The organism is Sphingomonas sp. Leaf208 (assembly GCF_001421415.1).
Lineage (GTDB): Bacteria > Pseudomonadota > Alphaproteobacteria > Sphingomonadales > Sphingomonadaceae > Sphingomonas.
This window is the reverse complement of sequence record NZ_LMKH01000023.1, coordinates 111,351-339,401: the sequence shown is the minus strand read 5'-3', so window position 1 is coordinate 339,401 and position 228,051 is coordinate 111,351. Positions and strand designations below refer to the sequence as shown.

Below are 228,051 nucleotides of genomic sequence, written 5' to 3'. Positions count from 1 at the left end.
CCAGTAGAAATTGTCGCTCCGCGCGAACAGCGAGATCAGCGCGGCATAGGCGGCGAACACGACCAGCGCGCGCGTCGCGACCGCATCGCGCCAAGCCAGCCAGCCGAACAGCGCGGTGCCAAGAACGAGCGAGGCGAGCCATTGCGGCAGGATGTCGAGCCCCGACGAGATCGTCGCAAGCCTGACGTAGAAGCCGAACCCCTCAAGCCCGCTCCACCCCTGCGACACGCGGTCGAGCGGACCGCTGACCAGCGACACCGCATGCGCGTGGGCGGCTAAGACGACCGCGAAGATCCCTATCGCCCCGAGCCACCCCAGCGTCTCGCGCCGCTCGCCCTCGACCCACGCGAACACCGCCATGATCGCGACGTACAGCAATGCCGTCTCGCGGATCAGCATCGCCGACAGCCCGAACGCGACCGCGGGTAGCCAGTGGCCTGGACGGCGCAACGCCAGCGATAGCGCGATCAACGGCCCCGCCCAGACCTCGTGGAACACCACGAAGCTGGGATCGAGGTTCACGGAAAGCCCGGCGACGACCAGCAAGCCAGCCACACCGAGCGGCACCAGGCCGGTCATTTCCGGACGAAGCCGCGCGACCCAGGCAAGGATCGTTCCGACGCACAATGCCAACAGCAGCAGGTTCACCAGTATCGAGGGCAACGCTGCTTGAACGACCGCCAAGGTCGGCAGCCGAACCGCAAAGAACGGCTTCAGCGGATAATGCCCCATACGCTGCGTCTCGGCGGCGACGGCGTAATAGGGCGAACCGCCGCGCACGCTGGCGACGATCGTATCGTACAGCAGCAGGTCCGTCCGTCCAGGTGGCGGGGCATCGTATGCAATGGAGGTTGAGGCGCCCACGTCGACGCTAGGCCGCGGGCCGGGCGAGACCATCGCGCTGAGGCAGGCCGCCAGGAATACCAGGAACAGCACGAGCCCGATCCGCGCCTGCGCCGACGGCATGCCCGCGAACCGGGTCGCGCGGGTCGTCCATAACGGAGCGCCGCGACGCGTCTTCATGCCCTCAACCAAACAGCAGCGTCGTCACGACCCCGGCGGCGGCCGCGAGCGCCGCGACCAGGCCGTACCGCCAACCGCCACCGATCCGGATCACTTCGATCTCGCGCAGTGGCATCGTCGGCGGTGAGCCCCCGGGGGCAGGGTAATGCGCCTCGATCCGGCGGACCAGTTCGGGAAGCCGGGTCAGAGTGCGGAAATCCTCGATCAGGCGGTCGGCGATCATCGCTTCTGGTCCGAGCTCACCGCGGATCCAGTCGCGGACGAACGGCTCGGCGGCTTCCCACAAATTGATGTCGGGGTTGAGGCTGGTCGCGACGCCCTCGACCATCACCATCGTCTTCTGGAGCAGCAGCAGATGCGGCTGCGTCACCATGTCGAAATCGCGCGTGATCGAGAACAGGCTGTCCAGCATCATGCCGATCGACATGTCCTTGACCGGCAGACCGCGCATCGGCTCGCCGACTGCGCGCAACGCGGTGGCGAACTCGGCGACGTCGTGATGCGCAGGGACGTAGCCCGCCTCGAAATGGATCTCGGCGACGCGCTTATAGTTGCCGGTAATCAGGCCGTAGAGAATTTCCGCGAGCCAGACGCGCGCGCGGCGGTCGATCCGGCCCATGATGCCGAAGTCGATCGCGGCGATGCGGTTGCCGGGGAGCGCGAACAGGTTTCCCTGGTGCATGTCGGCGTGGAAGAAGCCGTCGGCGATCGCCTGGCGCAGGAACGCGCGGACCAATGTCTGTGCGAGCGCGGGGAGGTCGTAGCCGGCGGCGACCAGCGCGGGGCGGTCGGACAGCTTGATGCCGTCGATCCACTCGATCGTCATGACCTTGGCTGTCGAGCGCGCCCAGTCGATCGCGGGGATGACGAAATCGGGCTCGGCGGTCATGCCTTCCGCGAGTTCCGAGGCGGACGCGGCTTCGCGGCGGAAGTTGAGTTCGCGAAGCGTCCAGCGCTTGAACGTCTCGATCGTCAGGCGCGGACGCAGGCGCATCGCCTCGGGGCTGAGCGCCTCGAGCTGCGCTGCGGCCCAGCTATAGGTGTCGATCGCGCGCGCGAAATCGTCCTCGACGCCGGGGCGGAGCACCTTGACCGCGACCTGGCGGCCATCCGTCGTAACGGCGCGGTGGACCTGCGCGATCGACGCGGCGCCTACCGGGATCGGTTCTATGCGCGAGAACAGCGTCTCCAGCGGCTTGCCGAAGCTTGCGAGCATCGCCGCCTCGATCGTCTCGTAGGGGACTGGGGAAAGCTGGTCCTGAAGGCGCAGCAAGTCATGCGCGGCATCCTCACCGACGAGATCCGGCCGCGTCGCAAGCGTCTGCCCGAGCTTGATCGCTGCGGGGCCTATAGCCTGGAACGCATCCGCATAGCGCGGCACCGCGGGCACTCGCGCGCCGAATCGGGCGATCCGTGCGAGACGGCGAACGGGGGCTGGCGTGTTCGGGTCGCGCTCGATCCCGCGCAGCGCGCCGTGGCGTGCGAGAATGCGACCCCATTTCAGGAGGCGCCAAACGTGCGTGGTTGAAGCCGTCACAGTTGGATCAAATCTTCCAGCCGCTGTGGATCGCGACGAGCCCACCCAGAAGCGGCTCGACCTTGGTCTGCACGAAGCCGGCATCGGCGATCATGCCCTTGAACTTGGGCATGTCCGGAAAGCGGCGGATCGATTCGATCAGGTAGCGGTAGCTGTCCGCATCCTGTGCGAGCAGTTGGCCGAGCTTCGGGACCATCTTGTGCGAATAGGCGTCGTATACCTCGGCGAATCCAGGCCACACGGTGGTCGAGAATTCGAGGCAGTAGAAACGCCCGCCGCGGCGCAGGACGCGGTGGGCTTCGCGCAGGGCCTTGGGGATGTCGGTCACGTTCCGGATGCCGAACGCGATCGTGTAGGCGTCGAAGAACTTGTCCGGGAAGGTCAGCGTCTCCGCGTTGGCTTCGGTCCAGACGAGGCCGTCGATGCCGCGCTTGTGCGCGCGCTGCATGCCGACTTCGAGCATCTGCGGGTTGATGTCGGCGACCGTGATCGACGCGCCCGACGGCTCCATGCGGAACGCGATGTCGCCCGTGCCGCCGGCCATGTCGAGGATCTGCTCGCCTTCGCGCGGTTTAACGCGGCGGACGAAGCGATCCTTCCACAGCCGGTGCATGCCACCCGACATCGCATCGTTCATCAGGTCGTATTTGCCTGCGACGTTCGAGAAGACGCCGCCGACGCGGGCGGTCTTCTCGGTGGCGGGGATGTCTTCGTAGCCGAAGGAGACGGTATCGGGCGTGAGTACGGGCGCGGGCGCGATCAAGTCGTTCATATCCTGCGCTCTAGCCGCGCCTTGTGGCGCGAGCAAACGCAACCTAGCTGCAAACCGTGCCAGAATTACCAGAAGTCGAAACTACCGTGCGCGGGCTGGAGCCCGTGCTGAAGGGCCAGCGCCTGACCTCGGTCGAGCCGCGTCGTGCCGACCTGCGCAAAGCGATCCCGGTCGACCTGAGCCAGCGGATGACGGGCGCGACCGTGACGCACTTGGGCCGCCGCGCCAAATACGGCCTGATCGATACCGATCGCGGCGATACGCTCGTCTTCCATCTCGGCATGTCGGGGCGCTGGCGAGTCGATCCAAGCGAATTGCTTGCGCATGATCACCTGCTGATCGGCACCGCGGCGGGGCGGACGGTGGCGCTCAACGATCCCCGGCGATTCGGCTTTCTCGATCTGTGGGCGACCGAGGACATCGCCAATTACCCGCCGTTCCTCAGCATGGGGCCGGAGCCGCTTGGCCCCGACCTGACCGCGGCGTATCTCCTGGAGATGCTCGAAGGGCGGGGGGCGTCGATCAAGGCGATGCTGCTCGACCAGCGAATCGTCGCGGGGCTCGGCAACATCTATGTGTGCGAGGCGCTGCACATGGCGAAGATCGCGCCGTCACGCGCGGCGGGGCGGATCTCGCTGTTTCGACTCGAGCGACTCGTCGAGGCGATTCGGACGGTGCTGACGGCCGCGATCCTCGCGGGCGGCTCATCGCTGCGTGATTACGTCCGGCCGGACGGCGAACTCGGCTATTTCTCCAAGCAATGGCGCGTCTATGGGCGCGAGGGCGAGCCGTGCGAATGCGGCGCTACCGTCAAGCGCCGCACCGAAGGCGGGCGCTCGACGTTCTGGTGTCCGAAGTGCCAACGCGGTTGACGATCTAGAACAAAGTGGGTAGGGCCGCGGCTTCGAGAGGGCGTAGGAGCAATCCGGCGCCCCTTTTTATTCATTCGAACATCTAGAGGGCTTCATGGCGAACACGCCGCAGGCGAAAAAGCGTATCCGTCGCAACGACCGTCGCGCGGAAGTGAACGGCAACCGCGTCGGCCGTATCCGTACCTTCATCAAGAAGGTCGAGGCCGCACTGGCATCGGGCGACAAGGGCGCAGCGACCACCGCACTCGCGGCCGCACAGCCTGAGCTGCAGCGTGGCGTCGCCAAGGGCGTGCTGCACAAGAACACTGCGAGCCGCAAGTTCGCGCGTCTGACCAAGGCCGTGACCGGGCTCGCCTAAGCGACCGATCATTGCCAGATCATTGGCGAAGCTGATCACCCGCCGGGACCTTCCCGGCGGGTTTTTTGCGTCTGCGAAGGGAACCGATCGCGGAGCAGCGGAACCGACGGATTCCCCGCGATTCGAGCGCACTAGGATCAAGTCACGAAAGTGCAACATTCACAAAAATTGCCTTAACACAGCAACTTATAAAAATTCCGACGCATTTCCGGGGCTTGGTCAAGTCAACCCGCTTTATTTCGAAAATGTGACGTGTCGGGGCCTTGCTAGACTCGCCGATCGCTTCATAACTGATTGCACGGCGCTGGTGGATCACGGACGTGAATCACCGAAGAGACCATCGGGGCCGGGGGAATAGGGCGAAGATGCCGGACGACCGTTTCACGGCGTCGCGGGGATCATTTTCTGTCGGAGCTATGTCACCCGCGCGAGCAATCTCGCGGGGTCGGAGAAGTGTGCGCGTGACGAAGTGGCAAGGATCAGTGACGCATGCGAGCGAGGCCGAGAAGGCCTGGGCCCGCGTTCGTGCGTCCTTGCGCGAGTCGGCCGGCGCGAGGTTGTTCGAACAGTGGCTAAAGCCGATCGAGCTGATCCCCGGCGAGGACCGCGACACGATCCGTCTCGCACTGCCATCGGCGTTCATGACCAACTGGGTGCGCAATCATTACGCCGACCGGTTGGTGCTCGAATTCAAGCAGATCCTGCCCAATGTCCGCACCGTCCAGATCGAGACCCGGGCGCCGGGGCGCGCACCCGTTGTGCTGGCAATCGAGCCAGTGGCTGACGCTGTCTCGCCGAAGCCTGTTGCCGATCCGCAGCCGGTTGAGGCCATGCCCGCTCCTAAGCCGGTCGTCGAGCCGGTGCAGGCGTCCATGAAGTTCGGCGTCGATCCGTCGCTGAAGCCTGCGCCAGCGCCCGTGGTGGCCTCCGTGCCGGTCGGCGTGCCCGCTGAACGTCCGCCGCTCGACCCGCGCTACACCTTCGCGCGATTCGTCGTCGATCCGTCCAACAAGGTGGCGTTCAATGCGGCCAAGGTGCTCGCCGAGCCCGGCCCGGTCCGGTTCAGCCCGTTGTTCCTCCACAGCGGCACGGGGCAGGGCAAGACCCACCTCATGCACGCGATCGGTCACGCGTTCCTCGAGCATAACCCGAACGCGATCGTGCTGTGCATGTCCGCCGAGCGGTTCATGTACGATTTCGTCGCGTCGATGCGCGCGCGCGATACGCATGCCTTCAAGCAGCGGCTGCGCGGTGCCGACCTGCTGCTGATCGACGACCTCCAGTTCATCGCCGGCAAGGACGCGACGCAGGAAGAATTCTTCCACACGGTCAACGAGATCATGGCGGCGGGCAAGCGGCTGGTGATCTCCGCCGATCGCTGCCCGCAGGCGCTGGAAGGCGTCGAGGCGCGGATCGTCAGCCGGATGTCGGTCGGCCTGGTCGCAGACATCAAGGCGCCCGACCTGCTGCTGCGCCGGACGATCCTCGACCGCAAGCTGGTCGACCTGCCCGATATGCGCGTGCCGACCGACGTGCTCGACCTGCTCGCGAGCCGCATCCATGCGAACATCCGCGAGCTCGAAGGCGCGCTGAACCGGGTGGTGGCGTATGCGCAGCTGACCGGCGACACGATCGATCTTGACTTCGCGGTCGCGACGCTTGGCGAGGTGCTCCGCGGCGCGCAGAAGCGCGTGACGATCGACGAGATCCAGAAGCTCGTGTCGGCACATTTCGAACTGAAGCCGCTCGACCTGATTTCTGCGCGACGGGCTCGGGCGGTGGCACGCCCGCGGCAGATCGCGATGTATCTGGCGAAGCGGCTGACGACGCGGTCGCTGCCGGAAATCGGGCGCAAGTTCGGTGGCCGCGATCACTCGACGGTGATCCATGCGGTGCGGAAGATCGAGGAACTGCGCGACTCGGACCGCGATATCGACGCTGCGGTCCGCGTGCTGATGCGAGAGTTGGAAGGCTAGGCTTTCCCTCCGTGTTCCCCCGCGAAGGCGGGAGCCCGGACTGGACCCCCGTCTTCGCGGGGGAACACGCTAGTGTGCGCGATATCGCGCCTGTAGCCGCGTGACCCGGCACACCAAAAAATCCCCCGTCATCCTGACGAAAGTCAGGATCCAGAGTTACGGACGCTTCCCTTTATGGCTCTGGATCCTGACTTTCGTCAGGATGACGGAATGGGGGTTAGACCTGCAACCCCATCGCGTCTTGCGTCTGCTTCAACACCGGTGCTGCCAGCGCGCGCGCTTTCTCCGCGCCCGCCTGCAACACCGCCGTCACCGCGCTGCGGTCATCGAGCAGCCGCACCATCTCATCACGGATCGGCCCGAGCTTCGCCACCGCCAGATCCGCCAGCGCAGGCTTGAACGCGCCGAAGCCTTTCCCGCCGAACTCGCCGAGCACCGTCGCCACGTCGCTATCCGCCAACGCCGCGTAGATCGTCAGCAGGTTGCGCGCCTCGGCCCGGTCGCCCAGTTCCTCGACCGTCGCCGGCAACACGTCCGGGTCGGTCTTCGCCTTGCGGAACTTGTCCGCGATCGTGTCGTCGCTGTCGATCAGCTTGACCACCGACTGCTCGGACGGGTTCGACTTCGACATCTTCGCCGACGCATCGCGCAGGCTCATGATCCGCGGTGCGGCCTTGCTGATCAGCGGGGACGGCAGCGTGAACAGGTCGACGCCGTAGTCGCCGTTGAACTTCGTCGCGATATCGCGCGCAAGTTCGAGATGCTGCTTCTGGTCCTCGCCCACCGGCACGTGCGTCGCGTTGTAAAGCAGCACGTCGGCCGCCATCAGCACGGGGTAATCGTACAGCCCGACGCTCGCGCCCTCGCGGTTCTTGCCCGCCTTGTCCTTGAACTGCGTCATCCGGTTCAGCCAGCCAACGCGCGCGACGGTGTTGAGCAACCACGCCATCTCGCTATGCGCGGGCACGCGCGCCTGGTTGAACAGGATCGACTTCGCGGGATCGATACCCGCGGCGATCATGGTGGCTGCGACCTCGATCGTGTGCGCCGACAACTCCGCCGGCGCGATCCATTCGGTCGGCGCGTGCAGATCGGCGATGAAGAACATCGACTCGCCGCCCTGCGCCGCGACGTCGTCCTGCAGCGTCACCCACTGCTTCACCGCCCCCAGGTAATTGCCGAGATGGAGATTACCGGTGGGCTTGATGCCGGAGACGACGCGCATGGAAAAACCTTACTTGGAACGACGCAAAAGCGTGGAGATGTCGCCCAGCCGGAACGCGCCGGTGAGCAATGTCGCGATCGCATAGACGACGCCGCCGGTCGCGACCAGCACGAGCATCGCCCCCCAGCGCTCGACGCTGGTGCCCGTCACGAACGGCTGGAACAGGCTATTCAGGAAATACATCACGACGCCCATGATGAGCGCCGCGACGAGCAGCCGCCACGTCCGCCGCCGCAGCCGCGCGTCGGGCGTAAAGTGCCCGCGCCGCACCAGCGTCCGATACAGCATCGCGACGTTGACCGTGCTGGCGATCGCGGTGGCGAGCGGCGGGCCCATGTGGCCGAGCGGCTTGATGAAGGCGAGGTTGAGCACGAGGTTCACGACCATAGACATCGTCGCATAGCGGACCGGCGTGCGCGTGTCGGACCGCGCGTAATAGCCCGGCGTCAGCACCTTCACGAGAATGTACGACGGCAGCCCGATCGAGAACGCGGCCAAGGCCTGCGCGGTCAGTACGCTGTCCTCGAGCGCGAACTTGCCGTGCTGGAACAATGCGCCGACGATCGGCACGCCGCAGACGATCAGCGCGACCGTCGCCGGGAGCGTAAGGAACAGCGCCAGTTCCATGCCACGGTTTTGCGTCGCCATCGCCTCCGCATCCTCGCCGCGGCCGAGCTGGCGCGAGATCGTCGGGAGCAGGACGGTGCCAAGACCTATGCCGATCAGTCCGAGCGGGAGCTGGTTCAGGCGGTCGGCAAAATAGATGTACGAAACCGACCCCGCCGGTAGCAACGCAGCAGCGAGCGCAGTCGAGACGACAAGGTTGATCTGCACCGCGCCAGCGCCGGCCGCGGCAGGCCAGATCAACGACATGAGCTTCTTCACGTCGGGATTGAGTTGCGGGCGCTTCAGACGGAGCTTTACCCCGGACGCACGACACGCCCAGATCAGCCACAGAAGCTGCAGAGCCCCCGACACCGTCACCGCGATCGCCTGGTTGCGCGCGGTCAGCAGCGGCTGGTGCTCGTGAAACAGCAGCAGCGCCGCAATCAGCGTCGCGTTCAGCAGGATCGGTGCCGCGGCATTGATCCAGAACTTGTGCAGCGAATTGAGGATGCCGCCGAGCAGCGACACGAGGCTGATAAGCAGCAGATAGGGCAGGGTGATCCGCGAGAGGTGGACGACATAGTCGAACCGCTCCGCACTCGCGCCGTTGAACCCGAAGGTCAGCAGCCACGTCATCGGCCACGCCGCGAGTTCGAAGATCGCGGTCATCAGGATCAGCGTCGGCAGCAATACCGACAGCGCGTCCTCGGCGAACGCGATCCCGTCGGGCAGCCCGCGGCCATCCTTGTCGCCGACCTTCCGATTGAACATCGGAATGAACGCAGCGGAGAACGCGCCCTCCGCGAAGAGCGCGCGGAACATGTTCGGGAGGCGGAACGCGATCAGGAACGCGTCCGACGCGAAGCCGGCGCCGACGAACCGCGCGAACAGCGAGTCGCGCACCAGCCCCAGGATACGGCTGGCAAGCGTCAGCCCGCCGACCGATCCCAGCGCCTTGGCAAGATTCATCTAAGCGCGCTCCGCCTCCGGTCGATCAGGCCTGGCCGAAATCGCCGACATTGGGCTGGATGCCCTGCTGCTCGGACTGCTGGAGGTACAGTTGCGAGAAATCGATCGGCTCGAGCAGCAACGGCGGGAAGCCACCGTCACGGACCGCATCCGACAGCACGCGGCGCGCGAACGGGAATAGCAGGCGGGGTGCTTCGCCCAGCAGGAACGGCTGGACGTGCTCGGCCGGAATGTTGCGCAGCCCGAACAGGCCCGCGTACGACAGGTCGACGATGAACGCGACCTGGCCCTCGCTCTCGGCGCGGACGTCGATCTTCAGCACGACCTCGTGCACCTCGTCGCCGACCTGCGCTGCGCCGATGTTGAACTGCACGTCGATCGCCGGCGGGGTCTGGTTCTGGTAGACCGCCGGTGCGTTCGGGTTCTCGAACGACAGGTCCTTGACGTATTGCGAGATCAGCCCGGCAGCGGGGACCGTGTCTTCACCGTTCGCGAGAGCCTGGTCGGGCATGGTGAAGCCGTTGTCCTGATCATCCATTCGTCGTGTCCTTAGAGAATAAGCGGAAAATTGGGACCGAAGCGGACCGCTTGCGCGTTCTGTTCGATCGAGGTGGTGCGAGTAGCAGTGCCGAAGGGGCGTTTCAACGGGCGCGGGTTTGAATAGCTGCGGGTTTGCCCTATGTTGAAGCGAAGATCGGAGGCACGGTTGTTTTACGTAGTTCTTCTCGCGATGGTTGCAGGCTTCTTGGCGATGCGACTCTACAGCGTGCTCGGCAAGCGGACAGGGCATGAGCAGCCCTTGCCGCGTGCGGCCGAGGACCGTCCTGCGCTCGCCGCCGTGCCGCGAACCGTCGAGGCGGTTTCCGATGCGCGCGAGGTCGCCAATCGCAACCTGGAGCCCAAGGCCGAGCCCGGTCTGCGGGCGATCGTTGCGGGCGAGCCCGGTTTTGACGTCGCTCGCTTTCTCGAAGGGGCGCAGGCCGCGTACCGCATGGTGCTCGAAGCCTTCTGGAAGGGTGACGAGGATGCGCTGGCCGATCTCGCCGTCGACGATGTCCGTGCGGCATTCGTCGAGGCGATTGAAGCGCGGCGCGAGGCTGGTGAAGTGCTCGACAACCGTCTCGTGTCGATCGAGCGCGCGCTGATTGCGGACGCCAGCCTTACCGAGCGCGAGGCGCGTATCACGGTCCGGTTCGATGCGGACATCGCGGCCGTCACGCGTGATGCTGAGGGCAATGTCCTTGCTGGGTCGTTGACCGACGCGGTCGAGACGCACGACGTCTGGACATTCGCTCGGACGCTGAAGAGCAGCGATCCGAACTGGAAGCTTGCGGACACCGACGAAGCCTGATGGGTCGGGGCATGGGGGGAAGGCTCGGCGGTCTGGGACTGCCGATGTTGATGGCTACGCTGTTGAGCGCGTGCGTCGGTGGTGTCGAACCGCCACGGTCGGGTCCGACACCGGTGGACCGGACCAATGTTCGGTCGGATGATCGACCGAGCGAACCCGTTCGCGTGCATCCGTCTCGCGATACCGGCGCATCCCCGAACATTCGCGGCATTCAGTCGCCCGCCCGGATCGTCGGCGCGGTGCCGATGCTTGCATCGCCGGTCGTCCCGGCGGTCGGACCTTTGAATGCCGCCGCTGCGGGCGTGATCCCTGGTCCACCGATCGCGAGCCTGCCGATCGACGATGCGCAGGCGCAGGCGGCGTTCGCGGCGTTCGTCACGAGTTGTCCGTCGCTGGTGCGTCGTAACGACACGTCCGGGCTGACGCGCGGCGCGGATTGGCAGCCAGCCTGTACCGCAGCGGCATCGACTGATCGCCGTAGTGCCCGGACATTCTTCGCGCAGTGGTTTGAGGCCGCGCAGATCGGCGACGGCAAGGCGTTCGCGACAGGCTATTACGAGCCCGAGATCGCCGGGTCTTTGGAGCGGCGTGATGGCTATGCGCCAATCTATGCGCGTCCGAACGACCTTATCGACGTCGATCTCGGCGCCTTCTCGACCAGCCTCAAGGGCAAGAAGATTCGCGGTCGCGTCGATCGAAGCAACTTGGTTCCCTATTACGATCGCACTGCGATCGAGCAGGGCGCGCTGTCCGGCAAGGCGCCGATCCTAGCCTGGGCGCGCGATCCGATCGAGCTGTTCTTCCTTCAGATCCAGGGCTCGGGGCGGCTGCGGTTGCCCGACGGCGAGATACTGCGGATCGGTTATGCGACGCAGAACGGCCGCGACTATACCGGTATCGGCGCACTGATGAAGTCCCGTGGGCTGCTCCAGCCGGGCCAGACTTCGATGCAGGGCATCGTCGCGTGGCTTCACGCCCATCCGGCCGAGGGGCAGGCGATCATGCGCGAGAACAAGAGCTTCGTGTTCTTCCGCGAACTCGATGGCGCACCGCTGGGGGCACTCGGCCTGCCGGTCACCGGTCAGGTGAGCGCGGCCGCCGACGTCAAGTTCGTGCCACTCGGCGCGCCGGTGTTCCTGTCGCTCGACCGGCAGGACGCGAGCGGCTTGTGGATTGCGCAGGATACCGGCGGCGCGATCAAGGGCAGTAATCGTTTCGACACGTTCTGGGGTGCGGGCGCGGCGGCCGAGGCGACCGCTGGCGGCATGGCCGGACGTGGCACCGCGTACCTGCTGCTGCCGATCGGCACCGTGGCGCGCCTGAACGGCCAAGCGAATGGGGCGCGATATGGCGGGCCGTCCGCTCAACCCTGATGAGGCGCAGCTCTGGGCGCGCGTGATGGCGAGCGTGCGTCCGATGCGTGCGGTCGCCGTGCGTATCCCGGAGCGCGCGCCGCCGCTGCCGCCTCCACCCAAGCCGATCATCGGTCCCAACGGCAAGATCGTGCCTGCACCGCCAGCGCCGATGGGGCGGGTGAAGCCGCTAGTCCGTACCGTGGTTACGCCATACGCGGCGCGGGCGGGGGCCAAGCCCGTGGTCGCGCGGCCGGTCGCCAAACCGATCACGGCCAACACGCTAGATGGCGGCTGGGACAAGAGGCTCACGCGGGGTGTGGTGAGTCCCGACAGCTCGATCGACCTGCATGGCCACACGCTGGCGTCCGCCCACGCACTGCTCGACGTTGGCCTCGGCCGGGCGATCGCGCGCGGCGACCGCGTATTGCTGCTGGTGACGGGCAAGCCGCCCCGCCCCGAAAGCGAACGCCCGCACGCGAGAGGCGCCATCCGGTCCGCAGTCACCGACTGGCTGGCTGGCTCGCGGCATGCGGACTCGATCGCTGCGGTACGCGGCGCGCATCCGCGACACGGCGGGCAGGGCGCATTGTACATCGTCCTGAGGCGCGGGCGGGAGGGGTAGCGGGCCCTTCTCCGGCCAAAGCTCTCCACATCCCGTCATACACCGCAGCCCGTCATCCCAGCGGAAGCTGGGATATCTCACGATACGCGCGTCGTCTGCCTGACGGGGAGACCCCAGCTTTCACTGGGGTGACGATGGTTGTGCATTGATAGACGACTAGCAAGGCCGCTTACTTCAGCGCCCGCCTGATCACGTCCGCATAAATGTCCGTCAGCGTCCGCAGATCCTCGACCGCGACGGCCTCATCGACCTTGTGCATCGTCGCATTGATCAACCCAAACTCCACCACGGGGCAAAGCTTAGACAGGAAGCGCGCGTCGGACGTGCCCCCGGTGGTCGACAGTTCCGGGGTGACGCCGGTCGCACCAGCGATGGCCTCCGACAACAGCGTCGAGAAAGCGCCCGGCTCGGTCAGAAACGCTTCGCCCGAGACCTTCCCCGTCACCATCACATTCGACGCATGACGCTCGGCGATCGCGCGGATACGCTCGATCAGGTCCGCCCCGCGGTGGCGATCGTTGAACCGGATGCTCAACCGCGCGGAAGCCTTGGCGGGAATGACGTTGTGCGCCGGGTTGCCGACGGCAATGTCGGTGACCTCGATGTTCGACGGCTGGAACCAGTCGGTGCCCTCGTCCAACACCACGCCTTCGATCTCCGCAAGGATGGCGATCAGCCGCGGGATCGGGTTGTCGGCGAGATGCGGGTAGGCGACGTGCCCCTGCCGCCCCGGCACTTCGATCCAGATGTTGACCGAGCCACGTCGCCCGATTTTCACCATGTCGCCGAGGCGCGCGGTCGAGGTCGGTTCGCCGACCAAACACAGGTCGGGCACGATAGCGCGCGCCGCCATCCGCTCCATCAGCGCGACGGTGCCATAGGTGGCTGGACCCTCTTCGTCCCCGGTGATGATGAGCGACAGGGTGCCCACATCGCTTCGGCTTGCGGCGGCCACGAAGGCTGCGACTGCGCCCTTCATATCGACCGCGCCGCGGCCGTATAGCAACCCGTCGCGAAGCTCGCCGGACCAGGGCGACCCCGTCCAGCCTTCGCCGGGGGGGACGACGTCAACATGGCCGGCAAATGCCAGATGCCGCGGTCCATCGCCGCGCACGGCCAGCAGGTTCTCGACCGGGCCGTCGGGTGCCTCGCCGACCGTGAACCGATCGACCGCAAATCCCAGCGGGACGAGCGCCGTCGCCAGCACATCGAACACCGCACCCCGCGCAGGCGTGACGCTATCGGCGCGCAACAGCGCCTGCGTGAGCGCGACGGCATCGATCATACGGTCGCGGGCACCGGCTGCTCGAATTGCTCGAGGACCCATTCCTCTTCCTGCGCCGCCGCGATCCAGTCCTGCATGAACGGATGTTCGAACATCGCCTGCATATACCCCGCCGCAAACCGCGCGATTGGCAACTGGTACGTGACGATCCGAGTCACCAACGGCGCGAACATGATGTCCGCCGCGCCGAACTGGCCGAACAGGAAATCGCCCTCGCCGCCAAAGCGTGCGCGTGCCTGCGCCCAGATTTCCATGACCCGCTGCAATTCGAGGAGCACGTCGTCGTCGGGCGTCTGCGCTGGGAACACCTGGCGGACGTTCATGCTGTGCTTGCGACGCAGCGCGGCAAAGCTCGAATGCATCTCCGCCGCCATCGACCGGGCCATTGCGCGTGCCGCATTATCCTCGGGCCAGAAGCGCTCGCGCCCGACCTTGTCGGCGAGATAGTCGACGATCGCCAGGCTGTCCCACACCACCGCGTCGTCATCCCACAGGATCGGCACCTTGCCCGACGACGGCGCGAACTCGTCGCCCGAGCGGCGCTTTTCCCAATTGGAATCGTACATCGGCACGACCACCTCCTCGAATGGAAGCCCGGATTGTTTGCAGGCGAGCCAGCCGCGAAGCGACCAGGACGAATAGGCCTTGTTGCCGATGATCAGTTTCATGCGCCGTGGACTAGCGGGGCAGGCGGGGCGCGGCAACGCCATTGGCGCTGGTTTGACGTGCGGTGCTACGTGGCATGAGGCGGTGCAGTGTCGCGATCGCCGCCAGCGCGACGATCGTGCCAAGCAGGATGTCGATCAGGTAATGCGTGCCCTCGACGGGGGTCGACAGCAGCATAGCCGCGTTCAGGGCGACCACCGGCCAGCGCAGTCGCGGCAGGCGCCACGCGGCGTTGATGTAAAGCGTTGCGGCGGCGGCATGGAAGCTCGGTGCCGAAACGATACCGCGGAGATGCCCCAGGTCGACGATCCGCACGCTGTGATCACGCAGTGCCGGGATCAGCCCATGCTGCCATTGCTCGCTCTCGGGCATATAGGCGATTGGTTGATGCCACAGATACGAAAATGGACCTATCGCCGGCATGAAGGCGTAGAGGATCAGCGTGCCGATCGCGGTCAGCCAGAACGTCGCGAGGAAACGGTGCGCCGCCACCCGATCTCCGGTGAAGGCAAAGGTAGCGAACAGGATCGCGGGCGTCAGGTAAATGCTGCGATATGCTGCTAGACCAAGCGTTTGCAGGACCGGGGTCTCTGCCACAAGCCGATACCATGCGAGCCAGTCGAAATGCAGCAGCGCATCGATCCGCTGGAGCGCAGCGTCGTGAAACCCATGTGTCAGCGCCGCGACCGGATAGCTCGCCACCGCGCCCGTCAGTGCCAGCAGGGTGAAGACGCCGTAATATTCGGCGCAATCGGCGACCGCGCGCGCATGACGCCAGGGGCGGTCGCGAAGGCCGAAGCGCAACGCCAGCAGTACGACGCCGCTTACGTAGAATGGCATGTTGTCGGCGTCGTACGGGTCGATCGATAGGCCCGCGACGTGCATCATCACCGTCAACATCGCCAGGCTGAGGATCATCCCACCTCCGATCCACCATCCATAATCGGGCACGCTGTCGTGTGCGGGCAGCGCCCCGCGGTGGATGTCGGCGGGCAGCCGCGGGGTAGTTGCAATCGAAACGTCATTCATGGTCGGCGAACGCGTATCACATACGGGGGAACAAGCGACCCTCGTCGGCTGGATTGGCTTTCGCTTGGCTGAACGGTAACGAACGACGAGCGTCGCCCTGCCGTAGGACGACGCCCGCTATCGCCGCGGTTTCACGGTCTCGGTCGCCGGCTTCAGAACGAGCCAGGGACCATCCGTTGCGCGGTGGTCGGCGCTGCGGGGATCAGCAAGTCCTGGCGGGTGCTCGCGGTGGTTCGTGCAGACTGCGCGCTGACATCGCTGGTGATCGCCGAGCATGTGCGTCCCGCCAGGAAATCGAGCGCGCGACGGGTGGACGCCTCGCGTGCGTCGCCGAGGGGGAAACTGATGTCGTCGGTCGCACGACACGTCGCCTCGACGGTCGATGCGAGGCCATCGAAGTAATTGCCGTTGCGCGCCGCGTTCTGCGTCGCGAAGGCGATCACGCGAAGGCGATCGTCGCAAGCGGGCTTGTCGAGGGCGATCTGCCCGACGGGCTTGCCGTAGGTATTGGTTCCGATCAGCGCGGAATTGCCGTGCAAATACGGGGTGAACGCATTGATCAAAAGTTCGCTCGCCGATGCGGTGCCGCCGCTGCCGATGAATGCGATCCGCGTCGGCGCGATCGACTCGGGTTGTGGCGCGAAGAAGCGCGTCTCGTTGTTCGAAGCCTTCTCCGTGCGGAACGTCGTATAGTCGAACACCTCGGACGGTGATCGCCCCCCACCAAGGAGGTCGCCGAGATACTCCGACGTCGCGACGAGGCCACCGCCGTTGTAGCGCAGGTCGATGATGACCTTCGTCACGCCCTGCGCACGGAAATTCGCGAACGCTGTTTTCAGCGCGGGTTCGGCCGTGGAGATGAACGTGCGCAGGTTGATGTAGCCGACGCGCTGGCCGCCATCGTCGATGATCTTCGCACCGTACCGCGACGAGACCGGCAGCAGCGAGAAGTCGGCCTTGGCGACGGTCACGTCCCGCGTACCGGCAGCGTCCGAGACACGGAACACGCGCGCGGTACCGGTCGTGTCGGGACCGAATGCGGTGGTCAGCCCGGCAGTGCCCTCGGCACTGATGATGGCGCTGACGGTCCGCAGGTTGCTCGATGTGGTACCGATCGCGAGGATCTCGGCACCGCGGTCGATCCCGGCGGCAAGGGCGGGAGCGCCCTCGAACGATTCCGCCGCGAAGAGCCGCTGGCCGGTCTGGTCGAGCGCGAACCGGATGCCGAAACCGGCACTCGATCCCGAGGCGTAATAGGCGTTCTCTTCCTTGATCGACGTCAAGTAGGTGAAGAAACGATCTTTGCGTTGCGCTCGCGCGGTGGCGGTCAGCGCGTCGATATAGCTATCGACCGTCGTGTACCCCGCAGGGCTCAAGGTCGCAGGCAGCGTATCGGGGAACAGATACCATTCGCGAAGCTGTGCGGCGGCCCAGTCCTGGCGTTCGCGCAAGGAACAGCCCGCGGTTGCGGTCGGCGTGGGTGTCGGCGTAACGCCAATGGCGCCACCGGCACCACCGCCGGCCGAGTTCGTGTTGCCGTCGCTGCCTCCGCAGCCCGACAGCATCGCAGCTATCGCCAGCATTGTCCCGAACCGTGCCCGCACCGCGTCATCTCCCCCGTTTCCCGAAGGTTACGGAATTAGTCGGGCGATGCCAGCAGCAAATCGAGGTCTGATCCAATATCGGCGAATTTGAGGGGGGCGGATGGCAGTATACCTCTCAGCCTTACCCGCCATCGTCAGGATGACGGGGTAGGAAGGGCGCACCTGTTAAAGCTCAGGCCGCTAGCTGACCGCTTCGACCACCGCCGCGCGGAGTTCGGGAATGCCCATGCCGTATTCGCTCGACGTGACGAGGATGTCAGGATGTGCAGCCGGCCGCTTGCGGGCCTCCGCAGCCGTGCGTTCGGTGACCTCGACGAGTTCGGACGCCTTGATCTTGTCCGCCTTGGTCAGGACCATGCGGTAGCTGACCGCGGCCTTGTCGAGCATCTCGAGGATCTCGCGATCGACGTCCTTGATACCGTGGCGTGAATCGATCAGCACGAGTGCCCGCTTCAACACGTCACGCCCGCGCAAGAAGTCGTTGATCAGGAAGCGCCATTTCTTGACGACATCCTTGGGTGCCTTGGCGAACCCGTAGCCCGGCATGTCGACCAGCCGGAACGCAAGCGGCGCGCCGACGTCGAAGAAGTTCAACTCCTGCGTGCGGCCCGGCGTGTTGGACGTGCGCGCCATCGAGTTGCGCCCGGTCAGCGCGTTCAACAGCGACGACTTGCCGACGTTCGAACGACCGGCGAACGCCACCTCGGGCACCGACGCATCGGGGAGAAACTCGAGCGTCGGTGCTGACTTCAGGAAGCCGACATGCCCTGCAAACAGCTTTCGCGCATGTTCCAGCATTTCGGGCGTGAACGGCGCGTCGGTCTGCTCGAGATCGGGGCCTAGATCCGAGCCGGGGTTAGGAACGTCGTTCACTTGGTCACCGGCACTTTCAGGCCCGGATGGCGGGCGTAGAGCAGCTTCTGCTGGATGATCGTCAGGCAGTTCGATGTGATCCAGTAGACCTGAAGGCCGACCGCGAACGGCGCCATCACGAACATCAGCACCCATGGCAGCAGCTTGAAGACCTGCTTCTGCGTATCGTCCATCGGCGTCGGGTTCAGCTTGAACTGGAAGTACATGCTGATGCCCAGGATGATCGGCACGACGCCGATCGCGATCATGTGCGGCGGCGTGAACGGCAGCAGACCGAACAGGTTGAGCGGCGTCAGCGGATCGGGCGCGGACAGATCCTTGATCCACGCGACGAACGGCTGGTGACGCATCTCGATCGTCAGCATCAGCACCTTGTACAGCGCGTACATGATTGGAATCTGGAGCAGCGTCGGTGCGCAACCCGCGAGCGGATTGACCTTCTCCGCCTTGTAGAGCGCCATCACTTCCTGCTGCATGCGGACCTTGTCGTCCTTATACTTCTCCTGCAGCAGCTTCATCTTCGGCTGGACGGCGCGCATCGCGGCCATCGACTTGAACTGGCGCTGGGCGATCGGGAACAGCAGGCCGCGGATCGTCACGGTCAGCAGGATGATCGCGACGCCGAAGTTGCCAACCATGCGGAACAGCCAGTCGAGATAATAGAAGATCGGCTTCTCGACGATCCGGAACCAGCCCCAGTCGATCGCGTAATCGAGCTTGGCGACACCGCCGGCCTGGTCGGTGTAGCGATCGAGCAGGCGGACTTCCTTCGCGCCAGCGAAGAAGCGCGAGACCTGCGTGATCGACTGGCCCGGTGCGACCTGCTTGGGCTGGAGCGCGTAGTCGGCCTGGTACGCCTTGTTGGCGCCAGCGCGGAACTGGCCGTCGAACGCCTGACCCTGATCGGGGATGATCGCGGTCAGCCAGTATTTATCGGTAAAGCCGAGCCAGCCGCCGGTGGTCGTGAACTTCTGCGCGGCGGCGTCGATGTCCTTGTAGTTCGGACGGTAATGCGCGCCGCCATTGTCGACCGACATCGGCCCGACATGGATCGTCATCGACGACGGATCCTTCGAGATTCCGACGCGGTTAACGAGGCCGTAGGTGGCGACAGGGACGGGTGCGGTGCCGGCGTTGAGGACGGTTTGGCGGACCGTGAACATGTAATCCTGGTCGACCGCGATCTGGATGCGGAAGCGCTGGCCGGTGGCGTTGGTCGCGTCGAGCGTGACCGGCGTGGTCGGCGTCAGCGTGGTCGAGCCCGAGGGCGTCCAGACGGCGTCGGCGGCGGGCGGGGTCAAGCCCTGCGCACGCCAGCCGAAGCTTGCGAAATACGCGTCGGGCGCACCCGCTGGCGACAGCAGGCGGATCGGCGGCGAGTTCTTTGCGACGGTCTCGTCATAGCTCTTGAGCACGAGATCGTCGATCCGCGCGCCCTTCAGGTTGATCGAACCCGACACGCGCGGCGTCTCGATGCGGATGCGCGGGGTGCTCGCGATCACGGCGTTGCGATCGCCGATCGCGGCGGCACCGTCCGCGGCGGGATCGGCTGCGGGGTTCGCGACGGCCTTGGTCTTGCCGCCCTCGATCCGCGTGACCGGCGGATTCGCGGTCGGGAAGAACTTGCCCTGGATCAGCGGCCATCCGAACAGGATCAGCGCCGCGATCACCGCGAACAGCACGAAATTCTGCTTGTCGTCTTTCACAGGGCGGCGTCTTTCAGTTTCTTGTCGATATCTGGGACCGGATCGGGGCCGTACCCGCCCCACGGATGGCAACGCGCGATACGCTTCGCCGCCAACCAGCCCCCCTTGAGCGCGCCATAGCGCCCAACGGCCTCGATTGCATAGGCGGAACACGAAGGATCGTAGCGGCAACTCGACGGCAGGACGAGCGAGGGGCCGAGTTGCCAGCCGCGGGCAATGAGGATGAGGAGGCGGGCTAGCATGATGCAGTTGAGCCTGGGCGACCCTCAGAGTGTTCTCCCGCGAAGGCGGGGGCCCAGACTGGGCTCCCGCCTTCGCGGGAGAACAAGGAGCCGGGGATAACGGTAAGTTGGAACTCGCAACCGCGCTGTCCCACGCTTGCTACCACCCCGGCGAAGGCCGGGGCCCAGTTGGGAAACGTAGCTAACGAAGGGCGGTGCTGCATCACGGCCGCTTTCCCACCTGGGCACCGGCCTTCGCCGGGGTGGAGGGGTTCGCAACACTGGTGGTGTTCGCTACCGAAGTAGCAGGCAATTGAGGCGTGACCTTGCGAAACGCTTTGCCGAGCTCGGTCCGCAACAGCGCAAAGTCCCGCTCGACCCCGCCATTCCGCCCGATCAACACATGATCGGCCCCAGCAACGCCGCGCTCCGCCAACAGCTCCCGCGCCAACGCCCGCAACCGCCGTTTCATGCGGTTCCGGACGACGGCGTTGCCGATCTTCTTGGTGACGGTGAAGCCGATTCGCATCGTGTCGTCACCGTCATCGCGGGGCCGCATGAGCAGGACGAATCCTGGCATCGGTGCGCGCTTCCCCGCATTCGCCGCGAGAAAATCGCGGCGTTTGTCTAGAATGGTTAGGCCGACAGCTTCTTGCGACCGCGGGCGCGGCGTGCGTGGATCACTGCCCGGCCGCCGACCGTCGCCATCCGTGCGCGGAAGCCGTGACGGCGTGCGCGTACCAGGTTGCTCGGCTGAAAGGTCCGCTTCATTGGTCATTCCCTAGGTCATCAAATAGAAAACGGCCGCCACGGGGACGGCCTTGATGGCTGGGCGCTTACGGAAAGGGCGGCGGTAAGTCAATTCGCACCCGTCGCGACGGTCGTGTTTTTGGCAGCCTTGGCGCGCTCGTGCCGGCGCATCGCGCTCTGCCGCCGCATCATCCGGTCGACGAAATGCCCTGTCCGTGGCCAACGGCGTTTCAGTCTCGCCCATTTGAGTCGCGCCCAGCGCGAATTGCGCAGGACGAGAACCATGCCTCCCGCGAACAGGAATATCCCCGCAGGCCCAGGCAGCGGCGCGAGCAAGGGCGCACTCAGGATCAACACTATCCCGAGCACCAACTGGCCGAAGCGGAGGACGGGGGAGCGGACTGCTTTCACGGAAGGCATGTGGGTCCGGTGTATTAGGTTCACAAGACGGCATGATCGGAGTGTTCCGGACCGCGCGTCCTTGCAGACATGGCAAATCGGGTATGAATAAGGCGTGACGTCGTGTCGCGGGAGAGCGGGCATGGCGGCGATCGTAGCGACGGTGGCGTATCTCGGACTGGAGGCACGCGCGGTCGAGGTGCAAGTCCAACTGATTCAAGGACTTCCTGCGTTCAACATAGTTGACGCACATACGCTGGGTTCGAATCTAATGATTTGACAAAGTTTTAACTTTGAGCCTGCCAAGCGTGCGCATATATGGACGCCCCATGAAGGCAATCACCTACTACCGCTTCAGCACGCACGAGCAGTCCGAAGGCACATCGATCAAACGCCAGTCAGAAGACTGTATGGTGTTTGCAGCTTCACGCGGTTGGACCATCGAAGACACCATTATAGACGAAGGCAAATCGGCCTTCAGCGGCGCTAACCGTGATGAAGGGGCGGCGCTAAACTTGTTAGAGCATGAAGTTTGCAGCGGTTTGCATCATGGGAAAGTGCTTCTGGTCGAGCGCCTAGATCGTATCAGCCGTCAAGGTTTCGATGAAACGCTAGACTTCGTGCGCCTGCTAACCGGTCATGGCGTAAGCGTTGCTACGGTGGATGGCGAGTTTTACGAGGCGGGTAAGCGCCTTGATATGTTTCAGGTCATGAAAATGCTTTCCAAGGCGGAAGGCGCGCACGAGGAATCCGCGAAAAAAAGCCAACGGATAAAACGGCGCTACGAAATCCGCCGCGCCGAAGCAAAAGCGTCGGGCATCGCTCTAACGAAGAACCTACCCGCGTGGCTTACCGTTGGTAAGGACGGGAAGCCGACCGTCCGCGAAGGACGGGATGCCGTGATACGGCGCATATACGATCTCGCAGAAACGCACGGCAAAGGTTCGGTAAGGATCATGCGGGCGTTGAACGCAGAGCTACAGCCGTGGTCGGCGTTGAACGGAGCGACCACCGCGCAATGGAACCGTTCGTTCGTTACCCGCATCCTTAAGGACCGACAGGTAACCGGCGAGTTTCAGCCGTGCGTCAAGGAAAACGGCGAGCGGGTCCCGGCTGGCGAACCGTGGCCAGATTATTTCCCGCGCATAATCTCGCAGGAACAGTTCGACCGGGTGAACAGCGCGGCGCAAGCGCGACAATCGCCAGCCGGTAAGAAATCGACGGTGGTAGGTAACCTGTTTAGTGGCATGCTTCGTTGCTTCCACTGCGATACACCAATGCTCTTTGAGCGTAAAAAGCCTGCGGGTTCCCCGTATCAGGGCGGGCGGTATACGCTGAAGCATGACGAAGCACGCCTTCGTTGCCGAAACGCCTATTCGGGCGGAAGCTGCACCAACCACACCACACTGTCTTATTACGGCTTCGAGCGGGCGATGTTGGACGCCTGCCTTTACCTCGCGCTCGATGATCGCACTTTTACGCGAGCCGACGAACTAGGGCAGATCATGGGCAAGGTGGCAGAGAAGCGCCGCGCGTTCGATATCTTTACCGACCACGCCAAGGCGTTGTGGGCGGCATACGCTGAAACGAAGAGCAAGATGGCCATGCAGTCGGCAATGGACGCAGAGCGCGAAGCCGAAGTCTTGGAAGGGGAGCTTCAAACCCTTGAAGCAAGTGCGCGGGCCGCTTCCGGTCAAGCGGACGCAGAAGCGCACCTATCGCGCGTGACGGAGTTTCGCCGCTACCTAAGTGATGATGATCTAGAGGTACGCGAACAGCACCGCACGAAGGTTGCGCAAGGCTTCCGCACTATCGTGCAGTCGGTGAGGTTCGATGACTCGAAGACCGCGTATGTAAACCTTATCGACGGATTGCGAGCGATCACGATCCGCCAAGGCAAGGTGATATCGAACCTGAACTTCGACCATCTGAAGCGCGACCCGGCGAAGGACAAGCCGCCACGCGAAGCCGCGCTAATCCGCGCCTATCTGAAGCGTAATCGCGGCTAGGTTCAAGACTTATAGCCTTGACAAAGATTGAACTTTGAACCGTTCGCGCGCTGATTCATACAGGGGCACAACCATAGAGGGTGCCACCATGCTTTTAGACCATGACATCGATGTTAGCGCAGTCCGTGAATGGTGCGTAACGAACGGCATAACCACCGCGACCATCAACCCGACGATTTACCGGGGGCGCATTCGCCACTACGAAGTCACGATGTCTAGCGATGACATGTTTCTGTTCCGGTTCCGATGGGACGAAAAAACCCGCACCGTCGATAACGATGCGGATCCGGTAGGCGGTAACAGTGTGGTGACAACAGTGTGGTGACGTTTACCCGGCCTTCTTTCGAGCAGCCATCGTAGCGGCGAACTTGGCGCGGCGTTCGTTGGACCATCCCTTGCCGCCGCCAGCCTCACCGGGTTCCTTAGCCTTACGAGGCAACCGCACCTTGACCGTTGTGCCGTTTGTATTGTCGGCGGCAAACTCCTTGTCAAAATCGCCCGCGTTCACCGCTGCAATCATTGCGGCAATAGCATCGTTAAAGCGTTCGGCGGGAATGAAGTTCGTAGTTTGGCCATTAATTACAAGAGGCGATTTGTCACGGCGCGTAGGCGAGAAAGCGACAATGCCGTTATTGAGTTGCCACCACCGTTTACCGCCACCGCGCGTAGATTCGGTGCTGGCGAACTGGGTCTTTGCAGCTTCAAGGCGTCCAACTACCCAAGCGCGATCCGACGCAGGATCGTAGGGCCGCTTGTCGAACGCGTCCTTCAGCGTAGGGTCGATAAGCGCATGAAGCTTTTCTAAAAATGACATCGGGCGAACTCCTTTCGAGGGTGACCAAGTTCGCCGTCCCTCGAAAGAAGTTTGTTGTCAAGTTTTATGAAGCGGAAGTGTTCTGTTCCGCCTTCGACTCCTAGATAGCTTTGTAGGCTCCGCAACCTAGCGCGAGGGTGATAATCGAGTAGAGGATGATGGTAGCCATAGGGTGAACTCCGCTTGTGTGTACGTTGTATTTACCCCTACCGTTTTCTTCTGCAGACGATTATCAGTAGCTACACATAATCGGATGGCCTCTAGATGACCAAAACCGGAGATATTTAACGGTTTCCGCAACATCGAACTCGTTGGCCAATTGATCCAAATCATCCGCAAGTTCAGTCGCGCCCCTTACTGTTAAAGTGCGGGGCAAATCAGAGTCTCGCAAACCGGCTGGCATATCCGCCCATGTTTCAGCGGCATGGTTATAACGCGATCCGATTTCGTCGCCATAGAATAAGTTCGCAAGATAGTCATAACCGGCATCATACAGGTCTTTGACTAACTCGCGCGGCGCGATGGTCCAGAGTTCGCAGAACTTCGGGTCATAGTAACTGGTAGCTGATAGAGTCTGGGTTGGTTCCGTCCGAAAACCGTTTTCGATCTTGGCAGCGGCATATAGGTCGAGGCCCATGTTAGTTCCCCCGTGCCATCGCCAGCCATCCCATGTCTTCATCGTAGCGCGACCAGTCGCTACCCGAAACGCGGTAGTCGAACCCGGTTACCAGCCAATCGCCTTCTAAGGCTTTCTGGATATCATGGGGATCGGCGGTGGGCGTGCTTACAGTAGCCGTGGTGGGCAGCGTCGGTAGCACGGTTGCAGACTGGTCTACGCCGTCCTCGACGCAATCGTAGGTGATGTTCTCGACTTCGATGTTCATGGCCGCTCCTATGTGTTGGGCGGCACACCATCTATAGACTTGTATTGGCTTGACCAAGTACTTCTTTGAGGTACGTTAGCCGTACCACTAACAAAATGTTGTCAAGGTTATTATTGCCACATTGATCGATGCTTCGGCGGTCGGTATCTACTGCCTCGACAGCAACGCACCGAAGTCCAAGGTGCATTGATGTTGGCTAGAACCGTCGTGGCAAAGGACACGCTGAAACTGTTTTAGTCTTCGCTAGCTACCACCCGGAAGGCGGTAGCATCATGCAATCTGGCGGGGGCCGGAAGCTCCCGCCACTAAAATGGTTTTACTGACATGGAACAGACGACAGAAGAGAAAATAGTCTATCGTTTGCTACGCGATCCGACTGACAAAGCCGCGAAGAGTGCTCTTGATATGATGGTGGCCAAGGGGCGCATCAAGCTAGAGGATGTTTGCATCAATAAGAGTGCGCCACAAAATGATTTTCCGTTCTTCAAAGAGTTACAGCGAGCGCGCGCCGAAGCGGCAGAATGGTATGAAAAATACGAAGTGATCAAGACCAAGCTGGACGCCAAGCCAAAGGCTCCCCGGCACAACTTCCGCGTTGAAGACCGCGAACTAGAATGGCGGTTCATTACACGGCAGGCGCTTAAAACGGGTTTGGGGCGTGATCTAGGGCCATTGGGGCTGACATCGTGGAGGGTTCGCGAACTGGCGCTAGAGTGGTTCACGCGCGAGCTATGGCGGCTACGAGAGGTATCGAGCGCCACGCTCTTGGAAGCCATCACGGTTCTTCATGGCCTAAAGCCTCTCCCGTTTGAATGGGTACGCGTTATGCGCGGCTACCAGCTAATATCAGTGCGCTATCATTGGCCTGAACTCGCACATCTTCTCGACGTCACGCGGCCGAAAAGGCAGGGGCCAACCGCGCAGGACTGGACCAAGATTAGGGATCGATTGGAGGGGGTGACGGCATGACCAGAGATATCACTTTATTTTGCGGCACCGGCCCGGAATCAGTTTATAACAATGTCCCGGCTAAAGTCGTAATCATGGCTGATAACGGGGTGGAAGCGCTGGTGTATGTGCCATCTGAACAGGCGCTTTGCATGGTGGAGAAGCGAGGCGGAGAATGGTTTTTTCCGCAAGCTGGCAATCCACTGATAGTCAATGACGACCGGTTCATGGAGTTTTATTTGAGGGTAGCGCGATGATACTGAACTCTTTGCAGCAGGATTTTACAGCGTTTGTAGATCGTCAACCAGCGTTGCCAGTGTTGGCACCGGCCTTCTTCTTTGAAGAGATGTTCGTTACAACGAAAGACGCCGTTGCCGAACCTATCAGCGATCATCTGCCGTTCGATACATTTTGGTTCGTCTACCAATCAAGCAACGGCATTTCAAGAACTATTCAGAACTTTGCGCTAGTTCGTGATCGCGAAGTCAGATTGTGGATCATAGCCAGTGAAAATAAGAAGCTGGTCAAGACGGCTACCTTCGACCTCGATGATCCGGCTTCGGGTGAATATCGGTTTTCCGAAAGCTCTATCAGGGAAACCTTGCCAGAGCTTCGCCTAGCTATCGATAAGGTTATGAACCACGAACAAGAAACAGGTGTTCCGACCTTCCTAAAGCGTTTGAACAAGGCGCGGAACAAGGCACAGGCGAAGAGCATCCCGCCATACATCATAGTCAAGGCGAACAGGATCGTTCGCCCGAGCGTTTCCACTGGCGAGGGAACTGCGCAGCGCCCGCACATGCGATCCGGCTACACCCGCGTAATGAAGAAGAGCGGAAAGAGGATCGAGGTGCAGAGCTACGCCGTTCACGGTGGCATCAACGCGCCGCGTGACTACCGGGTTAAGGGGTAGGTCGCCGCTCTAGCGCCTGCACCCGGTCCATCAGCGCTGAAACTAAGTTTGCGGCATCATCAGCGCGCTTGGCGGCGATGACCTTAGCGTTCGCTATCTGCTGCTGGGAGCCTAGCGGCGATTGCGGTGCAGAGGGGATCGCGTACTTCGCACTCGGATCTGCAGCCCGCCGTAATTTGTAAGCCAAAAGGTCATACTGCCTATTACGAAAACCTCGGTGATCGGGATCGCCAACTATGAAGTTGGTCCAGTCAATATTAACTAGAGCATTCCCTTTTCCCTAACCCATTTCTTAAGATGCGGATGCTGCCGCACGAACTCGCTGGGATCGGTCTCCAACAACGACTTCATCGTCTCCATTGTCCGCACCATGGCCTGAGCATCGATTGGCTTACGCCCAAACTGCTTTTCCTCATCACGGTCGATCACGTCGAGATCGCTATATCGGCCGCTGCGCTTCTGGTTCGGAGCGCTCCGCAGGCGTTCTCTTTGCCATGTCCTTACAAACTGGCGCTGCCAATACGCTGTTTGGCCTCGATGAATGTGACTATTTGGGAACGTTCCATCCTTGATCATCCGGCGCAGAGTGCGAACGCTCATACCGAGCGTGGATGCGACGCCGTTGACGGTCAGCATATCCGGCACGAGGAACTCCTGCTCGCGCAACTGTCCCTTAGATATCTCAACCTCATAGATTTCGAAACTTGTCATGTCACAGGTAAGCCCTTGAAATGTTATAATAATCTGCGCCTCCCCGCTGAGGAATGGTGCCCGAACTACACAGGCTCCGTCAACAACGAAGGAGCCTCAAAATGTCACAGATTGAATGGACGGATCAAACTTGGAATCCAATGGTGGGGTGCTCGCGATTGAGCGCGGGTTGCGACCATTGCTACGCGATTAAAATGGCGCACCGCTTCAACCACACGCATTATCAGGGATTGACCGCGATCAACACGGTCGAGGCGAGGGTGGACTGGACCGGTTTCCTCAACACGGCGCCGCCCCACATCTTCAACAAGCCCGAAAGCGTGAAGAAGCCGACGGTATGGTTCGTGAACAGCATGTCCGACATGTTTCATGAAGACGCGCGGGACGACGATATCATCGCCGCGTTCAAGATCATGAACGAGTGCAAGCATCATACATTTCAGGTCTTAACCAAACGACCCTCGCGCATGGCCCTGAAGACCAGTGAGCTTGGTCTCAAGTGGACGGCGAACATTTGGGCTGGAACCTCAATTGAAGAAGACAAATACACCAAGCCGCGCGTTCGGGAGCTTCTCAAGGTCCCCGCTAAGCTTCGCTTCGTGTCAGCCGAACCTCTTCTAGGTCCTTTACCGAGCCTTGAGGTTGAAAAGCTCGATTGGCTGATCGTGGGCGGCGAGAGCGGTCAGGAAAACACTGTGCGCGCGATGGATCCCTCGTGGGTGCGCGATCTTCTGAAGCGCTGCCGCGCCGGAAGAACCCCGTTTTTCCTCAAGCAATGGGGCAAGTTCGGAGAGGACGGTAAGAAGAGGTCAAAGGGCGAGAATGGCCACCTGCTTGACGGTGTGGAAATCTTCGAGATGCCAGCCGATGCCTATGACCGGCTCAGGGCCAATGGGCGTGCGCCAGATCCACGTTGGACGCGTATCCCGAAGCGCGCGATGCTCACCCCGGCAGAGCGCCTCGAAGCATCTGCGGTGCCCTATGTGGCTAAGGGCAAAGCCACCGCGTCGGACGAGGACTATTTCGAATCCTACCTGCGTGGAGACAAAGATACCTATGAAAACCCTCAGCGGCTGAGGAAACTGGTCTCGGAAACAGATCGGGAAAGGCTTGAGACCGAAGCGCGATGGGAGGCCCTTCTGGGTCGCGAGGTCTAAGGTTATGTCAGCCACACCAAGGACGGGTTTGATCGTGCATGTCGATGAAAGCCATGTTGGGACTGGGAAGACGGAGCGCGCGATCGTTCGCTCGTTGCGGTTTCCGTCGCGCTGGTTGTTCGCTGTCGAACGGCTCGAAGCCATTACGGAACTGGCGACACGCATCGCGACGCTGGCGGAGCCCGGGAGCAGCGTAAAAGTCGTGACGATCAGGTCGGACGCGGCTGAGCGCGGCTTCAGCGTCCGGCGGGAGGTTGAGGCGCTACCCGAGAGGTACGAGAACGGGCACGTGATCGCGCTATGCACGCATGAGGCATTGCTGATGTCCGATCTCGCGGGCTTCGCGGACTGGCACCTCGTCGTCGATGAGGTGCCGAATGTCCTCCTCACGCAGGAGGTGCAATCGAAGCTCGACGTAAACTTTTTCGAAAACAACTATGTGCTGGACGAGGTAAACGTGAAATGGAGCAGGGTCACGCTGACCGACGCTGGTCGCACCATCAACGGGTCGGACCTTCATCAGGATGACAGCCATCGTCACCTGCGGCTATTCCACCAGCGCGTCGTGCGCTCAGACGGTGACGAGCGCGCAGTGCTCTGCAATCTGAAGAGTTGGGAGCAGATGCAGGCAGGGGATGTGAAGTGGATATGGTGGAGCTTGTTCTCGGTCCGTGAACTCGAATCGTTTTCGACGGTCCGCTTCCTCGGCAACGGCTTCATGTCGGCGGTCTCGACCAAGATGATGAAGGCGTGGGAGCCCGATGTGCAGTGGATGCCGGTATCGGTGCCGGGAGATCGACAGCTTATTAGGCGTCGCGTCAGCGTGCGCTATTTCTCCGAGCGCCGGTTAGCCGCCAAGACACTGTTTGAAAGTGACCGGGGCCGGGAAATCCTTGCCGCTATCGGCGCGCACGTCGCGTCCGAGGTTCCGCAAAATCGTTTTATCTGGTCGAGCAACGATGTCGCCAAACCGATTCTCGCCTCTTGTCTTCCAATGGCGGCGTACTTGACCCCCAAGCAGGCGGGTAGCAGCCGATGGATGCACTGCACCCACGCGGCCATGATCTACGCGGCTAAACCGAATCCAAATGTCAGATCCGTGTTAGAGGCCATCGGGGTTGAGCACGACGCTTGGATCGAAACCAACGAGCTCGAAACCGTGCTCCAGTTCGTTACCCGCACGTCGATCCGTGACGTGAACAGCTTCGAACACGCTACGGTTTACGTTTTTGACGCTCGGCAGGCCGACTACCTGATCCGGTTTTTCAACACGCAGGAGCACATCGATGCCGATGTCGCGCATGTCGATCTGGGACTAAACTTCGAGCGCGAGAAGCCGGGGCCGAAAGTCCGCGCGGTGTCGCCACAAGAAGCTTTGCAAAAACTCATGGATCGGCGAGCCAAGAAAGCCGCTTCGGAGCGCAAGCGGCGCGCCCGCCGTATCACGGCGCAGCCTAAGGAACCGTGATGACTGTCATGCAGAATTGAACAGTCCGAACGCCGTTGGGTAGCAAAAACGGGTCGAGGGTTCCGGCGTGTCGAGCGTGGACCGCCGTAAACGTGGATACCTATTCCTCTAAGACATAGGGAAACTACTGACCACGCGACCCGCTGTTTATTCCGAAACCAGCTGCGCAGCACGAGATCGAGATGGGGGGCGAGCAGCCGCCCATCTCGAGTTCGCGCAAGCTGCTCCGACCGGCGAGGAACGAGCCGGGTGGTTCATGATCCACTCACTTAGCGGTGCCGCTGGCGCGCCCCCGGCGATTTCGCGAAGCCGTCGCTCCTTGCTGGCGCAAGGCGAGCCGTTTCGCTCATCGCAGGTTCTGGTTCGGTCGTGGGTGGAGAAACGAAGGTAGGCTAACTGGTCGAACGCCGATCTTGCAAACTGGGGCGCAGCCCCGGCGAGAGTTTACGGCGAGCCACGCCCCGCAAGGGATTTTTTGGCGGACCACGCCTCGTCCTCAGCGCGTTGTCATAGACGCGGGCCGATAGAATGCCGAGCATAGTCTGCGTGGTGTCGACCCTCTCGCTTAAGCCGATCAAGACGCAAAGGAGGTCTTGCCGGGGAGGATTGCCGCTGGCAGGCACGGGTCTAACCGAGCGCGGACTTTGGGAGACCGGGCAGATTTCGAAGAACGAGCGGGCGGGGAGCGGGATGGTCGAAAGTGCTTAACCCAAATGCGACTTTGCTCAAACATGGACTCTAAAGCTTGCATTAAATCGACTTCCGCCACCGAGGCGGCGTAATCAAACTACCACCGGTGGAGAGACGTATTCGTGTCAATTTTTCAGCTAATTAACGAAATCGAAAATGGAGAAATCGTTCTCCCCGCGATCCAGCGTGACTTCGTATGGGATACTGGCCGCATAGAGTTGCTATTTGACTCGCTCTTCCGAGGCTACCCTGTGGGGATTGTCCTACTGTGGGAAACATACCAGCCCATTCAATACCGAAGATTCGTGAAGGACTTCCGGCACGAGACTGTCCACAATTATGACGATAATCGCAAGCACTCACGTCTCAAGCTCGTACTTGATGGTCAACAGCGACTTAGCTCGATATTTGTTGCGCTTAAGGGCACATTTGAGGGGAAAAAGCTGTATTTTGATGTACTGAGCGGGCGAGAAAAGGACGACCACTCTGAGGAAAAATATGCTTTTCGATTTGCCAGCGCGGAGGAGGCATCGGAGTGGAACGCAAAGCAGGTAGCTAAGCTAGGAAGCGACGAGGACTCGCTTCAAACTGACAAGGCTTATTGGTTAAACTTCTCCGACATCATTACGTCGGCCCCGCGTGACCTTCAGAGGCTGCGTAAGACGATAAAGGATCAGCTAAAACTGACAGAGGACGATGAGTCCCGCGTCGAACAAAATTTAAGCAATGCGCAATATACACTCTCTGGTAATGGTGAGTTACTAAAGACGCAGACTATTGATAGTAATCTGCCAGCTAATGACGAGAAGCGCAAGTCTGCTTTTGATATTCTAGAGATATTTGTCAGAATCAATACGCAGGGCATGACATTGAGCCGGTCTGACCTGATTGTCAGCATGCTTAGGTTGTATTGGACGGAGGCAAGTACCGTTCTGCCGCATTTTATTAAGGAGATTAACGACAGTTCTAGTCTTAATATTGATACCGACTTTGTCATCAGGTGTATGTTTTCGACGGCTGGTCTTGGAACGAGATTAGATTTTGAGTTGCTCCGGAAGAGGAGCAACGTGGATGCTTTGAAATCTTGCTACCTTCACTGCTTCGAAGCTATCCGGTCTTCTATTGATTTCGTCAGAAATGACTGCGGAATAGACAGTCCGAGATTGTTAGGGGGTATTAGCAACATCATTCCTTTGGTGCACTTTTTGTATCATGCGCCTGATCGGGCACTTCCTAAAGCTGGTGTTAAGTCGGCGCGTAAGTCACTGCTGTTGTTTTCATTTTCACGTTCGTTCAGTCAGCATACCGAGAGTAGGACGCGCGCGTTCATTCGTGACCATCTTCCGGATGAGGAGAGCATCGCAAGCGGCGCGCTTTTTCCTTACGATGAAGCAATTAAGTTCGTTGCTTGGAAAAGTGGCTATTACAATGCAGACTCTCGTTTGTTCCAGAACAATATCGACCTATCACTATCGATTGTCCAGAAACGAACCGGATCTAAGGTATTCTCCGCTAATAATAATCCGGAGATCGATCATATATTTCCGAAGTCCGTTCTCTACGAAAGGGGATTTGAGCAGCAGGACGTAGATGACATCGGAAACTTCTGGATACTACCCCGATTGCCGAACCGAAAAAAGAGCGCAAGTGACCCCAAGCTGTATCTAAGTGACGTGGACGACAAGACGCTGAATGAAGCTCTCATTGATCGCTCCCTACTTTCTTACAAATCTTACAAACGGTTTGTTCGCCAACGACGCGAGAACATTGTTGCGCTCTTGCACGAAAGGACCGGCATCACTGATGACGACTTCTCCATAGTAGCAGATGATGAAGAAGATACGCAGGAATGAGGTGAAGCTGTGGGCTAGGGCTGTGGAGCTTGGAGGCGTCCGCTGAAGCGGTATTCCGCTTTAGCGGCGGTCTGAGCGGGTCGCTCGCACGCGCATGGCGGGGAGGGCCGCTATACACGGCAGTGTTCGTAACGATGTTATGACACTGCCGCCTTTGTCGTGTTCTGTGGGCTGGCTTCAAATTGGCCCCCAATCAGCCCCCCCCTTTTTTTTCCAGATTTACGGATGGTCGGCGAGTGTCCGATTCGTTAAATAGCGTTCCCTCGAGCCGCCGCGGCGCTATTGGCGAGAATACGATACACCGACGCTCGCCCGATCTTAAGCTTGGCGGCGATCTCAGATGGTCCCAACCCATCAGCGCGCAGAGCACGAATGGCTTCAGGATCAATCCTTGCCTTGCCGCCCCGATACACTCCTGCAACCTTCGCTGCCTCGATGCCATCACGCTGCCGCTCACGCCGAATATCATTCTCGAACGCCGCAACCGCGCCCAGCATGGTCAGCATCAAACGTCCACTGCTTGATGTGACGTCGATCCCCGCTTGATCGATGCAGCGGAAGCTTACCCCCTTCGCAACCAGACGTTCGCAGATCGTGAGAAGGTCGCTCACAGACCGGGCCAATCGGTCCAGCCTTACGCAAATCAGTTCGTCACCCTCGCGGACAAATTCCAAGGCGTCCTGCAACGCAGCCCGGTTGCTCGCATGCGAGCCGCTCTGCTTTTCACTGAAGATTTTCTCCGCGCCCGCGGCAGCCAATGCGGCAAGCTGGACATCCAGCGACTGGCCGGAACTGGAGACGCGCGCATATCCAACAATCATCCGCCATCCCGTCTCGTCAGGGTCTAGAGATTGCCCAATTGCCTGTCTCGTCGAATAAAGTCAACCCTGATGAGACGCCAGAAGCGTCTTACGTTCGGGAGTTATCAGGGTCTACCGTGGCGATACATCTGTAAACCGCGAACGCCGCCATTCCCTTGGCGGTCACGCGGCGCGGTCTCGACAGCTGTCCAACGGTGAGGTTCGCAATACCGCTTCTCGTCACCGTGCCGCATGGTGCGGCAGTAGTATGCGATGGCAGGCCTGTTCGCTATTGTACGTAAGCGAATGTGGATCTCGTCGGTGCAACGCTCATTGTTCGTAAACCGACCGGGAATGCACCGCGAACTATTCACACGCTGCTCGCAGCCTTTGACGCGGCAGATTGCACGGTGACGATGACGACGACGACGATGGTCACGATGTGGGACATATCGGATCGAACGCCGTATTTCGTACCATTGCCGCAAAGCTACTGAAGAGGGTCGCGTCATCGTTCTTAGCTACGTTAGGCAGGAAGTCGCTGGATAAGAAAACGATTTGTCTGCGTCGTACCAACGCTGAAACCGTCGTTAGCTGAACGCCGTAACTAGTCGGCTCTCCGTATCGCCCGCAACGGCTCGCGACGAAGAATGCGCTGGAAGAAACGCGATAGCGTCCGTGTCACAGGTAAGCCGCTCATTTGACTAGTAAAACTGTCGATATCGGTCCGGCATTGATGGCGGGTTTAGCTTGGTTCCTCCAACAGCGAAGGAGTGTTTCATGTCAGAGATCGTATCCACCAGCATCACGGTTCAGCAGCAGGAAGCGGTGGCCCAAACTGAACTAAACCAAATTCTCAGTGCCGTAAGGGTGGATACACCCACAGGAACGGTAACGATCGATTTTTGTGGGTCGGGTGACGAGGGATCCGTCAGCGACGTGTCACTGACTGGAGGCAAATTGACTCCGGAAATTGAGAAAAAGCTGGAAGATTGGGCAGATCGCATCTTCGATCTTATCGAAACCGACTGGTTTAATAACGACGGCGGTGACGGCGAAATCGAAGTCGACGTCGCGACCGGAAAGGCAACATGGGAAGTATATTACTATGTTACCGAGCGCGAGCACGGTGAGTCAGGCGAGCTTTAACAATGGCGCATCCTTATCATCATGCGCTTTCAAGCGTCCGGCGTTTTGGCGGCGCGGTGGAAGACTATCAGCCGATTCACGACTGGTTCGACGGGTCTAAGGCCTTCCACGCCGGGGCTGCACATCGGGCGCTCCGACACCACGCCGAGGGTATCTGGGCTGCACAGCATGAGTTTGGGGTGACGGTCACTACGGCGGACGGGAAGAAAGTTCCTGTCCGCCTTATTGGCGAGCAACACGTCATCGAAGATCTCGGATTCATCCCCAGCCTGTCCGATTGGCTCAAACACCTCTCCATCGAACCATGGATGCATCGTTCGGCGCGGAAGCTATCACGTGAGCTTTCGGCTTAAATCGGGACTAACCGTCAGTCGCGCCGCTGAGGTCCGGCACGCGCACCGGCGCCCGCCGTGGACCTAAACGAAAGTCAGGAGTGCGGTCGGATTTAGCAATTCTGACCGCGCTTTCTAGCTTGCGATGCAGTTCCGGCCCGAGAAGCGAAGTCGCGAAACGCCTTAAATGGCAGCCGACTTGTCGATCGGTTCGTCGCCCTCGTCCACGCCTCCGGCCGCAAGACATAATCAAGGAGTTTCCCGTATCACATTTTCGACAGGGGAGCGGATGTGCAGAAGCTGGGTGTTATATTGACCGCGACGGCGATGTCGGTCGGCGCGACGGGGTGCAGCAAGGTGCCGGAGGCAAAGCAAGAGGCCGCTTCGGCTAAACCCGCAGTGATGCCCGGGAAGCCGTCGCTGACTGTCCTCGCCAAGATGCTCAATGGAAAACGCGTCGAGTTCACGATTGGCACAAACCTTCCGATGCCAATCGAAGTCATCGTGTCGGTTGATCTGCATGGTCAGAAGGATAGCGATAGCTACATCGGCTACTCCGAAAATGTGAAACTTATCGGTGAGAAAACGGTCTTCGTCGTCGATACCACCAAAGCAACCCGACCGCTTCCCAAGGGATCGTATGACGCGACGGTTAGGTTTGTTCCCCGGTGGGGAGCGGCTGGTAATCCATTCGACGGAAAGATACCCGAGCTATTCGCGGAAACCCACCTCGATCTGACGGGTTCGGGCGGTTCTGTCTCTGACGAACAGCGATCACGCCAGCGCCAAGGCTGGGTGATGGAGAATGTCGTTTCTGGGATGCGTTGGAATCAATCGGCAGTTGAAGGCAGGCTTGGCAAATCAATTCGGGGTGCGTCAGAATTAGGTCAGCACGAAACATATTATTTCCCCGGCGCCGATATGTCGCTTCTCGTGAACCGCCTTACAAACGAAGTTACCACTTGGCGAAAAGGTAATGCAATCGTTCCGCCCAATGCGTCGCGCGCTACGTTCGTAGCTAGGGGTCTGAACTGGCCGCTGACCGTCGATGCAGGTTATCTCGGCTGCACTGGATCGGCAATCTATTTCACTACGCTTGATGGGGTCAGCTACGGGGTAAATGGAGCAGCCGCTCAATACAAAAATATCAAGACGATCTGGGCAAGCGACAAAAAGATGATGGGCGAACTTCGCGCCGCTGGAGTCAAAGGCGGACAGGAGTTGAGGGTTAACATAGGGGATATGATAGCTGAGGGCCAGAAACTTTGCTCTTGAGACGTTAAGGTCACGGTATGAGAAGCGAAATACGGAGCATTCGCTATTTGGCGAAATACGGAGCTTTCGGGAATCCCGAGGCCATGGGATTCTACATCTACGGTAAGCGCCGCGATGGGCGCACCGTACCGTGCAATAGCGAAGTTCAAGCCCATGGCGGAATTCAGATTTACTCGACATATGCCGGGAAGGGGAGATTCATGGAAGAGGACTTGACTGAGTTTTCATCCGAAGAATGGTCGCGGGTTCGTAGTGCCGGTAACGCCCTTGGTGCCCGAGTTTGCAATGAGATACTTGACGCACGCAAGGTCGAATAGGGTCGCGCGCCGACCGAAATACCCACATGGGAAAGCTCGCATCGAACATAATAATGTCCCAGACCGATCCCGAGTACCGAACGCTCGGTATGCTGGAAGCCGCCTGTGCCCCGCAATTACTCATCTTTGTAAGAACCGGGAAAACGTGATAGTCAATCTCCTATGATCAAATCGTATCAAGAGCCCAAGCTCCTTCGATTATGAAGGAGAACGCTTATTCAAAATCGTTTCGCGCCCCTCGTTGGTTGGGCACTCGACACTGTAGTCGGACTGGATTGCCATCTGGCGGGGTTTGCAGGATCGTATCTTCGGTCTAGCGACGAGCGACGGCAGGTCGTGGCCGCATATATGGCCGTGAAGCTCATCGGAGGTGGTGCAGCTGCTACGCGGGATACCGCCGATTTTCTCACCCGTGCAGATCACCGCACCATTCTCCAGTCTGCGTTTGGCGATGTGCCTCGCGGTTTGCGTGGAGCGCTGCGGCGGTCGGGTTCACAACCCCATGAGATCGGTTTTTACGCGGCGTTGAACGAACTTCTTAGCAGTCCGCCGCATGTAGGAATCGTTCGTTCCATCGAAGGCCTCAGAGAGATCAATCCTCTGAAACTCTCGGTTGCTCGGAAGCTTCCGGCTGAAGTTTGCGTCGCCAACGTCATTAATGCCGTGAAGAGTGTAAAGGCAGCGGAGGACACCGCTAAGGTCATCGAACTCCTGATCGCCAACGGGGTGGACCGCGCAGCACTGTTTGGCGCGATGCGTAGCGTAGGTTCGAGTAGAGACTTGTCCGAACTTTGGAGAAGGTGGACCCGACGAACGGTGTTCGACCGGCACCCCGTTCCTGCTTCCCCGGCGTATTCGCCCGTGAGAAGTGGCGGTGAACTTCGGCGGCTTGCGCGGCGGTACCGCAACTGCGCCGAGCATTACATCCCCACCGTGCTTGATGGTTTCGACCATTTTGCTCAGTTCGAGTCTGAAGGACAGGCGTGCGTGGTGCACGTGAAGCGGCGGGAAGGCGTCTGGTATCTTGAGGACCTGTTCGCAAAACACAACGCTTGTCCGCATCCCGCTCTTCGCGCAGCAGCTACCGCATATCTCCGCGAGCACGGCGTCTTTCCACGGCCGAGTACCAAGGCTGAAACCGGCGAATGGGCAGTGCTGCACCGACTTTCGTCGTCCGGTCGCTATGACTTCGAGGAAGACGACTGATTAGGACGCCCGGGGCGGGCGTGAGGTCTGCGGCGTTTCGACGATGTCATGAAGCGCTAAGTAGCTTGTGCCGACTCACAATTGTACACGGGACGCTAGAGATCGAGCTTTCTGCAATGTGCCTATTAGGAGATGGCGAATCCCGGCTGATGCAGGCGGGCGCGAGGGGAAACGGCCATGGCGGCTAGGCTTGGGCATGCTGGTTTTTTGGTCCGACCGTTTCCCGAATTGCATCTCGCTGCCAATGCTCGATATTAGGCTCGGCAGGCGACTCCATGCCGCTCATGAAGGAGAGGCTCTGTGTTTGGCATTGAAAAGAAGAAGACAGCAAAGGGAAGCAGCGATAGCAAGGCCGACCGCTACATCGAGCAGAAGGACAATGAGGCGACGTGGAGCGCACTTGGCAGCGCCAAGGAAGAAAGCGACCGGCAGGCGAAGCGGTGCGGTAGTTGAAATATGTCGAACGATGCTGGTGGTCGAATAACGGAAGCGAGCTCCTCACTGATCCAAGTCGCAAAGGATGCGGTTGATAATCAGTCGAGTGCCAGAGATTGGGGTCGCGAAGCCATTAGGCTGATCACTGAGGACGGCCATTCAGTTGAGGGGGTGATCGCCCAGACGAAACAGGCGCTCGCATGGCACCACATGAGCGGCCTCATGGACACGAACGCGAAGCGGTCGAAGTTCAATAACTACTTCTCAACGATCCGCTATCTGGTCACCGGATGGGCATGCGGGGCAATTCCCATTAGCAAACGCGACGATGTGCTCTGCAATAAGGTCAGCTTCCTCTACATTTATGCGCACCAGAGGAAGCTGGAAAAGGAGGAAGCCACCAGCTTTGATAATGCTGTCGAGCGTCTGACCCGAGTAACGGCCTATGCGCAGGATGCCTCACCGACGACTGCCCTCCGGTTAAAGGGGGAAGTAGCGCTTCTACTGGAAGTGCTGGAGCGCAAGGCACCTCATCAATTGAGCCGAATTGCTCTATCAGCTGATCCTTGAACAGCCGAAACCGGCGTGGCAGATCTACGTGGGGCAAGGCGAGCCGAAAACGGCCCATTTTATCTTCTTGGACATGAGTTTTGGTAAGTGCGATCAGATTAAGATGTCAGACGATCAGCTCATTAGAGGCGTTTCTGCTCTCCGCTCGTTCCGCGAGGCAATCGCGTCCCGCGTCACTAGCTGGGAGCCAATGCTCCAACTGAGAGGGTCGGTGCGAAATGATCGAGCGTCGCTGGTAGCTCTCGATAGCTTGATTTACAAGATCGTGGAAAGTGGTCTTTCGTCCATTCAAGAGTTATTTGCCGGGAATGTGCCGCTATCTGACCTGTCGTTTGGTTTAGATGTTAATATTGTTGATGATGACGAGCCTTATTTTCGGGTTGGGCTAGAAGGCGTCGACGCTGAGTCTGCACGTGTTCGAGAAAATCAGGATGGTATCTGGATGATGAGCGACCGCTGGGGGGATAGTATTATTGTTGCCTTAAACCCGAATTTATCACTGAAAGCTGCAGAATTTGTACCTGACGAATGGGATGAGCCGTAAAAGCATCGCGCTTGCCATAAGAGCTTCGTCTAAGTTAGGTAGTGCGATGAGCTACAGAAAAGCTCAAAGCCCCGCAAAGGCCAAACTCCTGACGCCCTTTGAGCGGTGCATCTGTTGCCTTTTCCTCGGTCAGGCGGCCAAGCGAGCTGGCGGAATGGCTCGCCTTTGCGTTGACGGCGCCACTGAATATTCTGGACCAGCATCGTTTTTGGACGCATGCCGCATTCACAATTGCCTCAGCGCCTTAGCCAGCGCATGGCCAGCCCACGTTCCACGGGATAGTCACCCGCCTGCGGCGGGGGCATGCCAAGCGGCTCAAGGCACAATGACAACAATACCTAATGGCCCGAATCGTTCAGATTCGCTTTGATTCTTTCCTGTCGCCCGTTACCGCCCTCAGTGACAAACCGAAGGAGGACTTTTGGCGTACAAAGCCGACATAGCTGGTGGATCGCTAAAGGTTTACGAATCCCGAATTATTGCGAGTTTGCTCCTCAGGCGGCTTCCCGCAGCCGAATGGCGTCAGGCCATCGAAGTCGATAACGTTCTGCAAAAAACCTCTATCGGCACGGCCAAACGGCAAGCCAGCCTCATCAAGGCCCGACTGAAGCGCATGACTCCGGAGCTTTGGGAGTTCGTCCGTGATGGGACCAAGCCGGTGGCCACTCAGGCAGTTTTTGCCGCAGCGACGACCCACTCCCCCCTGCTGCGGGACTTTCTCGCTATCTACGTCAGAGATCGCTTCCAATCGGGCGAATTGGCTTTAACTCGTAGTCACTGGCGGTCGTTCGTTGCCTCCTGCCGCGAGCGCGACCCAGAGATGTCCGATTGGTCAGCATCCACCGAAGGTAAACTCGGCGATAGCGTCCTCAGAATTCTGACAGAAGTCGGGATGCTGTCGGAAGGTGCGAAGCCCAGCCTCCAACCCGTTTATTATGAGCCCGAGATCATCAGCTACCTTAGTGATCCGAAGTTTGAAGAAGTCCGTCAAGCCATGCAGGTGTTCCTTTGACAGGCCTGCAGACACGACTGGACAAAATCCGCGCGCGCATCACGTCCGACGATTTTTTGCACGGGCGCGGGCTTGGCAAGGACGTGCCGTTCTTTGCGTTCGACTACCCTGCTGCGGCCGAACGGCAGGTTTCCGATCATCTGGACTGGTTACTTGATGACATCGCCAGAAAGACCGACCTCCGCGTCGGCCACGTCAACGTGTTCGAACTGGCTATCGAGCAACTAAAAAGCCGGGGGCTCTACGACAAAGCTCTCTCGATGGAAAAGGCAAAGGGCGTACCGGCCCTGCTGAATGCTATCAAAGGCCCCTTGGAGCCCGGAAAACTGTCGGCGGCCTTGATGTCCCGGTTCGTTGACCAGAGGCCCACGATCGTATTTCTAACCGGTGTTGGTGCGGCGTATCCGCTGATTCGAACCCACAGCTTGCTCAACAATCTGCAACCTTTGCTGGGTAGCATCCCGCTCGTCTTATTCTTCCCCGGACGCTTCAACGGGCAGACCCTGCAACTGTTCGGCGAGCTACAAGAAACTCCCTATTACCGCGCCTTTAGGTTGGTGGACTAATCACATGAAAATTGAGAACATCTTCGCGAAAGATATAAACCGTCAGATAAACGGTGTGATCAAAGCCGACCAGAACGACAAGGCGTACAACGAGCTCGAAGAGTATGTGATTACCAAGGAGGTCGATAAACACCTGAGGCATTTCGTCGATGCTTTTCTACTAGGTATGGACCGTAAAAAAGATGCCGATATATCAGCCAAGATGGGTGTCTGGGTATCTGGATTTTTCGGGTCTGGTAAATCTCACTTCATCAAGATTCTGTCTTACCTGTTAGAAAACCAATCAGTCAACGAAGAAGGCAAAGAGGCTAGAACCCCGCTCGATTTTTTCCTTGAGAAGATTGCTGGGGACAGCGTTTTGCAAGGTGATCTAAGGCGTCTGGCAAATGCGCATACCGAAGTAATACTATTCAACATTGACAGTAAGGCCGAGCAAAACCACAGCCGAGACGCGATCCTTCAGGTTTTCCTCAAGGTATTTAACGAGCATGCCGGATATTGCGGCGATCATCCCGAAGTAGCGCATATGGAACGCTTCCTCGATGACAAGGGAAAATACCAAGCCTTTATCGACACTCTAGCTTCCGACAACAACCTCGACTGGAAGACTGAGCGGGATTCCTACCAGTTCTACGCCACGGAGGTTGGCGACGCACTCAGCAAGGTCTTGAACCAGCAAATTCATGATCCGCAGGGGTTCATCGACAACCTCGAGAAAGGGTTGGCGCTCACTATTGAAAACTTTGCCAAATGGGTGACACAGTACCTCGACAAGAAGGGCAGCGATCGGCGCCTCGTGTTCCTTGCCGATGAGGTCGGCCAGTTCATCGGCGGCCAGACCCAGCTTATGCTGAACCTTCAGACCATTACTGAGGAACTTGGCACAAAATGCCATGGCCGTGCGTGGGTGGTGGTGACGTCGCAGGAGGACATCGAAGCCGTTGTTGGTACCGGCGGCTTTGGGAAGGACAACAGCAAGGATTTCTCTAAAATTCAGGGGCGCTTTACCACTCGGCTGTCCCTTTCGGGGTCGAACGCTGATGAAGTGATCCAGCGCCGCCTGCTGTCAAAGACGGATGAAGCCTCTGAGGCTCTGAAGGTCATGTTTCAAGATAAGGGCGATATTCTTCGTAATCAGATCACGTTCCGAGATGCGGCTATCACCCTTCGTCCGTTCACCGACACCGATAGCTTTGTCGATTGCTATCCCTTCCCACCTTATCAATTCCTGCTGATCCAGAAGATATTCGAAGCCAGTCGTCAGTTTGGGGCAACAGGTGGCCACCTTTCTAAGGGGGAGCGGTCCATGCTCGATGCGTTCCAAACGGCAGCACTGGCGATCAAGGACAAGCCATTGGGCGCATTGGCCCCGCTGGATTCCTTCTATCCGTCTATCGAGAGCTTCCTTGAGGGGGTCGTTCGCACCGCCATCAGTCGTGTCGATAATATCCCGGATCGTTCAGCTTTCGATCCCCGAGTGCTGAAGACTCTTTTCCTTATCCGATACGTCGAGGAAGTTCCCGGCAATATTGACAATCTCGTCACCTTTTTCGTGGAGGAGGTGGATGCCGACAAGCGTGCTTTGCGGAGCGCTATCGAGGAAAGCTTGCTGCGTCTTGAACGTGATACACTGATCAGCCGTAACGGGGACCTGTACTTCTTCCTGACCAACGAAGAGCGGGACATCAACAAAGCAATCAAGGATCAGGATTACAGCCAGACGGACCTGCACCGGCTGCTCGGCGAGGTCACTTTCGAGGACGTACTGAAAGACCTACGGCGGTATCGTTTTGCCGGGAACGGAAAGGATTTCGACCTTTCCCGCCTGATCGACTTGGCCCCCGTCGGTAACCGCAATGAAGGAAGCTTGACGGTTTCTGTATTGACTCCACTTGCGCCGGATTTCCCATCCTTCACCGATCCGCGATGCCTTGAAATGAGTATGGAAGGCGGAGTTGGGGAACTTGTCATCAAGCTGCGGGATGACAAGAAACTGGCAGATGAGATCAAGAGCTATATCCAGACTCAAAACTACCTGAGGCTTCGGACGGACGGATCACTTCCGCCTACCACCAAACGCATCCACGAAGACAAACGGCAGGAGAACACCCAGCGCCGTAATCGCATCAATGCCACGCTGACCCAGATGTTGGAGGAGGCAAAATTCTTCGCTCTGGGCAACGAGAAGAGCTTCGCTGGTGGGCCAAAGGCGGCTGTCGAAACGGGGCTGCGGTATCTGGTCGAAAACAGCTACAATAAGCTGTCGTACATCCAGCATTCGCCTGCCGACCACATGGCGGAGATCCGCCGCCTGTTGGCCGATCCCACAGGTGAGGAACTCGATTTGCTCGGCGGTAGCCAGAACTCCAAGGCACTGAAGGATGTCCTTGATTACGTCGATCTGCTCTCCGTTCGCAGCCAATCGGTTAACTTAGGGGCACTGATCACAGAGCGCTTCGCTCGCCATCCCTATGGCTGGAAGGAACATGATACCCTGCTGCTGGTTTGCCGCCTGTTTAAGGCAGGAAAGATTGAACTCCATGCCAATGGCGGGAAGCTCCAAGTAAACGAGATTCTTGGCCAGATTGACGGTCCTAACAAGTGGAATAGGGTCAGCCTTTCCCGCCGCAAAACGGTAGATAGAGCGGACATTCAGGCCGTTCGGAGACTTGCACGCGACCTGTTCGGAATGGCTGCCCCTGAGGGCGAGGACGATCTCCATGCTTGGCTACGCACCCGCTTCGATGGGCAGTCACGCTATCTGAGCCAGTGGTCGGCGCTGGCCACCACTGGGAACTACCCCGGTACCGACGATATTGCCGACATACAGAAGATTCTAAATAAGCTGCTGGGCAATCAGGACAGCTATGCCTTTCTTGAACATGTCAAAGCGCATGGTGATGATCTGGTGGACGGGGGTGACCGTTATCAGCGGCTTGAGACATTCTATACCCAACAGCGGCCCCAGTGGGACTCTTTACGATCGGCATACCAGAATGAGTTTGAGCCCAACGCACTTTTCATTGGTCGGAATGCAGGGGCAGCTGCGGCGCTGACAACTGTTCGGGCCATTCTCAATGATCCCAAGCCCTATGGCAGGATCAAGGAGAGTGCTTCACTTATCGCAACGTTGCGCACCGTCAACGAAGCGGTGATCGCCGAGCGCCGTGCGGAAGCCTTGGCCAAGGTCGATCCGCAAATTGAGACGATTAGGCAGGATCTGTCGGAGATCGGCGTGGATGCCGATTTCTCGAACCAATGCCTGAAGCCCGCCCAAGACATCCGCAAACGGATTGAAACGGAAACCCGCTCCGGGCAACTGACGAACCTCGTGGCCGAAGCGGACGATGCTGCTGAGATCGCCCACTCGCGGATCGAGAAGGCGGTCGAGGCTGCGAAGAAGGCCGCTGAACAGTCAGTGCCGGAGCCGCAAGGGTCGACGGTCAAGGAACCGACAGCGAAGCCAATCACTCCGGCTCCCACGATGAAGGCACCGCAGAACTTTAAACCCCGACGTCAGATCACGGCAAAGATGGCCGCGTCAAAGCCCTATCTGGAAACGTCGCAGGACGTAGAGGACTACTTGTCGGCCCTTCGCAAACAGCTCGAAGAGGCCATCGCCAGCAACGTTCGTATCGAAATTCTCTGAAAGTTCATCTTCCAATGGCTTCTAACCGCAACGTTCTCAAAAGATATGCCCCGCAAGCTCGTCTGGACTTCATTCAGGCCGTTACCAATCGTGCCGCTCATTTTGGCATCACCAAGGAAGGCGCCGACGCTGGTGAGGTTCAGGGCGACCTGTTCATCCTTAAAGGCACAGCGTTTCCACGGTCGGTCGCCGACCAGCGTGGACGGCTGATCTCACGCGTCGCGAGTGATGGCTTTGCGCAGGTGATGGAAGCGGTGGCTTATACATGGTTCAACCGCTTCCTCGCCATCCGATACATGGAGTTACATGACTACCTCGATCATGGCTGCCGGGTTCTCTCCAATTCCAATGGGCATCCCGAACCCGAAATTCTTGAAAAAGCGATTAGCGTCGATCTTCCGGGTCTCAACCGCGATGAAATTGTCAATCTCAAGCTGGACGGAACGAAAGACGAGCAGATATATCGCAAGCTGCTGATCGCCCAGTGCAACGCTCTGCACCGGGCCATGCCGTTCCTGTTCGAGAAGATCGACGACGAGACGGAGCTATTGCTGCCAGAAAACCTGCTGCAATCTGAAAGTATCGTGCGCAAGCTGGTGAACGAGGTCGCCGAGGCCGAGTGGCAGCAAATCGAGATTATTGGCTGGCTTTACCAGTTCTACATCTCGGAGAAGAAGGATCAGGTGATCGGCAAGGTGGTAAAGTCGGAAGACATCCCCGCCGCAACCCAACTTTTCACTCCCAACTGGATCGTCAAGTACATGGTCCAAAACAGCCTTGGAGCGCAGTGGCTGGCGACCTATCCCGGCAGTGGCATTCGTTCGGGAATGGAGTACTATGTAGCTCCGGCGGAGCAGACGCCAGAGGTGCAAGCCCAGATCGATGACATCACGCCCAAGCAGCTTGATCCCGAAACCATTACCCTCATCGATCCGGCTGTCGGATCAGGGCACATTCTGGTGGAGGCCTATGACTTGTTCCGGGCGATCTATTTGGAACGGGGCTACACCAAGCGGGAAGCTGCACGCGCGATACTGACCAAGAACCTGTTCGGTCTCGATATCGATGATCGTGCGGCGCAGATGGCGGGTTTTGCCCTGCTGATGAAAGCATGCGCCGATGATCGCACGGTGCTGCGCAATCCGCCCAAGCTTAATGTGCTAGCATTGCAAGACAGCAACAGGCTGGATGCCGACGCATTGGCGAAGGCGCTTCTGCCGCAGAAGCGGTATCAGATCATACCGAGCAGCGATCTGCTGCCCGAGACCCTTTCTCAACCCACATTGTCGGCACAGCAACCCACTTCGAATGAGGCTAAGTCGATCAAGGCGCTGGTGACGCTGTTTCATGGAGCCAAGACCTTTGGCTCACTGATCACAGTGCCGCATTCGGTGATGCATAGCTTGCCATTGCTCGATGAGTTGCTTGCAAAGCCGTTGACTGGTGATCTGTTGCTGCGAAAGGCGCAGGAAGATGCGCAGGAGGCGTTGAAGCCGCTGGTTGAACAAACGCGATTGCTCGGTGACCATTATGATTGTGTGGTAGCTAACCCGCCCTACATAGGCGGAAAAGGCATGAATGCCGACCTAAAGACTTTCACGGGGAAGCGTTATGCAGACAGCAAGGCCGATCTATTCGCAGTGTTCATCGAACGGAATTTAGAGTTAGCGGCTGATCACGGCTTAGTGGCCATGATCACAATGCAAAGCTGGATGTTTCTATCCTCCTACGAGAATCTACGCCTCAAGCTGTTGGAAAACAGAACGCTATCGAGTATGGCTCATCTGGGCTCACGTGGATTTGATAGCATTGGTGGGGATGTAGTTTCCACCACTACATTTGTTCTCAAGAATACTCCTATGACCGACTTCACGGGCAGCTATCTTCGCCTTATCAAGGGTAAATCGGAGGCGGCTAAACAGTCGGACTTTAAGGAGGCCATCACTACCGAGAAATCTCCTTGGTTATTCTGTGTTCCAGCATCTGTTTTTGAGAAGATCCCGGGTAGTCTGATCGCGTACTGGCTCACCGCCAATGCCGTACAGGCTTTTACAAGGTATCCGCCGCTCAATACCATCGGAAGAGCTGCCCAAGGGCTGGCAACATCGGATAACAACCGATTTGTCCGCCAATGGCACGAGCTTCAGAAATCATCCATTAATTTTACCGCACAAGATAGGGCGTCTGCGAAAGACTCAGGAGTAAAATGGTTTCCTTACAACAAAGGAGGAGAATTTCGCCTTTGGTATGGGGGGCAAGATTGCGTTGTGAATTGGTATAATGATGGATACGAAATAAAAAATGCGTTCGACTCCGAAGGTAAGCTAAGGTCGAGGCCACAAAACCTCGATCTGTTTTTTCGACCTTCTATTTCTTGGTCCAAGATCTCTTCAGGGGTTCCGGCATTTCGATATTTCGGAAATGGGTTCGCCTTTGATGTAGCAGGAACTTCAGCTTTTTTTGCTAATGATTTTGAGCGATTTTCGGCACTTGGCTTTCTAAACAGCGCGGTGTCACGATTTTTCCTTAAAGTACTTGCGCCCACGTTGAACTTTGAGGTCGGACATATTGCATCTCTGCCGATGAGCTTCTCTGGTGAGTCTTCAACAATCGAAAGACTGGTTTCGATATCCAAGAAGGATTGGGACTCACAAGAAACATCTTGGGACTTTGATGGCATTCACTTACTGCGCGTCGAGCCTCGGTATCGTACTCTCAACGAGAGTTTTGTAAGCCTTCGTTCAAAATGGAATGAAGACGTCGTTGAGACGATGCGGCTTGAAACGGCAAACAATCTGGCCTTCATTGCTCACTATGGTTTGAATGACGAAGTTGACTCGCATGTCTCAGCTTCGGAAGTTACCCTTAAATGCAATCCAGATTACCGCTATGCGGGCGAATCGACGAATTTAATTCGGGAGGCTCGTCTATACTCTGACACGATGCGGGAACTCGTGTCGTACGCTGTCGGTTGCATAATGGGCCGTTACTCTCTGGCGGAACCGGGTCTAATCTATGCTCAGTGCGGGGGCGGGGGCTTCGATCCCGCGCGCTATGGTCCGTTTCCGGCTGACGACGATGGCATCGTTCCATTGACCGAAGAGCAGTGGTTCGCTGACGATGCCGCCGCCCGGATCGAGGAATTTCTGGGTATCGCATGGCCAGAAGAGCCGGTCATGCAGACGATGTCCACGCTGATGGACGGTCTCGCCATGGGCAAGGCTGGCGAGCCTCGCACTGCCCTGCGGTCCTACTTGTCGAAGCAGTTCTACAAGGACCACCTACAAACCTACAAGAACCGCCCGATCTACTGGCTGTTCTCGTCGGGCAAGCACAAAGCGTTTGAGGTACTAGTCTATCTCCACCGCTACAACGAAGGCACATTGGCGCGGATGCGTACGGTTTATGTCACGCCGCTAATGGGCAAGTTGCAGCAGCGGATCAGCGATCTGGATGCCGAAATTGCCGCATCGTCGTCGTCAGCGGAAAAGACCCGCAAGACCCGCGAGAAGGACAAGCTGGCAAAGCAGGTGATCGAACTGCGTGAATTCGACGAGGAACTGCGCCACTTGGCCGACCAGCGCATCGCCCTCGATCTAAATGATGGGGTCAAGGTGAACTATGCCCGGTTCGGCAACCTACTGGCTGCCAAGGACAAGGTCTGCCCGAAGAAAAAGGGTGAGGACGAGTAAGCGTGGATCTAATGCATATTCACGCGCATCTGCAGCGACTGTTCACCAACGGGGGCCATAACCACGCGGGGAACCGCGTGGTCTGGTGGCAAGACAGCGAAGGCGAGTTTGCGGAGGAACTGGACAAGCTCGGCATAGAGACCTGCCATGAGGACGGGGTGACGATCGTTCGGCTCGGGGAAGAGCCAACGCTGGGCTTGAAGGTGCGTTTGACGCTGCAAGAACCGAATGGCCGGTTCCTGATCTACGAGCACGGCTCGCCGCCCGATCCTGCGTATGACATGCTGCTCGATATCCGTAAGTGGGCAGCTGCGTTCGCAGCCGATAAATCGACGCTGATCTTGCGTGAACTGGGTCTGGTCGACGACCTGTCGCTGAAGTCTCATATTATTGGGCGTGCCCGGTTCTTCGGTAGCCGGGAGCGGTTGGAGAAGCTTAGCCGCCTGATCGCTCCCAAGGATGGTCCCGATGAGATCGACCTCAAGATCATGGCCGTGCTGGCGCGCGCGCCTCAGCCGCAGTTCACTCACATCCTGCGCACCATGCTCGCCGAACTCGATCCGCATGACCTGACAGCGGATCACAAGACCCTTGCCGAGTTTGAACGTTACGGCGTCGACGGATCGTTCTGGGAATTCGTTGGACAAGAATTCCGCTACGCCGATGCTGCGCCGACGTTGCGCAACCTGCTGCTTCGGTTGTTTGCGACGGACTTTGCGCGCCATGTGACAGGTGCGGTGCCGATCTCCTTGTCGCATCTGCTACTGGCCAACGGCGGCGGGGCCAATGTCGTGGTGTTTATGGATGGCTGGCGCGATTCCAGCAGCCATCAGCGGTCATACGATGCGCTTTCTTCGGCCATTGCCGAAGACCTCCAGATCAAGGCGCGGCTTGCCAGCTTTGCCCTCGCCGATCTGGAAACGGTGCATAGCTTCCTTGAGGTGGAGAAGCGGCTTGCCTCGCTGCTGGTGCGCGAAGTACTCGATGCCTCTGAAACCGTGAATGCTGCCCGGATTGCTGACCTGTGCCGCAGCCGCCAGACCGCTTACTGGGCAAACGCGGAAAAGCCGTCGACGGAAGACGCGCCTCGTGCCGCCTTTCACAAGGTCTATGACGCCATCAGTTTTGGCGCTGCCTTCCTTGCTCTGAAGGGAGAGTTCGGCGCGCATTTCAAGAGCAATTCCGCCGCTGAGACATGGAAGCTTTACACGGATCAACTCTACGGGTTCGATCAGCTTTATCGCCTGTTCGGTGAAGCGGCGGATGTGGCGGAGGCACAGAACTGGGATATTTTGAAGGACCTGCGCGGCCACATCGAAGACGTTTATGGCAACTGGTATTTGGCGGAACTGGGCGACTTGTGGACCCGGCAGGTGGAGTCCGATCTCCTGCCGGAATGGAGGCTGCCCGACGTTCGCAACCAGTACGATTTCTATCGGCGTGAAGTGCAGCCTATCCTCGATACCGATCCGGGCAGACGCGTGGTCGTGATCATCTCCGACGCCTTCCGGTTCGAAGCGGCGCAGGAGCTATTCAAGGCGCTGGAAGGGAAGGACCGCTTTCAGGCCAAGCTGGATTCGATGCTCGGGGTCTTGCCATCCTACACGGCCCTCGGCATGTCCGCGCTGCTGCCGCATGACCAACTGAGCTTTGCCGGAGACGGTTCGGTGCAAGTCGATGGCAAGCCCGCAAGCGGGTTGGAAGCCCGAAAGAAGCTGCTCGATCCCGTGAATGGGATTGCGATCAAGTCAGCGGACCTGATGGAAATGAAGAAGGAGGACGGGGTTGCCTTCTTTAAGCCGTACCGCGTGATCTACGTCTATCACGATCAGATCGATCAGACGGCGGACAAGGGCAATGAAGAAAAGACCTTCATCGCCGTCCGGACAACTATCGACGAAATCGCTGCGCTGATCCGGAGGGCCTTCACCTTTAACTGCAATCGGGCGCTGGTGACGGCAGACCACGGCTTCCTGTTCCAGAGCGCCGCCCCAAGCGCCGCCCACAAGAACGCTATCGTCACGAAGCCTGACGGCACGGTGATTGCCAAGAAGCGGTATCTGGTTGGCACGAACCTTGGCCAAAATGCTGGAGCCATCAGCGGCAGCATTTCGAGTACGGCCAAGGCTCAGACCGACATGCAGTTCTGGGTGCCCAAGGGCATCAATCGCTTCCACTTTGTCGGTGGCAGCAGGTTTGTGCACGGTGGCGCAATGCTGCAGGAAGTCTGTGTGCCTCTGTTGCGGGTCAATTACGCACGAGGCGAAGGCAAAGGCCGGGATCGTACTCGTGTCACTAGGGTAGGACTGGCACCGTTGTTCCACACCACCCGAGTCACGACATCGCGCCACCGCTTCACCATCACCCAAACGGAAGCGATATCCGCTCGGGTGCAACCCGTGACGGCAAGGATCGCGCTCTATGATGGCGATCAGCAAATATCGAACGCGGAGGTCGTCGCTTTCGACTCAACGGCAGCGGACATGAACCTCTGGAAGAAGGATGTCTGGCTCTCACTGGCCAACCACAGCTTTGATCCCCGCAAAACCTATCACCTGATCGTCCGGAGCACAGAGGATCAGTTGGACATATTTCCACCCCATTCCGTCACCATCAGTCTGGCTTTCGACAATGACTTCTGAACCGCAAAACAAGAACGATGTGGATGACCTGCTGGTTCAGAATTTCGCTGGCAAGGTCGTTCGCAAGGACCTGACCAAGCTCGTTAAGGAAGGGGCCAACGTCCCCACATATGTCCTTGAGTACCTGCTGGGCAGCTACTGCGCTTCGGATGACGACGACACGATCCGTGAAGGTCTCGAAACCGTTAAAGGCGTATTGGCGGATAACTACGTGCGCCCGGATGAGGCGGAGAAGATCAAGTCGAAAATTCGCGAGCGGGGCAGCTATAAGATCATCGACAAGGTAAGCGTCCGCCTTAATGAAAAGCGGGACGTCTATGAGGCGCTGCTGGCTAATCTCGGTGTCAAAGATGCCGAGGTTGATACTCGGTTCGTCAAGGCCAACGAGAAGCTTCTGGCGGGTGGCATCTGGTGCATTGTTACCGTCCACTACTTTTTCGAGGAAGGCTCTAAGCGGTCGCCGTTCTCTGTTGCCGATCTTAAGCCGATCCAGATGCCGAACATGGACATGGACGAATTGTTCGAGGCGCGGAGGAACTTCACGACGAAGCAGTGGATCGATGCTCTGACACGTTCTACGGGGATGGAGCCGACCGTACTCGATGAGCGCACGCTATGGCATCTGCTCGCGCGACTGATCCCGTTCGTCGAGAACAACTACAATGTCTGCGAGCTTGGTCCTCGCGGCACAGGAAAATCCTACGTCTACGAGGAAGTCAGTCCCAACAGCATCTTGGTGTCTGGTGGCCAGACAACTGTTGCAAACCTATTTTACAACATGTCCCGGCGACAGGTCGGATTGGTGGGCATGTGGGATGTGGTTGCCTTTGATGAGGTAGCCGGGATCAATTTCAAGGAGCCCGACGGCGTCCAGATCATGAAAGGCTACATGGCTAATGGGTCGTTCGCGCGCGGACGTGATTCCATCTCGGCTTCGGCAAGCATGGTGTTCGTGGGCAACATCAACCAGTCGGTGGATACCTTGGTTAAAACCAGCCATCTTCTGGCACCGTTTCCAAAGGTCATGATCGATAGCGCCTTTTTCGACCGTTTCCACGCCTACATCCCGGGCTGGGAAGTGCCGAAGATGCGCCCGGAATTCTTTACCAACCGGTACGGCCTGATAACCGATTACCTCGCGGAATTCATGCGAGAGATGCGCAAGAGAAGTTTTGCCGATGCGATTGATCGGTATTTCAAACTCGGCAATAACCTCAACCAGCGTGACACGATTGCCGTTCGCAAGACGGTCTCAGGGCTCTTGAAGCTGCTTCATCCAAACGGTGAGTTCGACAAGGAAGACGTGCGGCTGTGCCTCGAATATGCGCTGGAAACCCGTCGCCGTGTCAAGGAGCAATTGAAGAAGATCGGCGGCATGGAGTTCTATGACGTTCACTTCTCCTACATCGATCAGGAAAGCCGGGATGAGAGGTTCATTGCCGTTCCCGAACAGGGCGGCGGTAAGCTGATTTCGGATGGACCGATGAATCCGGGTGTCCTCCACACGATTGGAACCGGGACCGGCGGGCATCTGGGTCTGTACCGCATGGAGACCCAGATCACTGCGGGGACTGGCAAATTTGCGGTATCGGGGATCGGCTCCAGTACGGCAGCACGGGAGGCGCTGAAGGTCGGCTTTGATTATTTCAAAGCAAACCTGACCCGGATCAGCGGTTCGTCAAAGGCGGGTGAGCATGACTATCATGTTCATATCGTTGAACTTCAAAACAGCGGTGCGACCACGACGATAACCCTCGCTGGCTTTATTGCGGCTTGTTCGGGGATCCTTCAGAAGTCATTGCAGGGGCAGCTTGTCGTGTTGGGTGATATGAGCCTCGGCGGCAACGTCAAACCGGTTGAGAATCTCGCGGGATGTATGCAACTTGCCTTTGACTCCGGTGCAAAACGTGTGCTGCTGCCGATGTCGAGCGTCATCGACATCCCCACGATTCCCGGTGAACTTTTCGCCAAGTTCCAGACCTCGTTCTATTCCGACCCCGTAGACGCCGTCTTTAAGGCGCTTGGAGTGGACTGAGGGCCAAGTCCGGGCTCGCGGCAACCTGTTCTACTATCGGGAGAATACAATGCGTTGCTTTCGGCGCTACTTGCTGGAACAGTCCGCCGTAAGCCCTCGACCATCTGCCGTTGCGGCTCTGAACGCTTCAAGAGCCTTGAGGTGAGGAAGGCGATGGCGGATGATCGTGGTCGGAAGGTGATGCACTATCTTAACAAAGCTCGCGCATCGGGAGCCAAGATCTTGGCGGCGATGGTCGTCCATCTGAACGATGCGCGTATTTAGACATTGCGCGGCAAGATATGGCATCCGGCATCGGTGCAGAAGCTGTAGGTGCGGATGGAAGGGTTGGGCGAACGGGCGATTCCATCGCCACACAGCCTCGTTCAGCACGATCCCACGGATTTCGGATCCACGGTGACCCGTGGATCGGGCAAGCGCTGAGAGGGGCTGGGATCAGGGTCGGTTTCTCGACCCCGCCCTTCGTGGGGACTTCGGAGAGCCGGTGTCGAGGTATCCCTGACCACTCCCATTCTCTCTTTAGATCAAAACACCTAAACCATCTTGAAATTGTGAGAACTCGCCGCCCTTAGTCCCGGCCCGTTCAATGTCAGGACTTGCCTATTGCCCAATCGACGACATCCGTTCGCGTTGTGCTATGCCAATATGACATATGCGGAACGTTGGCGAACTGCATGTCTTGTCCGAATATCTTAATACGACCGCGATGGGCGTCCCATGAACCGTGTCGGGCCTTCTTGGACTCGTAAACTAGACTGTTAGCGGCTTTCTTTATCCAGTCGATGCTACCGAATGTGAAAAGTAGTTTTGGCTGGATCGTCTGAAGGAGCATTGTGTGAACCGGTGCGCACAATGAGATAGCAGCTTGGAAACCCTTATGTGCGCCTACGTCGCGGGAGCGAGTGAAAACCAGATTACTAGCGGGAACATTCCGGACCGGGATCCCTAACTGTTTGCATACTGCTACTACGCGAAGTTGTAGTGGAGCCCTGCCGCATCCATAAGTTCCCTTCCGGTTTTCCCAAGCCTCGTCGAGGTACGCATTTTTACCTTTGCGGGCGCTCGCGAGATTGTCTCGAAGGGTCCATTCACCTTCTCCGCCGGGATTCAAACCCAGCAGGTAGACGGCGCCGGACTGCACGGTTTCCGCGCTCGAATATAGGACTGCTCCGGGCGCATCGAGCATATCTGCATCTTCGAGATAACGCTCAACCTTGTCTATCGCATTGGTCATTACGGCCTCGCCTATTGATCTAATCACGCTGTTGAATGGAGGGGGAGCTTCCCATCTAACCCTGATGTTAGCGTGCCCATCTTCCAAAGCCACTGCGTGGTGTTCCGATGATTTCGGTCGGACCAACCTCCCAGTCTTCAGTCACGGGCATTTCAATGTCATTTACCTGCTCAGGTGAGCGATTCTTATAGGCTTTTCGCTTTTTATATCGAATAAGAAAGCTGCTAGGCTCTGCGCGTTCTTCATAGCTCGCGGGAAGTCCTCGCTCCAACGCTCGATTTTGATACCGGTAAATGGCGTCTGTGAGCGGCGAGCCTTTGTATCTCCAGTAATTCGGCAAATCCAATAGCGGCTTTTTAAGCTTCTCGATGAGTTCGACCATCTTGGCATAGCGCTCGCTATCAGCGTCTTCCCGATCTACGATCTCGTCGAAATACGCTTCATCCTGCAAAAAATGTTCCGAGAAGTCTTCATCGCCTCGATTTCTACCGACCGCCCTAAGCGTGTTGGCAAGATCGCTCACATCGACGACCTCGTCATCATCCGAGTCACCAAGCTCCTCAATTAGCTGTTCGCGATGAGTATGAATTCTCCTTGAACGCGAAGCTACTTTTTGAATGCGTTCTTCTTCACGCAACAGCGCGTCTGCTTGAGCGGATATGTTATTTGACTCGATCTCTTGAAAATGCTTCCCCATGACCAAAAATGTGTCGTAGAATGCGTTTGCAAGCTCGATATCCGGCCAGTCGGTAAGAGGAAGATCGATCAGCTTTTGCGCCCTCTTTATGATCAGTTTATCATATTCGCGCAGTGCCACTCGGTAAGCGGCGGGAATCTCTGAGGCTCGGTTCTTAAACCTCTTGTTATCTATTCGGTCCGCCAGCTTCATCGCCGTTGACGTAGATGTTGTCAGAAAATCTGAGATGTAAGTAGCGAAGCATGCGTCATCGACAATCCGCTCATTTTGCCGCTGTCGCTCCGCTGCGGTTGTTGTCCAGATAGCTAACAGGATGGCGGCAACCGAACCTACGGCTTGCACCCATGCAGGCAAATCCAAACTGGAAGACTCGATCTGGATCGGCTTCAGGCCGGTCTGGACCCAATATGGCGTAAAAAGCAGTGTAGGATCAGACGGCACAAGTTTCCCCCAGATTCAGTTCGCACCAGTAAAAGGTCTACGATGCCTTGGGACCGTTAAAGAACGGTAATCAGGACGATTTAGGGGCTCGTGTTAGCCTGCCATGGCTCTCAAGATTAGCAATCCTAAATACGGCAACATCTATGTTGTCGCAGATACCTTGGCAGAACTCCGCACCGTATCGACCAAACAGATTAATGATGGGTATTCCGCCATCGTGGCGGGCGATCTCGATCCCGGTGACGGGATCGGTGGAATGTTGGTCTGGAATTCCACCTTTACCGCTCTCGACGATAGCCGCACGGTCATTGCATCGCAGGACGGTCAGCCGAGCCGCTAAATCAAGATCGCGGTAGGTGAGATCGGTGCAACATCTTGCCTGCGGTCTCGCCAAATTCTCTGCTAAAATCCAGTCAACAGCTATATAGGCTCCGATCAACGATGGAGGCCAAATGGATTTCCTCACCAACTTCAGCCGCATCGGCTGGGATGTGGACGACACGCTGATCGGGAGCCGCCACGCGGACGAGATCGCCGATTACATTCGCACGAACCCCCGTGGTCAGCAGCACTTCATCATTACCTTCCGCAGCCACGGCATGCAGCATCGGGTATTCACCGACCTCGCGGCTTACGGTATCGATGCCAGCCACTTCGTGTCGCTGACGAACTGTCCTGATGCTGTTTATGAGGCGCAAGGCGAACCCTATCGTGAATGGAAGGGCAGCATCTGCGCCACGCTTGGTATTGAAGTGCTGGTGGACGACGACACCGAGAATGTATGTCCGGGCTGCGACAAGTACGGCGTAGCGCATGTTCATCCCGACGACTTGTTCATCGCTCCCGAGTTTGTCGCACGGCCGCGTGATGCTGCTGACGCTCCCGGCAGTTCCTTCCTTAAAGCTGGTGTGCGGAAATGCCTCGACACTGATCATAGTGCAGCCTCAGTCGGTTTCGCTCGGGAGTCACGCAATGACTGGTTTTAGCCAATGGTCTCGCCAAGCTGGCACCAAGCCCGTCCAATGGCTGAAGCGCAAACCTGTCACGCGCATTAGCGTGAAGCTTATCCCCGCGTTCTTCGGAGAGCACGCGGTCAACATTCAACCGGGTGAGCCGCATGCAACCATCGCGCTCAACCGTGCTGACATCTGGTTTCCCGATCCGTTCATCGGAAATAACCCCACAGATGCGTGTCGCGACTATATCACCGAGGCTGTTCGCCAATCCGTTCACCGCGACCGCCACGAGCGCTGGATCAGTTGGCCGGACGGAAGCCTGACCTCCTTTACCCAAGTGGACCTATCCCCGGTCTTGCAACCGGCGCAAGAAAGGGCGGACCGGTGACGTTCAATCCGAGGGAGGGCAGGGGCCTCGCTGGTAGGGTTTAGTTAAGCAGCATGGCGTTGCAAAGGCAGTCGAAAAGCCTGATAAAACCACCGGAGTGACCGCCGCCAAATTTGGCCTAGCGTTCCGCTTTTGTTCCATTATGATCGGGGCATGGAACACGCAATCGAGTCGATGCGCAGCGGCGCACAGCCCTACAGTCAGACGCATAATCTGATCGTAGAAATCCTGCCTGACATCCGCCCATGCGAGATGCAGACAATCTATTTTCAGACCATTGAGGATGGGCCGGAATCGTTGCTCGCGCCTATCGAGGCGGAGTTTAAGCGACGAGGGCTATCACCTTACGCGACGTACTCCACCGATTACCTCTAATGGGCGGCGTCATCACAGCCGAACGGATCGGCCAGCTAATCGAGGATGCACCCGCGTGGGCGAAGATCGCGCTTACGGTCCCGCAAGAGCGTTTGCGCGAGGATGCGAAGCGCGAGCTAGGCCAACACATCTACGCGGCTCTGTTCCAGCCGGTGGCAAAGGATGCGGCGCAACTGGCGCTACCGCTGTGATCGATGGGCGCGAAGACCTTCCACTCGCTCTACGATTTCGTACGCCACGGAACGAACATTCACGTCTCGTGCCGCAATGGGGATTGCCAGAACACGGGCATCATGGACGCCTACGGGGCCTCGACATGGTTCCGCCTGCATCGCTGGGCAGATTCCTTAGATGGCGCTCTAGGACGGTCCGCTAGCGATCACTTCAGGTGCAGGCGTTGCGGATCAAAGGCGGGATCGCTTAGGCCAACGATGGATAAGCCGACCGTGACGAACTTCTTCCCCGCCGACGAAAACGGTTGGAAGGCATTGCAGCAACGGTTGCGAGGGTGAGCGTTAAAAGGATTTGCCGCGCCCGTGCTAGCCGTGGCATCATCCGGGGAAGCGGTGAGATAGGCGCAGCGGACGCCGTTGTTAATGGCACCCGTCCTTGCCGGGAAAAGTCGCCTACCTCACCGCCCCCTTCGGGAGCCAGTTGCACCGGTCGCTTACCAGCGATTGGGTCCGTTCCCGGAATGCAACCTCAACAGGTTGTGCGACCGCACCTTTATTAGCAAGCGTTCGAGGGGGCGTTTCCCTACTCGGTTCGTCGCGTTCCCATTGGGGTTGGTCGAGCGACGAATAGACGACGCGCGGATTTCTGCCGAGTTGGGGAAGCGCAAGAGGACGAACCGGGAACGAAAACTTATTTGATCCCTAATCATATTGCATATGATCCGGCTTCGTTCTCATATGCCCTAGGGGCGACCAAGCTTACTTTACGACCCTAGATTACGCCTCGCATCGCGCAGATATGCGGATTCAGTGCGAATGCGGGCGGATTATCAATGTCCCGTTTCGAAATGTCTTGGCCATGTTTGGCGGCGTCCCGCAGCATGTGGACAAGGCGAAGCGGCGGCTGGTCTGCAAGCGCTGTTTCAAAAAAGGCGTGGCGACTATTTCGCCAGTGCCGACCGTGCGGCGGTAGGTAGAACCGCAGATTCCCCTCATTTTCGCGCTTGATATGTGCGTCAACTAGGAACGTCGTGGGCCTCGCGGACAAGGCGGTCGGCGAAAGTCGCGAACGCGTGCGTGGTGCGATCGCCGGGATGGGGCTGTCGCTGCCGCCGAAACGCATCGCGGTGAACCTTTCACCTGCGGATCTCCCTAAAGAAGGGTCGCATTTCGATCTTCCTATCGCGCTCGCTTTGCTGGCCGCGATGGGCGTGGTCGATGCCGAGGCGCTGGCCGATTACGTGATCGTCGGCGAACTCGGGCTCGATGCGCGGATCACCGCGTCTCCGGGCGTGCTGCTCGCGGCGCTGCATGCGTCGGAAGTGGGGAAGGGGCTTGTCTGCCCCGCCGCGCAAGGCTCGGAGGCGGCCTGGGCGGGCGAGATCGAGGTCATCGCCGCGCCTGATCTTTTGTCGCTGCTCAACCATTTCAAGGGCCACGGCCTGCTCAGCCCACCCAAGCCGGGGATCGCGGAAGCCGCCGATCACGGTCCGAACCTGCGGCAGGTGAAGGGCCAAGAGACGGCGAAGCGAGCGTTGGAGATTGCTGCCGCGGGCTCGCATAATTTGTTGATGGTAGGGCCGCCCGGTTCGGGGAAGTCGCTGATGGCCTCATGCCTGCCCGGTATCCTGCCGCCTCTAGACCCGGCCGAAGCGCTCGAAGTGTCGATGGTGCAATCAGTGGCGGGCACGCTCTCCGGCGGGCGCCTGACCCGCACGAGACCCTTCAGAGCGCCACATCATTCCGCCTCGATGGCAGCACTCACCGGGGGCGGCTTGAAGGTAAAACCGGGGGAGGTCAGCCTCGCGCATCTCGGCGTCCTGTTTCTCGACGAACTCCCAGAGTTCCAGCGCGCCGTCCTCGATTCGCTGCGCCAACCGCTGGAGACGGGCACGGTCAGCGTCGCCCGTGCCAACGCGCACGTCACCTTTCCTGCGCGCGTACAGTTGATCGCCGCGATGAACCCGTGTCGGTGTGGCCACCTCGGCGATGCGAGCCTAGCCTGCGCGAGAGCTCCAAAATGCGCCGCGGATTATCAGGCGAAGGTGTCTGGCCCCTTGTTAGACCGAATCGACCTGCACATCGACGTCCAGGCCGTCAGCGCCGCTGACTTGATACTCCCGCCGCCGACCGAGGGCTCGGCGGAAGTTTGCGCGCGCGTTGCAGCGGCCCGCGCGATCCAGACCGACCGCTACCGCGACCACTCGGTTCGCACGAATGCGGAGGCGGATGGCGCGTTGCTCGACGCCGTTGCCACGCCCGACGAAGCCGGCCGCAGGCTCCTTGCCCAAGCCGCCGAAGCGATGCGCCTGACCGCGCGCGGCTACACCCGCATCCTCCGCGTCGCTCGCACCATCGCCGATCTCGCCGGCAGCGAAACAGTCGGCCGCATTCACATTGCCGAAGCGCTAAGCTACCGCCGCCAGCCGCCCCGCAACTAAAGGCGCAACTAAACCCGCTTGCGGCGGACGAAAGCTTCGTCTAGCCAACCCGCCGCTGCCCCTGTGGCGAAATTGGTAGACGCGACCGACTCAAAATCGGTTGCCGCAAGGCATGCTGGTTCGATTCCGGCCAGGGGCACCATCTTTTTCCGACGATCACCCCTCGACCGTCGGGACGAGTGGCACAGTGATCGTTTTTTTTGCGAAAATTTCGCCGGTAAGGACGCGGGATGGCGAAGCGACCGGCCCGATATGTCTCATCGCGGCGGCGCAATCGATCCGGGCTGAGACCATCCTCCGAGCATTGGCTTCTCCTGCTCGGCGCCGTGGTCGCGTTCGCGGCGATCTTCGGGTCGTTGACCGATCTGCCCTGGCCGACCGAAACTACCACGGATCACCGCAAGCCCCGGCTGACGATGGCGCAGGCGCGCGCATCCAATGCGCTGGTCCCGATCGTTGCCGACAAACGCAAGCGCGCGGAGCCGTTCCGGTTCCGTGGTGGTCCTGCGGCGCGCCTCCAGGCGACCGAATGCCTCGCCACCGTCGCGCTCTATGAAGCCGGTACCGATCGCGACGGACAGCGCGCGGTTATCCAGGTCGTGCTCAACCGGGTCGGCGCGCGGGGCTTCCCCAAGACGGTCTGCGGGGTCGTCTATCAAGGTGCGAACCGGAAGACGGGATGCCAGTTCTCGTTCACCTGCGACGGCTCGCAGACACGGCGGCCCGAGCATGACGGCTGGGAACAGGCGCGACACGCGGCACGGCGGGCGATGAACGGCTACGTCTATACGCCGGTCGGCCGCGCGACGCATTACCACACCGACTGGCTGGTACCGTACTGGCGCAGTTCGCTAGTCAAGGTGGCGACCGTCGAGTCGCACATCTTCTACCAGCGCCGCTGAGCGCTCAGCCGATCCGGTACTGGATCGGCTTGAAGCTGCCCCCGTTCGATTGCAGCGCCGAACACGCGGTCATGCCGATCACGAGGTCCATCGCGGCGCGGAAGACGATCGTGTCGCCGGCCTTACTCAGCGGCGGTTCGACCGTGAACGTGCCCGTCTCGCCATTGATCGGCACGTTCATGAAGCAGTTGAACGCGACCGGGATCTGGTCCGGCTCGATGTCCCAAGGCGCGAGCGCCTCAGCAAGATTGCCGAAGCAGCCGCGATGCGGATCGGTATCGCCGTAGATGATCGCGAAGGTTTCCTTCGAACACGGCGTTAACAGGAAATCATGCCGCCCGACATCGTCCGAGACGATTTCCAGCATCACGTTGCTGCGGTTGGAATAGAGTAGGTCGCCCGTCGTGAGGTACAGCCTGCTTGCATAATCGAGCGTCCGCCCCGACGAGATCGCCTCGCGAACGTCGGCGCGATTGTAGGCGAGCAAGTCCGACACCTGACGACCCTCGGGATCGATCACGGTGAGCGTCTGCCCCTTGTCGAGCGTGAACCCGGCCCCCGAACGCGGCGGGATCGTCTTGATGTCAGCCACGGGCTTCGCCTCGCTTGAAAGGGCATTTCCAGGATTCGTCGACCACGCGTCCGCTATATTGCCGTGCTTCGCTCGATTCACCGTGGCGCGCCAGCATCGGGTTCATCGAGCCGGCATATTCGAGATCGCGCGCGAGGATCGACGACCGCAACTTGTCGTAGCGCTGCTGGTCGCGCAACACTTCGAACTGGTCGTGCAGGTTGAACACCATCGCCGGCGATTCGAACTTTCGCGCCGGACGGCTCGCATTGGGATGGAGGCCGACGACGAAGAATGCCTCGCCCGCAAAGCTCAGCGAGAAATGCGGATCGTCCGGATCGCTGCTCACCGACGGGTCGGGGCGGTAGCCGAGCCACTCGTCCTTGTCGCTAAGTGATTGAGCACGCGCCCAAAGATGTGCTTCGAACTCTGCCTCCGACAGCAAGGCAGGTGCTTCGAAGAGAATGATAAGCGTCCGAAAGATCGCACGATCCTCGCGGTATTTGCGGACGGTCTCGCCGAGTGCCGGAGAAATTCGCATATCATCCCAAGCGGATCGCACATCGCGCGCGACGAGAATGTCCATCTGTCCCTTGGCGAGCGCCGATTTTGCGCCGACGCACGGGAATTGCGGCGCCTGCACAGTCTCGATGAACTTGCGCGCGAGCGGGTGGTCGTTCTGGAAGATTGGCTGGTACATGGTCGGGGAGGAACCCGCGAACCGCGGCAATGTTTCGCGTCCGGCATAACCTTTGATATTGATCAGTACGAATCCCGATCTGTTCTTCTATCGCCAAGGGCGGTACGAGGCCGGGTGATGAAGGGGTGTCGATGATCTCGGAAAAATTCCTCATGGGCCGCGGTCGCCATGAGTTGAGCAACGAAGAAAAGCAGGTGCTGGAGGACGGCATCGAATCCGTGCGGCAGGTGCCCGGGCGCAAGCAGATCGTCCGGGCGGGCGACCTCATCGAGACGAGCACGCTGCTGATCGAGGGGTTCGTCTGTCGCTACATGGACGACCGCGAAGGTCAACGCCAACTGGTCGCCGTGCACGTACCGGGCGATTTCGTCGATCTCCACGCATTCCCGATGAAGCGGCTCGATCACGACATCGCGACGCTGGGGCCGGTGAAGATCGCCTGCTTCGAACACCGCACGCTGCAGTCGATCACCGAGCGCTATCCGCATCTGACGCAGAAACTGTGGTTCAGCACGCTGCTCGATGCGGCGATGCACCGCGAGTGGATTTTCCGTCTGGGGCGGCTCGGCGCGGAGGGGCGTATCGCGCATCTGTTCTGCGAACTGAACGCACGGCTGGAGATGATCGGGATGGCGGCGGAGGGACGCTATATGCTGCCGATGACGCAGCCAGATCTGGCCGAGGCGACCGGGTTGACCGGCGTTCATGTAAACCGCGTGTTGAGAGCGCTTCGCGAGAAAAACCTGCTGACGTTCAAGGCAGGCGAGGTAAATATCGTGGATCGTAAAGCACTTGCAGCCGTTGCGGAATTCGAACCACAATATCTCTACGGTTCCAGGGGCGAGTGACGGGCACCCGGCGCATGACCCCTGGCAGGATCAACGGTCGGGGGAGTGAGACCATGATGACGCCGGAAACCCTCGCAGGCATCGCCGCCGCCGAGAATGGGCTGGTGACGCTGGACGGCGTCGACGGCTTGGCGATCACCTTCACGGCAGAGGCTGCCGCGGAGACGGGGCGTCGACTTATTGCGGCGGCGGAAGTCGCTGCGAGCCAGCCTCGCGACGATCGATCCGGCGACTGATCTCGCGGCGCGTACGACCGATCCTATGAGCGGATCGGTGGCGACGCCTTCCGCTACGTTACTTTATCACTATGCTACCCGGTACATTGACCGGGAGATCCATGTGCAGTTTCTATACCTCGCCGCCAGCGCCGTTGCGTTGATGGCGTCTACGTCGATCGTCACGCAGACTGGTGCGACGTCCACGACACCCGCCGCGAACCCCTTATTGGCCGATTGGACCGGCCCGACCGGCGGGGTGCCGCCGTGGGACAAGGTTCGCCCCGAGCTGTTCCCGCAGGCGTTCGAGGCCACGCTGGCCGAACGCACCGCCGAGTACCGCAAGATCGCGGACAATCCGGCCAAGCCGACCTTCGCCAACACGATCGTGCCGATGCAGTTGGCCGGCAAGCGCTACGGCCAGGTGATGACGCTGTTCGGCGTGATGACCGGCAACATGAATACCCCGGCCTACCAGAAGCTCGACCGCGAATGGTCGCCGAAATTCTCCGCGGCGTCGGATGCGATCACGTTCGACAAGCCGCTGTTCGCGCGGATCCAGGCAATCTACGCAGGCCGCAACTCCAGCGGATTGAATGCACAGCAGATCCGGCTCGTGACGCGGATCTACGACAGCTATGTGCGGCAGGGCGCCAAGCTGACCGACGCGCAGAAGACGCAGCTTTCGCAGTATAACCAGCAGCTCGCGACGGCGTTTTCGACGTTCGGCGAGAAACTGCTCGCCGACGAGAGCACCGCCATCGCGGTCGGCGATGAAGCACAACTCGCCGGTTTGCCCGACAGCGTGAAGGCGGTGGCCAAGGCCGCTGCGACCGAGCGGAAGCTGCCGGGCTTCGCGATCGTCAACACGCGCTCGGCTGTCGATCCCGTACTCACCTATGCCACCGATCGGGCGCTGCGCGAGAAGGTGTGGCGCGCGTTCGTCAATCGTGGCGACAATGGCGATGCGAACGACACGAACGCGACGATCGCGCAGATCGTCAAGCTGCGCGCCGACCGCGCGCATCTGCTCGGGTTCAAGACGCATGCCGACTGGCGCATGCAGGACACGATGGCGAAGACGCCGGCGGCGGCGATGGACCTGATGATGCGCGTCTGGCCTGCCGCCAAGGCGCGCGTGGCCGAGGAAGTCGCGGACATGCAGAAGGTCGCCGGCACGTCGCTGACGATCGAGCCGTGGGATTATCGCTTCTACCAGGAGAAGGTGCGTAAAGCCCGGTACGATCTCGATCAGGCGCAGCTGAAGCCGTATTTCGAGCTCGGCAACATCATCCAGGGGTCGCTCTACGCCGCCAACCGGCTGTACGGGCTCAACTTCAAGGAGATCACCGGCACCGTTCCGGTGTTCGAGCCGAACATGCGCGTGTGGAGCGTCACCGACAAGAACGGCAAGGACGTCGGGCTGTTCTACCGCGACGATTTTGCGCGGACCGGCAAGCGATCGGGTGCGTGGGCGAACACGTATCGCGGGCAGCGGGGGCTAGCGCCGGCGCAGCTCGTGCTGTCGTCGAACAACAACAATTTCGCCAAAGGCGCGCCCGGCGAGCCGATCCTGATCAGCCTCGACGATGCGCAGACGCTGTTCCACGAGTTCGGCCACGCGATCCACGCGATGCTCCAGAATGTCTATTATCCGGGGCTCGCGGGCACGCCGCGCGACTTCGTGGAGTATCCGAGCCAGGTGAACGAGCATTGGCTGCTGACCCGCGACGTGCTCGACAAATATGCGCGGCATTACCAGACCAAGGCGGCGATGCCGCAGGCGTTGCTCGACAAGATCGAGCAGTCGAGCAAGTTCAACGAAGGCTTCAAGACCGCGGAATATCTGTCGTCGGCGATCGTCGACATGAAGATCCACACCGTCCCCGACGGCGTGATCGACCCCGACAAGTTCGAGGCCGCGACGCTTGCCGAGATCGGCATGCCGAAGCAGCTGGTGATGCGTCACCGCGTGCCGCAGTTCCAGCATTTGTTCGCGTCGGACAGCTATTCGGCGGGCTATTACAGCTACCTCTGGTCCGAGACGATGGACGCCGACACCTTCGCGGCGTTCGAGGAGGCGGGCAGCCCGTGGGACAAGCCGACCGCCGACAGGTTCGCGAAGATCCTGCTGTCGACCGGCAACGAGACCGATCGCGCCGAGGCGTATCGCGCGTTCCGCGGGCGTGATCCCGACGTGAACGCGCTGCTCAAGAAGCGCGGCTTTCCGACACAAGCGCCGCAGGGGACGAAGTAATGGCACCCGATCAGAAAACGCGCCTCAAGGCGATCATCGGTGGTTCGACCGGCAATCTGGTCGAATGGTTCGACTGGTACGTCTATTCCGCCTTCACGCTGTATTTCGCACCGCATTTCTTCCCGTCCACCGATCGCACCGCGCAGTTGCTCAGCACGGCGGCGGTCTTCGCGGTCGGCTTCCTGATGCGGCCGATCGGCGCGTGGATCATGGGGATCTACGCCGATCGGCACGGACGTAAGGCGGGGCTGACGGTGTCGGTCACGCTGATGTGTGCCGGCTCGCTGATCATCGCGTGCACGCCGGGGTACGAGACGATCGGCGTCTTCGCACCGACGATGCTGGTGATCGCGCGGCTGATGCAGGGTCTGTCGGTCGGCGGCGAATATGGCGCGTCGGCGACGTATCTGACCGAGATGGCAGGCAAGAACCGCCGCGGCTTCTTCTCGTCGTTCCAGTACGTCACGTTGATCTCGGGCCAGCTGCTCGCGATCTGCGTGCTGCTGATCCTGCAATCGACGATGAGCGAGGCGGCGCTCGATTCCTGGGGTTGGCGCATTCCGTTCGCGATCGGCGCGGTGCTCGCCGTAGTCGTGTTCTATATCCGCCGTGGCCTCGCCGAGACGCAGAGCTTCGAGAATGCCAAGGCCGATGCAGGCGACGGCAAGCCCAAGTCGGGCTTCATCCAGCTGATCACCAAGCATCCGCGCGAGACGATCACGGTGATGCTGCTGACCGCGGGCGGTACGCTCGCCTTCTACGCCTACTCAATCTACATGCAGAAGTTCCTGGTCAATACCAGCGGGTTCAGCCGCGAGGTGGCGAGCCAGATCAATGCCGCGACGCTGTTCGTGTTCATGCTGTTGCAGCCGATCGCGGGCGGGCTTTCGGACAAGATTGGGCGGAAACCGCTAATGGTCGGGTTCGGTATTGCCGGCGTGTTGTTCACCTATCCGATCTTCGCCGCGCTGGAGACCGCGACCAACCCGATCTATGCCGGGTTGCTGGTGATGGCGGCGCTGGCGATCGTGACGGGCTACACGTCGATCAACGCGGTCGTGAAGGCGGAACTGTTCCCGGCGCACATCCGCGCGCTGGGCGTCGCCTTGCCCTATGCGCTAGCCAACACGCTGTTCGGCGGGACCGCCGAGTTTGTCGCGTTGAAGTTCAAGGGAGCGGGCTTCGAACGCGGCTTCTACTGGTACGTGACGGCGATGATCGCGGTGTCGCTGGTGGTGTATCTGCGCATGAAGGACACGCGGACGAACAGCCAGATCGTCGAGGACTAGGTGTGCGCTGCTCCCTCTCCCCTCCGGGGAGAGGGATGTGGTGAGGGGTTGTTCCAGGCGGTGTCCTGCTTGGCTGCCCCTCACCCCGACCCTCTCCCCGGAGGGGAGAGGGAGCAGTTTAGCTAGCGCGGGAGCTCGATGATCGCGTCGAGTCCGCTGCCGGCGCGGTTAACTAAGCGGATCTCGCCACCAGCTTCCCGCACGATCGCGCGTGCCAAGGCCAAACCCAAGCCGATCCCTCCCGTCTCCCGGTTCCGCGAACTCTCCAACCGCGTGAACGCGTCGAACACGTCGCCCATCCGATCCTCCGGGATACCGGGGCCCTGGTCCGCTACGACGATCGCCACGGTCTTCGCCCCCGCCTCGACACGCACCTCAGCCGACACACCGTATTTGATGGCATTCTCGATCAAATTGCGGACCGCACGGCGGATCAGTGAAGGGCGCAGATGCATCCGCAGCCGCTCCGTCTCGACGAAGCTCACATCGCTGCCGATATCGCGAAAATCCTCGACCACGGCATCGACGAGCGCCGCAAGGTCGACGTCGGTCAGCGGTTCGCTTGGTCGCCCGAGCCGTGCCAGCGAGAGAATGTCGTCCAGCGTGCGGTTCATCTCCGCCACCGTATCGATCATCCGCGCCCGATCCACATCGTCCTCGACCGACTCGATGCGCACTCGCAGAGCCGCCAGCGGCGTGCGCAGGTCGTGGCCGATCGCGCCGAGCATCCGGTCCTTCTCGTCGAGCATCCCCGTGACCCGCAACCTCAACGCATTGAACGCCGCAATCAGCGCAACGACGTCGTCGGGTCCATGCGGTGGCATCGGCGCACCTGGATCACCCGGCCGAAAGCTCTCCGCCGCGCGCCGCAAATCCTGAAGCGGGCGCGAAATCCGTCGGACGATCCACAGCACCGGCAGCAACACGATGATGTACAGGATCGCCGTTTGCGTCAGTACCGCGAGCAACAGCCGCCAGCCGGGTTGCGGCCACGGCGCAGTGACTGCCAGCCATCCGCGTCCGGGCTGCTCGATCGCGATCAGCAGCGTCGCGCCCTGCCGATCGCCGCGTCGCAGCCCGTCGCGGCGATGCGCGTCGCTCGTCTCGTCGGTGGCGGGGCGAAGGCCGGTATCGATCCGCCCGACGGTCAGTCCAAGATCGGCGAACTGCCGGCGCAGTTCGGTGGCGACTTCGGGATGACGCTCGAACATCGTGGGTGGGATCGGATTGGCCCGCAAGCGGCGTACGCGGCCGCGGTCGGGGCTCAGCGGGCGGCCGCCATGCGCTTCGCGGTCCAGCGCGTCGGCGATCCGGGTCGCGACCGGCCGCGTCGCCTGGGCAAGACGGAATTCGGAGCGATCGTGCAGGATCATGCCGAAGTTGATGACCTGCGCCACCAACAGCGCGAGCGCGATCAGCAGCGCCATCTGGCCGGCCAGACTGCGCGGCCAGGGCTTGAACCGCGTCATACGGACCCGATCACAGGCGCGTGACTTCCGCCGCCAGCGTATAGCCGCCGCCCCAGACCGTCTTGATCAACTCCGGCGTCTTCGCGTCCGCCTCGATCTTCCGACGTAACCGGCTGATCTGGTTGTCGATCGCACGGTCGAACGCGGCGGCCTCGCGACCCTGGGTCAAATCGAGCAACTGGTCACGCGTGAGTACCTGGCGCGGGCGCGTCACCAGCGCGAGCAGCAGGTTATATTCGCCGGTCGACAGCGGTACGGACACGCCTTCGCGGTCGATCAGCGCGCGCTCGCCCGATTTCAGCACCCAGCCGGCGAACCCGTAGGAGCTGCTCTCCGGCGCGTGCTGGCGTGATCCGCCCGCGGTCGCGCGTCGCAGCACCACTTTCACGCGCGTCGCCAGCTCGCGCGGCGAAAACGGCTTCACCACGTAATCGTCTGCTCCCATCTCGAGCCCGACGATCCGGTCGGTCTCCTCCGCACGCGCGGTCAGCAGGATCACCGGCACGTCGCTGGTCGCGGCGATGTGGCGGCACAGCGACAGGCCGTCCTCGCCCGGCATCATGATGTCGAGGATGACGAGATCGATCGCGTATGCCGTCAGCCGCGTCCGCGCCGCCTCCGCATCGCCCGCCTGCGTGACGCGAAACCCCTGTTTGGTGAGGTACACGGCCAGCGGCTCGCGGATCGAGCGCTCGTCATCGACGAGCAGCAGGTGCGGCATATCTCCCATCGGGGCAGTGTCTAGCATGGCGGCTGTCCAGGGGAAGCACCGACGCCCGATGCTTCCCCTCCTTCACATTATTGAGCGGGTGCAGGCGCGGGCGGGGTCGCGCCGTCGCGGCGTTCGCGCCGGTCGACGTGGCGCATCTCGGCGGCGTTGGCGCGCTCGGTCGCGTCGATCGTGCCGTCGTGATTGGCGTCCATCCGGTCGAACCGCTTGAGCGCGCGCGCCTCGAACTCCTCGCGCGTCACGCTGCCGTCGCCGTTCGGATCCATCCGGCGGCCCATGCCGTCATGCTTGCGACCGCCCGGCGGCGGCACGGGGACGTCGCGACCGCTGGCCACCATCCGGTCGTGCATCGCGGTGCGATAGGCGCGCATCTCGCCGGCACTCACGCGGCCGTCGCGGTCGGTATCCATCTGCGCGAACCGGGCGTCGGCCTGCGCGATCGCTTCTGCGCGCGTGGTGACGCCGTCGCGGTTTTCATCCTGCCGCACTGGTGGACGCGGGGTTGCGGGGGCAGTCTGCGCGCTGGCAGCGGACGTGATCGCGCTGGCAGCGAGCATCAGGGTAAGGACGGTCTTGCGCATGTCGGACTCCGGCTGTGTGGGACGAATTCCCATTCAATGACGCCGTTCTAAGCCTCGGTTGTCGCAGCGTTTTGCCGCCGGGCCGCCAATGTGTCGCAAGATATGTCGGGCGCGCACGCCCCCTCCGCCGGCATCAGGCGAAGATCGCAACGCTCTGCATCTGTTCGGCAACCGGCGTGCCGTCGGCATTCCAGATCGCCATCTGCTGGCTCGAACTCCCCTCCCGCACGTAATCGGTGGTCGCGCGGAGCAGCCACCAGCCATCGCGCGTCACCGGCTGCGGACCGAGGATGTTGAGCAGCCACGTCATCGAACTGAGCGGGGCAGGGCCGCCCAGCAGTTTCAGCGCGGACGGCGGCAGGCAGTCCGCGACCGCGACCAGCTCGACCATCGGATCAAGTCCGTCACGCTCGGCCAGCCGCACCCACCGCAGCCACTCCGCCGGCCCGACGCCGTCATCCCGCCGATCGAGCAAGTCGAAGTTCCGCGAGAATGCCACCGCACTGTGGCCACGGAACGTCTGCGTCTCCGGCCCGGGCATCGGAAAGTCGGGCGCGCTGCCGGTCTGGTGATCGACTCGCGACGCGACCGCACCCATGAACACGAACGTCGCGCGCAGCCCAAGCCCGGCCTCGCTTTCGACATCGACCTGCACGAACGCGGCGTTGCGCCCGCGCCGCAACCGACTAGCACGGATGACGATGTCACCGGAGAGGGGCCCGACGAAGGATACCTGCGCGGATCGCAGCGGCGGCAGGTCGACATCGGACTTCTGTGCGGCATGCAACGCGAGCGCGGCGGAGAAGCCGCCGTACGCAGTGCGGCCTTGCAACCAATTCTCCGGTACCGTCCCGCGCCAGCCACCGTCGATCGGCTCGAGCGCGTCGATTGCCTGTTTGAGACTCGTCATGCGGCCGCACCCGCAAGCCGGTCGCGGAGTTCGCGCTTGAGGACTTTTCCGATCGCGCTGCGGGGTAGTTCGTCGGCTATATGAAGCGCGGACAGCCGTTGCGTCTTCCCGAGTTGGCCGTTCGCCCAGGCCAGGATGGAGGCGGCATCCTCGATTGCATCGGCCCGCGGGACGTAGAACCCGACCGGCGTCTCGCCCCAAGCCTCCGATGGAACGCCGATCACCGCGCAATCGGCTACGGCGGGGTGTTGCGCCAATACCGCCTCCAGGTCCGACGGATAGATGTTGAACCCGCCCGAGATGATCAGGTCCTTCTTCCGGTCCATCAGCGTGAGAAACCCATCCTCGTCGAACCGTCCGACGTCGCCGTGGCGGATGTAGCGGTTTCCGTCGGCGTCATGCCATTCGGCGTCGCGCGTCGCCTCCGATCGGCCGTGATAGCCGTTCATCATCGCCGGGCTGCGGCCGACGACCTCGCCCATCTCACCGCGTGCGACCTCGACGCCGTCATCGTCGATCAGCCGGATCTCGTGGCCCGGCATCGGCTGGCCGACGGTGTGCAGCTTGGTCGGGTTGGCGGTTGCGTTCAGCGCGCAACTCGCACCGCCCTCGGTCATCCCGTAGAACTCGACGAGCACCCCTGGCCAGCGTGCGACGACGTCGGCCTTCAGTGCGGCGGAGAAGGGCGCGCTGGTGCTGGTCTTGAAGCGGAACGTCGAAAGGTCGAAGCTGTCGAAGTCGGGAAGCGCCATGATACGTTGATACTGCACCGGAACCAGCATCGTGTGCGTCGCGCGGTATCGCTGCGCGAGTTCGATATAGGCGCGCGCATCGAACTTCCCCACCAGCACGACGGTGCCGCCCCAGCCGAGCGTCGGCAGGAAGCTGACCAGCGTTGTGTTCGAATAGAGCGGCGTGGCGATCATCGTGACCGCGGTGTCGAACCCCGCCGCCGTGTTGCGGGAGACATGCGCCCAGCGCATCGCGTGGCTCTGGACGATGCCCTTCGGCGTGCCGGTGGTGCCGGACGAGTATATGATGTTGAACGCGTCTTCGGGGGCGACCTCGACGGGGGTCGGCTTGGCGTCCGAGGGAGCTATCCACGCATCAAAAGATTGTTCCCCCGCGAAGGCGGGGGCCCAGGCTGGGCTCCCGCCTTCGCGGGGGAACAACACTATGCGGGCCGTTAGGAGCTGCCCTTCCAAAGCCCAAGCATTCTCCGCGTCGAGAAACACCACCGGTGCCCCGCTATCCGCGATCATCGCCGCAATCGCAGCCCGCGTAGCGGACGGTGCGATCGGCGTCGCAACACACCCTGCGCGTACCGCACCAAGGAATACCGCCGCATAGTCCGTCGTCGGCGCCGCGACGATCGCCACCGCCGTCCCGTGCACAACCCCGTCGCGCTGCAACGCCGCCGCCACCCGGTCCATCATCGCGTCGAGCGTTCGATAGTCGATGCTGCCCTGCGCGTCGGCAACGGCAGTCCGATCTCCCCGTTCCACCGCGTGCGCACGGATCAAATCGGGGAGGGTGGCAAAGCCGGTGGCAAGCATGTCTGCGGCGGTCGTCATGCGACGCATCGCTAGGCGAACGCGTCCGGCAATGCCATACGGTATATTCGAAAACCGATGTCGAGGAGACGCTCTTGCTGTTCTACGATAGCGCACTGCCCGCGCCCAACCCGCGCCGCGTCCGCATCTTCCTCGCCGAAAAGCATGTCCGCGTGCCGATGGCGCAGATCTCGATCCCCAAGGCCGAGCACAAGGCGGAGCCGTTCCTCGCGGTCAATCCGCTCGGCCAGACGCCCGCGCTTACGTTCGACGATGGCCGCGTGCTGACCGAGAGCGTTGCGATCTGCCGCTACTTCGAGATCCTCCATCCCGACCCGCCGATGTTCGGCCACGGCGCGCACAATATCGCCGAGATCGACATGTGGACGCGGCGGATCGAACTGCGGCTAATGACGCCGCTGTCGATGGTGTGGCTACACACGCATCCCTGGACCGCACGGATCGTCCAGCCGCAATATACCGAGTATGGCGAGAGCCAGCGCCCGCGTGTGCTCGCCGCGATGGTGGAGTTCGACCGCGCGCTCGCCGGACGCGACTGGCTAGATGGTGAGCGCTACACGATCGCCGATATCGTCCTGCTCACGACGATCGACTTCGCCAAGTTCGTCGGCGTCGCGATGCCCGACGACCTCGAACATCTGAGGGCATGGCACGCTCGTGCCTCCGCTCGACCGAGTGCCCAAGCGTAACTGGCGCAGTTAACCAACTCGTTTCACACGATAGAAGTCTCTCCTCGGCTATCTCCGGCGCGGGACAGGCCGTGCCCGCAGGGGAGAAATCGAGTGCACAAGCTGATCATCGTTGCGGCATTGTGCACGCTACCCACCGCCATAGCCGCGCAGGACGCGCGCACGGATGCGGCGATCGTCGTGCCGGCGCATACTGAAATGGCATTGCGCCTGGACGAGGAGATCGCGTCGGATCGCGCACGCGTCGGGCAAACCGTCGCTGTATCGGTCGCGCGGGACGTGATCGTCGATGGCGCGGTGTTGATCCCGCGCGGGGCTCCCGGTGTCGGTGCGGTTACCTTCAGGACCGGCAAGGGCGCGTTCGGCAAATCCGGCAAGCTCGATATCGAACTGCGCTCGGTCGAAGTCGGCGGTCGTAGCGTGCCCGTCGTTGGTCGCTATCACGCCGCCGGAGATGGCCGGACCGGCGAGACGATTGGCACGATCATCGTCGGCGGTGTCGTCGCGGGGGCGTTCGTCACCGGGCACAACGCCGTGTTCGAGGAGGGGCGCCAGTTCACCGCGTTCACCGGCGAGGCGACCCGGATCGCGCGTCCAGCGATACGGATGGCCCGGTACGCACCGCTGATCCCGCCCGCTGCCGCGTCGTTCGCGCGAGGTCCGGCCCTAGTGTCGCCATCCTACGCGACCGTGGCCTATAGTCCACCGGCCGCGATGGCCGTTCCACCAGCCTACGTAGCCGATGGCAGTTTCGCTCAAAAATTGGCTGCCGCCCAACCCGTCCGCGGTGGCGATCCGCGGCTGGGGTGGACGATCAGCGACTAACGTCCGGCCTTCACCGCCGTCTGCCCGAGCAGCGGATTCTTTCGCTTCGTCGGTGCTGGGCTTGATGCTGTCGTCGATTGCCTTGCCCTCTCGTACGCGGTAATCGCCGCCGGCCGAGCCGCAATCGCCTTGATCGTGAGGTCGGGCCCGGCTTCTTTTAGAAGCAGCGGGATCTCGCCGCGTTTGGCGGGGGCCGATTAAATAAGTCAGTCTTCGGAATGCTCCAGCGATTGTGTTGCGTGGGAGGCGAGGCAGGGGCCGTGGCGGGCAAGCTGGACGCCACGAGGGATTCCATCCCTGGCGGGAGCGATAAGGAAAATACGCTTTGCAACGTCGCGAATCTATGCGAGGGGAGCTGCATACCCGGTATTCAGATTGCCCGGACGCTCCGCTCCACTGATGACGCGGAGACGAGCCCGGCCACGACGTTGGAGAGGGGATAAGGCGGAAGAGCGACCCAAACGAGGACGCATCTTCCGCCGTCCTTCTCACGAAACACCGTTAACGCCTTCAAACCCATAAGACATTGCGTCGCAGCGGTAATGTCGCTCGTCATCCACATGCCGTTCGCTCGTCGCGGGTCGGCCAGGAATGCAGCTTTAGCTTGTCTGGTACGCCTCAATTGACCTAGCCTAAGGCCTATTTAGATTTCGAGGTATTGCCGATGGCCGCAGCGTATCAGTCCCATCCCGAGATCGCCGACGCATTGGCGATGAAGCGACGGGGCCTGACGCTCGCGCTGCTCACCTTCACCTATTTCTTCAGTTACATGGACCGTCAGATCCTTGCGATCCTGCTCGAGCGGATCAAGGCGGACCTGCTGCTGACCGATACGCAGCTCGGGCTGCTGTCCGGACTCGTGTTCGCGATCTTCTATGCGACGTTGGGCATTCCGGTCGCACGGCTGGCCGATCGGACCAGCCGCCGTAACATCATTGCCGCCAGCCTGACGATCTGGAGTGCGATGACTGCGCTGTGCGGGCTCGCGCAGAACTTCACGCAGTTGATGCTGTTCCGGATCGGCGTCGGTATCGGCGAGGCGGGGTCGAGCCCGCCCAGTCATTCGATCATCGCCGACCTCTACCCGCCCGAGAAGCGCGCAAGCGCGATGGCGGTGTATTCGCTCGGCGTGGTGCTCGGCGCAGGGTTCGGCACGCTGATCGGCGGGGTAGTCGCGAACTCGTACGGCTGGCGGATCGCGATGATGACCGTCGGCCTGCCGGGGATCGTCCTAGCCGTTCTCGTCCGTCTGTTCATGGTCGAGCCCCGCCGCGGACTGTCCGATGCGGCGCGCGCAGTGGCGACGCCGATGCCAAGCGTGGCCCAAGGGTTTGCGTCGATATGGGCGAGTGCGCCGGCGCGGCATCTGGTGGTCGGCGTCACGCTCACCTCGATGATCGGCTACGCGCTGACCGGCTGGGGACCGAGCTATATCCAGCGGTCGCTTGGCATCTCGATGCTTGATATTTCACGCTACATCGCGTTGCCGGGTGCGTTGTTCGGCGCGATCTCTGCGCTCGCAGGCGGCAAGATAGCCGACGTGCTCGCCAAGCGTCACGGGCTCCATGTCCAGGCTTGGGTCGTCCTCGTGATGAAGGGCCTGTCGCTCCCGTTCGCGCTCGCCTTCTACCTGATCGACGCGCCGGTAGTCGCGATCGGCAGCTATTTTGTCTCGCTGATCTTCGCCAATTCGTATCTCGGGCCAAGCTTCGCGTTGATCCAGCATCTCGCGCCGTTGCAGATCCGCGCGATGTGGGCGGCAATCACGTTGCTGGTGATCAATCTCGTCGGGTTGGGGCTCGGGCCGACGTTGGTCGGTTGGCTCAGCGATCTGTTGAAGCCAGGGTTCGGCGAGGATTCGCTGCGCTATGCGCTGATCATCATCGTGTTGATGACGCCGTGGGCGCTGTTCCACTATTGGCGCGCCGGGGTTCTGCTCAAGCGCGCTGAGGATGCAGCCGCGTAGTGCCCCCTTTCGCCGTCATCCTGACGAAAGTCAGGACCCAGGATTTCAAAGGACGGCGTTTGTAACTCTGGGTCCTGACTTTCGTCAGGATGACGGAGGGGAGGTTGCATCCGGGTAGGCCGGAGCCTCCGCCAGCATCCAGGCCAGTGCCGACTCGCGGTCATCGAACACCGCCATGTCGTCCCGCACCGAAGAAATCCGCTTCACCGGCAACCGCGCCAGCTTGCCCTCAGTATCCAGCGCGACCTTGCGCGACTTCAGCGGTATCGACACCGCCACGCGTTGCAGCATCGCGATCGCCTCCTGCGGCTGGATCGCGGACTTGGAGAAGTTGCAGAGCAGCACGTGGCGCTTGCCTGTCGCCAGCACGCGCCGTCCGTCGCGCTCCAGGTCGCGCAGGAAGTCCTCGACATGCTCGATAGTCCAGAAGCCCGACGCGTCGACCTCGATGATACCCGTCTCAAGATCGGTCGTGATGGTGTGCATGCAGCCTCCGTGGAGGCTCCGGACTGGCGACCAGCCGTTAACGCGGCGTAACCAACTCGATCCGGCTTCGATCCCGCGCCAATCTGGGCAAGGCGCTTAGGCCTTCGCGATCCGATCATCGAACAAGCCGTACATCAGCGTCGAGGCATACATCGCGATCGCCCGCTCGCGCGGCATCGTCGACGCCCATTTCCGCATGTCGAACGCCGCGTTCTGAAGCGCCATCAGCGCTTGCGCCGCGATCAGCGCATCGACCGCGCGGATCGAGCCTTCGCCGATCCCGTCCATCATCATCCCGGCATAGCGCCGCGCGATGCCGTTCGAGCGCTCAACCATCGCGTTGCGCACGCCGACCGGTAGCCCGCTCAGCGCCGTGGTACGCAACAACGGCCCCCGCTCGGCGAACTGGACGTCGAGCAGCGTTGCGACCGTGCTCGACAGCTTGTGCCAGTAGCTTCCGCCCTCGGCCTCGCCACGGCTCTGCGCATCGGCGATCGTGTCGAAGCTGCGGCGGTAGCACGCGATGACGAGGTCGTCCTTCGCATCGAGATGGTGATAGAAACTACCCTTGGTCACGTTCAGCTCGGATGCGATCTTCTGCACCGACGCGCCACGATAGCCGAGTTCGTTGATCAGGCGCGTCGCGGCGAGCAGGAACGCCTCGCGCCCCGGCTCCGCCTCGTCATGGCTGAGATCGAGCAGGGTAGGGGACCATTTGGCGTCCTTGCCCGCTATGCCGTGTGCGAACACGTCCATCAGCCGTTCCTCGACACGGCCGTACTGATCGGGCTCGTACCGCGTCAGCCATATCGGCAGCCAGAACGTGTTTTCCAACAGCACGTGTGCGCGCGCGCCGTTGAGATCGGTCTGCGCGCGCGACGAAGTCGGCCCCCACAACAGCCGCGTCCGACGGAACACCTCGCGCCAGCCCGCCATCAGGCGGCCGCGCATCGGCTCTTCGGTCGCGCGCAGATCGGAGAGGACGGCGAACGCCTTCTCCTCGCCGCGCTGAATCCGCCCGAGCCGGTCCATGTTGAGCGCGAGATAGCGCCGAACGCGTTCCTCCGGCGTCGCTTCTTCCGCCGCGACGTCGAGCATCGCGATCAGCGATTCGAGCGTGTTCTCAAACGCCGCCGCCGCGAGGTCTTCCTTGCGCTTGAAATAATAGGTAACGCTGGTCGTATTGAGCCCGACGCGCCGCGCCACGTCCGCGAACGTCATGCCCTTGGCACTCTGTTCGTTGATCGCTTCTGCCGCCGCGGCGAGGATCGCGTCACGCTTCGCACGGAAGCGCTTGGTCCCCTGTTCGCTCTCGTCGCTGGCCTCTGCCGGAACCTTCATCGAAACACCCTAACAGCTTCGATTTGAAGATACAGTGCTTTTTAGGCGCTTTCAGGGCGGACTTGAAAACATGCTTTCCGGAGTCCCTCGCACGCTTTACCGAATGTGCGGTATGGTCTAACCCGCCTCCAAAGCGATGACGAATGGAGAGCCCGCATGGATTTTACGCTGAGCGAACGAGAGACGTATTTCCGGGATCGGGTCCGGGATTTCATCGACCAGAATATCCGGCCTCGGCAGGCCGATTACGACCAGCAGGCGCATGAGGGCGAGCGCTGGAAGGTGATTCCGGTGATCGAGGAGATGAAGGAGAAGGCCAAGGCCGCCGGCCTCTGGAATTTCTTCATGCCGCCGCATTCGGGCCAGACACACGTCGACGATTCGTTCGAATTCGAAGGCACGCAGCTCACCAATCTCGAATATGCGTTATGCGCGGAGGAGATGGGCAAGGTCGGCTGGGCGAGCGAGTGTTTCAACTGTTCCGCGCCCGATACCGGCAACATGGAGGTGTTTCACCGCTATGGCACGCGCGAGCAGAAGGAGGCGTATCTCGGGCCACTGATGCGCGGCGAGATCCGTTCCGCGTTCCTGATGACCGAGCCTGCGGTGGCGTCGTCGGACGCGACCAACATCGAGACGTCGATGGTGAGGGACGGCGATCATTACGTCATCAACGGCACCAAATGGTGGTCGAGCGGCGTCGGCGATCCGCGCTGCAAGATCGCGATCGTGATGGGCAAGACGTCGTTCGAGGGCTCGCGGCACCAGCAGCAGAGCCAGATCCTCGTGCCGATGGATACGCCCGGCGTGACGATCAAGCGGATGCTGTCGGTGTACGGCTATGATCACGCGCCGCACGGGCATGGCGAGGTCGTGCTGGAGAATGTCCGCGTGCCGGTGGAGAACGTGCTGCTCGGCGAGGGGCGTGGGTTCGAGATCGCGCAGGGGCGGCTTGGGCCTGGCCGTATCCATCACTGCATGCGCACGATCGGCGTCGCCGAGACCGCGATCGAGGCGATGGCGCGACGGCTGCTCGACCGCGTCGCGTTCGGCAAGCGGATCGCGGACTTCTCGGTGTGGGAAGAGCGCATTGCGACCGCGCGGATCGACATCGAGATGACTCGTTTGCTCTGCCTCAAGGCCGCCGACATGATGGACAAGGCGGGCAACAAGTCCGCGCAGATCGAGATTTCGATGATCAAGGTCGCCGCGCCGAACATGGCGCTGCGGATACTCGACGACGCGATCCAGGCGCATGGCGGCGGCGGGGTGTCGGGCGATTTCCGCTTGGCGCATGACTGGGCGGCGATGCGGACGCTGCGGTTCGCGGATGGCCCGGATGAAGTCCACAACCGCTCGATCGCGCGCAACGAGTTCGGGAAATACGGCGATTTCCGGAAGGGTGGCGTGTCCAGCGGGGACGTCGGGGTGAGCCGGTAAACTCACCCCCCGTTCGTCCTTCTTTCTTCGTCATCCTGGGCTCGACCCAGGACCCAGAGCCGCAAGGGCAACGATCTTGGCTCTGGGTCCTGACTTTCGTCAGAATGACGGTCTCGTTTCGGAGCGCACCACCCATGAAAGCCGCAGTCCTTTTCGAAGCCAACACCCCGCTCAGCATCGAGGACGTGACCGTCTCGAAGCCGACCGCGCATGAGGTTCTGATCCGCACGATGGCGGTCGGCGTGTGCCGCTCAGACCTGCATTTCGTCGATGGCGCCTATCCGCACGCGATGCCGACCATCCCGGGGCACGAGGCCTGCGGCGTGGTCGAGGCAATCGGCGACGAGGTGCGCGGCGTGAAGGTCGGCGACCATGTCGTGACCTGTCTCTCGGCCTTTTGCGGCCAGTGCGAGTTCTGCGTCACCGGCCGGATGTCGCTGTGCATCGATGCCAGCGTGCGCCGTCCCAAGGGTGCCGCGCCGCGCCTCATGCTCGGCGACCGGCCGATCGCGCAGATGCTGAACCTCAGCGCCTACGCAGAGATGATGCTGGTCCACGAACACGCGTGCGTCGCGATCGACCGCGACATGCCGATGGACCGTGCGGCGCTGCTCGGTTGTGCGATCACGACCGGGGCAGGGGCGGTGTTTAACACTACTGACGTGACTCCGGGAGAGACGGTATGCGTGGTCGGCTGCGGCGGCATTGGGCTTGCGGCGGTCAACGCGGCGAAGATCGCCGGCGCGGGGAAGATCATCGCGCTCGATCCGGTGCCTGAAAAACGCGCGATGGCGGAGAAGCTCGGCGCGACGCACAGCATCGATGCGTTGTCCGACACCGCAGCGGACGAGGTCGTCGCGATCACGAAGGGCGGCGTGCACCACGCGATCGAAGCGGTCGGCCGCGCGCAATCCGCGGCCACCGCGGTCAAGGTCCTGCGTCGCGGGGGCACCGCGACGATCCTCGGCATGATGCCGCTCGGCGAGAAGGTGGGGCTGTCGGCGATGGACCTGCTGTCGGGCAAGCGCCTGCAGGGCGGGTTCATGGGCTCGAACCGGTTTCCGGTCGACATTCCGCGGCTGGTCGATTTCTACATGCGCGGGCTGCTCGATCTCGACACGATCATCGCCGATCGGATGCCGCTGGAGCTCATCAACGACGCGTTCGACGAACTCCGCCGCGGCGACACCACTCGCAGCGTGATCACCTTCTCGTGAGCGACGCGTCGACAAGCATGGTCGGCACGATCGCGGTCGGCGACAAGGACCGTCTCGACCTCGACACGCTTGGCGCGTGGATGACCGCCAACGTGCCCGGCTATGCCGGTCCGCTGGGCTACGCGAAGTTCGCCGGCGGCCAGTCGAACCCGACCTACCGCCTCGACACGCCGGAGCGCGCGTACGTGCTGCGCCGGAAACCGTTCGGCCCGATCCTGCCGAGCGCGCACGCAGTCGACCGAGAATATCGCGTCATCGCCGGGCTCCATCCGACCGGCTTCCCGGTGCCTCGGCCCTATGGTCTCTGCGAGGACGCGGCGGTGATCGGTTCGGCCTTTTACGTTATGGAGATGGTCGAGGGCCGGACGATCTGGGACGGCGCGATGCCCGGCGCGACCCCGCCTGAGCGCACCGCGCATTACGAGGCAATGGTCGACACGCTCGCCGCGCTCCACAACACGGATTACGCAGCGGCGGGGCTAGGCGAGTACGGCAAGCCCGGCAATTATTTCGAGCGCCAGGTCGGCCGCTGGACCAAGCAATATCGCGCCGCCGAGACCGAGCATATGGAGTCGGTCGAACGGCTGATCGAGTGGTTGCCGAGAACGCTGCCGGAGCAGACGCGCACCTCGATCGTCCACGGCGACTACCGCATCGACAACATGATCTTCGCGCCGTCCGCGCCCAAGGTCATCGCCGTCCTTGATTGGGAGTTGTCGACGCTGGGCGATCCGCTGGCGGACTTCTCGTACCTGTTGATGAGCTGGGTGACCGAACCCGAAGGGCGCTCGGGCGTGCTCGGGATGACTGGGCCGGAGACGGGCATCCCGACGATCGAGCAGGTCGTAGACCGCTATTGCGCCGCCACCGGCCGCGACGGCGTGCCTGATCTGAACTGGTATTTCGCCTATAACCTCTTCCGCCTGACCGGGATCGTTCAAGGTATCAAGAAGCGCATTATCGACGGCACTGCGTCGAGTGCGCAGGCGGAGAAGACGGTCGCGAAGATCCACGGGTTGGCAGATGCTGCCTGGGGATTTGCTGTGAAGGCGGGCGCCTGATTCCCCTCCCGCTTGCGGGAGGGGTTAGGGGRGGGGCTGACCTCCCCCGGCATGAAACGATGCGGAAAGATCGGGCCCTCCCCCGACCCCTCCCGCAAGCGGAAGGGGAGCAGAAGAAGTTGTCGCAGTTTGACCTTACCGGCTTGGTCGCCATCGTCACGGGATCGTCGCGCGGCATCGGCTTGGCTTCCGCACGCGAACTGGCCGAGCACGGCGCGAAGATCGTGATCTCCAGCCGCAAGCAGGACGCGTGTGACACGGTCGCCGCCGAACTCAACGCCAGACACGGAGACGGCACCGCGATCGCCATCGCCGCCAATATCTCCGACAAGGCCGGGCTTCAGCGTCTCGTCGACCAGACCCGCGCCAAGTTCGGCCGCATCGACATCCTCGTCTGCAACGCCGCCTCAAACCCTTATTACGGGCCCCAAGCAGGCATCGCCGACGACCAGTTCCGCAAGATCCTCGACAACAACATCGTCTCGAACCACTGGCTGATCCAGATGGTCGCGCCCGAGATGCTGGAGCGCCGCAGCGGCAGCATCATCATCATCTCGTCGATCGGCGGGCTGCGCGGCTCGCCCGTCATCGGCGCGTATTGCATCAGCAAGGCCGCCGACATGCAGCTTGCGCGCAACCTCGCAGTCGAGTTCGGCCCGTCCAACGTCCGCGTGAACTGCATCGCCCCCGGCCTGATCAAGACCGACTTCGCGCGCGCCTTGTGGGAGGACCCGCAACGGATCGAGGCGGCGAACACCAGCGTGCCCCTCCGCCGGATCGGCGAGCCCGAGGAGATCGCGGGCGCGGTCGTTTTCTTGGCGTCGTCGGCAAGCAATTTCATGACCGGCCAGACGATGGTCATCGACGGCGGCGTCACGATCTAACCGAAGGACCATGCGATGCGCTTCACGAACAAATCCATCATCGTCACCGGCGCAGGCTCCGGCATAGGCCGCGCCGCCGCACTCCTGTTCGCGCACGAAGGGGGCAGGGTCGTCGTCGCCGACAAGACCGAGGGCGCGGACGAAACCGCGCACCTCATCACGCAGGCTGGCGGCACGGCGAAGGCGATCCGCATCGACGCTGGCCTTGAAGAGGACGTGATCCGCACCGTGGCGCTGGCGTGCGACAGCTTCGGCAGGCTCGACGTGATGTTCGCCAATGCGGGTATCTCCGGCGGCCTGGCTAACCTGTTCGACACCGACGTCGCGCTGATCACGGAGGTGTTGCGCGTCAACCTGATCGGTCCGTTCCTCGCGATCAAACACGCCGCGCCGCGCATCGCCGAGCGAGGGAAGGGCGCTATCGTCCTCACCGCCAGCGTCGCCGGCATTCGCTCCGGCGCCGGCTCGCCCGCATATTCCGCGTCGAAGGCCGGCGTCATCAACCTTGCCGCCGTCTCCGCGCAGCAACTCACCGGCTCGAACGTCCGCGTCAACGCGATCTGCCCCGGCCTCACCGAGACCGGCATGACGAAGCCCGTCTTCGACTACGCGCGCGAGGCGAACAAGATGGACCGCGTCGGCCGCCTCAACCCGCTCCATCGCGGCGCGCAGCCCGAGGAACTCGCCAAGGTCGCGCTGTTCCTCGCGTCCGACGACGCCAGCTACGTCAACGGCCAGGCGATCGCGGTCGATGGCGGTCTCTCGTCGAGCCATCCCGTCACGCGGCAGGAATACGGCAAGACCGCCGCCTGACCGATGATGCTGTCGGGTCGCGGCGTTTCGGCCGCTGGATACGCTTGCGCAACGACTTTTGCGGGACCATTTGCGACGTGCGGACGTTGAGCGTCCGACCCCATAAAGGAGAACCCACATGGCTTTCGAACTCCCACCGCTGCCGTATGCCTATGACGCGCTCGAGCCGGTGATCGACCAGGAAACGATGAAGTTTCATCACGACAAGCATCACGCGGCGTACACCGCGAAGCTGAACGAAGGCGTCGAGAAGGATTCCGCGCTCGCCGGCAAGTCGATCGAGGACATCCTCGGCATGATCTCGTCGCAGCCGCCGCTGGTCCGCAACAATGGCGGCGGTTTCTGGAACCACGACTTCTTCTGGAAGACGATGGCGGCCAAGAGCGGTCAGGCACCGTCGGGCAAGCTCGCCGAGGCGATCGATCGTGACTTCGGCAGCCTCGACAAGCTGAAGGAAGAGTTCAACACCAAGGGCGCGGGGCAGTTCGGCTCGGGCTGGGCATGGCTGATCGCGGATGCGAGCGGCAAGCTGACGGTGACGAGCACGCCGAACCAGGACAACCCGCTGATGGACGACGCCAAGGAGCCGGGCACGCCACTGCTCGGCAACGACGTCTGGGAGCACGCGTATTACCTGACGTACAAGAACGATCGCCCTGGCTATCTGAAGGCCTGGTGGGACATCGTGAATTGGGACGTCGTCGGCGAGCGCTATGCGAAGGTCGCGGGCTGATCTGAATTCCCCTCTCGCTTGCGGGAGGGGCTAGGGGAGGGGGCGACGTACGTACTGGCGTCCGGTCTGTTGGTCAGGCCCTCCCCCGACCCCTCCCGTGAACGGGAGGGGAGCAGTAGATTATCCTTCGGGCGGCAGGTCGGTTACGGCTTTGTCGCCCGTTTGCAATCCGTGCTTCAGCAGCATCGGAATGTTGGCGAACGCGAAGATCAGCGTCAGCGGGATCGCGCCCCACAGCTTGAAGCCGACCCAGAAATCCCAGGTCGTGTTGCGCCACACCGCTTCGTTCAGTACCGCCATGAACACGAAGAACACCGCCCAGTTGCGCGTCAGCTTGCGCCAGCCGTCGGCGGACAGGCCGGGATAGGCGGTGCCAAGCAGAGACTGGAGTAACGGCCGACCGGTGACGAGCCCGAACGTCAGGATCGCCGCGAACATCGCGTAGATGATCGTCGGCTTCATCTGGATGAAGCGCTGGTCGTGGAAATAGATCGTCAGCCCGCCGAACACGACGATCAGCGCGCCCGACAGCCACAGCATCGGCGAGATATGGCCGGTCTTCACTTTCGACACGATCATCGCGGCGATGGTGGCGATGATGAACGCGGTGGTGGCGGCGACGACGCGGACGATCGGCAGCCCGGGGGTGAGGAAGTTCACCGCGAAGAAGATCGCGAGCGGGCCATAGTCGACCGCCATGCGAAGGCCGGGGGATAGGGGGGGCTTGGTTGGGGTCACTGGGTTTTCGCTTCCTGGGGGCGGGTGCGTGCGGGCATGTACCTCGATACAGACTCTCGACAAGCTCGATCCTTACTCGGCACGAACGGGGTGGGTTCGGGAGGGCATCTATCAGCCCACGCCGTTCGTCCCGAGTAGCCGTCGAGCTTGTCGAGATGGCGTATCGAAGGACATTCCGGGTGTTACTTCCGAACGCTCTCCACCCCGGCGATGATCCGGCTCACCTCGTTCGCATCGAACGGGCGGAGGTCCGTCATGCCCTCGCCGATGCCGATCGCGTGGATCGGCAGGCCGTATTTCTCGGCCGCAGCGACCAGCACGCCGCCGCGCGCGGTGCCGTCGAGCTTGGTCATCACGAGGCCGGTGACGCCCGCGACCTCCTTGAAGACCTCGATCTGCTGGAGCGCGTTCTGGCCGGTCGTCGCGTCGAGCACCAGGACGATGTCGTGCGGGCTCTCCGGGTTGATCCGACCGAGGACGCGGCGGATCTTGGCCAGTTCGTCCATCAGTTCGCGCTTGTTCTGGAGGCGGCCGGCGGTATCGACGATCAGTACGTCGATGCCCGTCTCGGTCGCCTTCTTGACCGCATCCCAGACCACGCCCGCCGCGTCGCCGCCCTCGGGGCCGGTGACGATCGGCACGCCGACGCGCTCGGCCCAGGTGCGGAGCTGGCCGATCGCGGCGGCGCGGAAGGTGTCGCCGGCGGCGAGCATGACGCCGTAATCCTGCTCCATCAGCAGGTGCGCGAGCTTGGCGATGGTGGTGGTCTTGCCCGAGCCGTTTACGCCGATGACGAGGATCACCTGCGGGCGGGGGAAGGCGTCGATCTCGATCGGTTTCGCGACCGTGGCGAGGACCTTCTCGACCTCTTCCGCGACGATCACGCGGATGCCGAGTTCCTCCATGTTGCGCTCGAAACTGCCTTCGGACAGGCGGCGGCGGATGCGGCCGGCGGTCTCGGGACCCAGATCGGAGGCGATCAGCGCTTCCTCGATGTCGTCGAGCGTCGAATCGTCGAGCCGCGCGCCGCCGAGGCCGGCGAGGTTGCCGACGAGCCGGTCGGAGGTGCGCTTGAAGCCGCCGATCAGCTTGTCGTGCCAGGTGGGGGTGGTGCTCATGATGGTTCTCGTATTGCGCTGAGGCGGTCGGACGTGGCGCCGGTGATCGTGATGCGGACGATGTCGCCGGGTATGGCGGGTTCGTCCAGCAGGACTTCTGCGAAATTGCCGATATGGCCGCGGTCGCCAGGGCGTTCGACGAGCAGATCCTGCGATGTTCCCACCAGCGTTTGCAGCCAGTTCGCTCGCGCGGTTTCGCCGGCGTCGCGGAGGAGGGCGGCGCGGTGGCGGCGGACTTCGGGCTCGACCTGCGGCATCCGCGCGGCGGGGGTGCCGGCGCGGGGCGAATAGGGGAAGATGTGCGGGTGGACGATGTGGCAGTCGTCGATCAGCGCGCGCGTGTTGGCGAACATCGCCGCGTCTTCGGTCGGGAAACCGGCGATCAGGTCCGCGCCGATCGCGATGTCCGGGCGGGCGGTCTTCAGGCGCTCGACGAGGGCGACGCTTTCGGCGCGTGAATGGCGTCGCTTCATGCGCTTGAGGATCATGTCGTCGCCGGCTTGGAGCGAGAGATGGACGTGGGGCATGATCCGGCGCTCAGTCGTCAGCAACGCGAAGAGGCGGTCGTCGATTTCGATACCGTCTAGGGACGAGAGACGCAGGCGTTCGAGCGCGGGTACGTGGTAGAGGATGCGCTCGACGAGGTGACCGAGCGTCGGTGCGCCGGGGAGGTCGGGGCCGTAGCTGGTGAGGTCGACGCCAGTGAGGACGATCTCGCGGTGGCCGGCGTCGACGAGCCCGGCGATCCGGTCGACGACTGCGCCCGCCGGGACCGAGCGGCTCGGGCCGCGGCCGAACGGGATTGCGCAGAAGGTGCAGCGGTGGTCGCAGCCGTTCTGGACCTCGACGAACGCGCGGGCGTGCGCGGAGAAGCTGGCGGCGAGGTGGGGAGCGGTCTTGCGGACCTGCATTATGTCGGAGACGACGACCGGAGCTTCGGTCTGCCAAGCTTGCGACGTCAGCTTGTCCGCATTGCCGACGACGCGGTCGACCTCGGGCATCGCGGAGAAACTGGCAGGGTCGATCTGTGCTGCGCATCCGGTGACGACGATCTGCGCGTCCGGACGGTCGCGCTTGGCGCGGCGGATCGCAACGCGCGTCGCCTTCACGGCGGCGTTGGTGACCGCGCAGCTGTTGACCACGACCATGTCCCGCCCGGCGACGAGCGCGCGGATGGTCTCGCTTTCGGCGATGTTGAGGCGGCAGCCGAGGCTGATGACCTCTGGCTGCGGGGCAGATGGCATGCGGCGCGATTTAGGAGGGGTGGGGGGGGAAGTCCACGGTTTGCTCGTGGGGGCGGCCGAGTCCTGTTCTCCTGCGAACGCAGGAGCCCAGGGTATAGGTGGAGCGCTGCTCGGTCCTGGGCTCCCGCTTTCGCGGGAGAACATAGTTTTAAGAGTGGTCCCGATCACATTACTCCACCCCGGCGAAGGCCGGGGCCCAATTGGGAGACTATGATAGTGGAGGACGGCGGGCCGTTACCGCGACCTCTCCAACTGGGCCCCGGCCTCCGCCGGGGTGGCGTTTTATGAGTGGAGTAGACCTCAGCCCGCCAAACGTGGCGCAATGCCGCGCGGCGGTGGCACGTCGCGGTCGGGCCGTTGCGCCAGCAAGCGCTTCTCGGCCAGCAACCGCCGGACCTGCGCCGCACCGAGAGGTCGCCCGTACAAATACCCCTGGCCCTTCGCACAGCCCATGCCGCGCAGGCGCTCTTCGATCGCGGCATCCTCGATCCCTTCCGCGGTCGTCGGCAGGTTGAGGCTGTCCCCCAGCCGCACGATCGTGTTCACGATCGCCATGCTCTCCGGATTATCCAGACTCGACGAGACGAAGCTCTTGTCGATCTTGATCCGGTCGAACGGCAGCGCGCGAAGATGCGCCAGGCTCGAATACCCGGTACCGAAATCGTCGAGCGCGAGGCGGATACCCTGATTCTTCAGGCTGCCGACGATCGACTGCGCGAGTGGCAGGTTGTCGAACAGCGCGCTCTCGGTCATCTCGATCTCGAGCCGGCTCGCGGGAAAGCCCGTTTCGACCAGCGTCTTGATGATCTTCTGCGCGAGCCACGCGTCGCGCAACTGCAGTGGCGAGACGTTGACCGACAAGGTGAGCCCGGCGTCCCAGTCGCGCGCGGCGGCGAACGCCTGGCGCATGATCGACAGCGACAGGTCGCCGATCAGCCCGCTTTCCTCCGCGATCGGAATGAACACGTCGGGCGCGATCATGCCGCGCGTCGGATGTTCCCAGCGTGCCAGCACCTCGAAACCGGTGATGAGGCCGGTGGTCAGGTCGACCTGTTGCTCGAAATACGGAACGACCTCCTGCGCCGGGATCGCGCTACGGAGACCTGCTTCGAGCTCGCCACGCAGTTGCAGCGATCGCTCCATCGAGGTGTCGAACCACGCATGGCGACTGCGCCCGGCAGTCTTGGCCGCGTGGAGCGCGATGTCGGCGTTGCGCAGCAGGGCGTCGACCGACGCGCAGTCGCGATCGGACCGGGCGATGCCGATCGAGACGCTGGTATGGATATCGACGCCGTTGGTGCGGAACGGCAAGGCGAGGCCTGCGACCATGCGCTCGGCGATCCGGTCGGCGACGTTTTCGTGCGCGGAGTCGAAGACGAATGCGCAGGCGAATTCATCTGCGCCCAGCCGAGCGAGCAGGCTGGTACCGGGCGCGATCGCTGCGATCGTTTCCGCGACATGAGCGAGCAACAGGTCGCCTACCGCATAGCCGTGCAGATCGTTGACGCTCTTGAAGTGATCGATGTCGATCGTCAGCATGGCCATAGCCTTGCCGCGGCGGCGGGTACTGGCGAACAGTGCCGCGCCGTCTTCAGACAAGCTGCGGCGATTGAGGAAGCCGGTGAGCGGATCGCGCTGCGCAAGCGCGTGGGCGTGGCGGCCGGCGTCGGACAGGGTGCTCAGCTCTTCCGATAGGGCCCGGTACCGGAACCAGCCGAACAGGATCAGCGCCGCATTCAACAACAGCGCCGCGACCAGACCGTGATCGATCACCGCATCGCTGCCGTGCCAATGTGCCAGTGTCTTGACGACGGCGGTGCCCGCGGTGCCGACGAACAGAAGCAGTGCGGCGCCTGTTACGGCGCCGGTCATGAATTCCCGACTGATGTTGCGGAGCGAAAATGTCGCCGCCGACTTTACGGTCATGGGGTTGGCCTGTTCGGTCTCTTGCTTGGGTGGCGGTGTGGCATGCGACACGTGTAAGATATGTTAAGAAGCCGTATAGGCGGGACGGGGCGAGCCACGGGCGCGATTGGTTGCGCGAGATGAGCGTGAATTGAACCGAGGTACGAATGTCTTCCCGCGAAGGCGGGGACCCAGTCTGGGCTCCCGCCTTCGCGGGAGAACAAGGAGAGGTGTCGATCAACGTCCCTCCGCTCGGGAACCCATCTTGCATCCCGAACCGCATTCCAGTAGGTGGCAGCCCACGTTCCGTTCCGGGGCGCATATGACGAGCATCCAAGGATGCACGCTGGCCGGCGAGGTTTCGCCCGCCGGCGCTTTTGCGTTTGGTGACGGTGATTGGGAGTATTTCGATGTTCGAAAGCCTGAGCGATCGACTTGGCGGCGTCTTCGACCGCCTTCGCGGCCGGGGTGCGCTGACCGAAGCGGACGTGCGCGCGGCGATGCGCGAGGTGCGCGTCGCGTTGCTCGAAGCCGACGTCGCGCTGCCCGTCGCGCGTGAGTTTGTCGAGAAGGCGACCGAGAAGGCGATCGGCCAGAACGTCCTGCGCTCGGTCACGCCGGGCCAGCAGGTCGTCAAGATCGTCAGCGATGCGCTGGTCGAGATGCTCGGCTCGGATGCCGTCGAGCTCGAGCTGGGCGTCACCCCGCCGGCCGTCATCATGATGGTCGGCCTCCAGGGCTCGGGCAAGACGACCACGACCGCCAAGATCGCCAAGCGGCTGGCGGCGGGGCAGGCCAATTTCGGCCAGGCCGGTCGCGAGCGCAAGAAGGTGCTGATGGCGTCGCTCGACGTCAATCGCCCGAACGCGCAGGAACAGCTGGCGACGCTCGGCACGCAGATCGACGTCGCGACGCTGCCGATCGTGCAGGGCCAGCAGCCGGTCGATATCGCCCGCCGCGCGATGCAGGCGGCCAAGCTCCAGGGCTATGACGTCCTGATGCTCGACACCGCGGGTCGACTCCATGTCGACCAGGCGTTGATGGATGAGATGAAGGCGGTTGCCGATGTCGCCAACCCCGCCGAGATCCTGCTCGTCGTCGACTCGCTGACCGGCCAGGACGCGGTCAACGTCGCGCAGAACTTCTCGGACCAGGTGCCGCTGACGGGTATCGTGCTGACCCGCATGGACGGCGATGCCCGCGGCGGCGCGGCGCTGTCGATGCGCGCGGTCACCGGCAAGCCGATCAAGTTCGCAGGGACCGGCGAGAAGCTTGACGCGCTAGAGGCGTTCCATCCGGAGCGCGTCGCCGGGCGCATCCTCGGCATGGGCGACGTCGTCAGCCTGGTCGAGCGCGCCGCGGAGTCGATCCAGGCCGAAGACGCTGAGCGCATGGCCGCGAAGATGGCCAAGGGGCAGTTCGACATGAACGACCTGCGTGCTCAGCTCGCGCAGATGCAGCGGATGGGCGGGCTCGGCGCGTTGGCGGGTATGATCCCCGGCATGAAGAAGGCGCAGGGTGCGGTCGCGTCGGTCGGTGGCGAAAAGGTGCTGGTGCACATGGACGCGATGATCGGTTCGATGACGATCAAGGAGCGCAATAAGCCCGAACTGATCAACGCCAAGCGCAAGATCCGCATCGCCAAGGGCTCCGGGACGACCGTCCAGGAGGTCAACAAGCTGCTCAAGATGCACCTCGAAATGTCGACCGCCATGAAGAAGATCAAGAAGATGGGCGGCATGAAGGGCATGATGGCGATGCTCGGCAAGGGCGGCATGGGCGGTGGTCTTGGCGGCATCGGCAACGCGATCGGCGGGCCGCAGATGGGCGACATGCTCAACAAGGCTGGTGCCGGCGGCCTGCCGGGCGGTTCGTCGGGCGGCGGTCTGCCGGGGCTTGGTGGCCCCAAGATACCGCAGATGCCTGCCGGTTTCGACGATTTTCTTAAGAAGAAATAACCTCCTTATCCAACCACGACACTTCGGCTCGCGCCGGAGAATTTATTAGAAAACGAAGGAAAATATCATGGCAATCAACATTCGCCTCGCGCGCGGTGGCTCCAAGAAGCGTCCTTACTACAAGATCGTCGTTGCCGATGCGCGTTCGCCGCGTGATGGCCGCTTCATCGAGAAGATCGGCAACTACAACCCGCTCCTCGCCAAGGACAACGAGCAGCGCGTGCAGCTCGACGCCGACCGCGCGAAGCATTGGCTGAGCGTTGGCGCGCAGCCGACCGACCGCGTCGCGCGCTTCCTCGACCAGGCTGGCGTGCTCGAGCGTTCGGCCCGCAACAACCCGAACAAGGGCAAGCCCGGCGAGAAGGCCACCGAGCGCGCCGAAGAGCGTGCGACCAAGGCGGCTGAAGCTGCCGAGGCTGAAGCTGCTGCGAAGGCAGCACCTGCTTCGGGCAGCAACGAAGAGACCGAGCAGGTCGCTGCTGCTGAAATCGAAGACGCTACGAGCGCTTCGTAAGATCCGGGGGCGGTCGGGATATCCCGGCCGCCCTTGTTCCGTCATTCCAGCGAACGCTGGGACCCAGAGCCAAGGGCGGCAACGTTCGTGACCCTGGGTCCTGGGTCGAGCCCAGGATGGTGACGAGGGTAGCGGACGCGTTCCGCACCCGAACCGGACTTCATGCGTTCTCTCGATCGGTAACCCCGAACAGGAGCGCATGATGGCCCCCGAAACCGACCCCCGCACAGCCCCCGCACCCGAGGACATCGAAGATGCCACCAACCAAGGCGTCTCCGCCGACGACCCCGCCGAAGGCTCCGACGACACCCCCGGCCGCGATGAAGGCTCCGCGCAAGGCTGACGTGACGCTCGCCGTCGTCATCGGTGCGCACGGCATCGGTGGCGAAGTGCGGCTAAAGGTCTTCGCCGAGAATTTCGGGAGCTACAAGAGCTTCAATAACGGCGCGCTGTCGCTGAAGTCCGCCCGCAACGGTAACAACGGGATGATTGCGCGCTTCGCCGAGGTCGCCGATCGCAACGCCGCCGAGGCGATGCGCGGAACCGAGCTGACGGTGCCGCGGTCTTCGCTGCCGCCGCTGGAAGACGGTGAGTATTATCACACCGATGTGATCGGGCTCGATGTCGTCTCGACCGATGGCGAGGCGATCGGACGGGTCGTTGCGATCGATAATTTCGGTGCGGGTGACGTTATCGAGATCGAACGCCTTCCAGTGGACGACAAGCCTGGCAAGCGCTTCATGATTCCGATGCGGCCCGAGGCAGTTCCCGAATGGGATGCCGACCGGCTCATCGTCGAGGCCTCTTTCGCCGCCGAGTAAGCTTTGTTCTCCCGCGAAGGCGGGAGCCCACTCTGGGTCCCCGCCTTCGCGGGGAAACACTCTTTTCTCGTCGCGCAGGCTACCGCCGAAGCGGGCGCTGCTCGGCGAGCATGTTACGGATCGTCGTCGCAGCGACGCCGGCTTCCCCCATCGCATGGCTGATCTGGTCGAGGCCCTTCACCACGTCGCCGGCCGCGAACAGGCCGGGGATCGAGGTGCGCTGGTGCGAGTCGACTTCCAGGCACCCGTCCTCGGATGCGCGTGCGCCTGCCGCGACGGCTAGTTCCGAACGGATTACCGATCCGAGGGCTGGATAGATGCTGTCGAACGACAATCGGCCCTCCACCGTTTCCAGCGAAAGCTTGTTTTCCTCGATCGCGTAGTTGCCGCAGGGGCCTCCGACGCGGACGATCCCGGCATCGTCGAGCGCCGCTTCGCATGCCGGATCGAGGTCGTGGCCACCCTCTGGGGCGATCAGCGTCACGTCCTTTGTGTAGCCGCGTAGGAACAGCGCCTCGCGCATGCCGTGGTCGCCGGTGCCGATGATGCCGACGCGCTTGTCGGTGACTTCGTAGCCGTCGCAGATGGGGCAGTAGCGGAGGAGGCCGGCTTCGAGCGCTTCGTCATGGATGGCGTCGGGCATGTTGGGGCGGTTGTTCACGACGCCGGTGGCGAGCAGTACGCTCCGGGCTCGTGCGCGACGATCGCCGAGCCGTACGGTGAAGCCGTCGTCCTCCACCTCGATCGCATCGACCCGCACGCCCTCGCGCACCGCACCGTAAGTCTCAGCCTGCGCCAGCATCCGGGCTAGCAGGTCCGTGCCGCGGATGCCTTCGGGATAGCCGGCATGGTTGTGCGTGCACGGGATCAGCGCGGCGCGGCTGCTGCCGCAATCGAACAGCCGGATCGAGAGGTGGAAGCGCGCGAGATAGATGGCTGCGGTCAGGCCCGCCGGGCCGGCGCCGATGATGATGCAATCGTCCATCCGCCGCGAGCGTTTCGGCAGCGTAATTGTTCCGTCGGGGCGATCCGTATAGGTGCTGAGCAGATTGCGCCGCACGATGGTGCAAACCCTGCCTTCGGATAGAGAATTGGACGCTGTGACTTTCGCTGCCACGATATTGACGCTGTATCCGGAGATGTTTCCGGGGCCGCTGGGGACCTCGCTTGCGGGCCGCGCGCTCGGCGAGGGGCGGTGGTCCTGTTCGCCGGTGCAGATCCGGGACTTTGCGACGGACAAGCACAAGTCGGTGGACGATACGCCGGCGGGGGGCGGGGCTGGGATGGTGCTCCGTGCCGACGTGGTGGCCTCGGCGATCGACAGCGTTGCGGATGGGCGGCCGGTGCTGGCCATGACGCCTCGGGGGAAGCCTCTCACCCAGGAGCGGGTTCGCCAGCTCTCGCAGGGTCCCGGCGTCACCATTCTCTGCGGCCGGTTCGAGGGGTTCGACGAACGCCTGTTCGAGGCGCGGGAGATCGAGGAGGTCTCGATCGGTGACTACATCCTGTCGGGCGGCGAGATGGGCGCGCTGGTGCTGCTCGATGCTTGCATTCGGCTGCTGCCCGGCGTAATGGGCGCGGCTTCTAGTGGGGATGACGAGAGCTTCGAAACGGGGCTGCTCGAATATCCACACTATACCCGACCTCAGATATGGGAAGGGCGCGCGATCCCGCAGGTGCTGCGATCGGGGGATCATGCGAAGATCGCTGCATGGCGCAAACGCCGCGCGGAGATCGATACACGGTCACGGCGACCGGACCTTTGGGAGCGCCATGAGGGCGTTCGGGTCCAGTCGCCCTCTGGCGCGCAGCGACACGAGGACGAGACATGAACCTGTTGCAGACGATCGAAGCCGAGAACATCGCGAAGTTCCTGGCCAACAAGACGATCCCCGATTTCCGCCCCGGCGACACGCTGAAGGTCGGCGTGAAGGTCGTCGAAGGCGAGCGCACGCGTATTCAGAACTACGAGGGCGTGTGCATCGCGCGCTCGAACAAGGGCATGGGCTCGAACTTCACCGTGCGGAAGATGAGCTTCGGCGAGGGCGTCGAGCGCGTCTTCCCGCTCTACTCGCCGAACGTCGATTCGATCGAAGTCGTCCGCAAGGGCGCCGTGCGTCGCGCCAAGCTGTATTACCTGCGTGGCCGCACCGGCAAGGCAGCGCGTATCGCCGAGCGTCGCGACATGCGCCCCGCAAAGGGGACCGCAGCCGCCGAGTAATCGGAGACTGTTCGAGTTGAAAAAGGGCGAGGGGGCGATGGTCCCCGCGCCCTTTTTCGTTGTGCGCCTGAAATCAGTATCTTGCGCCGATGTTGCAGTGCGGAAGTGCACGAAGTTCACAGTCTCACAGCGTTCTGCACATCGCCCGATATGGGGGCCGATAGGGGCGTTTTGGGCCGAGGTGATGTATGCGGGATGGGCGGGGTTGGGCATCCGCCGAGGGTGCGCTCCGAGGCGCGTGTAGGACAGCGCATTAGCACGTCGGCCAGCGGCGACGGTGGTGACTGCGATCTCTGCGTCCTTCGAGGCATCGGGGGTGGTTGTCGGGTTGGACAGGGGCGCGCGGTCCTGCGCAGGCCGACTGCCGCTTCCTTGTTCTTGCGCGCCCGCTTCCTTGTTCTCCCGCGAAGGCGGGAGCCCAGTCTGGGTCCCCGCCTCCCCGGGGAAACACGTCTTGCTGGCGGATTGGGATAGCCCCCTGCTTGGGCTGTACGGACCTTGCCACATGGGGCGCGCTCGCGTGGACATGCCCCACCCCGACCCTCCCCTGAAGGGGAGGGAGTTTTCGTCGTGCACCGCCATCGCCATCATCGCCTTCGTCGCCATCACGCAACTCCCGCGCGTCACGCAACGCGTCGTCATCCCCGCGCAGGCGGGGACCCATATCCTCGGGGGCCGGTGATCATGGTGCGAGGCCAGCCAGTATGGTTCCCGCCCGCGCGGGAATGACGAGGCTTGGGTGGGCGTGATGTAACCCCCACCGCCCGTCATCCTGACGAAAGTCAGGACCCAGGATCACGAACGCCGTGCTGCTTGGCTCTGGGTCCTGACTTTCGTCAGGATGACGGCGTGGGTGGGGAGGCGTTCCGCTTGTAATCACGAACGCTGCCGTCTGTAGGGCGTGCCCATGGGCGCCCGTGCTTCCGGTGGCCCGCAGGCGGCCGTGAGCGCGCCTCAAGTGCCCGTCAGGCGTCGCGCCACGTGCCGGGCTCCAGACCCGCCACGGTCCAGTCGCCGATGCTCCACCGGACCAGCCGCAGCGTGGGGTGGTCGATCGCGGCGGTCATGCGGCGGACTTGGCGGTTGCGGCCTTCGCGGATCGTTATCTTCAGCCAGCAATCGGGGATGCTCGCGCGAACGCGGATCGGCGGCACGCGCGGCCAGAGGTCGGGCGCGGCGATCCGCTCGACGTCGGCGCGGGCAGGGCCGTCCTTCAGCGTGACGCCGCCCCGCAACCGATCGAGCGCGTCCTCGCCGGCATCGCCCTCGACCTGCACGAGATAGGTCTTGGCCAGCTTGAACCGCGGGTCCGCGATCCGCGCCTGGAGGCGACCATCGTCGGTCAGCAGCAATAGCCCTTCGCTATCGCGGTCGAGCCGCCCCGCCGGATAGACGCCCGGCACATCGACGAACTGCGACAGCGTCGCGCGCGGGGTCGGACTGTTCACGTCGGTGAACTGGCTGAGGACGTCGTACGGTTTGTTGAACAGGATTAGGCGGGGCATGGCGGGGCTTTAAAGGTATGCCAACGCTGAGGTCGAGTACTTCTTGGCAGTTTTCCATCGTGGAGATGAGCCCACCCTTTTTGTATTGTGCTACCCGCGCCCGGAATGGCCGTAACAAGTCGGCAGATATTGCTGATCGTTGTCGAAAATCTGTGCAAGCGATCGTTTTGGTACTGTTCGTGGGCGCTGGCGTGGCGGCCTCGGCACTGGTACGTCTAGTTCTGCTATCCGGGGGGAACTATGATTAACCTGAGAGTACGCGCGAGCAAGCGCGCCATTTCGATCACTGCACTTACACTCGGGTTGAGCGGGTGCGGCGGTTCTGACGGCTCCGGTCCTCCGCCTGCCCCGGCAAACCGCGCCCCGGGCATCACATCGGCCACGTCGGTCAGCGTCGTGGAAAACAGCGCCGGGGTTACGTACCAGGCGACCGCGACTGACCCGGACGGTGATCCAGTTACGTTGTCGTTGTCCGGCACCGATGCAGCCCGCTTCACGATCAGCGGTACGGGGGAAGTTCGCTTCGTATCGTCTCCTAATTTCGAAAAGCCGACCGATGCCGATGCAGACAATGCCTATTCGGTTCAGGTCTCGGCGAGCGACGGTAAGGCGACTGCCAGCCAAGCGGTGACAATTACGGTAACAAACAGCAAGGAAGGGGTTACTGTACAGCGGGTGGCCAGCGGTTTCAGTCACCCCACGGCGATTGTGACGATCCCCGGTCAAAGCCAGTTGATGGTGGCCGAGCGGTCGGGTGCGATCTACATCTACGACCCTGCTACCCAACAGCGCACGCTTTACGCAAGCGTCGAGGGGCTCACGGCTGCCGAGGGGCAGGGAATCCTCAGTATCGCCGTGCAACCCAATTTCGCGGTCCGCCGCATCGTCTATGCTTTGGTGGCGCGCAATGGCGGCGTCGCGGTCCGGCAGATCTTCAACAACGGCGGCCCGACGAGTTGGCTTGAGTTCTCTATCGGTCAGCTTACACGCTTTGCGAACAATGTCGGCGGGTGGCTGGGCTTTGGTGCGACTGGGCTTCTCTATGTCGCGACCGGTGATGCAGGTGGAGTCAACGATCCAAGCGGCAGCGCGCAAAGTTCAGCCTCATTGTTCGGCAAGCTCTTGTCGTTCACAACGGCAAGCTTCGACGCCTATTCCGGTGCGTCGGTTCCGGAGCCAATTAGACCAACGGTGCTGGCACAGGGCCTGCAATATCCGATCGGCGGAACCTTCTATAGCAACGGTCTTCTGTTGCCTGATCGCGGACAGGCGCAACGGGAGGAGGTGAACTCCCTGCCGCTTACCCCAGGCAGCATTGATAATCTGGGATGGCCTTACCGGGAAGGGACCAGCATCGTCACGGCGGGCGAGCCCGCCGGATTGGTGTCACCGGTTTTGGAATACGCACATGGCAGTGGAATTTATGCAGGGCAGCAGATTGTCGGAGGTTTCGTCTTTCGGGGTGGTAATGCCTCGCTAGCCGGCGCCTATGTGTTTCTCGACGCAAGTGGCGCTATCTTCACGGTGCCACTTAGCAGCCTGAACAGAGGCAGCACCGCATCGACTAGCGTCTTCGAACGCCGCGATGCAGACTTCGCTCCGCCGAGTGGAGCGATCGCTCAACCGACCTCGGTCGTTCAGGATAGCACTGGCGCGATCTACATAGCGGCCGACAATGGCGATATTTTTAAAGCAACTGCGGACTGATGACCATGGTGACCGCGGGCGCGTGATCCAGATACAGGTCAAAATACGTTTTACAGCCGTTCCAACCGGTATCGGAATCGAGCCGGGTTTAAGGCGTCGAACGTAAGGATAATGAAAAAGGGCCGCGGTGTTTCCACCGCGGCCCTTTTATTCGCCTAGCAATCTCAAACCCTTACTGGTCGAGGAAGCTCCGCATTTTCCGGCTACGCGACGGATGCTTCAGCTTCCGCAGCGCCTTCGCCTCGATCTGGCGGATGCGCTCGCGCGTGACCGAGAACTGCTGGCCGACTTCCTCGAGCGTGTGGTCGGTGTTCATGCCGATGCCGAAGCGCATGCGCAGCACGCGTTCTTCGCGCGGGGTGAGCGACGCCAGCACCCGCGTCACCGTCTCCTTGAGGTTCGCCTGGATCGCGGCGTCCACGGGGATGATCGCGTTCTTGTCCTCGATGAAGTCGCCGAGATGCGAATCCTCCTCGTCGCCGATCGGCGTTTCGAGGCTGATCGGCTCCTTGGCGATCTTCATCACCTTGCGCACCTTCTCGAGCGGCATGGAGAGGCGCTCGGCCATCTCCTCCGGGGTGGGTTCGCGGCCCTGCTCGTGGAGGAACTGGCGGCTGGTGCGGACCAGCTTGTTGATCGTCTCGATCATATGGACAGGAATACGGATCGTCCGCGCCTGGTCCGCGATCGAGCGGGTGATCGCTTGGCGGATCCACCACGTCGCATAGGTGCTGAACTTGTAGCCGCGGCGATACTCGAACTTGTCGACCGCCTTCATCAGGCCGATATTGCCCTCCTGGATGAGATCCAGGAACTGCAGGCCGCGGTTCGTGTATTTCTTGGCGATCGAGATCACCAGCCGCAGGTTCGCCTCGACCATCTCCTTCTTGGCGATCCGCGCCTCGCGCTCGCCCTTCTGGACCATGTTGACGATCCGCCGGAACTCGGTGAGCGCCATGCCGGTCTGCTGCGTGATGTCGGCGATCTCGGCGCGGATGCGCTCGACCGCCTCGCCCTCGTTGGCGACGAACGCGGTCCACTTCTTGTCGACCTTGTTGACCGTCGTCAGCCAGTTCTCGTCGATCTCGTGACCGATATAGCGATCGAGGAAGTCCTTGCGCGGCACCTTGTGGCGCTCGGCGAGGCGCAGCATCTGGCCGCCCAGCGCGGTCAGGCGACGGTTATAGGCATAGAGCTGATCGACCAGATATTCGATCTTGGCGTTGTGGAACTGGACGCTCTCGACTTCCGCCGTGAGTTCCTCGCGCAGCTTCTGGTATTTGCGCTCGTCGGCCGCGGAGAAATCGCCGCCGATGCCCATCGCGTCGACGCGCGACTGCTGGATCTTGCTGAACTTCTTGTAGAGCGCGGTGATGCTGGCGAACCGCTCGAGCGCGATCGGCTTGAGCTGTTCCTCCATCTGCGCGAGGCTGAGGGTGTTGTCCTCCTCCTCGTCGTCCGATGCGCGCGGGGCGCGACGCTCGCCGTCCTCGTCCTCGTCGGCGGACGGCTCTTCGGGCTCGGCCTCTTCCTTGAACGAGGGGCCGGCGTTCTTCTCGCTGATCTCGCCGTCGTCGGCTTCGCCGTCCTCGGCCATCGCTTCGGGCGCTGGGTCCTTCGACAGCATCGCGTCGAGATCCATGATCTCGCGCAGCTGCATCGTGCCCTCGTTCAGCGCGGTCGACCAGTCGATGATCGCGTTGAAGGTGATCGGCGATTCGCAGAGACCGAGGATCATCGTGTCGCGACCCGCCTCGATGCGCTTGGCGATCGCGATCTCGCCCTCGCGGCTGAGCAGCTCGACCGCGCCCATCTCGCGCAGGTACATGCGGACCGGATCGTCGGTGCGATCGATCGTCTCTTTCTTCTTCTCGATCGCGGGGCCTGTGTCGGCATCCGCGTCGGCGGCCTCCGGCTCGTCCTCGTCGTCCTTGGCGGGCTCGGTCTCGCCGTCCTCGCCGGCTTCGTCGTTCTCGACGATGTTGATGCCCATCTCGCTCAGCGCGGCGCTGATGTCCTCGATCTGGTCGGACGACATCTCGCCCTGCGGCAGTGCTTCGTTGAGCTGCTCATAGGTGATGTAGCCGCGCTTCTTGGCGCGCGCGATGACCTTCTTGATCGACGCATCGTTCATGTCGATCAGCGGCGCATCGCCGGTTTCGTTCGTCTCGGCGGGTTCCGCCATGTTCGCCTTAGCCATCAATCGCCCTCGGTACCCAACGCTCGGGCGTCTTCGTTCGACTGTACAAGATTTGCAAGTCGGACTTCCAACGCCTGTTTCTCTCTTACCATAGCCACTTGTCGTTCGAACGCATCTTCGGTGAAGTGCGTCTGCATCGCCGCGGTCGCCTGCTTGAGTGCCGCGTCTACCTCAGGGCGGGCGACCATGATCGCGATCGCCTCGTCGAGGTCGGCACGGACGCGGGCTGGATCGGCCGTGGTCTGCGTGAACGAATAGGGCATCGTATCGGCTCTCAACAGGTCACTCGCGACTGAATTGAAACCGGACCTCGCCAATATGGTGAGCAAGCGCCCGCTATCAAGCTTCTGGTCCTCAAGTGCAACATCTACGACCGCTTCGAACAATCGCCCGAGCGCGCCGTCGATCATTTGGAGGGAGCCGAGCACCTCCATGTGGCGCGCGATCTCGACCGGGTGGCGGATCAGGCCGGCGAGGACCGCCTTGGCCAAGACGCGGTCGATGCCGGTGGCTAGGAAGGCCTTCGCGTCTTCGGTGACGGGCGCGGCGGGGGGCTTCCAGCCGCCCTTGGGACGCTCGCCGCGGGGCACGAAGGGCGCGCGCACCGGTTTGAAATGCTCGTAGAAGCGGTTCTTGAACTCGGCGTGATACTGCTGCTTCACCGACGGGTCGGCGATGCCCTCCGCGAGTTCGTGGAGGCGGCGCTTGAGGCCGGCGCGCTGTTCGGGGGTGTCGAGCGCCTCGGCGGCGACTTCGGATGCCCAGAGCCGGTCGACGAGCTGTTCGGGGGTTTTCAGCAACGCCTCGAACGCGCCGGGGCCGCCGGCGCGGACGAGGTCGTCGGGGTCCTGGCCTTGCGGGAGCGTGACGAAGGCGAGGCTGCGGCCGGGGGCCAGTAGCGGGAGTGCGCGGTGGGCGGCCCTGAGCGATGCCTTCTGGCCGGCGCCGTCGCCGTCGAAGCAGAGCAGGGGGACATCGACCATCCGCCACAGCCGTTCGAGCTGCGCTTCGGTCAATGCCGTGCCGAGCGGCGCGACCGCTTCGCCGAAGCCTGCCTGCGCGAGCGCGATGACGTCCATATATCCCTCGACCACCAGTACGCGGCCGGATTTGCGCGAGGCGGGGGCGGCCTTGTCGAGGTTGTAGAGCGTGCGGCCCTTGTCGAAGAGCGGCGTGTCGGGGGAGTTGAGGTATTTCGGTTCGCCGCCGTCGAGCACGCGCCCGCCGAACGCGATCGTCCGCCCGCGCGGGTCGCGGATCGGGATCATCAGGCGGCCGCGGAACCGGTCGTACGGATCCTTGCCCTCGACATTGATGAGCATGCCGGACTCGACCAGCATCGGGTCGCCATAGTCCTTCAGCGCGGTCTTGAGCTTGCCGCGGCTGTCGGGGGCGAACCCCATGCCGAACGCGCGCGCCGTCTCGGGCCTGATCCCGCGGCGGTCGAGGAGTGCACGCGCGTCGGTGCCGGGGAGGCCGTTGAGTTGTTCGACGAACCAGTCGGCGGCGTCGGACATGACCTCGTGCAGGCCCTTGGCGCGTTCGGCCTTCGCGGCGGACTGGCGGTCCATCGCGGGCATGTCCATCCCGGCGACCTGCGCGAGTTCCTTGACGGCGTCCATGAAGGGGAGGCCGCGCTGGTCCGTCATCCACTTGATCGCGTCGCCGTGCGCGGAGCAGCCGAAGCAGTGGTAGAAGCCCTTGTCGTCGTTGACGTAGAAGGAGGGGGTTTTCTCGTTGTGGAATGGGCAGCAGCCCTTGTGCTCGCGTCCGGCCTTGGTGAGCTTGGTGGTCTTGCCGACGAGCGCCGAGAGCGAGGTGCGGGCGCGGAGCTCGTCGAGGAATTGTGGGGTTAGGGCCATGGGGTGACTTTGGTGGGGGGGGTGTTTGCGGCTAAGCCCTCCCCCGACCCCTCCCGCAGGCGGGAGGGGAGCAGAAGGGGGGCAGGGCTATCACCGGACGCAACCGAGTCCCCCTTCCGCTTGCGGGAGGGGTTAGGGGAGGGGCGTTCCGCAAGCACGCGCCCGATCTCGGCCACCACGCCCTCTATCCGCTCCAACACGTCGTTGTTCCAGAACCGGATCACTCGGTAGCCTTGTTGTTCGGTGAAGCGCGTTCGCCGGGCGTCGTCGTCGGATTGCCAGTCGTGCTGCCCGCCATCGACCTCGACGACGAGCTTCGTAGCGCGGGAAACGAAATCGCAGATGAACGGGCCGATCGGTACCTGACGGTTGAACCTCACGCCCGAAATCCGGCGCGCGGCAAGGTGTTGCCACAACGCGCTTTCGGCACGCGTGGGGTGGGCGCGGAGGTCTCGGATGCGGGTGCGTTGTTCCAATGCTCCGTCTCCGTTGTTGCGCTGCCCTCCCCCGACCCCTCCCGCAGGCGGGAGGGGAGCAGTTAGCTCAGCGCTGCCTTTACCAGGCCGCTCGCCTTGCTCATGTCCAGCTCGCTGGCGTGGCGTGCCTTCAGTTCGGCCATCACGCGGCCCATGTCCTTCATGCCGGTCGCGCCGAGCTCTGCCTTGATCGCCTCGATCGCCGCCGATGTTTCCGCCTCGCTCATCTGCTGCGGCAGGAAGCGTTCGATCACCGCGACTTCCGCCGTCTCCGCATCGGCGAGTTCCTGGCGGCCACCCTTCGAGAACATCTCGATCGACTCGCGACGCTGCTTGACCATCTTCTGAAGGACTTCGACCACCAGCGCGTCGTCGCTCTCGGGGGCCTTGCCGTCTCTGGACTGAGGGGCACGCGCCTCGATGTCGCGGTTCTTGATCGCGGCCTGGATCAACGAGATAGCGTTGCGGCTCGTCTTGTCGCCGGCCTTCATGGCGGTCAGCTGCGCAGCCTTGATGTCGTCGCGAATCATGTACTGGTCTTTCAGGCGGTTCGGGATAGCCCGACGGGATAGCGCGTCCGCCGTCCGTTTAACAGATTGACGCTGCGGCACGCCGGCCTTAGCGGACACCACTTAGCGACATCGTCAACGTAAAGAGAGTGCCCAGCCTGATGGCCGACACCCAGCCTATAGCTATGCCTGCCGGAGCCACCGGTGTCCTGGTCCTCGCCAATGGCGACGTGATCTGGGGTCGCGGGTTCGGCGCAGAGGGCAGTGCGGTCGGCGAAGTGTGCTTCCACACCGCGATGACCGGCTATCAGGAGGTGCTGACCGACCCGTCCTTCGCCGGGCAGATGATCTGCTTCACCTTCCCGCACATCGGCAATGTCGGCGCGAACCCCGACGACGTCGAGGCGGACGACCCGCATGCGCTCGGCATCATCGTCCGCGAGGACGTGACGCAGCCGTCGAGTTTCCGCGCGGTCGAGGGGCTCGACGGCTGGATGAAGCGGCATGCGCGGATCGGCCTTTCGGGCGTCGACACGCGTGCGCTGACGCGGCGGATCCGGGTGGCGGGCGCGCCTAATGGGGTTATCGCGCATTCGGCTAGCGGCGAGTTCGACGTGGCGGCGTTGCTGGCGATGGCGCGGGCGTGGCCGGGGCTGGAGGGCATGGACCTCGCCAAGGACGTGTCCACGAGCATGCATTATGGCTGGGGTGAGGATGCGCCCGGCGGTGTCTGGAAGCTAGGCTTCGGCTACGGGGACACCTCGCCAGCAGGAGAGGGCGCTTCTGCTCCCTTCCCGCTCGCGGGAGGGGTCGGGGGAGGGGCTGGCCAATCAGCGCCGACCCCGCCTGAGGCCAGGCCCTCCCCCAACCCCTCCCGCTCCGCGGAAGGGGAGAAAGCTCGCCCGCACGTCGTCGCGATCGATTATGGCTCGAAGCGCAATATCTTCCGCAACCTCGTTGAGGCAGGCGCCAAGGTTTCCGTCGTCTCCGCCACCGCCAGCTTCGACGACGTGATGGCGCTCGCCCCCGACGGCATCTTCCTGTCGAACGGCCCCGGCGACCCCGCCGCGACCGCCGAATACGCCGTCCCGGTGATCCGCCAGTTGCTCGAGACGGGCAAGCCGCTGTTCGGCATCTGCCTCGGCCACCAGTTGCTCGGTCTCGCGGTCGGCGCGACCACGACCAAGATGTTCCAGGGCCACCGCGGCGCCAACCACCCGGTCAAGCGCCTGTCCGACGGCGCGGTCGAGATCACCAGCATGAACCACGGCTTCGCGGTCGAGCGCGACAGCCTGCCCGCGAACGTCCGCGAGACGCACGTGTCGCTGTTCGATGGATCGAACGCTGGGCTGGAACTTACCGACAAGCCGGCGTTCTCGGTTCAGTATCACCCTGAGGCTAGCCCAGGGCCGCAGGATAGCCTGTACCTCTTCGAGCGGTTCGTCGGATCGCTGCGGTGAAACTGCCGCTGGCGTTCATAGGCCTTCTGTTAGGTGCAGGGCCGGCCAGTGCAAAGCTGACGGTAACGACGGTCCCGGTTGGAAAGCTGGCCGTCGTCACTGAAGTCGACGATATTAGCGATACACCGATTATGCATGCCCCACTCGTCACGAAGAAAATACGGCTCGAATGGCGATCAGCAGATCGTCGCGTTCGGTTTTCTCTGAACGATGACGGCCAAGATCTTTTTACAACATTCGATTTGTCCAAGCCGGACCTTAGCGACACGGTCTGTGGGAGACTGACTGGTGGCACGCTGCTTACCTATCAGTCGAATGCAGCATCAACCGAGCGATGGATGCAGTTCGGCACAGGGCTCCGCGCCGACCTTATCGAGATTTGCCGAGGTTCGTTAAATACCTCGCAACTAGATTCCTACGTCAGTGAGTTCGCGATCGCGAGATCCGACTTTGCGCCAGCGCTAGAAGTGATGAAAGCGTCAGCGAAGGAGCAGTTCGGTGGTTGGGGTCGCCGTTGTCTGAAGTACAAATTCTCCAAAAAATATCAGCGGCCGCTTTGCACGCGCTACTCGGCGAAAGAAGAATAATGCCAAAACGCACCGACATCTCCTCGATCCTCGTCATCGGCGCAGGACCCATCGTCATCGGCCAGGCGTGCGAGTTCGATTATTCGGGCACGCAGGCGATCAAGGCGTTGAAGGAGGAGGGCTATCGTATCGTCCTCGTCAATTCGAACCCCGCCACGATCATGACCGATCCCGAGCTGGCCGACGCGACCTATGTCGAGCCGATCACGCCCGCGATCGTCGCCAAGATCATCGAGAAGGAGCGCCCTGACGCGATCCTGCCGACAATGGGCGGACAGACCGCGCTGAATACCGCGCTCGCACTGTTCCATGACGGTACGCTGGAGAAGTTCGGCGTGACGATGATCGGGGCGGATGCCGATGCGATCGACATGGCGGAGGACCGGCTGAAGTTCCGCGATGCGATGGACCGGATCGGGCTGGAAAGCGCGCGCTCGGCGATTGCACATACTGTCGAGGAAGCCTTGGAAGGCCTTGAGAAGACAGGGCTTCCGTCGATCATCCGGCCGAGCTTCACGATGGGCGGCTCGGGCGGCGGCATCGCGTACAACCGCGAGGAGTTCATCGCGATCGTCCGCAATGGGCTCGATCTTTCGCCGACCACCGAGGTGCTGATCGAGGAATCGCTGCTCGGCTGGAAAGAATACGAGATGGAGGTGGTGCGCGATCGCAACGACAACGCGATCATCATCTGCTCGATCGAGAACGTCGATCCGATGGGCGTCCACACCGGCGACTCAATCACGGTCGCGCCGGCGCTGACGCTAACCGACAAGGAATACCAGATCATGCGCAACGCATCGATCGCGGTGTTGCGCGAAATCGGTGTCGAAACAGGTGGTTCGAACGTGCAGTTCGCGGTCAATCCGAAGGACGGCCGGCTGGTCGTCATCGAGATGAACCCGCGCGTTTCGCGCTCGTCCGCGCTGGCGTCCAAGGCGACCGGCTTCCCGATCGCGAAGGTCGCGGCGAAGCTGGCGGTCGGCTACACGCTCGACGAGATCGAGAACGATATCACCGGCGCTACACCGGCCGCGTTCGAGCCGACGATCGATTACGTCGTGACGAAGATCCCGCGGTTCGCGTTCGAGAAGTTCAAGGGCGCGTCGAACACGCTCGGCACCGCGATGAAGTCGGTCGGCGAGGTCATGGCGATCGGTCGCAATATCCATGAATCGATGCAGAAGGCGTTGCGCGGGCTCGAGACGGGCCTGTCGGGGTTCAACCAGGTCGATCATCTGGTCGGTGCGCCGCGTGCGGAAATCGAGGCGGCGCTGGCCGTCGCGACGCCGGACCGGTTGCTGGTGGCGGCGCAGGCTTTGCGCGAGGGATTCACGGTCGCCGAGGTGCATGCGATCGCCAAGTACGATCCGTGGTTCCTGGAGCGGATCGCCGAGATCATCGCGGCCGAGGCCGAGGTGATGAAGGACGGCCTGCCGATCGACGCGCCGGGCATGCGGCGGCTGAAGAGCATGGGGTTCAGCGACAAGCGGCTCGCGTGGCTGGCGCTGCAGTCGGCCAATCTGCGCGGCATGAACCGCGGGATCGCGCGCGGGTCGGGGCTGATTCACGAAGTCGTCAAGGCGATGACCGGTGGCGTGACCGAGGAGGAGGTGCGCCAGCATCGCCTGAAGCTCGGCGTGCGGCCGGTGTTCAAGCGGATCGATACGTGCGCGGCTGAATTCGATGCGAAGACGCCGTATATGTACTCGACCTACGAGGCGCCGAGCTTCGGCGAGCCCGAGAACGAGTCCGAGCCTACCGACCGCAAGAAGATCGTGATCCTGGGCGGCGGGCCGAACCGGATCGGGCAGGGGATCGAGTTCGATTATTGCTGCTGCCATGCGTGCTTCGCGCTGGCGGATGCGGGCTATGAGACGATCATGGTCAACTGCAACCCGGAAACGGTGTCGACCGACTACGACACTAGCGACCGGCTGTATTTCGAGCCGCTGACCGCCGAGGACGTGCTGGAGATCCTGCATGTCGAGCAGCAGAACGGGACACTGGTGGGCGTGATCGTGCAGTTCGGCGGGCAGACGCCGCTGAACCTTGCGCGCGCGCTTGAGGCTGCGGGCATTCCGATCCTCGGGACGACGCCCGACGCGATCGATCTGGCGGAGGACCGCGAGCGGTTCGCGGCACTGATCACCAAGCTCGGGCTGTTGCAGCCGGCCAATGGCCTGGCGCGGAGCCGGGACGAGGCGGTCGCGGCGGCGGAGCGGATCGGCTATCCGGTGCTGATGCGGCCGTCCTATGTGCTCGGCGGCCGGGCCATGGAGATCGTCGATACGATCGGGCAACTCGAGCATTACATCGCCACCGCGGTGCAAGTGTCGGGCGACTCGCCGGTGCTGATCGACCAGTATCTGCGCGATGCGATCGAGGTCGATGTCGATGCGATCTGCGACGGCACCGACGTGGTGGTCGCGGGCGTGTTGCAGCATATCGAGGAGGCGGGCGTCCATTCGGGCGATTCTGCGTGCTCGATCCCGCCATATTCGCTGTCGGCGGAGATCATCGCCGAGATCGAGCGGCAGACGGTGGCGCTTGCGCATGCCTTGTCGGTGGTCGGGCTGATGAACATCCAGTTCGCGGTGAAGGACGGCCTGGTCTACCTCATCGAGGTCAACCCGCGCGCGTCGCGCACCGTGCCGTTCGTCGCCAAGGCGATCGGTGCGCCGATCGCCAAGATCGCTGCGCGCGTGATGGCGGGCGAGAAGCTGGTCAATCTGCCGAAGATCGACCGACATATCGACTATTATGCGGTGAAGGAGGCGGTGTTCCCCTTCAACAAGTTCCCCGGCGTCGATCCGGTGCTGTCACCGGAAATGAAGTCGACCGGCGAAGTCATGGGAATCGATCCCGATTTCACGATCGCGTTTGCGAAGGCGCAGCTTGGCGCGGGAACGATCCTGCCGACTAAGGGCAGCGTCTTCGTCAGCGTGAAGGACGGCGACAAGGCGATGATCGTCGAGGCGGTGAAGGCGCTGGTCGACACCGGCTTCTCGATCGTCGCGACCGGTGGGACCGCGGATCATCTGGCACGTGCCGGCTTGCCGGTCGAGAAGGTCAACAAGGTGGCGCAGGGTCGGCCGCATATCGTCGACCGGATCAAGGACGGCGACATCGCGCTGATCTTCAACACCACCGAGGGGTGGCAGAGCCTGAAGGACTCGCAGCCGATCCGTGCTTCCGCGCTGGGACAACGCATTCCGTACTTCACGACCGCGCCGGCTTCGCTCGAAGCGGCGAAGGCGATCGCCAAGCTTTCGACGCACAGCCTTGAAGTACGGCCGCTGCAATCCTATTATTCGCAGTCGCACGACTGATCCCGACATGAGAATGATGTGTGGGCGGGGCTGGTACAGGGCCTCGCGCGGGGAAATGGATTTGGGGACGAGATGATGGCGACCGTCGAAAAGATGCCGATGCTGCAGGAAGGCTATGAGACGCTGAGCGCGGATCTGAAGCGCCTGAAAGCCGAACGTCCGACGATCGTCGACGCGATCGAAGAGGCGCGCGCGCACGGCGACTTGAGCGAGAACGCGGAATATCATGCCGCGAAGGAGCGTCAGGGTCAGGTCGAGGCATCGATCTCCGACATCGAGGACAAGTTGTCGCGCGCGCAGATCATCGATCCGAAGGATTTGTCGGGCGATAAGGTCGTGTTCGGCGCGACGGTGACGTTGCTCGACGAGAACGACAAGCCGGTGAAGTATCAGATCGTCGGCCAGACCGAGGCTAACGCGAAGACGGGGCGGATCTCGTACAACTCGCCGCTAGGGCGTGGGTTGATCGGGCGGAAACTCGACGAAGAGGTCGAGGTCACGGTGCCGGCCGGCGAGCGGTACTACGTCGTCTCCAAGATCGAGTTCATCTGACCTCATGAATTTTTTCGAGACGCGGGCGACGGCGATCATCACGATCGTGACGGTCATCGTCTCGGGATTTCTGGTGCTGAGCGGGTCGCTTGGGTATTGGGCGGTGAACGCCGGGTTCATTCCGTTGCGGATGACTGATCTCGGTATTCCGAGCGAGCATATGTTTGTCGTGCCGTCCTGGGCGACGCCGCTGACCGCGACTCTGATCCATGGTGGCTGGGCGCATATCGCGCTGAACCTCGTGATGCTGGTGTATTGCGGGCAGTTCGTCGAGAAGGCGCTGGGGACGGTCGGGTTGGTCGTGCTGTACGTGCTGGGCGCGTATGCGGCGGCGGCGGGGCATTGGGCGTTCGGGCCTGAGTCTACCGCGCCGATGATCGGCGCCTCGGGCGCGATTTCGGCGGTCGTTGGGGCTTATGCGCTTTTGTATGGCGAGCGGCGGGCGCAGGCGATCGGGCCGGTGCCGGCTGGGGTCGTGCATGTCGTTTGGCTGGCTGCCGCCTGGATCGGGATCCAGTTGCTGATGGGGCTGGCCGGGTTTGGGGCTTCGGTTGGGGCTAGCGGGCCTATTGCTATTGGCGCGCATATCGGTGGGTTCTTGGCGGGGCTGGTGCTGGCTCGGCCTTTGTTGCTTTGGCATTACCGGGCTGCTTAGGCGGCCACACCGTTCGTCCTGAGTAGCTGCTGAGCTTGTCGAAGCGGCGTATCGAAGGATGGGTTGGTACGCGGGACCTGTGCTTCGATACGAGCCCTCGATACGCTCCTTGCGGAGCTACTCGGTCTCTACTCAGCACGAACGGTAAGGGGGAAGGGTGCGCGTGTGCGCCTTCGTCGGCTGTACCGGCGTATCTCTTCTCTACCTATCTGCGCGGGGGGCAGCGCGTGAGCCGAATGGGTCAGTCAACGATTCAGCGCGACGGGTGCTGGGAGCACTGCTTGGCGTGCCCTCACCCGCCGCCGCCTTTGGCGTCTCTCCCTCTCCCAACGGGAGAGGGAAGGGCCCCGCGGCTGCTTTGCCGTGGGAAGGGTGGAGCAAGTTGTTTTGCGCTATGCCAGTTTCGCTAATTCCTGAGCACAAGCTCAAGTCGACTGCGGCAGAGGTGCTGTCGCTCGACACCGTCATCCCCGCGCAGGCGGGGATCCATAGCCTATGTCGCTGCGATCAGATCGCTACGTTAGCCAGTATGGGTTCCCGCCTTCGCAGGAATGACTAAGGGGAAGCCGTTACGCTACCGTCGCACCCAGGTTCGGTTCGAGCATGCGGTGCAGGTGCACTACCACAAACTTCATCTCGGCATCGTCGACGGTACGCTGCGCCGCAGCACGCCAAGCCTTCTCGGCGCTGGCGTAGTCGGGGAATACGCCGACGAATTCGATCTTGCTCAGATCGTTGAAATCCAGGGTGCGCGGGTCGCTGACGCGGCCGCCGAATACGAGGTGGAGCTTGCTCATGCGCTTGCTTTCCTAGGGAGGGGGTTGCCGCCTCCCTAGCGTGTTCGACCCGCGGTTTGAACCCTTAGACGGTCGGCTTTTGCGAAACCGCCTTCGCACCTGCGGTACCGGCCGTCGTGACCGCCTTGACGATACCCTCGAGCAAGCCCTTGGCCTGATCGCGTGCATTGTCCTTGGTCAGGCCGAGTTCGCCGAGTTCCGAGCGGCCTGCATCCTTCGCTGCGGCAGTCGCCGCCACGAGCGTTTCGCTGAGACGCTTGCCGACGGGAGCGAGCAGTTCCTTCTCGCGGGCCGAACGCGGGAGCAGCGCACCGGCGAGCGCGCCTACGGCCAGACCGCCGACGAGGATGCCGAGCGGGTTGGACTCGAGGTTGTTCACAACGCGCTTGGTCTTCTCGCGTGAGACTTCGAGAACCTCGGAGGCCTTGTCGCCGGCGTCGTGATAGACCTTAGATGCGGTCTCGCGGACCGTATCGAGGCCTTCACGCAGACGGCTCTCGGTCTCGTGGGCGGCTTCGTTTGCGGTGGTCTTTGCGTCGGTCATGGAAAATGTCCTTCTGGTGGCAAGCTGCTCGCCGTTCAATGCAATGCGGGTTCAACGCGAGCCGGGACTTCATGGTTTCAATACGGTGACCGTGATCAGCGCGGTCAGCGCCCTCGGCGGAACAGTCCGACGATCCGGTGGCGCGCGAGGAACAGTCCAGCGACGGCGGCAAACCCCGCGGTCGGCCCCGGATTGCGCTTCACGGTTTCCACGCTGGCGCTGAGCGCGGCGGTGCCGGCATCGGCGACGTCGCGGCTGGCGTTCAGCGCGAGCTTCCGCGGATTGAGCCGGTCCTGCAACTGCCCGAGCGTCATCATGACGCGCTGGCGGGCGAGGGCCGATTCGATCTCTGCGGCGGCGACTTTGGCGGATGTCATGATACGGGCTCGCTCTTCGTCTGAAGCTTCGACTTGCCGATCATCGCCAGGATCGCCGCCACTGCGAGGACGGCCACCACGACGATGGCGGTTGCCCATCCTGGCCCCACCAGCGTCGCTACCGTCAAGATCGCACCGACCAGCAGTGCGATCAGCGCGGCCAAAGCCAGCACGCCGGCGACCGCGAAGAACATCGCGGCCGACTTGTACGCAGCCGCCGTCTCGCCGAACTTCGCCTTGTAGACAGCGACTTCCGCCGTCGCGAGACTCTTCGTCTCGGTCGCCAGGCGACCGACGATGGATGCAAGGCTCTCGTCTTCGCCGGTCGCGAACGTCAGTGGGTCGGACAAGACGTCAGACCTTCGAGTTGGCATCGACGCCCGACTGCACCAGTCGCGCGACGACGAAGCCGATGGCGGCTGCTGCACCCACCGCGATGGCAGGCGATTTCCGCACGAGTTCGCGTGCGTCGTCGAACAGCTCGTCGATGTCCTTGGCCTTCACCTGGTCGGCAAAGCCCGAGACGCTATCGGCCGCGCTACGGGCATAGCCGCCATATTGCGAGCCGAGCTTCTCATCGACCTGGCCGGCGGCGTCGGTCAGCAACTGTGCGACCTGCTCCAGGGCGCCGCTCGCGCGTGCCTTGCCGTCCTCGGCGAAGGTGCGGACCTTGTCGGTCGCCTGCGCGGTGTACTTGTTCGCGCCGTCCTTGATCGCCTGCTTGGCGTCGCCGGCCTTGGCCGAGACATCGCCGTTATCGATCGTCTTGCTGAGCTCGGTCCCGACCTCGTTCGCGGTCGTTTTCAGGTCGTTGACGGTGTCGTTTACGCTGGAGTCGGCCATGACGGTCCCTTTCAGAATTGTTACGCCCTCAACACCGTCGTTGGAGCACGGTTCCCGAACCGTCGCGCGATTGCGCGACACTATTCTCGGATGTCCGCGCGATTGCCCGATATGGCGTGAGACGGTAGAGGCGGCGCGAACGACCCGGCACCGGGATTTGTAGGAGCATCGTTACGTGACCGCAATCATCGACCTTCATGCACGCCAGATCCTCGACAGCCGCGGCAATCCGACCGTCGAGGTCGACGTGCTGCTCGAAGACGGCAGCTTCGGCCGCGCCGCCGTGCCGTCGGGCGCGTCGACCGGCGCACATGAGGCGGTCGAGCGTCGTGACGGCGACAAGACCCGCTGGGGCGGCAAGGGCGTCGACGGCGCGGTGGACGCGGTCAACGACGAGATCACCGACACCGTGCTCGGCATGGACGCGGAGGACCAGTCGGACCTCGATCGCGCGATGATCGAGCTCGACGGCACCGAGAACAAGGGCCGGCTGGGCGCGAACGCGATCCTCGGCGTCAGCCTCGCCGTCGCCAAGGCCGCGGCCGAAGCGCGTGGCCTGCCGCTGTACCGCTATGTCGGCGGCGTGCAGGCGCATCTGCTGCCGGTGCCGATGATGAACATCATCAACGGCGGCGAGCATGCCGACAACGCGATCGATTTCCAGGAATTCATGGTCGTGCCGGTCGGTGCGTCGAACATCCTCGAAGCGGTGCGCTGCGGCTCGGAGATCTTCCACACGCTGAAGAAGGGCCTGAGCGAGAAGGGCCTGTCGACGAGCGTCGGCGACGAGGGCGGTTTTGCACCGAATATCGGCAGCACCACCGAGGCGCTCGACTTCATCATGTCGAGCATCGAGAAGGCGGGATACAAGCCCGGCGAGGACGTGATGCTCGCGCTCGATTGCGCGGCGACGGAGTTCTACAAGAACGGCAAGTACGACATCTCGGGCGAGGGCCGGATCCTCGAAAGCGCCGAAATGGCGGAGTATCTCGCGGACCTGACGCGCCGCTATCCGATCTTCTCGATCGAGGACGGCATGGGCGAGGACGATTGGGAGGGCTGGAAGACGCTCACCGACCTGATCGGCGACAAGGTCCAGCTGGTCGGCGACGATCTGTTCGTGACCAACCCGAAGCGTCTGAAGCGTGGGATCGACCAGGGTATCGCGAATTCGCTGCTGGTGAAGGTCAACCAGATCGGCACGTTGACCGAGACGCTCGAGGCGGTGTCGATGGCGCAGCGGGCGAAGTATACGGCCGTGATGTCGCATCGTTCGGGCGAGACCGAGGATTCGACGATCGCCGATCTGGCGGTCGCGACCAACTGCGGTCAGATCAAGACGGGCAGCCTCGCTCGGTCGGATCGGTTGGCGAAGTACAACCAGCTGATCCGGATCGAGGAAGAGCTGGGTGATGCGGCGCGTTATGCGGGTCGCGACATCCTGATCGGGGGCTGATAGGTTCGGAAACCGGAGGTTCGACATGGCACGCGTGACGACGAAGACCAGCAAGTTGCGGAAGACGATGCGCAAGGCCGCGTGGCCGGCGTTGGGGCTGACGCTGATGGCATTCTTCGGCGCGTATGCCGTGCTCGGGCCGAACGGGATGTTCGCGTACGGCGATTACAAGCGCCAGCTTGCGAAGCGCGAGCAGGACTATGCCGCGCTCGATCGCAAGCGTGAGGTCTTGAAGAACCGGGTGGCATTGCTGAACCCGGATCATGCGAACCCGGATATGGTCGACGAGATGGTCCGCAAGGAACTGAACGTCGCGCATCCGGACGAGGTTATCGTCCCGCTGGGGAACTAAGATTTCGATCCTCCCCCGCCAGGGGGAGGTGGCAGGCGCTTGCCTGACGGAGGGGGAGGAACGGGAAACCTCTGTTTCGCCGTCCTCCCCCTCCGTCACCTTCGGCGACACCTCCCCCTTGCGGGGGAGGATTGAAGCGTTAACGACCCAGGAACGTCAGCAGATCCTTGGTGAAGCGATCGCTCTCGGTGATCGTCAGGCCGTGCGGGGCGCCGTCATATTCGACTAGCTGCGAGTCTGCGATGCCCTTGGCGGCGGCGCGGCCGGTCGCGTCAATCGGGACCGTCTTGTCGCTCGTCCCGTGGACGACCAGCGTCGGGACGCGGAATGCCGCCAGATCCTGGCGGAAGTCGGTGTGGCCGAACGCCTTGGCGCATTCCAGCGTCGGGTGAAGGCCCGCCTGCATCGCGAGGCTCCACACCCAGTCGACGACCTCGTCGCTGACCGGCGAGGTGATGAATCCGACGCCGAGGAATTGCTGGAGGAAGGTCTTGAAGAACGCCGGGCGATCGTCCTCGATGTTCGCGCCGATGCTGGCGAGCGTCTCTTCGGGAACGCCGTCGGGATTGTCGTCGGTTTTGAGCATGTACGGCACCACCGACGAGATCAGCCCGGCGGCGACCACGCCCTTGCCCTCGTAGCGGCTCATGTAGCGCGCGATCTCGCCGCCACCCATCGAGAAGCCGACGATCGTCGCATCGGTGTTCGCGCCGGTGGCTTCCATCACGTCGGCCAGATCGTCGGTGAGCGTGTCGTAGTTATAGCCGGTCCAGGGCTGGCCCGAGCGGCCGAACCCGCGGCGGTCATACGCGATCGCGCGGAAGCCGGCGTTGGCGAGCGCCATCGCCTGCGCGTCCCAGCTGTCGGCGTTGAGCGGCCAGCCGTGCGTCAGGATCACCGGGCGACCCGTGCCCCAGTCCTTAACGTAAATGTCTGTACCGTCGCGGGTTTTTACGTAGGGCATCAAGCTATCCAGTCTCTCTAGGGAGGTATCCGCTCAACGGCTCATCGCGCGCGCCGTTCCGCACGCTGGCGTACCAAGGCTTCGACTGGCAGCATGGCACCAGACGAATCGGAATTGGAGACAGGATGCGGATCGGACTTTTGACGACGGCGCTTGGCGCAGTCCTCGCCCTGAGCGCGTGCGGCCCTGCGCAGACGACCGCGAACACGCAGGCTCCTGCCGCGCCGACCACCGCTGCGACGGGCGACTGGGCGGGGTTCCGCGATGGCTTCATCGACGGATGGTTCAAGATCGATCCGGCCAACGCGGTCTATCAGGGCAAGCACGAGTATGACGGCGGCTTGGGCGACTGGAGCGCGGCGGGGCTGAAGCGGCAGGCGGACTTCCTGCATGGCGCGATCGACAAGGCGGGGGCGTTCAAGGATCTGAAGCCCGATGAGGCGTTCGAGCGCGACTATCTCGTGCAGGTCGCCAAGGGGAAGCTGTTCTGGCTGGAGGATGCCGACCAGCCGCATCACAATCCGGCGTGGTATGTCAGCGCGGGGCTAGATCCGAACACGTATATCGCGCGCAATTATGCAGATGCGCCGACGCGGATGAAGGCGCTGACCGCGTTCCTGCAGAAGATCCCGGCGGCAGCGGGGAACATCAAGGCGAACCTCAAGACGCCGATGCCGCTGAGCTACGTCAATTACGGGACGGCGGCGTTCAAGGGGTTTGCCGACTATTACGCGGGCGACGCGGTGAAGGCGTTTGCCGACGTGAAGGATGCGGCGGCGCAGAAACAGCTGACCGATGCGGCGCAGGCGGCGTCGAAGGCGATGCGCGATCTGGGGACGTGGACCGAGGGCCAGCGCGCGACCGCGACGCAGGATTTCGCGCTCGGGGCGGACAGATTCTCGCGGATGGTGGCGATGACCGAGGGTGTCGATACGCCGCTCGACCAGCTCGAGGCGGCGGGTGTCGCCGATCTCAAGCGTAACCAGGCGGCGCTGGCGCAGGCGTGCGGCGTCTTCGCCAAGGGGCAGACGATCCTCGCGTGCATGGACAAGATGAACGCGAACAAGCCGGTCGGTGGGCCGGTTGCAGAGGCGCGGCGCCAGATCCCGATTTTGCGGAAGTTCGTCGTGGATCACAACCTGCTGACGATCCCGGGGACCGAGCAGGCGCTGGTTGAGGAATCGCCGCCGTACAACCGGCAGAACTCCGCGTATATCGATCCGCCGGGGCCGTTCGATAAGGGCGTACCGTCGATCTATTACATCTCGCCGCCCGATCCGAGCTGGACCAAGGCGGTGCAGGACGCGTTCGTGCCGGGCAAGAACGACCTGCTGTTCACTTCGGTGCACGAGGTGATGCCGGGGCATTTCGTCCAGTTCCTGCATGCGAACCGCTCGCCGTCGCTCTTCGGGCGGTTGTTCGTGGGGTATGCGTTTGCCGAGGGGTGGGCGCATTATGCCGAGGAAATGATGTGGGAGGCTGGGCTCAACAACGGTGATCCGGAGACGCATGTCGGGCAGATCTCGAACGCGCTGCTGCGGGATTGCCGATATCTTTCGGCGATACGCATGCATGGGAAGGGGATGACGCAGGAGCAGTCGTTCCGGATGTTCGTCGACGAATGTTACCAGGACGAGGGAAACGCCAAGCAGCAGGCGGCGCGGGGGACGTATGATCCGGCGTATCTGAATTATACGATGGGTAAGTTGATGATCCGGAAGCTGCGGGCGGATTGGACTGCGACGCGGGGTGGGCGGAAGGCTTGGAAGGCGTTCCATGACGAGTTCCTGAGTTATGGGGGGCCGCCGATTCCTTTGGTTCGGAAGGCGATGATGGGGGAGGCTAAGGCGAGCGCGGCGTTTTGATTTTGGGGGCGGTGTTCGCTCCCTGACACATCGCGCCACCCCGGCGAATTGCACCACCCCGGCGAAGGCCGGGGCCCAATTGGAAAGGTCGGCGTAACGGAAGATCCCGCCCCGTTATCACCGTGCCCCAATTGGGCCCCGGCCTTCGCCGGGGTGGTGCATGGGGGTAAAGGCGTCCCAAACCAAAGCTTGTGTCCCCGCGAAGGCGGGGACCCAGACTGGGCACCCGCCTTCGCGGGTGAACAATCTTCTTCTTCTTTTGCGGCTTCTTCTTTCTGCTCCCTCTCCCCTGCGGGGAGAGGGCTGGGGTGAGGGGCTGTTCCGGGGGGGAGCGCTGCTTGGCTGCCCCTCTCCCCGGAGGGGAGAGGGAGTAGGTCACCTCGCTTGGGAGGCCGGTTGCACGTCCTGGGTTTCTTCGGTCGGCGGATTGCGGATCGAGGGGCGGAGGCGGCTAAGGCTGCATAGGCCTGCTACCAGCGCCAGACCGGCGGCTACGAGCGGCGGGGTCATGCCCGCGCCTACGCCCATGGCCAGCAACGCCGCGACCAAAGTGGCGCCGGTGGTCTGGCCTACCAAGCGCACCGTCGAGACCAGGCCGCCAGCCGCAGCGGCGCGTTCGCGGGGGGCGCTGCCGATGATCAACCGCGCGTTCGGCGCCATGAACATTCCGAACCCCGAGCCGCACAGGGCCATTCGCCATGCGATGTCGAAATACCCCGGGTCCGCCGGCATGTAGGCGATGAGCAGCAGCGCGCAGATCGAGACGCCCATGCCGATCCCGCCGAGCAGTCCGGCCGGATAGCGATCGGACAACCAGCCGGAGAGCGGCGCGACGAACATGTTGGCCAGCGGCCACGGGGCGATCGCCGCGCCGACCTCCGCCGCGCTGAAACCGTAGGCGTGCGTCAGGCGGAACGGGGTCGAGAGCAGCAGCGTCATCTGCGCGATGAACGCGGTGTAGGCACCGATCGCCGACAGCGCGAGGACGGGGCGGGCGAGCAGGTCGATCGGCAGGATCGGCTTGGTCTCGCCCTGCTCGCGCTTCACGAAGAACCAGCCGATCACCGCGCCGGTCAGGACGATCGCGGCGGAGACGATTGGGCTGTCGCCGTGGACCGCGCTCTCCGCGCCGCCGATGACGAGGCCGATCATCGCCGCGCACATGACTGCGCCGAGGACGTCGAACGGTTCGTCATGTTTTCGTGGTTCAGGAAGCGCGCGGCCGAGTAGGAGCGACGCGATCGCGAACGGGACTGCGCTTGCGAACACCCAGGGCCAGGGGGCGATGGCGAGGACGAGGCCGCCGATCGTCGGGGCGAGTGCCGCGGAACTGGAGACGACGACCGAGTTGATGCCGAGCCCGCGGCCAAGTTGCTTGGTCGGGTAGATCGAGCGGATCAGCGCCGAGGAGACGCTGAGCGCGGCTGCGGCACCCAGGGCTTGCGCGGCGCGGACGACAAGCAGGAACGGCAGGCTCTTGGCGAAGAAGCAGAGCAACGTCGCTACGGTGAAGAGCAGCTGGCCGTATTGGTACATGCGCTTCAGGCCGATGCGGTCGCCGAGCCCGGAGAACGGGAGCAGCGCCATCGCCAGGATCAGCTGGTACACGGTGACGACGGTCACCACCGCGCTGCTGCCGACGTTCAGGTCGCGTGCGATCGTCGGCAGCGCGACTGTGGCGATGCCGCCGTCGATGATCGTCAGCGCAGTGCCCGCCGAGATTGCGGCGATCGCGACGAAGCGGCGGGGTTTGGGCAGGCCGTCCTGCATTTTCTTGAACTCGCTTCGTCACCCCGGACTTGTTCCGGGGACCACCGTGCCGCACAATCGACAGGATTTGTTATGCGGATCGGTGGACCCCGGAACAAGCCCGGGGTGACGGTAGGGAGTTGTATATGCGTGGTATCTTGTTTGCGACGGCGGCGACACTGCTTGCGGGGACTGCAGCCATTGCCCAAGTCGCACCGATGACCAAAACGAACACCGCCGCCGACCCGTATATCTGGCTCGAGGACAAGGATGGCGCGAAGCCGCTGGCCTGGGTCGAGGCGGAGAATGCGAAGACGTTGCCGCGGCTGCAGAACGATCCGCGCTACAAGACTTTCTATGCCGAGGCGCTAGCGATCGCGTCGGCAAAGGACCGGATTCCGATGCCGAACCAGATGTTCGGGCGGATCTATAATTTCTGGCGCGATGCCGAGCATCCGCATGGGCTTTGGCGCTGGACGAGTGCTGGCGATTACGCGAGCGCGACGCCGAAATGGACGACCGCGCTCGATCTCGATGCGCTGGGCAAGGCCGAGGGCAAACAGTGGGTGTGGAAGGGTTCGACGTGTCTCCAGCCCGAGGAGCGGTTGTGTCTGGTCGCGCTGTCGGAGGGCGGCGAGGATGCGGTGACGTACCGCGAGTTCGACCTGTCGACCGGCGCGTTCGTCGAGGGCGGCTTCACGCTTCCCAAGTCGAAGCAGGATGCGAGCTGGGTCGACAATGATACGCTGCTGGTCGCGCGCGACTGGGGCGCGGGGACGACGACGCAGTCGGGCTATGCGTTCGTGTTGAAGCAGGTGAAGCGCGGCCAGCCGCTGACCGCCGCGACCGAGGTGTATCGCGGCGCGGCGACCGACCAGGGGGCGACCGGGGCGGACGTGCTGACCGACGAGAAGGGTAATCGCCTGATCGTGATCCAGCGGCGCAAGACGTTCTTCGGTGCGGACAAGCTGGTGTGGACGCCGGCGGGTACGCGGCCGCTCGCGCTGCCCGATCGAACGTTTCCGGCGGGGATGATCGACGGACAGGTGATCTTCTCGACCAGCGATCCGTGGGGCAAGATTCCCGAGGGGGCGGTTGCGTCGGCGCCGCTATCCGAAGTCGAGAAGGGGACGATCAACCCGACGATCGTGTTCGCACCGGGGCCGCGCCAGTCGGTCGACGGGATGGCGCTGACCAAGTCGAAGCTGTTGCTGGTCGTGTCGGACAACGTCCGTGGTCGTGCGTCGGTTTACACGCATGGGGCGGGGGGCTGGACCGCCAAGCCGATCGCGCTGCCCGACAACGCCTCGATCGACGTGGCGAGCACGACCGATCGTAGCGACGATGCGTATCTGACGGTGACCGGGTTCCTGACGCCGACCTCGCTCTATTCGCTGGATGCGGCGACGGGCGCTGCGCCGAAGCCGATCAAGACGCTGCCGGCGAAGTTCGATGCGTCGAACGATGTGGTCGAGCAGTTCGAGGCGACGTCCACGGACGGGACGAAGGTGCCGTATTTTGTGGTCCACAAGAAGGGCATCACGCTCGACGGCACCACGCCGACGATCATGACGGCGTATGGCGGTTTCCAGGTGTCAATGACGCCGAGCTATTCCGGGAGCACCGGCAAGCTGTGGCTGGAGCGGGGCGGGTCGTATGTGCTCGCCAACATTCGTGGCGGTGGCGAGTTCGGGCCCAAGTGGCATGACGCTGGGCGCAAGACGAAGCGGCAGGTGATCTATGACGACTTCGCGGCGGTGGCGAAGGACCTGTTTGCGCGGAAGCTGACGAGTCCGGCCAAGCTCGGCATCTATGGCGGGTCGAATGGCGGGTTGCTGATGGGGGTCGAGTTCAACCAGCATCCGGACCTGTGGAAGGCGGTGACGATCCAGGTGCCGTTGCTCGACATGATCCGGTACGAGGGGATCGCGGCTGGGGCGTCTTGGGTCGACGAATATGGCTCGGTGACGGTGCCGGCGGAGAAGGCTTTCCTCGAGACGATCTCGCCGTATCAGAACATCAAGAAGGGCGTCGCGTATCCGGAGCCGTATATCTGGACGACGACCAAGGATGACCGGGTCGGGCCGCAGCATGCGCGGAAGTTCGCGGCGCGGTTGAAGGAATATGGGCTGCCGTATCTGTATTATGAGGATACGGAGGGTGGCCATTCGGGTGATGCGGATATCGAGCAGGGGGCTCGGTTGCAGGCGTTGCAGATGACGTATTTCACGCAGAAGCTGGTCGGGGTGGCTGAGTAGGGGCGGCGGCTCCTGCTGTCTCCCGCCCCTCCCTGCCGTTCTCCCGCGAAGGCGGGAGCCCAGGGTCACGAACGGTATCGCCTGTGATCCTGGGCCCCCGCGTTCGCGGGGGAACAGTTAGCTCGCGGCTTGAACCTAGCGGCAGCGGACCTGGCTGTTGCTCTGCTCGACTGCACGCCCGGCGAGGCCACCGGCTGCTGCACCCAGCAGCGAGCCGACGATCCGCGAACGGCCGCCGTCGATGACGTTGCCGAGGATGCCGCCGCCCGCTGCGCCGATGATCAGCCCGGTCGTGCCGTCGTTGCGCTTGCAGTAATATTTGCCGTCCTGGCCCGCATAGACGCGGTCGTTGGTCGCCAGCGTGCGCTCCTGGTAGTTCGGGCCGGCGCGATAGTAGCGCGAGGGGTCGTAGTTACCCTCGTCGCGCTCGTCTGGATACGCTTCCTGATAGCCGCCGCTGCGATCTGGCGCGGTGCGATAGCCACCCTGTGGCGCATAGCCGCCGCGGTTGCCGCGGACCGACTGGTAGCGATCAAATTCCGTCCGGAAGATCTGCAATTCGCTGTCGAGGCGCGACTGGGCGGCGGCGAAGCGCGCGTCATCGGCCTGCGACTGCGCGAGCGCTGGGGTGGCGGCGGAAAGGCAGGTAGCGGCGATCAGTGCAGCCGTACCGAGAAAACGCTTCATGATCCGGATCCTTCTAAAAGGTCACAACGAGAGTGGGCGGCAGCATCGCGCCACCGCCCACTCGATTTCAAGAGTTATCAGCGGCAGATCTGCACGCGGCGGTTGTGGCGCCATTCGGTGCGGCAGCGGCGGTTGTTGTTCCAGTTGCGACGATCATGATCGCGGCCACGATAGCGGCGGTCGTCATGACGATCGCCGCGGTGGTCGTTGTGGCGATAGTCGCGGCGGTCGCCCCGATGGTCGCGGTGGTCGTCGCGATGATCGTTGTCGCGATACTGCTGGCTGTACCCGCGCTGTGCTTCTGCGGGAGCGGCGGCGCCGAGGCCGAGTGTCGCGAAGGCCAACCCGGCAGCGATGAGATGCGTAAACTTCATGAGATGTCCTCTCGAACCCGACAATCGGGATGCGCCGTTGATACGGCTATCGAGAGACATCGTTCCTGAACGGGGTTGTCGGCTGGCGTACAGGTTGGGCGCGCCAGCCGGGGATCAGTTAGCCCTATGTTAGCCGGGCAGGCCCTCGATCACGAACACGCGGTAGTCGGCGCCCTTGAGGCGGTGCTGCAACGCGTCCTGATAGGCCGGGCTGTCATACCAGGCATGCGCCTCGGCCACGTCCGGGAATTCGAGGATCACGGCGCCCTCGACAGCCTGACCTTCGAGCGTCTCGACCGCACCGTAGAACGCCAATGGCTTCAGCGTGCGGCCTTCGCGGGCCAGGGGTGCCTTTGCTTGGTACTGCTTCATCTCTTCGGCATCGGTGACTTCGTTGCGCACGAATACGACATAGGCGGTCATCAACATTCTCCTTCTGCGGCGGCAGGGTGGCAGCGAATATACCTATGCCCGTTACAATGCGCCTGGTTTCGGCCTGAACGCGCCGAGGCCTGCGATCGCCAGTCGTTGGGCGGGAATCGCGGTTTCGGCGAACGAGAAGCGCAGGTAGCGCGCGGTGGTCGGTCGGGCGAACGCGATGCGCTGGGCGGCGAGCGCATAGGCGATGTTGGGGAGTTCGCCCTTGGCGATGTCCTGCCAGGTCTTGCCGTCGGTGCTCGCCTCGACCCGGTAGCCTTTCGGCGGGGCCGTCTTTGCCATTACCGCGCGCGACGGAATCAGGACGAAGCCGGCGAGCGTCTCGGTCGCGGCGAGGTCGATCGTGACCGAGGCGGGCGTGCCGGGGGCGGGCGCGGGCAGGGTCCAGGCGGTCGCGGCGTCGTCGTCGAGTAGCGCCTTGGCACCCGGCGCAGTGGCGGTGACGATCGACCAGCGGCTGGTGACGACCGTGGTCGTGTCCGTGTTCCGGACCGGGGCGACGGGAGCAGGTGCGACTTGGCGGAACAGCGCGATTTCGCGGATCGCGGGGCAGGCGGTGCCTTCGAGGATGCGCAGGCGGAGGCGGCGAGGGGCGATCGGCGATTCCAGGCGGACGATGCGTTGCGGGCCGATGCCCGAATGCTCGGCGAGTTGTTCCCATCGTCCGTTGATCTCCGCATCGATCGCGAAGCGGGTGACGCGTATGCCGAGCGGGAGATACTCGCGGAGGCGGATGAGGTCGAACGCGCGACCCGGCGGGAGGTCGAGCGTCAGCGTCGGCGTGGTGACGGCGTCGGGCGTCGACCAGTAGGTGTCGCGGTTGCCGTCGAGCACCGTGCTTGCCGCATAGGTCTTCCCGCGGACGTGGTTGGCCGATGCGACGGCACCCTTTGCGAGATCGGTGGCGAAGGTCGCGGCCTGCGCCGTGCCGAACGACTTCAGCGTCTCGACGTCGATGTCGGCGAGGCGACCGCGGCGGTCGGGCGGCAGGTTGAGGTTGAGGTTGGTGCCGCGACCGACCGACTCGTCGTGGAGCTTGATCAGGCGGGCGGGCGTCTTGACCTTCGAATCCTCATCGGCGTGATAGAACCAGCCGGGCCGGATCGAGACGTCGGTCTCGGCGGGCCACCAGAGGGGCGCACCGCGCACGCCCGAATTGCCCTCGGACTGGACATAGGGATGGTTCGGCATGGTCGGCCAGCACGGATCGCCGGCGACGCCGTCCTCGTTCCCGACCCAGCGCAGGTCCGCGCCGAGCGGGTCGAAGGTGCAGGCCATCGGCTGATGCTGGTGGACCAGCGCGACGATCGACGGCCAGTTATAGTATTTCGGCGCGTCGATCTTCCGCGTGTCGCGCGCGCCGCCGTAATAGCCGTCGCCGCCGTTCGCGCCGTCGAACCAGAATTCGAACAACGTGCCGTAACGCGTGCAGAGCTCGACCACTTGCTTGCGGAAATACTCGACATAGGCGGGGCGGCCATATTCGGCGTGGTTGCGATCCCAGGGCGAGAGATACAGGCCGAAATCGAGACCGGCACGACGGGTGGCGCGCTCCATCTCGCCGACGATGTCGCCCTTGCCGTCCTTGTAGGGGCTGTTGCGGATGCAGTGTTCGGTCAGCATCGTCGGCCAGAGACAGAAGCCGTCATGATGCTTGGCGGTCAGGATGATGCCGCGCATGCCGCCTGCCTTGGCCGCGGCGACGATCTGGTCGGGCGAGAAGTCGGTCGGGTCGAAGAGCTTCGGATCCTCGTCGCCATAGCCCCATTCGCGATCGGTGAAGGTGTTGATCGAGAAATGGACGAACGCGTATTGCTCGCGCGCGTGCCAGGCGAGTTGCCGCTTCGAGGGTGTCGCACCCCAGGGCTTCGGCGCGGTTTCGCGGCCGGCACCGATCGCGGGCGTGGCGGTGGCGGCTAGACCCGAGGCGAGCAGCAGGCGGCGGGAAACTTCGGTCATCATCGTCTCCGGGAGAGGCTCAGGCAGCGGGCTGGCCGAACGAGGGCGGTCGGTCGGCGAGCTTGGCGCCGAATGCAGGGTTCGGCGTGGCGGACATCGTGAAGCGGAGCGTGCCGCCGGCCGCGAGATCGGCATGCGATATCCAGCTTTTCGTCCACGGCTTGCCGTTCCACTGGACCGCCGCGACGTAGGGCGTGTCGGCGCGGTTGCCGGGGGCTTCGACGACCAGCTTGCGACCCTTGCCGACGCGGACCTCGGCGTGGGTGAACAGCGGCGAGCCGAACACGTAGACCGCCGCGACCGGATCGACCGGGTAGAAGCCGAGCGCGGACATCACGAACCACGCGCTCATCTGGCCGCAATCGTCGTTGCCGATGATCCCGTCGGGCGCGTTGCGGTACATCGTGGCGAGCAGCTTGCGGACCAGCGCCTGCGTCTTCCACGGCTGTCCGACATAGGCATAGAGATAGGGCACGTGCTGATCGGGTTCGTTGCCGTGCGCATATTGGCCGAGCAGCCCGGAGATGTCGGGCGGCGCGTCCTTCGGCAGGGTCGATGGGGCGGCGAACAGTGCATCGAGCCGGCTCGCGAACTTCGCGTCGCCGCCGAAGTGCGCGATCTGGCCGTAGAGGTCGTGCTGGTTCAGGAAGGTCGTCTGCCAGCCATTGGCTTCGGTGAAGTCGCGGTAGCGCTTGGTGTGACCGAGCTGAATCGGGTCGTAGGGCGTCAGCCAGCTGCCGTCGGCAAGCTTTGGCCGGGCGAGGCCGATCGCGGGATCGAGCACGTTGCGGTAGTTGCGGCTGCGGAGACGCAGGCGATCGGCGTCTTCCTTCGCGCCGGCCTTCTGCGCGAGCGTGGCCATTGCCCAGTCGTCATAGGCGTATTCCTGAGTCCGGCTGACCGACTCGTCGACAACGTCCGCGGGGAGATAGCCGCGCTCGATATACGTGCCGCGCGCGCGGCTGTTGACCAGGTCGTGGGCGGCGGGATCGAACGCGCGGGTTCGGATCGCGGGCCATGCCGCGGCATAGTCGGCGTCGATGCCCTTTGCCGCGGCCTCGGCCATGATCGCGACCGAGTGCCAGCCGATCATCGTGCCGGTCTCGACCCCCTGGAGCGGCCAGCAGGGGGGGCCGTATGCGCTTTGCTGCGTCTGACGGATCAGGTCGCGGACCAGCGACTTCGCGCGGTCGGGCGCGACCAAAGTCAGCAGCGGGTGGAGCGTGCGATACGTGTCCCAGGTCGAATAGGTGCTGTAGGCCTGCTCGCCGGCGGGGACGCTGTGGACCTCGCGATCGAGCCCGACATAGCGGCCGTCGACGTCGGAGAAGAGCGTCGGCGCGATCATCGCGTGGTAGAGCGCGGTGGTCATGATGATCCGGGCATCGTCGGTGCCGCCCTCGACCTTCACGACCTTGAGCGTGTCGGCCCAGTTGCGGATCGCCTGGCGTCGTGCGACGTCGAACTCTCGGAAATAGGACGCGGCGAGGTTGGTCCGCGCGCCGGCCATGTCGACGGCGGAGACGGCGGTGCGGACGACGATCGGTGCGGCGCCGGCATTGTCGTAGTGGAGCACGGCGCGGACGCGGTCGGCGGTGACGATCGCGCCGTTGACGCTCTGCGTGTCGGCGTAGAGCGTGATCCGGTCGGGTTTTGGCGACACGTGCATCGCGAAGTGGATGCGGCGGCCCTTCGCCCAGCGGAACGTCCGGCGGCTGCCGGTGAGCGTGCCGTCGGTGTCGAGCTCGATCCGGCTCTCGTCGATCAGCGGACCTTCGCCGGGGCGGCTGTCGCGGTAGTTGCCGAGATCGACCAGGAGGTGGCCGGGGCCGGCGGGGAAGTGGTGACGCTGCCACCCGACGCGCGTTTCCGCGGTCAGTTCGGAGCGGACGCCGTTGCCGAGCGTGACGGCGTAATAGCCGGGCTCGGTGACTTCCTGCGTGTAGGTCTGGCGATAGCCATCGCCGGGCTTGTCGGGGGCGCCAGGCAGCAGCTTCACCGCGCCGCGGCCGGGGACGACCAGCACGTCCATCAGGTCGGCGATGCCGGTGCCGGACAGGTGCGTGTGCGAGAAGCCCATCATGGTCGGGTCGCCGTGATGATACCCTGAGCAGTTCGCCCAATTCTCGGTATCGGTGTCGGGGCTGACCTGGACCATTCCGAACGGCATCGTCGCACCGGGATAGGTATGGCCGTCACCGCCGGTGCCGATCCAGAGGTTGGGCGCTGCCTTTGCGGACCGTGCGGCGGCGGGGATCGCGCCGGTGAGGGCCAGCGCACCGCTGGAGCCGAGCAGGGCGCGTCTGGTGATCTTCATAGTGCGCTCGCCAATAGTGCGGGGCGGGTGTTCGCAAGCTGAACGATCAGTTCGCCGAACAGCCCGTTGGCCCAGGCGAACCAGGAGCGCGTGAACTTGGCGGGATCGTCCTGGTCGAACGCCTCGTGGATGAAGCCGGTGTCGGCATCGGTGTCGCGCAGCATTCGCAGGCACGCGCGGACGGTCGCATCGTCGGCGCCCGCCAGCGCACGGACGATCAGCGACATCGGCCAGATCTGGCCGAGCCCGACATGCGGTCCGCCGATCCCCTCGGCCTTGGTGCCCTTGAAGAAATAGGGATTGGCGTCGCTCCATGCTGCATCGGCCGTGCGGCGCCAGAGCGGATCGGTAGCGGGGACGCAGCCCATGTACGCGAGCGCGGAAAGCGACGGCACGTTGGCATCGTCCATGAAGACCGCGTTGCCGAAGCCGTCGACTTCGAAAGCCCAGACTTCGCTGCCGTCGCGCAGGCGCATCCGGCCGTGCGCGACCAGTGCCGCCTCGACTTCGTTCGCTAGCGCGGTCGCGTCGGCGGCGAGCGCGGTGTCGTGACGCGCTTCGTTCGCGACGACTGCGAGTTCGCGCAGGGTGGTGACCGCGAACAGGTTGGACGGAATCAGATACGGGTAGACGCAGGCATCGTCCGAGGGGCGGAAGCCGCACTGGATCAGGCCGTTGGGCTTGGCGGGGTTGCCCCAGCCTTCGAGTGCCATCGTCTCGGTGTTGCGGTTCGAGGATCGCAGGAAACTGTAAGGGCCGCGATCGTCCTTGCGCTGTTGCTCGCGGTAGGTGCGGATGCTGGCGCGGGCGGCCTCGGCCCAGGTCGCATCGAACGGTGTCGCGTCGCGCGTCGCCTGCCAATAGCCGTAAGCGAGCCGCATTGGATAACAGAGCGAGTCGATCTCCCATTTGCGCTCCGCGACGCCGGGTTTCATCTCGGTCTGATCTTTGAGGGCCCAACTGAGATTGGTCTTCGCAGTCGGGCTTTCCATGAACGCGTTGGCGTAGGGGTCGATCAGGATCGAGCGCGACTGGCGTGCGATCAGGCCACGGAAGAGCGTGCGTAGCGCCGGATCTTCGCGGACGAGATGGAGATAGGGGCGAAGCTGCGCGGAGCTATCGCGGAGCCAGAGGCAGGGGATGTCGCCGGTGATGACGAACGCGTCGGGCGCGCCGTCGATGGTCGACATGCGGACGGTGGTGTCGAGCGTGTTCGGATAGCAGTTGCCGAACATCCAGCGGAGTTTTGGGTCGCCGATCCGGGCCGAGACACGCGCGATCTCGCGTTCGACCGAGCGGCTGGTGAAGTTGCGGTCGGCGAGCGCGGGGCGCTTGCTCGGCAGCGAGGGGCGGGCGGCGAACGCTGGCGTGCCGACGAGCGCCAGGCCACCGGCGACGCCGCGGGCCATAAGCGTGCGGCGGTCCATGGTCGAGGCGCTCACTTGGGCAGCTCCACCGTCGTGCCGGTGATCGTCAGGTCGCTCCATTGGCCCGCGCCGTCGCCGGGCTGGCCGCCGCCGATATAGAGGCGGTAGGCGCCGGGGACGATCGTCCGTGTGCCGTCGCGTGCGACGCTGCTCAGCGATCGCGGATCGATCGTGATCGGCACGGTGCGCGACTGGCCGGGTTTCAGCGCGACGCGACCGAAGCCGACGAGCTGGCGCTGGAGGACGGGGGTGGTTGGGCCACCGGCCTTGGCTGTGGGCGCGACTAGATAGGCCTGGACGACTTCTTCGCCTGCACGATTGCCTGCGTTCGACAGCTTGGTGGTAACGGTCAGCGGCTGTCCCGCGGCGACGCTGAGCGCGGGCTTGGTCGCGGCGTAGGCGAAGTTGGTGTAGCTCAGGCCGTGGCCGAAGCCCCAGAGCGGCGTGCCGGTGAAGTAGCGGTAGGTGCGCTCCTTCATCGTGTAGTCGGTGAACGCGGGGAGGTCGCCGGTGGTCTTGTAGAAGGTGACGGGGAGGCGGCCCGACGGGTTGTTGAGCCCCGCCAGCGTCTCGGCGATCGCGGTGCCGCCGGCCTGGCCGGGATACCAGGCGGCGAGGATCGCGTCGGCCGATGACGGATCGACCGCGACCGCGCTGCCGCTGGTGAGGACGAGGACGATGGGCTTGCCGGTCGCCTTCAGCGCTTCGAGAAGGCGGACCTGCGCTGGAGGCAGGCCGATGTCGGTGCGGTCGCCGCCGACGAAGCCGGGGACGCTGACCGAGAGTGCTTCGCCTTCGAGATCGGGCGACAGGCCCATCACGGCAACGATGACGTCTGCATCGCGGGCGGTGGCGACCGCCTGGTCGAGCAACGGCTGTGCGGGGGGGCTCCAGAGCAGGCGGACGCCTTCGTCGTCGCTGCGGTGATCGAGTTCGAGGCGGAACGGGACGGGCTTGCCGTCGCTGGTGAGCGTGACCTCGACGCGGCCTTTCTTGACCTCGCCGGCGGAGAGCTGACGGTCGCCGATCCAGAGCCGGACCGCGTCGTGCGTCGCGCAATCCTTCCAGCAGGCGGGGACGTCGACGACGAGCGGATAGGTGCCGGCGGCGGGGGGCGTGAAGGTTCCGGTCCAGCGCACGCCGAAGGTCTTGGCGAGGCCGGGGGCGGGGCTGGCGCGGTTGTGGTCGATGTCGATGTGGCGATCGGTGCGCGTCAGGGTCGGTGCGCCGACGCCGGCCTGCGCGGCGAAATACTCGGTCTTCAGGCCGCCGGCGAAGACGGTTTCGGGGACTGGCACGGCGGCACCGTCGGCGAGCGACGAGCCCTGCGCATAGCGGACATTGGCGGCGCCGAACTGCTTGCGGATGCCCTCCAGCGGGGTGACGGGCGCGACCGCGGTGCCGTGGTAATTGCCTTGCAGCACGCCAAGGTCGTCGGCATCCGCGCCGATCACCGCGATCCGACTGCCGGGCTTCAACGGCAGGCGGTTCGCGTCGTTCTTGAGCAGGACGATCGATTTCCGCGCCGCATCGAGCGCGAGCGCACGGTGGGCGGGGGTGTCGACCTGGTCGGTGCCGATGCTGCGCCACGGATTGGCCGCGCCGAACACTGTGCCGAGCGCGCGGCGGGCTTCGAGCGCGCGGATCAACGCGGTGTCGACCTCGGCTTCGGTGACGAGGCCTTGGCGGACCGCGGCGGGGAGGGCGGCGTAGGCGCTGCCGCAATTGAGGTCGGTGCCGCCTCGGATCGCGGCGGCGGCGGCGCCCGCGGCGTCGAGGCGGTAATGGTGGTAGAGGCTGATGTTCGATACCGCGTCGCAGTCCGACACGGTCAAGCCCTTGAACCCCCAGTCGCGCCGCAGTCGGTCGATCATCAACGCCGACGATGCGCAGGCGGGGACGCCGTGGATCGAGTTGTACGCGCACATCAGCGACTGCGCCTTGCCCTCGGTCACGGCGAGCCGGAATGCGGGGAAGTAGGTCGCTTCGAGATCGTACGGGCTGGGATCGACGTCGAAGCTGTCGCGTCCAGCTTCGGGGCCGCTGTGCACCGCGAAATGCTTGGGGGTGGCGATGACCTTGGGGTGGAGCGGGTCGGGGCCCTGCAACCCGCCGATGAACGCGACGCCGAGGCGGCCGGTGAGATACGGGTCCTCGCCGTAGGTTTCCTGGCCGCGGCCCCAGCGTGGATCCCGGAAGATGTTGATGTTGGGCGACCAGATCGTCAGCCCTTCGTAGATCTTGCGGTTCGCGCCGACGTCCTGCGCGTTGAAGCGTGCGCGCGCCTCGGTCGCGACGACGTCGCCGATCTTCGCGACCAGCGCGGTGTCCCAGGTCGCGGCCATGCCGATCGCCTGTGGGAAGACGGTCGCGTGGCCGTTGCGCGCGAGGCCGTGGAGCCCCTCGTTCCACCAGTCATACGCGGGCAGGCCGGCCTTCGGATCGGCGGGCACGGTGCTCTGCAACTGCGCCGCTTTCTGTTCGAGCGACATTTGCGCGACGGCGGTTGCCACCGGGTCGGCGGACGCGAGCAGGAGCCAGATCATCGGGCGAGGGTCCTCAGGATAAGCGCTTTTTGCAAGGTGGCGGCGGAGGCGTCGGAGACGACATGGATGGTGACGCTCTCGCCCGGCAACAGGTCAAAGCCGTCGTCGGAGGGCTGGGCCGCGACCGCGCCGAAATCGAGCATCACCGCGCGGGCGAGGTTGGTCGCGGTGATCTTCACGTCGTTGCCGGTCCAGCGAACGCTGAGGCCAGGGTCTGGGTACGCCATGTCCTTGGGCAAGGCGCGTTCGATGATCGCCCGGCTCGTGCCGCCGTTATCGACCTGCATATCGGCGACCGCGTAGCTGCCGGTCGGTGCGGCGGTCCCGAACAGCGCGTCGTCGGACAGCGTCGCGACCAGCCTCGACGAGAGCGGCTCCAGCATCAGCGCGGCGGTGGTGTCCTTCAACACCTTGCCGTCCATCGTCATCGTCCGCACCCGCCAGCGGGAGTCGACCAGCGTGGTCGCGTCGGAGATCAGCGAGATACGCGTCGCGCCATCCTTCCGCTCGGCGACGATCGCCTGGGGTGCGAAGAACCGCCGGGCGGCGTAGTTGAGGAGCTTCCACCGGCCGGCATGATCGATGCTCGCCCAGCTGATCGAGGGCCAGACGTCGTTGAGCTGCCAATAGAGCGAGCCCATCGTCACCGGGCGACAGGCGCGGTGATGTGAGGCGGCAATGCGGATCGCCTCGGCCTGGTTGACCTGCGTGAGGTAGACGAGATCGGCGAAGTCGCGCGCGGGGCGCAACCGATCGCGCAGGTACATCATCAGCCGCTCGTTGCCTTCGCCGGCGAGGAACTTCTGGTGCGCCTTCATCACCGGGCTGTCCGCCGTGAGCGTGCCCTTGCCGGCGAATTCGCGGATCGTCGACAGGTCGGGCATCGACTGGAAGCCGTATTCGGACATGAAGCGTGGGCAGCTGTCGAGATAGTTCTCGACCGGCTTGGAGCCCGACCAGACGTCCCAGAAGTGGCGGTCGCCGTCCTTGTCGGTGTCGACCGGCCCCTCGTAATTGGTCGAAGGCGAGCCCGGCCAATAGGGTGTGCCGGGGGCGTTGCGCGTCACGGCTTCGCGCAGGACGCGGTCGAACAGCACGGCCATGCCGGCGCCGATGCGCTCTTGCTCGTCGGCACCGACCGCTTTCTTGAATGCTTTCCGGTCGGACCAGTTTTCCCAGCCCGACAGGACCTCGTTGCCGCCGGCCCACAACACGACGGAGGGATGCGATCCGATCCGCGCGACCTGTTCCTCGGCCTCGATCCGGACGTTCTCGCGGAAGGCGGCGTCGGGCGGCGTGACGCTGCCGCCGAACATGAAGTCCTGCCACACCATCAGGCCCATCCGGTCGGCGATGTCGTAGAACGCGTCGTCCAGATAGGTCCCGCCGCCCCAGATGCGAACCATGTTCATGTTGGCGTCGCGCGCGCCCTTCAGGATGGTCTCCATATAGGCGGGCGTGACGCGCGCCGGGAAACTGTCGAACGGGATGATGTTCGCGCCCTTGGCGAAGATCGGCGTGCCGTTGACCTTGAACCCGAAACTGCCGTCCTTGCGGATCAGCTCGACCGTGCGCAGGCCGATCCGCTGGGTCACGCTGTCCTCGGGCGTCGGCTCCGCGCCGCCCAGCGATGCAGAGACGGTGTAGAGCGGCTGCGCACCGTAGCCGACCGGCTGCCAACGCTTGGGGTCGGCGATCGCCAGCGGGATCGAGACCGCGTTGTTGCCTTTGACGAGCGTCACCGTCCGGTCGACCGAGATCGTCTTGCCGTCCGGCCCGGTGACCGCGGCGCGGATCGTCGCGACGCCGGGCGTCTCGACTGCGACGTCGAGCTTGGCGGACAGCCGCGCTTCGGTCGGAGTCAGCGCCTCCTGATCGACCCGTAGCGTGTCGATCCGCGCGTCGTCCCAGATCTCCAGCCGGACCGGCCGCCAGATGCCGGTGTTGACGATGCGGGGACCCCAGTCCCAGCCATAATTGTATTTGGGTTTGCGGATGTAGGGCGAGGTCTGCTTGCCCTTGGGCTCGTCGCCGAACGCGCTGTCATATTCGCCGGGCAGCGGGTTCTTCTCGGCGAGCACCATCGGCTGGAGGGTGCGGATCGGCGAGGCGATCGTCACCAGCACCTCGTTGCGTCCGACCTTCAGCACCGGCTGCGCATCCACGCGCCAGCGCCGGTGCGCGTTGTCGGTGGTCAGCAGCACCGTGCCGTTGACGCTGACCGTCGCGAACGTGTCGAGACCGTCGAACACGAGGTCGAGGTGATTGCGCTGCATCATCGCCGGGGTGACGTCGAACACGCGGCGGAACTGCCATTTGGTCAGCCCGGCCCACTGGATCGCCGCCTCGTTGGTGCCCTTGAACGGATCGGGCACGCGGTGCGCCGCGATCAGGTCCTGCTGCACCGATCCGGGGACGGCCGCCGGCAGCCACGTGGCCTCGCGCTTGTGCGCGGCGGTCGCGGCGGTGTCAGTGGGGTCGATCCGCACCTGCCATGCACCGTCGAGCGGCACGACGGTCTTGGGCGAGGCGAACGCGGGCGCGGCGAGCGCGATCAGGGGAAGGACGAACCAGCGACGCATCAGCGTGTCTCCGACAGGGTCATGCGCTCGACCGCGTAGAACGGGTCGGACGTGGGGGAGGTGAATTGGAGGCAGATGTCGCGGTCTCCGGCGATCGTCGGCAAAATCCCCTTGACGCTGAAGCGGGTCGGCGCGGTCTTCGGATCGGGCAGCGGAAAGGTGCCGGCGATGACCGGTTTCGCGCCCGTCACGGTGCAGCCGACCAGCACCATCAGCTCGCCATGCGGCGTCACGTTGTAGTGCTGGCGGATCTTGGTGACGTCGTGCGCGAGGCCCCAGTTGCGCGGCAGGCGGGCGATATCGATCGTGAACCCCTTGGCGACATCCATCGGCGCGGCCGGGTAAGCGGTACAGGTGTCGAAGACGGTGACATTGAACACCGGTGCATTGCCCTGCGCTTCCGACGTCAGCGGCACGCGCAGGCCGAGCGACCCCTCGGGGCAGGCGATCATGTCGGACGCGGTGCGGGTCAGCAGCGCCTGTCGCCCGGTCTCGAACAGCCGGGGTTCGGCGACCGGCTGGCCACTCGCATCGAACGCGGCGGCGCGGATCGACACGCCGGGCTTCACCGACAGCGGTGCGGTGTAGGCGGGCGACCCCGCGGTCGGCATTTTGCCGTCGAGCGTGTAGCGGATCGTGCCGTACGGCGCCTGCGTGGCGAGGACGACGTTCGCGCGGTTGGTGCGGAGCGCATCGCCGCGCGTGCCGTCGAGCGTGTAGCCGACCGCGAACGCACTGTCCGCGACCTCCAGCCCCGACTTGCGCCAGCGCTGGATCTGCGGCTGGACCCGGTCGAGGAAGCCAGCGAAATCGCGCTTGTCCTTGCCCGACCAGGTGATCTCCGCGAGTGCGGCGGCGCGCGGGAAGATCAGATGCTGCATCTGGTACGGCGTGACGATGTATTCGCTCCACAGATTGGCCTGCGCGCCGAGCACGTGCTGCGCCTTGTCCGCCGAGATGCCCGCCGGCATCGGCTCGTAATTGTAGACGGTTGCGAGTGACTGGACCGCGAGCCGGCCGGGTGGTTCGTCGGGGCGATCGCTTTGCAAATTGTCGAAATACAGCGTCGGTGCGGGCGACAGCACGACGTCGTGGTTCTGGTTGGCGGCATCGACCGCGCCCTTCTCGCCGCGCCACGACATCACCGAAGCGGATGCGGGTAGGCCGCCCTCCAGGATCTCGTCCCAGCCGATCAGGCGGCGCTTCTTGCTCGCCAGATAGGTGCCGAACTGGTCGATCATCCAGCTTTGCAGGCCGTTCTCGTCCTTGATGCCGAGCTTGGCCATCTGCGCCTGCACCTCGGGGCTGCGTTCCCACTGGTCCTTGACCGCCTCGTCGCCGCCGAGATGGATATAGGTGCCGGGGAACACCGCCATCAGTTCGTCGAGCACCGTCTTGACGAAGGCGATGCCCTTGGGGCCGGGGTTGAAAAGGTACGGGTTGACGCCCCATGCGTTGCTGACCTGCGGCGTGTCGCCGATCACGCCGAGCTCGGGATAGGCCGCGACGAGCGCCTGCGCATGGCCGGGCAGGTCGATCTCGGGGACGATGACGATGCCGCGTTCGGCGGCGTAGGCGACCAGCTTGCGCAGTTCGTCCTGCGTGTAGAAACCGCCGACGCGCGTGCCGGGTGCTTCGCCGGTCGAGGGGCCGGTCCGCACGCTGCCGATCTCGGTGAGTTTGGGATAGGCCTTCACCTCGAACCGCCAGCCCTGATCGTCCGACAGATGGAGGTGGAGCGTGTTGAGCTTAACCGACGCCATCTGGTCGACGATCGCGTAGATCGAGGGCAGCGACTGGAAATGCCGTGCGGTGTCGATCATCAGCCCGCGCCAGCCGAAGCGGGGGGCGTCGTCGATCGTGGCCGCCGGGATGCGCACGGGTTGGCCGAACGCGCGATCGGGACTGATGAGCTGGGCCAGCGTCATCGCGCCGTAGAGAAGCCCGGCGTCGCCCGACGCAGTGATCTTCGCGCCGGACGCGTCGACGGTCAGCCGGTACGCCTCGGCGCTCTTGATCGCGGCATCCCGGACGAAGCGGATCGTGCCGTTCGGCGACGTCTGGAGAGCGAGCCCGCGCTCGGCCTTAACATGCGCGATGAGCAGGCGCGCTGCGGCGGCGGCACCGGTGTCGGAAGGATCGGCTGAGATCGTCGCACCGTTGGCGATCGTGAAGCTGCCGGCGGTACGCGTGATTGCCGAGGGTTGCGGTACCAGTGGCAGCCGGTCCTGCGCCCGGGCCGGGATCGCGCAGAAAGCGGCGGGAAGCAGCGCCGTCGCCGTCAGCCAGCGCCCGGCATTTCGGTTCGCGGTTGCACGCATGTCGACTGCTCCCTGTATCGGCTCCTGACGGCCGCTGGTCGAGGAATGTAACCAATATAAGTCCAGACACAACCCCGTCATTTGACAGCAAGCTTGTCCTGCTCTCAGAGCGGATTGTACGTGGGGCGGTCAGGAGACATACCAATATGGCCCATGGATTTAGTCTGGTTGCCCACCACGCGGTCCTTGGCTACGCTACCATAAGGGACGCGGCAAGGCTCGCTTTGAGCTGCCGGTCGGAGGGGGAATACATGGCGTTTTCCGATGACATCGGACGCTTTCGCAAGGGAAATCCATCGCCGCTCTACCTCCAGTTGCAGGAACTGATCCGCAACGCGATCGGCGAGAAGCTGTTGGTACAAGGCAATGCGATCCCGGCCGAGCGCGATCTCGCGATCGAGTACGACGTATCGCGGATCACCGTGCGGAAAGCGATCGGCGGACTGGTCGAGGAGGGGCTTCTCACGCGCAGGCGCGGCGCGGGGACGTTCGTCGCCGGGCGCGTCGAGAAGAGCTTTTCGAAGCTGTCGTCGTTCAGCGAGGACATGGCGGCACGCGGGCGTACGTCGAGCAGCAGCTGGATTTCGCGCTCGGCGGGGCAGGTGAACCCGGAGGAGGCGATGGCGCTGGGGTTGTCGCCGGGGGCGGCAGTGTTCCGCTTCAACCGCATACGCTATGCCGACGAAGAGGCGATGGCGCTCGAATTCTCGACGATCGCGGGATATTGCCTGCCGTCGGTCGAGGTGGTCGACGACTCGCTCTACACCGCGCTCGAGAACGCCGGGAGCCGCCCGGTGCGCGCGCTGCAACGCCTGCGCGCGGTGCCGTTCGGTGGCGAGCATGCACGGATGCTGGGCGTCGACGCGGGCCATGCCGGTCTGCTGATCGAGCGCCGCGGTTTCCTGCGCGATGGCCGGGCCGCGGAGTTCACGCGCTCCTATTACCGCGGCGATGCGTACGATTTCGTCGCCGAACTCGCCGATATCTGACCTTTAATACCGAGAGTGCCCGATGAACCGACGTGAGCTTCTTGTTGGCACGGCGGGCGCCGGTGCTTCTCTGGTCGTAGGGCCGATCGAGACCGGGTTCGCGGCTAGCGTCAAGGCGCAGGGCAGTGCCGGCGCGCTGCCCATGCCGCAGCCGTCGCGGACCTTGCCGTCGCGCGCACTGGTGCAGGATCCGTCGCGGACGCTGATCGAGCGCGGCTGGCTGTTCCACGAGGGCGACGTGATCGCGCCACCGCCCGAAGGCCACAACGCGACGTATCTGAGCGTGAAGGCCGGCAACGCACTCGGCGCCGCGGCGATGGCGTATGACGACTCCGACTGGCAGTCGGTCCGCTTGCCGCATGACTGGGCCTCCGCGCAGCCGTTCGTGAAGACCGCAAGCATCTCGCAAGGCTTCCGTGCACGCGGTATCGGCTGGTACCGGCGGACGCTGCGGCTCGATCCGGCGGACCGCGGCAAGACGATCGGGCTGCAGTTCGACGGGATCGCGACCAACGCGACGGTCTGGGTCAACGGCAGCGTCGTCGCGCACAACTGGTCGGCGTATAACAGCGTCGAGATCGACCTGACGCCGTTCGCGCGGTTCGGCGACGACCTGAACGTGATCGCGGTGCGCGTCGATGCGCAGGCGATGGAGGGCTGGTGGTATGAGGGCGCGGGGATCTATCGCCATGCGTGGCTGATCCGCCGTGCGCCGGTGGCGATCGTGACGGACGGCGTGCACTGCGATCCGAGGCGCACCGCGGGTGGTGCCTGGAGCGTGCCGGTCGAAGTGAAGCTCGGCAGTATCGATCGCGCGGCGGTTGGCGTGACGGTGGACGTCGCGCTGCTCGATCCCGAGGGCAAGCGCGTGGCGGGGGCGCAGGCGACCGCGACGGTCCTGCCTCTGGAGCACGCGACCGCGACGATGACGCTGGCCGTGCCTGCACCGCGCACGTGGTCGATCGAGGCGCCCACGCTCTATACCGTCGTAACGCATGTCCTGCGCGACGGGGCGATCGTCGACGAGCGGCGTATCCCGGTCGGCTTCCGCACGATCCGGTTCGATGCGGACCGCGGCTTCCTGCTCAACGACAAGTCGGTGAAGCTGAAGGGCGTATGCCTGCATCAGGATCATGCCGGGGTCGGTACCGCGATTCCCGATGCGCTGTTGCGCTGGCGGCTGGAGCGGCTGAAGGCGATGGGCTGCAACGCGATCCGCTGTTCGCACAACGCGCCGGCCGCCGAACTGCTCGACCTGTGCGACGCGATGGGCTTCGTCGTGATGGACGAAAACCGCCAGTTCAATCCCGCGCCCGATTACATGGCGCAGCTCGAATGGATGGTCCGCCGCGATCGCAACCACCCGAGCGTGATCCTGTGGTCGGTGTTCAACGAGGAGCCGATGCAGGGCACCGAGGCGGGCGTCGAGATGCTGCGGCGGATGGCGCACGCGGCGCATGCGCTCGACGACAGCCGCCCGGTGACGGGCGCGATGAACGGCGCGTTCTTCGATCCGATCAACGTGTCGAGCATTTTCGACGTCGTCGGCTTCAACTATTATCAAGGCGACTACGACCGGTTTCACCAGCTCAACCCGACCAAGCCGATGACGAGTTCGGAGGATACCAGCGCCTATGAAACGCGCGGCGCGTTCGCGAGCGATCCGGCCGCGCATGTCCAGTCGTCCTACGACGTCGAGGCGGCGAGCTGGGGCGATACGCACCGCGCGACGTGGAAGAAGATCGCCGATCGCCCGTTCGTCGCGGGTGGGTTCGTGTGGACTGGGTTCGATTATCACGGCGAACCGACGCCGCATGAATGGCCGACGATCTCCAGTTTCTTTGGTATTCTCGATCTGTGCGGGTTCCCGAAGACTGCGTTCGATATTCATCGTGCTCACTGGGTGGATGACGTGCCAGTCGTCAGCCTGACGCCGCACTGGACTTGGCCGGGACGCGAGGGGCAGCCGGTCGTCGTGCTGGTGATGAGCAATGCCGAGCGCGTCGAGTTGCGGCTCAATGGGCGGAAGGTCGGCGAGCAGGCGGTCGACCGGATCATGGGCAACGAGTTCAGCGTGCCCTACACGCCCGGGCGGATCGAGGTGATCGCGATGCGCGGCGGCAAGGTCGTCGCGACGGCCGCGCACGAGACCGTCGGCAAGCCGGTTGCGCTGCGCTTGACCCGGGCGCGGACGGTGATGGCGGGTGACGACGAGGACACGCAACCGGTGACGATCGACGCGATCGATGCCGCCGGGCGTCACGTGCCGACCGCGAACCTGCCGACGCAGTTCTCGGTCGAGGGCGCGGCGATCATCGGTGTCGGTAATGGCGACCCGAACAGCCACGAACCGGAGAAGGGCAATGCGCGGTCGTTGTTCAACGGGCTGGCGCAGGTGATCGTGCAGGCGGGGACGGGCCGGGGGCGGATCGTGATGACCGCGACTGCGCCGGGATTGAAGCCGGCGCGGCTGGTGATCGACCGGGCGGCGATCGCACCGCGGGCGCAGATGGCCGCGACCTATGGCGGGCAGGCGATCCGGGAGTGGCGTCGTTCGCCGGCGTTCGCAGCGCGGCCCGATCCTGCGCTGGCGCCGATCGATGGCGATAATAACAGTTGGGCGTTCGTGCGGAGTGGCACGCCGGTGCAAGCTGCGGCGGAGGGGCGTTGGCGGCTTTATCGGGCTAGCGTGACGCCGTGGCGACGTATCGGTGCGGAGGGCGGTATGATCCGTTTCGCGTCGATCGCGGGGAAGGCCGAGCTGTGGGTGGATGGCCGGCAGCTTGCGTCGAAGACCGGCGTCGAGGCGGGGCCGCTGGAAGCAGCGTTGCCCGCGGGCGGCGGCGTGCGCCAGATCGTGCTGGTGGTGGAAGCGGCCGCGGAGGGGGTCTCGGGTGTCGTTGGCCGTGTGTCGCTGGAACCGCCAGCGCGCTGACGCTGCTCAATCCTCCCCCGCCAGGGGGAGGTGTCGCCGAAGGTGACGGAGGGGGAGGATACGGAACAGGCGTTTCGGTTACCCCCCCCTTCCGTCTGGCAAGTGCCAGCCACCTTCCCCTGGCGGGGGAGGATCAGTATCAGAGTCTAGCGGGCCAGCGTCGTCAGAACGGCGTCAGTCGCGAGCAGATGCACCTGATCGGGTGCCGGCCGCGCGATCGCGCGAACGCCGAGTTTCGCTAGCCCTGCATCATCCGCTAGCCCGGCGTCATTCAGCTCGACGCGCAAACGACCGATGTGGCGGCTGGCATTGCGGACATTCGCCGCTCCGCCGAGCGCGCTCTCGGTTGCGGACGACAGGCTGATCATATCCTCCGCGACAGCCGCGGCAGGCTTGATCGCCACATCACCACCCAGCGCCAACGCATCGCGGATTTCCATCGAGACGACATCGGCGATCGGCCCGAGCACCACCTGAAGCGCGGAGTTCGATGGGCGCAGGATACCGCGTGCGCCGAGAGCCTTCAGCGCGGCATCGTCGACCGCGGACTGGTCCACGACGATCAACCGCAACCGCGTCGTGCAGGCGCTTACCGTCGTCAAATTCGCCCCGCCGCCGAGCGCCTGCGCGAACGCCGCACCGCGCCCGCCTGCCGTGGGGGGTGCCACCGCGGCGACGGTCTCGGCTTCACGCCCCGGCGTCGCGAGGTTGAACTTGCGGATGAAGAAGCGGAACAGCCCGTAATACAGCACGAAATACACCGCGCCGACCGGCAGCAGGACGAGCGGTCGCGTCGCCTTGCCGAAGTTCAGCACGTAATCGAGCAGCCCCGCCGAGAAACCGAAGCCCATCTTGACGCCGAGCAGGTCCATCAACGCCATCGACAGGCCGGTCAGCACCGCGTGCACCGCGTAGAGCACGGGCGCGAGGAACATGAAGCTGAACTCGATCGGCTCGGTGACGCCGGTCAGCGCGGAGGTGAGCGCGAGGCTGAGCAGCATGCCGCCAACCGCTTTCCGGCGCTCGGGCTTCGCGGAATGGTACATGGCGAGGCACGCGGCGGGCAGGCCGAACATCATCACCGGGAAGAAGCCGGCCATGAAGATTCCGGCCGACGGATCGCCCGCGAAGAACCGGCGCAGGTCGCCCGAGGTGCCGTGGTAATCGCCGGCGACGAACCAGACGATGTTGTTGAGCAGATGATGCAGCCCGGTGACGAGCAGCAGGCGGTTGAGCAGCCCGAACACGAACACGCCGACCGCACCGCTGCCGGTGATCGCGACGCTCAACTGGTCGACGCCCTGGCTCAGCAGCGAGAAGCCGAAGCCGAACACCGCCGCGAGCACGAGGCCAGCCACGCCGCTGACGATCGGCACGAACCGGCGCCCACCGAAGAAAGCGAGATATTCGGGCAGCTTGATCGTCGAATAGCGATTGTAGAGCGTCCCGCCCGCGAGCCCCGACAGGATGCCGATCGGCACGTCGAGCCGCGCCATCGCCTTGGCCTTCCACGCCGCGATCGCGAGGTCGGCGGAGACGCCGGTGAGCCCTGCGGATACTTCGGGCGCGACGGTGATCAGGACTTTGCCCGCCTCCGTCGCGACCAGGAAGCAGACGACGCCGGCGAGACACGCGGCACCGTTGCCGTCGCGCGCGAACCCGGTGGCGACGCCGATCGCAAAGAGCAGCCCAAGATGCGAGAAGATCGCGTCGCCTGCCGCGCTGATGAAGGCGATGTCGAGCAGGTCCGGCTGGCCGAGGCGAAGCAGCAGGCCGGCGATCGGCAGCACCGCGATCGGCAGCATCAGCGCGCGGCCAAGCGGCTGGAGGGCTTCGAGGATCGATTTCATGCGGTGAACTCCCGGGCGAGCGAGCGGACGTCGGCGGCGGATCCGCATTGCAGCGCGGCGGCGGCATGCGCGCGGCACGCCTCCATCGTCAGCGTCGCGACCAGCGCCTTGATCTCGGGCACCAAGGCCGGCGCGGACGAAAGTTCGGTGACGCCGAGCCCGATCAGGATCGGGACGGCGAGCGGGTCGGAGGCGAGCCCGCCGCACACGCCGGTCCAGCGGCCATGCACCGCGCCGCCCTTGCAGGTCTGCGCGATCAGCCGGAGGACGGCGGGGTGCAATCCGTCGATTCCGCTCGCGACGGCGGCGTTACCGCGGTCCATCGCCAGCGTGTATTGCGTGAGGTCGTTGGTGCCGACCGACAGGAAATCGGCCTCTGCGGCAATCAGGTCCGCGGTAACGGCGGCGGCGGGAGTCTCGATCATCACGCCGACGGGCATGCGGTCGCCGATGCCGATATCTGCGGCGACGCGGTCGACCACCGCGCGAACGGCGCGCAGTTCGTCGAGGCTCGCGATCATCGGCACCATGATCCGGCATTGCCCGGCGGGTTTTACCGACAGGATCGCACGGACCTGATCCTCCAGGATCTGCGGGTGCGCGAGGCCGACGCGGATGCCGCGCAGGCCGAGTGCGGGATTCTCTTCCGGTGCCATCGGCAGATACGGCGCGGGCTTGTCGCCGCCGATGTCGAGCAGCCGGACGATCAGCGGGCGGCCGTCGAGCGCGTCGGCGATCGCCTGGTAATCGGCGGTCTGTTCGGCGACCGTCGGCGCGGCATCGCGTTCGAGGAACAGGAATTCGGTGCGCAACAGGCCCGAGCCTTCCGCGCCGTTCTCGACCGCGATACGCGCGTCGCCGAGCGCGCCGAGATTGGCGAACGCCTCGATCCGGGTGCCGTCGGCCATGCGGCAGGGTTCGCCGGCCCGCGCGAGGGCTTCGGTGCGGCGGACCTGTGCCTGGACGATCCGGACCTGCGTGGCGACGAGCGTGTCGGCGTCCGGATCGATCCGCAACAGGCCTTCGCCGGCGTCCAGGATCACGGGCGTGTCGTCGGTTACAGAGTTCAACGGCGCCCCGATCGCGACCAGCGCGGGGAGGCCCATCGTCGCGGCGAGGATCGCGACGTGCGAGGTCGGACCGCCGCGCTCAACGCAGAAGCCGACGATGTTCGCGCGGTCGAGCGACAGGACGTGCGACGGCAGCAGGTCGTCCGCGAGCAAAATTGTCTCGGGCGGGAACGACAGCGGCGTGGTCTCGACGCCGGCGATCAGCGCGAGCAACTGGCGTTCGAGATCGAGCATGTCGTCGGCGCGCTCGGCGAGCCGCGGGTCGGTGCTGTTGCGCAACGCGTCGGCCTGCGGACGGATTGCGCTGCGCCAGGCATGACCCGCGCTCTCGCCGCGGGCGATGCCGCCGCGCGTCGTCTCGTGGAGCAGGGGATCGTCGAGCATCGCCGCATGCGCCTCGACGATCGCGCGTTCGGGACCGGTTGCGGTGCGGGCGCGCTCGGCGAACCGGGTCGAGAGCGTGGTGACGGCCGCATCGAAGCGTGCCTCCTCGACGGCGATGCCTTCGCCCTGTTCGGGGACGACGATGTCGGCGGGACGGAACCAGCGAGCGCGGCCGATTGCCACGCCGGGTGCCGCGGTGACGCCGGTCAGCGCGCCGTCGACTGCGGGGCGGGCTGGCGAGGGGGCGACGGCGGGCGCGCGGACGGGGGCTTCGGCGGGCTCGTCCATGCCGCTCTCGATCAGGTCGCAGATCGCGGCAAGCGCGGCCGCGGCGTCTCCACCTGCCGCAGTCACGATGATCGTCTCGTTGTGGCGGATTGCCAGGGCGAGCAGGGCGATCGGGCTGCGGACGTTGGCGGTCTTGTCGCCGGATGCGAGCGTCACGTCGGCGTCGAAGCGCTTGCCGGTAGCGGCAAGGCGCGCGGCCGGGCGGGCGTGGATGCCGTGCGGGAGAGGGACTACGACCGTCCGTGCGTGCGTGGTGCCGTCCTGGTTCGTCTCGCGGCGTGCGACCGCATCACTGGATTCCAGGGTCATCAGCGGGTCGCCGACCGCTACCAGTTCGCTGGAGACGGCGTGGACGATCCTGAACCGGTCGGGGTTCACGACGACGATCGGCGTGACGACCGCGCGAGCCTCGCGCACGAGCAGGTCCAGGTCGAAGCGGATCAGCGGTGCACCGCGCTGGACCGTATCGCCGACCGCGACGCACGGGCTGAACCCGCGTCCACCGAGTGCGACTGTGTCGAGCCCGATATGGATCAGGATCTCCGCACCCTCGGGCGTGGCGAGCGTGATCGCGTGGCCGCTCGGCAACAGCGTCAGCACGGTGCCGGCGCAGGGAGCGTAGAGGCAGTCGCCGGTCGGATCGATCGCGACGCCGTCCCCCAGCATCCGCTCCGAGAACACCGCGTCGGGCACCTCGTCGATCGGCGTTGCCCAGCCCTGCATCGGCGCGGTCAGGAGGATGGAGGCCATGGGTGCGTTCTCGATACCAAAGGGGAGGGGCGCAAAAGCAGGGTAGAGGCGGTCAGGCCGCGCTCGCCCCGCCGATCCACGTGCCGACCGGATGCAGGTCGTGGGTGAGCATGACCCAATCGGCGGTGCGGCCGACCTGCAACGTGCCGCGCTCCTGCGACAGCCGCAGGAACGCCGCCGGATAGGTCGCCGCCATCGCCGCTGCGATCTCGGGCGCGACGCCGAGCCGGTCTACAGTGTTGCGGACCGCGCCCGCCATGTCGAGATCGGAGCCCGCCAGCGTGCCGTCGGCACCGACGCAGCGGCCATTCTCGACATGGATTTCGCGGCCCTGCAGCACGAACGACTTCTCGGCCGCGCCGACGCAGGGCATCGCGTCGGATACCAGCATGAACCGGTCGTGCGGCCGTGCGCGCAACGCGATCCGCAGCACGGCGTCGTCGACATGGAAGCCGTCGACGATGATCCCGCAATACACCGCCTGGTCGTCGAGCACCGCGCCGACCACGCCCGGGGCGCGGTGGACCAGCGGCGACATTGCGTTGAACAGATGCGTGACGCCGGTGATCCCGGCGGCCATCCCGGCGGTCGCGGTGGCGTGATCCGCGTCGCTATGGCCGATGCTGATGAGCACGCCTGCCGCGGTCAGCGTTTCGATCTGCGCCGCGGTCACGCGCTCGGGGGCGAGCGTCACCATGACCCGGCCGAGGCGGGGGCGGGTCAGCAGCGCGAGCAGGTCGTCGTCGAGATCCTGGAAGCGCGTCGGGTCGTGAATGCCCTTGCGTGCCGGGCTGATCACGGGCCCCTCGATATGGATGCCGAGCACGCCGGGGACACCCGCGAGGATCGCCGCGTCGACCGCGTCGAGCGCGAGCGCGATCACGTCGGGCGTGTCGCTGATCAGCGTCGGCAGGAACGCGGTGGTGCCAAACGGGCGATGCGCCGCGCCGATCGCGGCGATACCCTCGACCGTGGGCGTATCGTTGAAGAGCACGCCGCCGCCGCCGTTGACCTGCGTATCGACGAAGCCCGGCATCAGCCAGCCGCCATCGAGATCGATCGCGTGATCCACGGCCTGATCGGTGGTTGCGTCGTCGATCCGGGCGATCCGCCCGTCCTCGACGACGATCGTCGCGTCGTTCCGGACGCCCGCTGGGGTGACCACATGGCCATTCGAAAACCGGAAGATCGTCATAACGTGCGCGTCACCTTGCTGAGATGCGACGGGGCGTCGGGGTTGAACCCGCGAGCAAGCGAGAGGGCGTTGACCATGCGATAGAAGCTCTGGATCATCAGGATCGGCTCGATCGCCGGATGCGCTTTCAACGCGGGCAGGACGCCGTCGTCGCTGCTGCCATCGAGCCCGGCATCGGCGAGTAACACGCCTGCGCCACGCTCGGCGAACTCGCGCGCCGCATCGCGCACGCCGTCGCCGGCCGCGTCGGAGGTCGCGAGCGCGAGCAACGGGAAGCCGTCCTCGACCAGCTGCATCGGGCCGTGGCGAACCTCGGCCGAGCTGAACGATTCGGCATGCAGCGCGCAGGTTTCCTTCATCTTCAGCGCCGCCTCGTTGGCGATGCCGAAGCCCATGCCGCGCGCGATCACGAACAAATTGGTCGCGGTGCGCAGTGGTGCGACGGCCGCCGACCAGTCGAGCGCCCAGGCGCGTGCGAGGTCGGCGGGGAGGGCTGCGACCGCGCTACGCAATGCGTCGTCGTCCGCCCATTCCGCGGTCAAAGCGGCGAAGGCGGCAAGCGAGCAGATGTAGGATTTGGTCGCCGCGACCGACTTTTCCGGTCCGGCGCACAGCGGGATAAGCGTGTCGGCGGTCTCTGCGAGTGGCGAAGTCTCGTCGTTGACGAACGCGACGACATGCGCGCCGGCAGCCTTCTGCGCGGCGACTGCGGCGAGCAGGTCTGGGCTGCGACCGCTCTGCGACACCGCGATGCACAGCGTGTTCCGCGCGCCGAGCGGTGCGTCGTAGATCGATACGACCGAGGGCGCCGCGGCGGCGACCGGGATGCCGGTCTTCGTCCAGATCAGATACTTGCCATACACCGCCGAGTGATCCGACGAGCCGCGCGCGCAGGTCACGACGACCGCGGGCGGGGCGCTACGAAGACGCGCACCGAGCGCCGCGAACGCTGCGGCGTTGGTCGCGAGCATCCTTGCGACGGCCTCGGACGATTCCGCAGCCTCGCGAAACATCAGCGTTGCCGTTTCCGGAATCGGCGGGGGTGTTAGCGGAGGCGGAGTGGCGTCGTGCATGGCGGCTCGCTTCGATTGGCGTTCGGCGAGGAGCGAGAGGCCCCCCGACCCAGACCGGTTTGAGTAAGTTATGGATTGGTATTATTCAAGCGTCGGATGTCCGGCCACCATGTTCGCCAGTCGCTCTACCGCGTCGCGGTTCGTCGTTGCGCGTCCTGGCGAGGCGAAGCCGAAGCGTAGTTCGGCTGGGTCGGCGAAGGTCGCCAAGGGCGCGCGACACGAGGCGTGGACTTCGCGGACACCGGTCGCAAGGATCGCGGGCAACGTCTCCGGCGAGACCCCGCTTCCTGCTAGCACGATGATCCGACCGGCAGCTTGCTGGTGCAGCGCCGCCAGCATCGCGACGCCATCGATTGCCTTCGGGGCGCCGCCCGAGGTCAGGATTCGGTCGAAACCGAGCGTGACGGCGGACTCGAGCGCGTCGGGCATGTCGCGGCACAGATCGAAGGCACGGTGCAGCGTCAGCGAGAGTGGGCTTCCGCGAGCATCGCTCAACGACTTGGCGTGTGCGACCAAAGCGGCAAGTGCGGGCAGGTCGAGGCGGTGGTCGACATCGAGCGCACCGATGACGATTCCTGCCAATCCAGCTTCGGCTGCCGTGCGAATGTCGTCGGCGATCAGCGCCTGCTCGCGCGGGGTATAGACGAAGCCGCCTTCACGTGGCCGGGCCAGGAGGTGGACGGGTACACCGGAGGCCTCCGATAAAGCCGCCGCTGCCCGGATCAGCGACGCAGGCGGCGTCAGTCCGCCGACGCCAAGCGCCGCGCACAGTTCGATGCGGTCCGCACCGCCAGCGATCGCCGCGTCGATACCGTGCAGATCCTCGACGCAGACTTCGAGCATCGTTCGGGTACCGCGCACCATGTCTTCCGCGACGCTCACGCCTGGAACAGCGACCGCGCCTTCAGCACCGTCGTCTTGCCGCGCGCGTCGGTGACCGCATAGGTAAAGCCCGGCAACAGGCAGAACGCGCCGACATTGCCCTTCGTGTCGAGCGCGAGGAAGCCGACCTGGACGCCACGGATCGCATCGCCGCGGAGCTTGGCGATATGCCGGACGACCTCTTCGCACGCCTGTTGTGGCGACGACCCGCCGCGCATCGACGCGACGACGCGGGCCGAGCCGGCTACGCGGGTGACTTCCTCGCCCAGTCCGGTCGAGGTGGCACCACCGACGCCTGCCTCGACGTACAGGCCCGACCCGACCTGCGGCGAATCGCCGACCCGGCCGCGCATCTTGAACGCCATGCCGGAGGTCGTGCAGGCGCCCGCCATCCGCCCGTCGGCCGTGCGCGCGAGCAGGCCGATCGTGTCATGGTCGAGCGCGCCGCCCGGCGTGCGGGTGATGCGGTTCTCGCTATTGGCTTCGGGCTGGTACTTCGCGGTCTTCAGCCAGTCGCGCCACGCCGTTTCCGATTCCGGGGTGAGCAGCGACTGTTGCGGAAATCCCTGGTCGCGCGCGAACCGCGTCGCGCCCTCGCCGACGAGGAAGGTGTGCGGCGTCCGCTCCATCACGCGACGCGCGACGGAGATCGCATGCACCGTGTTCTCCAGCGCGGCGACGGCCCCGACGCCGCCGACATCGTCCATGATGACCGCGTCGAGCGTGACGTGGCCGTCGCGGTCGGGATAGCCGGAATAGCCGACGCTGTGGTTGGTAGGATCCGCCTCGGGCACCATCGCGCCGGCCTCGACCGCGTCGATCAGGGAGCCGCCCTTGGCGAGTTCCGCGAAGGCCACCGCGTTGGCGGCGGCGCCGAAGTCCCAGGTCGACAGGACCATGGCACCGGTCGCCGAAGCGTACGTCGCGGCACCCGATCGGGCAGCCGCCCGAGTCGCTACGAATGGTATCATGCCCAGGCCGCCCAAGCCGGCGAGCAACGACCGTCGCGTGTTCTCCATCAGATCCCCCTTGCGTTCTTGTGTGCACGCTATCGCAAGGAGATGGCGACCGCCAGTAGTGACGCCGATTTGCAACATTCCAACGCAAATGTTCTAGACCGGTATTGCTTCGGCATTGACTGGCGTCGTGTTTTGACCAAACCAGTACGGGCAACCGGTATAGCGCTATCACGCAACCGGGCTTTTTTAGGGGTAGGTATGAACTTCGGCCATTCTGTTTCGCGGATCGCGCTCGTCGGATCTCTCGTGTTTTCCGCTACCACGGCATTCGCACAGGACGTGCCCGCGCAGGCCGTGACGCCCGCCCAGGCTGCCGCGAGCACGCCCGCCGAAGCCAAGGTCGAGGCGGATGCGAGCACTGCAACCACCGCCGTCGACCGCGACGTGCCGAAAGACGACACTATCGTCGTTACCGGATCGCGCATCCAGCGTCCGAACATGACGTCGGCGGCCCCGATCACCTCGGTCACCGCGCAGGACATTCGCGCCCAGGCTGCCGTCAACGTCGAGGACGTGCTGAACCGCCTGCCGCAGATCGCGCCGGACAGCCAGCAGACCTATAACGACTCCGACGGTCGCCAGCGCATCAAGCTGCGCAGCCTCGGGTTCGAGCGCACGCTGGTCCTGATCGACGGCAAGCGCCTCGGCACGCAGAACGGCCAGGACGTCGGCATCATCCCGCCGTCGCTGCTCGAGCGGGTCGACGTGCTGACCGGTGGTGCCTCGTCGGTGTACGGGTCGGACGCGGTCGCGGGCGTCGTCAACTTCGTCCTGAAGAAGGATTTCGAGGGCATCCAGCTCGACGGCAACTATAATTTCTACAACCACAACAACAAGGACACGGTCGTGTCGTCGCTGGCGCGTTCGTCGGGCTTCAGCAGCCCGCGCGGCCTGACCAACGACGGCGGTCGTGCCGACGTCACGCTGACCGCGGGCAAGAAGCTGTTCGACGGCGCGCTGCGGATCAACGGCTTCGTCAACTACAAGCATACCGACGAAGTGCTGTTGTCGGCCCGCTCGAACTCGGGTTGCTATCTGACGCAGACCAGCCTGAACGCGCCGCTGTCGTGCGGCCTAACGCCGAGCAGCTCGACGAGCGGGCTCATCACGCCGCTCAGCGGTGCGAACACCAACGCGCAGCTCGTCAACAACCCGAACGGCACGCGTACTTTCGTGCCGTTCGGTCCGGGTGCCGGCAACGCCTCGAACTATTTCAGCAACTATGCGTATCAGCGCCCATCCGAGCGCGTGAACGCCGGCGGCTTCGTCAGCCTCGACATCGCACCCGACGCCGAGCTGTATGCGTCGGGCATCTGGTTCCGCGACAAGTCATACAACAACTATCCGGCGATCGCCGGCGGCAGCGTGCAGGTGAACTGCAACAACCCGTTCCTGTCGACGTCGCAGGCAACCGCGATCTGCGGCAACGCGGCTGGCACGGTGGCGACGGCACCGATCGATCTTCGCTATCGTCTCGGTGAGGGCAACGATCAGCCCGACGCGTATCTGAACACCGGCGTTCGCCTGACCGGCGGCGTCCGCGGCAAGGTCGGCAGCGCGTGGACCTATGACGTCGGCGGCGTCTATGCCCGCAACCACCAGGACTACACGCCGAGCTTCGTCAACGCGACCAACCTGCGGAACTCGATCAACGTCGGTGGCACGCGCGCCGCACCAACCTGCGCCACCACCACGGATGCAGCCTGCGTTCCCTTCGATGCGTTCAGCGCTGGGAATACCAATCCGGCCCTCATCGATTATCTGTATGACCAGGGCACGGCGGCGACCACCGGCACGCTGTACGACGTGCAGGCCAACGTTACCGGCGATCTCGGCAAATACGGGATCACCTCGCCGTTCGCGGAGCAGGGCGTCGCGATCGCGCTGGGCACGGAGTATCGCAAGGATACGCTCAAATCGACCGCCGACAGCGTGTATCGCGCAGGTCTGGGCGGCACCGACAGCTACCTGAAGCAGGACGTCTGGGAGGCCAATATCGAGGTCCAGGCGCCGCTGGTCGAGCACAAGCGCTTCGCCGACCTGTTGCAGGTGAACGGCGGCTACCGCGTGTCGAAGTACAGCAGCAACCCGAGCACGTTCAACACCTGGAAGATCGAGGGCATCTACGCCCCCGTCAGCGACCTGACGTTCCGCGCTTCGTTCAACAAGGCGCAGCGCGCACCGACGGTCACCGAGATTCGCCAGGCGACCAACGTCGATTTCGCGTCGGGCGGCGCAGGCACGTTCAACGATTTCTGCGCACCGACCGTCGTCAACGGCGCCAATGGCGTGACCTACGGCGCGCCGATCGCGTCGCGCGAAGTGTGCCGTGCAACCGGCCTGTCGGACGCGCTCTACGGCAGCCAGACCCTGCTGTGCAGCAACGGCACCGCGCCGAACGGCTCGGCGGCATGCACCGTGCGCTCGGGCGGCTACACCGCCGATCCGGAAACCGCCTACACGCAGACCTACGGCCTGATCGTGAAGCCGCGGTTCGTGAAGGGCTTGGTGTTCTCGGTCGATCGCTACCAGATCAAGATCAACGACTCGCTCGGGTATAACGACTACAGCTATTACACCGATGGCTGCCAGCGTTCGAACGGCGACGCGTTCTTCTGCCAGGGCATCGTCCGCAATCCCGGCACCGGTACGCTGTATTCGACGGCCGGGAGCAATCCCACCACCGGCTTCATCCGCCAGGGCACGACGAACTATTACACGTCGATCGCACGCGGCTATGATTTCCAGGCACAGTATACGCTCGACCTCGCCAGCGCCGGCAAGATCGACTGGAACTTCAACGGGTCGCTGACCACGTTCGCGGGCGGCCAGGACTCGCCGGTCCAGCCGGAACGCAATTGCGCAGGCTATTACGGCAATGGTTGCGGCCAGCTGATTCCGAAATGGTCGCACGGCCTGCGCGCGACCTACACCACGCTCGACCGCGGCTTCAGCGCCTCGTTCAACTGGCGCTATGTCGGCTCGCTGACCAATGCTGACAATTCGGGCGACGAGGCGATCGGCGGCACGGACGCGCGCGCACGGACCAGCTACTACCGCGTTTCGCCGAAGAGCTACTTCGACCTCGCGCTCAACTTCGCGATCGACAAGCAGTTCTCGCTGCGCCTGATCGCGAACAACCTGCTCGACAAGAGCGCGCCGATCGTTCCGGACTCGTACAATGTCGCCCTCGCGCGCACGAACACGATCCCACAGCGCTACGACTCGCTCGGCCGCAACCTGGCCGTGGGTGCGACCGTCCGGTTCTGATCCAACGCTGGCTCGTGTCGGTCGACGCGAGCCACGAACGCCGAAGATCCTCCGTGCCTTCGGGCGCGGGGGATTTTTCATGTCGGCGATGCTGGGGTTGGAACTCGAGCGCTAAGGATCAATGCCATGCAGGTGGCGGCGACATCGTTTATCGAAAGTCGGAAATGGTGCCGGTTGCAGGAATCGAACCCGCGACATCCAGTTTACAAAACTGGCGCTCTACCAACTGAGCTAAACCGGCCCTTGCGTCGGGCGCTGCCCGGTGCGTCGCGACCCCATGCTTCAAGATACGCCGAAGGTCCAGCCCTCGGTTTGCGCGATATGCGATGTCATCGCCGCCGGGTGCCAGAGTTCGGGGCGATCGGCGTTGGCGCGGAGCCATGCGGCGGTGAGGATCGCGTCGGTGGCGTGGTCGTCGTAGCGGGCGAGGGGTGCATGCGGGTCGCTGCCGATCGCGGCCAGTGCCACGTCGAGTGCGGCGGCGTCGCGGATCTTGCTGAGCCCCTTGCGGATACCGGCGGCGCGCGCGGCAATCGTGGTGTAGATCTCGACGATCAGCGGACCTTGCGACGGCACCGGGTCGAACGGCCAGACCGGCACGTGGCCGGCCAGCCTGTGCAGCACTCGCATGCCGGTGAGGCTCGACTTGCCGACCTGCGCCGCGCCGACGAGGTTGAAGCAGCTCGACGGGGACAGGCCCATCGCGCGCTGCCCGTGCTCGCAGACGCGCATCCGGCCGGCGCCACCGGGGAACAGGTCGCCGCAATCGCGGTGCTGGCGGAAGTGGCGGCGGATTTCGGGATCGGTGAGCAGGCTGGAGACCGCGAGATGCGGGTCGGCTGCGGAGATATCGTCGACCATCTTCCACAGGGCGCGGGCGTCGGGCGGACTGTCGGGCGCGCCGGGGAAATACCCGCCTTCATCCACGAACGGGAAGGCGGGGGAGAGGTCGAGCCCGATCAGCATCGGCATAGCCTGGTCGAGCAACCAGTCGAGCACGTCGTCGCGCGACCATGTACTGGCGGATGACGGGGCGACCAGAACCGGCGCGGCATCCCCCGTTTCGCAGACCGCGACCGCGATGCCCTTGTGTCGATGCCCTTGCGCGCCGGACCAGTCGATCGCCGCAAACCGCGTGAAGCGTGGTTCAGCCATTCTTCTCGGCGCGCAAAGCATCCCAATAGGCGAGCCGTTCCGACAACCGCTTCTCGAACCCGCGTTCGGTCGGCGTATAGAAGGTCTGCGCGCTCATCTCGTCGGGCCAGTAATCCGAGCCGGAAAACGCATCCTCCGCATCGTGATCGTACGCATAGCCCTTGCCGTAGCCGATATCGCGCATGAGCTTGGTCGGCGCGTTGCGGATCGACGCGGGGGGCATCAGCGATCCCGTCTCGCGTGCCGATTTCCAGGCGGCCTTCTGCGCCTTGTAGACTGCATTCGATTTCGGCGCGGTCGCGAGATAGACGCAGGCCTGCGCGATCGCGAGTTCGCCTTCGGGGCTGCCGAGAAAGTCGTACGTGTCCTTGGCGGCGATGCACTGGACCAAAGCCTGCGGGTCGGCGAGGCCGATGTCCTCGACCGCAGCGCGGGTCAGCCGGCGGAGCAGGAACAGCGGTTCCTCGCCAGCGGTCAGCATCCGCGCGAGATAATAGAGCGCGGCCTGCGGGTCGGACCCGCGGATCGATTTGTGGAGCGCGGAGATCAGGTTGTAATGCCCCTCGCGATCCTTGTCGTACACCGCGACACGGCGTTGCAGGAAGTTCGAGAGGCCTGCGGGATCGAGCGGTTCGGGCAGGTTGACCGAGAACAGCGTCTCCGCCTGGTTGAGCAGGAAGCGGCCGTCGCCATCGGTACTCGCGATCAGCGCGTCCTTGGCGGGCGGGGTTAGGGGCAGGGGGCGCTCCATCTCCGTCTCTGCGCGGTCGAGCAACTGTTCGAGCGCACCGCGACCGAGCCGTTCGAGGATCAGCACCTGCGCGCGGCTGAGCAACGCGGCGTTGAGTTCGAACGACGGGTTCTCGGTGGTCGCGCCGACCAACGTCACCGTGCCGTCCTCGACATAGGGCAGGAAACCGTCCTGCTGCGCGCGGTTGAAGCGGTGGATCTCGTCCACGAACAGCAAGGTCCGCTTGCCGATCTTGGCATGCTCGCGTGCCTCGGCGAACGACTTCTTGAGATCCGCGACCCCTGAGAACACCGCCGAGATCGCGACGAACCGCAGGTCGACCGCGTCGGCGAGCAACCGCGCGATCGTCGTCTTGCCGGTGCCGGGCGGGCCCCACAGGATGATCGAGGACAATCGCCCCGCCGAGACCATCCTGCCGATAGCGCCTTCGGGGCCGGTGATGTGATCCTGCCCGACCACCTCGTTCAGCGTGCGAGGACGCAGGCGGTCGGCGAGCGGCGCGTTTTCGGGATGCGTTTCAGTGGGGGCGGCGGGTTCGAAGCCCGCGAAGAGATCGGCCATTCCGAGAAGATAGGGGCGGGCGGCCGGTTTGCCCATCCGTCCGCAATGCAGGCGCGCGCTAGTCTTCCTCGCACGTATCGTCAGTTTCACACGCATCGTCATCCCCGCGCAGGCGGGGATCCATACTGGCTGACGGCTATGCACGCTCGCTCGGTCCGAGGGTCTGGGTCCCCGCCTCCGCGGGGATGACAGACGTGAAAAAGCAAATCTTATTTCACCCGCCTCTTGAACCGGAAACATTCTGCGATATATCGCACCTTATGAACGAAGATATATCGGAGAACACTCAAATGCGTTTTGGTATGGGATATGGAGCTTGGACCGGTGGTCCGCGGGCTGATGGCGAAGGCCGGGGTCGGGGAGGCTATGAAGGCCACGGTCGACATGGACACGGACGCGGCGGCCCCGGTGGTCGGCGGCGGCTGTTCGATGGCGGCGAGCTGAAGCTCGTGATGCTGAAGCTGATCGCGGACGCGCCGCGCCACGGCTACGACCTGATCCGCGAGATCGAGGGGCTGACCGGGGGTGGCTATGCGCCGAGCCCGGGCGTCGTCTACCCGACGCTTAGCATGCTCGACGAGATGGGGCTGATCGAGGAGCAGCAGTCCGAAGGCGCCAAGAAGCGCTTTGCGGCGAGCGACGAGGGTCGCGCGCATCTGGCCAAGAATGCGGCCGTGGTGGACGGGCTGTTCGCGCGGCTGGCGGCGGTCGGGGCGGAGTCCGAGCGGACCGATGGCGCGCCGATCCGGCGTGCGATGGGCAATCTGCGGCAGGTGCTCCAGCACCGGTTGATGCGAGAGGACGTCAACGAGGATACGCTGCACGAAGTCGCGGCGTTGCTCGACGAGGCGGCGCAGAAGATCGAGCGGCTCAAGTGAGCGTCTCGGTCGCAAGGGTGCCGACGCATTCGGCCAGCAAGTATCTCCAGCAGCTCGCAAAGCACTGGAGCCACAAGATGGAGGTCACCTTCTCGGAGGAAGAGGGCCGCATCGCGTTTCCGAATGGTGCGGTATTGGAGATGCGTGCGGACAGCGAAACGCTCGACGTTGCGCTGACCGTGCCGGAGGGCGAAGACGTCGACCGGATGCGCGAGGTGGTCTCCAGCCACCTCGACCGCTTCGCCTTCCGCGAAGCGCCGCTGACGTTCGACTGGGCGACGGCTTGAATCAATCCTCCCCCGCCAGGGGGAGGTGGCAGGCGGCAGCCTGACGGAGGGGGAGGCAGGCGAAACCCTCGTTCCGGGTCCTCCCCCTCCGTCACCTTCGGCGACACCTCCCCCTGGCGGGGGAGGATCGCCCGGGCAGCAACCTGAATCTCGGCTTTAAGCTCCCCGCCGCGCCATCACCTGGAGATACGTATCCAGCACGGTCTGGTTGATCGTATCCCACAGATACCCGGCAGCCTTGTCGTGTCCGGCCCAGCCCATCGTCTCGCGCAGGCCCGGTTCCGACACGATCCGCCCGATCGCATCCGCATACCCGGCAATATCCGTCGGCGGCACCAAGAACCCCGTCACACCGTCATCGACCAGTCCGACCGCACCTGATGCGCGAGCGGCAACGACGGGAACGCCTGCCGCCATCGCCTCGAGAGTCACGTTGCCGAACGTCTCGGTCACGCTCGGATTGAAGAACACGTCCATCGACGCGACCGCGCGGCCGAGATCGTCGCCCGACTGGAACCCCGCGAACACCGCGCCCGGGACGCGGCTCGCAAACCACTCGCGCGCGGGGCCCTCGCCGATCACCAGCACCTTGTGCGGCACGCCGCGCTGTTCCAGCTCCCGAATCACGTCGGCAAAGACGTCGAGACCCTTCTCCTTCACCAGCCGCCCGAGAAACCCGACCGCGACTTCGCCGTCGGCAATCCCGCGCGCGCGCCGCCAATCCAAGTCGCGACGCGTCGGCGTAAAGCGATCGTGGTTCACCCCGCGCGACCAGATTGCGGTCGGTGTCGTCACGCCCCAGTCGCGGACGATCTCCGCCATGCCGCGCCCCGGCACCAGCACTTCGTCGACGCGGTTGTAGAAGCGCGTGAGGATCTTCACCATCACGGGCTCGAAGAACGCCATCTTGTAATAGCGAAAATATGTCTCGAACCGCGTGTGCAGCGAGGCAACCGTCGCGATGCCGTTGCGGCGGCCATAGCTGATCGCGCGGTGCCCCAGGAAATCGGGGGCCGACACATGGACGATGTTCGGTGCGAACGCATCGAGGTCGCGTCGGATCGCCGCTGGCAGCCCGCGCGCCATCTTGTATTCGCCACGTCCCGCCGGCAGCGGTAGCGACGGTACCGCGACCAGATCGCCGGTCGGCGCGAAGGCGGGCCTCGCGTTCGTCGGCGAATAGACACGCACTGTCACACCCTTTGACAGCAGATGGCCGACGAGCAGATTCAGCGCCTGGTTTGCGCCATCGCGTACGTAATTATAGTTGCCGCTGAACAGGGCGATGCGCAGGTCGGTGGCGTGCATCGTCGCGCGGATAACGCCGTGCGCCGCCAAGCGCCACTAAATCCGCAACATAGGCCGGCCGCCAGCCATTGATGTTCCCGTATCGTTCTCGTACATCGGCGGTATGGCGAAACCCCAGAAGCGTTATGTGTGTCAGGCCTGCGGATCGGTATCGCACCGCTGGGCTGGGCAATGCAGCGATTGCAGCGAGTGGAACACGCTGGTCGAGGAGGCGAACACCGCCGCCACCCCGTTCCATTCCAAGCATAATCTCCAGACCGGCGGCCGCGCGATCCAGCTTGTCGGGCTCGATGCCGAGATCAAGCTACCCGACCGGATGGCGACGGGTATCGCCGAACTCGATCGCGCACTGGGGGGCGGGTTCGTCGAGGGCTCGGCGACGTTGATCGGTGGCGATCCCGGTATCGGCAAGTCGACGTTGTTGCTTCAGGCGGCGGCGAAGATGGCGCTTGCCGGCCAGTCGGTCGCGTACGTCTCTGGCGAGGAGGCTGCGGACCAGGTCCGCCTGCGCGCGCGGCGGCTCGGGCTTGGCAATGCACCGGTGCAACTCGCGGCGGCGACTTCGACGCGCGACATCCTGACGACGTTGCAGACCAAGCCGCCCGCGATGCTGGTGATCGATTCGATCCAGACGATGCACTCCGACCTGATCGAAGGCGCCCCCGGCACGGTCAGCCAGGTTCGCGCGTCTGCGCAGGAACTGATCCGCTTCGCCAAGGAGCGCGGGACCGCCGTCGTTCTGGTCGGGCACGTCACCAAGGACGGGTCGATCGCCGGGCCGCGCGTGCTCGAGCATATGGTCGACACGGTGCTCTCGTTCGAGGGCGAGCGCAGCCATCAATACCGCATCCTCCGCGCGATCAAGAACCGCTTCGGCGGGACCGACGAGATCGGCGTGTTCTCAATGCAGACGGAGGGGCTGGCGGAGGTCGGCAATCCGTCGTCGCTGTTCCTGACACATCGTGATGATGCGATGACGGGGGCGACGGTGTTTCCGGCGCTGGAGGGGACAAGGCCGGTGCTGGTCGAGATCCAGGCGCTGACCGTTCGCTTAGCGAGCGGCGCAACGCCGCGGCGTGCGGTGGTCGGCTGGGATTCGGGCCGGCTCGCGATGATCCTTGCGGTGCTGGAGGCTCGGTGCGGGCTGAGTTTCTCCAACGCCGAAGTATATCTGAATATCGCCGGCGGTTACCGGGTGCAGGACCCGGCGGCGGATCTCGCGGTAGCGGCGGCGCTGATCTCGGCAATGTCGGAGCGGCCCGTGCCGGTCGACGCGGTAGCGTTCGGCGAGGTCGCGCTGTCGGGCGAGATCAGGCCGGTCGCGCATGGGCCGCTGCGGTTAAAGGAAGCGAACAAGCTTGGCTTCGAACGCGCATTGGTGCCGGCGTCGATGACGGGTGAGAAGAGCGGCATGAAGCTCTCGGGCTTCAAGACGCTCGCGTCGTTCGTGGATCACATGATGGGGCGGGGGTAGGCGCTGCAAACCTTGTCTCCCCGCGAAGGCGGGGACCCAGACTGGACTCCCGCCTTCGCGGGAGAACAAGGCAGCGTTAGTGACGGTACTGGGCCAGGCGTACCTGCAGGACGGGAATAGCTCCGGTTCGTTGTTAACGTCCCGGCTAGTCACCTCCCCGGCGGAGGCCGGGGCCCAGTTGGGAGACGCTGATGGCGACCGCTGCGCTTAATTACTGCGACCTCTCCAACTGGGCCCCGGCCTCCGCCGGGGTGGGGCGGTGGGGCAGTGGGGCGTTTTTGATCACCGGTTGATCAAACCGCACGCAACGGCACCGCGTCCCGCAAATCCGCCACCCCCGAACGCATGGCCTCTCACGACAGCCATGCTATGGCCGCCAGCATGGCGAACACGAAAAGCAATACCGGTACCGTCGAGGTCGATGGCACCCGATACGACTGGCACCTCCAGCGCGAACCGCAACACACGGATGCCGAAGGCTGGAAGGGCATGACGATCTCACTGTTGCAGGACGACGCCAAACGCGAAGCCCTGCTCGAGTTCCCCGCGCCGAAACGCCTGCTGAAGGGCTTGCCGCGCGGGCGGCTCCAGATCGACGACGCGACGATCGCTCGCGGCGTGCGGGCGGCGTTGGCCGCGGGATGGGAGCCGATGTCGCGAGGCAAGCCGATGGTCTTCACGGTGGATTCCGAAGGAAATTGAACCGTGGATCGGCGTGACACCCCGACCCCGCCGGATGCGCGCACGCAGATGCAACCCCATACCGACGTGGAAAGCGTGCTGCTGGGGCCGATCCTCCCCGATCGAGAGTGCGGAGATTGCACCGCGTGCTGCACCGAACTGACGGTGAACACGCCCGAGTTCGCCAAGCCCGCGGGAACGCCGTGCATCTACCTTTCCGACAAGGGGTGCGGCATTCATGCGGTTCGCCCGCGCATCTGCCGGACCTGGTTCTGCGCGTGGCGACGGGTCGCGGGTCTGCCCGACGAAGCACGGCCCGACCGGTCCGGGCTTCTCGTCTCGCTCAATTTCGTCAAGGAACCGCAGAACTGCCTCGAAGGCGTCTCGATCAACGTCCGCGTCCTGGCGGGCAGCGACGCGATCGCGAACGGCATGGCCGCCACCGTGCTCGACAGCGTGTGCGACCAGCTGGTCCCGGTCTGGTTCAGCGACGGGTCGAAGAAAATGCTGATGCATCCCGACACCGACGTCGCCCGCTTCGTCCTATCGGGCGAGGCTGCACCCCCGCATCTGCAGGACGAAGTCGCCGCGTGGCGCGAGCGCTACGGTGTGTTCGGTTTGAACCACTAGAGCGCGTCGGTCGCCGCGCGCACTAGCGGTTCGCGCCGCGCGTCCCTATTCCAGAGACCATGAACCTCACCGCCCTAGACATCGTCGTCCTCATCGCCGTCGCCGGGTCCGCGGTGCTGGGGCTCGTGCGCGGGTTCGTGACCGAAGTGCTGTCGATGTTCGCCTGGGTGGCGATGGCGGCGATGTTGAAGCTGTTCCACATCCCGCTTGCCGCCGCGCTGTCGCCGATGGTCGGCACCGTCGGTGGTGCCGCGGTCCTCGCCTTCGCGATCATCACCGGGGTCACCTATATCGGCGGGCGGCTAGTCGCCAACGCGATCGGGGCGCGGACGCGGACGTCGATCCTCGGCCCGGTCGACCGCGCGCTTGGCTTTGGGTTCGGCGCGTTGAAGGGGCTTATCCTCGCCAGCCTCGTCTTCCTGCTCGCGACGCTCGTCATCGATACGATGAGTGGCGGACCGTCACGCCGGCCCGGCTGGATGACGACATCGCGCACCTATCCGCTGCTCAACGCGACCAGCGCGGGGATCGCCGATTTCGTCGACCGCCGCCGCCGCGGCAAACCCGTCTTCGGCGCGACCACGCCGCCTTCCAAATCCGAACCCTCCCGATCCGATAGTGCAAGCGAGCCGAAGCCATGAGCGCGCCCCTCTACAATGCCGAGATCCTGCGCCTTGCCGCGACGATCCCGCATCATGAACGCCTGCCCGAGCCGATGGCGACCGCGGAGAAACGCTCGCCGATCTGCGGCAGCCGTGTGACGATCGACGTCGCGGTCGACGACGAGGGCAAGGTCAGCGAGGTCGGCCTGCTGGTCCGCGCCTGCGCGCTCGGCCAGGCGTCGTCGTCGCTGCTGGCGTCGAACATCCTCGGCCGCACCCCCGCCGAACTCGCCGCGACGCGCGACGCGCTGACGGCGTGGCTTGCGCGCGAGGGCGATGCACCCGATTGGCCGGGGATGGATATCTTCACCCCCGCACTCGACTACACCGCGCGCCACCCCTCGATCCGGCTAGCATTCGAAGCCGCGGCCGAGGCTGCCGACACCGCTGCAAAGGCGAAAGTCTGATGGCGGAGGGTACGGCCCCGTCGCTACTCCGCGACGGCGTCGTATTGCTCGGTTTCGGCCTGATTTTCGTGCTGCTGTTCCGTCGGCTCGGGCTCGGCGCGACGCTGGGGTATCTAGTCGCGGGCGCGGTCGTCGGGCCGCATGTGTTGGGTCTGGTCGGCGATGCAGAGTCGAAGCTCGGGTTTGCAGAGCTCGGTATCACGCTGCTGCTGTTTATCGTCGGTCTCGAACTGAATCCGTCGCGGCTGTGGAAGATGAAGGAGGAGATCTTCGGTCTCGGCCTTCTCCAGGTCGCGATCTGCGGGCTCGCGATCACCGCGATCGTGTGGATCGGGGCTAAGTTCTCGCTCCCCGCGGCGCTCGCGCTCGGTTTGCCGCTAGCGCTGTCGTCGACCGCGCAGGTGCTGCCGATGCTGCGCTCTTCGGGGCGGATGAAGACCCCGTTCGGGGAGCGCGCGTTCTCGATCCTGCTGTTCCAGGACCTCTCGATCGTGCCCTTGATCACGATCGTCGCGGCGATGAGCCGTAATCCGGCCGACGCGAATGCGCCTCCCGGCTGGCTGCTGGCGATCTATACGGTGCTCGCGGTCGTTGGGCTCGTCGTCGCGGGACGCTTCCTGTTGCGCCCGTTCTTCCGCCTGATCGGCAATCTCGGCGAGCGCGAGATGTTCGTGTTTGCCGGCCTCTTCACTGTCATCGCCAGCGCGGCGATCATGGAATGGCTGGGGCTGTCGACGGCGCTCGGCGCGTTCATCGCTGGCGTAATGCTCGCGGACAGCCCCTATCGGCATGAACTCGAGGCAGACGTCGAGCCGTTCCGCTCGATCCTGCTCGGCTTGTTTTTCCTCGCGGTCGGCATGGTGCTCGACTTGGGCGCGATCGCCGAGCGACCGGTCTTCGTGATGGCGATGGCCGCCGCGCTGATCGCCACCAAGACCAGCGTCATCATGCTGATCGGCATGGCGTTCAAGATGACGTGGCGGCAGGCGTTTGCGCTGGGGCTGCTGCTGAGCCAGGGCGGCGAATTCGGCTTCGTGCTGTTCGCGCAGGCGCAGGCGGGGCTGCTGATCGAACCGCAGGCGGCGAGCCTGTTCGGCGCGATCATCACGCTGTCGATGGCGACCACGCCGTTCCTGATGGGGATCACGCGGCGCTTCCGGACCGAGCCGATCGCCGAGGGGCAGGAGCGCGACGGCCCCAAGGTCGATGGTGCGAACGCGATCATCGTCGGCTATGGGCGGTTCGGCCAGACGGTCGGCCAGATGCTGCTCGCGCAGGATATCCCGGTGACGCTGATCGACACCGATATCGAGATGATCGACATCGCCGGCGAGTTCGGCGCGAAGGTCTATTACGGCGACGGCACGCGGCTTGACCTGCTGCGGCAGGCGGGCGCGTCGGAGGCGGAGATCATCTGCTTCTGCATGGACGGCGACCAGCTCGATCCGGACACGATCGAGGGTGTGCATGAGGCCTTCCCGGATGCTGCCATCTACGTGCGTGCGTTCGATCGCCGCGCTCTGGTCAAGTTGAAGAACACGTCGGCGACCGCGGTGGTGCGCGAAGTGATGGAGTCCGCGGTGAAGATGGCGCGCCTGGTCATGCGCGGGCTCGAGATCGCACCGGCCGATATCGACCGCGCGGAGGAGCAATACCGGGCGCGGGACAAGGAGCGGTTGCAGTTGCAGATCGACTCCGGCGACATGCGCGCAGCGCGTGCCGAGACCGCGAAACGCTTTCCCTGGGGGAACGATACGCAATGATCATCGCTATCTTGGCGGCGCTGTCCGGCGCGATCGCGGTCGCGGCGGGGGCGTTCGGGGCGCACGGCGCGAGCGGGTCGGCGGCGGAGTGGCTGAAGACCGGCGCGCAGTATCAGCTCGTCCATGTGGTCGCGGCGCTGGTGGCGATCCGGATGGAGGCGCGGGGGCCAGCTTGGCTGTTCGTGATCGGCGCGGCGATCTTCGCGTTGACGTTGTACGCGATGGCGCTGGGGGCGCCGCGGTGGTTCGGCGCGATCACGCCGATTGGCGGGGCGTTGCTGATCGGCGGGTGGTTGTGGCTGGCTTGGAGCGCCCGGGGATAACAAACAAAGCTTGTTTCCCCGCGAAGGCGGGGACCCAGTCTGGGCACCCGCCTTCGCGGGTGAACAAACTTCTTGCTGGTCTTCGGACGCTACCGTTTCTTCCGGCACGCGTCCGAGCAGTAGATCACGCTGTCCCAGTCGCGCGCCCATTTCTTCCGCCACGTGAATGGCCGCTCGCATGCCGGGCACACCTTGGTCGGCAAATTCTGTTTGGCGACACCGTTGGGCATCAGCGAGGCTGCGCGTCGAGGAAGGTTTCGACGTCGGCGAGGTCGACCGTCTTGTCGAGATACGTCTGGCCGATCCCGCGCGCGAGCAGGAAGGGGAGGGTGCCTGCCGCCATCTTCTTGTCGTGGCGCATGTGATCGACCAGCCGCGCGCCACTCGCGCCAATCTTCGCAGCCGCGAGACCATCCGGCAGTCCCATATCGCGCCAATGCGCCGCAACGCGCTCCGCATCCTGCCCCGAGCAAATCCCCTGCGATGCCGAGAATCCGAACGCCAGCGAGCAGCCCGCCGCGACGCCCTCGCCGTGGATAAGCGCCTGCGAAAACCCGGTCTCGGCCTCCAGCGCATGACCAAATGTATGTCCGAGATTGAGCAGCGCGCGCGTCCCGTTCGTCTCATGCTCGTCCGCCGCGACGATCCGCGCCTTGGCCGAAACGCTGTGTGCGATCGCATATTCACGTAGGCCGATGTCGCCCGCCAACAACGCGGCGCCATTCGCCTCGCACCATTCGAAGAACGCGAAGTCGTCGATCAGCCCGTATTTCACGACTTCGGCGTAACCTGCGCGCAACTCTCGGATTGGCAGCGTGTCGAGCACCTGCGGATCGATCAGCACCATCACCGGCTGGTGGAACGCGCCGATCAAATTCTTGCCGGCCTTCGTGTTGATCGCGGTCTTGCCGCCGACCGAGCTGTCGACCTGGGCCAGCAGGCTCGTCGGGATCTGCACGAAGTTGCACCCGCGCTTCAGGATCGAGCAGGCAAACCCGACCAGGTCCCCCATCACGCCGCCGCCCAGCGCGACGACATGATCACGGCGCTCGACACCGAGTTCGAGCAGCCGGTCGCACAGCGTTTCCAGCGTCGCCCAGCTCTTGCTGCCCTCGCCGGGTGCCAGCACGATCGCCTCCGACGCAACCCCCGCCGCAGTCAGCGAAGCCTGCAAGGTCGCGAGGTGAACCGACAAATTCTCGTCGGTTACGATCGCCACGCGCCGACCCTTCGCGAGCGGCGCAAGGAACTCGCCAGCCAGCGCGAGAATCCCTGCCTCGATATGGATAGGATAGGTCCGCGCACCCAGTTCGACGGTAACGGTCTTCATCGGCCAAGCGCCCTCAGGATAGCGGCGACGGTCGCTTCGTGCGGCGTCTTGTTGCTGACAATATGGATGTGCGCCTGCGCGTAGATCGGGTTGCGGACACGCGCCAGTTCGGCGAGCACTTTCCCCGGATCGCGATTGCGCAGCAGCGGACGGGTGTCGCGCCGGCCGACGCGTTCGACCAGGATGTCGGGGTGCGCGCTGAGCCACACCGACACCGCATCGCGCAAGATCAGCGCCCGCGTGTCGTCGTTGATGAACGCGCCGCCGCCGGTCGCGATGATCTTGGGCGTCCCGTCGATCAGCCGCGCGATCACGCGGCGCTCGCCATCGCGGAAATAATCCTCGCCGTATTTGGCGAAGATCTCCGCGACGGTCATCCCCGATGCGGCCTCGATCTCGTGGTCGGCATCGACGAACGGCAGGTTCATGCGCAGCGCGAGGCGGCGGCCGACGGTGGTCTTGCCGACGCCCATCAGCCCGACGAGGACGATCGGGCGATCGATCGGGGCAGGGCGGCGACCGCCCGAAGGTCCGCCGGAAGGGTTGTGGCTTTGCAACATCGTAGCCCGCGCTATACAGCGGCACCGCGCGAGGGCAAAAGCTCTTGGCGCGCGATTTTCTGCCCCGTTCACTACCCCCGTCCACTACAAGGTTACGTCGTATGTCCCGTTTCATCGTCTCGGTCGTCGTCGTTCTTGTGGTCGTGGTCGGCGGCCTGTTCCTGTTGGCAGGCCGCGCGACCGAGCGTCCGCAGAGCCACGTCGAAAAGGCCGTGACGCTTGCGAACCTCTCTTAAGGCATCCTTAGCGGCGGCGGTTGCCGTCGGAGCCTTGGTCGCGCTGGCACCCGCGGTCGGGCAGGATCGGCCCGAATCGATCCTGCCGCCGGGGTTCGGCGAGCCGGCGCCTGCGCCCGCACCGCGACCGACGCCGCCTGCCGGTACGCAGCCGACCCGTCCGACCGATCCCGCGCAACCGACCGCTCCGGTTCCGGCACCCGTACAGCCAGGCGCGATGATCCAGCCTTTGCCGCCGACGACGCCGGGTGACGCGCCGCTGGTGCCCCCTGTCGCGACGCCTGCTCCGGTCGATCCGGCGGTGCTCGCGCAGTACGAGATGCCGGCGTCCGCGCGGCGCTCGCTTGCGACGGTCGGCCCGGTCACGGCGAGCGAAGGCGGGCTTGATACCGATGCGTTCGGTGAGGCGGACGGCCAATATGTCGAGACGCTGATGCGCCGCCTGAGTGCGCCGTTGCCGTCGCGCTGGATGTCGATCCTGTTGCGGCGCGCGCTGGTGTCGCATGTCGATACGCCAAGCCGTACCAACGGCGCCGACTTCGCCGCCGAGCGCGCGTGGCTGTTGCTGCGGATGGGCGAATCGGTCGCCGCGCGTGCGGTTGCGCAGAACGTCGACACCGACAACTACACGCCGAAACTCTATCAGGTCGCGATGAACACCGCGCTGGCGACCGGCGATCCGGCGGGCCTGTGTCCGCTGGTGACGGGTGCGATGCGCTTTGCCCCAGCGCGGGGCTGGACGATGGCGCAGGCGATGTGTGCCGGGCTGTCGGGCAATCCCGCTCAGGCCAGCCCGCTGATCGCGACCGCCAAGCGTCGCAACGTCGCCAGCGGTGTCGACCTGCTGCTAGCGCAGAAGGTCGTAGGCGCCGGCGCGCAGGGGCGTCAGGCCGTGACGATCGAATGGGACGGCGTCGATAGGCTGACCGCGTGGCGGTTCGGCCTCGCGATGGCGACCGGCGTTACGGTACCCGACGAGTTGTATGGCACGGCGGGTCCGCAGGTTAAATACTGGCAGGCGCTGTCGCCCTCCGTTGCGCTCGGCGATCGACTGGCCCCGGCGGAGGCTGCGGCGGGGCAGGGGGTGCTGTCCAGCGCGGCACTCGTCGATCTCTACGCTGCGGCTGCGACCGATGACGATACGCAGAGTGGCGCGACCGCGACCGCCAACGATCTCCAGACCGCCTATGCCGATCGCAACCCTGATTCGCGGCTGACCGCGCTCCGTCAGTTGTGGGGCGGCGCGAACACGCGTCCGAGCTATGCGCGGCTCGTGCTGACCGCGCGGGCGGCGTCCCGGTTGAACCCCAATCTTGCGAAGGCTGACGCGGATCTGCTGGTCGCGTCGATGCTGTCCGCCGGACTCGACCGCACCGCGGCACGCTGGCTGGGCTCGGTCCCCGCCGGCAGCGACGCCTGGGCGATGATAATGCTCAGCGATCCCGACGCCTATCGCCGCCTCAGCTATTCCGACCTTGCATCCTATACCGGTGGCGAAGGCGATTCGGCGTTGAAGCAGCGCATGTTGTTCGCAGGGTTGGCAGGCCTCGGTCGCCTCAACCAGGGCGATATCGAACGTGCGGCACAGTCGCTCGGCGTTCGCATCGGCGCGGACAATGCATGGACCCGTGCGCTCGATCGCGCTGCCCGCGACGGCCAAGCCGGGACGGTCGTCCTGCTCGCAGCCGTCGGCATGCAGGCGGGGAGCTGGAAGGACATCCCCCCGGAAGCACTGTACCGCATCGTCGGCGCACTGCGGGGCGTCGGTCTCGACGGCGAAGCGCGGATGATCGCGGCCGAGGCGATCGCGCGCGCGTGAGCCACGGTAGCGATCGCGCGCTGATCGACCGGTTCCTCGAAATGATGACCGCGGAGGTCGGTGCCGCGGCGAACACGGTGGCGGCGTATCGCAGCGACCTGACGCTCACCTCGCAAGCGCTGGAAGGCGGCTTGTCAGAAGCGGATGCGGAGGCGCTGGCCAGGCTCGCGAGCGGATGGTCGGCCTTGTCCCGCTCCACCGTCGGCCGAAAGTCCGCCTCGCTCCGCCGCTTCTTCGCGTTCCTTGCCGACGAGGGCCACCGTGCCGACGATCCCGGCAAGGCGCTCCCGCGGCCGGGCACAGCGCGCACCTTGCCAAAGATCCTCAGCCATGCCGACGTCGATCGCCTGTTCACCGCGATTGCCGAACGCGCCGCCCGCGATCCGCTCGACCCCAACGACTTGCGCCTCTCCGCCTTGTTCGAGCTTCTCTACGGCTCCGGCCTGCGCGCGACCGAACTCGTCAGCCTGCCGCGTAACGCGGTCCACCCCGATCGCCCGTTCCTGATTCTGCGCGGGAAGGGCGGGCGCGAGCGGCTCATCCCTATCTCCGACCGAGCGCGCGCCGCCGTCGCCATCTGGCGCACCCACGTCGCGACCGACCGACTCTGGCTGTTCCCCTCGGGCAAGGGCCATCTGTCGCGCATCCGCCTGTATCAGCTCGTGAAGGCGATCGCCGTCGAGGCAGGCATCCCCCCCGACCGCGTCAGTCCGCACGTCCTGCGCCACGCCTTCGCCACGCATCTGCTCGCCGGCGGTGCGGATCTGCGCGCGCTGCAATCGATGCTCGGCCATGCCGACATCGCCACCACGGAAATCTACACGCACGTCGATTCGAGCCGCCTCGTCGAGCTCGTCAACACCCGCCACCCGCTGGCGGACTTGCCCCCGCGTTGACGCGAGCGATCCCGCGCCGTAACCGCCGCTGATGCCAAGCTTCCTCGACTTCGAGAAACCGATCGCCGAACTCCAGGGCCGGATCGACGAACTCCGCGACACCGCCGCCGAAGGCAGCGTCGACCTCGCCACCGACATCGCCCGCTTGCAGGCGAAGTCCGACAAGCTGCTGAAGGACACGTTCGCGCGCCTGACCCCGTGGCAGAAGACACAGGTTGCCCGCCATCCCGAGCGTCCGCACTTCAAGGATTACGTCGCCGCATTGTTCGACGAATTCGTCCCGCTCGCTGGCGACCGCGCCTTCGGCGACGACCAGGCGATCATCGGTGGCTTCGCGACGTTCCGCGGGCGGAAAATCATGGTGCTCGGCCATGAAAAGGGCGACGACACCGCCAGCCGCCTCCGCCACAATTTCGGCATGGGCAAGCCCGAGGGCTATCGCAAAGCGATTCGCCTGGTCGAACTCGCCAACCGATTCGGCCTGCCGATCATCACGTTGGTCGACACTTCCGGCGCGTTCCCCGGCATCCAGGCCGAAGAGCGTGGCCAGGCCGAGGCGATCGCCCGCTCGACCGAAGCCTGCCTCAACGCCGGCGTTCCGATCGTCTCGGCTATCGTCGGCGAAGGCGGCTCGGGCGGCGCGGTCGCGCTCGCCGCGGGCAACCGCGTGCTGATGTTCGAACACGCGATCTATTCGGTCATCAGCCCCGAAGGCTGCGCGTCGATCCTGTGGCGCACCGCGGACAAGGCACCGGAAGCGGCCGAAGCGATGCGGATCACTGCGCAGGACCTGAAGTCGTTCGGCGTGATCGACGATATCGTCCCCGAGCCGCTGGGCGGCGCGCACCGCGACCGCGCAGCCGCGATCGAGTCGCTTGCTGATGCGCTGTCGTCTGCGCTCAGGGACCTTGCCCCGCTCACGGCGAGCGAACTTCGCAAGGACCGCCAGGCCAAGTTCCTCAAGATGGGTCGTCTCTGAGCCACGCAGAAAGGGCGGCGGAACCGAGGTTCCGCCGCCCTTTGAACTCGCAAGTCGTGCTGGAGAGCGGTCGCGATTGCGCCACTCTCCAGCGCGATGATTACGTGGTCGAGGTGTTCAGCTTGGTCGAGACGTTGTTGAACGTCTTGGTCAGGCTGGTGCCCAGGCCCTGCATCGCAGCGATCGCGGCAACGGCGATCAGCGCGGCGATCAGGCCGTATTCGATTGCGGTCGCACCCTTGGAATTCTTGAAAAACTTGCGGATCGTCTTCATTCCGGTCTCCATCGTTTCGATTGCGTCTGTGTCACCCGGCTGCACCGGACGGACCGGATCAGCGATTTGAGGGATACAAGTGGTTGGTTGAGAAAGGTTTAAGGTGGGCGCCGTTTCTTTTTCGGATCAGCGCGCGTTGGCGACCTTCGAGTTGACGTTGCCCCACATGCCCGTCGTCGTATCGGCGAGCGCGGTGAGGCCGGCGATCATCGCGATCACGACCAGCGCGATGATGAGCCCGTATTCGATCGCGGTCGCCCCCCGTCTTTCGCGCAGCACGCGCGCGATCGTTCGGATGACGGCATGCGTCGCGACGGATATAGGGCTCATGAATGCGGTCTAGTCGCGGGGAAATTAAGGAATGACCAACGATCCGTCCGTATCGGGACCGATGCCCGCTGCGTCGTTGCTGCTGCCCGTCGTAGCGGCCGCATTGGTCGATCTCGAAGGCCGCGTGCTTTTGCAGCAACGTCCGGAAGGCAAGTCGCTTGCCGGCCTCTGGGAGTTCCCTGGCGGCAAGATCGAGCCTGGCGAAACTCCCGAGGCGGCCCTGATCCGCGAACTCGAGGAGGAGTTGGCGATCATCGTGCCGCACGCCTGCCTCGCGCCCGCGACGTTCGCCAGCGCGCCGCTCGGCGATCGCCATTTGCTGTTGTTGCTCTACATCACGCGCAAATGGACCGGCGTGCCGCGTGCGCTCGAAGCGACCGCGCTGCGCTGGGTGAGGCCGAACGAGATGCACTCCCTGCCGATGCCGCCCGCCGATCGCCCGCTGATCGGTCTCTTGGATGCGCTGATCTGATTGTGTCGCGCCTTCGATAAGGGGCTCCGCCGCAACGCGTTCAGATGTCTCGAACAATGCGCCCGACATGCCCGTCCGTTGGTTGATGCGCGGGTATGTCGGCTCGTCCTAATCTTTGGCTCGTCACCAAGGCGGGTCGGCATACTCCGAGTTCAAAAAAGCGCTTGATCCCGGACGTTTGCAGGCGCATGAAATCCGAGCCGGCTACGTCCCAAGACCGTATCCGGCCATCCGGACTGCGGCTCGCGCGTGTTATTCCCTTTTCTCGAGCGAGCCGTTTCCGTCGATGACGGAACACCGAGCTCGAACGATCCGGCTCCATGCATCTACTTTGGTCCAACCACCGCCATGCACCGGCGGATTTGACGCCCGCGTTCTTACTGCACGGTCTGATCTCGTCGCACCATGGGACGCAATCTCACGCCCAAGCTGGTGACCAAGGGCCAGAATATCGTGTTGCCGATATCCGAAAGCGTGTCCGCCCAGCGCATGCCGTAGTTGAGGTAGTCGAGCGTCTCGTTGCCTAGTTCAGCCAAGACGACGACCAGCAAGGGGATGAGCGTCCCCAACGACCGGCCGCTGATGAGCCGCACCAGCATGAGGATGATGAGCCCGGCATGGATATGGAGGATCGCGTCAGGCAGGCCGGTGCCGTCTCCGATCCAGAGAATAAGCGAATGATACAGCGCAGGAATATTCATCGCCGGGCAACAGCCGAGATCGGCATCAAAAGCAAGGATGAGGCCATGCGACGCGTATCGTCTCGAGCCTGGCGTGATACCGAGAAACATCCATTCGCGGCGTGGTCGGTTCTCGGTTCTTACCGGCAGCGACCAGGCCCGGCGGGTCAGATGATGGTGCGGGGGGACGGTGTTTCCACTGGCATATACGCCGATCTGTCCCGATCACACGGCTGCAATTCCTGTTTAATTTGACGTTTAGATTCGGCGGTTACGTCGGACTCGAAGGAGTTCGCGTTGATACGTCTCATCTACATCAGTACCGCCCGCTCCGAGCTGTCGAAGGCCGAGCTCGAGGGTGTGCTGCGCGCGTCGCGGCGTAACAATGCGGCTGTCGGCGTGACAGGCTTGTTGGTTGTTGGCGGACGTCGGTTCCTGCAGGCGCTCGAAGGACCGGCGGATGCTGTTGTGCAGACATACGACCGCATCAAGGCCGACGGACGCCACTTCGCCGCCGTCACACTCGACAACCGCCCGATCACCGAGCGCAGCTTTCCCGACTGGGCAATGGGCCATCAGCCTGGCAGACCCTTGCGCGGTGACGGTGCGGTTGCAGACGACGTGGCTAGGCTGATCGCGCCGATCGCCGATCCCACCATGCACGCGTATTTTGCGGAGTTCGCCAAGAAGCACGCCGCCTGAAGTGCTCGATGCCGACGGTTTAGCGTTGCATTCGCCGCGCCAAGCGATCGATTTCTCGGTCTGTGTTATCTACGGTAATGACGTGGCTCCGTACCGTTGGTTGTGCGTTGGAACGCAACGGAGGAGACTGACATGGTAGCGAGAGAGAAGATCACGGACGGTGCGAACGAGCGCGCCATCGACGAACCGATTGCCGGCACGGCTCCGGGCATTCCCGATGACGCACTCTTGCCGGGCGAAGAGCTGCCGGAGGAGCCGAAAGACGAAGACGTAGCGCGAGTCGCGCAGAAACTAGGCGCGCCAACGACAACGGAGGCGTTGTGATGTCCGACGACGCGACACAGACCCGCCAGCGCGAGATCGCCACGGAGCATCTGCTGTTCAAGCTTATGGAATATGTCGAAGCGCGGCACGCCGGGCTACTCGACTTCATGGAACAGAGCCTCGACCACCTCGGCGATCCGGCGACTGATGGTACCAAGGACGACGAAGCCGTTCGCAAGATCGCAAAGGGCATGATTGTCGGCGCGCGCAAACAGGGTGTGAACTAGGCGCACATTTTGAGGGTTTGGAGATGTCGGTTGCCTGTGCGGGGGGACCGCATCTGCGACCGCAGCTTTCGTTTGGGCTTATCGGGTTGCCGGTCGTGGCCTGTATTTAGTTAAATCCGATCCAGTTTGTTTCGCAAGAACATTGCAGGAACATAAATCCGATGCGATGAGTGTTCCAACGATTCGAGGACACGATCATGGCCGAGTACGACAACGACCAGCAGGAGCCTAAGCCCGCGTTTGGCAAGTGGCTGCTGACGCAGCGCGAGCGGGGCGATTGGGTCGACGGTATCGCCGACGCTGCGCGTGCGGATCGGACTTTTCCGAAGAACGGCGATCCGGAGGCGGTGCGCGCACATTTGCGCAAGCAGCAGGCCGACGGTGACGCCTTCGCCGCGATCGACGATGCCGAGAGTGACTGGATGGCGGTTTAGACGGTACTGGTCGTCACGCGGGGCTCGGTGAGACCATATCGGCGGCAGTATCGGATGGGGATTGTTGATACGTCAGGAGTTGGCCCGAGGGCGCAAAAAATGCGTCTGGGGCAGGGTAGGATGACCGATCTATCAAGCGAGAACAGAAGGGGCATTCCGTTATCGGAACGCCCCTTCGGCTAGATCGGTGTGGAGACGTCGGCGATTATGCCATCGAAACCTTCGTCCGCGTGGATGTGTGCCCACCCGAGCGATAGAGGACGTCGGCGGCATCTTCGGCATTGATCCCGGCAGCGCTGGTATCGACGGAAACGAACACGCCGCCTTCATTGATGCGGCCTTCATAGTAGCTGGCATCAACGCGGCTGACACCGTGATCGGTCATAACCTTCTCCAGCCCGCCAACGGCGCCACCGAGCGCCGCGCCCGTGATCGCAGCGCCTGGGATGGCCGCGGACGCAATCGCGCCGGCGGCAACGAGGGGGCCGACTCCCGGAATGGCGAGGGCTGCGATGCCGAGCAGCGTGCCGATCCCGGCGCCGGCCGCGACCTTGCCGACGAACTCCTGCGTGTCGCCGTTACCGTCCGTGGTGGTGTTCTTGCCGTCATGCTGGGCAACGATGGAGATGGCGCTGTCGTTGATACCGGCCGCGCGAAGCTCGGACACGGCGCGCTCGGCGTCTGCATAATTATCGAAAACCGCGGATACCAGGTTCGTGCTCATCATCAGTTCCAGTCGGGGACAGGTTGTAGATGAGCGTAGAAGCCGCATCGAAGGCCTAACGTTCCGGAAGTTGAGAGTTAGCGGAACGTTAACTTCGAATGGTGCGGGAAAGGTGGTCGACTAGGATCGCGTCTGTGAGTCGCACGGATAGGGCAACGGCAATCGCCGCCCAACGGGGTAACGCGATTGCCGGCAGTGTGTCGAAGCCTATTGGTAGCCGCCGTTTTCCTCACGCTCTTTGGCGGCGTCCTCCTGTACCTTTTCCATCTCCTCTGCCTCGTCAGCGGGGGTTGAGTCGTCGGTTTTTGGATCGTCGATCATGGTCATCTCCTTGCCAGTTCAACGCGCGGCCAAGCTTTTGGGCTCAGCCATAATGTCTGAAAGTCGCTCAGGCTGCGGCACGAACAACAGGACAAACTTTGCGGTTCATCCAGATCGAGACGTCGCTGCGGACATGCTCCGCAGGGGGCGCCGGTCCTGGGTGCCGGAGTCCGGGTGTTCCAAAACGACAAGGGGCGTGACGTCGCTGTCTGGACGATCGCCCCCGCCACCAGGGTGGGGGCCGGCATTTCTCGTTATGAAATCTTCGGCAGCCCGAGATCAAAACCGGCATTCACTGGAGGCCCGACCGGGAATCGAACCCGGGTGCGAGGATTTGCAGTCCTCTACGTCACCACTCCGCCATCGGGCCCCGATTGCGTGAAGGCGGCGCAAATGCTTCGTTTTTCCGCTGCGGTCAACCTGCAGTTGCCGTCGACAACGGAATAATCTGGTTTCCTCGACTCGCACGTCGCCGCAGGCGGTGAGCGTCGCGCGCTACCGCCCCCTGCCTCGTCCCTGGCCTCGTATCGTGACTCGCACACGTCAGCGTCTTTGCTTAGGGTTAAGTGCAAGGACGTTAATGGCTTTTAGGGGCGGGCGCTTGAAGACGGACAGGATTGCGGGCGGCACGAATACGACGGGTGTCGATGACGAGGTGTTCGCGATGCCGTCGGGCATGGCAATCCGGTATGACCGGCCCGCCGCCGCGCTCGCCGACTATATCACCGGCTATCACGTCTATCGAACCGACACGGGTAGCGAAGCGGGGCAGGTCGACTGGTTTCTGCCGGCGACGGCCAACGTGCGGATCGCGATCGATGCCGGGCCGATCGCGGTCTCGATCGGTCGGCGGACCTATGATCCGCTGCCCGTGGCGAGCCTGTTCGGGCCGACCAACCAGGCGTTGAAGGCGGTGACGCATGGCGGCGTGATGATCGGCTTCGGGATCAGCGCGCTGGGATGGGCACGATTGTTCCGGCGATCGGCCGGCGACTTCCGCAACCGCATCGTGCCGCTGGAAGACGTGCTCGGGAAGGCCTTCACGCGCGATCTGGTAGCGGCCTTGCAGGGCGCGCCGGACGATGCGGCCGTCGCGCCGATCCTCGATGCGATGTTGCTCGCGCGGCTGGGGCCGCCGCATGCCGATGCGCCGCAGATCCGGCAGTTGATGGAGATACTCGCGACCGACGGCCCTACCGACATCGCGTCCGCCGCCGCACAACTCGACATTCCGACGCACGCGCTGCGGCGATTGTCCGTGCGCCATTTCGGGTTTCCGCCCAAGATGCTCCTCTTGCGCGCACGGTTCCTGCGGTCGTTCGTCCGGCTGATGATGGCCGGCGGCGAGGCGGATTATACGACGATCGACCGCTCCTATTTCGATGCGTCGCATTTCCTGCGCGATTCGGCGACGTTCCTGGGAATGACCCCGCGGCGGTTCATGGCGCTGACCAAGCCGTTCCTGAAGGCGAGCCTGCGGGCGCGGAACGCAGTGTTGGGATCGCCGACGCAGGTGCTGCACGACATCGAAAAGGCGCCGGCCCGCGATGCGCAGCCGCGCGACTCGACCCGCGCGACGCAACAGCGGGTCATTTCGCGGGACGGTTCCGCGATCGGGTGCTAAGGACAGGCGCAGAGGTGTTGCCGGGATTTCTCGTGCGCCCTCGACGCCCCGTTCGCGGCATCTCGGTGTCACACGGGCGGGCGGGGCGTCTCCCGGTCCCCCGCGGGCCCGCCGCCGACGCCCCTGTGAATCGTGGCGAAATCCGACCAACCGATGCTTGGCGTTGCCGCGCCCACGCGATAACAGACGGACCATATCCGGCCGCGCGATATCGGAGCGATCCGAAACAAGTGTATTGCGTGGCTAAAACAGTTGTGCGACAGGATGCGCCATGACGACGACGACTCTCGATACTCCCTCGCTCGCAGCCGATACCCATGAGATCGGCGGGACTACCGTGTCCATGGCTCCCGCAACGTTCGACACGATGCGTCACGCGATGGTGGCGAGCCAGTTGCGTACCAACGCGGTGAACGACCAGCGCGTCGTCGCGGCGATGGCACGCGTGCCGCGCGAGGCGTTCATGCCCGCCGACGTCCGCGCACTCGCATACCGCGACGCGACGATCCCGCTGGGACGCGGACGCTATGCCAACCTGCCGATGGCCACCGGCCGTTTGCTCACCGAAGCCTATCTGACCGCGACCGACCGTGTCCTGCTGATCGGTGCCGCGACCGGCTATACCGCGGCGGTGCTGGCCGAGATCGTCGGCTCGGTCGTCGCGGTCGAGAGCGATCCTGCCTTGCTGGCTATCGCTCGCGAGGCACTTGCTGGAACCGGTAACGTCGAACTCGTCGAGGCACCCATGCAGGACGGCCACGCCGCCGGCGCGCCCTATGACGTGCTGATCGTCGATGGGGCGATCGAGACCGTGCCCGACGCGTTGATCGCGCAGGTCAAGTCGGGTGGTCGTGTGACGGCAGGGATCGCCGAGCGCGGGCTGACCCGGCTCGCATCGGGACGCAAGACCGATGGCGGGTTTGCGCTCTCGGCGTTCGTCGATGTCGAATGCGTGAGCCTGCCCGGCTTCGACGCCCCCAAACTCTTCCGGTTCTGAGCAGAAAACCATGGCCCGCGCCGCACTTCTCCGCAGTCTGCTCCTTAGTGTTGCGCTGACGTATAGCGCTGCACCACTCCACGCGGAGACGCTGCGAGAGGCGCTGGTCAAGGCGTACAACACCAACCCGACGATCACCGCGCAGCGCGCTACCCTGCGCGCGACCGACGAGAACGTGCCGATCGCCCGCGCGGCGGGGCTGCCGTCGGCGAACGCGACCGGCGATCTCACCGAATTCCTCGTCACCGGCCAAAACAACTTCCTCGCGCCGCCGCGTCAGGGCGTTGCGCGGGCGAACGTGTCGGTGCCGCTGTACCAGGGCGGGCAGGTCCGCAATTCGGTTGCCGCGGCAAAGACCCGTGTCGAGGGTGGCCGCGCGACGTTGCGGAGTACCGAAGCCGATTTGTTCACCAACGTCGTCGCGGCGTACATGGACGTGATCCGCGACGAGGCGATCGTCGGCTTGAACACGCAGAACGTCCGCGTGCTCGACGTCAACCTCCAGGCCAGCCGTGACCGTTTCCAGGTCGGCGACCTGACCCGCACCGACGTGGCCCAGTCCGAAGCGCGTCTTGCGCTTGCCCGCGCGCAGCTTCAGTCCGCACAAGCCAATCTGATATCCAGCCGCGAAAGCTATATCCAGTTCGTGGGGACACCACCGGGCACGCTCGACACGCCACCGACGCTGCCGCATCTGCCGGACAGCCCGGCCTCGGCCGTGACCGTCGCGATCGACAACAACCCGGTGTTGATCGCCGCCGCCAAGGAGCGGGACGCGAGCCGCTACGACGTCGGCGTCGCCCGTGCGAGCCGGCTTCCGCAGATCAGTGCGGTCGGCGGCGCGAGCTACACCAATTATCTTGGCTCGATCGCGTCGGTGCCCAACGACGTCAACCGCATCCCCAACGCCAACAAGGCGGTGCAAGCCGGGCTCTCGCTGACGCTGCCGCTGTTCCAGGGCGGGCGCCCCGCCGCGCAGGTTCGCCAGGCCGAGGCGTTCCAGTCTCGCGCGATCGAGAACGTCACCGCGACCGAGCGCAACGTGATCGCGCAGGCGCGCTCCGCCTTTGCCATCTGGCGCTCGTCGGAGCAGGTGATCCAGTCGTCTGAAACCGCGGTCAACGCGAACAAGCTCAGCCTCGAAGGCGTCCGCGCGGAGAACAGCGTCGGCACGCGCACGATCCTCGACATCCTCAACGCCGAGCAGGAATTGCTCAACAGCCAGGTGACGCTCGTGACTGCGCGGCGCGACGCGTATGTCGCGGGGTTCGCGTTGCTGGCCGCGATGGGCCAGGCCGAGGCGCGCGACCTCGGGCTCGACGGCGGCGTGCTGTACGATCCGGTCGCGAACTACAACCGCGTCCGCCACAAGATCTGGGATTTCGGCGGTGACGGCGAGCCCGTGCCGGTCGCCACCCGCACCGCGCAGTCGCCCGCGCAGAACGCCACGGTCCAGGCGCAGTACGACCCGTTGCTCGATACGCCGGTTGACAGGAACCCCGCCTTGACGACAGGTAAGGACGCGCCGAGCCGCCAATAGGGGCGCGCGGGGCTACGGGGTTTGGGATGGTCCGGATGGGGGATGTCAACGGCGAGCCGTCGATGGAGGAAATCCTCTCGTCGATCAAACGCATCATCGCGGAAGAGGGCGATACGCCCGGCCGTTCGCGTCGGCCTTCGCGCGCGACGTCCGCGCCGGTCGATTTGGATTCCGCCTATTTCGACGGCAACCATGACGACGACGAGATTCTCGAACTGAGCGACCCCATGCCCGATCGTACGCCGCGTCCGCCCAAGTCCCCGGTGCTCAGCGCCGCCGATACCCCGCCCGAACCACGCCACGCCGCGCCCCAAATGACCCCCCAGATGACATCGCCAAAGCCCGCGCCGAGTGCCAAGCCGCAGCCGGCCACCGATGCCGCAGCCGAGCCGATCGTCTCGCGCCACACTGCCGCTGCAACGCGCGCGCCGCTCGAGGCGTTGACGCGGATGATGGTAAAACCCGAAACCGGCAATGACGGCACGCTGGAAGGCCTGGTGCGCGAGATGCTCCGCCCGATGCTGCGCGAATGGATCGACGCGAACCTTCCCAACATGGTCGAGGACATGGTCTCGCGCGAAATCGCCAAGATCATGAACCAGCAGCCCTAAACCAACCTGCCCCCCTCCCGGAAAGGGAGGGGCCGGGGGTGGGTAGGCCGGTTGAAGCGCGGCAACGCCAATTCCAAACCGCTCACGCTTGCCAAAGGCTGGCCTAGCCCCGACACGCTCGCTAAGGCCATTGGCATGAGCGAGCTTCCCAAAACCTTCGACCCGGCCTCCATCGAATCGCGCTGGTACGCGCATTGGGAGGCGAGCGGCCAGTTCCGTCCCGACCGTCCGAACGCTGAGCCGTGGACGATCGTCAACCCGCCGCCCAACGTCACCGGCTCGCTGCACATCGGCCACGCGCTCGACAACACGTTGCAGGACATCCTCACGCGCCACGCCCGCCTCAAGGGCAAGGATGCGTTGTGGGTGGTCGGCACCGATCACGCGGGCATCGCGACGCAGATGGTGGTCGAGCGCCAGATGGGCGCGCTGACCCCGCCGCAGAAGCGCACCGACATGACCCGCGAAGAGTTCGTCGCGAAAGTCTGGGCGTGGAAGGAAGAGAGCGGCGGCGAGATCACGCAGCAGCTCCGCCGGCTCGGCTGCTCGATGGACTGGGCGAACGAGCGCTTCACGATGGATCCAGGCTTCTCGAAGGCCGTCCTCAAAGTGTTCGTCGACCTCCACAAGCAGGGCCTGCTGTACCGCGACAAGCGCCTGGTGAACTGGGATCCGGGCCTCGGCACCGCGATCAGCGACCTTGAGGTCGAGACGCGCGAGATCAAGGGCAGCTTCTGGCACCTGCGCTATCCGCTCGAAGACGGATCGGGCTTTATCGAAGTCGCGACGACGCGGCCCGAGACGATGCTCGCCGACATGGCGGTGGCGGTGAACGCGTCGGACGAACGCTACACCGCGCTGATCGGCAAGCAGGTAAAGCTCCCGATCACCGGCCGCCTGATCCCGATCATCGCCGACGACCACGCCGATCCGGAACTCGGCTCGGGCGCGGTGAAGATCACGCCGGGACACGACTTCAACGATTTCGAGGTCGGCAAGCGGGCAGGGACGGCCGCGGGGTCGATGCTCAACATGCTCGATGCGAAGGCGCGCGTCGTCCAGGTGTCCGACGGGTTGATCCCTGAAGAGCTGCTTGGCCTCACAACCGCGGAGGCGCGGAAAGCGGTCGTCGCGCGGCTCAAGGACGAAGGCTTCCTGATCGCGCATGTCGACAAGGACGGCGAGGAGCACGACGCCGAACCGCGCACGATCCAGACGCCGTATGGCGACCGCTCGGGCGTGGTGATCGAGCCGTGGCTGACCGACCAATGGTATGTCGACGCGAAGACGCTCGCCCAGCCGGCGATCGAGGCGGTCCAGACCGGCGCGATCGATATCGTGCCCAAGACCTGGGAGAAGACGTTCTTCAACTGGATGGACAACATCCAGCCTTGGTGCGTGTCGCGGCAGCTGTGGTGGGGGCACCAGATTCCGGCGTGGTTCGGCCCGGACGGTACGCCGTATGTCGCCGAAACCGAGGCCGAAGCGCAGGCTCTCGCGGGTGAGGGCGTGACCCTGACGCGCGACCCCGACGTGCTCGACACGTGGTTCTCGTCCGCCCTCTGGCCTTTCGCCACGCTCGGCTGGCCCGAGGAAGCCACTGTTCCCTCTCCCCTGCGGGGAGAGGGCCAGGGTGAGGGGCAGCCAAGCAGCGCAGCGCCCGGTACGACCCCTTACCCCGACCCTCTCCCCGCAGGGGAGAGGGAGCAGAAGCAGTTAGGCGGGCGCTACCCGAACGACGTGCTCATTTCCGGCTTCGACATCCTGTTCTTCTGGAACGCGCGGATGATGATGCAGGGGCTGCACTTCATGAAGGACGTGCCGTTCCGCACGCTCTACCTCCACGGTCTCGTCCGCGCGGCGGACGGCGCGAAGATGTCGAAGTCGAAGGGCAACGTCGTCAACCCGCTCGGGCTGATCGACACCTACGGCGCCGACGCGCTGCGTTTCTTCATGGCAGCGATGGAGAGCCAGGGCCGCGACATCAAGATGGATGAGAAGCGCGTCGAGGGCTATCGCAACTTCGCCACCAAGCTGTGGAACGCCGCGCGGTTCGCGCAGGCCAACGGCATCGTCGCCAGCACCACTCTGGAGGCGCCGCGCGCGGACCTCGCCGTCAACAAATGGATCATCGCGGAGACGATCGCGACCGTCCAGACAGTCGACTTGGCGCTCGCCGACTACCGCTTCGACGGCGCCGCCAACGCGATCTACCAGTTCGCGTGGAGCCGCTTCTGCGACTGGTATCTCGAACTGATCAAGCCGCAGATGGTCGGCGACGAGCGCGGCGTCATCGATGACGAATCGAAGGCGGTTGCAGGCTGGGTGCTCGACCAGATCCTGGTCCTGCTCCATCCGTTCATGCCGTTCATCACCGAGGAACTCTGGCACGCGATGGGCCCGCGCGATCACGACCTGATCGTGGCGCAGTGGCCGATGGCGGACGCGCGCTCGCTCGATCCGGAAGCGAGCAAGGAAGTCGACTGGCTGATCCGCCTGGTTCAGGAAATCCGCACCGCGCGGAATGAGTTGAACGTCCCGCCGGGCGCGCGCCTGCCGCTCCACGTCCGTGATGCGAATGCGGCGACGTTGGCGCGGCTCGAACGCCAGGCACCAGCGCTCGCACGTCTGGCCCGCGTCTCGCATGCCGGGGGCGAAGCCACCGGCGGCGCGGCGCAGGTCGTGGTCGACGAAGCGACGTTCGTCCTGCCTTTGGAGGGCGTCATCGACCTCGACTCCGAACGCGCCCGCCTGACCAAGGCGATTGCGGCCGCGGAAAAGGAGCGCGACGCGTTGTCCGGCCGCCTGAGCAACGCCAGCTTCGTCGAACGCGCCAAGCCCGAAGCGGTGGAAAAGGCCAAGGCCGACCACGCCGACAAGGCCGCCGAAGCTGCTCGCCTGCAAGCGGCGCTCGGACGCCTGGGCTAACCTGCTCCCTTCCCGCTTGCGGGAGGGGTTGGGGGAGGGGCGTGGCCCAAGAAGCCGGACGCCAGTACGTACGTCGTGCCCTCCCCTGACCCCTCCCGCAAGCGGGAGGGGAATGCGTAGTGTAATTCGGTCTTACTCAAACCGAACACCCGTCACTCCAGCGAAAGCCGGGGTATCCCCGTTGGAAAGCGCATCGGCCACCCGATAGTCTGGAGACGCCAGCTTTCGCTGGGGTGACGGTTTGAGGCGGGGTGGCTCTGCCGTGCAGAGTATCCGACCACCTTCTTGTTCTCCCGCGAAGGCGGGAGTCCAGACTGGGTCCCCGCCTCCGCGGGGAAACACGGCCCGCTTGGTTCGCGTACGGGACCTACCGGCTTGTTCCGGAGTTCACTCCGCGGCTAGGCACTCGACATGACAGGGCGCCTGCCCGTTCGCCGGTATATGCCGGACCGAGTTCGGCCTGACGGAGAGACTGTGTGAGCGACCTTCCATCCGACATCGAGACCGGCTCCATTCACCGCGACGCCTCTAGCCCGAATGCCGATCCCCCCCGCGGAAAGCCGGGCCAGCGCGACCTCACCACCGGGCACATCGGTCGCACCCTGCTCGCCTTCGCGCTGCCGACACTTGGCTCGAACATCCTCCAGTCGCTCAACGGCTCGATCAACGCGATCTGGGTCGGTCGCTACCTCGGCGAGGGCGCACTCGCCGCGACGTCGAACGCGAACATCATCATGTTCCTCACCTTCGGCGCGGTGTTCGGCTTCGGCATGGCGGCGACGATCCTGGTCGGCCAGAGCTTCGGCCGCCATGATCTGGAGGGTGCACGCCGGGCGTTCGGCTCCGCGGTAGGCCTGGTCCTCGGCGGAGCGATCGTGATCGCCGCGCTTGGCTGGGTGTTCGCACCCGAGATCCTGCATCTGCTTGCTACCCCCGGCGACGCGATGCCGCTCGCGCTTGCCTATCTGCGCGTGATCTTCCTTGGGCTGCCTGCGTCGATGATGATGGTCCTCCTCATGATGGGGCTGCGCGGCACCGGCGATTCGATGACGCCGCTCTGGTTCATGCTGCTCAGCGCGATCCTCGACAGCGGGCTCAACCCGTTGCTGATCGCCGGTATCGGACCGTTCCCGCAGATGGGGATCGCGGGCTCGGCGATGGCGACGCTGGTCGCGAGCCACGTTTCGCTGCTCGGGCTGATCGTCTACATCTACAAGCGCGACCTGCCATTGCGGCTCCGCGGCAACGAACTCCGCTACCTGATCCCCGAGCGCGCGCTGACCGGCACGATCGTGCGGAAAGGCCTGCCGATGGGCGCGCAGATGCTCGTCATGTCGACCGCGGGGCTAGCGATGGTCGGGCTGGTCAACCGGCTCGGCGTCGACACCGCTGCGGCCTATGCGGTGTCGCAACAGCTCTGGACCTATATCCAGATGCCCGCGCTGGCGATCGGCGCGGCGGTCAGTTCGATGGCCGCGCAGAATATCGGCGCGGGGCGGTGGGACCGGGTCGGCGACATCACGAAGTACGGCCTGCTCTTCAACATCGCGCTGACCGGCGCGATGGTTGGCGTGGTGATCCTGTTCGATCGCCCGGTGATGACGCTGTTTATCGGTGGCGCGAGCCCCGCGCTGCCGATCGCACGACATATCCAGCTGATCGCGAGCTGGAACTTCATCCTGTTCGGGATGACGATGGTGCTGTTCTCGACCGTCCGCGCGAACGGCGCGGTGATCGCGCCGCTGATCGCGCTGATCGTCGCGCTGTATCCGGTGCGGATCGGCTTCGCGTTGTTGGCGAAACCGTGGCTCGGCGCGGATGCGTTGTGGTGGAGCTTTCCGCTGGGGTCGCTCGCGACGCTGGCGATCGCGGCGTGGTATTATCGCTATGGGAACTGGTGCAAGGGCGCGCTGGTCGTCCCGGATGACAGCGAGGAACAGGCGCACGGGCTGAGCGAGCCGGGCGGGCGGTTGCAGCCTACCGGGTGAGGCCAAACGCGCTCCCTTCCCTGAAAGGGAGGGGGGGTGGGTAGGCCGGCTCGTGTCTCCACGGTTCGGATATGCGGAAGCCGACCCACCCCCGACCCCTCCCTTCCAGGGAGGGGAGAAGTTTACCGCAACCGCTTCACGAACGACCGACCACCTTCGCGACGCTCGTGCTGGAAGTTGGGGATCGTCTCGATCAGGTCCGATAGCCGGTTGAACCCGTAGTTCCGCGCATCGAAGCTTGACCGGTTGCCGGCGAGTTGGCCCAGTTCGGCAACGCTGGCATAGCCCTTCTCGTCGCGCTTTACCGCGTTGTACGCATCGATCAGCAGCTTGATTACCTGCTCGTCGATCGGTTGCGCAGTCTTCGGCCGAGCGACTGGCGCCGGGGTAGCGGGCTTCTCGCCAGCCACCGGAGCAGGCGCCGGCGTGGGCATAGCCTGCGACGTCTCGTTCAGCGCACCCACGTCGATGAACCGCGTGCACGCTTGGCGGAACCCTTCCGGCGTGCGGCTCGTCCCGAACCCGTATACCGGGATGCCGTCCTGGCGGATACGCGTTGCGAGCGGCATGAAATCGCTGTCCGACGACATGATCCCGAACCCGTCGATGCGCCCGCGGAACAGCAGGTCCATCGCGTCGATCGTCATCTTCATGTCGGTCGCGTTCTTGCCCTTGGTCAGGTCGAACTGTTGCTGCGGCTCGATGCCGTGCTTGATCGACATGTCGCTCCACGCCTTCAGCGCGGGCTTCGACCAGTTACCATAGACTCGCCGGACGTTGACCGTGCCGAGCTCGGCAAGGACGGTCAGCACCGGGTCGAGGGTCGCCGCGGACGCATTGTCCGCGTCGATCAGGAGGGCGACGTTGCGCGTTGTGGTATCGATCATGCGCGCAAGATTAGCCGCGCCCGCGCTGCGCGTCCACGCTCCAGACACCGCCACCGGCGGCGGCGAGATACAGGAACACGAAGCAGTAGAGCACCGCCGCCTCGCCGCCATTGGCGATCGGGAAGGGGCCCTTCGGCATGTGCGCCATGAAATATGCGACCGCGGACATGCCCGACAGCACGAACGCGACTGGCCGCGTGAACAGGCCGATGATCAGCAGCCCGCCGCCAACGACTTCGAGCGCGCCCGCGACCGTTAGCAACGGGTTCATCGGCATCGGGAAGGGCGGCAAGCCGAAGAATTTCGAGATGCCGTGGCTGAAGAACACCAGCGCGACGACGATGCGCATGACGCTGAGCAGGCGGCTGGACCAGGTGGCGGGTATCGGCATGGAGGTTCCTCGAGTGTCGTTGCGTGGGCGAAACGTCACACGGGGGCGGGGCGAGGTCAATTCGCGTAGATCGAAACGGATCGTTGACGGGCAACTCACGATCCTTCCCCGCTAGGGGGAGGTGGCACCGCAGGCGACGGAGGGGGAGGGCACGGAACAGCGGGTTCCCTTACCGCCCCCTCCGTCTGGCAAGCGCCAGCCACCTCCCCCTGGCGGGGGAGGATCGCAACGTCAGGGGTAGGAGATCGTGATCACCTCGTACTCGCGTTCGCCAGCTGGCAGATCGACCCGGCGCACGTCGCCGATCGCAGCGCCGCGCAAGGCGCGCGCGAATGGCGAGTTCCAGCCGATCCGTCCGTTGCTCGCGTCGGTCTCGTCGTCGCCTACCAGCGTCAGGATCCGCTCGACGCCATCCTCGTCCGCGACCGTCACGCACGCACCGAACCAGACGCGCGAGCGGTCTTCCTGCGCGGCGGGGTCGACGACCTTCGCCGCCTTCATCCGCTTCGACAGCCAGCCGAGCCTCCGGTCGATCTCGCGCAGGCGCTTGCGGCCGTAGATGTAATCGCCGTTCTCGGACCGGTCACCATTGCCCGCGGCCCAAGAGATGACTTCAACCAAGGCCGGGCGCTCGGTCGACAGGAGTTGCTCGTATTCGGTACGAAGTACGGCGTAGCCGGAGGGGGTGATGTAGTTGGGGCGATCCATGCGCTTGCCTACCATGTTCTCCCGCGAAGGCGGGAGCCCAGTCTGGACTCCCGCCTTCGCGGGAGAACAATCTCAACCCGGCCGGTTCTTCCCCAGATACCACGACAACCGCGCCGCCCCCCGGCTCTTCGCCCGCGCGGGGTTCATCAGGTCGTACACCACCGCATTCTCCAGCACGCGCTGCACATAGTTGCGCGTCTCCTGGTACGGGATCGCCTCGACCCAATCGACCATATCGACAGCCCCGGTCCGCGGATCGCCGTTCGCGCGGAGCCACTTGTTCACGTTGCCGCCGCCCGCATTATACGCCGCCACCGCGAGCGGATAACTGCCGTAATTCGCGTAGACCCGCTGGAAATAGCTCGACCCCAGCATGATCGACATGTTCGGATCGGTCGTCAGCGCCGCCTGGTTGTAGGCGAGGCCAATCTTCCCCGATTGCTCGCGCGCGGTCGCCGGCATCAACTGCATCAGCCCGCGCGCACCGGCGTGGCTCACCGCAGCACGATCGAACTGGCTCTCCTGCCGCGAGATCGCGTGGATGATCGTCCAGTTATCCTCATACCCCGCCGGCACCGCGACCATCGGGAAGCCCACCGCGGAATAATCACTGAGCCCGTTCGCCAGCGCACTCCGCCCGACCATCACGCCCAGGTCCGGCCGGTTGATGCTCTTCGACAGTTCGGCGGCAAGGAGGTGATCGGTATCGGTCGTCGCATCCGCCGCGATCTGGCGGACGAACGCCGTCTGGTCCTGCCAGTCGCCGATCTGCCCGAGGAACTTCACCGCGCGCACCGTCTCTCGCCGATCGAACGCCGCGCGCGTCGCCGGATCGATCGCCACCGAAGCAACCGAAGGCGGCGCAACCAGCGCCCGCCCGGTCCGCTCGTTAGCCAGTTGCCCGTAATATTGATCGCGGTACCCCGCCGCCTGGCCGTAGAACGCCGCCGCCTGAGGCGCCAAGCCGGCCGCCTCCGCCGCACGCCCCGCCCAGTAATACCCCTTCGACCGCACCTGCGGCGACCGCGAGCCCTTCGCGTACCGGTCGAACAGCGTCATCGCATCCGCCGGTCGCGCGAGCTGCTTCATCGCCACGCGCCCGCCCAGCCAGGCAAGATTGGTGTATCCGTCGCGCTCGGCATAGGATTTCGCGGCGATGTCCGCGCCAAACGGATACGCATCGTCGATCTGCCGCGCGATGTCGTAGGCGACCTGATACTGGCCGTCGTTCGCCGCGCCGTTCGCGTTGGTGACGAGCACCTCGTACCACTCGGCGGCGTTGCCCGGCCGCGTCACCAACGACCGAGGCCGCGCCAGCCACGCGCGCGCCGACGGGCTTGCCCCCGAATTGCGCAACCACTGCGCCCGGTCCGCGACATACCCCGCGTCGTTCGCATACAGGGTCTGTGTCGAGGCGGAGATATCCGAAGCGTTCGGCGCATTCGTCCGGAACGCGAGCCGCGCCTCGAAGATCGGTCGTCGCGCCGCGCTCGTCCACACCAGTTGCCGCTGCGCCGCGCCGGTCTGGCCAGCCCACAACAGCGCATCCATCCGCGCATCCTGATCGTCCGGCGTCAGCGCACCCGGAAAGCCCGACACCACCATCGCCTCGTCGGTCGGCGTCAGGCCGCTGCTCCGCCATGCCGTCCGCACCGCAGCATACGCCTGATCCCGCGCGCCGGTAGCCTGCAAAGCCCGCGCATACGCGACACCGCCCGACGCGGACTGCGGCGGATAACGACGGAAAAACGCGACGACGCTCGTCGGCGATCCGGTCGCCGCCTTGCGCTCCGCCGCACGGCGGTTGGCCGTCTCGTTAGGCCAGCCCGGATGCGCCATCAGGAAGCCCGCATAGCTGTCGAACGGCAGCGCATCCGTCTGCTGCAACGCCCGCCACTGCGCGATGGTGGAGGCGATCGCGCCATCCGTCGCCATCGGCTGCGCATTGGGGCCCATGTTGGCCAGTTGCGTGCTGTAGCGATCCAGCGTCTGCTGCCCGCCTCCCGACGCGGCGACCGTCCCCGCCACGACTGCAAGGAGAAGGCTCGTTTTAAACATCGATGCTACCATGTGGACAGCATACGCCCCGAACCCGTATCTGTCCTGAACGAAATCCGGATTTTGCAAGACATCCGGCGCAACAGGACCGCAGGCCACCGCATGTTTTCAGGATCTATTCCGGCGCTCGTCACGCCGTTCGCCGCCGATGGCAGCTTCGACGAACCCGCCTATCGCGACTTCATCGAATGGCAGATCGTCGAAGGCTCGTCGGGGCTGGTCGCGTGCGGGACGACCGGCGAGGCAGCTACCTTGTCGTATGACGAGCATTTCCACGTGGTCCGCGTCTGCGTCGAACAGGCGAAGGGCCGCGTGCCGGTAATCGCCGGCGCAGGCTCGAACGATACGCGTGTTGCCTCGGCCAATTTGCGCGCCGCGAAAGAGGCCGGTGCAGATGCCGCGCTGATGGTGCCGCCCTATTACAACCGGCCAGGGCAGGAGGGTATCTTCCGCCATTTCGAGGCCCTCGCGCAGACGACGCCGCTGCCGATCATCCTCTACAACGTCCCCGCGCGAACGGTGACGGACATCCAGCCGGCAACGCTGGCGCGGATCGTCGCAGCGTTCCCGGACGTGTTCGTCGGCGTGAAGGATGCCAGCGGCGTCCTCGCCCGCGTTTCGCAGCATCGCGAGGCGTGCGGGCCGAATTTCTGCCAACTGTCAGGCAATGACGACCTTGCGTTGGCGTTCAACGTCATGGGCGGCACCGGCTGCATCTCGGTAAGCGCCAACGTCGCGCCAAAGCTTTGCGCCGAGTTCCAGGCGGCGTGCCAGGCGGGCGATTTCGTCAAGGCGCTGGCGTACCAGGATAAGCTCTATCCGTTGCACGAAGCGCTGTTCACCGACGCCTCGCCCGGCCCGGTGAAGTACGCGATGACGAAGGTGCGGGTGGGCTTCCCAGAGACGCTACGCCTGCCGATGACCCCGGCGGGCGACGCATCGCGCGCTACCGTCGACGCAGCCTTGGCCCACGCCGGTCTGGCTTGAACCCTACTCCGTCATCCTGACGAAAGTCAGGACCCAGAGCCAAGCAGGGCACCGCTCCGTAATCCTGGGTCCTGACTTTCGTCAGGATGACGGCGCGCAGGGGAATAAACGGAACCGCAAACACCACCACCGCTTCCCCTAAGCCCTCCGACCTCCTACATCGCGCGTCCCATGGCACGTCCCAAACCCCCGACCTTCGAGAAGACCAAGATCGTCGCCGAGAACCGGCGCGCGCGGTACGACTATTACATCGAGCAGGTGTTCGAGGCGGGCATCGCGCTCACCGGCACCGAGGTGAAGGCGTTGCGTGGCGGCGAGGGCTCGATCGCCGAGGCCTATGCCGAGGTGAAGGGAAAGAATGTCGTCCTGGTGAATTCGAACATTCCCGAATTCAGCCACGGCAACCGCTTTAACCACGAGCCCAAGCGTCCGCGCAAATTGCTGCTCCACGAGCGCGAGATCAACAAGATGTTCGGGGCGGTCGCACGCCAGGGCATGACGCTCGTGCCGTTGATGATCTACTTCAATTCGAAGGGCCGCGCGAAGATCGAACTGGCGCTCGCCAAGGGCAAGCAGAACCACGACAAGCGCGATTCGGTGAAGGAACAGGACTGGAAGCGCGAGCAGGGCCGGATCATGCGGGATCGCGGATAGCCGACGTGGCGCCGGTGTCGATGACCCTATCGTCTTGAGCATATTCGGGCGTCTCGCGGCGTGGTCGCATCGCAATTTGCCGACCCGCGAATCGATGGAGCGGAACCGTCTTCTCCGTCCGGTGGCGCACCGCGTGCTCGCGCCCGAACTGTGGCGCTTCACCCGCCGGTCGGTTCCGCGCGGTGTCGCGCTCGGGATGGTCGCGGGCATCCTGATCCCGGTAGCGCAGACGCCGGTCGCCGCGATCTTCGCATTGCCGTTCCGCGCCAACGTGCCGACCGCAGCGCTGACCACTTTTATCACCAACCCGCTGACCACGCCGCCGCTCTGGATCGCGGCTTATTGGATCGGGTCGTCGCTGCTCCGGCTCGACGCGCATGTCCCCGGTCAGCCCGTTGCGGATGCGGCGGCGCGTACCGAATGGATCCCGTGGCTGATGCAGGCGGGACCCGCCACCGCGCTCGGCCTGCTGGTCATCACAATCGTGTGTTCGGTCGGCGGGTATGCGCTCAGTGCGCTCGGCTGGCGGTTGTGGATCGCGCGCAAGTGGCGGCACCGCCACGACAATCGTGTCGGTCATGTTTCGTAACATTTGACACCGGTTGGAATTGACGGACCGTCCTATCGGCGTAGAACACACCGCATCCTGAAGATCTTTTCCGAGGTTCTTGATGCGTAAGTCGATTGTTACCGTGATCCTGCTCGCGTCCGCCGCATCGGCTTTCGCCCAAACCAGTGCCCCGTCGCCGACCCTCGCCAAGGCTGCCAAGGGCCCCGTCGCCGCCAAGGATGCCAACAAGCCGCAGATCGGCGATTTCGGCTTCGACATGGCAGGCCGCGATACCAGCGTGACGCCGGGCACCGACTTCTTCGATTACGCGAACGGCGGCTGGGTGAAGACCACGCCGATCCCCGCCGATCGCTCGTCCTACGGCATGTTCCACGTCCTTCAGGACCTGTCGCTCGAACGCACCCGCACGATCCTCGACGTCTCCGCCAAGACGCCCGGCGACAAGGTCGGCGATTTCTATTCCAGCTTCATGGACGAGGCCGCGGTCAACGCGAAGGGCGCTACCCCCGTCAAGCCGATGCTCGCCGCGCTCAAGGCGACCAAGGACAAGACCGCGCTCGTCACCGAAATCGCCAAGCTCCAGCGGCAGGGCGTCGGCGGTTTCGTCGGCGTCGGCGTGCAGCAGGACGACAAGGACCCGACCACCTACGTCGTGAGCCTCGGCCAGAGCGGCATCGGTCTTCCCGACCGCGACTATTACCTCAAGGATGACGCCAAGCTCGCGACCATCCGCACCGCGTACGAAGCGTATCTCACGCGGATGCTGACGCTCGCCGGCGAGCCTAACGCCGCCGCCCGCGCCGCCGCCGTCTTCAACTTGGAGAAGGGCCTGGCGACCGCGCACTGGACGCGGATCGAAAGCCGCGACGCCGACAAGACCTACAATAAATGGACCGCCGCCGACTTCGCCGCCAAGGCGCCGGGCTTCCCTTGGGCGCAGTACATGACCGCGATGGGCGTCACCGGCCGTCCGTTCTATCTCGTAGCGCAGCCGAGCGCAGTGACCGGCGAGGCGAAGGTCTTCGCCGACACGCCGATCAACGTCCTGCAGGACTATGCGATGCTCAAGGTGCTGCGTGCGTACGCGCCGTACCTGTCGAGCGATTTCGACAAGACCAACTTCGCGTTCTACGGCACCACGCTGTCGGGCACGCCCGAGCAGCAGGTCCGCTGGAAGCGCGGCGTCTCGACCGTGTCGGGCGCAATGGGCGAGGCGATCGGTCAGCAGTACGTGGCGAAGTATTTCCCGCCAGCCTCGAAGGCTGCCGCCGACGACCTCGTCAAGAACGTCATCGCAGCGATGGGCGAGCGGCTCCGGAACCTCGAATGGATGGCGCCCGAGACCAAGACCAAGGCGCTCGCCAAGCTCGCCGCCTTCACGCCCAAGATCGGCTATCCCGACAAGTGGCGCGATTATTCGGCGCTGCAAATCCAGCGTGGCGATCTCGTCGGTAACGTGTCGCGCGCCAACGCTTTCGAGTACGACCGCGACCTGAAGAAGCTCGGCCAGCCGATCGATCGGGCTGAGTGGTTCATGACGCCGATGACGATCAACGCGTACGCCAACCCGACGATGAACGAGGTCGTCTTCCCGGCCGCGATCCTGCAACCCCCGTTCTTCGATCCGAAGGCGGACCCGGCGGTCAATTACGGCGGCATCGGCGCGGTGATCGGTCACGAGATCAGCCATCACTTCGACGATCAGGGCCGCAAATACGATCTCAACGGCAAGCTCACCGACTGGTGGACGCCGCAGGACGTCGCCCGCTTCAAGGTCTTTACCGACGCGCTCGTGAAGCAGTACGACGCGTACGAACCGCTCCCCGGCCAGCACATCCAGGGCGGCCTGACGCTCGGCGAGAACATCGCGGATCTCGCCGGCCTGACGGTGGCCTACGACGCGTATCACAAGTCGCTCGGCGGCAAACAGGCGCCGATCATCGACGGCACGACGGGTGACCAGCGCTTCTATTACGGCTGGGCGGGCGTCTGGCGCACCAAGTTCCGCGACGCCGCGCTCCAGCAGACGCTGCTGTCCGACCCGCATTCGCCGGGCCACCAGCGCGTCCTGACGGTCCGCAATCTCGATCCTTGGTATGCCGCATTCGGCGCGAAGCCGGGCGAGGCCAGCTACCTCGCCCCCGCCAACCGCGTCCGCATCTGGTAACTACACGCCGCATACCCCGACCTTGCACCACCCCGGCGAAGGCCGGGGCCCAGTTGGGGGACAGACGTAACGGCGGACTGTCCCCCGTTACCGAGATCTTTCCGACTGGACCCCGGCCTTCGCCGGGGAGGTGGTATTGGAGGGGGTGTGCCAACGAAATTCTAGGAGAACCCCATGAAGTCTTTCATCGTCGCCGGCCTGCTCGCCGCAACCGCCATCACCGGCGTCACCGCCGCCATCTCGCAAACGGCTGAGCCGACCCCGGCAGCACCCGCGTCCACCGGTGCGCAATACGGGACGTTCGGCTTCGACGAGAAGGGCATGGACAAGACCGTCCAGCCCGGCGACGATTTCTACACCTTCGCCAACGGCAACTGGTCCAAGAACACCCCGATCCCGGCCGACAAGTCGAACTACGGCTCGTTCAATCTCCTCTCCGACCTGTCCGAGAGCCGCACCCGCGGCATTCTCGACACCGCCGCGAAGGACCCCAACTCGAAGATCGGCCGCGCCTATGCGACCTTCCTCGACACCGGCACGATCGAGGGCAAGGGCCTCGCCCCGATCAAGCCTTGGCTTTCCAAGATCGCCGCGCTGAAGGACCGCGCCGGCTATCCGGCCCTTCTCGCCGAAGCAGACCGCGCCGGGATCGGCGGCCCGTTCGGCGGCGGCGTCGGCCAGGATGACAAGCTCCCTGAGCAATACGCGCTCTCGCTCGGCCAGTCCGGCCTCGGCCTCCCCGACCGCGATTACTACCTCAGCACCGACGCGAAACTGGTCGAGGCGCGCAACGCCTACCGCGCGCACATCGTCAAGATGTTGACCCTCGCCGGCGAACCCAATGCCGAGGCCCGCGCCACCGCATTGCTCGCGTTCGAGACCGAGATCGCCAAGGTCAGCTGGACCCGCGTCGACAGCCGCGACGCCACCAAGACCTACAACAAGATGACCGTCGCCGACCTCGCCAAGCGCGCGCCCGGCTTCGATTTCGCCGCCTATTTCAAGGGGATCGGCACGCCCGTCCCGACCGTCATCGTCGCGCAGCCCTCCGCGATCACCGGCATCGCCAAGCTCGTCTCGACCGCGCCGATCGGCGTCCTCAAGGACCAGCTGATCCTCCGCTCGCTCGACGGCTATGCGGACGTCCTCCCCAAGGCGTTCGACGCCGAGCAGTTCGCGTTCTACGGCACCGTCCTCGGCGGCACGCCCGAGCAGGAAGCCCGCTGGAAGCGCGGCGTTCAGTTCACCTCCGGCGCGCTCGATGACGAGGTCAGCAAGCTCTACGTCGCGCAGTATTTCCCGCCCGAGACGAAGGCCGCAGCCGACAAGCTCGTCAAGAACGTGCTCGCCGCGATGGGCCGCCGGATCGACAAGCTCGAATGGATGGCGCCCGAGACGAAGGTCAAGGCGCACGCCAAGCTCGCCGCGTTCACACCCAAGATCGGCTACCCGAGCCAGTGGAAGGATTTCTCCGGCCTGACGATCACGTCCGGCGATGCGTTCGGCAACGAATGGCGCGCGAATGAATGGCAGCATCAGGATAATATCTCCAAGCTCGGCAAGCCGTTGCAGCGCTGGGAATGGGGCATGACGCCGATGACGGTGAACGCCTACGCCAATTTCGGCATGGTCGAGATCGTCTTCCCCGCCGCGATCCTGCAGCCGCCGTTCTTCGACCCGAAGGCCGACGACGCGGTCAATTACGGCGGCATCGGCGCGGTGATCGGTCACGAATTGAGCCATCATTTCGACGACCAGGGCTCTAAGTACGATGCGAAGGGCCAGCTCACCGACTGGTGGACGGCCAAGGACATCGCCGGCTTCAAGGCGCTCACTGGCAAGCTCGGCGCGCAGTATGACGCGTACGAGCCGCTGCCCGGGATGCACGTGAAGGGCCAGCTGACGATGGGCGAGAACATCGCCGATCTCGCCGGTTTGACGGTCGCTTACGACGCGTACCACACGGCATTGGGAGGCAAGACCGCGCCCGTCCTCGACGGCTTCACCGGCGACCAGCGCTTTTATCTCGGCTGGGCGCAGGTCTGGCGCCGCAACTACCGCGAAGCCAACCTTCGCAACCGCTTGCTGACCGATCCTCACTCGCCGTCGCAGCAGCGCGCGTGGGTCGTGCGGAACCTCGACCCCTGGTATGCGGCGTACAAGCCGACCGCCGGGCAGAAGCTGTACCTGACGCCGGAGCAGCGCGTCCGGATCTGGTAAGGGCTGCTACCCTCACGACCGGGGGTGAAACCGACTACGCCCCCCGCAAAGCAAAGCACCCAAGCCCACCCAACCCCCAACGGGCCCCCCTCCCTGAAAGGGAGGGGCAGGGGTGGGTAGGCCGCTTGGGAGGCACGCCGTCCGCCAACAGGGCGACCCACCCCCAGCCCCTCCCTTTCAGGGAGGGGAGCAAGAAGGTTTTCAGCGCTCGCTTACCTTCTGGTCGGTGACACCCCCGTTCCCCCGCGAAAGCGGGGGCCCAGGATCAAAAACGCTACTGCCCGCAACCCTGGTCTCCCGCCTCCGCGGGGGAACAGGATGTTAGATTATCTCAGCTACCCCCCCGGCGAAGGCCGGGGTCCAATTGGAAAGGTTGCAGTAACGAAGCGCGGTCCTTCGTTAGCAACGTTCCCCAATTGGACCCCGGCCTTCGCCGGGGTGGTATGAGAGCTGGTCTGCAAGGCGGGCATGAGGGGAAGTGCCCGCCTCACGCCTGCGAGAACAAGCTGAGCCCCCTTAAACCCACCATCCCGCTTGACGCCCAACCCCGCAACAGCGGATGACCCCCCGCGATGGCATCGCTCGCTTTACCCACCCCCGCCCGCAACGCAGCACTCGTCGCCATCGCCTCGGGCGTAGCCGCCGCCACGATCGTGCTGCTGCTAGTCGGCAGCTGGATCGCCGCCGCCGGGTTCTTCGCCGCGGCCGTCATCGTCATCGGCGCGCTGATCGCCTGGCGCCTGCTCAACCCCGTCCCCAAGGACGCGCCGCGCCCGGTAGACTGGGACCTCACGCGCACCGTCGCCGAAGCCGGCACCGACGCCCTCGCGATCACCGACCGAGCCGGGCGCCTCGTCTGCGCGAACGACGCGTACGAAGCGCTGTTCGAAGGCTTCCCGACGCCCCCCGGCCTGCCGCTCGACGAAGCCGGCAACGCAGCGCTCGCCGACGCCGGCCGCTCCGCCTGGCGCGACGGCACCGCACAGGTCGATCGGCTCAACGCCCGCAACGTCTGCCTCTCCGCGCAGATCGCGCGCGCCGGCGACGATGCCGACATGCTCGTCTGGCGCTTCGTCACCGCGCAGGAACACGACCTCGCGGAAACGCTCGCCGCGTTGCTGACCGGCCCGACCGGCGACCGGCTCGGCGGCAGCGGCATCATGGCCGCGTTGCTCTCCCCCGACGGCCGCGTCCGCACCGCCAACCGTGTGCTGCGCGCGCGTGCATGTGGCGACGAATACGACTCGATCGAAGGCCGCGACTTCGCCCGGTTCCTCATCACCGACAGCCGCGGTTTCGTCCGCTTCGAACGCGAGGGCCTCGAAGGCACGCCGCTCCGCGTCCTCCAGATCCCGTTCCTCGACGGCGACGACGCGCCCGTGCTGGTCGCGCTGCTCGACGAGGAGGAGAACGCCCCCGCGCTAGGCGCCAGCGCCTCCGCGCACGTCCGCAGCCTCGTCAGCATGATGCCGTTCGGGATGGCGCTGGTCGACCGCGACGGGCGCTTCCTCCAGATGAACGACTCGTTCCTCCGCGCCGCCGGCGTCAATGCGGTCGCGCCGCCGCTCTATCCCGGCGACCTCGTCGTCCGCGAGGACAAGGCCGCGGTCGCCGACGCGATCCGCAAGTTCGCGAACGGCGCGACGCATTCCGCCGACATGGCCGTCCGCCTCAAGGATCACCCCGACGAGCCGGTCGCGCTCACCATCGCCGGCGCGCGCGGACTTGGCGACGCCGCCGTGCTGCTCAGCCTCAAGGACAATAGCGAGGAGAGCCGCCTCAAGCGCGAGGTCGCGCAGGCCACCAAGATGCAGGCGGTCGGCCAGCTCGCGGGCGGCGTCGCGCATGATTTCAACAACATCCTGACCGCGATCATCGGCCATTGCGACCTGATGCTGATGCGCCATTCGCCCGGCGACAGCGACTACGACGATATCCAGCAGGTCCGCACCAACTCGAACCGCGCGGCCAGCCTGACCCGCCAGCTGCTCGCCTTCTCGCGCCAGCAGACGCTCCGTCCGCAGATCCTGCAGCTCCCCGACGTCGTGTCGGAGGTCTCCAACCTGCTCAAGCGGTTGATGGGCGAGAACGTCCGCCTCGACATGACTCACGGCCGCAATCTGGGGCCCGTTCGCGCCGATCCTGGCCAACTCGAGCAAGTCGTCGTCAACCTCGCGGTCAACGCGCGCGACGCGATCGTCTCGGCGAACGCGCGCGGTGGCGGCGTGCTGACGATCACGACGCGTGCCGTCCCCGCGTCCGAAGTGCGCGAGATGGCGTCCGATATCCTGCCCGTCGCCGACTATACCGCGCTGATCGTCCAGGACACCGGCACTGGCATCCCGCCCGACGTGCTCCCCAAGATCTTCGAGCCGTTCTTCACCACCAAGGAATTCGGCAAGGGCACCGGGCTCGGCCTCTCGACCGTCTACGGCATCGTCAAACAGTCGGGCGGCTACATCTTCGCCGACAGCAAGCCGGGGCAGGGCGCGACCTTCTCGATGTACCTGCCGGTCCATTCGGCCCCAGCCGCGACTCGTCCCGTGGTCATCAAGCCCGCGCCGAAGCCGGTCGACCTGTGGGGCACCGGCACGATCCTGCTGGTCGAGGATGAGGACATGGTCCGCGCCGTCGCCGAGCGCGCGCTCACGCGGCAAGGATACACAGTGCTGACCGCGGAAAACGGCGAGATCGCGTTGGAAGTGCTGGAGAAACACGGCCGCCCCGACCTGCTCATCAGCGACGTCGTCATGCCGCAGATGGATGGTCCGACGATGGTGCGGCATGCGCGCGAGAAATTCCCCGACCTGCCGATCCTGTTCATGTCGGGCTATGCCGAGGAACAGTTGCGCAAGTCGATCGACCTCGACAACGTCGCGTTCCTGCCGAAGCCGTTCTCGGTGCAGGAATTAGCCGAAGCGGCACGAGACGTGCTTGCCGCGCGCTGACTCGAACAAGATGTTGGCAAGTCGTAACAATCCCGACTATGCGAGAAATATGACCGCTACCCAACAGATCCTTATCGTCGAGGACGAACCGTTGATCGCCATGATGCTGGAGGATTTCCTCGAGGTATTGGACAAGGGAGTCGCGGGCTCGGTCGACACCGTCGCCGACGCCTTGAAGCGGATCGAAGAAGGTGGCGTAGATGGCGCGATCCTCGACGTGAACCTGCGTGGCGGCGAGAAGAGCACCGCAGTCGCCGAGGCATTGGCGGCAAGGGGCGTCCCGTTCGTCTTCGCGACCGGCGGCGGCGACGATGGAGTCGCCCCAGAATTTCGCGACCGCCCACGCTTGCAGAAGCCCTTCACCATGGACGGCGTAGCGAAGGCCCTCGAAGGCCTCTAACTCCTTCCGCTCCTTGAAGGGGTGAGGCCTGGAGCGCTTGGTGAGAGCAACTTCCATCTCCACCGTCATCCTGACGAAAGTCAGGACCCAGAGCCAAGTCGCGCATCGTCAGTAGTCCTGGATTATGACCGCGTCAGGATGACCCACGTTGGCGACACGATGCCCCCGTATTGCACAAACGCTTCCTTAGCATCACGCTGCGTTCCTATGCACCTGCTACGCCAGACCTGATGCGACTTTCGCGATCCCGGACGGTCACGCTTTCCTTCACGCTGGTGGCACTGATCGCGGGATATGGTCTTGCCGGAACCGGTGTTGCCGTCGCGATCGGGGTCCTAGCACTACCCGCTCTGGCTTGGGCTTTTGACAATGACAGCGGCACCTTCCTAATCCTCGCAACGCTCTTGGTCATCACGATCGGGATCATGATCTTGCTGATCGCGCTGATGGCGATCACGCACTAATTCCTCGGTAAGCCCCGCAACTCTCTTGCGCAAATGCCCTCTCTCGCGACATAGGCGTTCGCCATGACCCGCACATTCGACAAATCCCGCCTGCCGAGCCGCCACGTCTCCGTCGGTCCCGAACGCGCCCCGCACCGCAGCTACTACTACGCGATGGGCCTCGACGAGGAGCAGATCGCGCGCCCGTTCGTCGCGCTCGCGTCCGCCGGCAACAACTCCGCACCCTGCAACACCACGCTCGACGCGCAGGCCGATGCCGCGCAGGCCGGCGTCATCCAGGGCGGCGGCATGCCGCGCCGGTTCAACACGATCACCGTCACCGACGGCATCGCGATGGGCCATCAGGGCATGAAGGCTTCGCTGGTCAGCCGCGAAGTCATCGCCGACTCGGTCGAACTCTCGGTCCGCGGCCATTGCTACGACGCGCTCGTCGGTTTCGCCGGCTGCGACAAGTCGCTCCCCGGCATGATGATGGCGATGCTCCGCCTCAATATCCCATCGGTCTTCGTCTATGGCGGCTCGATCCTGCCGGGCCGCTACCAGGACCGCGACGTTACCGTCGTCGACGTGTTCGAGATCGTCGGCAAATACGCCGCCGGCGCGTGCCCGCTCTCCGAAGTCCACGCGATCGAGAAGGTCGCGTGCCCCGGCCACGGCGCATGCGGCGGCCAGTACACCGCCAATACGATGGCCTGCGTCGCCGAGGCGATCGGTTTGTCGATCCCGAACAGCAACATGGTGCCCGCACCTTACACCACGCGCGAACAGATCGCCGTGGCGGCCGGTGCGCAGGTCATGGACTGTCTCGCCGACAACATCCGTCCGCGCGACATCTGCACGCGCGAGGCGTTCATCAACGCCGCGCGCGTCGTCGCCGCGACCGGCGGCTCGACCAACGCCGCGCTGCATCTCCCCGCGATGGCGTCCGAATCCGGGATCGAATTCGACCTGTTCGACGTCGCCGAGATCTTCAAGACAACGCCGTACATCGCGGACCTCAAACCCGGTGGGAAGTACGTCGCGAAGGACATGTACGAGGCCGGCGGCGTCTACATGCTGATGAAGACGATGCTCGCGGGCGGGTTCCTCAACGGCGATTGCCTGACGGTGACGGGCAGGTCGCTGGCTGAGAACATCGACCAGGTGACGTGGAACCCCGACCAGAAGGTCATCTACGATATCAAGACCCCGCTGACCCCGACCGGCGGCGTCGTCGGCCTGCGCGGCAGCCTCGCCCCCGATGGCGCGATCGTGAAGGTCGCGGGCATGCACCGCCTCCAGTTCTCGGGTCCCGCGCGCGTGTTCGATTGCGAGGAAGACACCTTTGCCGCCGTCGAGAAGCGCGAGATCAACGAGGGCGAGGTCATCGTCATCCGCTACGAAGGGCCGAAGGGCGGCCCCGGCATGCGCGAGATGCTGTCGACCACCGCCGCACTCTACGGCCTCGGCATGGGCGAGAGCGTCGCGCTGATCACCGACGGCCGCTTCTCGGGCGGCACGCGTGGCTTCTGCATCGGCCATGTCGGTCCCGAAGCAGCGGACGGCGGCCCGATCGCGCTGGTCGAGAACGGCGACATCATCCACATCGACGCCGAAGCCGGCACGATCGACCTCGACGTGCCCGAGGACGTGATGGCGGCGCGCCGTGCGGCGTGGGTGCCGCGCACCAACGATTACGGGTCGGGCGCACTCTGGCGCTATGCGAAGACCGTCGGCCCCGCGTACAAGGGTGCCGTCACGCACCCTGGAGCCGCAGCCGAAACCCATGTCTACGCGGATATCTAAGCAAATACTGGCGGTTGCCGCACTTCTCTTGCTCCCGCTCTCAGCATGCGGGCGGGGGCAGCCGAGCAGCGAGCAGGTCGCGGCACAACAACGGGCGGAAACGTCGAGCGATACCCGCATCGCCTGCGCGCAAGGCGAGGCCGCGTTCGCGTCGACCTGCACGATCGAGCAGTCGCAAGGCAAGGATGGCCTGATCCTGACGGTCCGCCATCCCGACGGAGCCTTCCGCCGGTTGCTGGTAACGCAGGACGGCCGCGGGGTGATCGCCGCGGACGGCGCCGAGGCGGCGAAGGTCACGATCACCGGCGCGGACGGCATCGAGGTCGCACTGGGCGGCAACCGCTACCGCCTCCCGGCCACCGTCAAGGGTACGACGAAGCCGTCATGATCGGGATCGAAGGACAGCCGGTCCTCACCGCCGCCGAAATGCGCGCGGCGGAAGATGCGGTGATCGCCACCGGTGTCTCGGTGGACACGCTGATGGAGCGCGCCGGCACTGCCATCGCGGGCGTCGTCCGCCGGCTGGCGGGCACGAACGAAGTCCTGATCCTCTGCGGCCCCGGCAATAACGGTGGCGATGGCTATGTCGCGGCCCGCGTGCTGGCGGAAATGGGTGTGCCAGTTCGCGTAGCGGCGTTGTCGGAACCCAAGACGGATGCGGCGAAGTCGGCGAGGGCAGGGTGGCTAGGCCCGGTCGAAACGTTGGCGGAGGCGAAACCCGCGCCCATCCTCGTAGACGCGTTGTTCGGCACCGGCCTGACGCGACCGCTCGACGCCAGTACAACACCGACCCCCAACCGTTCCCCCGCGGACGCGGGGGCCCAGCTAAATACCAACGGCTCGCCTAGCGGCCTATCCTGGGCCCCCGCGTCTGCGGGGGAACGGTCTGTGGTCAAGTGTCTCCATTTCCTCGCAAACGCCGCGCAGCTCCGCGTTGCGGTCGACCTGCCCAGTGGACTCGCCACCGACTCAGGGGAGGTGCTGAGCACGCCGCCCGTCTTCAACCTCACCCTTGCGCTCGGCGCGGTAAAACCAGCGCACCTCCTCCAGCCCGCCGCGCGCTATTGCGGCCAGATCCGCCTCCTCGACATCGGCGTCCCTACCGCCAGCCAGGCCGAAGTCCTGAAAGCCCCAAGCCTCCCAACCCCCGGCCCGGACTCGCACAAATATACCCGAGGCATGGTCGCGATCATCGCCGGCACCATGTCTGGCGCCGCCGACCTTGCAGCCCTCGCTGCGATGCGCGCAGGCGCCGGCTACGTGACTCTGCTTGGCGACAGCCAAGGCCCGCCGCACGCGCTCGTCCGCACGCCGTTCTCAGATCACGCGCTTGCCAACGATCGCATCGGTGCACTCGTCATTGGCCCCGGCCTCGGCCGCGACGATACCGCCACGGCCCGTCTCGAAGCCGCGCTGACCTCGGGCCACCCGCTGATCATCGACGGCGATGCCCTCCGCCTGCTCGATCCCGACCGCATCAAGGTCCTGAAAGTCCCCGTGATTCTCACCCCGCACGCCGGTGAGTTCGACGCGCTTTTCGGCAAATCCGACGCCGACAAGATCACCCGAGCCCGCGACGCCGCCACCCGCGCCAACGTGATCGTCGTCTTCAAAGGCGCCGACACCGTCATCGCCGCCCCCGACGGTCGCGTCCGCATCGCGCAAGGGTCCAGCGACTGGCTCTCTACCGCCGGCACTGGCGACGTCCTCGCCGGTGCGATCGGCGCGATGCTCGCCGCCAAGCTCGATCCGCTGGACGCAGCCTGCGCCGGAGTGTGGCTCCAAGGTGACGCTGCCCGCCGATTGGGCGCGGCTTTCATCGCCGACGACTTGGCGGAAGCGCTCCGGTCCGCCAGAGCATCGCTATGACCTCCGATACAACTAACACCATCGTCCGCGTCGCAGCCCGCGGCGACGGCATGACCGCCGACGGACGCCACGCGGCCTTCTCGGCCCCTGGCGACACGCTCACCGCCGACGGCACCGTGATCCCCGGCCCGCATCACCAGACGGCCCCCTGCGTACATTTCCCGACCTGCGGCGGCTGCCAGCTCCAGCATCTCGACGACCAGGCCTATGCCGAGTTCGTCACCGACCGCATCGCCTCCGCGCTCGACGGCCAGGACCTGTCGGCCCCGATCCGCACCCCGCACATCTCCCCCGAGCGCAGCCGCCGCCGCGCGACGCTCCACGCCGAGGCCAAGGGGGGCAAGATCACGCTCGGCTTCACCGCCGAGAAGGCGCACACGATCGTCGACATTAAGGAATGCTGGATCCTCGATCCGCGCCTCTTCGCGCTCGTCCAGCCCTTGCGCCAGCTGCTCAAGCGCCTCAATTTCCGCCGCCGCGCGGACATCCACCTGACGCTCGCCGACCAGGGCGCGGACATCCTGATCACCGGCTTCGCCCCCGAGGGCCTGCCCGCCGCCGAAGCGCTCACCAAATTCTGCGAAGACCACAAGATCGCCCGCGTGGCGTTCGACGACGGTCTCGGACCCGAGACGCGCTGGGAGCCCGACGCGGTCACGATCACCTTGGGCGGCGTCCCCGTACCACTCCCGCCCGCGTCGTTCCTCCAGGCCACACCCGATGGCGAAGCCGCACTCACCGCCGCCGTCCTGGAAGCGATCGGCAAGCCCGCGACGGTCGCCGACCTCTTCGCCGGCCTCGGCACCTTCACGCTGGCAATCCCGGCGAAGGTCTATGCGGCCGAAGGCGCACGCGACGCACTCGGCTCGCTGAAGGCCGCCGCGCACCGCACGCAGCGGCCGGTCTACCCGGAGCATCGCGATCTCTATCGCCGCCCGCTGACGGTAGCCGAACTCGATCGCTTCGATGCGGTGGTGATCGATCCCCCACGCTCCGGCGCGCGCGAACAGGCGACCGCGCTAGCGGAGTGCAAGACGCCGGTGATCGCCTATGTATCGTGCAACCCGGCCAGCTTCGCGCGCGATGCAAAGGAACTGTGCGATGCAGGCTGGCGGATCGACTGGGTCCAGCCGGTCGGCCAGTTCCGCTGGTCGACGCATGTCGAGCTAGCCGCGAAGTTCGTCCGCTAACTCAGGAAGCGTGTTCCCCCGCGAAGGCGGGGGAACACGCTTAGGGGTAGACTGCACTCACAAAAAACAACCCATCGGGCGGCGCATTCAGCCCCAGCATCGCGCGATCCTTCGCCGCGAGCGCGGCCGCGACATCGCCAACCGCCCAACGCCTCATACCGACCAGCGCCAGGCACCCGACCATAGACCGCACCTGATGGTGCAGGAACGACCGCGCCGCCGCATAGACAAACAGCCGCTCCCCCTCCCGCACGACCTCGAGCCGGTCGAGAGTCCGCACCGGACTATCCGCCTGGCAATGCGCAGACCGAAACGTCGTGAAGTCATGCCGCCCGACCAGCGCCCCCGCAGCCTCTGCCATCGCCGCCTCGTCCAACGGCTGAGGCACCTGCCAAGCCAGCCCCGCCTCGAACGTCAACGGCGAGCGCCGGTTGACGATCCGGTACTCGTACGACCGACCGATGCACGAAAACCGCGCATGCCAGTCGTCCTCGACCACCTCGCACGCCAACACCGACACCGGCGCGGGCTTCACCAGCGCGTTAAGCCCCTCCATCAACCGAAACGCCGCCAGCGGCTTCGCGATGTCGACGTGCGCGCGCATCGCCATCCCGTGCACCCCCGCATCGGTCCGCCCCGCCGCCTGCACCGACGCGGTCTCGCCGGTCATCTTCAGCACCGCGGCCTCCAGCGCCGCCTGAACGCTCGGCCCATGCTTCTGCCGCTGCCAGCCCATGAACGGCCGCCCGTCGAACTCCACCGTCAACGCGAACCGCGTCAAAGCTGCGTCCCCGACGGAATCGCAAACCCACGCAGCAATTCCGTCGCCGAGGTGACGCCGCGCCCCGCCCGCTGCACCAAGGTCGGCCGGATCGCCCCATCGCCGCACCCGATCGTCAGCTCGGCATTGACCGTAAGACCCTCGCACCCAAGAAACGAGAACGGCAACACGTTTGCGGCCAGCACCTTCACCCGCTCGCCCGCATGCTCGAACCACGCCCCCGGTGCCGGGTTCATCGCCCGCACCAGCCGCTCGACCTCGACCGCCGACCGCTCGAAATCGATCCGTGCCTCCGCCTTGTCGATCTTCGCGGCATAGGTGACGCCCTCCTCGGGCTGCGGCCAGGCAGGGTAGGCGTCGAGATCGCTCAGCACCTCGACCATCAACCGAGCCCCCATCGCCGACAGCTCGGACGTCAGGTCCCCCGCGGTCTTGCCGACGATCGGCGTCCGTCCCTCGAGCCTTACCGGCCCGGTATCCAGCCCCGCCTCCATCTGCATGATCCCGACCCCCGTCTCGGCATCGCCCGCGAGGATAGACCGCTGCACCGGCGCCGCTCCCCGCCACCGCGGCAGCAGCGATCCATGCACGTTCAGGCACCCGAACCGAGGCGCCTCCAGCACCGCGCGAGGCAGAATAAGACCATAGGCCGCAACGACCGCCACATCCGCGTCCAAGGCGGAAAACGCCTCGCGAGCCTCCAGCCCCTCCGGCAAAGACGCCTTGAACGACACCGGCGTCCGCACCTCGATGCCCAGGGCCTCCGCCCGAACCTGCACCGACGACGGCACCAGTTCGCGCCCACGCCGCCCCCCTGGCCGGGCAGGCTGGCAATACGCCGCCACCACGTCATGCCCCGCCGCGACGAGGGCCTCCAGCACCGGCACTGCGAAGTCCGGCGTTCCCATGAAGATGATCCGCATGGCCCTCTCGAACACGCTGGCGGGGAGCCGCGCAACCCCCTATCTGTTCCTGATGGCATCCCCCGAGATCGAGGCGCTGACGCAGGCGCTGGCCCGGCTCCCCGGCCTCGGCCCCCGGTCCGCACGTCGCGCCGTGCTGCATCTGCTCAAGAAGCGCGACGCGGCGCTGGGGCCCTTGCGCGAGGCGCTGACCGCGGTCGACGAGCGGCTGGAGAACTGCTCCACCTGCGGCAACGTCGACACCACAAACCCCTGCGCGATCTGCGCCGACCCGCGCCGCGACCAGCGCTCGCTGTGCGTGGTCGAGGAAGTCGCCGATCTCTGGGCACTCGACCGCTCCCGGTTGTTCCCCGGCCGCTTCCACGTCCTCGGCGGGCGGCTATCGGCGCTCGAAGGCATCCGCCCGGAGGATCTCAGCATCGACAGCCTCGTCCGCCGCATCGAAGCCGGCGGCATCGACGAAGTCGTCCTCGCGATGAACGCCACGCTCGAAGGCCAGACCACCGCGCACTATATCGCCGAGCGTATCGAACGCTTCCCCGTCCGCGTCACGCAGCTCGCACACGGACTCCCGGTAGGGGGCGAACTCGACTATCTCGACGAGGGCACGCTGGCGCAGGCACTAAGGGCAAGGCGGCCAATGGCTTGAGCCAAGTCCTTGACGCACCCGGCATGCGTACCTTAGCGGACGCGCTATGACCGTCATGACCGTTCTCGAAGTCCCCGATCCCCGCCTGCGCCTTGTCGCCGAGCCGGTGGAGACGGTCGACGACTCCATCCGCACGCTCGTCGCCGACATGATCGAGACGATGTACGACTTCAACGGCATCGGCCTCGCCGCGACCCAGGTCGGCGTGCAGAAGCGCGTCCTCGTCATCGATCTCCAGGAGGAGAAGGACGAGGACGACAAGCCAATCAAGAACCCCAAGGCGTACATCAACGCCGAGATCCTGTCGGTCAGCGATGAAGTCTCCACGTACAACGAGGGCTGCCTCTCGATCCCGGAGCAGTATGCCGAGGTCGCGCGGCCGGCGCGGTGCCGCGTGAAGTGGCTCGACGAGACTGGTGCTGCGCATGAGGAAGATTTCGACGGCCTGCTGTCGACCTGCATGCAGCATGAGATCGACCATCTCGACGGCGTGCTGTTCATCGACCACATCAGCCGCCTCAAGCGCGACATGGTGCTGAAGAAGCTGGCGAAGCAGCGCAAGCTGGGGTGAGAGGCTGGGGGCTGGGGCGAGCACGAGCACGAGCACGAGCACGAGCGCTTGAGAGTGGGCACCCGTTCACCAACACGCTACCACCCCGGCGAAGGCCGGGGCCCAATTGGGGGACATCGCCAATTGAGCGCATCCCTCCGTTACCGCGACCTTTCCAATTGGGCCCCGGCCTCCGCCGGGGTGGTACTGTTCGGCGAGGGTGTCGGAGCGCCCCCTTTCTAGTTCCCCCGCGAAGGCGGGGGCCCAGGACCACGAGCGCCACCGCCCGTAACCCTGGGCTCTCGCCTCCGCGGGAGAACAACATATTCCGATTGTCCTACATCAACCGTTCGACGTATGTTCCACCCATGACGTCTCCATCTCCTTCCCGAACCCAGCCGCCCGCGCGCGCATTCTCACCCCTGAAATTGCTGCGCCAGCGTCTGCACTTTGTGCACTTCCAGCTAAATTCGCCGGTGCAAAATGGCTGAGTTCGCCATCATCGCCGTCCTCGCGCTAGCCGCCGGCATCCTCCTCGGCTGGCTCCTGGCCTCCCGCCGAGCCGCCACCCTAGCCAGCGAACTCGCCGTCGCCCAAACCAAGGTCGCCGACGCCGACCTCATCCGCACCGCCCGCGATGCCGTAGAACGCGAACGCAACGCCGCGATGCAGGACCTCGCCACGCTCCGCGCGCAGAACGCCGAGCGCGCCACCGACACCGATCGCCTGCGCCTCGACCTCGCCACGATCCGCACCGACCGCGACGCCGCCCGCACCGAAATCGCCACGCTGAAAGCACAAGGCGAGGCATTCGAAGCGCGCCTGCTCGAACTGCGCGAGGCGAAGGACGTCATGGCCGCGCAGTTCGGCGACGTCGCCAACAAGCTGCTCAGCGACGCACAGAAGACCTTCCTCGAACGCGCCGACGCCCGCTTCCGCCAGTCCGAAGAGTCCGCCGGCCTGAACCTGAAATCGATGCTCCAACCCGTCAGCGACCGCCTGCAACGCTACGAGGAAGGCGTCGCCAAGGTCGAAGCCGAGCGCCGCGATGCGTTCGGCGACCTCAAGGGCCAGATCGAACAGATGCGCCTGGGCCAGGAAAAGGTCTCGACCGAAGCGGCCAAACTCGTCAACTCGCTCCGCAACGCCCCCAAATCCCGAGGCCGCTGGGGCGAACAACAACTGAAGAACGTTCTCGAAACCTGCGGCCTCAGCGAGCACACGGATTTCCAGACGGAGGTCTCGGTCGCAGTAGGCGACGACGGCGCCCGCCTCCGCCCTGACGCGATCATCCGCGTCCCCGGCGGCCGGGCGCTGGTCATCGACGCGAAGGTCTCGCTCAACGCCTACCAGGACGCGTTCGGCGCGGTCGACGACGCCGAGCGCCTGATCGGCTTGGCTGCCCACGCAGCCTCGATGCGCGCGCACGTCAACGGCCTCGGCAACAAGGCCTATTGGAGCCAGTTCGCCGACACGCCCGACTACGTCATCATGTTCGTCCCCGGCGAACACTTCCTGTCCGCGGCGCTCGAACACGACCCGACGCTCTGGGACTTCGCCTTCGAAAAGCGCGTGCTGCTCGCAACGCCCACCAACCTGATCGCGATTGCGCGTACCGTCGCGGCGGTCTGGCGCCAGGAAAAACTTGCCAACGAGGCACGGAAGATCGGCGAACTCGGCAAGGAAATGCACGATCGCCTCGCCAAGGTCGCGGACGATCTGCGCAAAGTCGGCGTCGGCCTCAACAGTGCGGTGAAGAACTTCAACGGCCTCACCAACTCCTTCAACGGCCGCCTGATGGTAACGGGGCGCAAGTTCCGCGACCTGAACATCGAGACCGGCGCGCGAGATTTGGAGGACGTGTCCTCGGTCGACGCACTGGCGCTAGGCGAGGGGCCTGCGCTGATCGAGAAGCCGGAAAACGTCGAAAGCTGACCTTGCTTCCACGCCACCCCGGCGAAGGCCGGGGCCCAATTGGGGGACGCGAATGATGGGCGCCGCGATCCGTTACTGTAGCTTTCCCAATTGGGCCCCGGCCTCCGCCGGGGTGGTAAGGAAGTAAAGTTCTTGCCCCAAAAACCGATCGGTACAAAATTCGTTCACCTCCCGGCAACCTTTCCCAATCCCGAGCATTAACCGGATAACACCCCCAAGAGTCACCCGGTCATGAAACACCTAGTCCCCATCCTCTGCGCCCTCATCCCCTTCGCAGCAATGATCGGCGCCTGCGTCACCTGCCCCTGACACCCGTCGCAAAAGCACAAAAGAAAAGGCCCGCCCGGATCACTCCGGGCGGGCCTTTCTGTATCGGCTAGAAGGGAAGCGAAGGGATCAACCCTGCGCCTCTTCCTCCTGGTCGCGCGGTGCTTCGGCGGTCGCGCCGGGCTCTGCGTTCGGATCGTAATCCTCGACGAAGCCGGCCTCGTCACGCTCGAACATCGACGACATCACGTCGACGCCCGAAGCCTGCATCTCGGCCTCTTCAGGCGAGCGGGCGACGTTGACCTTGACGGCCACCGACACCTCGGGGTGCAGCGATACCTTGACGGTGTAGACACCGATCGCCTTGATCGGCTTGTCGAGCACGATCGCCGACTTGCCGACCTTGTGACCGTCGGCCACCAGCGCATCGACCAGATCGCGAACCGCGACCGAACCGTAGAGCTGACCGGTGTTCGACGCCTGACGGATCAGGGTCACGGTCGCGTCGTTGAAGGTCTTAGCTTCGGTCTCGGCATCGCTGCGACGCGATGCGTTGTCCGATTCGATCTTCGCACGGTTCGATTCGAACACCTTGCGGTTGGCTTCGTTCGAACGAAGCGCCTTCTTGTTGGGAAGCAGGAAGTTACGTGCGTAACCATCCTTGACCTTCACCACGTCGCCGATAGCACCAAGCTTTTCGACGCGCTCAAGCAGAATGACGTCCATGTGGGCGCTCCTTACTTAACGATGTAGGGCAGCAAGCCCAGATGACGCGCACGCTTGATGGCTTGAGCCAGTTCGCGCTGCTTCTTTGCGGCCACCGAAGTGATACGCGACGGGACGATCTTGCCACGCTCGGACACGAAGCCCTGCAGCAACCGGACGTCCTTATAGTCGATCCGGGGAGCGTCTTTGGCGGAGAACGGGCAGCTCTTGCGGCGGCGGAAGAATGGACGTGCCATGATTATTCAGCTCCCTCTTCGCGGTCACGACGGGGACCACGGTCCGGACGATCGCCACGATCGGGACGGCCCTCACGGCCACCTTCACGGTCGCCACGACGCTCGCGGTCACGATCCTGCTTGCGCATCATCACGGTCGGGCCCTCTTCGAGGGTGTCGACCTTGACCGTCATGTAACGGATGATGTCTTCGTTGATCTGGGTCTGGCGCTCCAGCTCTGCGATCACGCTGCCCGGGGCATCGATCTCGAGCATGACATAGTGCGCCTTGCGGTTCTTGGCGATCTTGTACGCCAGCGAACGCAGGCCCCAGTTCTCGGTCTTTACGACCCGACCTTCGTTGTCGTTCACGATCTTGGTGGCGATTTCCGCCAGTGCGTCCACCTGCGCTTGTGCCAGATCCTGGCGCGCAAGGAACACGTGCTCGTAAAGAGCCATGTCTTGTCCTTCGTCTTGGCCGATCGCTGATACACGCCCCATGCGTGCACCCCTCCGGCTGTCGTCTTAGAAAACGGCGTCTAGAATGCAAACAGGGGCGAGAGACGCGAATCTCTCACCCCGGTTGCAGAGGGCCTTACCCGTTTATTGGGGAAAGGCAAGGTCAGCGTGCTTCGTTTACCTAGTCCCGTCATCCTGACGAAAGTCAGGATCCAGAGCCAGAAATGCCGCCGCTCGTAACCCTGGATCCTGACTTTCGTCAGGATGACGGAGCGTGAAGCGAGGGGGCGTACTTATTACGCCCCCCAAGATCCGCCCCTACCGATTTACCGGAACGCGCCGCCACGAACCTGGACCACGTTGCCGCGACCGTTGATCAGCAGTGCGTCGTTGCCCGAGCGAACCCACTGGCTGCCACGCGGCGGGGCGGCAAGGCGATAGTTGCGGTACGTCGTGATCACCCGGTAGTTCTGAGCCTGGCGACGATCGAAGCGCTGGCCGGCGCGCCAGTTGCGATACTGCGGCGTGCGGACGACGGTGCGCTTGGTGACGACGGTGCGGCCATTGTCGTTGTGGCGCACGGTGGTGACTTCGCGACGCTGCTGCTGCGCTTCGGCAGGGGCTGCGGCGAGCAGCGGGCTGGCGACGAGGGTGGCGGCAAGCGCGCTGAGGATGAACGTCTTCATGATAATCTCCCGTTTGAAACACGGCGCCGTTGCTGCGGCGTCCTCCATAATCTGGGAGCCGATTGTCGCAGGCGCTTGTCGCAAGGTCGGCGAAATGGTCGCATATTGTCGCAAGGCCGCGGGGTCCGTTCAGGTTGCAACTCGACGCGCACCTTTATAGGCCCCGCGCTCGAACGAAACCAAACACAGAGGAGAGGCCATGCGCGCGTTCATCTTCCCCGGCCAGGGGAGCCAGTCTGTCGGCATGGGCAAGGCGCTCGCCGACGCCAGTGCCACCGCCCGCGAGGTCTTCGCCGAAGTAGACGAGGCGCTCGGCCAGCACCTGTTCCGCCTGATGAGCGAGGGGCCCGCGGACGACCTGCTCCTCACCGAGAACGCGCAGCCCGCGATCATGGCGAACGCGATCGCCACCCTGCGCGTCGCCGAGAAGGAAGGCGGCATCCGCCTCGCCGACAAGGCCGACTATGTCGCCGGCCACAGCCTCGGCGAATACACCGCCTTGTGCGCCGCCGGAGCGCTCGACCTGTCGACCACCGCCCGCCTCCTGAAACTCCGCGGCCGCGCGATGCAGGCCGCAGTCCCGGTAGGCGAGGGCGCGATGGCCGCGTTGCTCGGCACCGACCTGGAAAAGGCGCAGGTCATCGCCGGCGCAGCCGTCGACGCGATCCTCGCGGAAGGCGGCCCCGAACTGATCTGCACCGTTGCGAACGACAACGACCCGTCGCAGGTCGTCATTTCCGGCCACCGCCTCGCCATCGAAAAGGCGATCGCGCTCGCCAAGGACCTCGGCGCCAAGCGCGCGGTTCTCTTGCCCGTCTCCGCCCCCTTCCACTGCCCCCTGATGCAGCCCGCCGCCGAAGCGATGGAAGCTGCGCTCCTCGACGCCGACCTCCGCGCGCCGCTCGTTCCCGTCTTCGCCAACGTAGACTCGACCGCCGTGGCCGACCCTGGTGCGATCCGCCACCTGCTGGTGCAACAGGTCACCGGCATGGTCCGCTGGCGCGAATCGGTTTTGGCGATGCACGCGGCGGGCGTCGGCCACTTCGTCGAATTCGGCGGCAAGGTGCTCAGCCCGATGGTCAAGCGCATCACCCCCGACGTCGAAACAACGAGCGTCATCACGATGGACGACATCGAGGAACTCGTGAAGAAGATGTGATCACGCGGAGACGCGGAGCCGCGGAGAGAAGATTTGAGAGAAATCGATCAGATCAGTGGCGATGTGCTCGATCTCTCACTTCGCATCCACCGCGAGCTGGGTCCGGGGCTCCTCGAAAGCGTCTACGAGCTGGTCTTGGCGGGTAAGCTTGCCAGTCTGGGTTGCCACGTGGCGCGGCAACGACCGGTAGACATCGAGTTTGACGGCATGCGCTTCGAAGCGGCTTTCAGAATCGACCTACTCGTCGACGAACGCCTTCTGGTCGAAATCAAATCGGTAGAGCAACTGAACGCCGCGCACGGCAAACAATTGCTGACCTACCTACGCCTAACTGACCAGCCCGTAGGGCTGCTGATCAACTTCGGTGGCGCAACGCTGAAAGGGGGAGTGCGACGGATCGTAAACGACCATCGCCCCTCCGCGGCTCCGCGTCTCCGCGTGAACAACCTTCTTGGAGACTGACCAAAATGTTCGACCTCACAGGCATGACCGCCCTCGTCACCGGGGCATCCGGCGGGATCGGGTCCGAGATCGCCAAGGCCTTGGCTGCCCAGGGCGCGCGCCTCGCCGTATCCGGCTCCAACGCGGACAAGCTCGAAGCCTTCCGCACTAGCCTTGGCGGCGACCACGTCGCGCTTCCCTGCAACCTCTCCGACGCCGCTGCCGTCGACGCGCTCGTCCCACAGGCCGTGGAAAAGCTCGGCAAGCTAGACATCCTCGTCAACAACGCCGGCGTCACCCGCGACAATCTCGCGATGCGGATGAAGGACGACGAGTGGGACAGCGTCATCCGCGTCAATCTCGAAGCCGCGTTCCGCCTCATGCGCGCCGCCGCCAAGCCGATGATGAAGGCGCGCTTCGGCCGGATGATCTCGGTCACCTCGATCGTCGGCGTCACCGGCAATCCCGGCCAGACGAACTACGCCGCATCGAAAGCGGGCCTGATCGGCATGTCGAAATCGATGGCACAGGAACTCGCCAGCCGCGGCATCACCGTCAACTGCGTCGCGCCCGGTTTCATCACCTCGCCGATGACCGACGCACTGCCCGACGCGCAGAAGACCGCGCTCACCGCGAAGATTCCCGCCGGTCGGCTTGGCGAAGGCGCAGACATCGGCGCGGCGATCGTGTACCTCGCCAGCCGTGAAGCCGGGTACGTCACGGGACAAACCGTGCACGTGAACGGCGGGATGGCGATGATCTGAACTTGCGCGCTGAACTACCGCGTTCTAGGTGCGTTCAGGAAATACCCAAAACCCCCAGATTTGAAGAGGGAACTACCATGAGCGAGACAGCTGACCGCGTGAAGAAGATCGTCGTCGAGCATCTCGGCGTCGAAGCCGACAAGGTGACCGAGGACGCGAGCTTCATCGACGACCTGGGCGCAGACAGCCTCGACATCGTCGAACTCGTCATGGCGTTCGAGGAAGAGTTCGGTGTCGAGATCCCCGATGATGCCGCCGAGAAGATTGCGACCGTCAAGGACGCCATCACCTACATCGACGAGCACAAGGCCTGATCAGGGTCTAAGGTTCAAACCTTTGGACCTGCCCTGAAGGGTGTGATTTGAGCGGCTCCCCGTCCTTGGGCAAAGAGGGCGGGGAGCCGTTTCGTTTTGAGAGCAGACGGAGTTTGAAGCCATGCGGCGTGTCGTCGTAACCGGGCTAGGCCTGGTCACCCCCCTTGGGGCGGATGTTGAAACGGCCTGGGCGAATATCCTCGCCGGCAAGTCGGGCGCGGGCCCGATCACGCGCTTCGACGCGTCGGATCAGGTGTGCCGCATCGCCTGCGAGGTGAAGCCGGCCGACCACGAATATGGCTTCGATCCGGCCAAGCGCGTCGATCACAAGGTCCAGCGCCAGGTCGATCCATTCATCATCTACGGCATCGACGCCGCGGGCCAAGCTCTGGAAGACGCCGGGCTGACCGAAATGACGCTCGAAGAGAGCTGGCGTGCCGGCGTGTCGATCGGCTCGGGCATCGGCGGCCTGCCGGGTATCGAGAGCGAATCGATCGTCCTCCACACCAAGGGCCCGCGTCGCGTTTCGCCACACTTCGTCCACGGCCGTCTGATCAACCTGATCTCGGGTCAGGTCTCGATCAAATACGGTCTGCGCGGCCCGAATCACGCGGTCGTCACCGCCTGCTCGACCGGCGCGCACGCCATTGGCGATGCAGCGCGGATGATCGCGATGGACGACGCCGACGTGATGCTCGCGGGCGGCGCGGAGGGCACCGTCTGCCCGCTCGGCATCGCCGGGTTCGCACAGGCGCGCGCGCTGTCGACCAACTTCAACGATTCGCCCGAAAAGGCCTCGCGTCCCTACGACAAGGACCGCGACGGCTTCGTGATGGGCGAGGGTGCGGGCGTGCTGGTGCTCGAGGAGTACGAACACGCCAAGGCGCGCGGTGCGAAGATGTATGCCGAGGTGATCGGCTACGGCCTGTCGGGCGACGCGTATCACGTGACCGCGCCGCATCCGGAAGGCGATGGCGCGTTCCGGTCGATGCAGATGGCGATCAAGAAGTCGGGCCTCGCGCTCGAGGACATCGACTATATCAACGCGCACGGCACCTCGACGCCTTTGGGTGACGAGCTCGAACTCGGTGCGGTCCGCCGCCTGTTCGGCGATGCGATCTCGGGTCTGTCGATGTCGTCGACCAAGTCCGCGATCGGTCATCTGCTCGGCGGTGCCGGCGCGGTCGAGAGCATTTTCTGCATCCTCGCGCTCCGGGACCAGATCGTCCCGCCGACGCTCAACCTCGACAATCCGAGCGACAGCTGCGTGGGCGTGGACCTCGTCCCGCACGTGGCCAAGAAGCGTGAAGTCCGCGCGGTGCTGAACAATTCGTTCGGCTTCGGCGGCACGAATGCGTCGCTGGTGATGACGAAGGTCCGTTAAGAAGGTTTGTTCCCCCGCGAAGGCGGGGGCCCAGACTGGGCTCCCGCCTTTGCGGGAGAACAAGAGGTAGTGATGCGCAAGGTCGGCTGTTTCGGACTCGTCTTAGGCCTGGCGGCAGTCGTCGCGCTGTTCCTGGTCGTCCAAGGCTGGGGCGGCGCCGGCCCAGCACCCCGCACGCTGACCGTCCAGATCGGCGAAGGCAGCACGCTGGCTGGCGCTGCCACCGAACTCGAAAAGGCCGGCGCGATTCCCTCGGCCCGCCGCTTCCGTTTGTATGCCCGAGTGTTCGGCTCGGGCGACCCGATCAAGGCCGGTGAATACCGCATCGCGCCGCACACCAGCCAGTCCGACATCCTCAAGCTGATGCAGGGCGGCAAGGTCGTCCAGCGCCTCGTCGTCGTCCCCGAAGGCTATCCCTCGGTCCTCGTCCACGACGCGCTGACGAAGGCGGAAGGCCTGACCGGCACCGTGCCGGTCCCCGCTGAAGGCTCGATACTCCCCGACAGCTACGCCTTCCAGGCCGGCGACACCCGCGCCTCGGTCGTGGTGCGGATGCAGGCGGCGATGAAGACCTACCTCGCCACCGCCTGGGCCACGCGTAAGCCCGGCATCGCGGTGACGACGCCCGAGCAGGCGATCATCCTCGCCTCGATCGTCGAGAAGGAAACCGGCAAGCCCTCCGAACGCCGCACCGTCGCCGCAGTCTACGGCAATCGCCTGCGCAACGGCATGCCGCTCCAGGCCGACCCCACCGTGATCTACCCGATCACCAAGGGCCGCCCGCTAGGCCGCCGCATCCTGCGATCGGAATTGCATGCGAAGAATGGCTACAATACCTATGCCGAAGCGGGCCTGCCGGTCGGGCCGATCGCCAACCCCGGCCGCGCCTCGATCGACGCGGTGCTCGATCCTGCGCAAACTCAAGCGCTGTATTTCGTAGCGGACGGCACCGGCGGCCACGTGTTCGCAAACACGCTGGCCGAACACAACGCCAACGTGAAGAAATGGTACGCCATCCGCAAAGCCCGCGGCGAGATGTAATCCTCCCCGGAACGGGGAGGGGGACCATCCGCAGGATGGTGGAGGGGGCTCACCGCGAGCGTACCAGGAGTGGCGACTACGGCTGGCGGTACGCTCGTGGCACTCCCCCTCCACCCCGCCGCTGCGCGTCGCGGTCCCCCTCCCCGTGCCGGGGAGGAATTATCCCCGCAGCGCATTCGCCGCGCGCGCCTTGATCTCGATCTCGGCCATCGTCCCGCCGGTCACCCAGCTCCCGCCAACACACAGCACCGGCTTGAACGCCAGCCACTCGAGCGCGCTCGCTTCGGTGATCCCGCCAGTCGGACAGAAGCTGCACTGATAGAACGGCGCGGCCAGAGCCTTGAGCGCCTTCAACCCGCCATTCGCCTCGGCCGGGAAGAACTTGAAGTGCGTCAGACCCAGATCGAGCCCGGTCATGATATCCGCCGCATTGGCGATCCCCGGCAGGAACGGAATGCCGCTCTCGATGATCGGCGTGGCAAGGCGTTCGGTCAGCCCCGGCGAAACGATGAACTCCGCCCCTGCGTCCCGGACCTGCGAGAACTGCTGCGTGTTGACGACGGTACCGGCACCGACGATCGCGCCCGGTACCCTTTTCATCTCGGCGATTGCCTCCAGCGCCGCGCCGGTGCGCAACGTCACCTCGAGCACGCGCAGGCCACCGGCGACCAGCGCCTCGGCGAGCGGACGGGCGAGCGCCGCGTCCTCGATCACCAGCACCGGAATGACGGCGCTGGTCTGCATGATGTCGGCGATAGTTGCGGTCATTGGGTATGTTCCTGTGCGAAGGCGGCCGCGGCGCCGAACAGGCCGGGCTGGGGATGGGTAATGAGCTTGACGGGCATCGCCGCCATCATGCCCTGGAAGCGACCCTTGGCGACGAAGCGCTGGTCGAAGCCCGAGCGAATCAGGCGATCCTTGATCCGGAAGCCGAGACCGCCGGCGATCACGACCGCCTTGGCGCCCTGTGCCAGCGCCAGATCGCCTGCGACCGCGCCGAGCGCCAGGCAGAACCTGTCGAGCGCGGCGAGCGCGATCGAATCGGTACCGTCGATCGCCTCGGTCCAGATCGTCTTGTCGTCATGGCTTGGAACCGCGCGGCCCTCCAGAGCGGCAAGCGTCTCGTAGATCGCGACGATGCCGGGCCCTGCGACGACGCGCTCGGCCGAGACGCGCGTGAACGTCTTGCGCAGGCGCTTCAGCAAAGCATCCTCGATCCCGTCGAGCGGGGCGAAGTCCATGTGGCCTCCCTCGGTCTCGAGCACCTGATAGCCGTCCTTACGCCGCAGCAACTGCGCGACGCCGAGCCCGGTGCCGGGGCCGCAGATCGTCGTGATGCCCTCGGACGGCAGCGGCGTATCGGGGCCACAGAGATGGATGAAGTCGCTACTAGGCACCTGCGCGACGGCATGACCGACCGCGCCGAAATCGTTGACCACCACCCACTGGTCGGCCTTCAGCCGCTCGGTGATCAGCGACTTGCGGATGATCCACGGGTTGTTGGTGAGCCGAATGACGTCGTTCGCGACCGGCGACGCGACCGCGATCGCGAGCGCGCGGGGCAGGGGGCGACCTAGCCCAGCTTCGAACGCCTGGTACGCGGTCTGGAGCGACGCGTGGTCCGCGGTCTTCAGCGTCGCCGGCTCGCCGAGCGACACGACGCGGCCGTTCTCGACCTCGGCGATCGCGAAGCGGGCGTGCGTGCCGCCGATATCTGCCGCTACGATTTCCATTCGTCTCTCCTAACCCCCTGCCGTTCGTCCCGAGTAGCCATCGAGCTTGTCGAGATGGCATATCTACGGACATGCCACGGGGGTGTCCTTCGATATGGGCTCTCGACTTCGCTCGATCCCTACTCGGGACGAACGGAATTTATTACAGCCCAGCGCCTGCCAGCATCGCCGACGCACCCTTTTCGGCCTCGTCGGCAAGCCCGCGGAACATGCCGAACAACTCGCGACCCATGCCGCTCACCGGTGGCGGAACCGCGACCATCTCGCGCGTCGCCCACACGTCCGCGTCGACCAACGCCTCCAGCGTGCCGTTCACCGCATCCACCCGGATCATGTCGCCATCACGGATCAACCCGATCGCGCCATCGAGCAGCGCCTCAGGCGAGCAATGAATCGCGCACGGCACCTTCCCGCTCGCACCCGACATCCGGCCATCGGTGACCAGCGCGACCTTGAACCCGCGGTTCTGCAACACCCCCAGCGGCGGCGTCAGCTTGTGCAGCTCGGGCATACCGTTCGCCCGCGGCCCCTGGAAGCGGACGACGACGACGACGTCCTTCTCCAGCTCGCCGCGCTTGAAAGCCTCGATCACGTCGAGCTGGTCGTCGAACACCATCGCGGGCGCCTCGACGATCCACCGCTCGCGCTCGACCGCCGACACCTTGATGCACGCACGGCCGATATTGCCCGCGAGGATCCGCATGCCGCCATCCGGCGAGAACGGCGCCGTCGCGGGACGGAGGATCGTTTCGTCGCCGCTGTCGGGCGTATCGCGCCAGGCGAGCGTGTCGCCCTCGACGACCGCGGTCTTTGCGTACGCCGAAAGATCCTCGCCGCCGATCGTCATGATGTCGCCGTGCAACAGCCCTTCGCCGAGCAGTTCGCGGATCACATAGGGCATGCCGCCCGCCGCCTCGAACGCGTTCACGTCCGCCGAGCCGTTGGGATAGACGCGCGCGATCAGCGGGACCGCACAGGAGAGGCGGTCGAAATCCTCCCAGTCGATGATGATCCCTGCCGCGCGAGCGATCGCCGGCACGTGGAGCAGATGGTTGGTCGAGCCGCCGGTCGCGAGCAGACCGACCGCGGCGTTCACGACCGCCTTCTCGTCGACGCAATGCCCGAGCGGCCGGTACGAATCGCCGCGCGCGCCGATCTGCGCCAGCCGGTGCACCGCCGCTCGCGTCAGTTCCTGCCGCAGTTTCGTGCCCGGATTGACGAACGCCGCGCCCGGCATGTGGAGGCCCATGACCTCCATCATCATCTGGTTGGTATTGGCCGTGCCGTAGAAGGTGCACGTCCCCTTCGAATGATACGCGCCGATCTCGGCCTCGAGCAGCTCGTCGCGCCCGACCAGCCCCTCGGCAAATTTCTCGCGGACCGCCGCCTTCGCCTTGTTCGGCAAGCCGGTCGGCATTGGCCCACCTGGGATCAGCACCATCGGCAAATGCCCGAAGCGCAGTGCGCCCATCAGCAGGCCCGGCACGATCTTGTCGCAGATGCCGAGCAAAGCCGCACCTTCGAAGGTGCCGTGCGACAAGGCAATCGCGGTGCTCAGCGCGATCGTATCGCGGCTGAACAGCGACAGCTCCATGCCTGGATAGCCCTGCGTCACGCCGTCACACATCGCCGGCACGCCGCCCGCGACTTGCGCGGTCGCACCCGCTTCGCGTGCCCAGATCTTCATCAGCTCCGGGTAGCGATAGTAGACAGCGTGCGCGGAAAGCATGTCGTTATACGCAGTGACGATGCCGATGTTCATGCCGGCATCGGCCTTCATCGCGTCGCGGTCTTCCTCTGTCCCGGCATAGGCGTGCGCGAGATTTGCGCAGCCGAGGCCAGGACGTCGGACCTGTGCCGCCGCCTCGCGCTCGATCAGCGCGAGGTAGGCGGCGCGGCTTTCGCGCGAGCGCTCGATGATCCGGTCGGTGACCGCGGAGACGACGGCGTTGAGCATTGTCACGGCGCCCAGTGCACGTCGACCGGCAGCTCGACTTCGGCGAGTACGCGGCCGATCGGATAGGACGACGACGGCCCCTGTTCGATAGCCTGCTCGAGCACCTTCTTCTTCGCGTCGCCGGTGATCATGATCATCAGCGCCTTCGACGAAGCGATCGCCGCCGCTGAGAGCGTCACGCGTGCGAGCGGAGCCTCGGGTGGCAACGGATCGGGCATCACGCCGAGCGCACGGCGCTCCTTCGGACCGCTTAGCGCCTCGTCGTAATCGGGGCCGGGGAAGATCGACGCGGTGTGCCCGTCGCCGCCCATGCCGAGCAGGCAGAAGTCGAGCGGCCAGTGCAGGTCCTGCATCAGCGCATCCGCCGAACGACCGGCAGCCTTGTAGTCCGACATCGCCTCGGGGACGATCGGCTTCACCCGCGCGCCCTTGGGAAGGAAGATCTTCGCCAGCGCGGTCACGTTCGACAACGGATCGCCGAGCTTTACGATACGCTCGTCGCCGGGGATGATCGTGACCTTCTTCCAGTCGAGCTTCGCCTGGGCGAGCTTCTCGTACGCGGCGAACGGCGTCTTGCCGCCCGCCAGCGCGATCACCGCCGAGCCACGCGCGTCGAGCGCGCTTTCGATGACGAACTGGATATCGCCTGCGACCGCGTTGGCGAGCTCGCCCGCGTCGTCATATTCCCACCATTCGATTTCGGTCATTCGATCTTTCCTTGAAAACCTTTGGGAGGGTCTTCCCTCCCCGAAAACTCAGTCGTCCTGCCAGGTCACGCCGTCGCGTTCGGTCAGCGCGATCGCCGCGGACGGACCCCAGCTACCCGAGGCATAGCTCTTGGGCTTCATCGCGTTGGCCTTCCAGCCCTCGCGGATCGCGTCGATCCAGGTCCATTGCGCCTCGACCTCATCACGGCGCACGAACAGCGTCTGGTCGCCCTCGATCAGGTCGAGCAGCAGACGTTCATACGCGATCCGCCGACGCGAGCCCGCGAACTCGGCATCCATGCTCAGGTTCAGCGGCACTTCGCGGAGGCGGACGCCCTCGCGGTCGAGCCCCGGCTCCTTCGCCATCACCAGCAGTTGGATATATTCCTCCGGCTGCAGGCGGATGATCAGCATGTTGGGCTGGAGCAACCCGCCACGCCCTGCGAACATCGAATGCGGCACCGCCTTGAACTGGATCGCGATCTCGCTGCGGCGCGTGGCCATGCGCTTGCCGGTGCGCAGGTAGAACGGCACGCCCTGCCAGCGCCAGTTGTCGACATGCGCCTTGATCGCGACGAACGTCTCGGTGGTCGAAGGCTGGCCAAGTTCGTCGGAGTAGCTCTTGACGAACTTCCCCTTCACCGCGCCTTCGCCATACTGGCCGGTGACCGTGACGTGCGGGACTTCCTCGGGCTTGATCATGCGCAGCGAGCGGAACACCTTCGACTTTTCGTCACGGACGTCGGTGCCCTCGAAGCGCGCGGGCGGCTCCATCGCGATCAGCGCGAGAAGTTGGAGCATGTGGTTGGCGACCATGTCGCGAAGCGCACCCGCGGTCTCGTAATAGCCCGCGCGCTCTTCGAGCCCGACGGTCTCCGAGATCGTGATCTGGACGTTGTCGATCCCCTGCGCATTCCACACCGGCTCGAAGAACGAGTTGCCGAAGCGCAGCGCAAGGATGTTCTGGACGGTTTCCTTGCCGAGATAATGATCGATCCGATAGGTTCGGTCTTCCGGAAAAGCCTTTGCCACTGAATCGTTGATCTCGCGGCTGGTCTCCAGATCGTAGCCGAGCGGCTTCTCGAGGCCGACACGGACCGTTTCGCCAGCTAGGCCGACCTTGTGCAGCCCCTCGATCGCGGCTTCGAACAGCGACGGCGCGGTCGACAGGTAGATCGCGAGACCGCCGGAGATATCGCCGATCTTGTCCGCCAGCGGCTGGAAGCTCGCAGGGTCTGACAGGTCGGTCGGCTGATAGAAGATCCGGTCGAGGAACGTCCCGATCGCGCCTTCGTCCTTGCGATCCTCGGGCAGGAACTCGTCGAGCGCCTTCTTGGCGAACTTGCGGTAATCCTTGTCGTCATGCTCGTGACGCGCGGCGCCGGTGATCGTCAGTTCCTCGGGCAGCAACCCGTCGGCGTGCAGGCCATAGAGCGACGGCAGCAGCATGCGCTGCGCGAGATCGCCGGTCGCGCCGAACAGGAGCAGCTTGGCTACGGGATTACGGTGCATGTAAGCTCCTGGATGTGGCGATGGACCGGGCGAAGAACGCCGGTCCTAGAAAACGAGGCCGGCTACGGGATCGACCCCGGCCATGATGTTGAGGTTCTGGACCGCGGCACCGCCGGCGCCCTTGCCCAGATTGTCGAGCGTCGCGACCAGCCGCGCATGACCGACCGCGTCGTTGCCGCAGACCCGCAACGTCAGCCGATCGGTCCCTGCGTTCTCCTCGATATCGACCGAGCCGATATCGCCGGGGGCAACCGAGACGAGCTTCGAGCCATCGAACGCAGCGCGCAGTACGTCTTCGATCGCCGCGAGCGTGGGACGGCCGGGCAGGGCGTGGAGGTGCAACGGCACTTCGACGACCATGCCGCGGTAGGTGTTCGCCACCGCAGGCGCGAAGATAGGCGCGTGCGTGAGGCCCGCATGCTGCGTCATCTCGGCGATATGCTTGTGCGCGAGGCCTAGCGCGTAGGCGCGGAAGGCCGTCGCCGGCTCGCCATTCTCGAACGCCGCGATCATCGCCTTGCCGCCACCGGAGTAACCAGAGGTCGCGTTGACGCTCAGCGGAAGGTCGGCGGGGATGAGACCGGCCGCGACCAGAGGCGCGACGAGCGCGAGGAAACCAGTGGGATAGCAGCCGGGGTTCGACACGCGCATCGCGGTCGCGACCTTCTCGGCTTGGCCCGGCAGTTCGGGGAAGCCGTAGGTCCAGCCGGCAGCGACCCGGTGTGCGCTCGATGCATCGATCACGCGGGTGCGCGCATTGTCGATCAGCGTGACGGCTTCGCGCGATGCGTCATCCGGCAGGCAGAGGATGACGAAATCGGCATCGTTCAGCGCCTCGCGCCGGGCCGCCGGGTCCTTGCGACGATCCTCAGGCAGCAGCGCCAGCGTGATGTCGGTCCGCCCGGCAAGCCGCTCGCGGATTTCGAGCCCGGTGGTGCCGACCGCGCCATCGATGAAGACCGTCGTCATGCCGCGTCCGTCGTCGAAAGGTCGAGTGCGGCGGCCTCGACATAGCCGACCAGCCCACTCGGGCGCGCAACGCCCCATGCCGAAACGCCGGCAATTTCCAGCACTTCGAAACTGTCGCCAGGCTTGAGGTCGACCATCGTATCACTCGCTTCGTCACGTCCGCTGCGCAACAAAGCTGTGCGCGCGACGGGCCGTATCATCGGCACGGCATAGTGTGGAGCGAATACGTATTCGGCGAGGCGAATGTCGGCGATATCGCGGCGAACCGCGTGCGTGCGCGGATCGAGGTCGACCGAACGGCCCGTCAGCGAAAAGCTCGTACGGGCCTGGTCGTCGAACGGCTCAAGCGTGAGCGGCTGCGCGGCCGCCAGATCCACTGCCAGTGCCGGCTGGGGCGGGGCCGTCGCCGATGAATTGCCCGAACTCTTCAAGAAAATCTGCCCCTTCGGTCGTGCGCGCGACGAAGATGTTGCGCTTGTCGCTATCGTCGCGTTGCCGGCGCAGATAGCCGAGGGCACCCAATCTGTTCAAGGCGCGCGTGACGACCGGCTTCGATACGTTGAGCGCGCGGGCAAGGCCACGCACCGTATGTGGTCCCGGTTTGAGATAAACGAGCAGAAGAAGCGCCATCTGACGATTGGTCAGATCGGGTTCACCCGAGCGGACATAATCCACCAGAGCGGTCATCCAGGTCGATAAGGTATTGGCTGCCATTGATGCCACAGCGTTGATCCGCCATCTGAATTTATATGCACGATACCCAGTCATGAGCGTCATTACGGGGTCTCAACGCCGCCCGGACGTCATGTTTCCGTAGTTTTGCGATTGCCTTGCGATATGCGGAGCCAGCGCCGCGGTCGATCGCCCGGTTGATCGAAACCGCGACGTCGCCTATGTGCGCGCCTTCGCAAAAGTTCCGGGGTTTTCCGCGCAATGTTCGCCTTTCTGCTCGTCATCCACGCGATCATCGCGGCCGCCCTCGTCACGGTGATCCTCATGCAGCGCTCGGAAGGCGGCGGTCTGGGCACGGGCGGCAGTCCGTCGGGCCTGATGTCGGCACGCGGCGCGGCCGATTTCCTGACCCGCGCGACCGGCGTCCTGGCGACGATGTTCGTGCTGTTCTCGATCCTGCTCGCGGTTCTCGCGGCGAATCACCGCACTACCACGATCGACACGTCGCTCGCCCGCACCCCGGCGGCGGCAACGGCCGTTCCGACCGCGCAGCCCAAGGGCGACGCGGCTCCGTTCGCCGGTGGCGCCGAGAACGCCGGCGTCCCGGCCGGCACGACCAAGCCGGCCGACAACGGCGCGGTCCCGCTAGCCAACTAAACACTCCATTCGCCGATAAAAGGCCCCTGCGTGATCCGCGGGGCTCTTGTCGTTCGTCCCCAACACACGCTACGAGACTCTTCCCATGGCTCGGTACATTTTCATCACCGGGGGCGTGGTTTCGTCGCTCGGTAAAGGTCTCATGGCGGCATCGCTTGCTGCTCTCCTCCAGGCACGCGGGTATACCGTCAGGATTCGGAAGTTCGATCCGTATCTTAACGTCGATCCTGGCACGATGTCGCCGTATCAGCACGGCGAGGTCTACGTTACCGACGACGGTGCCGAGACCGATCTCGACCTCGGCCATTACGAGCGCTTCACCGGCGTTCCCTCGCGCCAGTCGGACAACGTCACCTCGGGCCGCATCTACCAGCAGATCATTACGCGCGAGCGCCGCGGCGATTATCTCGGCGCCACCGTGCAGGTCATCCCGCACGTCACCGACGCGATCAAGGCGTTCGCCCGCGCCGAGACCGACGATATCGACTTCGTCCTCTGCGAGATCGGCGGCACCGTCGGCGATATCGAATCGCTGCCGTTCATCGAGGCGATTCGCCAGCTCAAGAACGAGGAAGGCCGCGGCAACGCGATCAGCATCCACGTGACCTTGGTGCCGTACATCGCCGCCGCCGGCGAGCTGAAGACCAAGCCGACCCAGCATTCGGTCCGCGAACTCGCCGCGCTCGGCGTCCAGCCGGACGTGCTCGTGTGCCGTTGCGAACATCCGCTGCCGCCATCGGAGCGCGCCAAGATCGCGTTGTTCTGCAACGTCCCCGCCAGCGCTGTCATTCCCGCGCTCGATGCCAAGAGCATCTACGCGGTGCCGCTCCAGTATCACGGCGAAGGCCTCGACATCGAAGTGCTGCGCGCGTTCGGCATCGAACCCGCCGAGGCGCCCGATCTGTCGCGCTGGACCGAGATCATGGACCGGCTGACCAACCCGCAGGGCGAAGTCACGATCGGCGTGGTCGGCAAATATGTCGGCCTCCAGGATGCCTACAAGTCGCTCAACGAAGCGCTGGTCCACGGCGGCATCGCGAATCGCGTGAAGGTCAACGTCCGCTGGATCGATGCCGAACTGTTCGAGAATGCCGAGAGCGACATCGCCGGCCAGCTCGAGCCATGCGACGCGATCCTCGTCCCCGGCGCGTTCGGCGAGCGTGGCGCGGAGGGCAAGATCGCCTCGGTCAAGTTCGCGCGCGAGCGGAAGATCCCGTATTTCGGGATCTGCTTCGGGATGCAGATGGCCTGCGTCGAGGGCGCGCGCGATCTCGCGGGCATCCCCAATGCCTCGTCGACCGAGTTCGGCCCGACCGACGAGCCTGTGGTCGGCATGATCACCGAATGGATGGGCCGCGAAGGCCTCGAGACACGTGCGGCCGAGGGCGACATGGGCGGCACGATGCGGCTCGGTGCGTATGACGCGAAGCTCGACGGCAACAGCGTGGTCGCGTCGATTTACGGCGGCACCGAAATCTCGGAGCGCCATCGTCACCGCTACGAGGTCAACACCGGGTATAAGGAAGCGCTGGAGCAGGGCGGCCTCGTCTTCTCGGGCATGTCCCCCGACGGGACGCTCCCCGAGATCGTCGAACGCCCCGACCATCCCTGGTTCGTCGGCGTCCAGTTCCACCCGGAACTGAAGTCCAAGCCGTTCGACCCCCACCCGCTGTTCGCCAGCTTCATCGAGGCCGCGGTCAAGCAGAGTCGCTTGGTCTGAACACCGCTCCCCCCCCGCGGGGGAGGGAAACAAGTCGTGCTTTCCGCCACCCAAGACATGCTCGCATTGAATATCCCCTTAATTACTAGACTTTGCGCGGCGAGGTTCAGGGGAAAACATTCATGTCGCTTACGCTTGCGCTGTTGCTTGCCGGTCAGGCCGCTACCGTATCAACGCCGGCCGTTCCGCCGCAGACGCCCGCTGGCGAGCGGGCTGACGCACAGGCCAATGGTCGTCTCGGCAACCAGCAGCAGGGCGGGGGCGGGGACGTCGTCGTCACCGCGCGTCGTCGCGCCGAAACGATCCAGACCGTCCCGATCGCGATGTCCGTCATCGGCGGCACCGCGCTCGCCGAGACCGGCGCGTATAATGTCAGCCGCTTGACGCAGCTTCAGCCGACGCTGCAATTCTACTCCACCAACCCGCGCAATTCCGCTGCCAACATCCGCGGCCTGGGCGCACCGTTTGGCCTGACCAACGACGGGATCGAGCAGGGCGTCGGCATCTATGTCGACCAGGTTTATTACAGCCGGATCGCCTCGGCGACGTTCGACTTCACCGATACCGAGCGGATCGAGGTCCTCCGTGGGCCGCAGGGCACGCTTTACGGCAAGAACACCACCGCCGGCGCGATCAACATCACGACCCGCAAACCCAGCTTCACGCCCGAGGCGCGGATCGAGCTCACGACCGGCAACTATCAGTTCATTCAGGCCAAGGCGTCGGTTTCGGGCCCGCTGATCCCCGACAAGCTCGCGATCCGGCTGTCCGCCTCGGTGACCGAGCGCGACGGCACGATCCACAACGTCGCGACCGGCAAGAACCTCAACGCGCAGGACAACAAGAGCGTCCGCGGACAGCTCTACTGGAAGCCGACCGAGACGCTCGATTTCGCCCTGTCGGGTGATTACGGCCAGCAGAACCCCAATTGCTGCGTGCAATATTACGTCCGCACCGGCGCAACGCAGCGCCCGCTCAATCGCCAATATGCCGCGCTCACCGCCGCGCAGGGCTATGTCGTACCATCGACCAACGCGTTCGACCGGGTGACCGATGTCGATACGCCCTTGCGTGCGAAGCAGGAACTGGGTGGCGTCTCGTTGCTCGGCAATCTGGATTTGGGCGCGGCCACGATCACGTCGGTTAGCGCATGGCGGTTCTGGCATTGGGATCCGTCGAACGATCGCGACTTTATCGGCCTGCCGATCACCACCGTGTCCGCCAATCCGTCGCAGCAGACGCAGTACAGCCAGGAGTTGCGGATCGCCTCGAACGGCAAGCACACGCTCGATTACGTGCTCGGCGCATTCTACTTCTACCAGACGATCGATACGCAAGGGCTTCAGGTCCAGGGGCCGGCGGCCAGCGCGTTCCTGCTTAACCCGACCAGCACGGGCGGGAAGAATCCGGCGACGCTGAACGGCCTGACCGCGCGCAACACGATCGGCTTCAAGAACACCAGCGCCGCACTGTTCGGCAAGCTGACCTGGAACGTGAGCGACCGGTTCCAGATCACGCCGGGCCTGCGGCTCAACTACGACAAGAAGAAGGGTGACTATGTCTCGGTCGTGACGACCGGCGCAGGCGAACTCGTCACCAGTGCGGCAAGGTTCAACGACCAGCGCGGGGTGCTCGCGCCGCAAAGCTATCAGCCCGATTTCGACAACTGGAACCTGTCGGGCGACGTCACGGTGGCCTACACCGTGACCTCCGACATCCACGCCTATGCGACCTACGCGCGGAGCTACAAATCCGGCGGGATCAACCTGTCCGGCCTGCCGCTCGACGGCAGCAACAATCCGATCCTGTCGGCCGCCACGGTGAAACCCGAGAAGGTCAATCACTACGAAGTCGGCCTCAAGACGCAGTTCCTCGATCGTCGATTGACGCTCAACCTCGCCGGCTTCTGGACCGAGATCAGCGATTACCAGGCCACCGTCACCAACGGTCAGCTCGGCGTGTTGCGCGGCTATCTCGCCAATGCCGGCAAGGTGCGGACTCGCGGTCTGGAGTTCGATTCGGCCTTCCGCCCCACCGACCGGTTCAGCGTCTACGCCAACGGTGCCTATACGGACGCGAAATACGTGAAGTTCGTCGATGCGCCTTGCCCGCCTGAGCTATCGGGAGGGTCTGCCCCGACGGCGACCAGCCTGCCAGGTCCGGCAGGGACGGGGACGGTCAGCCCGGCCAATTGCGACATCTCCGGCCAGCGGCTGCCCGGCGTGTCGAAATGGGCGTTCTCGTACGGCGCAGAATACGACCTGCCGGCCACGATCGGCGGCGTCGATGGTCAGGTGTATCTCGGCTATGACGGCAGCTACCGCTCGACCTTCTCGTCCAACCCGTCGCGCTCGCTCTATACCGACATCAAGGGCTATGCGCTCAGCAACTTCCGCTTGGGATTCAAGGCGAAGGACAGCTGGAACGTGTTCGGCTGGCTGCGTAACGCGTTCGACCACAACTACTACGAAGTGCTCGCGCTCCAGTCCGGCAGCACCGGTCTGGTCGTCGGACAGCCAGGCGATCCGCGCACCTATGGCCTGACCGTGTCGCGATCGTTCTGATCGCGACACGTGTTTCGTCACGACGCGTTCAGGTTGGGTGCGATAAGTCTCGAATACGGCCCGGAGGGACGTCGCAGTCGGAAGCTCCCGATGTCCCTCCGGTTCCGGATCCGAGACATCTTGCCGCATGCCCGCACGCTCTTGCGCGTAGCCTCCACTGCGCGCAGTCTGTTGCCAAGAAACTGGCAGGGGCGGCGACATGTTCTTCGTACGACAGGGGCCCTTGTGGTTTCGCATGACGACAGGCGTGCTCGTTCTCTGGGGGCTCGTCGGATGTTTCATGTGTGTGCAACAGCTTAGGCTCGGCGCGGATGCGATGGGGCAGGCGAGCGCCTATGACCGCGCGCTCTATGCAGCGTTGCCCAACTGGTACGACCCACTGTTCGCGGTCGCGGTGCTAACGGGGCTCGTCGGTGCGGTCCTGCTGTTTATGCGGCGCGCCAGTGCCCGTCTGTTCCTGATCGCGTCGCTGGTGGCCACGGTCGCGCAGTTCGGCTGGCTGTTCGCCTTGACCGACATCGTCGCGCACAAGGGCGCGAGCGAGACGTTGGGCTTGCCCCTCGTCATCATCGCGGTCGCTGCGTTCACGCTCTGGCTCGTCGGCCATGCGCGGCTGAAGGGCTGGGCAGTATGACGCGCACGACACTGGGCGAGCGCGACGCCGCACGCTACTAGTGCCGCCATGTCCACGACCTACACCCTCGACACCGCGACGAGTCGCGCCAACCCGACTCCCGCGCCGCTCAAGCGCCTGACGATCCCCGCGATCCGCCGCCAGAAGGGCAAGATACCGCTCGTCATGCTCACCGCCTACACCGTGCGGACCGCGCAGTTGCTCGACCCGCACTGCGACATGCTGCTGGTCGGCGATAGCCTGGGGCAGGTGATCTACGGCCTGCCATCGACGGTACCCGTAACGCTCGAGATGATGGCGGCGCACGGCGCGGCGGTGGTGCGGGGCAGCTATCATGCGGTGGTCGTCATCGACATGCCGTTCGGCAGTTACGAAGCGTCGCCCGAAAAGGCGTTCGAAAGCGCGGCGTTCCTTCTCAAGCAGACCGGCGCAGCGGCGGTGAAGCTCGAAGGCGGTACCGCAATGGCGCCGACCGTCAAGTTCCTGACCGAGCGTGGCATTCCGGCGATGGGCCATGTCGGTCTTACCCCGCAGGCGGTCAACGTGCTCGGCGGTTACGGAGCGCGCGGTCGGACGCCCGAGGAAGCCGCCAAGATCGTCGCCGACGCGCAGAGCATCGCCGAAGCCGGTGCGTTCTCGCTCGTGATCGAAGGCGTGGTCGAGCCGATCGCGATCGAGATCACTAACACCATCGCCTGCCCGACGATCGGCATTGGAGCATCGGCTCATTGCGACGGACAGGTCCTGGTGACCGAAGACATGCTTGGAATGTTCGAGCGTACCGCAAAGTTCGTGAAGCGGTTCGCCGACATCGCCGACACGATTTCCACCGCGACGCAGACCTATGCGGACGACGTCCGATCGCGCGCGTTTCCGGGCGCTGAGCAGGTCTACGCGCCGAAGGATTGATCCGCTTCCGTTTCGGTCCCGGCGCGGCTAAGGTCCGCGCCGCCCACCCCCTCACTATTCCCGGAGCATTCCTTGGCCCTCCCGCCGAAAACCGATCAAGCATTCCTGCGTGAGGTCGACGAAGAACTGCGACGCGACCAGCTCGCCGGGTTCTGGACGAACTGGGGCAAATGGGTCGTGGTCGGCGTCGTCGCCGCACTCGCGGCTCTCGCCGGCTTTCTCTACTGGCAGCATCACAATGGCGAGGCCGCTGGTGTCGAGGGCGAGCAGCTTCAGGCCGCTTACGATTCGCTCGGCGCGAACAACGCCGCGGCCGCGTCGAAGCCGCTGGCGGAACTCGCCAAGTCGAACCGCGACGGCTACCGCGCACTCGCGCTGTTCACGCAGGCCGACGTCCTCCTTCAGAAGGACGACCTGAAGGGGGCGGCTGCCAAGCTCGGTTCGATCGCTGCGGATACGTCGCTGGCAAAGCCGTTCCGCGATCTCGCGCTGGTTCGCCAGACTTCGGCCGAGTTCGACACGCTGAAGCCGCAGGTCGTCGTCGAGCGGCTTCGTCCGCTGGCAGTGCCCGGTGGTCCGTGGCTCGGTAGCGCGGGTGAGATGGTCGCGATCTCCTATCTCCGCATGAACCAGCGTCAGCAGGCGGGGACCATGTTCGACCAGGTCGCGCGCGATACCGGCGTGCCCGAGACGATCCGTCAACGCGCGGTTCAGATGGCTGGCGTACTGGGTGTGGACGCTGTTGCCAGCACGGGCGCTACTGCCAGGGTGATCACTCCGGCTGCATCAAACGAGGATACCAAGGCGCAATGATGAAGACATATCGGGTGACGGTCGCCGTCGCCGCGCTGGTGGCGCTCAGCGGTTGCGGGATTTTCAAGGGCGGCGTGAAGAAGACGCCAACGCTCGGCGACCGCGTGTCGATCCTGGTGTCGGAGAACGAGGTCGAGACCGACAAGACGATCGCCGACGTCCAGGTCCTGTTGCCTGCGCCTGCGGTCAACGACGCCTGGGCCCAGCCCGGCGGCAACCCCGCCAAGTCGATGGGCCAGCTCGCGCTCGCCGATCAGCCCAAGCGTCTCTGGCAGGCCGGTATCGACGGCGGCTCGAACCGCGAGCGCCTTGGCGCGGCGCCGGTCGTCGCCGACGGCAAGCTGTTCGTGACCGACGTCACCGCGACGATCCATGCCTTCACCGCCGATACCGGCGCCGCGCTTTGGAGCGCGGGGATCACTGAGGGCAAGCTCAACAAGGCGGCGCGCTTCGGCGGCGGCGTCAGCTATGACGACGGCAAGCTCTACGCCACCGACGGTGTCGGCGACGTCGTCGCGATGAACGCAGCGGACGGCAAGATCCTCTGGCGCGCCAAGCCTGGCGCGCCGCTCCGTGGTTCGCCGACCGTCGCCAATGGCGCGGTCTATGTCCTCACGCAGGACAACCAGGTCTTCTCGCTCAACCAGACCGACGGCAAGGTCCAGTGGGTCCAGTCCGGCACGCTCGAGACGCAGGGCGTGTTCGGCGTCGCGGCACCCGCCGTTAGCCAGGGCA

At 64.2% G+C, this 228,051-nt stretch carries 211 protein-coding genes, 3 tRNA genes and 1 pseudogene (2 of these 215 running past the window's edge); 121 read left to right on the top strand and 94 right to left on the bottom strand.

The window, feature by feature from the left end; translation table 11 throughout:
* The 3 genes in view from ASE69_RS11540 to ASE69_RS11530 are tightly spaced (at most 7 nt apart) and all read right to left on the bottom strand, a layout consistent with a single transcriptional unit that may run on beyond the window.
* On the bottom strand, nt 1-1,023 hold the 5' portion of the coding sequence (locus tag ASE69_RS11540; RefSeq protein ID WP_056486537.1) for a hypothetical protein. Its footprint begins 120 nt before the window's first position; 1,023 of the gene's 1,143 nt are visible here — the first part of the coding sequence; the start codon lies at nt 1,021-1,023; the stop codon falls past the left edge of the window.
* Between the two features lie 4 nt (nt 1,024-1,027).
* Nucleotides 1,028-2,560, bottom strand: coding sequence for a 2-polyprenylphenol 6-hydroxylase (ubiB, locus tag ASE69_RS11535; protein WP_056486533.1), 1,533 nt, complete (start codon nt 2,558-2,560; stop codon nt 1,028-1,030).
* Between the two features lie 7 nt (nt 2,561-2,567).
* Complete coding sequence (locus tag ASE69_RS11530) at nt 2,568-3,332, bottom strand: class I SAM-dependent methyltransferase (RefSeq protein ID WP_056486530.1); 765 nt, start codon at nt 3,330-3,332, stop codon at nt 2,568-2,570.
* A gap of 56 nt (nt 3,333-3,388) precedes the next feature.
* On the opposite strand from ASE69_RS11530, the gene mutM reads away from it, so the two are divergent.
* From mutM to dnaA, 3 genes are all read left to right on the top strand, one after another.
* Nucleotides 3,389-4,204, top strand: coding sequence for a bifunctional DNA-formamidopyrimidine glycosylase/DNA-(apurinic or apyrimidinic site) lyase (mutM, locus tag ASE69_RS11525; protein ID WP_056486528.1), 816 nt, complete (start codon nt 3,389-3,391; stop codon nt 4,202-4,204).
* Between the two features lie 94 nt (nt 4,205-4,298).
* Nucleotides 4,299-4,562 carry a 30S ribosomal protein S20 gene (gene rpsT, locus ASE69_RS11520; protein WP_031394736.1) on the top strand — a complete coding sequence of 88 codons (264 nt, stop codon included), beginning with the start codon at nt 4,299-4,301 and terminating at the stop codon, nt 4,560-4,562.
* A gap of 461 nt (nt 4,563-5,023) precedes the next feature.
* Nucleotides 5,024-6,538 carry a chromosomal replication initiator protein DnaA gene (gene dnaA, locus ASE69_RS11515; protein ID WP_056487049.1) on the top strand — a complete coding sequence of 505 codons (1,515 nt, stop codon included), beginning with the start codon at nt 5,024-5,026 and terminating at the stop codon, nt 6,536-6,538.
* A gap of 217 nt (nt 6,539-6,755) precedes the next feature.
* On the opposite strand, the gene trpS is transcribed toward dnaA, so the two are convergent.
* The 3 genes from trpS to secB are packed head-to-tail and all read right to left on the bottom strand — an operon-like array spanning nt 6,756 to nt 9,876.
* Nucleotides 6,756-7,763, bottom strand: coding sequence for a tryptophan--tRNA ligase (trpS, locus tag ASE69_RS11510; RefSeq protein ID WP_056486525.1), 1,008 nt, complete (start codon nt 7,761-7,763; stop codon nt 6,756-6,758).
* 9 nt (nt 7,764-7,772) lie between these two features.
* Nucleotides 7,773-9,338 carry a murein biosynthesis integral membrane protein MurJ gene (gene murJ / locus ASE69_RS11505; RefSeq protein WP_056486523.1) on the bottom strand — a complete coding sequence of 522 codons (1,566 nt, stop codon included), beginning with the start codon at nt 9,336-9,338 and terminating at the stop codon, nt 7,773-7,775.
* Between the two features lie 25 nt (nt 9,339-9,363).
* Nucleotides 9,364-9,876 carry a protein-export chaperone SecB gene (gene secB / locus ASE69_RS11500; protein ID WP_056062172.1) on the bottom strand — a complete coding sequence of 171 codons (513 nt, stop codon included), beginning with the start codon at nt 9,874-9,876 and terminating at the stop codon, nt 9,364-9,366.
* A 168-nt stretch (nt 9,877-10,044) separates the two neighbouring features.
* Here secB and ASE69_RS11495 point away from each other — a divergent pair, with 168 nt between their 5' ends.
* Genes ASE69_RS11495 through ASE69_RS11485 form a run of 3 tightly spaced genes read left to right on the top strand, consistent with a single transcriptional unit; the run spans nt 10,045 to nt 12,666 of the window.
* A complete protein-coding gene (locus ASE69_RS11495) occupies nt 10,045-10,689 on the top strand; it encodes a Tim44/TimA family putative adaptor protein (protein ID WP_156362307.1) in 645 nt (214 codons plus the stop codon).
* A gap of 44 nt (nt 10,690-10,733) precedes the next feature.
* On the top strand, nt 10,734-12,062 hold the full coding sequence (locus ASE69_RS11490; protein ID WP_082453093.1) for a murein transglycosylase A: 1,329 nt from the start codon (nt 10,734-10,736) through the stop codon (nt 12,060-12,062).
* Nucleotides 12,037-12,666 carry a Smr/MutS family protein gene (locus ASE69_RS11485; protein ID WP_056487043.1) on the top strand — a complete coding sequence of 210 codons (630 nt, stop codon included), beginning with the start codon at nt 12,037-12,039 and terminating at the stop codon, nt 12,664-12,666. The genes ASE69_RS11490 and ASE69_RS11485 overlap by 26 nt, the downstream gene beginning before the upstream one ends.
* Before the next feature lie 169 nt (nt 12,667-12,835).
* Here ASE69_RS11485 and dapE read toward each other — a convergent pair whose 3' ends face one another.
* From dapE to ASE69_RS11435, 10 genes are all read right to left on the bottom strand, one after another.
* Nucleotides 12,836-13,951 (bottom strand): succinyl-diaminopimelate desuccinylase, encoded by a 1,116-nt coding sequence (gene dapE, locus ASE69_RS11480; protein WP_056486518.1) that lies wholly within the window; start codon nt 13,949-13,951, stop codon nt 12,836-12,838.
* Entirely contained in the window at nt 13,948-14,619 is a 672-nt protein-coding gene (locus tag ASE69_RS11475; RefSeq protein ID WP_056486515.1) for a glutathione S-transferase family protein, read from the bottom strand. Before ASE69_RS11475 ends, dapE begins: the two co-directional genes overlap by 4 nt.
* Nucleotides 14,620-14,629: 10 nt before the next feature.
* Nucleotides 14,630-15,646 carry a phosphatase PAP2 family protein gene (locus ASE69_RS11470; protein ID WP_056486512.1) on the bottom strand — a complete coding sequence of 339 codons (1,017 nt, stop codon included), beginning with the start codon at nt 15,644-15,646 and terminating at the stop codon, nt 14,630-14,632.
* A gap of 152 nt (nt 15,647-15,798) precedes the next feature.
* Nucleotides 15,799-17,229: a S41 family peptidase gene (locus ASE69_RS11465; protein WP_082453073.1), complete on the bottom strand. Its 1,431-nt coding sequence runs from the start codon at nt 17,227-17,229 to the stop codon at nt 15,799-15,801.
* Between the two features lie 201 nt (nt 17,230-17,430).
* Nucleotides 17,431-18,048, bottom strand: coding sequence for a ribosome biogenesis GTP-binding protein YihA/YsxC (gene yihA, locus ASE69_RS11460; RefSeq protein ID WP_056487036.1), 618 nt, complete (start codon nt 18,046-18,048; stop codon nt 17,431-17,433).
* 71 nt (nt 18,049-18,119) lie between these two features.
* Nucleotides 18,120-19,829 (bottom strand): membrane protein insertase YidC, encoded by a 1,710-nt coding sequence (gene yidC, locus ASE69_RS11455; protein ID WP_056486509.1) that lies wholly within the window; start codon nt 19,827-19,829, stop codon nt 18,120-18,122.
* Nucleotides 19,826-20,071, bottom strand: a complete 246-nt coding sequence (gene yidD / locus ASE69_RS11450) for a membrane protein insertion efficiency factor YidD (protein ID WP_056486507.1) — start codon at nt 20,069-20,071, stop codon at nt 19,826-19,828. The genes yidC and yidD overlap by 4 nt, the downstream gene beginning before the upstream one ends.
* A 202-nt stretch (nt 20,072-20,273) precedes the next feature.
* The gene (gene rnpA / locus ASE69_RS21420) at nt 20,274-20,630 is read right to left on the bottom strand and encodes a ribonuclease P protein component (RefSeq protein WP_235518550.1); all 357 of its coding nucleotides are present in this window, start codon (nt 20,628-20,630) and stop codon (nt 20,274-20,276) included.
* A gap of 56 nt (nt 20,631-20,686) precedes the next feature.
* Nucleotides 20,687-20,821 (bottom strand): 50S ribosomal protein L34, encoded by a 135-nt coding sequence (gene rpmH / locus ASE69_RS11440; protein WP_031393806.1) that lies wholly within the window; start codon nt 20,819-20,821, stop codon nt 20,687-20,689.
* A gap of 87 nt (nt 20,822-20,908) precedes the next feature.
* Nucleotides 20,909-21,211 (bottom strand): hypothetical protein, encoded by a 303-nt coding sequence (locus ASE69_RS11435; protein ID WP_235518547.1) that lies wholly within the window; start codon nt 21,209-21,211, stop codon nt 20,909-20,911.
* Nucleotides 21,212-21,341: 130 nt separating this feature from the next.
* Here ASE69_RS11435 and ASE69_RS22095 point away from each other — a divergent pair, with 130 nt between their 5' ends.
* The 3 genes from ASE69_RS22095 (at nt 21,342) to ASE69_RS11425 (ending at nt 23,533) form a co-directional block, all read left to right on the top strand.
* A complete protein-coding gene (locus tag ASE69_RS22095; protein WP_156362306.1) occupies nt 21,342-21,479 on the top strand; it encodes a hypothetical protein in 138 nt (45 codons plus the stop codon).
* Between the two features lie 49 nt (nt 21,480-21,528).
* A complete protein-coding gene (locus ASE69_RS11430; protein ID WP_056486501.1) occupies nt 21,529-23,208 on the top strand; it encodes a recombinase family protein in 1,680 nt (559 codons plus the stop codon).
* Nucleotides 23,209-23,296: 88 nt separating this feature from the next.
* Complete coding sequence (locus ASE69_RS11425) at nt 23,297-23,533, top strand: hypothetical protein (RefSeq protein WP_056486497.1); 237 nt, start codon at nt 23,297-23,299, stop codon at nt 23,531-23,533.
* Nucleotides 23,534-23,536: 3 nt separating this feature from the next.
* Here ASE69_RS11425 and ASE69_RS22090 read toward each other — a convergent pair whose 3' ends face one another.
* The 3 genes from ASE69_RS22090 to ASE69_RS11410 form a co-directional block, all read right to left on the bottom strand.
* On the bottom strand, nt 23,537-24,022 hold the full coding sequence (locus tag ASE69_RS22090; protein WP_156362305.1) for a hypothetical protein: 486 nt from the start codon (nt 24,020-24,022) through the stop codon (nt 23,537-23,539).
* A 232-nt stretch (nt 24,023-24,254) separates the two neighbouring features.
* The gene (locus ASE69_RS11415) at nt 24,255-24,659 is read right to left on the bottom strand and encodes a hypothetical protein (protein WP_056486491.1); all 405 of its coding nucleotides are present in this window, start codon (nt 24,657-24,659) and stop codon (nt 24,255-24,257) included.
* Nucleotide 24,660: 1 nt separating this feature from the next.
* Nucleotides 24,661-24,906, bottom strand: a complete 246-nt coding sequence (locus tag ASE69_RS11410) for a hypothetical protein (protein WP_056486488.1) — start codon at nt 24,904-24,906, stop codon at nt 24,661-24,663.
* A 324-nt stretch (nt 24,907-25,230) separates the two neighbouring features.
* Here ASE69_RS11410 and ASE69_RS11405 point away from each other — a divergent pair, with 324 nt between their 5' ends.
* The 3 genes from ASE69_RS11405 to ASE69_RS11395 are packed head-to-tail and all read left to right on the top strand — an operon-like array spanning nt 25,231 to nt 26,767.
* The gene (locus tag ASE69_RS11405; protein WP_056486485.1) at nt 25,231-25,875 is read left to right on the top strand and encodes a hypothetical protein; all 645 of its coding nucleotides are present in this window, start codon (nt 25,231-25,233) and stop codon (nt 25,873-25,875) included.
* Nucleotides 25,872-26,111, top strand: a complete 240-nt coding sequence (locus ASE69_RS11400) for a hypothetical protein (protein ID WP_056486482.1) — start codon at nt 25,872-25,874, stop codon at nt 26,109-26,111. Before ASE69_RS11405 ends, ASE69_RS11400 begins: the two co-directional genes overlap by 4 nt.
* Complete coding sequence (locus ASE69_RS11395; protein ID WP_056486479.1) at nt 26,108-26,767, top strand: hypothetical protein; 660 nt, start codon at nt 26,108-26,110, stop codon at nt 26,765-26,767. Before ASE69_RS11400 ends, ASE69_RS11395 begins: the two co-directional genes overlap by 4 nt.
* Nucleotides 26,768-27,028: 261 nt before the next feature.
* Here the strand turns inward: ASE69_RS11395 and ASE69_RS11390 are convergent, their stop codons facing one another.
* Nucleotides 27,029-27,478: a helix-turn-helix transcriptional regulator gene (locus tag ASE69_RS11390; protein WP_056486476.1), complete on the bottom strand. Its 450-nt coding sequence runs from the start codon at nt 27,476-27,478 to the stop codon at nt 27,029-27,031.
* 101 nt (nt 27,479-27,579) lie between these two features.
* Between ASE69_RS11390 and ASE69_RS11385 the strand changes: the two genes are divergently transcribed.
* The 3 genes from ASE69_RS11385 to ASE69_RS11375 all read left to right on the top strand — a co-directional run bounded on the left by ASE69_RS11385 (nt 27,580) and on the right by ASE69_RS11375 (nt 32,646).
* Nucleotides 27,580-28,635, top strand: a complete 1,056-nt coding sequence (locus tag ASE69_RS11385; RefSeq protein WP_200924162.1) for a phage Gp37/Gp68 family protein — start codon at nt 27,580-27,582, stop codon at nt 28,633-28,635.
* 4 nt (nt 28,636-28,639) lie between these two features.
* The gene (locus ASE69_RS11380) at nt 28,640-30,103 is read left to right on the top strand and encodes a hypothetical protein (protein WP_156362304.1); all 1,464 of its coding nucleotides are present in this window, start codon (nt 28,640-28,642) and stop codon (nt 30,101-30,103) included.
* 812 nt (nt 30,104-30,915) lie between these two features.
* Nucleotides 30,916-32,646 carry a GmrSD restriction endonuclease domain-containing protein gene (locus tag ASE69_RS11375; RefSeq protein WP_056486467.1) on the top strand — a complete coding sequence of 577 codons (1,731 nt, stop codon included), beginning with the start codon at nt 30,916-30,918 and terminating at the stop codon, nt 32,644-32,646.
* 248 nt (nt 32,647-32,894) lie between these two features.
* Here the strand turns inward: ASE69_RS11375 and ASE69_RS11370 are convergent, their stop codons facing one another.
* Nucleotides 32,895-33,467, bottom strand: a complete 573-nt coding sequence (locus ASE69_RS11370) for a recombinase family protein (RefSeq protein WP_056486464.1) — start codon at nt 33,465-33,467, stop codon at nt 32,895-32,897.
* 759 nt (nt 33,468-34,226) lie between these two features.
* On the opposite strand from ASE69_RS11370, the gene ASE69_RS11365 reads away from it, so the two are divergent.
* The 13 genes from ASE69_RS11365 to brxL all read left to right on the top strand — a co-directional run bounded on the left by ASE69_RS11365 (nt 34,227) and on the right by brxL (nt 52,870).
* On the top strand, nt 34,227-34,595 hold the full coding sequence (locus tag ASE69_RS11365; RefSeq protein WP_056486461.1) for a hypothetical protein: 369 nt from the start codon (nt 34,227-34,229) through the stop codon (nt 34,593-34,595).
* A 2-nt stretch (nt 34,596-34,597) separates the two neighbouring features.
* Nucleotides 34,598-34,948, top strand: a complete 351-nt coding sequence (locus tag ASE69_RS11360; protein WP_056486458.1) for a DUF6915 family protein — start codon at nt 34,598-34,600, stop codon at nt 34,946-34,948.
* Nucleotides 34,949-35,218: 270 nt separating this feature from the next.
* The gene (locus ASE69_RS11355) at nt 35,219-36,202 is read left to right on the top strand and encodes a hypothetical protein (protein WP_056486455.1); all 984 of its coding nucleotides are present in this window, start codon (nt 35,219-35,221) and stop codon (nt 36,200-36,202) included.
* A gap of 665 nt (nt 36,203-36,867) precedes the next feature.
* Nucleotides 36,868-37,725 (top strand): hypothetical protein, encoded by an 858-nt coding sequence (locus ASE69_RS22085; protein WP_156362303.1) that lies wholly within the window; start codon nt 36,868-36,870, stop codon nt 37,723-37,725.
* A gap of 300 nt (nt 37,726-38,025) precedes the next feature.
* Entirely contained in the window at nt 38,026-38,178 is a 153-nt protein-coding gene (locus ASE69_RS22080; RefSeq protein ID WP_156362302.1) for a hypothetical protein, read from the top strand.
* A 3-nt stretch (nt 38,179-38,181) separates the two neighbouring features.
* The gene (locus ASE69_RS11345) at nt 38,182-38,730 is read left to right on the top strand and encodes a hypothetical protein (RefSeq protein ID WP_056486448.1); all 549 of its coding nucleotides are present in this window, start codon (nt 38,182-38,184) and stop codon (nt 38,728-38,730) included.
* Entirely contained in the window at nt 38,708-39,274 is a 567-nt protein-coding gene (locus tag ASE69_RS11340) for a hypothetical protein (RefSeq protein ID WP_056486445.1), read from the top strand. The genes ASE69_RS11345 and ASE69_RS11340 overlap by 23 nt, the downstream gene beginning before the upstream one ends.
* 421 nt (nt 39,275-39,695) lie before the next feature.
* On the top strand, nt 39,696-40,286 hold the full coding sequence (locus ASE69_RS11335) for a DUF1819 family protein (RefSeq protein WP_056486441.1): 591 nt from the start codon (nt 39,696-39,698) through the stop codon (nt 40,284-40,286).
* Nucleotides 40,283-40,852, top strand: coding sequence for a DUF1788 domain-containing protein (locus tag ASE69_RS11330; protein ID WP_200924161.1), 570 nt, complete (start codon nt 40,283-40,285; stop codon nt 40,850-40,852). Before ASE69_RS11335 ends, ASE69_RS11330 begins: the two co-directional genes overlap by 4 nt.
* Nucleotides 40,853-40,856: 4 nt before the next feature.
* On the top strand, nt 40,857-44,501 hold the full coding sequence (brxC, locus tag ASE69_RS11325) for a BREX system P-loop protein BrxC (protein ID WP_056486438.1): 3,645 nt from the start codon (nt 40,857-40,859) through the stop codon (nt 44,499-44,501).
* Nucleotides 44,502-44,515: 14 nt separating this feature from the next.
* Nucleotides 44,516-48,193: a BREX-1 system adenine-specific DNA-methyltransferase PglX gene (gene pglX, locus ASE69_RS11320; protein WP_056486435.1), complete on the top strand. Its 3,678-nt coding sequence runs from the start codon at nt 44,516-44,518 to the stop codon at nt 48,191-48,193.
* A gap of 11 nt (nt 48,194-48,204) precedes the next feature.
* Nucleotides 48,205-50,835 carry a BREX-1 system phosphatase PglZ type A gene (pglZ, locus tag ASE69_RS11315; protein WP_082453071.1) on the top strand — a complete coding sequence of 877 codons (2,631 nt, stop codon included), beginning with the start codon at nt 48,205-48,207 and terminating at the stop codon, nt 50,833-50,835.
* On the top strand, nt 50,825-52,870 hold the full coding sequence (gene brxL, locus ASE69_RS11310) for a protease Lon-related BREX system protein BrxL (protein ID WP_056486430.1): 2,046 nt from the start codon (nt 50,825-50,827) through the stop codon (nt 52,868-52,870). Before pglZ ends, brxL begins: the two co-directional genes overlap by 11 nt.
* Nucleotides 52,871-53,459: 589 nt before the next feature.
* Here brxL and ASE69_RS22075 read toward each other — a convergent pair.
* Nucleotides 53,460-54,104, bottom strand: coding sequence for a hypothetical protein (locus ASE69_RS22075; RefSeq protein ID WP_156362301.1), 645 nt, complete (start codon nt 54,102-54,104; stop codon nt 53,460-53,462).
* Between the two features lie 67 nt (nt 54,105-54,171).
* Entirely contained in the window at nt 54,172-55,242 is a 1,071-nt protein-coding gene (locus ASE69_RS11300; protein WP_156362300.1) for a hypothetical protein, read from the bottom strand.
* Nucleotides 55,243-55,345: 103 nt separating this feature from the next.
* Here ASE69_RS11300 and ASE69_RS11295 point away from each other — a divergent pair, with 103 nt between their 5' ends.
* From ASE69_RS11295 to ASE69_RS11260, 8 genes and pseudogenes are all read left to right on the top strand, one after another.
* Nucleotides 55,346-55,582, top strand: a complete 237-nt coding sequence (locus tag ASE69_RS11295; protein WP_056486421.1) for a hypothetical protein — start codon at nt 55,346-55,348, stop codon at nt 55,580-55,582.
* A gap of 112 nt (nt 55,583-55,694) precedes the next feature.
* The gene (locus ASE69_RS11290; protein ID WP_056486418.1) at nt 55,695-56,228 is read left to right on the top strand and encodes a hypothetical protein; all 534 of its coding nucleotides are present in this window, start codon (nt 55,695-55,697) and stop codon (nt 56,226-56,228) included.
* Complete coding sequence (locus tag ASE69_RS11285; protein ID WP_056486415.1) at nt 56,215-56,586, top strand: hypothetical protein; 372 nt, start codon at nt 56,215-56,217, stop codon at nt 56,584-56,586. Before ASE69_RS11290 ends, ASE69_RS11285 begins: the two co-directional genes overlap by 14 nt.
* 153 nt (nt 56,587-56,739) lie before the next feature.
* Nucleotides 56,740-56,961: a hypothetical protein gene (locus ASE69_RS11280; protein ID WP_056486413.1), complete on the top strand. Its 222-nt coding sequence runs from the start codon at nt 56,740-56,742 to the stop codon at nt 56,959-56,961.
* On the top strand, nt 56,961-57,152 hold the full coding sequence (locus tag ASE69_RS11275; protein WP_056486409.1) for a DUF6771 family protein: 192 nt from the start codon (nt 56,961-56,963) through the stop codon (nt 57,150-57,152). The genes ASE69_RS11280 and ASE69_RS11275 overlap by 1 nt, the downstream gene beginning before the upstream one ends.
* A 1,010-nt stretch (nt 57,153-58,162) precedes the next feature.
* Nucleotides 58,163-59,575, top strand: a pseudogene (locus ASE69_RS11270) (YifB family Mg chelatase-like AAA ATPase); the annotation flags it as partial.
* A 57-nt stretch (nt 59,576-59,632) separates the two neighbouring features.
* Nucleotides 59,633-59,717, top strand: a tRNA-Leu gene (locus ASE69_RS11265).
* A gap of 88 nt (nt 59,718-59,805) precedes the next feature.
* Nucleotides 59,806-60,477 carry a cell wall hydrolase gene (locus ASE69_RS11260; RefSeq protein ID WP_056062203.1) on the top strand — a complete coding sequence of 224 codons (672 nt, stop codon included), beginning with the start codon at nt 59,806-59,808 and terminating at the stop codon, nt 60,475-60,477.
* A gap of 4 nt (nt 60,478-60,481) precedes the next feature.
* On the opposite strand, the gene ASE69_RS11255 is transcribed toward ASE69_RS11260, so the two are convergent.
* Together ASE69_RS11255 and gntA are read right to left on the bottom strand one after the other, a co-directional pair.
* Complete coding sequence (locus tag ASE69_RS11255) at nt 60,482-61,069, bottom strand: DUF1989 domain-containing protein (RefSeq protein WP_056486399.1); 588 nt, start codon at nt 61,067-61,069, stop codon at nt 60,482-60,484.
* Nucleotides 61,062-61,748 (bottom strand): guanitoxin biosynthesis heme-dependent pre-guanitoxin N-hydroxylase GntA, encoded by a 687-nt coding sequence (gene gntA, locus ASE69_RS11250; protein WP_056486396.1) that lies wholly within the window; start codon nt 61,746-61,748, stop codon nt 61,062-61,064. Before gntA ends, ASE69_RS11255 begins: the two co-directional genes overlap by 8 nt.
* Nucleotides 61,749-61,879: 131 nt before the next feature.
* Here gntA and ASE69_RS11245 point away from each other — a divergent pair, with 131 nt between their 5' ends.
* From ASE69_RS11245 to ASE69_RS11230, 4 genes are all read left to right on the top strand, one after another.
* Nucleotides 61,880-62,596: a Crp/Fnr family transcriptional regulator gene (locus ASE69_RS11245; RefSeq protein WP_056487031.1), complete on the top strand. Its 717-nt coding sequence runs from the start codon at nt 61,880-61,882 to the stop codon at nt 62,594-62,596.
* Between the two features lie 53 nt (nt 62,597-62,649).
* A complete protein-coding gene (locus tag ASE69_RS11240) occupies nt 62,650-62,832 on the top strand; it encodes a hypothetical protein (protein ID WP_082441422.1) in 183 nt (60 codons plus the stop codon).
* Between the two features lie 103 nt (nt 62,833-62,935).
* Nucleotides 62,936-65,068, top strand: coding sequence for a M3 family metallopeptidase (locus ASE69_RS11235; protein WP_056486393.1), 2,133 nt, complete (start codon nt 62,936-62,938; stop codon nt 65,066-65,068).
* Nucleotides 65,068-66,357, top strand: a complete 1,290-nt coding sequence (locus ASE69_RS11230) for an MFS transporter (protein WP_056486390.1) — start codon at nt 65,068-65,070, stop codon at nt 66,355-66,357. Before ASE69_RS11235 ends, ASE69_RS11230 begins: the two co-directional genes overlap by 1 nt.
* Nucleotides 66,358-66,479: 122 nt before the next feature.
* Here ASE69_RS11230 and ASE69_RS11225 read toward each other — a convergent pair whose 3' ends face one another.
* The 5 genes from ASE69_RS11225 to ASE69_RS11205 form a co-directional block, all read right to left on the bottom strand.
* Nucleotides 66,480-67,826 (bottom strand): sensor histidine kinase, encoded by a 1,347-nt coding sequence (locus ASE69_RS11225; protein WP_056486387.1) that lies wholly within the window; start codon nt 67,824-67,826, stop codon nt 66,480-66,482.
* A 10-nt stretch (nt 67,827-67,836) separates the two neighbouring features.
* Nucleotides 67,837-68,556, bottom strand: a complete 720-nt coding sequence (locus ASE69_RS11220) for a response regulator (protein ID WP_056062218.1) — start codon at nt 68,554-68,556, stop codon at nt 67,837-67,839.
* A 68-nt stretch (nt 68,557-68,624) separates the two neighbouring features.
* On the bottom strand, nt 68,625-69,137 hold the full coding sequence (locus tag ASE69_RS11215; RefSeq protein WP_056486384.1) for an EF-hand domain-containing protein: 513 nt from the start codon (nt 69,135-69,137) through the stop codon (nt 68,625-68,627).
* Nucleotides 69,138-69,270: 133 nt separating this feature from the next.
* Nucleotides 69,271-70,047 carry a thioesterase family protein gene (locus tag ASE69_RS11210; RefSeq protein WP_056486380.1) on the bottom strand — a complete coding sequence of 259 codons (777 nt, stop codon included), beginning with the start codon at nt 70,045-70,047 and terminating at the stop codon, nt 69,271-69,273.
* Complete coding sequence (locus ASE69_RS11205) at nt 70,044-71,621, bottom strand: class I adenylate-forming enzyme family protein (RefSeq protein WP_056487024.1); 1,578 nt, start codon at nt 71,619-71,621, stop codon at nt 70,044-70,046. Before ASE69_RS11205 ends, ASE69_RS11210 begins: the two co-directional genes overlap by 4 nt.
* Nucleotides 71,622-71,695: 74 nt before the next feature.
* On the opposite strand from ASE69_RS11205, the gene ASE69_RS11200 reads away from it, so the two are divergent.
* The 3 genes from ASE69_RS11200 (at nt 71,696) to ASE69_RS11185 (ending at nt 75,101) form a co-directional block, all read left to right on the top strand.
* Nucleotides 71,696-72,310: a glutathione S-transferase family protein gene (locus ASE69_RS11200; protein ID WP_056486377.1), complete on the top strand. Its 615-nt coding sequence runs from the start codon at nt 71,696-71,698 to the stop codon at nt 72,308-72,310.
* 93 nt (nt 72,311-72,403) lie between these two features.
* Entirely contained in the window at nt 72,404-73,135 is a 732-nt protein-coding gene (locus tag ASE69_RS11195) for a hypothetical protein (RefSeq protein ID WP_056486374.1), read from the top strand.
* A gap of 664 nt (nt 73,136-73,799) precedes the next feature.
* Entirely contained in the window at nt 73,800-75,101 is a 1,302-nt protein-coding gene (locus ASE69_RS11185; RefSeq protein ID WP_056486367.1) for a spinster family MFS transporter, read from the top strand.
* An 84-nt stretch (nt 75,102-75,185) separates the two neighbouring features.
* Here the strand turns inward: ASE69_RS11185 and ASE69_RS11180 are convergent, their stop codons facing one another.
* Together ASE69_RS11180 and ASE69_RS11175 are read right to left on the bottom strand one after the other, a co-directional pair.
* The gene (locus ASE69_RS11180) at nt 75,186-75,587 is read right to left on the bottom strand and encodes a hypothetical protein (RefSeq protein ID WP_056486364.1); all 402 of its coding nucleotides are present in this window, start codon (nt 75,585-75,587) and stop codon (nt 75,186-75,188) included.
* A 96-nt stretch (nt 75,588-75,683) separates the two neighbouring features.
* Nucleotides 75,684-76,928, bottom strand: a complete 1,245-nt coding sequence (locus ASE69_RS11175) for a TetR/AcrR family transcriptional regulator (protein ID WP_056486361.1) — start codon at nt 76,926-76,928, stop codon at nt 75,684-75,686.
* Between the two features lie 156 nt (nt 76,929-77,084).
* Between ASE69_RS11175 and ASE69_RS11170 the strand changes: the two genes are divergently transcribed.
* The 6 genes from ASE69_RS11170 to ASE69_RS11145 all read left to right on the top strand — a co-directional run bounded on the left by ASE69_RS11170 (nt 77,085) and on the right by ASE69_RS11145 (nt 83,076).
* Nucleotides 77,085-78,368: an acyl-CoA dehydrogenase family protein gene (locus ASE69_RS11170; protein ID WP_056486357.1), complete on the top strand. Its 1,284-nt coding sequence runs from the start codon at nt 77,085-77,087 to the stop codon at nt 78,366-78,368.
* 134 nt (nt 78,369-78,502) lie between these two features.
* A complete protein-coding gene (locus ASE69_RS11165; RefSeq protein ID WP_056486354.1) occupies nt 78,503-79,585 on the top strand; it encodes a Zn-dependent alcohol dehydrogenase in 1,083 nt (360 codons plus the stop codon).
* 17 nt (nt 79,586-79,602) lie between these two features.
* Complete coding sequence (locus ASE69_RS11160; RefSeq protein WP_056486351.1) at nt 79,603-80,646, top strand: phosphotransferase family protein; 1,044 nt, start codon at nt 79,603-79,605, stop codon at nt 80,644-80,646.
* 119 nt (nt 80,647-80,765) lie between these two features.
* Complete coding sequence (locus tag ASE69_RS11155; protein ID WP_056486348.1) at nt 80,766-81,530, top strand: SDR family oxidoreductase; 765 nt, start codon at nt 80,766-80,768, stop codon at nt 81,528-81,530.
* A gap of 15 nt (nt 81,531-81,545) precedes the next feature.
* Nucleotides 81,546-82,343 (top strand): SDR family NAD(P)-dependent oxidoreductase, encoded by a 798-nt coding sequence (locus tag ASE69_RS11150; RefSeq protein ID WP_056486344.1) that lies wholly within the window; start codon nt 81,546-81,548, stop codon nt 82,341-82,343.
* A 118-nt stretch (nt 82,344-82,461) separates the two neighbouring features.
* Entirely contained in the window at nt 82,462-83,076 is a 615-nt protein-coding gene (locus ASE69_RS11145) for a superoxide dismutase (protein WP_056486341.1), read from the top strand.
* Nucleotides 83,077-83,196: 120 nt separating this feature from the next.
* On the opposite strand, the gene ASE69_RS11140 is transcribed toward ASE69_RS11145, so the two are convergent.
* The 4 genes from ASE69_RS11140 to ASE69_RS11125 form a co-directional block, all read right to left on the bottom strand.
* Nucleotides 83,197-83,814, bottom strand: a complete 618-nt coding sequence (locus tag ASE69_RS11140) for a septation protein A (protein WP_268795496.1) — start codon at nt 83,812-83,814, stop codon at nt 83,197-83,199.
* A 182-nt stretch (nt 83,815-83,996) separates the two neighbouring features.
* Nucleotides 83,997-84,932 carry a signal recognition particle-docking protein FtsY gene (gene ftsY / locus ASE69_RS11135; RefSeq protein ID WP_056051078.1) on the bottom strand — a complete coding sequence of 312 codons (936 nt, stop codon included), beginning with the start codon at nt 84,930-84,932 and terminating at the stop codon, nt 83,997-83,999.
* Nucleotides 84,929-86,176, bottom strand: coding sequence for a tRNA (N(6)-L-threonylcarbamoyladenosine(37)-C(2))-methylthiotransferase MtaB (gene mtaB, locus ASE69_RS11130; RefSeq protein ID WP_056486335.1), 1,248 nt, complete (start codon nt 86,174-86,176; stop codon nt 84,929-84,931). Before mtaB ends, ftsY begins: the two co-directional genes overlap by 4 nt.
* Nucleotides 86,177-86,476: 300 nt before the next feature.
* Nucleotides 86,477-88,102, bottom strand: a complete 1,626-nt coding sequence (locus ASE69_RS11125) for a putative bifunctional diguanylate cyclase/phosphodiesterase (protein WP_156362299.1) — start codon at nt 88,100-88,102, stop codon at nt 86,477-86,479.
* A 389-nt stretch (nt 88,103-88,491) separates the two neighbouring features.
* Between ASE69_RS11125 and ffh the strand changes: the two genes are divergently transcribed.
* The 4 genes from ffh (at nt 88,492) to rimM (ending at nt 91,374) form a co-directional block, all read left to right on the top strand.
* The gene (gene ffh / locus ASE69_RS11120) at nt 88,492-90,039 is read left to right on the top strand and encodes a signal recognition particle protein (protein WP_056486333.1); all 1,548 of its coding nucleotides are present in this window, start codon (nt 88,492-88,494) and stop codon (nt 90,037-90,039) included.
* Between the two features lie 67 nt (nt 90,040-90,106).
* Nucleotides 90,107-90,553 (top strand): 30S ribosomal protein S16, encoded by a 447-nt coding sequence (rpsP, locus tag ASE69_RS11115; RefSeq protein ID WP_056486332.1) that lies wholly within the window; start codon nt 90,107-90,109, stop codon nt 90,551-90,553.
* Nucleotides 90,554-90,752: 199 nt separating this feature from the next.
* Nucleotides 90,753-90,896 (top strand): hypothetical protein, encoded by a 144-nt coding sequence (locus tag ASE69_RS22070; protein ID WP_156362298.1) that lies wholly within the window; start codon nt 90,753-90,755, stop codon nt 90,894-90,896.
* A complete protein-coding gene (gene rimM / locus ASE69_RS11110) occupies nt 90,874-91,374 on the top strand; it encodes a ribosome maturation factor RimM (protein ID WP_056486329.1) in 501 nt (166 codons plus the stop codon). The genes ASE69_RS22070 and rimM overlap by 23 nt, the downstream gene beginning before the upstream one ends.
* A 79-nt stretch (nt 91,375-91,453) precedes the next feature.
* Here the strand turns inward: rimM and ASE69_RS11105 are convergent, their stop codons facing one another.
* Nucleotides 91,454-92,359, bottom strand: coding sequence for an NAD(P)/FAD-dependent oxidoreductase (locus tag ASE69_RS11105; protein ID WP_056487018.1), 906 nt, complete (start codon nt 92,357-92,359; stop codon nt 91,454-91,456).
* Between the two features lie 115 nt (nt 92,360-92,474).
* Between ASE69_RS11105 and trmD the strand changes: the two genes are divergently transcribed.
* Together trmD and rplS are read left to right on the top strand one after the other, a co-directional pair.
* On the top strand, nt 92,475-93,206 hold the full coding sequence (gene trmD / locus ASE69_RS11100; RefSeq protein ID WP_056487015.1) for a tRNA (guanosine(37)-N1)-methyltransferase TrmD: 732 nt from the start codon (nt 92,475-92,477) through the stop codon (nt 93,204-93,206).
* Nucleotides 93,203-93,595 carry a 50S ribosomal protein L19 gene (gene rplS / locus ASE69_RS11095; RefSeq protein ID WP_031395442.1) on the top strand — a complete coding sequence of 131 codons (393 nt, stop codon included), beginning with the start codon at nt 93,203-93,205 and terminating at the stop codon, nt 93,593-93,595. The genes trmD and rplS overlap by 4 nt, the downstream gene beginning before the upstream one ends.
* Nucleotides 93,596-94,560: 965 nt before the next feature.
* Here rplS and ASE69_RS11090 read toward each other — a convergent pair.
* Nucleotides 94,561-95,100, bottom strand: coding sequence for a pseudouridine synthase (locus tag ASE69_RS11090; RefSeq protein ID WP_056486325.1), 540 nt, complete (start codon nt 95,098-95,100; stop codon nt 94,561-94,563).
* 240 nt (nt 95,101-95,340) lie between these two features.
* Between ASE69_RS11090 and ASE69_RS11085 the strand changes: the two genes are divergently transcribed.
* On the top strand, nt 95,341-96,807 hold the full coding sequence (locus ASE69_RS11085; RefSeq protein WP_082453068.1) for a PQQ-dependent sugar dehydrogenase: 1,467 nt from the start codon (nt 95,341-95,343) through the stop codon (nt 96,805-96,807).
* Nucleotides 96,808-96,979: 172 nt separating this feature from the next.
* Here the strand turns inward: ASE69_RS11085 and rpoD are convergent, their stop codons facing one another.
* From rpoD to ASE69_RS11065, 4 genes are all read right to left on the bottom strand, one after another.
* Nucleotides 96,980-99,007 (bottom strand): RNA polymerase sigma factor RpoD, encoded by a 2,028-nt coding sequence (gene rpoD, locus ASE69_RS11080; RefSeq protein ID WP_056051057.1) that lies wholly within the window; start codon nt 99,005-99,007, stop codon nt 96,980-96,982.
* Nucleotides 99,007-100,869 (bottom strand): DNA primase, encoded by a 1,863-nt coding sequence (gene dnaG / locus ASE69_RS11075; protein ID WP_056486319.1) that lies wholly within the window; start codon nt 100,867-100,869, stop codon nt 99,007-99,009. The genes rpoD and dnaG overlap by 1 nt, the downstream gene beginning before the upstream one ends.
* Entirely contained in the window at nt 100,860-101,345 is a 486-nt protein-coding gene (locus tag ASE69_RS11070) for an endonuclease domain-containing protein (RefSeq protein ID WP_082453067.1), read from the bottom strand. Before ASE69_RS11070 ends, dnaG begins: the two co-directional genes overlap by 10 nt.
* 62 nt (nt 101,346-101,407) lie before the next feature.
* Nucleotides 101,408-101,875, bottom strand: a complete 468-nt coding sequence (locus ASE69_RS11065) for a GatB/YqeY domain-containing protein (protein ID WP_056486316.1) — start codon at nt 101,873-101,875, stop codon at nt 101,408-101,410.
* 140 nt (nt 101,876-102,015) lie between these two features.
* On the opposite strand from ASE69_RS11065, the gene carA reads away from it, so the two are divergent.
* The 5 genes from carA (at nt 102,016) to ASE69_RS11040 (ending at nt 108,440) form a co-directional block, all read left to right on the top strand.
* Nucleotides 102,016-103,314 carry a glutamine-hydrolyzing carbamoyl-phosphate synthase small subunit gene (gene carA / locus ASE69_RS11060; protein ID WP_056486314.1) on the top strand — a complete coding sequence of 433 codons (1,299 nt, stop codon included), beginning with the start codon at nt 102,016-102,018 and terminating at the stop codon, nt 103,312-103,314.
* On the top strand, nt 103,311-103,901 hold the full coding sequence (locus ASE69_RS11055; RefSeq protein WP_056486311.1) for a hypothetical protein: 591 nt from the start codon (nt 103,311-103,313) through the stop codon (nt 103,899-103,901). The genes carA and ASE69_RS11055 overlap by 4 nt, the downstream gene beginning before the upstream one ends.
* Complete coding sequence (gene carB, locus ASE69_RS11050; RefSeq protein WP_056486308.1) at nt 103,901-107,233, top strand: carbamoyl-phosphate synthase large subunit; 3,333 nt, start codon at nt 103,901-103,903, stop codon at nt 107,231-107,233. Before ASE69_RS11055 ends, carB begins: the two co-directional genes overlap by 1 nt.
* A 75-nt stretch (nt 107,234-107,308) precedes the next feature.
* Complete coding sequence (gene greA, locus ASE69_RS11045; protein ID WP_056052861.1) at nt 107,309-107,785, top strand: transcription elongation factor GreA; 477 nt, start codon at nt 107,309-107,311, stop codon at nt 107,783-107,785.
* A 4-nt stretch (nt 107,786-107,789) separates the two neighbouring features.
* On the top strand, nt 107,790-108,440 hold the full coding sequence (locus tag ASE69_RS11040; RefSeq protein ID WP_056486305.1) for a rhomboid family intramembrane serine protease: 651 nt from the start codon (nt 107,790-107,792) through the stop codon (nt 108,438-108,440).
* Between the two features lie 569 nt (nt 108,441-109,009).
* On the opposite strand, the gene ASE69_RS11035 is transcribed toward ASE69_RS11040, so the two are convergent.
* From ASE69_RS11035 to ASE69_RS11015, 5 genes are all read right to left on the bottom strand, one after another.
* Complete coding sequence (locus tag ASE69_RS11035; protein ID WP_056051043.1) at nt 109,010-109,237, bottom strand: DUF4170 domain-containing protein; 228 nt, start codon at nt 109,235-109,237, stop codon at nt 109,010-109,012.
* Nucleotides 109,238-109,301: 64 nt separating this feature from the next.
* The gene (locus ASE69_RS11030) at nt 109,302-109,781 is read right to left on the bottom strand and encodes a hypothetical protein (protein ID WP_056486302.1); all 480 of its coding nucleotides are present in this window, start codon (nt 109,779-109,781) and stop codon (nt 109,302-109,304) included.
* 104 nt (nt 109,782-109,885) lie between these two features.
* A complete protein-coding gene (locus tag ASE69_RS11025; RefSeq protein WP_056486297.1) occupies nt 109,886-110,158 on the bottom strand; it encodes a hypothetical protein in 273 nt (90 codons plus the stop codon).
* The gene (locus ASE69_RS11020) at nt 110,155-110,508 is read right to left on the bottom strand and encodes a phage holin family protein (RefSeq protein ID WP_235518537.1); all 354 of its coding nucleotides are present in this window, start codon (nt 110,506-110,508) and stop codon (nt 110,155-110,157) included. Before ASE69_RS11020 ends, ASE69_RS11025 begins: the two co-directional genes overlap by 4 nt.
* A gap of 4 nt (nt 110,509-110,512) precedes the next feature.
* Complete coding sequence (locus ASE69_RS11015) at nt 110,513-111,001, bottom strand: hypothetical protein (protein ID WP_056062308.1); 489 nt, start codon at nt 110,999-111,001, stop codon at nt 110,513-110,515.
* A gap of 175 nt (nt 111,002-111,176) precedes the next feature.
* Here ASE69_RS11015 and eno point away from each other — a divergent pair, with 175 nt between their 5' ends.
* On the top strand, nt 111,177-112,457 hold the full coding sequence (gene eno / locus ASE69_RS11010) for a phosphopyruvate hydratase (protein WP_056486291.1): 1,281 nt from the start codon (nt 111,177-111,179) through the stop codon (nt 112,455-112,457).
* Nucleotides 112,458-112,524: 67 nt separating this feature from the next.
* Nucleotides 112,525-112,809 carry an FtsB family cell division protein gene (locus ASE69_RS11005; RefSeq protein ID WP_235518634.1) on the top strand — a complete coding sequence of 95 codons (285 nt, stop codon included), beginning with the start codon at nt 112,525-112,527 and terminating at the stop codon, nt 112,807-112,809.
* A gap of 139 nt (nt 112,810-112,948) precedes the next feature.
* Here ASE69_RS11005 and ASE69_RS11000 read toward each other — a convergent pair whose 3' ends face one another.
* Complete coding sequence (locus ASE69_RS11000; RefSeq protein WP_056486289.1) at nt 112,949-113,773, bottom strand: alpha/beta fold hydrolase; 825 nt, start codon at nt 113,771-113,773, stop codon at nt 112,949-112,951.
* A 125-nt stretch (nt 113,774-113,898) separates the two neighbouring features.
* Here ASE69_RS11000 and ASE69_RS10995 point away from each other — a divergent pair, with 125 nt between their 5' ends.
* The gene (locus ASE69_RS10995; protein ID WP_056486285.1) at nt 113,899-115,638 is read left to right on the top strand and encodes a DUF885 domain-containing protein; all 1,740 of its coding nucleotides are present in this window, start codon (nt 113,899-113,901) and stop codon (nt 115,636-115,638) included.
* A 375-nt stretch (nt 115,639-116,013) separates the two neighbouring features.
* On the opposite strand, the gene ASE69_RS10990 is transcribed toward ASE69_RS10995, so the two are convergent.
* Entirely contained in the window at nt 116,014-117,408 is a 1,395-nt protein-coding gene (locus ASE69_RS10990) for an MFS transporter (protein ID WP_056486274.1), read from the bottom strand.
* 125 nt (nt 117,409-117,533) lie between these two features.
* On the opposite strand from ASE69_RS10990, the gene ASE69_RS10985 reads away from it, so the two are divergent.
* On the top strand, nt 117,534-119,645 hold the full coding sequence (locus ASE69_RS10985) for a prolyl oligopeptidase family serine peptidase (protein ID WP_056486270.1): 2,112 nt from the start codon (nt 117,534-117,536) through the stop codon (nt 119,643-119,645).
* 135 nt (nt 119,646-119,780) lie between these two features.
* Here the strand turns inward: ASE69_RS10985 and ASE69_RS10980 are convergent, their stop codons facing one another.
* The 9 genes from ASE69_RS10980 to ASE69_RS10940 all read right to left on the bottom strand — a co-directional run bounded on the left by ASE69_RS10980 (nt 119,781) and on the right by ASE69_RS10940 (nt 134,296).
* A complete protein-coding gene (locus tag ASE69_RS10980; RefSeq protein WP_056486267.1) occupies nt 119,781-120,332 on the bottom strand; it encodes a glycine zipper 2TM domain-containing protein in 552 nt (183 codons plus the stop codon).
* A gap of 77 nt (nt 120,333-120,409) precedes the next feature.
* Nucleotides 120,410-120,706, bottom strand: coding sequence for a hypothetical protein (locus ASE69_RS10975; RefSeq protein ID WP_056486264.1), 297 nt, complete (start codon nt 120,704-120,706; stop codon nt 120,410-120,412).
* A gap of 129 nt (nt 120,707-120,835) precedes the next feature.
* Complete coding sequence (locus tag ASE69_RS10970) at nt 120,836-121,129, bottom strand: DUF1330 domain-containing protein (protein ID WP_056487012.1); 294 nt, start codon at nt 121,127-121,129, stop codon at nt 120,836-120,838.
* 51 nt (nt 121,130-121,180) lie between these two features.
* Nucleotides 121,181-123,103, bottom strand: a complete 1,923-nt coding sequence (locus ASE69_RS10965) for an alpha-L-fucosidase (protein ID WP_056487009.1) — start codon at nt 123,101-123,103, stop codon at nt 121,181-121,183.
* A 19-nt stretch (nt 123,104-123,122) separates the two neighbouring features.
* Nucleotides 123,123-125,420: a GH92 family glycosyl hydrolase gene (locus ASE69_RS10960; RefSeq protein ID WP_056486261.1), complete on the bottom strand. Its 2,298-nt coding sequence runs from the start codon at nt 125,418-125,420 to the stop codon at nt 123,123-123,125.
* Nucleotides 125,417-126,847, bottom strand: a complete 1,431-nt coding sequence (locus ASE69_RS10955; RefSeq protein WP_056487006.1) for a glycoside hydrolase family 125 protein — start codon at nt 126,845-126,847, stop codon at nt 125,417-125,419. The genes ASE69_RS10960 and ASE69_RS10955 overlap by 4 nt, the downstream gene beginning before the upstream one ends.
* Nucleotides 126,848-126,858: 11 nt before the next feature.
* Nucleotides 126,859-129,393 (bottom strand): glycoside hydrolase family 3 C-terminal domain-containing protein, encoded by a 2,535-nt coding sequence (locus ASE69_RS10950; RefSeq protein ID WP_056486258.1) that lies wholly within the window; start codon nt 129,391-129,393, stop codon nt 126,859-126,861.
* Complete coding sequence (locus ASE69_RS10945; protein WP_056486255.1) at nt 129,390-131,975, bottom strand: beta-mannosidase; 2,586 nt, start codon at nt 131,973-131,975, stop codon at nt 129,390-129,392. Before ASE69_RS10945 ends, ASE69_RS10950 begins: the two co-directional genes overlap by 4 nt.
* Nucleotides 131,975-134,296 (bottom strand): beta-N-acetylhexosaminidase, encoded by a 2,322-nt coding sequence (locus ASE69_RS10940; RefSeq protein WP_056486251.1) that lies wholly within the window; start codon nt 134,294-134,296, stop codon nt 131,975-131,977. Before ASE69_RS10940 ends, ASE69_RS10945 begins: the two co-directional genes overlap by 1 nt.
* A gap of 251 nt (nt 134,297-134,547) precedes the next feature.
* Here ASE69_RS10940 and ASE69_RS10935 point away from each other — a divergent pair, with 251 nt between their 5' ends.
* Both ASE69_RS10935 and galA read left to right on the top strand, forming a co-directional pair.
* Nucleotides 134,548-135,285 carry a GntR family transcriptional regulator gene (locus ASE69_RS10935; protein WP_056062350.1) on the top strand — a complete coding sequence of 246 codons (738 nt, stop codon included), beginning with the start codon at nt 134,548-134,550 and terminating at the stop codon, nt 135,283-135,285.
* Nucleotides 135,286-135,307: 22 nt separating this feature from the next.
* On the top strand, nt 135,308-138,220 hold the full coding sequence (gene galA / locus ASE69_RS10930) for a beta-galactosidase GalA (protein ID WP_056486248.1): 2,913 nt from the start codon (nt 135,308-135,310) through the stop codon (nt 138,218-138,220).
* A 146-nt stretch (nt 138,221-138,366) separates the two neighbouring features.
* Here the strand turns inward: galA and nagE are convergent, their stop codons facing one another.
* The 6 genes from nagE to ASE69_RS10900 form a co-directional block, all read right to left on the bottom strand.
* Nucleotides 138,367-140,070, bottom strand: coding sequence for an N-acetylglucosamine-specific PTS transporter subunit IIBC (nagE, locus tag ASE69_RS10925; RefSeq protein ID WP_056486245.1), 1,704 nt, complete (start codon nt 140,068-140,070; stop codon nt 138,367-138,369).
* The gene (gene ptsP, locus ASE69_RS10920; RefSeq protein ID WP_056486242.1) at nt 140,067-142,562 is read right to left on the bottom strand and encodes a phosphoenolpyruvate--protein phosphotransferase; all 2,496 of its coding nucleotides are present in this window, start codon (nt 142,560-142,562) and stop codon (nt 140,067-140,069) included. The genes nagE and ptsP overlap by 4 nt, the downstream gene beginning before the upstream one ends.
* Nucleotides 142,563-142,614: 52 nt before the next feature.
* On the bottom strand, nt 142,615-143,757 hold the full coding sequence (gene nagA / locus ASE69_RS10915; protein ID WP_056486239.1) for an N-acetylglucosamine-6-phosphate deacetylase: 1,143 nt from the start codon (nt 143,755-143,757) through the stop codon (nt 142,615-142,617).
* Entirely contained in the window at nt 143,754-144,830 is a 1,077-nt protein-coding gene (locus tag ASE69_RS10910; RefSeq protein ID WP_056486236.1) for an SIS domain-containing protein, read from the bottom strand. The genes nagA and ASE69_RS10910 overlap by 4 nt, the downstream gene beginning before the upstream one ends.
* Nucleotides 144,831-144,911: 81 nt before the next feature.
* The gene (locus ASE69_RS10905; RefSeq protein WP_235518530.1) at nt 144,912-145,712 is read right to left on the bottom strand and encodes a copper homeostasis protein CutC; all 801 of its coding nucleotides are present in this window, start codon (nt 145,710-145,712) and stop codon (nt 144,912-144,914) included.
* Complete coding sequence (locus ASE69_RS10900; protein ID WP_082453065.1) at nt 145,709-146,731, bottom strand: N(4)-(beta-N-acetylglucosaminyl)-L-asparaginase; 1,023 nt, start codon at nt 146,729-146,731, stop codon at nt 145,709-145,711. The genes ASE69_RS10905 and ASE69_RS10900 overlap by 4 nt, the downstream gene beginning before the upstream one ends.
* Before the next feature lie 198 nt (nt 146,732-146,929).
* On the opposite strand from ASE69_RS10900, the gene ASE69_RS10895 reads away from it, so the two are divergent.
* Nucleotides 146,930-150,001: a TonB-dependent receptor domain-containing protein gene (locus tag ASE69_RS10895; RefSeq protein WP_082453064.1), complete on the top strand. Its 3,072-nt coding sequence runs from the start codon at nt 146,930-146,932 to the stop codon at nt 149,999-150,001.
* A gap of 165 nt (nt 150,002-150,166) precedes the next feature.
* On the opposite strand, the gene ASE69_RS10890 is transcribed toward ASE69_RS10895, so the two are convergent.
* The 3 genes from ASE69_RS10890 to ASE69_RS10880 form a co-directional block, all read right to left on the bottom strand.
* Nucleotides 150,167-150,242, bottom strand: a tRNA-Thr gene (locus ASE69_RS10890).
* 41 nt (nt 150,243-150,283) lie between these two features.
* Nucleotides 150,284-151,156, bottom strand: coding sequence for a hypothetical protein (locus ASE69_RS10885; RefSeq protein WP_056486233.1), 873 nt, complete (start codon nt 151,154-151,156; stop codon nt 150,284-150,286).
* Entirely contained in the window at nt 151,149-152,468 is a 1,320-nt protein-coding gene (locus ASE69_RS10880) for a replication-associated recombination protein A (RefSeq protein ID WP_056486996.1), read from the bottom strand. Before ASE69_RS10880 ends, ASE69_RS10885 begins: the two co-directional genes overlap by 8 nt.
* A 309-nt stretch (nt 152,469-152,777) precedes the next feature.
* Here ASE69_RS10880 and ASE69_RS23465 point away from each other — a divergent pair, with 309 nt between their 5' ends.
* Genes ASE69_RS23465 through ASE69_RS10870 form a run of 3 tightly spaced genes read left to right on the top strand, consistent with a single transcriptional unit; the run spans nt 152,778 to nt 153,633 of the window.
* Complete coding sequence (locus ASE69_RS23465) at nt 152,778-152,912, top strand: hypothetical protein (protein WP_414882966.1); 135 nt, start codon at nt 152,778-152,780, stop codon at nt 152,910-152,912.
* An 8-nt stretch (nt 152,913-152,920) separates the two neighbouring features.
* Nucleotides 152,921-153,346 (top strand): PadR family transcriptional regulator, encoded by a 426-nt coding sequence (locus tag ASE69_RS10875; protein ID WP_414882965.1) that lies wholly within the window; start codon nt 152,921-152,923, stop codon nt 153,344-153,346.
* On the top strand, nt 153,343-153,633 hold the full coding sequence (locus ASE69_RS10870; RefSeq protein WP_056486225.1) for a DUF2218 domain-containing protein: 291 nt from the start codon (nt 153,343-153,345) through the stop codon (nt 153,631-153,633). Before ASE69_RS10875 ends, ASE69_RS10870 begins: the two co-directional genes overlap by 4 nt.
* A gap of 156 nt (nt 153,634-153,789) precedes the next feature.
* Here the strand turns inward: ASE69_RS10870 and ASE69_RS10865 are convergent, their stop codons facing one another.
* Complete coding sequence (locus ASE69_RS10865; RefSeq protein ID WP_056486993.1) at nt 153,790-154,941, bottom strand: glycosyltransferase family 4 protein; 1,152 nt, start codon at nt 154,939-154,941, stop codon at nt 153,790-153,792.
* A 103-nt stretch (nt 154,942-155,044) separates the two neighbouring features.
* Here ASE69_RS10865 and radA point away from each other — a divergent pair, with 103 nt between their 5' ends.
* From radA to ASE69_RS10830, 7 genes are all read left to right on the top strand, one after another.
* Nucleotides 155,045-156,415, top strand: coding sequence for a DNA repair protein RadA (radA, locus tag ASE69_RS10860; protein WP_056486222.1), 1,371 nt, complete (start codon nt 155,045-155,047; stop codon nt 156,413-156,415).
* Nucleotides 156,416-156,784: 369 nt separating this feature from the next.
* A complete protein-coding gene (locus ASE69_RS10855; RefSeq protein ID WP_056486220.1) occupies nt 156,785-157,117 on the top strand; it encodes a hypothetical protein in 333 nt (110 codons plus the stop codon).
* Nucleotides 157,118-157,165: 48 nt separating this feature from the next.
* A complete protein-coding gene (locus tag ASE69_RS10850; protein WP_056486990.1) occupies nt 157,166-157,726 on the top strand; it encodes a YkgJ family cysteine cluster protein in 561 nt (186 codons plus the stop codon).
* A gap of 59 nt (nt 157,727-157,785) precedes the next feature.
* On the top strand, nt 157,786-158,367 hold the full coding sequence (locus tag ASE69_RS10845; RefSeq protein WP_056486216.1) for a CvpA family protein: 582 nt from the start codon (nt 157,786-157,788) through the stop codon (nt 158,365-158,367).
* On the top strand, nt 158,364-158,795 hold the full coding sequence (locus ASE69_RS10840) for an iron-sulfur cluster assembly scaffold protein (protein ID WP_056486213.1): 432 nt from the start codon (nt 158,364-158,366) through the stop codon (nt 158,793-158,795). The genes ASE69_RS10845 and ASE69_RS10840 overlap by 4 nt, the downstream gene beginning before the upstream one ends.
* Complete coding sequence (locus ASE69_RS10835; RefSeq protein WP_056486210.1) at nt 158,795-160,558, top strand: cation:proton antiporter; 1,764 nt, start codon at nt 158,795-158,797, stop codon at nt 160,556-160,558. Before ASE69_RS10840 ends, ASE69_RS10835 begins: the two co-directional genes overlap by 1 nt.
* Entirely contained in the window at nt 160,555-160,881 is a 327-nt protein-coding gene (locus tag ASE69_RS10830) for a DUF423 domain-containing protein (RefSeq protein WP_056486208.1), read from the top strand. The genes ASE69_RS10835 and ASE69_RS10830 overlap by 4 nt, the downstream gene beginning before the upstream one ends.
* 89 nt (nt 160,882-160,970) lie before the next feature.
* On the opposite strand, the gene ASE69_RS21415 is transcribed toward ASE69_RS10830, so the two are convergent.
* Genes ASE69_RS21415 through ASE69_RS10820 form a run of 3 tightly spaced genes read right to left on the bottom strand, consistent with a single transcriptional unit; the run spans nt 160,971 to nt 162,771 of the window.
* Nucleotides 160,971-161,111: a DUF2256 domain-containing protein gene (locus ASE69_RS21415; RefSeq protein WP_082444318.1), complete on the bottom strand. Its 141-nt coding sequence runs from the start codon at nt 161,109-161,111 to the stop codon at nt 160,971-160,973.
* Nucleotides 161,111-162,211: a 3-dehydroquinate synthase gene (aroB, locus tag ASE69_RS10825; RefSeq protein WP_056486206.1), complete on the bottom strand. Its 1,101-nt coding sequence runs from the start codon at nt 162,209-162,211 to the stop codon at nt 161,111-161,113. The genes ASE69_RS21415 and aroB overlap by 1 nt, the downstream gene beginning before the upstream one ends.
* The gene (locus tag ASE69_RS10820; protein WP_056486203.1) at nt 162,208-162,771 is read right to left on the bottom strand and encodes a shikimate kinase; all 564 of its coding nucleotides are present in this window, start codon (nt 162,769-162,771) and stop codon (nt 162,208-162,210) included. The genes aroB and ASE69_RS10820 overlap by 4 nt, the downstream gene beginning before the upstream one ends.
* 101 nt (nt 162,772-162,872) lie before the next feature.
* On the opposite strand from ASE69_RS10820, the gene ASE69_RS23225 reads away from it, so the two are divergent.
* The 4 genes from ASE69_RS23225 to ASE69_RS10805 are packed head-to-tail and all read left to right on the top strand — an operon-like array spanning nt 162,873 to nt 166,701.
* Nucleotides 162,873-163,007 carry a hypothetical protein gene (locus ASE69_RS23225; RefSeq protein WP_258191373.1) on the top strand — a complete coding sequence of 45 codons (135 nt, stop codon included), beginning with the start codon at nt 162,873-162,875 and terminating at the stop codon, nt 163,005-163,007.
* Entirely contained in the window at nt 162,991-164,826 is a 1,836-nt protein-coding gene (locus tag ASE69_RS22970; protein WP_268795494.1) for a hypothetical protein, read from the top strand. Before ASE69_RS23225 ends, ASE69_RS22970 begins: the two co-directional genes overlap by 17 nt.
* Nucleotides 164,823-165,722, top strand: coding sequence for a tyrosine-type recombinase/integrase (locus tag ASE69_RS10810; protein WP_056486196.1), 900 nt, complete (start codon nt 164,823-164,825; stop codon nt 165,720-165,722). Before ASE69_RS22970 ends, ASE69_RS10810 begins: the two co-directional genes overlap by 4 nt.
* A 31-nt stretch (nt 165,723-165,753) precedes the next feature.
* Nucleotides 165,754-166,701, top strand: a complete 948-nt coding sequence (locus ASE69_RS10805) for an acetyl-CoA carboxylase carboxyltransferase subunit alpha (RefSeq protein WP_056486194.1) — start codon at nt 165,754-165,756, stop codon at nt 166,699-166,701.
* Between the two features lie 100 nt (nt 166,702-166,801).
* Here the strand turns inward: ASE69_RS10805 and ASE69_RS10800 are convergent, their stop codons facing one another.
* Nucleotides 166,802-166,975, bottom strand: a complete 174-nt coding sequence (locus ASE69_RS10800; protein WP_056063336.1) for a Flp family type IVb pilin — start codon at nt 166,973-166,975, stop codon at nt 166,802-166,804.
* A 126-nt stretch (nt 166,976-167,101) separates the two neighbouring features.
* The gene (locus ASE69_RS10795) at nt 167,102-167,305 is read right to left on the bottom strand and encodes a Flp family type IVb pilin (protein ID WP_056486192.1); all 204 of its coding nucleotides are present in this window, start codon (nt 167,303-167,305) and stop codon (nt 167,102-167,104) included.
* Nucleotides 167,306-167,336: 31 nt separating this feature from the next.
* On the opposite strand from ASE69_RS10795, the gene ASE69_RS10790 reads away from it, so the two are divergent.
* Entirely contained in the window at nt 167,337-167,777 is a 441-nt protein-coding gene (locus ASE69_RS10790; RefSeq protein WP_414882964.1) for a (deoxy)nucleoside triphosphate pyrophosphohydrolase, read from the top strand.
* A gap of 377 nt (nt 167,778-168,154) precedes the next feature.
* Here the strand turns inward: ASE69_RS10790 and ASE69_RS10785 are convergent, their stop codons facing one another.
* Nucleotides 168,155-168,478: a hypothetical protein gene (locus ASE69_RS10785; RefSeq protein WP_056486188.1), complete on the bottom strand. Its 324-nt coding sequence runs from the start codon at nt 168,476-168,478 to the stop codon at nt 168,155-168,157.
* A 276-nt stretch (nt 168,479-168,754) separates the two neighbouring features.
* On the opposite strand from ASE69_RS10785, the gene ASE69_RS10780 reads away from it, so the two are divergent.
* The 4 genes from ASE69_RS10780 (at nt 168,755) to ASE69_RS10765 (ending at nt 170,144) form a co-directional block, all read left to right on the top strand.
* Nucleotides 168,755-169,159, top strand: a complete 405-nt coding sequence (locus ASE69_RS10780) for a BLUF domain-containing protein (RefSeq protein ID WP_056486186.1) — start codon at nt 168,755-168,757, stop codon at nt 169,157-169,159.
* 132 nt (nt 169,160-169,291) lie between these two features.
* A complete protein-coding gene (locus ASE69_RS10775; RefSeq protein WP_156362296.1) occupies nt 169,292-169,483 on the top strand; it encodes a hypothetical protein in 192 nt (63 codons plus the stop codon).
* Nucleotides 169,483-169,710, top strand: coding sequence for a hypothetical protein (locus ASE69_RS10770; protein WP_082441427.1), 228 nt, complete (start codon nt 169,483-169,485; stop codon nt 169,708-169,710). The genes ASE69_RS10775 and ASE69_RS10770 overlap by 1 nt, the downstream gene beginning before the upstream one ends.
* Nucleotides 169,711-169,907: 197 nt before the next feature.
* Complete coding sequence (locus ASE69_RS10765) at nt 169,908-170,144, top strand: hypothetical protein (RefSeq protein ID WP_056486986.1); 237 nt, start codon at nt 169,908-169,910, stop codon at nt 170,142-170,144.
* A 205-nt stretch (nt 170,145-170,349) separates the two neighbouring features.
* On the opposite strand, the gene ASE69_RS10760 is transcribed toward ASE69_RS10765, so the two are convergent.
* Both ASE69_RS10760 and ASE69_RS10755 read right to left on the bottom strand, forming a co-directional pair.
* A complete protein-coding gene (locus ASE69_RS10760; protein ID WP_156362295.1) occupies nt 170,350-170,868 on the bottom strand; it encodes a general stress protein in 519 nt (172 codons plus the stop codon).
* Between the two features lie 617 nt (nt 170,869-171,485).
* Nucleotides 171,486-171,559: transfer RNA gene (locus ASE69_RS10755), tRNA-Cys, on the bottom strand.
* Between the two features lie 231 nt (nt 171,560-171,790).
* On the opposite strand from ASE69_RS10755, the gene ASE69_RS10750 reads away from it, so the two are divergent.
* From ASE69_RS10750 to ASE69_RS10725, 6 genes are all read left to right on the top strand, one after another.
* Complete coding sequence (locus tag ASE69_RS10750; protein ID WP_056486179.1) at nt 171,791-172,813, top strand: helix-turn-helix domain-containing protein; 1,023 nt, start codon at nt 171,791-171,793, stop codon at nt 172,811-172,813.
* A gap of 343 nt (nt 172,814-173,156) precedes the next feature.
* The gene (locus tag ASE69_RS10745; RefSeq protein ID WP_056486982.1) at nt 173,157-173,810 is read left to right on the top strand and encodes a protein-L-isoaspartate O-methyltransferase family protein; all 654 of its coding nucleotides are present in this window, start codon (nt 173,157-173,159) and stop codon (nt 173,808-173,810) included.
* 10 nt (nt 173,811-173,820) lie between these two features.
* Nucleotides 173,821-175,350 (top strand): TolC family outer membrane protein, encoded by a 1,530-nt coding sequence (locus tag ASE69_RS10740; protein ID WP_056486175.1) that lies wholly within the window; start codon nt 173,821-173,823, stop codon nt 175,348-175,350.
* 35 nt (nt 175,351-175,385) lie between these two features.
* Complete coding sequence (locus ASE69_RS10735) at nt 175,386-175,961, top strand: DUF2497 domain-containing protein (protein ID WP_056486978.1); 576 nt, start codon at nt 175,386-175,388, stop codon at nt 175,959-175,961.
* Between the two features lie 135 nt (nt 175,962-176,096).
* Nucleotides 176,097-178,889 carry a valine--tRNA ligase gene (locus tag ASE69_RS10730; RefSeq protein WP_056486172.1) on the top strand — a complete coding sequence of 931 codons (2,793 nt, stop codon included), beginning with the start codon at nt 176,097-176,099 and terminating at the stop codon, nt 178,887-178,889.
* A gap of 476 nt (nt 178,890-179,365) precedes the next feature.
* A complete protein-coding gene (locus ASE69_RS10725) occupies nt 179,366-180,877 on the top strand; it encodes an MATE family efflux transporter (protein ID WP_414882963.1) in 1,512 nt (503 codons plus the stop codon).
* Nucleotides 180,878-180,999: 122 nt separating this feature from the next.
* Here the strand turns inward: ASE69_RS10725 and ASE69_RS10720 are convergent, their stop codons facing one another.
* From ASE69_RS10720 to ASE69_RS10705, 4 genes are all read right to left on the bottom strand, one after another.
* Nucleotides 181,000-181,764, bottom strand: coding sequence for an NYN domain-containing protein (locus ASE69_RS10720; RefSeq protein ID WP_056486169.1), 765 nt, complete (start codon nt 181,762-181,764; stop codon nt 181,000-181,002).
* A gap of 10 nt (nt 181,765-181,774) precedes the next feature.
* Nucleotides 181,775-182,155, bottom strand: coding sequence for a DoxX family protein (locus tag ASE69_RS10715; protein ID WP_056486166.1), 381 nt, complete (start codon nt 182,153-182,155; stop codon nt 181,775-181,777).
* A 231-nt stretch (nt 182,156-182,386) separates the two neighbouring features.
* The gene (gene greB / locus ASE69_RS10710) at nt 182,387-182,863 is read right to left on the bottom strand and encodes a transcription elongation factor GreB (protein ID WP_056486163.1); all 477 of its coding nucleotides are present in this window, start codon (nt 182,861-182,863) and stop codon (nt 182,387-182,389) included.
* A 72-nt stretch (nt 182,864-182,935) separates the two neighbouring features.
* The gene (locus ASE69_RS10705) at nt 182,936-184,921 is read right to left on the bottom strand and encodes a transglycosylase SLT domain-containing protein (RefSeq protein ID WP_414882962.1); all 1,986 of its coding nucleotides are present in this window, start codon (nt 184,919-184,921) and stop codon (nt 182,936-182,938) included.
* A 102-nt stretch (nt 184,922-185,023) separates the two neighbouring features.
* Between ASE69_RS10705 and dapA the strand changes: the two genes are divergently transcribed.
* The 12 genes from dapA (at nt 185,024) to ASE69_RS10645 (ending at nt 200,176) form a co-directional block, all read left to right on the top strand.
* The gene (gene dapA / locus ASE69_RS10700; protein WP_056486972.1) at nt 185,024-185,908 is read left to right on the top strand and encodes a 4-hydroxy-tetrahydrodipicolinate synthase; all 885 of its coding nucleotides are present in this window, start codon (nt 185,024-185,026) and stop codon (nt 185,906-185,908) included.
* Between the two features lie 171 nt (nt 185,909-186,079).
* Nucleotides 186,080-186,562 carry an SsrA-binding protein SmpB gene (smpB, locus tag ASE69_RS10695; RefSeq protein ID WP_055879372.1) on the top strand — a complete coding sequence of 161 codons (483 nt, stop codon included), beginning with the start codon at nt 186,080-186,082 and terminating at the stop codon, nt 186,560-186,562.
* A 40-nt stretch (nt 186,563-186,602) separates the two neighbouring features.
* Nucleotides 186,603-187,151, top strand: coding sequence for a DUF2062 domain-containing protein (locus ASE69_RS10690; RefSeq protein ID WP_414883032.1), 549 nt, complete (start codon nt 186,603-186,605; stop codon nt 187,149-187,151).
* Nucleotides 187,152-187,233: 82 nt separating this feature from the next.
* Nucleotides 187,234-189,300, top strand: coding sequence for a M13 family metallopeptidase (locus ASE69_RS10685; protein WP_056486157.1), 2,067 nt, complete (start codon nt 187,234-187,236; stop codon nt 189,298-189,300).
* Between the two features lie 174 nt (nt 189,301-189,474).
* Nucleotides 189,475-191,520 (top strand): M13 family metallopeptidase, encoded by a 2,046-nt coding sequence (locus ASE69_RS10680; RefSeq protein WP_056486150.1) that lies wholly within the window; start codon nt 189,475-189,477, stop codon nt 191,518-191,520.
* 572 nt (nt 191,521-192,092) lie between these two features.
* Nucleotides 192,093-194,468, top strand: a complete 2,376-nt coding sequence (locus ASE69_RS10675) for a response regulator (protein WP_056486147.1) — start codon at nt 192,093-192,095, stop codon at nt 194,466-194,468.
* Nucleotides 194,469-194,517: 49 nt separating this feature from the next.
* Nucleotides 194,518-194,868, top strand: coding sequence for a response regulator (locus ASE69_RS10670; protein WP_056062573.1), 351 nt, complete (start codon nt 194,518-194,520; stop codon nt 194,866-194,868).
* A gap of 230 nt (nt 194,869-195,098) precedes the next feature.
* Nucleotides 195,099-195,332: a hypothetical protein gene (locus ASE69_RS10665; protein ID WP_156362294.1), complete on the top strand. Its 234-nt coding sequence runs from the start codon at nt 195,099-195,101 to the stop codon at nt 195,330-195,332.
* A 63-nt stretch (nt 195,333-195,395) separates the two neighbouring features.
* Nucleotides 195,396-197,117: a dihydroxy-acid dehydratase gene (gene ilvD, locus ASE69_RS10660; protein ID WP_056486143.1), complete on the top strand. Its 1,722-nt coding sequence runs from the start codon at nt 195,396-195,398 to the stop codon at nt 197,115-197,117.
* 28 nt (nt 197,118-197,145) lie between these two features.
* Entirely contained in the window at nt 197,146-197,505 is a 360-nt protein-coding gene (locus ASE69_RS10655) for a hypothetical protein (protein WP_235518525.1), read from the top strand.
* Nucleotides 197,502-198,986, top strand: a complete 1,485-nt coding sequence (locus tag ASE69_RS10650; RefSeq protein ID WP_056486140.1) for an NAD(P)H-hydrate dehydratase — start codon at nt 197,502-197,504, stop codon at nt 198,984-198,986. The genes ASE69_RS10655 and ASE69_RS10650 overlap by 4 nt, the downstream gene beginning before the upstream one ends.
* Nucleotides 198,983-200,176, top strand: coding sequence for a class I SAM-dependent RNA methyltransferase (locus ASE69_RS10645; RefSeq protein ID WP_056486138.1), 1,194 nt, complete (start codon nt 198,983-198,985; stop codon nt 200,174-200,176). The genes ASE69_RS10650 and ASE69_RS10645 overlap by 4 nt, the downstream gene beginning before the upstream one ends.
* 40 nt (nt 200,177-200,216) lie before the next feature.
* Here ASE69_RS10645 and truA read toward each other — a convergent pair whose 3' ends face one another.
* Both truA and fmt read right to left on the bottom strand, forming a co-directional pair.
* Nucleotides 200,217-200,957, bottom strand: a complete 741-nt coding sequence (gene truA, locus ASE69_RS10640) for a tRNA pseudouridine(38-40) synthase TruA (RefSeq protein ID WP_056486135.1) — start codon at nt 200,955-200,957, stop codon at nt 200,217-200,219.
* Nucleotides 200,954-201,880 (bottom strand): methionyl-tRNA formyltransferase, encoded by a 927-nt coding sequence (fmt, locus tag ASE69_RS10635; RefSeq protein ID WP_056486131.1) that lies wholly within the window; start codon nt 201,878-201,880, stop codon nt 200,954-200,956. The genes truA and fmt overlap by 4 nt, the downstream gene beginning before the upstream one ends.
* Nucleotides 201,881-201,932: 52 nt before the next feature.
* Here fmt and recR point away from each other — a divergent pair, with 52 nt between their 5' ends.
* The 3 genes from recR to rmuC all read left to right on the top strand — a co-directional run bounded on the left by recR (nt 201,933) and on the right by rmuC (nt 205,014).
* Nucleotides 201,933-202,529: a recombination mediator RecR gene (gene recR / locus ASE69_RS10630; RefSeq protein ID WP_056052820.1), complete on the top strand. Its 597-nt coding sequence runs from the start codon at nt 201,933-201,935 to the stop codon at nt 202,527-202,529.
* Nucleotides 202,530-202,575: 46 nt separating this feature from the next.
* Nucleotides 202,576-203,100: a peptide deformylase gene (gene def, locus ASE69_RS10625; RefSeq protein ID WP_056486128.1), complete on the top strand. Its 525-nt coding sequence runs from the start codon at nt 202,576-202,578 to the stop codon at nt 203,098-203,100.
* 462 nt (nt 203,101-203,562) lie between these two features.
* Nucleotides 203,563-205,014, top strand: a complete 1,452-nt coding sequence (rmuC, locus tag ASE69_RS10620; RefSeq protein ID WP_056486125.1) for a DNA recombination protein RmuC — start codon at nt 203,563-203,565, stop codon at nt 205,012-205,014.
* 396 nt (nt 205,015-205,410) lie between these two features.
* On the opposite strand, the gene rplI is transcribed toward rmuC, so the two are convergent.
* The 4 genes from rplI to ASE69_RS10600 all read right to left on the bottom strand — a co-directional run bounded on the left by rplI (nt 205,411) and on the right by ASE69_RS10600 (nt 207,366).
* Nucleotides 205,411-206,007: a 50S ribosomal protein L9 gene (gene rplI / locus ASE69_RS10615; RefSeq protein ID WP_056050886.1), complete on the bottom strand. Its 597-nt coding sequence runs from the start codon at nt 206,005-206,007 to the stop codon at nt 205,411-205,413.
* Between the two features lie 11 nt (nt 206,008-206,018).
* Complete coding sequence (gene rpsR, locus ASE69_RS10610) at nt 206,019-206,243, bottom strand: 30S ribosomal protein S18 (RefSeq protein WP_031393978.1); 225 nt, start codon at nt 206,241-206,243, stop codon at nt 206,019-206,021.
* Between the two features lie 2 nt (nt 206,244-206,245).
* On the bottom strand, nt 206,246-206,680 hold the full coding sequence (gene rpsF / locus ASE69_RS10605; protein ID WP_056050884.1) for a 30S ribosomal protein S6: 435 nt from the start codon (nt 206,678-206,680) through the stop codon (nt 206,246-206,248).
* A 326-nt stretch (nt 206,681-207,006) separates the two neighbouring features.
* A complete protein-coding gene (locus ASE69_RS10600) occupies nt 207,007-207,366 on the bottom strand; it encodes an RcnB family protein (RefSeq protein ID WP_056486966.1) in 360 nt (119 codons plus the stop codon).
* Between the two features lie 199 nt (nt 207,367-207,565).
* Between ASE69_RS10600 and fabD the strand changes: the two genes are divergently transcribed.
* From fabD to mltG, 6 genes are all read left to right on the top strand, one after another.
* Nucleotides 207,566-208,525 (top strand): ACP S-malonyltransferase, encoded by a 960-nt coding sequence (gene fabD / locus ASE69_RS10595; protein WP_056486122.1) that lies wholly within the window; start codon nt 207,566-207,568, stop codon nt 208,523-208,525.
* 33 nt (nt 208,526-208,558) lie between these two features.
* Nucleotides 208,559-208,987 carry a GxxExxY protein gene (locus tag ASE69_RS10590; RefSeq protein ID WP_056486119.1) on the top strand — a complete coding sequence of 143 codons (429 nt, stop codon included), beginning with the start codon at nt 208,559-208,561 and terminating at the stop codon, nt 208,985-208,987.
* Nucleotides 208,988-208,992: 5 nt separating this feature from the next.
* Nucleotides 208,993-209,730, top strand: coding sequence for a 3-oxoacyl-[acyl-carrier-protein] reductase (gene fabG, locus ASE69_RS10585; protein WP_056486116.1), 738 nt, complete (start codon nt 208,993-208,995; stop codon nt 209,728-209,730).
* Nucleotides 209,731-209,807: 77 nt separating this feature from the next.
* Nucleotides 209,808-210,044 carry an acyl carrier protein gene (locus tag ASE69_RS10580; RefSeq protein ID WP_031393971.1) on the top strand — a complete coding sequence of 79 codons (237 nt, stop codon included), beginning with the start codon at nt 209,808-209,810 and terminating at the stop codon, nt 210,042-210,044.
* 121 nt (nt 210,045-210,165) lie between these two features.
* Nucleotides 210,166-211,428, top strand: coding sequence for a beta-ketoacyl-ACP synthase II (fabF, locus tag ASE69_RS10575; RefSeq protein ID WP_056486113.1), 1,263 nt, complete (start codon nt 210,166-210,168; stop codon nt 211,426-211,428).
* A 72-nt stretch (nt 211,429-211,500) separates the two neighbouring features.
* Nucleotides 211,501-212,469 (top strand): endolytic transglycosylase MltG, encoded by a 969-nt coding sequence (gene mltG / locus ASE69_RS10570; protein WP_056486109.1) that lies wholly within the window; start codon nt 211,501-211,503, stop codon nt 212,467-212,469.
* A gap of 159 nt (nt 212,470-212,628) precedes the next feature.
* Here mltG and eda read toward each other — a convergent pair whose 3' ends face one another.
* From eda to ASE69_RS10530, 8 genes are all read right to left on the bottom strand, one after another.
* The gene (eda, locus tag ASE69_RS10565; RefSeq protein WP_056486107.1) at nt 212,629-213,237 is read right to left on the bottom strand and encodes a bifunctional 4-hydroxy-2-oxoglutarate aldolase/2-dehydro-3-deoxy-phosphogluconate aldolase; all 609 of its coding nucleotides are present in this window, start codon (nt 213,235-213,237) and stop codon (nt 212,629-212,631) included.
* Nucleotides 213,234-214,202 (bottom strand): glucokinase, encoded by a 969-nt coding sequence (gene glk, locus ASE69_RS10560; RefSeq protein ID WP_056486103.1) that lies wholly within the window; start codon nt 214,200-214,202, stop codon nt 213,234-213,236. The genes eda and glk overlap by 4 nt, the downstream gene beginning before the upstream one ends.
* Before the next feature lie 142 nt (nt 214,203-214,344).
* The gene (gene edd / locus ASE69_RS10555; RefSeq protein ID WP_056486100.1) at nt 214,345-216,159 is read right to left on the bottom strand and encodes a phosphogluconate dehydratase; all 1,815 of its coding nucleotides are present in this window, start codon (nt 216,157-216,159) and stop codon (nt 214,345-214,347) included.
* Nucleotides 216,160-216,161: 2 nt separating this feature from the next.
* Entirely contained in the window at nt 216,162-216,866 is a 705-nt protein-coding gene (gene pgl, locus ASE69_RS10550; protein WP_056062623.1) for a 6-phosphogluconolactonase, read from the bottom strand.
* Nucleotides 216,867-216,914: 48 nt separating this feature from the next.
* Entirely contained in the window at nt 216,915-218,378 is a 1,464-nt protein-coding gene (gene zwf / locus ASE69_RS10545) for a glucose-6-phosphate dehydrogenase (RefSeq protein ID WP_056486098.1), read from the bottom strand.
* Between the two features lie 45 nt (nt 218,379-218,423).
* A complete protein-coding gene (gene argC, locus ASE69_RS10540) occupies nt 218,424-219,347 on the bottom strand; it encodes an N-acetyl-gamma-glutamyl-phosphate reductase (protein ID WP_056486095.1) in 924 nt (307 codons plus the stop codon).
* Nucleotides 219,344-219,724 carry an SH3 domain-containing protein gene (locus tag ASE69_RS10535; RefSeq protein ID WP_235518522.1) on the bottom strand — a complete coding sequence of 127 codons (381 nt, stop codon included), beginning with the start codon at nt 219,722-219,724 and terminating at the stop codon, nt 219,344-219,346. The genes argC and ASE69_RS10535 overlap by 4 nt, the downstream gene beginning before the upstream one ends.
* Nucleotides 219,690-220,034: a MarR family transcriptional regulator gene (locus tag ASE69_RS10530; RefSeq protein ID WP_056486087.1), complete on the bottom strand. Its 345-nt coding sequence runs from the start codon at nt 220,032-220,034 to the stop codon at nt 219,690-219,692. The genes ASE69_RS10535 and ASE69_RS10530 overlap by 35 nt, the downstream gene beginning before the upstream one ends.
* A gap of 246 nt (nt 220,035-220,280) precedes the next feature.
* Between ASE69_RS10530 and secG the strand changes: the two genes are divergently transcribed.
* From secG to ASE69_RS10495, 7 genes are all read left to right on the top strand, one after another.
* A complete protein-coding gene (gene secG, locus ASE69_RS10525) occupies nt 220,281-220,676 on the top strand; it encodes a preprotein translocase subunit SecG (RefSeq protein WP_056486084.1) in 396 nt (131 codons plus the stop codon).
* Between the two features lie 85 nt (nt 220,677-220,761).
* Complete coding sequence (locus tag ASE69_RS10520) at nt 220,762-222,396, top strand: CTP synthase (RefSeq protein WP_056062632.1); 1,635 nt, start codon at nt 220,762-220,764, stop codon at nt 222,394-222,396.
* A gap of 122 nt (nt 222,397-222,518) precedes the next feature.
* The gene (locus ASE69_RS10515) at nt 222,519-224,960 is read left to right on the top strand and encodes a TonB-dependent receptor (protein WP_056486081.1); all 2,442 of its coding nucleotides are present in this window, start codon (nt 222,519-222,521) and stop codon (nt 224,958-224,960) included.
* Nucleotides 224,961-225,240: 280 nt separating this feature from the next.
* Entirely contained in the window at nt 225,241-225,594 is a 354-nt protein-coding gene (locus ASE69_RS10510) for a hypothetical protein (RefSeq protein ID WP_235518521.1), read from the top strand.
* A gap of 48 nt (nt 225,595-225,642) precedes the next feature.
* Nucleotides 225,643-226,503 (top strand): 3-methyl-2-oxobutanoate hydroxymethyltransferase, encoded by an 861-nt coding sequence (gene panB / locus ASE69_RS10505; protein ID WP_056486079.1) that lies wholly within the window; start codon nt 225,643-225,645, stop codon nt 226,501-226,503.
* A 72-nt stretch (nt 226,504-226,575) separates the two neighbouring features.
* Nucleotides 226,576-227,316: a tetratricopeptide repeat protein gene (locus ASE69_RS10500; RefSeq protein WP_056486076.1), complete on the top strand. Its 741-nt coding sequence runs from the start codon at nt 226,576-226,578 to the stop codon at nt 227,314-227,316.
* Nucleotides 227,313-228,051, top strand: partial view of a PQQ-binding-like beta-propeller repeat protein gene (locus tag ASE69_RS10495; protein WP_056486073.1) — the 5' portion only. The gene runs 584 nt beyond the window's last position; the window shows 739 of its 1,323 coding nt (coding positions 1-739); the start codon lies at nt 227,313-227,315; the stop codon falls past the right edge of the window. Before ASE69_RS10500 ends, ASE69_RS10495 begins: the two co-directional genes overlap by 4 nt.

What these genes read in the sequence shown, in the direction of transcription:
- ASE69_RS10935 (WP_056062350.1), top strand. Translation starts at nt 134,548, where the DNA reads ATGGCGTTTTCCGATGACATCGGACGCTTTCGCAAGGGAAATCCATCG.
- yihA (WP_056487036.1), bottom strand. Translation starts at nt 18,048, where the DNA reads ATGCTGGAACATGCGCGAAAGCTGTTTGCAGGGCATGTCGGCTTCCTG.
- galA (WP_056486248.1), top strand. Translation starts at nt 135,308, where the DNA reads ATGAACCGACGTGAGCTTCTTGTTGGCACGGCGGGCGCCGGTGCTTCT.
- ASE69_RS10940 (WP_056486251.1), bottom strand. Translation starts at nt 134,296, where the DNA reads ATGCGTGCAACCGCGAACCGAAATGCCGGGCGCTGGCTGACGGCGACG.
- edd (WP_056486100.1), bottom strand. Translation starts at nt 216,159, where the DNA reads ATGCTCAACGCCGTCGTCTCCGCGGTCACCGACCGGATCATCGAGCGC.
- ASE69_RS10510 (WP_235518521.1), top strand. Translation starts at nt 225,241, where the DNA reads ATGTGTGTGCAACAGCTTAGGCTCGGCGCGGATGCGATGGGGCAGGCG.
- ASE69_RS11005 (WP_235518634.1), top strand. Translation starts at nt 112,525, where the DNA reads ATGCGCAAGGCCGCGTGGCCGGCGTTGGGGCTGACGCTGATGGCATTC.
- ASE69_RS10765 (WP_056486986.1), top strand. Translation starts at nt 169,908, where the DNA reads ATGGCCGAGTACGACAACGACCAGCAGGAGCCTAAGCCCGCGTTTGGC.
- ASE69_RS21415 (WP_082444318.1), bottom strand. Translation starts at nt 161,111, where the DNA reads ATGCCCAACGGTGTCGCCAAACAGAATTTGCCGACCAAGGTGTGCCCG.
- recR (WP_056052820.1), top strand. Translation starts at nt 201,933, where the DNA reads ATGGCATCCCCCGAGATCGAGGCGCTGACGCAGGCGCTGGCCCGGCTC.
- ASE69_RS10985 (WP_056486270.1), top strand. Translation starts at nt 117,534, where the DNA reads ATGCGTGGTATCTTGTTTGCGACGGCGGCGACACTGCTTGCGGGGACT.
- dapA (WP_056486972.1), top strand. Translation starts at nt 185,024, where the DNA reads ATGTTTTCAGGATCTATTCCGGCGCTCGTCACGCCGTTCGCCGCCGAT.
- fabG (WP_056486116.1), top strand. Translation starts at nt 208,993, where the DNA reads ATGTTCGACCTCACAGGCATGACCGCCCTCGTCACCGGGGCATCCGGC.
- ASE69_RS23225 (WP_258191373.1), top strand. Translation starts at nt 162,873, where the DNA reads ATGTCCCGTTTCATCGTCTCGGTCGTCGTCGTTCTTGTGGTCGTGGTC.
- ASE69_RS11295 (WP_056486421.1), top strand. Translation starts at nt 55,346, where the DNA reads ATGGCTCTCAAGATTAGCAATCCTAAATACGGCAACATCTATGTTGTC.
- ASE69_RS11085 (WP_082453068.1), top strand. Translation starts at nt 95,341, where the DNA reads ATGATTAACCTGAGAGTACGCGCGAGCAAGCGCGCCATTTCGATCACT.
- ASE69_RS11205 (WP_056487024.1), bottom strand. Translation starts at nt 71,621, where the DNA reads ATGACGACCGCCGCAGACATGCTTGCCACCGGCTTTGCCACCCTCCCC.
- pgl (WP_056062623.1), bottom strand. Translation starts at nt 216,866, where the DNA reads ATGACCGAAATCGAATGGTGGGAATATGACGACGCGGGCGAGCTCGCC.
- rpmH (WP_031393806.1), bottom strand. Translation starts at nt 20,821, where the DNA reads ATGAAGCGGACCTTTCAGCCGAGCAACCTGGTACGCGCACGCCGTCAC.
- ASE69_RS11280 (WP_056486413.1), top strand. Translation starts at nt 56,740, where the DNA reads ATGGAACACGCAATCGAGTCGATGCGCAGCGGCGCACAGCCCTACAGT.
- ASE69_RS11220 (WP_056062218.1), bottom strand. Translation starts at nt 68,556, where the DNA reads ATGGGAGATATGCCGCACCTGCTGCTCGTCGATGACGAGCGCTCGATC.
- ASE69_RS10980 (WP_056486267.1), bottom strand. Translation starts at nt 120,332, where the DNA reads ATGAAGCGTTTTCTCGGTACGGCTGCACTGATCGCCGCTACCTGCCTT.
- carB (WP_056486308.1), top strand. Translation starts at nt 103,901, where the DNA reads ATGCCAAAACGCACCGACATCTCCTCGATCCTCGTCATCGGCGCAGGA.
- ASE69_RS11175 (WP_056486361.1), bottom strand. Translation starts at nt 76,928, where the DNA reads ATGAAGGTTCCGGCAGAGGCCAGCGACGAGAGCGAACAGGGGACCAAG.
- ASE69_RS11215 (WP_056486384.1), bottom strand. Translation starts at nt 69,137, where the DNA reads ATGCGCAAGACCGTCCTTACCCTGATGCTCGCTGCCAGCGCGATCACG.
- ASE69_RS10975 (WP_056486264.1), bottom strand. Translation starts at nt 120,706, where the DNA reads ATGAAGTTTACGCATCTCATCGCTGCCGGGTTGGCCTTCGCGACACTC.
- ASE69_RS22075 (WP_156362301.1), bottom strand. Translation starts at nt 54,104, where the DNA reads ATGACCAATGCGATAGACAAGGTTGAGCGTTATCTCGAAGATGCAGAT.
- ASE69_RS11065 (WP_056486316.1), bottom strand. Translation starts at nt 101,875, where the DNA reads ATGATTCGCGACGACATCAAGGCTGCGCAGCTGACCGCCATGAAGGCC.
- ASE69_RS11160 (WP_056486351.1), top strand. Translation starts at nt 79,603, where the DNA reads ATGGTCGGCACGATCGCGGTCGGCGACAAGGACCGTCTCGACCTCGAC.
- ASE69_RS11345 (WP_056486448.1), top strand. Translation starts at nt 38,182, where the DNA reads ATGTCGAACGATGCTGGTGGTCGAATAACGGAAGCGAGCTCCTCACTG.
- ASE69_RS10960 (WP_056486261.1), bottom strand. Translation starts at nt 125,420, where the DNA reads ATGAAGATCACCAGACGCGCCCTGCTCGGCTCCAGCGGTGCGCTGGCC.
- ASE69_RS10900 (WP_082453065.1), bottom strand. Translation starts at nt 146,731, where the DNA reads ATGGAGAACACGCGACGGTCGTTGCTCGCCGGCTTGGGCGGCCTGGGC.
- ftsY (WP_056051078.1), bottom strand. Translation starts at nt 84,932, where the DNA reads ATGAGCACCACCCCCACCTGGCACGACAAGCTGATCGGCGGCTTCAAG.
- ASE69_RS11425 (WP_056486497.1), top strand. Translation starts at nt 23,297, where the DNA reads ATGCTTTTAGACCATGACATCGATGTTAGCGCAGTCCGTGAATGGTGC.
- ASE69_RS11090 (WP_056486325.1), bottom strand. Translation starts at nt 95,100, where the DNA reads ATGCCCCGCCTAATCCTGTTCAACAAACCGTACGACGTCCTCAGCCAG.
- ASE69_RS11430 (WP_056486501.1), top strand. Translation starts at nt 21,529, where the DNA reads ATGAAGGCAATCACCTACTACCGCTTCAGCACGCACGAGCAGTCCGAA.
- rplS (WP_031395442.1), top strand. Translation starts at nt 93,203, where the DNA reads ATGAACCTGTTGCAGACGATCGAAGCCGAGAACATCGCGAAGTTCCTG.
- pglX (WP_056486435.1), top strand. Translation starts at nt 44,516, where the DNA reads ATGGCTTCTAACCGCAACGTTCTCAAAAGATATGCCCCGCAAGCTCGT.
- ASE69_RS11360 (WP_056486458.1), top strand. Translation starts at nt 34,598, where the DNA reads ATGGCGCATCCTTATCATCATGCGCTTTCAAGCGTCCGGCGTTTTGGC.
- greB (WP_056486163.1), bottom strand. Translation starts at nt 182,863, where the DNA reads ATGGATCGCCCCAACTACATCACCCCCTCCGGCTACGCCGTACTTCGT.
- pglZ (WP_082453071.1), top strand. Translation starts at nt 48,205, where the DNA reads ATGCATATTCACGCGCATCTGCAGCGACTGTTCACCAACGGGGGCCAT.
- ASE69_RS11125 (WP_156362299.1), bottom strand. Translation starts at nt 88,102, where the DNA reads ATGACCGTAAAGTCGGCGGCGACATTTTCGCTCCGCAACATCAGTCGG.
- ASE69_RS11475 (WP_056486515.1), bottom strand. Translation starts at nt 14,619, where the DNA reads ATGAAACTGATCATCGGCAACAAGGCCTATTCGTCCTGGTCGCTTCGC.
- ASE69_RS11210 (WP_056486380.1), bottom strand. Translation starts at nt 70,047, where the DNA reads ATGACGAGTCTCAAACAGGCAATCGACGCGCTCGAGCCGATCGACGGT.
- mltG (WP_056486109.1), top strand. Translation starts at nt 211,501, where the DNA reads ATGCGCAAGGTCGGCTGTTTCGGACTCGTCTTAGGCCTGGCGGCAGTC.
- ASE69_RS10515 (WP_056486081.1), top strand. Translation starts at nt 222,519, where the DNA reads ATGTCGCTTACGCTTGCGCTGTTGCTTGCCGGTCAGGCCGCTACCGTA.
- ASE69_RS10945 (WP_056486255.1), bottom strand. Translation starts at nt 131,975, where the DNA reads ATGCGTCGCTGGTTCGTCCTTCCCCTGATCGCGCTCGCCGCGCCCGCG.
- ASE69_RS10970 (WP_056487012.1), bottom strand. Translation starts at nt 121,129, where the DNA reads ATGACCGCCTATGTCGTATTCGTGCGCAACGAAGTCACCGATGCCGAA.
- rpsF (WP_056050884.1), bottom strand. Translation starts at nt 206,680, where the DNA reads ATGGCTCTTTACGAGCACGTGTTCCTTGCGCGCCAGGATCTGGCACAA.
- ASE69_RS11415 (WP_056486491.1), bottom strand. Translation starts at nt 24,659, where the DNA reads ATGGGCCTCGACCTATATGCCGCTGCCAAGATCGAAAACGGTTTTCGG.
- ASE69_RS10785 (WP_056486188.1), bottom strand. Translation starts at nt 168,478, where the DNA reads ATGAATATTCCTGCGCTGTATCATTCGCTTATTCTCTGGATCGGAGAC.
- radA (WP_056486222.1), top strand. Translation starts at nt 155,045, where the DNA reads ATGGCGAAACCCCAGAAGCGTTATGTGTGTCAGGCCTGCGGATCGGTA.
- ASE69_RS10895 (WP_082453064.1), top strand. Translation starts at nt 146,930, where the DNA reads ATGAACTTCGGCCATTCTGTTTCGCGGATCGCGCTCGTCGGATCTCTC.
- ffh (WP_056486333.1), top strand. Translation starts at nt 88,492, where the DNA reads ATGTTCGAAAGCCTGAGCGATCGACTTGGCGGCGTCTTCGACCGCCTT.
- ASE69_RS10835 (WP_056486210.1), top strand. Translation starts at nt 158,795, where the DNA reads ATGGCGGAGGGTACGGCCCCGTCGCTACTCCGCGACGGCGTCGTATTG.
- ASE69_RS11385 (WP_200924162.1), top strand. Translation starts at nt 27,580, where the DNA reads ATGTCACAGATTGAATGGACGGATCAAACTTGGAATCCAATGGTGGGG.
- ASE69_RS11400 (WP_056486482.1), top strand. Translation starts at nt 25,872, where the DNA reads ATGACCAGAGATATCACTTTATTTTGCGGCACCGGCCCGGAATCAGTT.
- ASE69_RS10770 (WP_082441427.1), top strand. Translation starts at nt 169,483, where the DNA reads ATGTCCGACGACGCGACACAGACCCGCCAGCGCGAGATCGCCACGGAG.
- ASE69_RS10730 (WP_056486172.1), top strand. Translation starts at nt 176,097, where the DNA reads ATGAGCGAGCTTCCCAAAACCTTCGACCCGGCCTCCATCGAATCGCGC.
- ASE69_RS10875 (WP_414882965.1), top strand. Translation starts at nt 152,921, where the DNA reads ATGCTGAAGCTGATCGCGGACGCGCCGCGCCACGGCTACGACCTGATC.
- ASE69_RS10600 (WP_056486966.1), bottom strand. Translation starts at nt 207,366, where the DNA reads ATGAAGACGTTCATCCTCAGCGCGCTTGCCGCCACCCTCGTCGCCAGC.
- ASE69_RS11040 (WP_056486305.1), top strand. Translation starts at nt 107,790, where the DNA reads ATGAATTTTTTCGAGACGCGGGCGACGGCGATCATCACGATCGTGACG.
- zwf (WP_056486098.1), bottom strand. Translation starts at nt 218,378, where the DNA reads ATGCACCGTAATCCCGTAGCCAAGCTGCTCCTGTTCGGCGCGACCGGC.
- fabF (WP_056486113.1), top strand. Translation starts at nt 210,166, where the DNA reads ATGCGGCGTGTCGTCGTAACCGGGCTAGGCCTGGTCACCCCCCTTGGG.
- ASE69_RS10990 (WP_056486274.1), bottom strand. Translation starts at nt 117,408, where the DNA reads ATGCAGGACGGCCTGCCCAAACCCCGCCGCTTCGTCGCGATCGCCGCA.
- ASE69_RS10675 (WP_056486147.1), top strand. Translation starts at nt 192,093, where the DNA reads ATGGCATCGCTCGCTTTACCCACCCCCGCCCGCAACGCAGCACTCGTC.
- ASE69_RS10880 (WP_056486996.1), bottom strand. Translation starts at nt 152,468, where the DNA reads ATGGCCGATCTCTTCGCGGGCTTCGAACCCGCCGCCCCCACTGAAACG.
- trpS (WP_056486525.1), bottom strand. Translation starts at nt 7,763, where the DNA reads ATGCGCGTCGTCTCCGGCATCAAGCCCACCGGTAATCTCCATCTCGGC.
- brxL (WP_056486430.1), top strand. Translation starts at nt 50,825, where the DNA reads ATGACTTCTGAACCGCAAAACAAGAACGATGTGGATGACCTGCTGGTT.
- ASE69_RS11490 (WP_082453093.1), top strand. Translation starts at nt 10,734, where the DNA reads ATGTTGATGGCTACGCTGTTGAGCGCGTGCGTCGGTGGTGTCGAACCG.
- ASE69_RS11380 (WP_156362304.1), top strand. Translation starts at nt 28,640, where the DNA reads ATGTCAGCCACACCAAGGACGGGTTTGATCGTGCATGTCGATGAAAGC.
- ASE69_RS10760 (WP_156362295.1), bottom strand. Translation starts at nt 170,868, where the DNA reads ATGAGCACGAACCTGGTATCCGCGGTTTTCGATAATTATGCAGACGCC.
- ASE69_RS10885 (WP_056486233.1), bottom strand. Translation starts at nt 151,156, where the DNA reads ATGGCTGAACCACGCTTCACGCGGTTTGCGGCGATCGACTGGTCCGGC.
- aroB (WP_056486206.1), bottom strand. Translation starts at nt 162,211, where the DNA reads ATGAAGACCGTTACCGTCGAACTGGGTGCGCGGACCTATCCTATCCAT.
- ASE69_RS10830 (WP_056486208.1), top strand. Translation starts at nt 160,555, where the DNA reads ATGATCATCGCTATCTTGGCGGCGCTGTCCGGCGCGATCGCGGTCGCG.
- ASE69_RS10665 (WP_156362294.1), top strand. Translation starts at nt 195,099, where the DNA reads ATGCGACTTTCGCGATCCCGGACGGTCACGCTTTCCTTCACGCTGGTG.
- ASE69_RS11290 (WP_056486418.1), top strand. Translation starts at nt 55,695, where the DNA reads ATGGATTTCCTCACCAACTTCAGCCGCATCGGCTGGGATGTGGACGAC.
- ASE69_RS10670 (WP_056062573.1), top strand. Translation starts at nt 194,518, where the DNA reads ATGACCGCTACCCAACAGATCCTTATCGTCGAGGACGAACCGTTGATC.
- smpB (WP_055879372.1), top strand. Translation starts at nt 186,080, where the DNA reads ATGGCACGTCCCAAACCCCCGACCTTCGAGAAGACCAAGATCGTCGCC.
- brxC (WP_056486438.1), top strand. Translation starts at nt 40,857, where the DNA reads ATGAAAATTGAGAACATCTTCGCGAAAGATATAAACCGTCAGATAAAC.
- ASE69_RS11105 (WP_056487018.1), bottom strand. Translation starts at nt 92,359, where the DNA reads ATGGACGATTGCATCATCATCGGCGCCGGCCCGGCGGGCCTGACCGCA.
- rpsT (WP_031394736.1), top strand. Translation starts at nt 4,299, where the DNA reads ATGGCGAACACGCCGCAGGCGAAAAAGCGTATCCGTCGCAACGACCGT.
- ASE69_RS11485 (WP_056487043.1), top strand. Translation starts at nt 12,037, where the DNA reads ATGGCGGGCCGTCCGCTCAACCCTGATGAGGCGCAGCTCTGGGCGCGC.
- ASE69_RS11395 (WP_056486479.1), top strand. Translation starts at nt 26,108, where the DNA reads ATGATACTGAACTCTTTGCAGCAGGATTTTACAGCGTTTGTAGATCGT.
- mtaB (WP_056486335.1), bottom strand. Translation starts at nt 86,176, where the DNA reads ATGCCATCTGCCCCGCAGCCAGAGGTCATCAGCCTCGGCTGCCGCCTC.
- ASE69_RS10910 (WP_056486236.1), bottom strand. Translation starts at nt 144,830, where the DNA reads ATGCACGACGCCACTCCGCCTCCGCTAACACCCCCGCCGATTCCGGAA.
- ASE69_RS11530 (WP_056486530.1), bottom strand. Translation starts at nt 3,332, where the DNA reads ATGAACGACTTGATCGCGCCCGCGCCCGTACTCACGCCCGATACCGTC.
- ASE69_RS11165 (WP_056486354.1), top strand. Translation starts at nt 78,503, where the DNA reads ATGAAAGCCGCAGTCCTTTTCGAAGCCAACACCCCGCTCAGCATCGAG.
- nagE (WP_056486245.1), bottom strand. Translation starts at nt 140,070, where the DNA reads ATGAAATCGATCCTCGAAGCCCTCCAGCCGCTTGGCCGCGCGCTGATG.
- ASE69_RS11145 (WP_056486341.1), top strand. Translation starts at nt 82,462, where the DNA reads ATGGCTTTCGAACTCCCACCGCTGCCGTATGCCTATGACGCGCTCGAG.
- ASE69_RS11025 (WP_056486297.1), bottom strand. Translation starts at nt 110,158, where the DNA reads ATGACATCCGCCAAAGTCGCCGCCGCAGAGATCGAATCGGCCCTCGCC.
- ASE69_RS10680 (WP_056486150.1), top strand. Translation starts at nt 189,475, where the DNA reads ATGAAGTCTTTCATCGTCGCCGGCCTGCTCGCCGCAACCGCCATCACC.
- ilvD (WP_056486143.1), top strand. Translation starts at nt 195,396, where the DNA reads ATGACCCGCACATTCGACAAATCCCGCCTGCCGAGCCGCCACGTCTCC.
- rpsR (WP_031393978.1), bottom strand. Translation starts at nt 206,243, where the DNA reads ATGGCACGTCCATTCTTCCGCCGCCGCAAGAGCTGCCCGTTCTCCGCC.
- dnaG (WP_056486319.1), bottom strand. Translation starts at nt 100,869, where the DNA reads ATGGCCCTAACCCCACAATTCCTCGACGAGCTCCGCGCCCGCACCTCG.
- ASE69_RS10995 (WP_056486285.1), top strand. Translation starts at nt 113,899, where the DNA reads ATGCGGATCGGACTTTTGACGACGGCGCTTGGCGCAGTCCTCGCCCTG.
- ASE69_RS10850 (WP_056486990.1), top strand. Translation starts at nt 157,166, where the DNA reads ATGCAACCCCATACCGACGTGGAAAGCGTGCTGCTGGGGCCGATCCTC.
- ASE69_RS10715 (WP_056486166.1), bottom strand. Translation starts at nt 182,155, where the DNA reads ATGCCGATACCCGCCACCTGGTCCAGCCGCCTGCTCAGCGTCATGCGC.
- rimM (WP_056486329.1), top strand. Translation starts at nt 90,874, where the DNA reads ATGAAGGCTCCGCGCAAGGCTGACGTGACGCTCGCCGTCGTCATCGGT.
- ASE69_RS10775 (WP_156362296.1), top strand. Translation starts at nt 169,292, where the DNA reads ATGGTAGCGAGAGAGAAGATCACGGACGGTGCGAACGAGCGCGCCATC.
- rpoD (WP_056051057.1), bottom strand. Translation starts at nt 99,007, where the DNA reads ATGGCTAAGGCGAACATGGCGGAACCCGCCGAGACGAACGAAACCGGC.
- ASE69_RS10650 (WP_056486140.1), top strand. Translation starts at nt 197,502, where the DNA reads ATGATCGGGATCGAAGGACAGCCGGTCCTCACCGCCGCCGAAATGCGC.
- ASE69_RS10845 (WP_056486216.1), top strand. Translation starts at nt 157,786, where the DNA reads ATGAACCTCACCGCCCTAGACATCGTCGTCCTCATCGCCGTCGCCGGG.
- ASE69_RS10740 (WP_056486175.1), top strand. Translation starts at nt 173,821, where the DNA reads ATGGCCCGCGCCGCACTTCTCCGCAGTCTGCTCCTTAGTGTTGCGCTG.
- ASE69_RS11000 (WP_056486289.1), bottom strand. Translation starts at nt 113,773, where the DNA reads ATGCCCTACGTAAAAACCCGCGACGGTACAGACATTTACGTTAAGGAC.
- ASE69_RS23465 (WP_414882966.1), top strand. Translation starts at nt 152,778, where the DNA reads ATGGAGCTTGGACCGGTGGTCCGCGGGCTGATGGCGAAGGCCGGGGTC.
- ASE69_RS22070 (WP_156362298.1), top strand. Translation starts at nt 90,753, where the DNA reads ATGATGGCCCCCGAAACCGACCCCCGCACAGCCCCCGCACCCGAGGAC.
- glk (WP_056486103.1), bottom strand. Translation starts at nt 214,202, where the DNA reads ATGGAAATCGTAGCGGCAGATATCGGCGGCACGCACGCCCGCTTCGCG.
- ASE69_RS11470 (WP_056486512.1), bottom strand. Translation starts at nt 15,646, where the DNA reads ATGAATGACGTTTCGATTGCAACTACCCCGCGGCTGCCCGCCGACATC.
- secG (WP_056486084.1), top strand. Translation starts at nt 220,281, where the DNA reads ATGTTCGCCTTTCTGCTCGTCATCCACGCGATCATCGCGGCCGCCCTC.
- secB (WP_056062172.1), bottom strand. Translation starts at nt 9,876, where the DNA reads ATGGATGATCAGGACAACGGCTTCACCATGCCCGACCAGGCTCTCGCG.
- carA (WP_056486314.1), top strand. Translation starts at nt 102,016, where the DNA reads ATGGCCGACACCCAGCCTATAGCTATGCCTGCCGGAGCCACCGGTGTC.
- ASE69_RS10865 (WP_056486993.1), bottom strand. Translation starts at nt 154,941, where the DNA reads ATGCACGCCACCGACCTGCGCATCGCCCTGTTCAGCGGCAACTATAAT.
- ASE69_RS11465 (WP_082453073.1), bottom strand. Translation starts at nt 17,229, where the DNA reads ATGCTGGCGATAGCTGCGATGCTGTCGGGCTGCGGAGGCAGCGACGGC.
- ASE69_RS11405 (WP_056486485.1), top strand. Translation starts at nt 25,231, where the DNA reads ATGGAACAGACGACAGAAGAGAAAATAGTCTATCGTTTGCTACGCGAT.
- def (WP_056486128.1), top strand. Translation starts at nt 202,576, where the DNA reads ATGACCGTCATGACCGTTCTCGAAGTCCCCGATCCCCGCCTGCGCCTT.
- ASE69_RS11150 (WP_056486344.1), top strand. Translation starts at nt 81,546, where the DNA reads ATGCGCTTCACGAACAAATCCATCATCGTCACCGGCGCAGGCTCCGGC.
- ASE69_RS22085 (WP_156362303.1), top strand. Translation starts at nt 36,868, where the DNA reads ATGGCCGTGAAGCTCATCGGAGGTGGTGCAGCTGCTACGCGGGATACC.
- dapE (WP_056486518.1), bottom strand. Translation starts at nt 13,951, where the DNA reads ATGATCGATGCCGTCGCGCTCACGCAGGCGCTGTTGCGCGCCGATAGC.
- greA (WP_056052861.1), top strand. Translation starts at nt 107,309, where the DNA reads ATGGCGACCGTCGAAAAGATGCCGATGCTGCAGGAAGGCTATGAGACG.
- ASE69_RS11390 (WP_056486476.1), bottom strand. Translation starts at nt 27,478, where the DNA reads ATGACAAGTTTCGAAATCTATGAGGTTGAGATATCTAAGGGACAGTTG.
- ASE69_RS10685 (WP_056486157.1), top strand. Translation starts at nt 187,234, where the DNA reads ATGCGTAAGTCGATTGTTACCGTGATCCTGCTCGCGTCCGCCGCATCG.
- ASE69_RS11370 (WP_056486464.1), bottom strand. Translation starts at nt 33,467, where the DNA reads ATGATTGTTGGATATGCGCGCGTCTCCAGTTCCGGCCAGTCGCTGGAT.
- ASE69_RS10705 (WP_414882962.1), bottom strand. Translation starts at nt 184,921, where the DNA reads ATGTTTAAAACGAGCCTTCTCCTTGCAGTCGTGGCGGGGACGGTCGCC.
- ASE69_RS11275 (WP_056486409.1), top strand. Translation starts at nt 56,961, where the DNA reads ATGGGCGGCGTCATCACAGCCGAACGGATCGGCCAGCTAATCGAGGAT.
- rplI (WP_056050886.1), bottom strand. Translation starts at nt 206,007, where the DNA reads ATGGACGTCATTCTGCTTGAGCGCGTCGAAAAGCTTGGTGCTATCGGC.
- murJ (WP_056486523.1), bottom strand. Translation starts at nt 9,338, where the DNA reads ATGAATCTTGCCAAGGCGCTGGGATCGGTCGGCGGGCTGACGCTTGCC.
- ASE69_RS10645 (WP_056486138.1), top strand. Translation starts at nt 198,983, where the DNA reads ATGACCTCCGATACAACTAACACCATCGTCCGCGTCGCAGCCCGCGGC.
- rpsP (WP_056486332.1), top strand. Translation starts at nt 90,107, where the DNA reads ATGGCAATCAACATTCGCCTCGCGCGCGGTGGCTCCAAGAAGCGTCCT.
- ASE69_RS10950 (WP_056486258.1), bottom strand. Translation starts at nt 129,393, where the DNA reads ATGATCTGGCTCCTGCTCGCGTCCGCCGACCCGGTGGCAACCGCCGTC.
- ASE69_RS11365 (WP_056486461.1), top strand. Translation starts at nt 34,227, where the DNA reads ATGTCAGAGATCGTATCCACCAGCATCACGGTTCAGCAGCAGGAAGCG.
- gntA (WP_056486396.1), bottom strand. Translation starts at nt 61,748, where the DNA reads ATGTACCAGCCAATCTTCCAGAACGACCACCCGCTCGCGCGCAAGTTC.
- ASE69_RS10795 (WP_056486192.1), bottom strand. Translation starts at nt 167,305, where the DNA reads ATGAGCCCTATATCCGTCGCGACGCATGCCGTCATCCGAACGATCGCG.
- ASE69_RS11410 (WP_056486488.1), bottom strand. Translation starts at nt 24,906, where the DNA reads ATGAACATCGAAGTCGAGAACATCACCTACGATTGCGTCGAGGACGGC.
- ASE69_RS11245 (WP_056487031.1), top strand. Translation starts at nt 61,880, where the DNA reads ATGATCTCGGAAAAATTCCTCATGGGCCGCGGTCGCCATGAGTTGAGC.
- ASE69_RS11230 (WP_056486390.1), top strand. Translation starts at nt 65,068, where the DNA reads ATGGCACCCGATCAGAAAACGCGCCTCAAGGCGATCATCGGTGGTTCG.
- ASE69_RS11185 (WP_056486367.1), top strand. Translation starts at nt 73,800, where the DNA reads ATGGCCGCAGCGTATCAGTCCCATCCCGAGATCGCCGACGCATTGGCG.
- yidD (WP_056486507.1), bottom strand. Translation starts at nt 20,071, where the DNA reads ATGCTAGCCCGCCTCCTCATCCTCATTGCCCGCGGCTGGCAACTCGGC.
- ASE69_RS10800 (WP_056063336.1), bottom strand. Translation starts at nt 166,975, where the DNA reads ATGAAGACGATCCGCAAGTTTTTCAAGAATTCCAAGGGTGCGACCGCA.
- ASE69_RS10855 (WP_056486220.1), top strand. Translation starts at nt 156,785, where the DNA reads ATGGCCGCCAGCATGGCGAACACGAAAAGCAATACCGGTACCGTCGAG.
- ASE69_RS11180 (WP_056486364.1), bottom strand. Translation starts at nt 75,587, where the DNA reads ATGCACACCATCACGACCGATCTTGAGACGGGTATCATCGAGGTCGAC.
- ASE69_RS10720 (WP_056486169.1), bottom strand. Translation starts at nt 181,764, where the DNA reads ATGATCGATACCACAACGCGCAACGTCGCCCTCCTGATCGACGCGGAC.
- fabD (WP_056486122.1), top strand. Translation starts at nt 207,566, where the DNA reads ATGCGCGCGTTCATCTTCCCCGGCCAGGGGAGCCAGTCTGTCGGCATG.
- ASE69_RS10745 (WP_056486982.1), top strand. Translation starts at nt 173,157, where the DNA reads ATGGCTCCCGCAACGTTCGACACGATGCGTCACGCGATGGTGGCGAGC.
- ASE69_RS22090 (WP_156362305.1), bottom strand. Translation starts at nt 24,022, where the DNA reads ATGTCATTTTTAGAAAAGCTTCATGCGCTTATCGACCCTACGCTGAAG.
- ASE69_RS11035 (WP_056051043.1), bottom strand. Translation starts at nt 109,237, where the DNA reads ATGAGCAAGCTCCACCTCGTATTCGGCGGCCGCGTCAGCGACCCGCGC.
- eda (WP_056486107.1), bottom strand. Translation starts at nt 213,237, where the DNA reads ATGACCGCAACTATCGCCGACATCATGCAGACCAGCGCCGTCATTCCG.
- ASE69_RS11260 (WP_056062203.1), top strand. Translation starts at nt 59,806, where the DNA reads ATGGCGAAGCGACCGGCCCGATATGTCTCATCGCGGCGGCGCAATCGA.
- ASE69_RS22095 (WP_156362306.1), top strand. Translation starts at nt 21,342, where the DNA reads ATGGCGGCGATCGTAGCGACGGTGGCGTATCTCGGACTGGAGGCACGC.
- ASE69_RS11225 (WP_056486387.1), bottom strand. Translation starts at nt 67,826, where the DNA reads ATGACGCGGTTCAAGCCCTGGCCGCGCAGTCTGGCCGGCCAGATGGCG.
- rnpA (WP_235518550.1), bottom strand. Translation starts at nt 20,630, where the DNA reads ATGCCAGGATTCGTCCTGCTCATGCGGCCCCGCGATGACGGTGACGAC.
- ptsP (WP_056486242.1), bottom strand. Translation starts at nt 142,562, where the DNA reads ATGGCCTCCATCCTCCTGACCGCGCCGATGCAGGGCTGGGCAACGCCG.
- ASE69_RS10820 (WP_056486203.1), bottom strand. Translation starts at nt 162,771, where the DNA reads ATGTTGCAAAGCCACAACCCTTCCGGCGGACCTTCGGGCGGTCGCCGC.
- ASE69_RS10955 (WP_056487006.1), bottom strand. Translation starts at nt 126,847, where the DNA reads ATGGACCGCCGCACGCTTATGGCCCGCGGCGTCGCCGGTGGCCTGGCG.
- ASE69_RS11170 (WP_056486357.1), top strand. Translation starts at nt 77,085, where the DNA reads ATGGATTTTACGCTGAGCGAACGAGAGACGTATTTCCGGGATCGGGTC.
- ASE69_RS10580 (WP_031393971.1), top strand. Translation starts at nt 209,808, where the DNA reads ATGAGCGAGACAGCTGACCGCGTGAAGAAGATCGTCGTCGAGCATCTC.
- ASE69_RS11030 (WP_056486302.1), bottom strand. Translation starts at nt 109,781, where the DNA reads ATGACCGACGCAAAGACCACCGCAAACGAAGCCGCCCACGAGACCGAG.
- ASE69_RS10840 (WP_056486213.1), top strand. Translation starts at nt 158,364, where the DNA reads ATGAGCGCGCCCCTCTACAATGCCGAGATCCTGCGCCTTGCCGCGACG.
- panB (WP_056486079.1), top strand. Translation starts at nt 225,643, where the DNA reads ATGTCCACGACCTACACCCTCGACACCGCGACGAGTCGCGCCAACCCG.
- ASE69_RS10965 (WP_056487009.1), bottom strand. Translation starts at nt 123,103, where the DNA reads ATGACCGAAGTTTCCCGCCGCCTGCTGCTCGCCTCGGGTCTAGCCGCC.
- ASE69_RS10805 (WP_056486194.1), top strand. Translation starts at nt 165,754, where the DNA reads ATGCCAAGCTTCCTCGACTTCGAGAAACCGATCGCCGAACTCCAGGGC.
- ASE69_RS10735 (WP_056486978.1), top strand. Translation starts at nt 175,386, where the DNA reads ATGGGGGATGTCAACGGCGAGCCGTCGATGGAGGAAATCCTCTCGTCG.
- ASE69_RS10790 (WP_414882964.1), top strand. Translation starts at nt 167,337, where the DNA reads ATGACCAACGATCCGTCCGTATCGGGACCGATGCCCGCTGCGTCGTTG.
- ASE69_RS10520 (WP_056062632.1), top strand. Translation starts at nt 220,762, where the DNA reads ATGGCTCGGTACATTTTCATCACCGGGGGCGTGGTTTCGTCGCTCGGT.
- fmt (WP_056486131.1), bottom strand. Translation starts at nt 201,880, where the DNA reads ATGCGGATCATCTTCATGGGAACGCCGGACTTCGCAGTGCCGGTGCTG.
- argC (WP_056486095.1), bottom strand. Translation starts at nt 219,347, where the DNA reads ATGACGACGGTCTTCATCGATGGCGCGGTCGGCACCACCGGGCTCGAA.
- rmuC (WP_056486125.1), top strand. Translation starts at nt 203,563, where the DNA reads ATGGCTGAGTTCGCCATCATCGCCGTCCTCGCGCTAGCCGCCGGCATC.
- ASE69_RS10530 (WP_056486087.1), bottom strand. Translation starts at nt 220,034, where the DNA reads ATGACCGCTCTGGTGGATTATGTCCGCTCGGGTGAACCCGATCTGACC.
- ASE69_RS11285 (WP_056486415.1), top strand. Translation starts at nt 56,215, where the DNA reads ATGACTGGTTTTAGCCAATGGTCTCGCCAAGCTGGCACCAAGCCCGTC.
- ASE69_RS11015 (WP_056062308.1), bottom strand. Translation starts at nt 111,001, where the DNA reads ATGGCCGACTCCAGCGTAAACGACACCGTCAACGACCTGAAAACGACC.
- ASE69_RS11240 (WP_082441422.1), top strand. Translation starts at nt 62,650, where the DNA reads ATGATGACGCCGGAAACCCTCGCAGGCATCGCCGCCGCCGAGAATGGG.
- nagA (WP_056486239.1), bottom strand. Translation starts at nt 143,757, where the DNA reads ATGACGATCTTCCGGTTTTCGAATGGCCATGTGGTCACCCCAGCGGGC.